This window comes from Gynurincola endophyticus (assembly GCF_003991195.1).
GTDB classification, from domain to species: Bacteria; Bacteroidota; Bacteroidia; order Chitinophagales; family Chitinophagaceae; genus Gynurincola; species Gynurincola endophyticus.
This window is the reverse complement of record NZ_RCWL01000001.1, coordinates 749,727-968,032: the sequence shown is the minus strand read 5'-3', so window position 1 is coordinate 968,032 and position 218,306 is coordinate 749,727. Positions and strand designations below refer to the sequence as shown.

General features: G+C 38.5%; 182 protein-coding genes, 3 tRNA genes and 1 riboswitch (1 of these 186 only partly in view). Of the genes, 77 read left to right on the top strand and 108 right to left on the bottom strand.

Annotation, left to right across the window (positions count from 1 at the left end):
• Window positions 1–497: 497 nt before the first annotated feature.
• Window positions 498–2,018 (bottom strand): RodZ family helix-turn-helix domain-containing protein, encoded by a 1,521-nt coding sequence (locus tag D9O48_RS03975; protein ID WP_126970789.1) that lies wholly within the window; start codon window positions 2,016–2,018, stop codon window positions 498–500.
• Window positions 2,005–2,562 (bottom strand): RNA polymerase sigma factor, encoded by a 558-nt coding sequence (locus D9O48_RS03970; protein ID WP_126970787.1) that lies wholly within the window; start codon window positions 2,560–2,562, stop codon window positions 2,005–2,007. Before D9O48_RS03970 ends, D9O48_RS03975 begins: the two co-directional genes overlap by 14 nt.
• A 298-nt stretch (window positions 2,563–2,860) precedes the next feature.
• Here D9O48_RS03970 and D9O48_RS03965 point away from each other — a divergent pair, with 298 nt between their 5' ends.
• Window positions 2,861–3,466 carry a hypothetical protein gene (locus tag D9O48_RS03965; RefSeq protein ID WP_126970785.1) on the top strand — a complete coding sequence of 202 codons (606 nt, stop codon included), beginning with the start codon at window positions 2,861–2,863 and terminating at the stop codon, window positions 3,464–3,466.
• Here the strand turns inward: D9O48_RS03965 and D9O48_RS03960 are convergent.
• The 3 genes from D9O48_RS03960 to sppA all read right to left on the bottom strand — a co-directional run bounded on the left by D9O48_RS03960 (window position 3,425) and on the right by sppA (window position 6,856).
• A complete protein-coding gene (locus tag D9O48_RS03960; RefSeq protein ID WP_126970783.1) occupies window positions 3,425–3,919 on the bottom strand; it encodes a hypothetical protein in 495 nt (164 codons plus the stop codon). The two genes, D9O48_RS03965 and D9O48_RS03960, sit on opposite strands and share 42 nt — an antisense overlap.
• A 2-nt stretch (window positions 3,920–3,921) precedes the next feature.
• Complete coding sequence (locus D9O48_RS03955) at window positions 3,922–5,022, bottom strand: ABC transporter permease (protein WP_126970781.1); 1,101 nt, start codon at window positions 5,020–5,022, stop codon at window positions 3,922–3,924.
• Between the two features lie 73 nt (window positions 5,023–5,095).
• Complete coding sequence (gene sppA, locus D9O48_RS03950; protein WP_126970779.1) at window positions 5,096–6,856, bottom strand: signal peptide peptidase SppA; 1,761 nt, start codon at window positions 6,854–6,856, stop codon at window positions 5,096–5,098.
• A gap of 57 nt (window positions 6,857–6,913) precedes the next feature.
• Between sppA and folK the strand changes: the two genes are divergently transcribed.
• On the top strand, window positions 6,914–7,399 hold the full coding sequence (gene folK, locus D9O48_RS03945; protein WP_126970777.1) for a 2-amino-4-hydroxy-6-hydroxymethyldihydropteridine diphosphokinase: 486 nt from the start codon (window positions 6,914–6,916) through the stop codon (window positions 7,397–7,399).
• A gap of 35 nt (window positions 7,400–7,434) precedes the next feature.
• The gene (locus tag D9O48_RS03940; protein ID WP_126970775.1) at window positions 7,435–8,067 is read left to right on the top strand and encodes a deoxynucleoside kinase; all 633 of its coding nucleotides are present in this window, start codon (window positions 7,435–7,437) and stop codon (window positions 8,065–8,067) included.
• On the opposite strand, the gene D9O48_RS03935 is transcribed toward D9O48_RS03940, so the two are convergent.
• Window positions 8,064–8,561 carry a YkgJ family cysteine cluster protein gene (locus tag D9O48_RS03935; RefSeq protein ID WP_126970773.1) on the bottom strand — a complete coding sequence of 166 codons (498 nt, stop codon included), beginning with the start codon at window positions 8,559–8,561 and terminating at the stop codon, window positions 8,064–8,066. The genes D9O48_RS03940 and D9O48_RS03935 overlap by 4 nt on opposite strands.
• Window positions 8,562–9,032: 471 nt before the next feature.
• On the opposite strand from D9O48_RS03935, the gene D9O48_RS03930 reads away from it, so the two are divergent.
• The 6 genes from D9O48_RS03930 to gcvP all read left to right on the top strand — a co-directional run bounded on the left by D9O48_RS03930 (window position 9,033) and on the right by gcvP (window position 17,549).
• The gene (locus D9O48_RS03930) at window positions 9,033–9,734 is read left to right on the top strand and encodes an ABC transporter ATP-binding protein (protein WP_126970771.1); all 702 of its coding nucleotides are present in this window, start codon (window positions 9,033–9,035) and stop codon (window positions 9,732–9,734) included.
• A gap of 13 nt (window positions 9,735–9,747) precedes the next feature.
• Complete coding sequence (locus D9O48_RS03925; protein ID WP_126970769.1) at window positions 9,748–11,157, top strand: ABC transporter permease; 1,410 nt, start codon at window positions 9,748–9,750, stop codon at window positions 11,155–11,157.
• Window positions 11,154–12,485, top strand: a complete 1,332-nt coding sequence (locus tag D9O48_RS03920; protein WP_126970767.1) for a DUF3526 domain-containing protein — start codon at window positions 11,154–11,156, stop codon at window positions 12,483–12,485. The genes D9O48_RS03925 and D9O48_RS03920 overlap by 4 nt, the downstream gene beginning before the upstream one ends.
• Window positions 12,486–12,561: 76 nt before the next feature.
• Window positions 12,562–13,770 carry a GTP-binding protein gene (locus D9O48_RS03915; protein ID WP_126970765.1) on the top strand — a complete coding sequence of 403 codons (1,209 nt, stop codon included), beginning with the start codon at window positions 12,562–12,564 and terminating at the stop codon, window positions 13,768–13,770.
• A gap of 143 nt (window positions 13,771–13,913) precedes the next feature.
• On the top strand, window positions 13,914–14,273 hold the full coding sequence (locus D9O48_RS03910) for a hypothetical protein (RefSeq protein ID WP_126970763.1): 360 nt from the start codon (window positions 13,914–13,916) through the stop codon (window positions 14,271–14,273).
• A gap of 393 nt (window positions 14,274–14,666) precedes the next feature.
• On the top strand, window positions 14,667–17,549 hold the full coding sequence (gene gcvP, locus D9O48_RS03905) for an aminomethyl-transferring glycine dehydrogenase (RefSeq protein ID WP_126970761.1): 2,883 nt from the start codon (window positions 14,667–14,669) through the stop codon (window positions 17,547–17,549).
• Window positions 17,550–17,603: 54 nt separating this feature from the next.
• Here the strand turns inward: gcvP and D9O48_RS03900 are convergent, their stop codons facing one another.
• The 3 genes from D9O48_RS03900 to D9O48_RS03890 form a co-directional block, all read right to left on the bottom strand.
• Window positions 17,604–18,332, bottom strand: a complete 729-nt coding sequence (locus D9O48_RS03900; protein ID WP_126970759.1) for a DUF481 domain-containing protein — start codon at window positions 18,330–18,332, stop codon at window positions 17,604–17,606.
• A 404-nt stretch (window positions 18,333–18,736) separates the two neighbouring features.
• Complete coding sequence (locus tag D9O48_RS03895; protein WP_126970757.1) at window positions 18,737–19,468, bottom strand: DUF4397 domain-containing protein; 732 nt, start codon at window positions 19,466–19,468, stop codon at window positions 18,737–18,739.
• A 58-nt stretch (window positions 19,469–19,526) separates the two neighbouring features.
• The gene (locus tag D9O48_RS03890) at window positions 19,527–20,393 is read right to left on the bottom strand and encodes a polysaccharide deacetylase family protein (protein WP_126970755.1); all 867 of its coding nucleotides are present in this window, start codon (window positions 20,391–20,393) and stop codon (window positions 19,527–19,529) included.
• Window positions 20,394–20,465: 72 nt separating this feature from the next.
• On the opposite strand from D9O48_RS03890, the gene D9O48_RS03885 reads away from it, so the two are divergent.
• The 3 genes from D9O48_RS03885 (at window position 20,466) to D9O48_RS03875 (ending at window position 24,588) form a co-directional block, all read left to right on the top strand.
• Window positions 20,466–21,113, top strand: coding sequence for a J domain-containing protein (locus D9O48_RS03885; protein WP_126970753.1), 648 nt, complete (start codon window positions 20,466–20,468; stop codon window positions 21,111–21,113).
• A 28-nt stretch (window positions 21,114–21,141) separates the two neighbouring features.
• Window positions 21,142–23,022 (top strand): ABC-F family ATP-binding cassette domain-containing protein, encoded by a 1,881-nt coding sequence (locus tag D9O48_RS03880; protein WP_126970751.1) that lies wholly within the window; start codon window positions 21,142–21,144, stop codon window positions 23,020–23,022.
• An 81-nt stretch (window positions 23,023–23,103) separates the two neighbouring features.
• Window positions 23,104–24,588 (top strand): M28 family peptidase, encoded by a 1,485-nt coding sequence (locus tag D9O48_RS03875; protein ID WP_126970749.1) that lies wholly within the window; start codon window positions 23,104–23,106, stop codon window positions 24,586–24,588.
• 94 nt (window positions 24,589–24,682) lie between these two features.
• On the opposite strand, the gene D9O48_RS03870 is transcribed toward D9O48_RS03875, so the two are convergent.
• Window positions 24,683–25,627 carry a class I SAM-dependent methyltransferase gene (locus D9O48_RS03870; RefSeq protein WP_126970747.1) on the bottom strand — a complete coding sequence of 315 codons (945 nt, stop codon included), beginning with the start codon at window positions 25,625–25,627 and terminating at the stop codon, window positions 24,683–24,685.
• A 113-nt stretch (window positions 25,628–25,740) separates the two neighbouring features.
• Here D9O48_RS03870 and D9O48_RS03865 point away from each other — a divergent pair, with 113 nt between their 5' ends.
• A complete protein-coding gene (locus D9O48_RS03865; RefSeq protein ID WP_126970745.1) occupies window positions 25,741–26,712 on the top strand; it encodes a hypothetical protein in 972 nt (323 codons plus the stop codon).
• A 45-nt stretch (window positions 26,713–26,757) separates the two neighbouring features.
• On the opposite strand, the gene D9O48_RS03860 is transcribed toward D9O48_RS03865, so the two are convergent.
• Together D9O48_RS03860 and D9O48_RS03855 are read right to left on the bottom strand one after the other, a co-directional pair.
• Window positions 26,758–27,480, bottom strand: coding sequence for a DUF4197 domain-containing protein (locus D9O48_RS03860; protein WP_126970743.1), 723 nt, complete (start codon window positions 27,478–27,480; stop codon window positions 26,758–26,760).
• 12 nt (window positions 27,481–27,492) lie between these two features.
• The gene (locus tag D9O48_RS03855; protein WP_126970741.1) at window positions 27,493–27,939 is read right to left on the bottom strand and encodes an acyl-CoA thioesterase; all 447 of its coding nucleotides are present in this window, start codon (window positions 27,937–27,939) and stop codon (window positions 27,493–27,495) included.
• A 114-nt stretch (window positions 27,940–28,053) separates the two neighbouring features.
• Between D9O48_RS03855 and D9O48_RS03850 the strand changes: the two genes are divergently transcribed.
• Both D9O48_RS03850 and D9O48_RS03845 read left to right on the top strand, forming a co-directional pair.
• Window positions 28,054–28,764 (top strand): FKBP-type peptidyl-prolyl cis-trans isomerase, encoded by a 711-nt coding sequence (locus tag D9O48_RS03850; protein WP_126970739.1) that lies wholly within the window; start codon window positions 28,054–28,056, stop codon window positions 28,762–28,764.
• Between the two features lie 11 nt (window positions 28,765–28,775).
• On the top strand, window positions 28,776–29,201 hold the full coding sequence (locus D9O48_RS03845; protein WP_233589171.1) for an FKBP-type peptidyl-prolyl cis-trans isomerase: 426 nt from the start codon (window positions 28,776–28,778) through the stop codon (window positions 29,199–29,201).
• A gap of 85 nt (window positions 29,202–29,286) precedes the next feature.
• Here the strand turns inward: D9O48_RS03845 and glgP are convergent, their stop codons facing one another.
• The 3 genes from glgP to D9O48_RS03830 all read right to left on the bottom strand — a co-directional run bounded on the left by glgP (window position 29,287) and on the right by D9O48_RS03830 (window position 32,502).
• The gene (glgP, locus tag D9O48_RS03840) at window positions 29,287–30,939 is read right to left on the bottom strand and encodes an alpha-glucan family phosphorylase (protein WP_126970735.1); all 1,653 of its coding nucleotides are present in this window, start codon (window positions 30,937–30,939) and stop codon (window positions 29,287–29,289) included.
• Between the two features lie 308 nt (window positions 30,940–31,247).
• The gene (locus D9O48_RS03835) at window positions 31,248–31,874 is read right to left on the bottom strand and encodes a Crp/Fnr family transcriptional regulator (RefSeq protein WP_126970733.1); all 627 of its coding nucleotides are present in this window, start codon (window positions 31,872–31,874) and stop codon (window positions 31,248–31,250) included.
• Window positions 31,875–31,887: 13 nt separating this feature from the next.
• Window positions 31,888–32,502 (bottom strand): Crp/Fnr family transcriptional regulator, encoded by a 615-nt coding sequence (locus D9O48_RS03830; RefSeq protein WP_126970731.1) that lies wholly within the window; start codon window positions 32,500–32,502, stop codon window positions 31,888–31,890.
• A 273-nt stretch (window positions 32,503–32,775) separates the two neighbouring features.
• Between D9O48_RS03830 and D9O48_RS03825 the strand changes: the two genes are divergently transcribed.
• The 3 genes from D9O48_RS03825 (at window position 32,776) to D9O48_RS03815 (ending at window position 35,265) form a co-directional block, all read left to right on the top strand.
• Window positions 32,776–34,011, top strand: a complete 1,236-nt coding sequence (locus D9O48_RS03825) for an isocitrate dehydrogenase (NADP(+)) (protein ID WP_126970729.1) — start codon at window positions 32,776–32,778, stop codon at window positions 34,009–34,011.
• Between the two features lie 246 nt (window positions 34,012–34,257).
• Window positions 34,258–34,530, top strand: coding sequence for an acylphosphatase (locus D9O48_RS03820; protein ID WP_126970867.1), 273 nt, complete (start codon window positions 34,258–34,260; stop codon window positions 34,528–34,530).
• Between the two features lie 6 nt (window positions 34,531–34,536).
• The gene (locus D9O48_RS03815; protein WP_126970727.1) at window positions 34,537–35,265 is read left to right on the top strand and encodes a 3-keto-disaccharide hydrolase; all 729 of its coding nucleotides are present in this window, start codon (window positions 34,537–34,539) and stop codon (window positions 35,263–35,265) included.
• 85 nt (window positions 35,266–35,350) lie between these two features.
• On the opposite strand, the gene D9O48_RS03810 is transcribed toward D9O48_RS03815, so the two are convergent.
• The 3 genes from D9O48_RS03810 to D9O48_RS03800 all read right to left on the bottom strand — a co-directional run bounded on the left by D9O48_RS03810 (window position 35,351) and on the right by D9O48_RS03800 (window position 40,179).
• On the bottom strand, window positions 35,351–36,580 hold the full coding sequence (locus D9O48_RS03810) for a peroxiredoxin family protein (RefSeq protein ID WP_126970725.1): 1,230 nt from the start codon (window positions 36,578–36,580) through the stop codon (window positions 35,351–35,353).
• A 94-nt stretch (window positions 36,581–36,674) separates the two neighbouring features.
• Entirely contained in the window at window positions 36,675–37,619 is a 945-nt protein-coding gene (locus D9O48_RS03805) for an L-threonine 3-dehydrogenase (protein ID WP_126970723.1), read from the bottom strand.
• 175 nt (window positions 37,620–37,794) lie between these two features.
• The gene (locus D9O48_RS03800; protein ID WP_158624807.1) at window positions 37,795–40,179 is read right to left on the bottom strand and encodes an alpha-amylase domain-containing protein; all 2,385 of its coding nucleotides are present in this window, start codon (window positions 40,177–40,179) and stop codon (window positions 37,795–37,797) included.
• Window positions 40,180–40,326: 147 nt separating this feature from the next.
• Between D9O48_RS03800 and kdsA the strand changes: the two genes are divergently transcribed.
• The gene (gene kdsA / locus D9O48_RS03795; RefSeq protein ID WP_126970719.1) at window positions 40,327–41,154 is read left to right on the top strand and encodes a 3-deoxy-8-phosphooctulonate synthase; all 828 of its coding nucleotides are present in this window, start codon (window positions 40,327–40,329) and stop codon (window positions 41,152–41,154) included.
• 275 nt (window positions 41,155–41,429) lie between these two features.
• On the opposite strand, the gene D9O48_RS03790 is transcribed toward kdsA, so the two are convergent.
• Together D9O48_RS03790 and D9O48_RS03785 are read right to left on the bottom strand one after the other, a co-directional pair.
• On the bottom strand, window positions 41,430–42,422 hold the full coding sequence (locus D9O48_RS03790) for a helix-turn-helix transcriptional regulator (protein ID WP_126970717.1): 993 nt from the start codon (window positions 42,420–42,422) through the stop codon (window positions 41,430–41,432).
• A gap of 95 nt (window positions 42,423–42,517) precedes the next feature.
• On the bottom strand, window positions 42,518–42,739 hold the full coding sequence (locus tag D9O48_RS03785) for a PspC domain-containing protein (RefSeq protein WP_126970715.1): 222 nt from the start codon (window positions 42,737–42,739) through the stop codon (window positions 42,518–42,520).
• 156 nt (window positions 42,740–42,895) lie between these two features.
• Here D9O48_RS03785 and D9O48_RS03780 point away from each other — a divergent pair, with 156 nt between their 5' ends.
• Complete coding sequence (locus tag D9O48_RS03780) at window positions 42,896–45,160, top strand: aconitate hydratase (RefSeq protein ID WP_126970713.1); 2,265 nt, start codon at window positions 42,896–42,898, stop codon at window positions 45,158–45,160.
• Between the two features lie 169 nt (window positions 45,161–45,329).
• On the top strand, window positions 45,330–46,211 hold the full coding sequence (locus D9O48_RS03775) for a bestrophin family protein (protein ID WP_126970711.1): 882 nt from the start codon (window positions 45,330–45,332) through the stop codon (window positions 46,209–46,211).
• A gap of 110 nt (window positions 46,212–46,321) precedes the next feature.
• Here the strand turns inward: D9O48_RS03775 and D9O48_RS03770 are convergent, their stop codons facing one another.
• The gene (locus D9O48_RS03770) at window positions 46,322–47,386 is read right to left on the bottom strand and encodes a M48 family metallopeptidase (RefSeq protein ID WP_126970709.1); all 1,065 of its coding nucleotides are present in this window, start codon (window positions 47,384–47,386) and stop codon (window positions 46,322–46,324) included.
• A gap of 44 nt (window positions 47,387–47,430) precedes the next feature.
• Here D9O48_RS03770 and D9O48_RS03765 point away from each other — a divergent pair, with 44 nt between their 5' ends.
• Window positions 47,431–48,852, top strand: a complete 1,422-nt coding sequence (locus tag D9O48_RS03765; protein WP_158624806.1) for a DUF4403 family protein — start codon at window positions 47,431–47,433, stop codon at window positions 48,850–48,852.
• On the opposite strand, the gene D9O48_RS03760 is transcribed toward D9O48_RS03765, so the two are convergent.
• Entirely contained in the window at window positions 48,832–49,215 is a 384-nt protein-coding gene (locus D9O48_RS03760; RefSeq protein ID WP_126970705.1) for an SET domain-containing protein, read from the bottom strand. The two genes, D9O48_RS03765 and D9O48_RS03760, sit on opposite strands and share 21 nt — an antisense overlap.
• Window positions 49,216–49,307: 92 nt before the next feature.
• Between D9O48_RS03760 and mgtE the strand changes: the two genes are divergently transcribed.
• The 5 genes from mgtE to D9O48_RS03735 all read left to right on the top strand — a co-directional run bounded on the left by mgtE (window position 49,308) and on the right by D9O48_RS03735 (window position 58,610).
• Window positions 49,308–50,690 (top strand): magnesium transporter, encoded by a 1,383-nt coding sequence (gene mgtE, locus D9O48_RS03755; RefSeq protein ID WP_233589170.1) that lies wholly within the window; start codon window positions 49,308–49,310, stop codon window positions 50,688–50,690.
• A gap of 45 nt (window positions 50,691–50,735) precedes the next feature.
• A complete protein-coding gene (locus D9O48_RS03750) occupies window positions 50,736–53,138 on the top strand; it encodes a S9 family peptidase (protein WP_126970701.1) in 2,403 nt (800 codons plus the stop codon).
• Window positions 53,139–53,385: 247 nt separating this feature from the next.
• Window positions 53,386–55,221 (top strand): glutamine--fructose-6-phosphate transaminase (isomerizing), encoded by a 1,836-nt coding sequence (gene glmS / locus D9O48_RS03745; protein WP_126970699.1) that lies wholly within the window; start codon window positions 53,386–53,388, stop codon window positions 55,219–55,221.
• A gap of 25 nt (window positions 55,222–55,246) precedes the next feature.
• Window positions 55,247–57,460 (top strand): DUF4954 family protein, encoded by a 2,214-nt coding sequence (locus tag D9O48_RS03740; protein WP_126970697.1) that lies wholly within the window; start codon window positions 55,247–55,249, stop codon window positions 57,458–57,460.
• Between the two features lie 85 nt (window positions 57,461–57,545).
• Complete coding sequence (locus D9O48_RS03735; protein ID WP_126970695.1) at window positions 57,546–58,610, top strand: serine hydrolase domain-containing protein; 1,065 nt, start codon at window positions 57,546–57,548, stop codon at window positions 58,608–58,610.
• 102 nt (window positions 58,611–58,712) lie between these two features.
• Here D9O48_RS03735 and D9O48_RS03730 read toward each other — a convergent pair whose 3' ends face one another.
• The 5 genes from D9O48_RS03730 to D9O48_RS03710 all read right to left on the bottom strand — a co-directional run bounded on the left by D9O48_RS03730 (window position 58,713) and on the right by D9O48_RS03710 (window position 64,780).
• The gene (locus tag D9O48_RS03730; protein WP_126970693.1) at window positions 58,713–61,130 is read right to left on the bottom strand and encodes a T9SS type A sorting domain-containing protein; all 2,418 of its coding nucleotides are present in this window, start codon (window positions 61,128–61,130) and stop codon (window positions 58,713–58,715) included.
• Window positions 61,131–61,445: 315 nt separating this feature from the next.
• Window positions 61,446–62,762 carry a ribosome biogenesis GTPase Der gene (der, locus tag D9O48_RS03725; protein ID WP_126970691.1) on the bottom strand — a complete coding sequence of 439 codons (1,317 nt, stop codon included), beginning with the start codon at window positions 62,760–62,762 and terminating at the stop codon, window positions 61,446–61,448.
• A gap of 14 nt (window positions 62,763–62,776) precedes the next feature.
• Window positions 62,777–63,670 (bottom strand): GTPase Era, encoded by an 894-nt coding sequence (gene era, locus D9O48_RS03720; RefSeq protein WP_233589169.1) that lies wholly within the window; start codon window positions 63,668–63,670, stop codon window positions 62,777–62,779.
• A gap of 52 nt (window positions 63,671–63,722) precedes the next feature.
• Window positions 63,723–63,794: transfer RNA gene (locus tag D9O48_RS03715), tRNA-Met, on the bottom strand.
• A 281-nt stretch (window positions 63,795–64,075) separates the two neighbouring features.
• Entirely contained in the window at window positions 64,076–64,780 is a 705-nt protein-coding gene (locus D9O48_RS03710; protein ID WP_158624805.1) for a head GIN domain-containing protein, read from the bottom strand.
• 294 nt (window positions 64,781–65,074) lie between these two features.
• Here D9O48_RS03710 and D9O48_RS03705 point away from each other — a divergent pair, with 294 nt between their 5' ends.
• Both D9O48_RS03705 and D9O48_RS03700 read left to right on the top strand, forming a co-directional pair.
• A complete protein-coding gene (locus tag D9O48_RS03705) occupies window positions 65,075–66,166 on the top strand; it encodes a S41 family peptidase (protein ID WP_126970687.1) in 1,092 nt (363 codons plus the stop codon).
• Between the two features lie 134 nt (window positions 66,167–66,300).
• Window positions 66,301–66,397, top strand: a riboswitch (TPP riboswitch).
• Between the two features lie 88 nt (window positions 66,398–66,485).
• On the top strand, window positions 66,486–68,840 hold the full coding sequence (locus D9O48_RS03700) for a TonB-dependent receptor (RefSeq protein ID WP_126970685.1): 2,355 nt from the start codon (window positions 66,486–66,488) through the stop codon (window positions 68,838–68,840).
• Window positions 68,841–68,883: 43 nt separating this feature from the next.
• Here the strand turns inward: D9O48_RS03700 and D9O48_RS03695 are convergent, their stop codons facing one another.
• The 4 genes from D9O48_RS03695 to D9O48_RS03680 all read right to left on the bottom strand — a co-directional run bounded on the left by D9O48_RS03695 (window position 68,884) and on the right by D9O48_RS03680 (window position 71,574).
• Entirely contained in the window at window positions 68,884–69,192 is a 309-nt protein-coding gene (locus tag D9O48_RS03695) for a rhodanese-like domain-containing protein (RefSeq protein WP_126970683.1), read from the bottom strand.
• Between the two features lie 9 nt (window positions 69,193–69,201).
• Complete coding sequence (locus tag D9O48_RS03690) at window positions 69,202–70,026, bottom strand: PASTA domain-containing protein (RefSeq protein WP_233589168.1); 825 nt, start codon at window positions 70,024–70,026, stop codon at window positions 69,202–69,204.
• A gap of 22 nt (window positions 70,027–70,048) precedes the next feature.
• Complete coding sequence (locus D9O48_RS03685; protein ID WP_126970681.1) at window positions 70,049–71,032, bottom strand: D-alanine--D-alanine ligase; 984 nt, start codon at window positions 71,030–71,032, stop codon at window positions 70,049–70,051.
• Window positions 71,033–71,226: 194 nt separating this feature from the next.
• Window positions 71,227–71,574: a 4Fe-4S dicluster domain-containing protein gene (locus D9O48_RS03680; protein ID WP_126970679.1), complete on the bottom strand. Its 348-nt coding sequence runs from the start codon at window positions 71,572–71,574 to the stop codon at window positions 71,227–71,229.
• Window positions 71,575–71,631: 57 nt separating this feature from the next.
• Between D9O48_RS03680 and D9O48_RS03675 the strand changes: the two genes are divergently transcribed.
• Both D9O48_RS03675 and D9O48_RS03670 read left to right on the top strand, forming a co-directional pair.
• Window positions 71,632–72,651: an acyl-CoA reductase gene (locus D9O48_RS03675; RefSeq protein ID WP_126970677.1), complete on the top strand. Its 1,020-nt coding sequence runs from the start codon at window positions 71,632–71,634 to the stop codon at window positions 72,649–72,651.
• Between the two features lie 137 nt (window positions 72,652–72,788).
• Window positions 72,789–74,285 carry a trypsin-like peptidase domain-containing protein gene (locus tag D9O48_RS03670; protein ID WP_126970675.1) on the top strand — a complete coding sequence of 499 codons (1,497 nt, stop codon included), beginning with the start codon at window positions 72,789–72,791 and terminating at the stop codon, window positions 74,283–74,285.
• Between the two features lie 79 nt (window positions 74,286–74,364).
• On the opposite strand, the gene D9O48_RS03665 is transcribed toward D9O48_RS03670, so the two are convergent.
• From D9O48_RS03665 to D9O48_RS03655, 3 genes are all read right to left on the bottom strand, one after another.
• Window positions 74,365–74,655 (bottom strand): hypothetical protein, encoded by a 291-nt coding sequence (locus tag D9O48_RS03665; RefSeq protein WP_126970673.1) that lies wholly within the window; start codon window positions 74,653–74,655, stop codon window positions 74,365–74,367.
• A gap of 425 nt (window positions 74,656–75,080) precedes the next feature.
• A complete protein-coding gene (locus tag D9O48_RS03660) occupies window positions 75,081–75,650 on the bottom strand; it encodes a hypothetical protein (RefSeq protein ID WP_126970671.1) in 570 nt (189 codons plus the stop codon).
• A gap of 116 nt (window positions 75,651–75,766) precedes the next feature.
• Window positions 75,767–76,780 (bottom strand): alpha-amylase family glycosyl hydrolase, encoded by a 1,014-nt coding sequence (locus D9O48_RS03655; protein WP_126970669.1) that lies wholly within the window; start codon window positions 76,778–76,780, stop codon window positions 75,767–75,769.
• 50 nt (window positions 76,781–76,830) lie between these two features.
• Between D9O48_RS03655 and D9O48_RS03650 the strand changes: the two genes are divergently transcribed.
• Both D9O48_RS03650 and D9O48_RS03645 read left to right on the top strand, forming a co-directional pair.
• A complete protein-coding gene (locus tag D9O48_RS03650) occupies window positions 76,831–77,367 on the top strand; it encodes a hypothetical protein (protein WP_126970667.1) in 537 nt (178 codons plus the stop codon).
• Between the two features lie 97 nt (window positions 77,368–77,464).
• A complete protein-coding gene (locus tag D9O48_RS03645; protein WP_126970665.1) occupies window positions 77,465–78,688 on the top strand; it encodes a 4-hydroxy-3-methylbut-2-enyl diphosphate reductase in 1,224 nt (407 codons plus the stop codon).
• A 173-nt stretch (window positions 78,689–78,861) separates the two neighbouring features.
• Here D9O48_RS03645 and accC read toward each other — a convergent pair whose 3' ends face one another.
• The 3 genes from accC to efp all read right to left on the bottom strand — a co-directional run bounded on the left by accC (window position 78,862) and on the right by efp (window position 81,524).
• Window positions 78,862–80,199, bottom strand: coding sequence for an acetyl-CoA carboxylase biotin carboxylase subunit (gene accC, locus D9O48_RS03640; protein ID WP_126970663.1), 1,338 nt, complete (start codon window positions 80,197–80,199; stop codon window positions 78,862–78,864).
• 52 nt (window positions 80,200–80,251) lie between these two features.
• Window positions 80,252–80,743, bottom strand: coding sequence for an acetyl-CoA carboxylase biotin carboxyl carrier protein (gene accB, locus D9O48_RS03635; protein ID WP_126970661.1), 492 nt, complete (start codon window positions 80,741–80,743; stop codon window positions 80,252–80,254).
• Between the two features lie 214 nt (window positions 80,744–80,957).
• Entirely contained in the window at window positions 80,958–81,524 is a 567-nt protein-coding gene (efp, locus tag D9O48_RS03630; protein ID WP_126970659.1) for an elongation factor P, read from the bottom strand.
• 245 nt (window positions 81,525–81,769) lie between these two features.
• Between efp and D9O48_RS03625 the strand changes: the two genes are divergently transcribed.
• A complete protein-coding gene (locus D9O48_RS03625; RefSeq protein ID WP_126970657.1) occupies window positions 81,770–82,651 on the top strand; it encodes a GLPGLI family protein in 882 nt (293 codons plus the stop codon).
• Window positions 82,651–85,305: a carboxypeptidase regulatory-like domain-containing protein gene (locus D9O48_RS03620; protein ID WP_126970655.1), complete on the top strand. Its 2,655-nt coding sequence runs from the start codon at window positions 82,651–82,653 to the stop codon at window positions 85,303–85,305. Before D9O48_RS03625 ends, D9O48_RS03620 begins: the two co-directional genes overlap by 1 nt.
• 137 nt (window positions 85,306–85,442) lie before the next feature.
• Here the strand turns inward: D9O48_RS03620 and D9O48_RS03615 are convergent, their stop codons facing one another.
• Together D9O48_RS03615 and D9O48_RS03610 are read right to left on the bottom strand one after the other, a co-directional pair.
• The gene (locus D9O48_RS03615; RefSeq protein ID WP_126970653.1) at window positions 85,443–86,849 is read right to left on the bottom strand and encodes a M56 family metallopeptidase; all 1,407 of its coding nucleotides are present in this window, start codon (window positions 86,847–86,849) and stop codon (window positions 85,443–85,445) included.
• A 1-nt stretch (window position 86,850) separates the two neighbouring features.
• Window positions 86,851–87,213 carry a BlaI/MecI/CopY family transcriptional regulator gene (locus tag D9O48_RS03610; RefSeq protein WP_126970651.1) on the bottom strand — a complete coding sequence of 121 codons (363 nt, stop codon included), beginning with the start codon at window positions 87,211–87,213 and terminating at the stop codon, window positions 86,851–86,853.
• A gap of 276 nt (window positions 87,214–87,489) precedes the next feature.
• Here D9O48_RS03610 and D9O48_RS03605 point away from each other — a divergent pair, with 276 nt between their 5' ends.
• Together D9O48_RS03605 and mdh are read left to right on the top strand one after the other, a co-directional pair.
• Window positions 87,490–87,978, top strand: coding sequence for a TlpA family protein disulfide reductase (locus tag D9O48_RS03605; RefSeq protein WP_126970649.1), 489 nt, complete (start codon window positions 87,490–87,492; stop codon window positions 87,976–87,978).
• Between the two features lie 30 nt (window positions 87,979–88,008).
• Window positions 88,009–88,932: a malate dehydrogenase gene (gene mdh / locus D9O48_RS03600; protein ID WP_126970647.1), complete on the top strand. Its 924-nt coding sequence runs from the start codon at window positions 88,009–88,011 to the stop codon at window positions 88,930–88,932.
• On the opposite strand, the gene D9O48_RS03595 is transcribed toward mdh, so the two are convergent.
• The 4 genes from D9O48_RS03595 to D9O48_RS03580 form a co-directional block, all read right to left on the bottom strand.
• Entirely contained in the window at window positions 88,924–89,922 is a 999-nt protein-coding gene (locus D9O48_RS03595; RefSeq protein WP_126970645.1) for a glycosyltransferase family 9 protein, read from the bottom strand. The two genes, mdh and D9O48_RS03595, sit on opposite strands and share 9 nt — an antisense overlap.
• Before the next feature lie 12 nt (window positions 89,923–89,934).
• On the bottom strand, window positions 89,935–91,164 hold the full coding sequence (locus D9O48_RS03590; RefSeq protein WP_126970643.1) for an MFS transporter: 1,230 nt from the start codon (window positions 91,162–91,164) through the stop codon (window positions 89,935–89,937).
• Between the two features lie 19 nt (window positions 91,165–91,183).
• Window positions 91,184–91,912, bottom strand: coding sequence for a DedA family protein (locus tag D9O48_RS03585; protein ID WP_126970641.1), 729 nt, complete (start codon window positions 91,910–91,912; stop codon window positions 91,184–91,186).
• Between the two features lie 96 nt (window positions 91,913–92,008).
• The gene (locus D9O48_RS03580) at window positions 92,009–93,271 is read right to left on the bottom strand and encodes a dicarboxylate/amino acid:cation symporter (protein ID WP_126970639.1); all 1,263 of its coding nucleotides are present in this window, start codon (window positions 93,269–93,271) and stop codon (window positions 92,009–92,011) included.
• Window positions 93,272–93,465: 194 nt separating this feature from the next.
• On the opposite strand from D9O48_RS03580, the gene D9O48_RS03575 reads away from it, so the two are divergent.
• Both D9O48_RS03575 and D9O48_RS03570 read left to right on the top strand, forming a co-directional pair.
• On the top strand, window positions 93,466–95,103 hold the full coding sequence (locus D9O48_RS03575) for an amino acid permease (RefSeq protein WP_126970637.1): 1,638 nt from the start codon (window positions 93,466–93,468) through the stop codon (window positions 95,101–95,103).
• A 188-nt stretch (window positions 95,104–95,291) separates the two neighbouring features.
• Window positions 95,292–96,014: a YebC/PmpR family DNA-binding transcriptional regulator gene (locus tag D9O48_RS03570; RefSeq protein ID WP_126970635.1), complete on the top strand. Its 723-nt coding sequence runs from the start codon at window positions 95,292–95,294 to the stop codon at window positions 96,012–96,014.
• Window positions 96,015–96,127: 113 nt separating this feature from the next.
• Here D9O48_RS03570 and D9O48_RS03565 read toward each other — a convergent pair whose 3' ends face one another.
• The 4 genes from D9O48_RS03565 to D9O48_RS03550 form a co-directional block, all read right to left on the bottom strand.
• Window positions 96,128–96,430, bottom strand: coding sequence for a hypothetical protein (locus D9O48_RS03565; protein ID WP_126970633.1), 303 nt, complete (start codon window positions 96,428–96,430; stop codon window positions 96,128–96,130).
• Between the two features lie 50 nt (window positions 96,431–96,480).
• A complete protein-coding gene (locus D9O48_RS03560) occupies window positions 96,481–97,092 on the bottom strand; it encodes a trimeric intracellular cation channel family protein (RefSeq protein WP_126970631.1) in 612 nt (203 codons plus the stop codon).
• Between the two features lie 228 nt (window positions 97,093–97,320).
• On the bottom strand, window positions 97,321–98,634 hold the full coding sequence (locus tag D9O48_RS03555; protein ID WP_126970629.1) for an ATP-binding protein: 1,314 nt from the start codon (window positions 98,632–98,634) through the stop codon (window positions 97,321–97,323).
• A gap of 84 nt (window positions 98,635–98,718) precedes the next feature.
• Window positions 98,719–101,112 carry an alpha-ketoacid dehydrogenase subunit alpha/beta gene (locus tag D9O48_RS03550; RefSeq protein WP_126970627.1) on the bottom strand — a complete coding sequence of 798 codons (2,394 nt, stop codon included), beginning with the start codon at window positions 101,110–101,112 and terminating at the stop codon, window positions 98,719–98,721.
• Window positions 101,113–101,254: 142 nt separating this feature from the next.
• Here D9O48_RS03550 and D9O48_RS03545 point away from each other — a divergent pair, with 142 nt between their 5' ends.
• The 6 genes from D9O48_RS03545 to D9O48_RS03520 all read left to right on the top strand — a co-directional run bounded on the left by D9O48_RS03545 (window position 101,255) and on the right by D9O48_RS03520 (window position 105,049).
• On the top strand, window positions 101,255–101,698 hold the full coding sequence (locus D9O48_RS03545) for a DUF1573 domain-containing protein (protein ID WP_126970625.1): 444 nt from the start codon (window positions 101,255–101,257) through the stop codon (window positions 101,696–101,698).
• Between the two features lie 6 nt (window positions 101,699–101,704).
• Complete coding sequence (locus D9O48_RS03540; RefSeq protein ID WP_126970623.1) at window positions 101,705–102,085, top strand: DUF1573 domain-containing protein; 381 nt, start codon at window positions 101,705–101,707, stop codon at window positions 102,083–102,085.
• Window positions 102,086–102,263: 178 nt separating this feature from the next.
• Window positions 102,264–102,683: an SET domain-containing protein gene (locus D9O48_RS03535; RefSeq protein ID WP_126970621.1), complete on the top strand. Its 420-nt coding sequence runs from the start codon at window positions 102,264–102,266 to the stop codon at window positions 102,681–102,683.
• A gap of 19 nt (window positions 102,684–102,702) precedes the next feature.
• The gene (locus tag D9O48_RS03530; protein WP_126970619.1) at window positions 102,703–103,899 is read left to right on the top strand and encodes a pyridoxal phosphate-dependent aminotransferase; all 1,197 of its coding nucleotides are present in this window, start codon (window positions 102,703–102,705) and stop codon (window positions 103,897–103,899) included.
• Between the two features lie 207 nt (window positions 103,900–104,106).
• Entirely contained in the window at window positions 104,107–104,868 is a 762-nt protein-coding gene (locus D9O48_RS03525; RefSeq protein ID WP_126970617.1) for a hypothetical protein, read from the top strand.
• 107 nt (window positions 104,869–104,975) lie between these two features.
• Window positions 104,976–105,049 (top strand) — tRNA-Met (locus tag D9O48_RS03520).
• 30 nt (window positions 105,050–105,079) lie between these two features.
• Here the strand turns inward: D9O48_RS03520 and D9O48_RS03515 are convergent.
• The 4 genes from D9O48_RS03515 to D9O48_RS03500 form a co-directional block, all read right to left on the bottom strand.
• On the bottom strand, window positions 105,080–105,352 hold the full coding sequence (locus tag D9O48_RS03515; RefSeq protein WP_126970615.1) for a hypothetical protein: 273 nt from the start codon (window positions 105,350–105,352) through the stop codon (window positions 105,080–105,082).
• 146 nt (window positions 105,353–105,498) lie between these two features.
• Window positions 105,499–105,909: a hypothetical protein gene (locus tag D9O48_RS03510; RefSeq protein WP_126970613.1), complete on the bottom strand. Its 411-nt coding sequence runs from the start codon at window positions 105,907–105,909 to the stop codon at window positions 105,499–105,501.
• A gap of 216 nt (window positions 105,910–106,125) precedes the next feature.
• Window positions 106,126–106,740, bottom strand: a complete 615-nt coding sequence (locus D9O48_RS03505; protein WP_126970611.1) for a hypothetical protein — start codon at window positions 106,738–106,740, stop codon at window positions 106,126–106,128.
• 196 nt (window positions 106,741–106,936) lie between these two features.
• Window positions 106,937–108,127 (bottom strand): ATP-binding protein, encoded by a 1,191-nt coding sequence (locus D9O48_RS03500; protein ID WP_126970609.1) that lies wholly within the window; start codon window positions 108,125–108,127, stop codon window positions 106,937–106,939.
• A gap of 411 nt (window positions 108,128–108,538) precedes the next feature.
• Here D9O48_RS03500 and D9O48_RS03495 point away from each other — a divergent pair, with 411 nt between their 5' ends.
• The 4 genes from D9O48_RS03495 (at window position 108,539) to D9O48_RS03480 (ending at window position 112,066) form a co-directional block, all read left to right on the top strand.
• Window positions 108,539–109,012, top strand: a complete 474-nt coding sequence (locus tag D9O48_RS03495) for a hypothetical protein (RefSeq protein WP_126970607.1) — start codon at window positions 108,539–108,541, stop codon at window positions 109,010–109,012.
• The gene (locus D9O48_RS03490; protein WP_126970606.1) at window positions 109,002–109,217 is read left to right on the top strand and encodes a helix-turn-helix transcriptional regulator; all 216 of its coding nucleotides are present in this window, start codon (window positions 109,002–109,004) and stop codon (window positions 109,215–109,217) included. The genes D9O48_RS03495 and D9O48_RS03490 overlap by 11 nt, the downstream gene beginning before the upstream one ends.
• A gap of 106 nt (window positions 109,218–109,323) precedes the next feature.
• Window positions 109,324–110,922: a M20/M25/M40 family metallo-hydrolase gene (locus D9O48_RS03485; protein ID WP_199750483.1), complete on the top strand. Its 1,599-nt coding sequence runs from the start codon at window positions 109,324–109,326 to the stop codon at window positions 110,920–110,922.
• Window positions 110,923–111,001: 79 nt separating this feature from the next.
• Window positions 111,002–112,066 carry a phosphotransferase enzyme family protein gene (locus tag D9O48_RS03480; RefSeq protein ID WP_126970605.1) on the top strand — a complete coding sequence of 355 codons (1,065 nt, stop codon included), beginning with the start codon at window positions 111,002–111,004 and terminating at the stop codon, window positions 112,064–112,066.
• A 127-nt stretch (window positions 112,067–112,193) separates the two neighbouring features.
• Here the strand turns inward: D9O48_RS03480 and D9O48_RS03475 are convergent, their stop codons facing one another.
• From D9O48_RS03475 to D9O48_RS03455, 5 genes are all read right to left on the bottom strand, one after another.
• Window positions 112,194–113,618 carry a Gfo/Idh/MocA family protein gene (locus D9O48_RS03475; RefSeq protein ID WP_126970604.1) on the bottom strand — a complete coding sequence of 475 codons (1,425 nt, stop codon included), beginning with the start codon at window positions 113,616–113,618 and terminating at the stop codon, window positions 112,194–112,196.
• A gap of 133 nt (window positions 113,619–113,751) precedes the next feature.
• Window positions 113,752–116,121, bottom strand: a complete 2,370-nt coding sequence (locus D9O48_RS03470) for a hypothetical protein (protein WP_126970603.1) — start codon at window positions 116,119–116,121, stop codon at window positions 113,752–113,754.
• Between the two features lie 18 nt (window positions 116,122–116,139).
• Window positions 116,140–117,252 carry a DUF4249 domain-containing protein gene (locus tag D9O48_RS03465; protein WP_126970602.1) on the bottom strand — a complete coding sequence of 371 codons (1,113 nt, stop codon included), beginning with the start codon at window positions 117,250–117,252 and terminating at the stop codon, window positions 116,140–116,142.
• A 2-nt stretch (window positions 117,253–117,254) separates the two neighbouring features.
• Window positions 117,255–120,005: a TonB-dependent receptor gene (locus tag D9O48_RS03460; protein ID WP_126970601.1), complete on the bottom strand. Its 2,751-nt coding sequence runs from the start codon at window positions 120,003–120,005 to the stop codon at window positions 117,255–117,257.
• A 16-nt stretch (window positions 120,006–120,021) separates the two neighbouring features.
• Entirely contained in the window at window positions 120,022–120,744 is a 723-nt protein-coding gene (locus D9O48_RS03455; RefSeq protein ID WP_126970599.1) for a hypothetical protein, read from the bottom strand.
• Between the two features lie 229 nt (window positions 120,745–120,973).
• Between D9O48_RS03455 and D9O48_RS18720 the strand changes: the two genes are divergently transcribed.
• Both D9O48_RS18720 and D9O48_RS03450 read left to right on the top strand, forming a co-directional pair.
• On the top strand, window positions 120,974–121,126 hold the full coding sequence (locus tag D9O48_RS18720; protein WP_158624804.1) for a hypothetical protein: 153 nt from the start codon (window positions 120,974–120,976) through the stop codon (window positions 121,124–121,126).
• Between the two features lie 911 nt (window positions 121,127–122,037).
• Window positions 122,038–125,526, top strand: a complete 3,489-nt coding sequence (locus D9O48_RS03450) for a S8 family serine peptidase (protein WP_126970597.1) — start codon at window positions 122,038–122,040, stop codon at window positions 125,524–125,526.
• Between the two features lie 55 nt (window positions 125,527–125,581).
• Here D9O48_RS03450 and D9O48_RS03445 read toward each other — a convergent pair whose 3' ends face one another.
• From D9O48_RS03445 to D9O48_RS03415, 7 genes are all read right to left on the bottom strand, one after another.
• Window positions 125,582–126,238, bottom strand: a complete 657-nt coding sequence (locus D9O48_RS03445) for a hypothetical protein (RefSeq protein WP_126970595.1) — start codon at window positions 126,236–126,238, stop codon at window positions 125,582–125,584.
• Between the two features lie 125 nt (window positions 126,239–126,363).
• Entirely contained in the window at window positions 126,364–128,421 is a 2,058-nt protein-coding gene (locus D9O48_RS03440; protein WP_126970593.1) for an alpha-ketoacid dehydrogenase subunit alpha/beta, read from the bottom strand.
• Window positions 128,422–128,602: 181 nt separating this feature from the next.
• Window positions 128,603–129,214: a fumarylacetoacetate hydrolase family protein gene (locus tag D9O48_RS03435; protein ID WP_126970591.1), complete on the bottom strand. Its 612-nt coding sequence runs from the start codon at window positions 129,212–129,214 to the stop codon at window positions 128,603–128,605.
• A 128-nt stretch (window positions 129,215–129,342) separates the two neighbouring features.
• Window positions 129,343–129,918, bottom strand: a complete 576-nt coding sequence (pth, locus tag D9O48_RS03430; protein ID WP_126970589.1) for an aminoacyl-tRNA hydrolase — start codon at window positions 129,916–129,918, stop codon at window positions 129,343–129,345.
• Window positions 129,919–130,049: 131 nt separating this feature from the next.
• Window positions 130,050–130,640 carry a 50S ribosomal protein L25 gene (locus tag D9O48_RS03425; protein ID WP_126970587.1) on the bottom strand — a complete coding sequence of 197 codons (591 nt, stop codon included), beginning with the start codon at window positions 130,638–130,640 and terminating at the stop codon, window positions 130,050–130,052.
• 24 nt (window positions 130,641–130,664) lie between these two features.
• Window positions 130,665–131,615 carry a ribose-phosphate pyrophosphokinase gene (locus tag D9O48_RS03420; protein ID WP_126970585.1) on the bottom strand — a complete coding sequence of 317 codons (951 nt, stop codon included), beginning with the start codon at window positions 131,613–131,615 and terminating at the stop codon, window positions 130,665–130,667.
• A 134-nt stretch (window positions 131,616–131,749) separates the two neighbouring features.
• Window positions 131,750–131,953, bottom strand: coding sequence for a hypothetical protein (locus D9O48_RS03415; protein WP_126970583.1), 204 nt, complete (start codon window positions 131,951–131,953; stop codon window positions 131,750–131,752).
• Between the two features lie 104 nt (window positions 131,954–132,057).
• Here D9O48_RS03415 and radC point away from each other — a divergent pair, with 104 nt between their 5' ends.
• Window positions 132,058–132,741: a RadC family protein gene (gene radC / locus D9O48_RS03410; protein WP_126970581.1), complete on the top strand. Its 684-nt coding sequence runs from the start codon at window positions 132,058–132,060 to the stop codon at window positions 132,739–132,741.
• A gap of 29 nt (window positions 132,742–132,770) precedes the next feature.
• On the opposite strand, the gene D9O48_RS03405 is transcribed toward radC, so the two are convergent.
• The 7 genes from D9O48_RS03405 to D9O48_RS03380 form a co-directional block, all read right to left on the bottom strand.
• Entirely contained in the window at window positions 132,771–133,076 is a 306-nt protein-coding gene (locus D9O48_RS03405; protein WP_126970579.1) for a DUF3467 domain-containing protein, read from the bottom strand.
• A gap of 164 nt (window positions 133,077–133,240) precedes the next feature.
• Window positions 133,241–133,387, bottom strand: a complete 147-nt coding sequence (locus D9O48_RS18715) for a hypothetical protein (RefSeq protein WP_158624803.1) — start codon at window positions 133,385–133,387, stop codon at window positions 133,241–133,243.
• Between the two features lie 498 nt (window positions 133,388–133,885).
• Window positions 133,886–134,068, bottom strand: coding sequence for a hypothetical protein (locus D9O48_RS03395; protein ID WP_126970575.1), 183 nt, complete (start codon window positions 134,066–134,068; stop codon window positions 133,886–133,888).
• A gap of 18 nt (window positions 134,069–134,086) precedes the next feature.
• Window positions 134,087–134,425: a hypothetical protein gene (locus tag D9O48_RS03390; RefSeq protein ID WP_158624802.1), complete on the bottom strand. Its 339-nt coding sequence runs from the start codon at window positions 134,423–134,425 to the stop codon at window positions 134,087–134,089.
• Between the two features lie 513 nt (window positions 134,426–134,938).
• Window positions 134,939–135,067, bottom strand: coding sequence for a hypothetical protein (locus tag D9O48_RS19065; RefSeq protein ID WP_262707368.1), 129 nt, complete (start codon window positions 135,065–135,067; stop codon window positions 134,939–134,941).
• 941 nt (window positions 135,068–136,008) lie between these two features.
• A complete protein-coding gene (locus D9O48_RS03385; protein WP_126970571.1) occupies window positions 136,009–137,466 on the bottom strand; it encodes a SusD/RagB family nutrient-binding outer membrane lipoprotein in 1,458 nt (485 codons plus the stop codon).
• 25 nt (window positions 137,467–137,491) lie between these two features.
• On the bottom strand, window positions 137,492–140,710 hold the full coding sequence (locus tag D9O48_RS03380) for a SusC/RagA family TonB-linked outer membrane protein (RefSeq protein WP_158624801.1): 3,219 nt from the start codon (window positions 140,708–140,710) through the stop codon (window positions 137,492–137,494).
• Between the two features lie 424 nt (window positions 140,711–141,134).
• On the opposite strand from D9O48_RS03380, the gene folD reads away from it, so the two are divergent.
• From folD to D9O48_RS03325, 11 genes are all read left to right on the top strand, one after another.
• Complete coding sequence (gene folD, locus D9O48_RS03375; protein WP_126970567.1) at window positions 141,135–142,013, top strand: bifunctional methylenetetrahydrofolate dehydrogenase/methenyltetrahydrofolate cyclohydrolase FolD; 879 nt, start codon at window positions 141,135–141,137, stop codon at window positions 142,011–142,013.
• Between the two features lie 87 nt (window positions 142,014–142,100).
• Window positions 142,101–142,724, top strand: a complete 624-nt coding sequence (locus D9O48_RS03370; protein ID WP_126970565.1) for a 7-carboxy-7-deazaguanine synthase QueE — start codon at window positions 142,101–142,103, stop codon at window positions 142,722–142,724.
• Between the two features lie 75 nt (window positions 142,725–142,799).
• Window positions 142,800–144,701, top strand: coding sequence for an OmpA family protein (locus D9O48_RS03365; protein WP_126970563.1), 1,902 nt, complete (start codon window positions 142,800–142,802; stop codon window positions 144,699–144,701).
• Between the two features lie 35 nt (window positions 144,702–144,736).
• On the top strand, window positions 144,737–144,922 hold the full coding sequence (locus tag D9O48_RS03360) for a hypothetical protein (protein WP_126970561.1): 186 nt from the start codon (window positions 144,737–144,739) through the stop codon (window positions 144,920–144,922).
• A gap of 6 nt (window positions 144,923–144,928) precedes the next feature.
• Entirely contained in the window at window positions 144,929–145,513 is a 585-nt protein-coding gene (gene dprA, locus D9O48_RS03355; RefSeq protein ID WP_126970559.1) for a DNA-processing protein DprA, read from the top strand.
• Window positions 145,514–145,651: 138 nt separating this feature from the next.
• Window positions 145,652–145,861, top strand: a complete 210-nt coding sequence (locus D9O48_RS03350; RefSeq protein ID WP_126970557.1) for a DprA-like winged helix domain-containing protein — start codon at window positions 145,652–145,654, stop codon at window positions 145,859–145,861.
• A gap of 61 nt (window positions 145,862–145,922) precedes the next feature.
• Window positions 145,923–147,419, top strand: a complete 1,497-nt coding sequence (guaB, locus tag D9O48_RS03345) for an IMP dehydrogenase (RefSeq protein ID WP_126970555.1) — start codon at window positions 145,923–145,925, stop codon at window positions 147,417–147,419.
• 84 nt (window positions 147,420–147,503) lie between these two features.
• The gene (locus tag D9O48_RS03340) at window positions 147,504–148,679 is read left to right on the top strand and encodes a lipoprotein N-acyltransferase Lnb domain-containing protein (RefSeq protein WP_126970553.1); all 1,176 of its coding nucleotides are present in this window, start codon (window positions 147,504–147,506) and stop codon (window positions 148,677–148,679) included.
• A gap of 6 nt (window positions 148,680–148,685) precedes the next feature.
• On the top strand, window positions 148,686–149,486 hold the full coding sequence (locus tag D9O48_RS03335; RefSeq protein WP_126970551.1) for an alpha/beta fold hydrolase: 801 nt from the start codon (window positions 148,686–148,688) through the stop codon (window positions 149,484–149,486).
• 3 nt (window positions 149,487–149,489) lie between these two features.
• Complete coding sequence (locus D9O48_RS03330; protein ID WP_126970549.1) at window positions 149,490–150,251, top strand: SDR family NAD(P)-dependent oxidoreductase; 762 nt, start codon at window positions 149,490–149,492, stop codon at window positions 150,249–150,251.
• 5 nt (window positions 150,252–150,256) lie between these two features.
• Window positions 150,257–150,715 carry a hypothetical protein gene (locus tag D9O48_RS03325; protein ID WP_126970547.1) on the top strand — a complete coding sequence of 153 codons (459 nt, stop codon included), beginning with the start codon at window positions 150,257–150,259 and terminating at the stop codon, window positions 150,713–150,715.
• Between the two features lie 129 nt (window positions 150,716–150,844).
• On the opposite strand, the gene D9O48_RS03320 is transcribed toward D9O48_RS03325, so the two are convergent.
• The 3 genes from D9O48_RS03320 to ruvA all read right to left on the bottom strand — a co-directional run bounded on the left by D9O48_RS03320 (window position 150,845) and on the right by ruvA (window position 159,327).
• The gene (locus tag D9O48_RS03320) at window positions 150,845–151,420 is read right to left on the bottom strand and encodes a porin family protein (RefSeq protein ID WP_126970545.1); all 576 of its coding nucleotides are present in this window, start codon (window positions 151,418–151,420) and stop codon (window positions 150,845–150,847) included.
• A gap of 100 nt (window positions 151,421–151,520) precedes the next feature.
• A complete protein-coding gene (gene sov, locus D9O48_RS03315; RefSeq protein ID WP_233589167.1) occupies window positions 151,521–158,699 on the bottom strand; it encodes a T9SS outer membrane translocon Sov/SprA in 7,179 nt (2,392 codons plus the stop codon).
• 43 nt (window positions 158,700–158,742) lie between these two features.
• A complete protein-coding gene (gene ruvA, locus D9O48_RS03310; protein ID WP_126970543.1) occupies window positions 158,743–159,327 on the bottom strand; it encodes a Holliday junction branch migration protein RuvA in 585 nt (194 codons plus the stop codon).
• Window positions 159,328–159,546: 219 nt separating this feature from the next.
• On the opposite strand from ruvA, the gene D9O48_RS03305 reads away from it, so the two are divergent.
• The 4 genes from D9O48_RS03305 (at window position 159,547) to D9O48_RS03290 (ending at window position 163,865) form a co-directional block, all read left to right on the top strand.
• Window positions 159,547–160,539: a beta-ketoacyl-ACP synthase III gene (locus tag D9O48_RS03305; RefSeq protein ID WP_126970541.1), complete on the top strand. Its 993-nt coding sequence runs from the start codon at window positions 159,547–159,549 to the stop codon at window positions 160,537–160,539.
• A 126-nt stretch (window positions 160,540–160,665) separates the two neighbouring features.
• Window positions 160,666–161,877: a trans-sulfuration enzyme family protein gene (locus D9O48_RS03300; protein WP_126970539.1), complete on the top strand. Its 1,212-nt coding sequence runs from the start codon at window positions 160,666–160,668 to the stop codon at window positions 161,875–161,877.
• 1 nt (window position 161,878) lies between these two features.
• Complete coding sequence (locus tag D9O48_RS03295; protein ID WP_126970537.1) at window positions 161,879–162,334, top strand: GNAT family N-acetyltransferase; 456 nt, start codon at window positions 161,879–161,881, stop codon at window positions 162,332–162,334.
• Between the two features lie 133 nt (window positions 162,335–162,467).
• A complete protein-coding gene (locus tag D9O48_RS03290; RefSeq protein WP_126970535.1) occupies window positions 162,468–163,865 on the top strand; it encodes a S41 family peptidase in 1,398 nt (465 codons plus the stop codon).
• Window positions 163,866–164,254: 389 nt separating this feature from the next.
• Here D9O48_RS03290 and fabD read toward each other — a convergent pair whose 3' ends face one another.
• The 4 genes from fabD to D9O48_RS03270 all read right to left on the bottom strand — a co-directional run bounded on the left by fabD (window position 164,255) and on the right by D9O48_RS03270 (window position 166,687).
• Complete coding sequence (gene fabD, locus D9O48_RS03285) at window positions 164,255–165,145, bottom strand: ACP S-malonyltransferase (RefSeq protein WP_126970533.1); 891 nt, start codon at window positions 165,143–165,145, stop codon at window positions 164,255–164,257.
• A gap of 84 nt (window positions 165,146–165,229) precedes the next feature.
• On the bottom strand, window positions 165,230–165,826 hold the full coding sequence (gene folE, locus D9O48_RS03280; RefSeq protein WP_126970531.1) for a GTP cyclohydrolase I FolE: 597 nt from the start codon (window positions 165,824–165,826) through the stop codon (window positions 165,230–165,232).
• A gap of 18 nt (window positions 165,827–165,844) precedes the next feature.
• Window positions 165,845–166,261 carry a 6-pyruvoyl trahydropterin synthase family protein gene (locus tag D9O48_RS03275; RefSeq protein ID WP_126970529.1) on the bottom strand — a complete coding sequence of 139 codons (417 nt, stop codon included), beginning with the start codon at window positions 166,259–166,261 and terminating at the stop codon, window positions 165,845–165,847.
• A gap of 9 nt (window positions 166,262–166,270) precedes the next feature.
• Window positions 166,271–166,687, bottom strand: coding sequence for a 6-pyruvoyl trahydropterin synthase family protein (locus tag D9O48_RS03270; protein WP_126970527.1), 417 nt, complete (start codon window positions 166,685–166,687; stop codon window positions 166,271–166,273).
• A 97-nt stretch (window positions 166,688–166,784) separates the two neighbouring features.
• On the opposite strand from D9O48_RS03270, the gene mqnB reads away from it, so the two are divergent.
• Together mqnB and D9O48_RS03260 are read left to right on the top strand one after the other, a co-directional pair.
• Window positions 166,785–167,438, top strand: coding sequence for a futalosine hydrolase (gene mqnB / locus D9O48_RS03265; RefSeq protein ID WP_126970525.1), 654 nt, complete (start codon window positions 166,785–166,787; stop codon window positions 167,436–167,438).
• A 6-nt stretch (window positions 167,439–167,444) separates the two neighbouring features.
• On the top strand, window positions 167,445–168,275 hold the full coding sequence (locus D9O48_RS03260; protein WP_126970523.1) for a 1,4-dihydroxy-6-naphthoate synthase: 831 nt from the start codon (window positions 167,445–167,447) through the stop codon (window positions 168,273–168,275).
• A 42-nt stretch (window positions 168,276–168,317) separates the two neighbouring features.
• Here the strand turns inward: D9O48_RS03260 and D9O48_RS03255 are convergent, their stop codons facing one another.
• The 12 genes from D9O48_RS03255 to D9O48_RS03200 form a co-directional block, all read right to left on the bottom strand.
• Window positions 168,318–169,097 (bottom strand): aminotransferase class IV, encoded by a 780-nt coding sequence (locus tag D9O48_RS03255; protein WP_126970521.1) that lies wholly within the window; start codon window positions 169,095–169,097, stop codon window positions 168,318–168,320.
• Window positions 169,098–169,143: 46 nt separating this feature from the next.
• On the bottom strand, window positions 169,144–169,803 hold the full coding sequence (locus D9O48_RS03250) for a response regulator transcription factor (protein WP_126970519.1): 660 nt from the start codon (window positions 169,801–169,803) through the stop codon (window positions 169,144–169,146).
• A 604-nt stretch (window positions 169,804–170,407) separates the two neighbouring features.
• Window positions 170,408–171,658 carry a threonine ammonia-lyase gene (gene ilvA / locus D9O48_RS03245; protein WP_233589166.1) on the bottom strand — a complete coding sequence of 417 codons (1,251 nt, stop codon included), beginning with the start codon at window positions 171,656–171,658 and terminating at the stop codon, window positions 170,408–170,410.
• 65 nt (window positions 171,659–171,723) lie between these two features.
• Window positions 171,724–172,779, bottom strand: coding sequence for a ketol-acid reductoisomerase (gene ilvC / locus D9O48_RS03240; protein WP_126970515.1), 1,056 nt, complete (start codon window positions 172,777–172,779; stop codon window positions 171,724–171,726).
• A gap of 62 nt (window positions 172,780–172,841) precedes the next feature.
• Entirely contained in the window at window positions 172,842–173,396 is a 555-nt protein-coding gene (ilvN, locus tag D9O48_RS03235; protein ID WP_126970513.1) for an acetolactate synthase small subunit, read from the bottom strand.
• Between the two features lie 26 nt (window positions 173,397–173,422).
• Complete coding sequence (ilvB, locus tag D9O48_RS03230) at window positions 173,423–175,165, bottom strand: biosynthetic-type acetolactate synthase large subunit (protein ID WP_126970511.1); 1,743 nt, start codon at window positions 175,163–175,165, stop codon at window positions 173,423–173,425.
• A 35-nt stretch (window positions 175,166–175,200) separates the two neighbouring features.
• Window positions 175,201–176,883 (bottom strand): dihydroxy-acid dehydratase, encoded by a 1,683-nt coding sequence (gene ilvD / locus D9O48_RS03225; RefSeq protein WP_126970509.1) that lies wholly within the window; start codon window positions 176,881–176,883, stop codon window positions 175,201–175,203.
• Window positions 176,884–176,902: 19 nt separating this feature from the next.
• Complete coding sequence (gene ilvE, locus D9O48_RS03220; protein WP_126970507.1) at window positions 176,903–177,775, bottom strand: branched-chain-amino-acid transaminase; 873 nt, start codon at window positions 177,773–177,775, stop codon at window positions 176,903–176,905.
• A gap of 296 nt (window positions 177,776–178,071) precedes the next feature.
• Window positions 178,072–179,190: a 3-isopropylmalate dehydrogenase gene (gene leuB / locus D9O48_RS03215; RefSeq protein WP_126970505.1), complete on the bottom strand. Its 1,119-nt coding sequence runs from the start codon at window positions 179,188–179,190 to the stop codon at window positions 178,072–178,074.
• 30 nt (window positions 179,191–179,220) lie between these two features.
• Window positions 179,221–179,814 carry a 3-isopropylmalate dehydratase small subunit gene (gene leuD, locus D9O48_RS03210; RefSeq protein WP_126970503.1) on the bottom strand — a complete coding sequence of 198 codons (594 nt, stop codon included), beginning with the start codon at window positions 179,812–179,814 and terminating at the stop codon, window positions 179,221–179,223.
• 26 nt (window positions 179,815–179,840) lie between these two features.
• Window positions 179,841–181,241: a 3-isopropylmalate dehydratase large subunit gene (gene leuC / locus D9O48_RS03205; RefSeq protein ID WP_126970502.1), complete on the bottom strand. Its 1,401-nt coding sequence runs from the start codon at window positions 181,239–181,241 to the stop codon at window positions 179,841–179,843.
• A 42-nt stretch (window positions 181,242–181,283) separates the two neighbouring features.
• On the bottom strand, window positions 181,284–182,453 hold the full coding sequence (locus D9O48_RS03200) for a 2-isopropylmalate synthase (RefSeq protein WP_126970500.1): 1,170 nt from the start codon (window positions 182,451–182,453) through the stop codon (window positions 181,284–181,286).
• Window positions 182,454–182,638: 185 nt separating this feature from the next.
• Between D9O48_RS03200 and D9O48_RS03195 the strand changes: the two genes are divergently transcribed.
• Complete coding sequence (locus D9O48_RS03195; RefSeq protein WP_126970498.1) at window positions 182,639–184,198, top strand: hypothetical protein; 1,560 nt, start codon at window positions 182,639–182,641, stop codon at window positions 184,196–184,198.
• A 254-nt stretch (window positions 184,199–184,452) separates the two neighbouring features.
• Here D9O48_RS03195 and moeB read toward each other — a convergent pair whose 3' ends face one another.
• The 7 genes from moeB to D9O48_RS03160 form a co-directional block, all read right to left on the bottom strand.
• A complete protein-coding gene (gene moeB / locus D9O48_RS03190) occupies window positions 184,453–185,613 on the bottom strand; it encodes a molybdopterin-synthase adenylyltransferase MoeB (RefSeq protein ID WP_199750482.1) in 1,161 nt (386 codons plus the stop codon).
• A 63-nt stretch (window positions 185,614–185,676) separates the two neighbouring features.
• A complete protein-coding gene (locus D9O48_RS03185; RefSeq protein WP_126970497.1) occupies window positions 185,677–185,955 on the bottom strand; it encodes a MoaD/ThiS family protein in 279 nt (92 codons plus the stop codon).
• Complete coding sequence (locus D9O48_RS03180; RefSeq protein ID WP_126970495.1) at window positions 185,943–186,383, bottom strand: Mov34/MPN/PAD-1 family protein; 441 nt, start codon at window positions 186,381–186,383, stop codon at window positions 185,943–185,945. Before D9O48_RS03180 ends, D9O48_RS03185 begins: the two co-directional genes overlap by 13 nt.
• On the bottom strand, window positions 186,377–187,303 hold the full coding sequence (locus D9O48_RS03175; protein ID WP_126970493.1) for a PLP-dependent cysteine synthase family protein: 927 nt from the start codon (window positions 187,301–187,303) through the stop codon (window positions 186,377–186,379). Before D9O48_RS03175 ends, D9O48_RS03180 begins: the two co-directional genes overlap by 7 nt.
• Before the next feature lie 393 nt (window positions 187,304–187,696).
• Window positions 187,697–188,914 carry an OmpA family protein gene (locus tag D9O48_RS03170; protein ID WP_126970491.1) on the bottom strand — a complete coding sequence of 406 codons (1,218 nt, stop codon included), beginning with the start codon at window positions 188,912–188,914 and terminating at the stop codon, window positions 187,697–187,699.
• A gap of 38 nt (window positions 188,915–188,952) precedes the next feature.
• Entirely contained in the window at window positions 188,953–189,912 is a 960-nt protein-coding gene (locus D9O48_RS03165; protein ID WP_126970489.1) for a PorP/SprF family type IX secretion system membrane protein, read from the bottom strand.
• Between the two features lie 38 nt (window positions 189,913–189,950).
• Entirely contained in the window at window positions 189,951–197,414 is a 7,464-nt protein-coding gene (locus D9O48_RS03160) for an Ig-like domain-containing protein (protein WP_158624799.1), read from the bottom strand.
• 610 nt (window positions 197,415–198,024) lie between these two features.
• Between D9O48_RS03160 and D9O48_RS03155 the strand changes: the two genes are divergently transcribed.
• Window positions 198,025–198,098, top strand: a tRNA-Pro gene (locus D9O48_RS03155).
• Window positions 198,099–198,182: 84 nt separating this feature from the next.
• Here the strand turns inward: D9O48_RS03155 and D9O48_RS03150 are convergent.
• The 4 genes from D9O48_RS03150 to D9O48_RS03135 all read right to left on the bottom strand — a co-directional run bounded on the left by D9O48_RS03150 (window position 198,183) and on the right by D9O48_RS03135 (window position 202,209).
• Window positions 198,183–199,136 carry an alpha/beta hydrolase family protein gene (locus D9O48_RS03150; protein WP_158624798.1) on the bottom strand — a complete coding sequence of 318 codons (954 nt, stop codon included), beginning with the start codon at window positions 199,134–199,136 and terminating at the stop codon, window positions 198,183–198,185.
• Between the two features lie 426 nt (window positions 199,137–199,562).
• Window positions 199,563–200,603 (bottom strand): hypothetical protein, encoded by a 1,041-nt coding sequence (locus D9O48_RS03145; protein WP_126970483.1) that lies wholly within the window; start codon window positions 200,601–200,603, stop codon window positions 199,563–199,565.
• A 72-nt stretch (window positions 200,604–200,675) separates the two neighbouring features.
• On the bottom strand, window positions 200,676–201,467 hold the full coding sequence (locus D9O48_RS03140; protein WP_126970481.1) for a helix-turn-helix transcriptional regulator: 792 nt from the start codon (window positions 201,465–201,467) through the stop codon (window positions 200,676–200,678).
• A gap of 286 nt (window positions 201,468–201,753) precedes the next feature.
• Window positions 201,754–202,209 (bottom strand): RidA family protein, encoded by a 456-nt coding sequence (locus D9O48_RS03135; protein WP_126970479.1) that lies wholly within the window; start codon window positions 202,207–202,209, stop codon window positions 201,754–201,756.
• A 623-nt stretch (window positions 202,210–202,832) separates the two neighbouring features.
• Here D9O48_RS03135 and D9O48_RS03130 point away from each other — a divergent pair.
• The 3 genes from D9O48_RS03130 (at window position 202,833) to D9O48_RS03120 (ending at window position 205,681) form a co-directional block, all read left to right on the top strand.
• Entirely contained in the window at window positions 202,833–204,233 is a 1,401-nt protein-coding gene (locus D9O48_RS03130; protein ID WP_126970477.1) for an RtcB family protein, read from the top strand.
• Window positions 204,234–204,235: 2 nt separating this feature from the next.
• Window positions 204,236–204,853, top strand: a complete 618-nt coding sequence (gene prfH / locus D9O48_RS03125) for a peptide chain release factor H (protein WP_126970475.1) — start codon at window positions 204,236–204,238, stop codon at window positions 204,851–204,853.
• Between the two features lie 450 nt (window positions 204,854–205,303).
• Entirely contained in the window at window positions 205,304–205,681 is a 378-nt protein-coding gene (locus D9O48_RS03120; protein WP_126970473.1) for a hypothetical protein, read from the top strand.
• A gap of 177 nt (window positions 205,682–205,858) precedes the next feature.
• Here the strand turns inward: D9O48_RS03120 and D9O48_RS03115 are convergent, their stop codons facing one another.
• The 6 genes from D9O48_RS03115 to D9O48_RS03090 all read right to left on the bottom strand — a co-directional run bounded on the left by D9O48_RS03115 (window position 205,859) and on the right by D9O48_RS03090 (window position 212,689).
• Window positions 205,859–207,064: a hypothetical protein gene (locus D9O48_RS03115; protein WP_126970471.1), complete on the bottom strand. Its 1,206-nt coding sequence runs from the start codon at window positions 207,062–207,064 to the stop codon at window positions 205,859–205,861.
• A gap of 161 nt (window positions 207,065–207,225) precedes the next feature.
• Complete coding sequence (locus D9O48_RS03110; RefSeq protein WP_126970469.1) at window positions 207,226–207,765, bottom strand: hypothetical protein; 540 nt, start codon at window positions 207,763–207,765, stop codon at window positions 207,226–207,228.
• Complete coding sequence (locus tag D9O48_RS03105) at window positions 207,765–208,238, bottom strand: RNA polymerase sigma factor (protein ID WP_126970467.1); 474 nt, start codon at window positions 208,236–208,238, stop codon at window positions 207,765–207,767. The genes D9O48_RS03110 and D9O48_RS03105 overlap by 1 nt, the downstream gene beginning before the upstream one ends.
• A 2-nt stretch (window positions 208,239–208,240) precedes the next feature.
• On the bottom strand, window positions 208,241–209,578 hold the full coding sequence (locus D9O48_RS03100) for a serine hydrolase (RefSeq protein WP_126970465.1): 1,338 nt from the start codon (window positions 209,576–209,578) through the stop codon (window positions 208,241–208,243).
• A gap of 511 nt (window positions 209,579–210,089) precedes the next feature.
• Window positions 210,090–211,124 (bottom strand): Fic family protein, encoded by a 1,035-nt coding sequence (locus D9O48_RS03095; protein ID WP_126970463.1) that lies wholly within the window; start codon window positions 211,122–211,124, stop codon window positions 210,090–210,092.
• 137 nt (window positions 211,125–211,261) lie between these two features.
• On the bottom strand, window positions 211,262–212,689 hold the full coding sequence (locus tag D9O48_RS03090) for a thioredoxin family protein (protein ID WP_158624797.1): 1,428 nt from the start codon (window positions 212,687–212,689) through the stop codon (window positions 211,262–211,264).
• A gap of 221 nt (window positions 212,690–212,910) precedes the next feature.
• On the opposite strand from D9O48_RS03090, the gene D9O48_RS03085 reads away from it, so the two are divergent.
• Window positions 212,911–213,357 carry a DUF2059 domain-containing protein gene (locus tag D9O48_RS03085; protein WP_126970459.1) on the top strand — a complete coding sequence of 149 codons (447 nt, stop codon included), beginning with the start codon at window positions 212,911–212,913 and terminating at the stop codon, window positions 213,355–213,357.
• An 83-nt stretch (window positions 213,358–213,440) separates the two neighbouring features.
• Here D9O48_RS03085 and D9O48_RS03080 read toward each other — a convergent pair whose 3' ends face one another.
• Entirely contained in the window at window positions 213,441–214,436 is a 996-nt protein-coding gene (locus tag D9O48_RS03080; RefSeq protein WP_126970457.1) for a glycoside hydrolase family 43 protein, read from the bottom strand.
• Window positions 214,437–214,591: 155 nt separating this feature from the next.
• Between D9O48_RS03080 and D9O48_RS03075 the strand changes: the two genes are divergently transcribed.
• Together D9O48_RS03075 and D9O48_RS03070 are read left to right on the top strand one after the other, a co-directional pair.
• Entirely contained in the window at window positions 214,592–214,846 is a 255-nt protein-coding gene (locus tag D9O48_RS03075; RefSeq protein WP_126970455.1) for a hypothetical protein, read from the top strand.
• Between the two features lie 436 nt (window positions 214,847–215,282).
• Entirely contained in the window at window positions 215,283–216,944 is a 1,662-nt protein-coding gene (locus tag D9O48_RS03070; RefSeq protein ID WP_126970453.1) for a hypothetical protein, read from the top strand.
• Window positions 216,945–217,018: 74 nt separating this feature from the next.
• Here the strand turns inward: D9O48_RS03070 and D9O48_RS03065 are convergent, their stop codons facing one another.
• Window positions 217,019–218,306, bottom strand: partial view of an outer membrane beta-barrel family protein gene (locus D9O48_RS03065; RefSeq protein WP_126970451.1) — the 3' portion only. Its footprint extends 1,103 nt past the window's final position; the window shows 1,288 of its 2,391 coding nt (coding positions 1,104–2,391); its start codon lies beyond the right edge, outside the window; its stop codon occupies window positions 217,019–217,021.

The following is a 218,306-nucleotide window of genomic DNA, read 5'->3' as shown; positions in this document are numbered from 1 at the left end:
GATGGATAATAGAAGTACCGATACTGCGGCTCAAGACCGTATCGGCCAGTACACGGTAACGGCGTTCACTACATGAAAAGGGCAACAGGTTATAATAATGTATCAGGTTACAGACTGTAAAATTTAAAACAAACCTACACATCACTGTTATAATAAAAGATCGCAGTATGAATAAAAATCAGGATGAATCACTAATAGAAAGGGGATAAAAAAAATATAGAAAAAACAACACTTTTATAAGGAATCATTTTCAACAAATATATCAGGTTCTTTTTAACCACCGTATTAATTAATGGGCAAAAAATGTTTTTCTTTTAAAATATTATTCTGAATGGCTAATAAAATAAAAACACTTACTCATTAAACAAGTTTGTTCATTTTTATATGACCCACAACTATATATTGAGAAGAAACATTGAAGCAGTAGTTTGTATAAAAACTGAAAAGGCCAACTAAGAATAGTCGACCCTTTTAAATAAAAAACACAGAGAGAGCGTTTAGAATAACTTCACACCAATGCTCAGCGCTCCCATCCAGGCGTGGTGTTTTGATTTTAGCTCAGGCTTATAAAAATCATTTAACTGATACCCCACATTAGGAGTAATTGTTACGGGGAATTTATTGTTACGGAAAAACTCAAAGTTTAATCCTGAGGTTAATGTAAACTGATTTTTGTTCATCAGGTCGTTTAATCTGAACATAACACCATTGGCTTCATCAAAGTGCAACATTTCTTCAGCAATCATCCGCTGGTATCTGATACCTGCGACAACAGAAATACCGTAGTTACCTTTAACGGGTGTCAGCAGGTAATTTACCTGTACCGGAACTGATAACATATGCCAGTAGTTATTAAACTCCTGTTTCTTAATGGGCATTGCCATCGCTAAAAATACCTGATCAACTTCATTCGTAAAGCGCATACCCGGTGCATAAAAATATTCAACAGGTGCAGCCTGGATAGCAGGATTACTCACAATGAAACGTTCTTCAATCACTCTCCAACCTACATTGGTTTTGGTAGATGAGTACTGATAATCGAAACCTGTCTGAATACTTAACCGGTCAGTAAGTGGTTTATTAGCCCATAACCCGGCATGGTAATATTTTTGAGACTGGTGTTTTAATTCATCTTTATCTACATAGTAATTGGCGTTTTGCAGTCCGGGAGAACTGTTATAAACCATCGATGATTTCAGGAAGCTTTCACCGAAACCACCTCTTCCGATACCCGATTCACCATAAGAACCGTGAATACCGAATTTCCATTTTCTTTTTGCTTTTTCTTTTTGTGGTAATACAACAGAGTCAGCCATTGCAACAAGGGTTTCCACCTCAACCGGCAATTGTTGAGCAGTGTCGATTGCCGGTTGGTCATTGGTTTTTACGATATGATCGTCCTCATTTGCATTTTTAGTTTCTTTCTTAGTTTTGGTTTCAAAAGATGTAACAACATGCGTGGGTGGTTCAACCGCTTTTTCCGCAACTTCTTTTACAGGATCTTCCTGTGTAACAGTTACTGGTGGTAAAGCGGCAGCAACCGGCGACTGACCTATATTATTAACTGTACTTTTATTATTTGTTATACGGGCTGACGACGCAGCTGGTTTCTTTTCAATAACAGGCTGAGTGAGCGGTTTGGCATCATTTACTGCAAGGTCTTTTTTACGACCTTCAGCAGTAGTTTCAGGATTAGCTGTTATGATACGATCATTTTTCTGATCGTTGATATCAATGGCAGGTTGATCTGCAAGTGGATTATTTAGCGTAGAGTTTTGATCATTCAGTAAAGTTTGATTAGACAATTCGTTTTGTAATACAGCCTCTTTGGGAGAATGCATCCACCAATAAGTGCCTAATAAGGCTAATACACAAACCGGGATGATGAAACCCGCCAGCCGGCGTCTCCTTTTACGGCGCAGCGTGGCCTGAACCTGGGCCCATACATGATTACCCGGTTTAATGCGCAACTGCGACATTTCATCATTAATATGTTTATCAAATCTATTCTCCGACATAATTGGATACTTTGAAAGATTGGGTTTGGTTATACCACTGGATTAATAAATTTCTGGCCCTGGCATACTGTGATCGTGAGGTTCCTTCGTTGATCTCCAGCATCTTTGCAATTTCAACGTGTGTAAAGCCTTCTACTGCGTGTAAGTTGAAAATTGTACGGTAACCTGTGGGCAATTTCCTGATTAACTGGGCTATTTCCTTGGCACTCAGGTGCAATTCAGGATTGTCTTTCGCAGCTATCTGATAGGAACTGTCTTCGCCGATTTCGTCGTGGTGATAGCGCGATTCTCTCTTGAGATAGTTCAGTGCCGTGTTTACCATAATCCGCCTGATCCATCCGCCCAATTCTCCTTCAAATTTGTACTGGTGTAAATTCTGAAAAACCTTAACAAAGCCATCCTGTAACACATCTTCTGCATCTGTTAATGACCGGGTATAGCGATAACAGACCCCCAGCATGTTCTCAGCGAACATGTCATAGAGTTGTTTCTGGGCCTTTGCCTTACCTCTAACACAGTCTTTAACCAATTCAGTATAATTCATCTCAAGTTAAATGTATGACAACTACAATACTTTAATCGTTGCACCTCTCAGTTTTAACGATTTAGTTATTTTTTAATTCTACCTAACTGTATCTTTTTCTGCACATTAAATATTATTTTTTATTAACGCTGCTCACTTTTTCGTGTCGTTTTACGTTGATTCTATTGTAATTTAGGCATCAAAATAGTGAGCATAACTCTTGAAATAGATCAACCGTCTGACCTTCACGAGACAAAACGCTGACTATCAACACATTTTGATTTTTGAATATTTTTTTGTAACTTATAAGACAGGACTTATGCGTTATTTTATTATCGGATTATTGCTTTTAACGGCAGCTTGTAAGCCAAAGCCGGCTACTCAATTTCCGGTATTGGAAGAAAAAAAGGTATCAGTGAGGTCGTCAGACTATACGGAGCGGAGTAATCTGATTGAGCAGATGTGGGTAGAAGTCAGGAAAAAAACCGATGCTGCGCGAGACATTGAGATAGAGTCGAAAGAATGGGAGAAATTACTACGTGATTCATTAGAGTCATGGAATCACTTCATTCAGAAAAATCAGGAATATTATACACTGGTGCCCGTTTATCTGGGTAAAATACACGACAGTACATTGAGAAGATACTGGACCCGGTACTTTGACAGTGCACAGGCCTCCTTTAAGAATTCTGTAGACAGTTTGCAATCGTTAGCCACCTTACTGACTCAACAGCAGGTAGGATTGAATGATGTAATTGTACAAATGAAATTAAAGTTTACGCACAATATGCTGCACGATTATCAGGAGCAGCAAATACCCAATAAAACACCGTTGGAAAGAATTGCTGTATTGCAGGATAGCATTTTAACTTATTACCGTGAATTATTGCGCGACACTCCGGTTACCGCTCAACCGATTCAGTGATTCTTCCATCATCGGCCCGATTTGTTTTTCATAAATAACGGAACTGAATTTTTCCCACGGATACCATTTTACCTGAATGGTAAAATACCATTGAACAATGGTTTCGCGTTCGTCACCGAAAAATACAAAGCCGCCATCGAAAGTTTTTTTGCTACCCTGGCTCCACAATGTAATGAGTGAATCGTTGCGGAAGTCTGTTTTCTGTACCGTCAATTCGTTAGAACGGATTTCATTTGCACTGGCAGTTAAATTTGTCAGCGCCGGGTTACTAATGTAGAGGTTCCAGTTTTTCCAGTCGTTCATATCGCTCAGGCGATGAATAACGCTATCTTTTGGCAGCGAAAGGTGAACAGACCGAATAATATTTACTTTAGAAGGAATCATTGCTGAAATAGCCGTGATAATTCCTGCAATAACTATAAAACTAATAATCGCCAGTTTAATAAAACGCATACTTATTCCCATTTAAATAATTTGGTAGCCAGCCAATATACCAATATTAACCAGGCTCCTAAAATCACCAGTTCTTTGGTACAACTCCACAAAGGAACACCGTCGTAAGCAATTTTCCTGAGGGCCGAATTCATTTGTGTTAACGGCAGAACCTCGCAAATTGTTTGGATCCACTGAGGAAATATTTCATTATTTACAAATGCGCCGCTAAAAATAAACTGCGGAAGCGCGATTACGTTAGCTAATGGCGGAATTACACTTTCGCTTTTAGCAATACCACTGATGATGAAGCCGAATCCCATAAATAAAATGACTCCTAAAAAACCAACTATCAGCATCTGCAATAATGAAGAAACGCCATTGGTGAGGGTATAGTTGAGAAAATAATAAGCTCCTGCAATCAAAATAAACATTACCCCCAGCTGCAACACTACCCTGCTCAATGCCTCGCCTAACAGTATATAAAGCCTTTTTACGGGTGTTGCAAAAAATCTTTTCAATACCAGTGTACTGCGCATATTGTAAAACAAAAATGCCACTCCGAATACACAGGATGCTAATAAAGTAACGCCTATTTGTCCGGGTAAAAGAAAATCTATCAAACGATAGGGTTTGCCTTGTATCAATTCAACCTGTGGCGATAAACTGGCGGTGGTAATCTGATCGGGATATACGGTTCTGTCGATCTGATGAATCGCTGTTTCGATCATCAATTGCAGTGTAGAAACTTCCTGATCAGAAATAATAGAAGAAGTCGTTAAATGAATTTCACTGGGAGCATTCGCAGGAGATTGTATGTCTACCAATGCTTTGATTTTGCCTCTTTTGAGGGATTCCTGTTGTTCGGTTGGAGTCAGTTGCTCCCACTCGAGAACAGAGAGATTTTTCAAAGCATGATAAATAACAGCTGTTGAATCACTATTTTCAGTAAAGGACACTTTCCACTTCATTGGTTGTTTATGTTCCAATACACTGAAAATGGCGATAAACACTACCGGAAACAGAAAATTGAAGACTAAAGTATTCGGACTTCTCACCAATCCTCTGAAACTAGCTTTAGTAATCGCTAGCATTGCCTTTAGCTGACTATATTGATTCGACATGAAATAATATCTACAATGAACCCGCAAAGCTATTGCAATTTGAGCAATTATCCTTGCGGGTCAGTAGAATAGGTTATCTGATAATAAATGTTTCGTAAGGTTTTAGCAGCGGAACTTTAAAGTTAGATTGCAGGCTTTTGAGCGATTCATACACCTGTAAGCCTTCCTGTCCCAGAGATTCTGCCAGTATATCCTGCTTTGATTTTGATGAAATTAACTCCATCGGGAAATTGGAGAACTCCAGTTTGCTTTTTTTGTCAGGATAATGAATAATACCGTAATCACGCAATTCTGCCTGTTGTGCGGCGATGGCGATAGCGGTATTTAACGATCCCAAAGTATCTACCAGTCCGATTTCTTTTGCTTTAATACCGCTCCATACACGTCCCTGGGCGATACTGTCTACATAATCAACCGAAAGGTTTCTTCCTTCAGCTACGCGTCGCTTGAAAACAGCATAAATGGTATCAATCTGAGTTTTCAGTAATTCAACCTGAAAAGGTTTCAGGTCTTCAAATACATTGATCGGTTGCGCTTTTTCACTGGTCTGTACGCCATCGGTGGTAATTCCGAGTTTATTATTCATTAACTTTTGTACGGATGGGATCATTGCAAAAACACCGATTGATCCGGTTAAAGTGGTAGGATCGGCCACAATGGTATTTCCATTCGCTGCAATATAATAACCGCCGGAAGCAGCATAGTTACCCATGCTTACAATCACCGGTTTAACTTGTCTGGTAAGCGTAATTTCACGCCAGATTTCTTCTGAAGCCAATGCAGATCCGCCCCCCGAATTTACTCTGAACACAACAGCTTTTACGGATGAATTTAAACGGGCTTTTTTAATCAGGGAGATATAATCTTCCGATGCAATCTGCTTGTATCCACCCTTACCGGTAATGATATCTCCTTCAGCGGCAATTAAAGCAATTTTATCAGCGCTGCTATTAATCAGGCTTAGCTTTTTAGCCTCTGCATACTTAGCGATAGATTCATATGCAATTTTGCGTGCAGGAGAAACTGACAATAACTCTCTGAAAATATTTTCTACTTCATCTTCATAACGGAGGCCGTCAATCAATTTAATATCCATTGCGTGTTGCGGAAATACGACCACTTGTTCATCAGCTTGTTTGCGTAACAAAACAGGATCAATGTTTCTTGATGCCGCCACTTCTGTTACCATATAGTTGAAAAGATCTTCCAGCAATTCGGTATACTGAATGCGGTTAGGATCTGACATTTTTTTCTCACGGAAAGGTTCGGTAGCACTTTTAAACTTTCCGGCATAAATAATCTGAGGGTTTATTTCAAGCTTATCGAGTGCTCCTTTAAAGAACAATAAGGTGGTAGATAACCCTGACCACTCGATAGCTCCCTGCGGATTTACAAAAACTGAGTCAGCCGCACTCATTACAAAATAAGACAACTGGCTCATTTCAGCAGCATAACCATATACCGGCTTGCCAGATTTTTCTCTAAACTTCATCAGTGCTTTTCTCAATTCATCGCTGTTAGCAAAACCATTATTGTTATTGCTGCCCTGTAGTAAAATAGCGTTTACAGAAGGGTCATTAGCTGCCATTTCAATCAATTGAATCACTTCATAAAAAGAAGGCAAATCGTATTCTTTATCAGATTGTAAAAACAGCAAAGGGTTTGTTTGCCCCACTTCGGGATAACTCTTTGACAAATCGATGGTTAACACCGATTTAGGTGAAATGGTAACAGCAGATGAACCCGCTGTACAAACACCTATTACAATAATAAAAAAGCAAAAAAATACCAATGCAGCAGTGGATGCAAAGAAAATTTTAAAAAAGCTCTTCATCTGTGTTTAGTTTTATCAAATTTCTATGAACTTTGCGTATTCAGCCTGTAATTAAGTATGAATACATGTTTTTTATTGATCGGCGGCAACCTGGGAGACAGATTAAACTATCTCACAAAAGCTGCGCAACTGATTGGGTTAAATATAGGACGAATCATTGATTTTTCCCCTATTTATGAAACTGAAGCCTGGGGAAATACCGAACAGGCTCCCTTTCTGAATCAGGTACTGAAAGTTCAAACTGCACTTTCTGCTGACAATGTACTACAAAAAGCATTAAGTATCGAGTTAGAACTAGGGCGGATAAGAAATGAAAAATATGGAGCCAGAACCATTGATATAGATATTTTGTTATATAACAACGATATTATCAATCAACCGCATTTAGCCATTCCGCATCCGAGAATAGCTGAAAGAAAATTCGTATTAACCCCTCTGAATATAATCGCTCCCACTTACCTGCACCCGGTGCACCTGAAAACAGTAGAGCAGCTTTACTACGAATGTATAGACTCGTTAGATGTGAAAAAATATATTCCTTAAAATTATCTGATTAGCATTTCTTTGCGGTAACCGACATGAGATACAGATTTATTACGATAGAAGGAAACATTGGGGCAGGCAAAACCACCTTAGCCAATATTCTGGCTAAAAAACTGAATGCGAGATTAATTCTGGAAGCATTTGCAGACAATCCTTTCCTCTCAAAATTTTATGAGAATCCGGCACAATATGCTTTTCCATTAGAACTCTTCTTTATGGCTGAGCGATATAAGCAATTGAAAGAATTACTACAAACCCAGGATATCTTTCAACAGGTAACAATCAGTGATTACTTATTTACAAAATGTTTGTTGTTTGCAAAAGTGAACCTGCCTGAAGAAGAATTTAAACTGTATCAGAAGCTATTCGATATTATCCATGCGCAATTACTTCAACCGGAGATATTGATTTATCTGCATGCGCCGGTTGATAAACTTCAGCAAAATATAAAAAAGAGAAACCGTTCTTATGAGCAAAGTATACCTGACGAATACCTTTCAAATATTCAGGATACTTATCTGCAATACATTAAGCAATATAATATCAAAACATTGATGGTAGATGCCAGCAATGCCGATTTTATAACGAATGATAAACATGTCAATATCATTCTGGATGCTTTGGAAAAAGAATATACAAACGGGCAACACCCAATCGTACTGGATTAAGGCGACAATTTTTCGAGCACATAGTAAACAGCCGGACAAAAAGTAACGTTTTTAAGTGTAATGTTTTTTCTTTTCAACAATACATCTTCATCTGTATAAGGAAATCTGGCACAATCTGAAGGACGCACTTCATAGATGCTGCAATAATTGTCAGCTCCCAGAAACGGACATGGAGTGTTTTTTACAACATAATCACCTTCGTTATCAAGATTCAGGTAAGTATCGATAAACGTACTTTCTCTCATCCGGAGGTGTTTACTGATACGTTTAATATCCGGTGTTTTAAACCGGGGTGAATAGTTTTTGCAGCAGGCTGCACAAGACAGGCAATCTACCTTTTCAAAGGCTTCTTCATGCAAGTCGGGCAAAGCTTTAATAGCAGCAGCCTGAGGAATAGTTTTCAAAAGCTGCTGATACTTTTTGGTATTGGCTTTTGATTTCATTTCCCAATTCTCGAGATCCACTTCTTTATATGTTTTTTTTGCCTTCGACATTGCGCTGCAAAGTTACCGCAATCATTGCTGGATAAGAAAAAAAACTCCACCTGAACCAAAATACAGGTTCTACAGGATTTTACCGTTCAATAATTGCAGGCATATTTAAAAGTCATTTATAAAGAACTGTTTATGACTGATATTTACAAAATGTTACAATATTGAAGAATTGTATACAGCCTTTCCGCAATTCAATTTTGCGCCATTTAAAACCGGTTTTGTTTCCATATCAACTTCTCAGAGCATGTTATTCATGCCCATATACCCACATACGCCCTTGAAAAAACCTTTCATCACTTATTTTACAGAAATTAATGCAACACTATTGCATTAAATAAAATAATTACTATTTTCGCAACACTGTTGCATTATTATCTTATAGCAACTGCTTGTACTCAAAGTGAATTGGTACTTCGTATCAATTCACTTTGAGTAAGTACGATTATAATTTTTCAAAGCTAAAAAAGTGTTATGATAGCGATCCAAAATGCGAGTTTATCATATAAAGGCAAACAGGCAGTAGATAGTTTGTCATTGACTGTAGCCGGTGGAGAAATTTATGGTTTACTCGGGCCGAACGGTGCCGGCAAATCAACCACCATGAATATGCTTCTGGGATTCTTAAAACCCGATAGTGGTAAAACCATAATTGCCGGTATCAATACCAGCGAGCAGGCCGGAACTTCACGAAAGCATATCGGCTATATTCCTGAAAATGTTAATCTCTACCCCTATCTATCTGGGATTGAAAACCTTGACTATTTCTGTAAAATAGCTAACCTGCATTATAGCAGACAGGAATTATCCGGTTTTCTGACGAAATGTGGTTTGCGGGAGGAAGCACTGAACAGAAGAACAGAAACTTATTCTAAAGGCATGCGGCAAAAAGTAGGTATTGCCATTGCATATGCGAAAAAAGCAAGTGCTTATCTGCTTGACGAACCTGCCAGTGGATTGGATCCACTGGCTAGCAATGAGCTATCATTATTACTCAAAAAACTTGCAGATGAAGGAGCGGCCATTTTGATGGCATCGCACGATATTTTCCGGGTGCGTGAAACCTGTCACCGGATTGGTATTCTCAAACACGGAGTTTTGGTAAATGAAATGCACACGTCCGCAGTAACCGCAAATGAACTGGAAAAAATCTATCTGAACTACATGCAGGATTAAAACAATTTATTTTATGAAGCAAATTATCATAAACGAGCTGAAAATGCTGTTCAGAGTCCGGGTATTAGTTTATCTAACGGCGTTGTTCATTATTACACTTATAATGGTAACCTGGTCAGGAAGTGCTCAAACCAGTCAGCAACAACAACAGCAGCAGGCAGCCGGCGAGCATGTACGTGAACAATGGGAAAGTATTGACAATATGAATCCGCACAGTGCTGCACACTACGGCTCTTACGTTTTTAAACCCGTTACATCCCTAAGCAGTATTGATGAGGGTATCAACAGTATTACCGGAAATGTTTTACGGCTGGAAGGTCATATGCAGAACGAAATAATATACTCGGAAGCATCACAAACCCTATCAGTGTCTAAGTTTGGAAAACTCAAACCTTCATTATTACTGCAATATATTATTCCGCTTTTACTCATTTTTCTTGCTTTTGCATCAGTAAGTAGTGAAAAAGAAACCGGAAGGCTTAAACTCCTTGTGCTTCAGGGAGCATCACTTCGCTCGGTTATCTTCTCTAAAGCTATTAGCGTATGGATGTATGGTTTACTACTTTTAGCCGTTACTGTAGCAGGTCAAATGATTATTAATTCACAGGGCATAGGCAAAGACAGCCTGATAAGAATAACTCTTTTGTCACTGGTATATTCGGCATACTATTACATCATTACACTTCTTTCAACCTGGTTTTCAGCACGCTTAAAAACCAATACGGCCTCCTTATCGTCTATGCTTGGATTATGGTTATTATGGACGATATTTCTACCCAGAATATGGGGAAATACCACAGATAAACTATATCCGCTGCCAAGCAGGCAGAACTTCACGGCGGCCATGCAGGAAGACCGGTCTCAGGGGCTCGACGGACATAATCCATCAGATAAGAGATCAGAAGAATTTAAGCAGCAAACACTAGCTAAATATAAAGTTACCAGTCTGCAGGATTTACCGGTAAATTTTGACGGACTTCGTATGCAGGCCGATGAAGAATACGGAAACGCTGTATGGGATAAACATTTCGGAAACAACTACGGATTACTTCAAAAACAGAAAAAATTTTATCAGCTGTCAGGCATCATTAACCCTTTCGCTTCTTTACAAAGCACCGGCATGGCACTCAGTGGAAGCGATATGCATCATCATCTGGATTTTCTTCAACAGGCAGAAAACTATCGCAGAACGCTCATTAAAACGCTAAACGATCAACATGCGTTCGGAGGGTCAAAAACAGGAGAAAGAGCACAAAAAGAAAACAATCAGTTTTACAGATCAATCAGTCAATTTGAATACAAAATGCCCTCCTGGAAACTAATAAGTATACACTATGTAACAGACTTTTTATTGCTTGCAATCTGGGTATTGGCAATCACCATTATTGTATTTACAACTTCAAAAAAAATAAAACTGGCATGAAGCATCTGATTACAATTATGCAAAATGAATTCAGGCATTTTGCCAGAAGTACTTTTAAAATAATTTCCCTGTTTCTTTTTATCGTGGCTGCTATCTATGGCCTTCAGAATGGTTATACGCTTTTAAAAAAACAAAAGGAAGAAATTGAAAGTATAAAAAATAAAAACAAACTTACCATAAACGAAGTTACTGTCTGGTATGATGCAGGAAAAAAAGGTCCTGATGATAAACCCTGGATAGATGTAACTACACCCGTTCGTGCAATATGGTATGCTCCTGCTGTTGCCTTCAAAGAACCTTCTGAATTGATTCCTTTTTCTATAGGGCAGGCTGAACAATATGGTTACTATAAACAGGTCACTAACAGAAGCAGCACTATGGATGCTGATCTTGCAGAAGAAATCGCTAACCCTGAAAGACTGATGACAGGTACGCTCGACTTCAGTTTTGCTATTCTTTATCTTTTACCGGTTTTATCTATTATTCTGCTATTTAATATTGGTGGGCTTGAAAAAGATCTCTCTTTTAATAAACTGATTGAAATTAATAACATCAATAACAAAAAATGGTTATTAGCTCGGTTTGGATTCTATTTCTTCTTACTTATTAGCCTGATCATACTATTGATGTTTACTTATGCCTTACTCACCGGAGCATTGACAGAACTAGCCGGAAATTTTATACGCTTTTGCATGCTTATCGTATTCTATACAGCATTATGGTTTGGAGCTTTCTATTTTATCAATCTGAAAGGAAAAGGAAGTGCAGGTCAGGCAATAAAGATGGTTTCACTCTGGATTATTCTATGCATAGTCATTCCTGGCACTGTACATCAGCTGGTAACATTAAAATATCCTGCCAGTTACATGACTGATTTTCTGGATGCCAGCCGGGAAGAAACCTATAAAATATACGATCTGCCTTCAGATAACATCGCACAGCAATTATTAACAATATACCCGCAACTTGCACACACCCAGCATGGAAAAGACACACTCAAAAATGAACTTATCATTGGTAATTCAACCAGCGGCATAACCAATCAATTAATGAAAAATGCTGTTAAGAAAATTGAAAACATCAACGAAAACAAAAACAATTTTATCCGCAACAGTTATTTCTTCAATCCGGTAAGCTGGTTTCAAAATAAAATGAATTCACTTTCAGAAACAGATTATGATGCATATTATCGATACAGGCAAACCATTCAACAAATGATTGATCAGAAAGTAGAGATTCAACTGATGGACAGCTGGAATAAAGTTAAAGTAGACAAAGAAAGATTTCTCCGTTATGTAGATACTTTTTCCAATATCAATAAAAAATAATATCAAAAACTTTTAACCGATGAAAAATATTTTATACAACTCATCTGAAAAAATATTTTCACCGGACTAAACAGATATGAAAACAGAAAAAAAGTTGCCGGTAACAGTTTTAAGTGGATTTCTAGGAGCAGGAAAAACAACATTACTGAACAATATCCTGCATAATAAAGCCGGACTGAAAGTAGCCGTAATCGTTAATGATATGAGCGAAATAAACATTGATGCGAGATTAGTAGAAAATACAAATACCTTATCCAGAACGGAAGAGAAGTTAGTAGAAATGAGCAATGGTTGTATTTGCTGTACGCTTCGTGAAGACCTGATGGCAGAAGTTGAAAAACTAGCAAAAGAAAACAGGTATGATTATCTATTAATTGAAAGTACCGGTATCAGCGAACCTGTTCCGGTGGCTCAGACTTTTTCTTTTACAGACGAAAAAAATCACATCGATCTATCGCGCTTCAGCTATATTGATACAATGGTAACGGTGGTAGATTGTTTTAATTTTTTCAAAGACTTTGGTACCAATCAACGATTGCTTGACCGAAATCTAACTGATACAGAGGGAGACGACCGCACCATTGTAAACCTGCTGACTGACCAGATAGAATTTGCCAATGTGATTATACTCAATAAAACAGATCTTGTAGATGACTATACAACAGGCCTGTTAACAGCCGCTGTTAAAAAATTAAATCCTGATGCAAAAATTATCAGATCCGAATTTGGAAGAATAGATGCTTCACAAATTATAAATACCGGTCTGTTTGATTTTGAAACAGCACAACATTCTGCAGGCTGGCAAAAAGAGTTAGAAGCATCGCTTCATATACCTGAAACAGAAGAATATGGTATAAGTTCTTTTGTTTTTCGTAACTCCAGCCCTTTTCATCCTGAAAGATTATGGCAATACCTGAATGAAGAATATCCCTCGGGTATTATAAGAGCAAAAGGTTTGTTTTGGTTAGCCTCCCGCCCAAATGATGCACTTAACTTTTCTCAGGCCGGAGGCTCTTCCCGACTTGAAAGTGCAGGCGTCTGGTGGTGTACTATGCCCCTCAGTGAAAGAACAAAATATGCCTCTTTTATCAATCATCAGCAATTTATTGAAGCAAGATGGAGCAAACAATGGGGTGATCGTATGAATGAGCTGGTTTTTATTGGTCAGAATATCAATAAAGAAAAAATAATAATGGACCTTGAAAAATGTCTGCTGCAGGATGAAGAAAAATATCTCTTCGACAATAAAATAAGATTCATTGACCCTTTCCCGAAAAACATATAACAAATCAGTTTAATAGAATAATCAAAATAAAAAAATGAAATCAACTCTTTCCCTTAAGAAATATTTATGATAACGAGTCTTATCAGGCAGATGAATCAATCAATAAAAATGAATATTTATCCCCTATTGTAAACATTGCCGCTGTGAAAGGAGATGGAAAAATGTATTGTTTAATTATAAATAAAAAACATAATTACCGGCCGGAAACAATTGCAACCATAGATTTTTCTAAAGTAATTGTTACTGATATCTGGGAACACCGCAACATCACCCAATCTCAATTCGTATCAAATATGTATGATTTTTCAACAACTCCTTTATCATTTTTTTTCCCTTCCCTTGAAATCGGAGCTTTAAATGACAGGAATTCACCCGTCGCAAATCCTATAAACGAACTGAAGGCCTGGGAAACCGGAAATTATTACGTTGGCTTTATCTCCCACAACATTACCCATAATATGACAGTATTTCATTATGGAGAAATTTCAATTAATATGAATTAACCGATCGGTCCGTAGTATATCTGAAGCAATTGAATAAACCTATCCTGTATAGGGTCAGTATTATTCAATTCCACACTATGGACCGGTTATACTATCAGCGATAAAAAACGTATGCAGATCCGGCATATACGCGACTCTAAATTGTATTTAGCGCACCTCAAAAAACACCGCCCACCTTTCGTATTGACGCACCTCCTGTTTCACTCACCTATTTAAATATTTAGATCATTTTTTAACTTTTATTAGTATTTCGTTAAAAAAAACTACTTTTTTTTGTGTTTTGACCATTCAATCACAACTTATGCACCGTTAAAACTAAAACGATTTAGAATGAAAGATTAACTATAACTTTGCGGCAATTTTATATCCTGTTTTAGTAATACTTTATATATTATGAGTCTTTTTGAACAGCAAAATGCAGAATTTCAAGGCCGCCATATTGGCCCTACTGCCGATGAAGTACAGCAGATGTTGTCTACCATCGGAGTAGACAGTTTAGAGTCTTTAATCGGTAAAACCATTCCTCAAAGTATCCGTATGCAAGACTCGTTAGATTTACCGGGTCCGGTGAGCGAATACGATTATCTGAAAAGAATCAAGGAAGTCTCATTAGATAACAAAGTTTTTAAAACCTATATCGGGCAGGGATATTACAATACGATCGTTCCTTCAGTGATCTTACGTAATGTATTTGAAAATCCGGGTTGGTATACTCAATACACACCTTACCAGGCGGAGATTTCGCAAGGTAGACTGGAGAGCTTGCTGAATTACCAGACAATGATCAGTGATTTAACAGGTTTGCCGATTGCAAATGCGTCATTGCTCGACGAAGCTACTGCAGCGGCGGAGGCAATGGCTATGTTCTTTAGCACACTCAACAAAAATGCATCTAACATTACCAGACCGAAATTTTTTGTTGACAATTATATTTTCCCTCAAACAAAAGATGTACTGGTTACGCGTGCTTTACCCATAGGCATTGAACTGGTATTCGGCGATTATCAATCTGCCGAGATCGACCAGACTTATTTCGGTGCTATTGTTCAGTACCCGAACAGTCAGGGTTCTGTAGAAGATTATGCAGCTTTTATTCATAAAGTACATGATGCCGGTGCATACGTAGTAATGGCAACAGACCTGTTGGCATTAACATTATTAAAATCTCCCGGCGAATTAGGTGCGGATGCAGCCTGCGGAAGTGCACAAAGATTCGGCGTACCTTTAGGTTTCGGTGGTCCTCACGCGGCATTCTTTACAGTAAAAGATGAATTCAAAAGAACAATTCCCGGTAGAATTATCGGTATCAGTGTAGACTCACAAGGTAATAAAGCATTACGCATGGCTTTACAAACCCGTGAACAACACATCAAACGCGAAAAAGCAACTTCCAATATTTGTACGGCACAGGCATTATTAGCAAATATGGCAGCGATGTATGCTGTTTTTCATGGCCCGAAAGGACTGAAAGCAATTGCAGACAGAGTAAACGTATTAGCAGATTCATTGGCAGACGCCTTACAAACCTTAGGAGCAGAACTGATTAATAAATCATTCTTTGATACGCTCACTGTAAAAGTAAATAATAAAGAGGCGGTACTGGCTGCTGCAGGTGCAGCTGGAATCAACTTCAGAATTACAAAAGAAGGATATATTGGTATATCATTAGACGAAACTACTTCTCCTAAAGACATACTGGATATCGTTGCCGTATTCAATACGACGGATAATACAGCTGCAGGTATCACGGTAGCGAACGAAGCCACTTATGAAAATATTCCGGTTTCGTTACATAGAAATTCTCCTTACCTGACACACCCGGTTTTCAATACCCATCATAGCGAAACGCAAATGATGCGTTACATGAAAAAATTAGAGAACAAAGATTTATCGTTGAATACATCAATGATCTCTTTAGGTTCATGTACTATGAAATTAAATGCGGCAACTGAAATGATGCCGTTAAGCTGGAGCCACTGGAGTTCTATTCACCCATTTGCACCTAAAACGCAGGTAGCAGGATATCATCAGATGATTGATGAGTTAAGCCGTTACTTATGCGCTATCACAGCATTCGATGCCTGTAGTTTACAACCGAACAGTGGTGCACAGGGAGAATATGCCGGTTTATTAACAATCCGTAACTATTTCAATGCAAGAGGTGAATCACACCGTACTGTAATGCTGATTCCTATTTCGGCACACGGTACTAACCCGGCCAGTGCTGTGATGGCAGGAATGAAAGTAGTGGTAGTAAAAGCATTGGAAAACGGTTATATCGACGTAGACGATTTAAAAGCTAAAGCTGAACAATACAAAGACAATCTTGCTGGTATCATGATTACTTATCCGAGTACTTATGGTATTTTCGAAGAAAGTGTAAAAGACATTACTCAAATTATTCACCAATATGGTGGACAGGTTTATATGGATGGTGCGAACATGAATGCACAGGTAGGTTTAACAGCTCCGGGTTTAATCGGTGCGGATGTTTGTCACCTGAACCTGCACAAAACCTTTGCAATTCCGCATGGTGGTGGCGGCCCTGGTATGGGACCCATCTGTGTAAAAGCTCACCTCGCTCCTTACCTTCCTTCTCACATTGAAGAAGATAATTCATCAAAAGAAGCTTACGATGCAGTAAGCGCCGCTCCGTTCGGCTCAGCATCTATTTTGTTGATCTCTCATGCTTATATCAGCATGTTAGGTGGAGAAGGCGTTAAAAATGCTACTCAATACGCTATTCTGAATGCGAACTATATGCGCGCTCGACTTGAAAAAGAATTCGATATTCTTTATTTAGGTAACAACGGTACCTGTGCGCACGAGTTTATTGTAGACTTACGTCCTTTCAAAAAAACAGCCGAAATAGAAGCAGAAGATGTAGCAAAACGTTTGATGGACTATGGCTTCCACGCTCCTACTATGAGTTTCCCGGTTCCAGGAACAATTATGATTGAACCAACAGAAAGTGAAAACAAAGCAGAGCTGGATCGTTTCTGTGACGCTTTATTAAGTATCAGAGAGGAAATCAGAGCTATTGAAAACAATCAGATGGACAAAGCGGACAATCCGTTAAAAAATGCACCGCATACACAATTCATGATTACTGCTACCGACTGGGCGCATGCTTACACACGTGAGCAAGCTGCTTATCCGTTAGAGTTTATCAAAGAAAATAAATTCTGGCCTTCCGTAGGCAGAGTTAACAACACAGTAGGCGACAGAAACCTTATCTGTACCTGCGAACCTGTTGAAGCTTACATGGAAAGCTAATCATAAAGGAGGGTGTAAACACCCTCCTTTATTTTTTATATCCCAATCTCTTTGTTAAAAATATCCCGCAGCAGTTAAGCCTATGTTGAGAATAAGATTTTCTCTATCCGTTCTTGATATTTTATTGTAAGTTAATCCTGCTGTAAATCGCAGCCATCTTTTCAACTGAAAGTTAAGTGCCGCTGATGAACGTATAATATAATCATGGCCGTCTTCTAAAGAAGGTTGCCAGAAGTGAGAACCTTCCAAACTAAGGTCTTGAGTAATATTCCACGCATGTTTGATACGCAATGAATTTCTCCAGGTATTATAATGCTCCCTCATTTTATCGGTATTTAATATCTGGCTGGTTTCGTACATGATTCCATCAGTGATCACGATGTTGATCCGATCATTATTAACCACATTCCAACCTAAACCAGCACCTCCCTGAAACTGGTTAAAAATGTTTAATGATTTAGAAGTGGTATAATTCATCAACCCCCAATAATAGATCTTATGTGTATTTTTAAGTATATCCATATTTAGCGATGTGGTATAATCATTGTTTATTACTTCACCGCCCTGTTTGCCGTAAACGTAGTTATGACTGCTAGAGAGTGAAATTTTATTTTTCTCCAGCGTATATGCCAAAGCATTGGTCAATACGAATGATTTTTTATCATTCGTATTATTCAGAATACCCGTAGTACTGAACCTCACATAATTAAAAACAGAATCATTAAACTGTGCATTTCCGGTTAAGGAAAGAAATATTAAAAACAAAAAAACACTTCCTCTCATCACAATATTTTTTTCAAAAATAAAGATTAAAAAAAGAATGCTTTACTATTCGTACGAAACAAATGATCGTTGTAAGGAGAATAGAAAACAAAAAAGCTGTCTGGTAGTCCAGACAGCTTTGGCAGTTGGTTTTGGTTACTATAGAAATTTATATGATCTATTAGTAGAGCATATAAGAAATTAAGCAATTAGTTGGCAATGGAAATAAGCAGTTCGTTGAAGTTTAAGTAGGATTGCATTGCAATCGAGCTATCAAATATAGGCTTTTTTAATATTTTGCCAAAAAAATCAGAAAAATATCTTAAAATTTTGGAGACGAAAAGTTAAAGCAGATTTTTTGTTAAGCGCATTAAAAAAGGTTGGAATAAAATCCAACCTTTTTAATAATTATTTGTATAAAACTACTAATAGAAAATAGCTCTTTGTAAAAAGACATTATATTCTTTGTTACCCACACCATCTTTCACGCCGGTAAACCAGATTGTGTAAGCATTACCGGGAAGAAGTGTTTGTGTATTTCTGCGTGCTAAAACTTCTTCAGGTTGACCGGCTTTTGTAATTTTAATATCGTACGTGTTTGGATTTTTTTCATCAAACAAACGATACAAAGGCATTTCAACGTGATCAGCCAGGTATCGGCCAGACCAGGTCAGAATATCACCTACATAAACGTCTACCACAGCATTTTCATCAGGGCTCAGATTAAAGAAGCGGATAACACAATTATTATTGGTTACTTCTGAAAAATCGTCGCTGATGACTGATAACTTAGTAGTAGAATCGTAGTCTGAATAAGTGAATAATGTATATGCTTTTGCGCTATCAAAACGGAAGTTTGATGTTGTCGCCGCCAATAAGCTATCTGAATTTTCTTTCTTAAAGCTTACTTTATAAGAATTTGACCATACTGTACTGTATGAGCTCAATAATGCATTGACATTTAATGGATTAGTTGCTTTTGCATCATTTAGATACAACTCAGCTCTTGGAGCAAATAATGCCATATGACCTAACATTACAAAAGATTGTGGGTCACGTGCTCCATCACCAATATCATTTTTCAAGCAACCGGTAGCTAATACCACAAAGCTAACCAAGGCTAATAGGTTACATCTCAAGTTTGAAAAAAACTTCATAATTACAGTTTTATAAATTGGATGACATTACATTGATTCATTCCGTTGCACCTGGTGGTTAAAAACTTTTTTTCATTTGCCCCACCAATGTTTTTCCGCTTAATGTACCGGGAACAATGATTCTCCGGATACTGTACAAAGGATACTGAGAATCACGTTTATCCGCTAATTGGTATGCAGATTTCATACCTAATTTCTCTAATTTAGGTAAAACATCCGGACTCCACAAACCAAATGGAAACGCAAAATGCACAACGGGTTTTCCTGTGATGTTTTCCAGTGTTTTAGCAGCCCGGGTAATTTGAATATCCCAGTCTTTTTCTTCAAATTTTTTAACATTTTTATGATCCCAGGTATGCAGTTGCACATCATGGCCGGCATCTGCTAATGCTTTAATCTGAGCTTTTGACATAAACCGTTCTTTTCCGATCGGCACTGTCATCATAAAAAACACCCCTTTAAATCCATATTTATCCAACAAGGGTAATCCGTTAGTGTATTGGTTTAAATTCGTATCATCAAAGGTAATCATTACAGCTTTTTCAGGCAGCGGCTGATTAAACTCGAGATAATTCATTAAATCTTCAATCACGATACTTTGATATCCGCTATCTTTTAGCGCCTTCATTTGTTGTTCGAAAACATTTACCGGAACAATATATGGTTTAGCACTAGCCTGATCACTAGGCAAATAATCGCGAATATGATGATAACACAAGATCGGAATTTCTTTTTTTGCCAGTATTTCCTGCACATTGTTACGCACCGTTTTTTTCACGGTATCTGTCAATTTCTCTATGATTTCCATACGCTCCGCTGCTACTACGTTTTCAGGGGTATTGGCATTGGAATACTGGCAGCTAAAAAAACTGCAACTAACTGCTACTAAAATTAATTTGAAAGGATTAGCGCGTACCATGAACATGTCTGAATATTTATTGTCAAAATTGTATGTATTTTTTCAAACGAAAAAAAGATTCCTTGTAAATTCGTAAGAATGGAAGTGAAAGATTACTATAGTATTCTGGGTATCCCTTCAAATGCATCGGCCACGATGATTAAGAAAGCTTACCACAAAATGGCGCTGGCTACACATCCGGATAAACACCCCGACAATCCGAATGCCATTGCTGACTTTCAACTGATCCATGAAGCGTATACCGTTTTATCTACTCCTTCATTAAAACAAGCTTATTTGTCGCAAAGATGGTTTTTTAAAAGCCAGCATTACGCGTTTCATGAACCTCAACACACTCCGGATGCGATTTTATCCCATCTGATTAAATTATCGGAAGAATACCGCTATAAAAACATTTATCAGATCGATTACGACCGTCTTTCCGAACACCTGCAGACGGCTCTTTCCAACACAATGTTTCCCAATCTCAAAGCGCCTGCATACGAAAAGTTCCAGGATGCTTTCTCTAAAACGTTTTTTACCCTGGCAGAATTGCTTCCTTATAAAAATTCTGCTCCTCTCATTACAAAAGTCATTGACCTTTTACCGGAAGAAGCTGCCTCCCGGGCTACATTGAAACATCTTCTGAACGAAAAAAGAAAAGAAGCGTTGTGGAGCAGGTATAAATACCTCTTTGTTTTCGTGATGGTAGTTTTTTTCCTTCTTTGGATGTTGTTTTCTAGATAGCATCCCTCCCGTCGTGTATATTTGCAGTATGCATTATTTATCTGTTGAAGCACTGTCTAAATCTTATGGCGTAAAACCTTTATTTGAAAACCTGAGTTTTCATATTAATGAAGGTGATAAAATTGCGCTGATTGCCCGTAACGGAAGCGGTAAATCGACCCTGCTGAAAATTTTAGCCCGGCAGGAAACGGCCGATAATGGTAAAGTGTGGGTACATAAAGACGTAACGGTTGCACTGTTTGAACAAGAACCTCAATTTATTGAACATCGCTCTATTTTAGATAATATCTTCTTTCACGATCATCCGGTTATTAAAGCTATCAAACAATACGAAAGTATCAGCGAGTCGGGGGATGCAGAAAAAATATCCGAGGCAATTGCATTCATGGATGAAATGAACGCCTGGGACTTTGACGCAAAAGTAAAGCAGATACTAGGAAAACTAAATATCAGTCACCTCGACCAGCCGGTAGGCAGTTTATCGGGTGGACAAAGAAAAAGAGTGGCGCTGGCAAAAACACTGATCGATATCGGATTTGAACATAAACATGTACTACTGATCATGGACGAGCCAACCAACCACCTGGACGTGGAAATGGTAGAATGGCTGGAACATTATCTCAATCAGGAACATGTTACGCTCTTACTCGTTACACACGACCGTTATTTTCTCGACAATGTTTGTGAGGAAATATGGGAAATTGACAATAGTCAACTTTATATCTACAAAGGAGATTACGAAAATTATTTAGAAAAGAAAGCGGCGAGAGTAGAAAGCGAAATGGCCTCGATTGATAAAGCACGCAATACCTATCGCAAAGAGCTGGAATGGATGCGGAAACAACCGAAAGCCCGTACTACCAAATCAAAAAGCAGACAGGATGCCTTTTACACCATAGAAGCCAAAGCCAAACAAAAAATTGAAGACCAGCAGTTACAACTGCAAATGAAAATGAACCGGTTGGGTGGAAAAATTGCCGAGCTGAAGAAAGTGTATAAAAGTTATGGTGAAAAAGCCATTTTGAAAGGATTTGATTATACTTTCAAAAAAGGTGAACGCGTAGGTGTTGTAGGAAAAAATGGTGCCGGCAAATCAACCTTTATTAATATACTGCAAGGGATGGAGCCGGCTGATTCGGGAAAAATCAATATTGGTGAAACCGTCATTTTTGGTAATTTTTCACAATCCGGCCTCCATATCAAAGAAGATATGCGCGTGATTGAGTTTGTAAAGGATATCGCAGAAAGCTTTCCGCTGGCCAGTGGCGGTTCGCTGAGCGCTTCCCAGTTTCTGACCTTATTTTTGTTTCCTCCCGAAGCACAATACACTTATATCAGTAAACTGAGCGGTGGCGAAAAAAGAAGATTACACCTGCTCTCCATACTCTTCAGAAATCCTAACTTTTTGATTCTTGATGAGCCTACCAACGATTTAGACCTTCCTACTTTGTCAGTATTGGAAAACTTTCTTTTCGACTTTCAGGGCTGTTTGATTGTAATCAGCCATGATAGATATTTTATGGACAGACTGGTAGATCACCTTTTTGTATTTGAAGGGGACGGTGAAATCATTGACTATCCGGGTAACTATACGCAGTACAGAATCTGGAAAAAAGAAAAAGAAGAGAAAGTTGTTGAACAACAAAAAGAGGTAATCGTGAAAGAAGCTGTGAAAACAGCTCCGGTAGAGAAAAAAAGAATGGGTTTTAAGGAAAAAAGAGAATTTGAACTCTTGGGTAAGGAAATAGAAGCATTAACCACTGAAAAGTCTACAATAGAACAAGACTTAGGAAACGGGAGTCTCCCATTCGATAAACTACAGGAATTATCACTCAGAATTCAAACAATAAATGAGCTTTTAGATGATAAAGAACTGAGATGGTTAGAATTAAGCGAATTGGGAGAATAATGCCTCCTGCATAAAAAATATGATAAGCGGAGATTAAATCTAAAAATTAGCTTGTAAATTAGAGCAGAAAATTTGTTTAGAATGAAGAAATCTACATTATTACTTGCGCTTTCCCTGGCAGCATTTCAAGCTACGGAAGCACAGAAAAAAATTCCTAATCCCACGAAGTATGGTAAAACCATTACTGCGGAGGAGTTAAAAACACACTTATATATTGTTGCCGGTGCTGAAATGGAAGGTCGTATGACCGGTTCTGATGGCGAAAAAAAGGCAGCAGCTTATTTAGTTTCCCAATTTAAATCTTACGGTTTACAACCAGGTAACAACGGTTCTTATTTCCAACCCTACCACGTTTATAGCGATTCAGTAGCAAAAGTTGGATTAAGTGTAAACGGCGTAAACTTAGACAATGAAATCAATGGTAACTTAACCGGTTACACAGTTGCTTTCAAATCAGCTGATTTAATTTACTTAGGTGAAGGCGATGCTGAAAAAGTAAAAGACATTAACGTAAGAGGAAGAATCGTTTTAATTACTCCTAAAGCAGAAGCTCCGGCTGCAAACGGTCAACGCCGTATGCCTGCTTATTTAAGAGTAGCAGAAGATGCTAAAGCAAAAGGTGCAATTGCAGTTTTAGTAGCAACTGAAGAATTCAAGAAAGAAAACGTACAGGTTTCAAGAGTTTCCGGAAATGCTTACAAACGCATGTACACCGCTAACTCATTCCAGATTTCTAACAAAGCTGCTGCTGCTATCTTAGGCACCAGTGACTTTGCAAGTGCAAAACTTGGAGTTGTTGCTGCAAGAACCGATTTAAACCAGACGATCGAAAACAAAGCCGTTGTAACTAATAACGTATTAGCTATTTTAGAAGGCTCTGATAAAAAAGATGAATACGTTTTCGTTACTGCTCACTACGATCATGATGGTAAAGTAGGTGATGTTATCTGGTATGGCGCTGATGACGATGGTTCAGGTACCGTTACTTTGTTAGAATTAGCGCAGGCTTTTGCGCAGGCTAAAGCTGAAGGTAAAGGACCTCGCCGCTCTATCGTATTTATGGCAGTTTCTGGTGAAGAAAGAGGTTTGTTAGGTTCTGCTTATTACGGAGCTAACCCTGTTTATCCATTGGAAAAAACAACAATCGACTTAAACATCGATATGATCGGTAGAAGAGACCCTGATTACAAAGGAGATTCAACTAACTATATCTATGTAGTAGGTGATGATAAAATCTCTTCTGAATCAAGAGGAATCAGCGAAGCAAACAATAAAAAATATACAAAATTAGAGTTAGACTATAAATTCAACGATCCAAAAGATCCAATGCAAATTTATTATCGTTCTGACCACTATAACTTTGCTAAATACGGTGTACCTATCATTTTCTATTTTAGTGGTTTACACCCTGATTACCACCGTCCTACTGATACTCCTGATAAAATTGATTATGTACAAATGGCTAAGCGTGCACAATTAATTTTCTACACTGCATGGGAAGTGGCTAACAGAAATGAAATGCTTAAACGCGACACTCCTTTAGATCCTTCTACAAACAGAAGATAATCTGATCGAAATATTTTTACATAAAAAAGGTTCTATCATATGATAGAACCTTTTTTAATTTCGTACTCTTCCACTCTTCCTTCTTAATTACTATTTATTTAATTATTCTATAGCACCATCTGAATAACTTACCCTGAAAATCAAAAGGTGTGGTAGCACCTGTAATATTTTTGATTTGTTTAGCTTCAATGGCGGCTTCGTTTAATACAAACTGCCGGAAGTTGTTACTGAAATATAACACTCCATCGGGTTTCATACTCCTTAATACCTTATTGATTAACTCTACGTGGTCACGTTGAATATCGAGAAAATCTTTCATTCTTTTACTGTTACTAAAGGTAGGAGGATCCATCACTACCAGATCAAAATGATTTGACGGTAATGTATCCAGGTATTGTTTTACATCAGCATGAATAAAAAAATGTTTTTTATCATCATACAACTCATTGATCTGAAAATTAATTTCACTCCAGTTCAAATAGGTTTTAGACAAATCAACTGAAGTTACCGTACGTGCATTTCCATCAGCAGCATACACTGAAAAAGATGATGTATAACTAAACAGATTGAGTACATGTTTATCAGCCGCTTCCTTCCTTACCATATCCCGCGTAATACGATGGTCAAGAAACAAACCAGTGTCTAAATAATCAGTCAGATTTACCCTGAAACGCAGTTCGCCCTCTTTCACCTGAAAAAACTCCTCTTCATGCCCTACACGCTGATATTGCCCTAAACGGCCGGCTTTTCTCTGACGTTGTTTAATATAAATTTTGTCTTGCGGAATACCAATAATTTCTTCCATCACCAACAAACATTCATCCAGCCAGTCTTCGTGCTCTTCTTCTGTTAAAAGATGACGGCGCTTATATTCGGCCAGATAAATTTTATCCTCATAAATTTCAATGCAAAAAGGAAATTCGGGTAAATCATGATCATATACCCGGTAACAGGTAACACCTTGTTTACGGGCAATTTTGTTAACATGCTTGAAGACCTTTGTCAACCGGTTTTTAAACATTAATAACTTATCGCTCATAATGCGAAGATACAGTTATACAGGTAAATTTATACATCGAGAATTTGCTATGGCAATGAAGTTATTTTTCTTTTTTATATCTTCATTTTCTTTTTTTAACACATACTTCTGAAATGTTCAAAGTTTTTATTGCTTCGGTTTTGTTACTGGGTTTTACCCAGGCTGTGTCTGGTCAGGAATCTATCCCATTTTATGCTAACTGGAAAAAAGGAGATTCGTTTGAATATGAAATTTCCAAAGTGAATCAATCGGTATGGAAAACCGCCTCTACCTCAAGCCATGACTCAATCAGTTATAAGGCAAAACTTACAGTAATCGAATCAACTCCATTGAATTATAAATTATGCTGGATAGTACCCGCCAACCTGAGCACCTTACCACTCATAGAATCCACTCTGCCTGCTGCTGCTTTGAAAAATATCCGTACGGCTGATTTAGCAGACTCTATTCAAATTATTTATACGACCGACAAACACGGTGCTATTGCAGAAATTGTAAACTGGCAGGAAATAATAAAGAAAACGCCGGTACTTTATCAAAAAGCTTTAGCACTGCTAAAAAATACCCACGGTTCTGCTTTTGAAATTGAAAGGGAAAATTTAAAGGATTTTTCGAACATGATTGTATCCGAATCGGATGTATATGAATTATTCAATGATCAAATCAGTATGGTGCACATGTTTTATGGCTCAGCCTTAAAGCCTGATGAAACGGTAGATCTCAATGAAGCTGAACTTTATCATTTGCTCAACGACGAACCAGTTAAAGGACATGGTGCATTCTATATCGACAGTTTAAATAAACAAACCGGCTTTGCAAGATTAAACTACCATTTAAGAGCAGATGAAGAAGAATTGATGTTGTTCTTCGAAGAGCATATCGATCAACAAATAACGGATCCTGATAATTTACTGAAGGGAAAGTATGACCCGGCAAAAGCTACTCTATCAAACGATATAGTAACTGAAATAAATACCCGGGCAGGTATTGTTATCAATCTGACATTCACCAGAAGTATGTTTCTCATTTATAAAAATGATTCATTTAAAGCTGAAAAAAAAATATCCTTTAAACTTCTCCAATAAAAAACGCCCTCCGATTGAGTCGGAGGGCGTTTAAATTCATTTGTTTTATTTGCCAAAAACAGATTTCAATAAATCGGTGACTCTTGCCGCCGGATTCTTTCTGATTTCTTTCTCTTCCTGTGCTACCTGGTAAAATACCCCATCCAATGCTTTTTCGGTTACATATCCGGATAAATCCGTATTTAACTTATTAAAACTGGTAGGCAACTTATTATAGGCAGTGGTTAAACTCGTCCAATGTTTGGTTGCTCCGGTATTTTCCAGTGCTTTATCGATAATAGGCTTAAATGCTTTGGTCAATTCAGCTGTTGTTGCTCCTTTCAGGTAGGCGGTTGCAGCGGTATCTCCACCATTCAGAATTTGTACACCATCTTTTACGCTCATGCCTTTAATAGCATTTACGAAAATCGGCGCAGCACTTTTTGCTGCATCTTCTGCAGCTCTGTTCATCGAAAGAATGGCATCATCCACCAGATGTCCCATTCCTATTTTTTGCAAAGCCGCTTCTACTTTCTGTGCCTCAGGTGGTAAAAGTATTTTAACTGCTGCATTTTTGAAAAACCCGTCAGCTACCGAAAGTTTTTGAGTACCTTTTTCAGCACCGATCGTTAAAGCTTCCTTTAACGCAGCAACAATGTTGTTTTGCTGGCCTTTATCGCCGTCTTTCGAAGCAACGGCTTCCTGTGCTTTTTTCAATAATCCGGATTGGGCCTGTGTACCTGTAGCTACCAGTAAACTGGCAGAAATAAATAAGTAATGTAGTTTCATTGGATATAATTATTATTTTTCGTTCCACTCAAAAGCTTCATTTTTAGGCATCTTATCGAATACCGCAATGGCTTCTGCCGGTGGAATGGCTAATTTTCTCTGGCGAACATCCATCCATGCACCATCTAACGTAATAATCGCCGCCAGCGTATCTCCGTTTTTATAAATTTCGTGCTGAAGTGTCCATCTGGAATGATCTCGTCTTGATTTCAGGATTTTTACATTGATTTCCACCTGGTCGTCCATTCTGATTTCACGTCTGAAAACACATTCTTCTCTGAAAATAATAGGGCCAATTCCCAGTTTCATCATAGAACCCGTCGTTAATCCGTTTTCGCTCAGATACTGCATTCTCAAAGCTGCCCCCCAATCATAATAAACCGAATGCCTCACATGAAAATTGGGGTCTAAATCTGCCCATCTAACATTTACCAATTGCTTGTAAATACTTGATTCCATACATGAAAAATAATCATTTATTAGCAAGAAACTGATAAAGGGACGTTAAATTGCAGCCGTAAACTGATACAATTTCATACCGAACCAATTATATTTACAAATAAAATCTCTTGCATGAAAAATTTCGTATTACTGATAGTGGGGCTATGTATGTTTACCGTTAGTCAGGCTCAAAAGAAGTCAGGTTCAAAAAAGAATAAAAAAACACAAACCGTTGAAATACCACAACTTAAAAACCGGGTGGATTCTTTCAGTTATGCCGTAGGTATCAGCATTGCAGGATTCTATAAAGCACAAGGAGTAGATTCTATTGATATTAATTCAGTAGTAATGGCTTTGAATGATACAAAAGCAACTGCCACTAAATTAACTGAAGAAGAAGCTAATGCCGCATTGATGGGATATATCAATGATATGAAGGCTGAAAAGTCTAAGGCAAATAAACAAAAAGGAACAGATTTCTTAGAAAAGAATAAAGCTAATCCGAATGTAAAAGTGACTGAGTCTGGTTTACAATATGAAGTAATTGTAGCCGGTACCGGAGAAAAACCAACCATCAGTGATAAAGTAAAAGTACACTATATCGGAACACTGGTAGATGGTAAAGAATTTGATAACTCACATAAAAGAGGGCAACCTTTGGATTTACGGGTAAACGGTGTAATTAAAGGTTGGACTGAAGCTTTGCTGATGATGCCTAAAGGTTCGAAATGGAAAATTTACATTCCAAGTGAATTGGGTTATGGCGACCAACAGGCCGGTCAGGATATATTGCCCGGATCAGCGCTGGTATTTGAAATTGAATTAATAGATATCGTACGTTAAAAATAAAAATGATGAGTTTATTCCAACAAAAAAAACTGGAACGCCTGCAGGCAAACAAAGAGCAGGGGCAACAGTTCTTATCTGAAAATGCAAAACGTGAAGGTGTTATCACTTTACCGAGTGGTTTGCAATATGAAGTAGTGAAGATGGGTGAAGGCAGCAAGCCGGTTATTACCGACAAAGTAAAAGTACATTATAAAGGTACTTTGATTGACGGAAAGGAGTTTGATTCATCATATAAAAGAGGTACTCCGCTTGAATTCAGAGTAAATGGCGTTATTAAAGGCTGGGTGGAAGCATTGCTGTTAATGCCGGCAGGAAGTATCTGGAAACTATATATGCCCAGTGAATTAGCCTATGGCGATCAGCAGGCCGGGCCGTTGATTACGCCGGGTTCAACACTGGTATTTGATGTAGAGTTGTTAGAGGTAAAATAATTTAAGAATGGAGAATTAAAAATGGGCAGGGATGTTGTTTATAATAACCTTCCACTCTTCATTTTTAATTCTCCATTTTTCATTTCTATACGTACATCAATTTATAATATTGATCAGCCATTCTTCCTGCATCAAAAGAGAAACGCACATCTCTCATACCATTGTAAACAATATTTCTCCAGGTATCATAATCATTGTAATACATTGGTAAAATCTCTTCATTCAGGATCTTGTACATATTGTCTAAATCAAACTGATCCTGTTCTTCTACGCTCATGTGTTCATAAGCTGCCATCGGTGCAACGAAACCGTTATTACCATGGTTAACGAATTCCGGGATCCAACCATCATTGGTAGAAAAGTTAACAGCTCCGTTCATTGAGGCAGTCATACCACTGGTACCGGATGCTTCGCGTGGTACACGTGGGTTATTCAACCAGATATCTGCAGCTTGTTTCAAACGTTTTGAAAGCGTGAGCTCATATCCGATCAGCACTGCAACATTTTTATATTGTTTACTAAGGTGTACCAGACTGTTGAATTCGTCTATAGCCGGATAATCCATTGGGTAAGGTTTACCAGCCCAGATAATTTGTACAGGGTATTTAGTATTAGTAATTAATTCTTCAAATCGCTGACGGTCTCTTGTAATTAAATTGGCGCGTTTATAGCCTGCAAAACGTCTTGCCCAAACGATTGTCAGTACCTGCGGGTCAAATTGTTTACCGGTTTGATCGGCTACAATTTCGAATGCCCTTTTTTTCAGGAAATTTTTTCTGTCATCGTAGGCTACATCATTATTATCATCTAATGCACGATAAATCTGCTTATCACTCCAATACGACCAGTTTTGCGCATTGGTAATGGAAATAATTTCGCAGATATCACTGTATTTATTCCACATTTTTCTTGACACTTCACCGTGCAGGCGCGATACACCATTAGCGCGTTTAGCTAAACGGAGTGCTGCTAAAGAGTGATTAAACTGGTCATCAGGCATACCCGTTAGCTGACGAACTTCATCAATACTTAAACCACAGAAATAACTCATTTTGTGACATAAAGCTATATCGTGTTTTTCGTTACCTGCTTCTTCGGGTGTATGAGTAGTAAATACCAAACGTTTTTTAACATCTGCAACATTACCATATTTTTTAAAGAGGTAAAAAGCAGAAGAAATACCATGAGCTTCATTCAAATGGTAAAAGTCCGGATTAAAATTCAACTCATCAATCAACTTAGCTCCTCCCACACCTAATAAAATGAACTGCGCTACTTTGGTAGCAACATTTGCATCATATAAGCGATGGGTAATTGTTTGAGATACATAATCGTTTTCAGGAAGATCAGTACTCAACAAAAACAATGGAGCTGTATTGTAAGTAGTAGGCGGCAGATAAAGTGCCTTTACCCAAACGGGATGATCGTGAATTAAGATTTGAAACTTAATACCGGTATCTTCCAGAAAACTATAATTTTTTTCCATCCAGGTAACCTGCAGCGTCTGATCCTGGTTACGGGCCTGGTCATAATAACCATACTTCCATAAAATACCAACACCAATTAAATTCTGGCGCAACTCATAAGCACTTCTTAAATGAGAGCCGGCTAAAAAACCGAGTCCGCCACTATAAATTTTTAACGGTTGATGCACAGCAAACTCCATAGAGAAGTAAGCAACTTTCTTAGTATACTGTTCATTCACTGCAAAAGGCACACTATAATTTCTAAAACTCATAGGTTCGCAATAATTTTTATAAAATACAAATGTGTATTTAGTACACATTAATGTACAATATTAAAGGATTTATTTCAAATAATCTAACATCTGCCCTATCAAAATAGCAAAAAACACAAATTAAGGTAACGTCAGATCATCCGAACAAGTTACATCATTGAAGAAGTTTCACCAACAAAAAATCGTTAACAACGATAATCTTGTTTTCAGCTAACACCTGATTCTGCAGAAGTTTTATCATTAATTGAACTAAAAAAGGCTGCACTTTATTGTAAAGGCAGCCTTTGTTTTTAGATTCCCCATTTAAATCAGCTAATATTATTTTTATATAACCTCTTTCCTTTCAGTAAATGTTTGAGTCTGCTGAAAGTTTCGGGTTTTACGCCGAGGTAAGAAGCTATATATTTTTGTGGTACCCGTTGAATGATATCCGGATGGTGTTTTAGAAAGTGCATAAAATACTCTCTGGAGCTCAGTGCTCTTTTTTTATAGATGCGGCTTTCTCTGTGTTTTAATAGTAGCATCAGGATATTTGTTCCCAATCGTTCCCACCGGTCTGAGCTGGCCAGCAGACGTTGTAATTGTTGATGAGAGATTGAAATAATGGTGGTTTTCTCAACAGCTTCTATTACTATTTCTGAAGCACTTTGCTCATGAAAAGAACGATCACTTTGAATAAAATGCCCTTCCTGTGCAATTTGTAGTGTACAATCCAATCCATCCACTTCAATATACTTTCTGACAATTCCCTGGATCACCATATTGAGGTGTTGGTCAACTTCACCGACATTCAATATTTTTTCTTTTCTGTTAAAGCTGCGCAGTTCAAGAAAACCGATTAAGAACTGTACTTCTTCTCTGGTAACATCCATATAACGTTGCAGGTAATTATAGATGTAGTCACCGATTTCATGAAGTGATTTTCTGATTGGCATGGCACAAGGTTGATTAGATTACAGGGTGATTGTTATTAACTTCAAAGTTTTGTTTATGAGCAGACAGGGAGGTCTTGAGCCTGCTGAATGTTTCGGGTTGAATATTCAGATAAGAAGCCAGGATTTTTTGAGGTACCCGGTTAATCAATTGAGGTTGTGATTCAAGAAACCTGGCCATCCTGTCGCGTAATGCATACTTCACCTGTTCCAACTCGTACTCTTCACTTTTTAGTAACATGAGTGTTAATAATTTACGCGACAAACGTTGTATTCCGGGATGCTTGTCATATAATTCTAAAAATCTTTTTTTGGAAATAGATAAGGTAGTTGTTGGTTCCAGCGTTTCTAATTGATAACGAGTTGGTTGATCGCTAAACACTGTTACATCAGCACAAATAATTTCACCTTCCTGCGCCAGTTGAATAGTTATATCTTCTTCATCTTTTTTACAGAACTTCCTGATAACTCCTTTAGTAATAAAATGCAGGTACTCTTCATACTGGTCTTCTATGTTCAACTTCTCATACCGGCCATATGAACGCACTTCACAAATCTTATGCAGATGATAATGTTCCTCTTCACTAATACTAGAAATTTTATCGATGAACGTTTCGAGTAGTATATACATGATATTAGTTTTGGTCTTTATTCTTAAACATCCCTTTCCACTCTTCGTACTATCTTTTTTGTAGATTTTTTTATTGGTGATAATAATTTTTAGTACTATCTTTCTAACTTGTTCTGCCTCAGAACAATTACTTTAAGACCTTATTATGCACATTTTTATGAGGGTGATAACCGAAAGCTGTCAAACCGAACCAATCGGCTCAAAATAGTAACGTTGTTCTTTTTAATGATTTAACGTAGGTTTGCACTCTTCATAGTTAAACATTTACTGTACATGGCAAAAAAAATCAAAGTAGCCAATCCCGTAGTAGAGTTGGATGGCGATGAAATGACCAGGATTATCTGGAAGTTTATTAAAGACAAATTAATTCTTCCTTACTTAGAATTGGACATTAAGTACTATGACTTAGGAATGGAGCACAGAGATGCTACTAATGACCAGGTAACGATCGACGCTGCTAATGCAATCAAACAATATGGTGTAGGTATCAAATGTGCTACAATTACACCTGATGAAGCCAGAGTAAAAGAGTTCAGCCTTAAACAAATGTGGAAATCGCCTAACGGAACCATCCGCAACATTCTTGATGGTACTGTATTCCGTGAGCCGATTGTTATCAAAAATATTCCACGTCTTGTCACCAACTGGACTGCCCCTATTATTGTTGGCAGACACGCATTCGGTGACCAATACCGTGCAACAGATACTATCATAAAAGGTAAAGGTAAATTAACCATGACCTTTACTCCTGAAGATGGCGGAGAAGCTCAAACTTTTGAAGTATACAACTTCAACGGTGACGGTGTTGCATTAACAATGTATAATACAGACGAGAGTATCAAGGGTTTTGCCAGAAGCTGTTTTAATATGGCTTTAAGCAAAAAATGGCCTTTATACCTGTCTACCAAAAATACTATCTTAAAGAAGTATGACGGCCGCTTTAAAGATATCTTCCAGGACATCTTTGAAAACGAATTCAAAACTCAATTCGAAACTGCCGGTATTACTTATGAGCACCGTTTAATCGATGACATGGTAGCTTCTGCTTTAAAATGGAATGGCAATTTCGTTTGGGCTTGTAAAAACTATGACGGAGACGTGCAATCGGATACTGTAGCACAAGGCTTCGGTTCTTTAGGTTTAATGACATCTGTATTAATTACTCCTGATGGAAAAACTTTAGAAGCTGAAGCTGCTCACGGAACTGTAACACGTCACTACCGCGAACATCAGAAGGGTAATCCTACTTCTACTAACCCTATAGCCTCTATTTTCGCCTGGACGCGCGGCTTAGCCTTCCGAGGTAAGTTAGACGGTAACGATGAGTTAATCAAGTTTGCAAATGCTTTGGAAGAAGTTTGTATCGAAACCGTTGAAAGCGGTAAAATGACAAAAGACCTGGCTGTTTGCGTTCATGGTAATAAAGTGAAACATGGCGACCATTTCCTTTATACCGAAGAATTCTTGGAAGCTATTGATTCGAACTTAAAAGCTAAATTAGGCTTATAGTTCTTTATCATATTTTTTTAAAACAGGCTGCGTTTCGTAGCCTGTTTTTTTTAGCAGGTTATCAACGTTAAAGTACTATACTTGAAAATTGAAAGAGCAACTAATCCTTTCATTACTAATAAAGTTACCAAAGGCAATTACACAGACCTGATTAGCTACGTTTTCAATTTTCAACTTTCAATTTTACATCCGCTTAATTCATTCATCCTATATAGAAAACTCATTCTTTTTTATTATCTTCAACTCATGCAGAAAACTATCGAGATTATAGTGAGCGGGCTCGTTCAGGGGGTGATGTACAGAAAGCACACCACTGAAAAAGCACTATCCCTTGATTTAAAAGGCTGGGTTAAAAATCTATCTGACGGCACGGTAATTTTACATGCCACCGGAACAGAAGATCAATTAAATTTGTTGATAGAATGGTGTAAAGAAGGATCTCCAAAAGCAGTTGTAGATAATCTTGTAGTAAAAGAGATTCCGTTGGAAACATTCTCAACTTTTCAAACTATTAAATAAGCACTGATGAAATATGTATTTCTGGCTGTTTGCACATTAACAGCGTCTTCTTTATTCGCTCAGGAAAGAAATGGCGATCCTAAATTAACCGAATCATGGAAACCCGTTCCTCCGGTGGTAAACACACAAGCAGCCGTTCCCGGAGATGCCATCATTTTATTCGACGGAAAAAATATGAACGGCTGGAAACACAAAGACGGTTCCGCTGTTAAATGGGATGTGAAAGACGGTATATTAACTGTTAAAGGTGGTACCGGTGAAATTATCAGTCAGCAATCATTCGGCGATTGCCAGTTACATATTGAATGGAGAACGCCTGCTACCGTAAAAGGCGAAGGCCAGGGCAGAGGTAACAGTGGCATTTTTTTAATGAGTACGTACGAGTTACAGGTACTGGACTCCTATAATAATACTACTTACAGTAACGGCCAGGCCGGTAGTATTTATAAACAAACGCCTCCGTTGGTAAATGCTTCAAAAGGACCCGGTGAATGGCAAACTTATGATATCATTTTTACCGCTCCACGCTTTAACGATCAGGGTATGTTAAAATCTCCTGCTACTATTACCGTATTGCACAACGGCGTGCTGGTTCAAAACAATACCACCATCTGGGGTAGTACACAATATATCGGATTGCCCGACAATATTAAACATGCTGATAAATTACCATTGATTTTACAAGATCATGGAGATCCGGTAAGTTTTAGAAATATCTGGATAAGAAACTTATAAAAATGGAGAATTGAAAATTGAAAATGGAAAGTGTAATAAGTCATCTTTCATTATTTTAAAGAAACCTAACTACGCAGACACGTTTTCAATTTTCAACCACATTTAACAATTTCTCCAAAGTAGTTTTAAATTGCTTTACATACTGATCATAGAAGCCTTCAGTTCCGGGGCCTGAAAAACCGGTATGTATTTCTACTATCTGTTTGTTTTTATTCAGAAAAAGAGTGGTCGGAAAAGTTTGGATATCCGACATCTGCGGTAATGTTTTTTTCGTTCTTTCTTCATCAGCAATACCCACTCCTGTAATCAATACCGGATACTTTACATCAAACCGTTCTATTACCCTCTTTAAAGATCGTTGAGACCGTTCAAAATCGGTAGATAATTCATATGCCAATCCAATAATTTCTACTCCTTTTGATGCATACTTCCCATAGATCTCACTTAAAAACTTCGTTTCATCCATACAGTTCGGGCACCATGAACCCATTATCTGAAGTACAATCAGCTTATCTGCAAACCTCCGATCTGATAAACTTACCAGTTCTCCATTTACATCCCTGAATGAAAATTGAACAGGTGCATCTGATAAAATAACAGGTGTTACTTCCGTCACATCAATAGTAGCTGCAGGATTCTTTTTTGCCACCCACGAATCAACTCTTGTACTTCCAATATAAAACCTGCCGTCTACAATAGAATCCGCATCAATAGTAGCTTCAAAAAAATAAAGCAACCCACCGTCAAATGTTGAAAGCAATAATCGATTTCCGGTAACAATACCCTCTAAAAACCTAAAATCACCGGTAGCAGTAACAAAAGAACCTGTCAGCTCGTTTCCTTTTTGTTTGAATGTAGCCACTGCGGGTCGGCTTACTCCGGCTGCTGTACTGATCGACGCTTGCCATAAGCCTGTTATATTCACCGTAGCTTTACCATCTACCGCCGAAAAACGTTTTTTGATAGCAGGAATCGCCTCGAACTTTAGTGTATTCACAGAGTCATAAGTCCACTTCTCCCATACGCCCTGCATCACTCCTTCCGATGTAATACTAGCCTTAAAAGACGATTCGTAAAAAGGCATTTGAAAATATACCGAGTCTGCTTTTACCATTACTTCATCAATGACTATCTTTTCGTCACCATTTTTTATCGCTATTACAGGCTTTCCGTTCTTTTTAGAGATATCAAAATTAAAATAAACAGGTACCGCATCATTTCTAATAACAGCTCCCCGCCACGGTCCCGTACACAACTGTGCAGAAACACTTCCTACCCATACGATCAATACTAATGCTGAAATGATTTGTTTCATATAAAAAATAGGAATTAATTGTACAATTAATTCCTACAAATTTAGTAGACTTTTATTCTTAAAACTCCGTTCCCGGTAATTTTATGTTTTTCTTTTACTTTTTAAGATTTGTCAGCATATCTGCCGTCATTCTCTGCAGGTCAAATTCATGTTTCCAGCCCCAGTCATTTCTGGCAACGGTATCATCAATGCTGGCAGGCCATGAATTGGCAATTTGCTGACGGTAGTCAGGTGCATAATCCATTGTAAAGTCAGGAATATGTTTTTTGATTTCCGCACCGATTTCTTTCGGCGAAAAACTCATCGAAGATAAGTTGTAAGAAGTTCTGATCGATATTTTATCGGCAGGCGCTTCCATTAACTCAATAGTACCTCTGATGGCATCGGGCATATACATCATCGGCAGATAAGTGTTTTCTTCAAGGAAACAGGTATATTTTTTATTTTCAATAGCTTCATTATAAATTTCCACTGCGTAGTCGGTGGTTCCTCCGCCCGGAGCTGATTTATAAGAAATCAATCCGGGATAACGGATGCTTCTGACATCTACCCCAAAGCGCTGATGATAATAATTACACCAGAACTCGCCGGCATATTTTGAAATACCATATACGGTAGTTGGTTCGATAATAGTTTGTTGAGGACAGTTATTTTTAGGGGAAGTAGGCCCAAAAACGGCAATACTTGAAGGCCAGTATACTTTATGCAGGTTTTCTTCGCGGGCAATATCCAATACATTTAACAATCCCTGCATATTCAGATTCCATGCAAGATTCGGATTTTTTTCGCCGGTAGCCGATAACATTGCTGCCAATAAATAAATCTGGGTTACATTCTGACGGATCACCTGTACGTGCAGCATTTCCTTGTTCATTACATCCATGCTTACGTAAGGACCGCTATCTTTTAATAATTGATTGGGCTCGCGTAAATCTGAAGCAATCACATTTTCTTCGCCATAAAGGTTTCTTAATGCCAGTGTTAATTCAACACCAATTTGACCGGAAGCTCCAATTACAAGAATTTTTTCTTTAGCCATAGCAACAGTTGATTAATATGCTGCAAAGGAAAGAAAAAAGCAGATTCAAAGAACAGCTTCCCCAAAAATGCAGAGAATCCTGCTACTGCTATCATAGCGGTTTACTGATAATCTCTTATTTAATTCTGCTGCTGTTCGCGATTTTAATCACGAACAGCAGCAGAAGATCGTAACGCTATAACGTTTTTACTATTTTGTAAATTTGTTGTCCTTGTTCAGATTTTAACTGTATGTAATAAGTTCCGGCCGGAATATCCTGGGCATTCCACACTATTTTATGCAAGCCCGCATCAAAGCGCTGATCTGCAATCTGAGCCACTGTTTGCCCCGATGCATTGATCACCACTAATTGAATACGTATTGATTCGCTGAGGCCGAATTGTACAGTAGTTTGCTGCACCACCGGTGATGGAAATACTACCAGGTCACTTACAATGGCGGATTCTTTTGTTTCCGTCTCAGTAGAAGTAACCATTCTTGCAGGATAGCTGGCGGTACTGATCACGCGCGGTGCTGTATAGGTAGCTTTCACCCAAACGTTCTGAGCCGGGTTAGCGGTACTGTTATTTCTCACCCTTATCTGGTAAAAACCGGTTACCGCAGGAGTATAAGTCAGTGTAAGCGTTCCTGTTCCGGTTTGTGTTGCAACGCTGCTACCGCCATTATTGTAAAGCTGAACATTCAATGAATGGGCAGGGGCGGCCGGATACAAGTTTACCACGATTGATTTGCCGGCTTCTGCAAAAACTTTTCCTACATATCGTTGCGTGGTAGATGCAGCCGGAAGTGCTCCCCCCTGTTGCAATGAACTGGCATGATTATCACCAAGGTCATTCGCCATCTCCCACTCCTGTGTAGTACTTCTTTGTACAGGAGAAAAACCTCCCGAAATACCTGCAGGCCCCCAGATCGAATAACCTCTTCTGATATTGGTACCATCCACAGGAGGAACCCAGATAGTAGCCTTACCAGTCGCATCCGTCCATATATCACTGGCATTTGCACCGGAATAATCATGCAATCTTACATTCGCACCAAAGTCAGTTTGAATGGTGGCAGACTGCCAGGTATTCCAGTTGTCATTAATACCGATGATGGCATAAGAGTTTTCAGGACCGGCATTGTATCCTCTTTCAATAATCAACAGGTCATTTGCCTGATGGCGTACTTTGTAAGAACCTTTTTTAAAATTCAATTTCTGATGACACCATATGATATTAGCAACTCCGTCTCTGACCGGTAAGTTCGCCAGCGAAGTAGGGCTATGCGAATATCTTTTTCCGGTTCCACCGATATCAAAAAGATCTTCAAAAAACACTTGGGGAGATCCGTCCACTGCAAAAGCGATAGCGTAGGCAGCTTCCAGGCGAATATCAAACGGGTCGATATGGCCTCCTCCTAATTCATTACCGGTATCCCAGCCGGTATAATTACCGTTGGCATCTTTTAAGGGGCGAAAGGTATCATGATTATTCACAAAAGGCATCGTGCGGTAGCGATTCGATTGCTGGCTGCCGGGAATATTAGAAAGATTATAAGCACCGCCACCACTAACCATATTTTTAATTTCCTGACGTAAACTAAAATCAAAAGTTCCTACCAGATCATCAGAACTTCCATTACTGTAACGTACGTCATTAATCCAGCCGTCGAGTTGTGTTTTACTACCAACATATTCTCCGATCGCCATCATCTGAGCACCGCCGTTTGCCCAACCTGCATTATATTTCAGATTCCAGATAAAATCCTGCAGTGCCCAATGAGGAAAATGTTTTACGGCATCAAACCTGAATCCGTCCATACCGGTTTGTTTCTTAAACCAGATCATCCAGTCGCGTGCCTGATTACGCATATAGTTAGACGTTTGAGAAGGATTAAAAGTAGCATTGGATGAAGAGCCGAAAGCGCCTTCATAATAACAGATATCCGGTCCGAAAAACGCCTGACACCAGTCACCGCTGGTACAATTATGTGCTGAATTTCCATGGAAATTCGGCCAGTTTTTAGGCCAACGTCCGCTACGCGCCAGGTAATTGCTGCTGCTTTCACTACTGGCCGGCGTTAAAAAGGAAACATACCTGAAATTCTTATAAGAGTTACCGTCGCCGTTACTGGCACCCGGATCACTTCCACCATCGCCGGTATTGGAACCTGCATTATCAATATGATTTAAAACAATATCCTGAATCACATCAATTCCATTGGCATGCATTACAGCTACCAGACGCAACAATTCATCTTTTGTACCCACCCGGGTTCTGAGCGAACCTTTCTGGTACTTATCGCCGAGATCATAATGATCGAAAGGAGAATAGCCATTACTATTGGTAGAACCATTTTTAACAGTGGGCGGAATCCAGACCCCATCAATTCCCAGATCTCTTAACCGGGGAGCCAGGTCGGTCAGATAATTAGCCCAGGCATTAGGATAATTACTGTTCCAGTAATCCCACCAGAAACCTTGTAAAACAACTTTACCATTCCAGGGATTTTGCGCCTGGAGGTTAAACGCAAAGAAAAGCAGGAACAAGCTTTTCCATAGGAGAATCAGCTTTTTCATATAGCAAGTTTTAGTTAATGTGTATTTTTCACACATTATAAATATATCGAAAATTTTTCGTATCTTCTAAGGATAGGGTGTACTAAAAAGTACAGGATTATCATTTTCTACACTTTTAATGCTCAGAAATCGCTGTATCTTTGAGTTATGAACAAGACATTACAATCCTTATTTTCGAATCAATCATACGATCCCGACAATTTTTTTTTAATAGCTGGCCCCTGTGTAGTAGAAAGTGAAGCGCTTTTACTGGAAGTGGCGGAGAAGGTATCCGGCATTTGCAGGCGTCTGGAAATTCCTTATGTTTTTAAGGCATCTTATCGCAAAGCCAACCGTACGAGTTTAAGTTCATTTACCGGTATTGGTGATGAAAAAGCTTTACAATTGTTAAGAGCTACCGGGGATAAATTTAATTTACCCGTTACATCCGATGTACATGCGCACGATGAATGTGCATTAGCGGCAAAATATATTGATATCCTTCAGATACCGGCTTTTTTATGCCGTCAGACGGATTTATTGATTGCAGCTGCTGAAACCGGCAAAATTGTGAATGTTAAGAAAGGACAGTTTTTAAGCGGCCCTTCTATGAAATTTGCCGTAGAAAAAATACAAAATGCGGGTAATGAAAATATTATTCTGACTGAGCGTGGAACTACTTTCGGTTATCAGGATCTGGTAGTTGACTATCGCAATATTCCATGGATGCAGGCACATGGTGTGCCTGTGGTAATGGACTGTACACACAGTTTGCAGCAACCAAATCAGACTTCAGGTATAACCGGCGGAAATCCTGAACTTATCGGAACTATTGCAAAAGCAGCAATTGCTGCTGGTGCAAATGGTTTATTCATAGAAACACACCCTGATCCTGCCCGTGCGTTGAGTGATGGTGCGAATATGTTACGCCTTGATTTACTGGAAGGGTTATTAGAACAATTGGTGAAACTCAGAAAAGCAGTAGTTAGTTTATAGCATAGTGGTCGGTGTGGCACCATTTAATATAAAAATACCCCTCCATCCCTAATGGGAAGGAGGGGTAAGTTGTTTTCAAGGAATGCTACATAAGTACTTTTTTAAACCCTCATGTGTGCATCATGTAGCTGTTGGATTAAAAACGGGACTATAAAGGTTATCGTAGTGCCCTTAAAGTAAAAGTAGTCTAATACGGAAATATAATGCAACCGTTTGCGCTCAAAATTTATCCATATACGGTAAATCTTATACGAAATGATTTCGTATAAAATTGATTATAAGGTAGCTAAAAGCTGGCTGGGCAGGATACCAAACTCTTTTTTAAACGCTATGGTAAAGTTACTTAAGTTAGAATAGCCCAGTTCCATGGCAACTTCTTTTACAGAAAATCGTCCTGTTAACAATTTATCCTGAGCGGCCTGCATTCTGGTGCGTTGATAATACTCGTAGATGGGTGCACCATACATCACTTTAAAATCTTTCTTCAATTTTGATTCGCTGATAGCCACCATTTTAGCCAGTTGCTGAATGGAAGGGGCAGGTTGAAAGATATCTTTCGTAAGAATATGTTCTACACGCATTACACGGTCAATATCTTCCTGCGAAAGCGGTACTCTGAAAGCAGGATTTTTCATCTTTTCGTAGATCAAAGTAAAGAACCGTTCTCCCAGCAGCATAATTCGGTTAGTGATGATAGTCATATACATATGATTAGACGGTTCAGTTTCATAGATTGAATCCATCCATCTCTTAAACTTCGAGTCTAATGGCATAATCGTAAAGTTCTCTACTCTGAGTGAAATATATGTAGTGAGTACATCCTCCACCTTACTCAGATCAAGATATTTTCGTAAAAATTCTTTATCAAATAAGATGTGAACACCTTTGCAATGGCTGCCTTTCGTACCCATGTATGACCAATCGAACAAAGAAGAAGTGAGATAGGCTATATTTCGGCTTGTATTGGTTTCTCTGATTTTTTCGTCATCGATGGTGATGATCATAGAATCGGGAATAACCAATTCATCAAAACGCAATGTATAAAACTCTGTTTCATTTTTATGCCGGGCATACCTCCAGTCTTGATTAAACTTAATATCAAAGATATGCACCTGCAACCCGTTGGGGAGATTCAGATACATGCTGTATCCGTCTGCTACCTCCTCAGGGAAGGTAAACCGGTTGTCAACGATCGGAACATTCAATTGGCTGGCCATATCTTTGACCATCTGTTCGTATCGTGTGTGGCTAATATCAAACTGGAACACTATGTTAAATGTTTTTTGTAGTGCCTGAAAAAATTGTACCAGTAAGAATGGTTAAAAGACCGTTAACGGGTCAGAACTAAATTTTAGCAAAAATTTCACTCGTAGTAGATGGGATTGCGCCTTTTAGACTGGATAGATCGTTTCATATCCAACCAAAATGCCAGAATAAAATAAATAATCAAAGGTGAACCCATAGTCAGGAGTGATATGTAAACAAACCAGGTTCTGATACGCGATGTAGCAATACCCAGTTTATCACCAATTTTGGTGCAAACACCAAAAACTTGCCATTCAATAAAGTTACGAAATCGGTTCATACTACTAATTTAAAAAAAATTAAAACAAAATCAAGTAGTGTTTGGTTATATCTGTAAGCAGTTTTTTAGGTAAATTTACACTACTCTGAAAAAGTCACTCCACAATGCCCACAGGGTGTTGGTAATCATATAGAAAAAAAATCTAAAATTATTATCATGGTTTTTGATCTGGAATTAATTAAGAAAGTGTATGCGGAAATGCCGGGAAAAGTGGATGCTGCCCGAAAATTAACTGGTAAACCGCTGACGCTGGCAGAAAAGATTTTGTACTCCCACCTTTTTAATCCGCCGGCACAGGCATATGTTCGTGGTAAAGATTATGTAGATTTTGCACCTGACCGTGTAGCGATGCAAGACGCTACCGCACAGATGGCATTATTACAGTTTATGACCTGTGGAAGAGCAAAAGTGGCCGTACCTTCAACAGTACACTGCGACCACTTAATTCAAGCAAAAACAGGTGCAGTTACAGACTTACAAAATGCGTTAGATACAAACAAAGAGGTATATGACTTCCTGGCGTCTATCTCTAACAAATATGGTATTGGCTTCTGGAAGCCTGGTGCAGGTATCATTCACCAGGTGGTGTTGGAAAATTATGCCTTTCCCGGCGGTATGATGATTGGTACCGACTCTCACACGCCCAATGCCGGCGGTTTGGGAATGGTAGCAATCGGTGTGGGTGGTGCTGATGCCGTTGACGTAATGGCCGGCCTTCCATGGGAATTGAAAATGCCTAAATTAATCGGCGTGAAGTTAACTGGTAGAATGAATGGTTGGACTTCAGCTAAAGACGTTATCTTAAAAGTGGCTGGTATTTTAACCGTAAAAGGTGGTACTGGTGCAATCGTAGAATATTTTGGTGAAGGTGCAGATACTTTAAGTGCAACCGGTAAGGGTACCATTTGTAATATGGGAGCTGAAATCGGTGCAACCTGCTCACTTTTCGCCTATGACGAAAGAATGGCAGCTTACCTGAAAGCTACCGAAAGAACTGAGGTAGCAGCATTGGCAGATGGCGTAAAAGACTACTTACGTCCTGATGCTGAAGTATATGCAAACCCTGAATTATATTACGATCAGTTAATTGAGATCGATTTAAGTCAATTAGAACCGCACGTTAACGGACCATTCACTCCGGACCTTGCATGGCCTATTTCTAAATTCGCACAAGCTGTTAAAGAAAATAACTGGCCTGAACGTCTGGAAGTTGCTTTAATCGGATCTTGTACCAACTCTTCTTACGAAGATATCAGCCGTTCCGCTTCCTTAGCGCAACAGGCAGTAGACAAGAACTTAAAAGCGAAAGCAGAGTTCACAATTACTCCGGGTTCAGAATTAGTAAGATATACAATTGAAAAAGACGGTTTCTTAAATACTTTCGATAAAATAGGTGGCATTGTTTTAGCCAATGCCTGCGGACCCTGCATCGGCCAATGGGCGCGTCACATTGATGACCCTAATCGTAAGAACTCTATCATCACTTCGTTCAACCGTAACTTCGCAAAACGGAATGATGGTTTGGCTTCTACACACGCATTTGTTGCTTCTCCTGAAATCGTTACGGCTTTTGCGATCGCCGGTGACTTAACATTCAACCCGTTAACCGACAAGTTGATCAATGAAGACGGTAAAGAAGTAATGTTAGATGAACCTACAGGTGTTGAATTACCACCAACAGGTTTCGCAGTAGAAGATGCCGGTTACCAGGCTCCCGCAGCTGACGGTAGCAACGTTCAGGTACAAGTGAGTCCTGATTCTCAACGTCTTCAACTATTAGAACCATTTACTGCATGGGAAGGTACCGACCTGAAAGGCTTGAAATTATTAATCAAAGCCAAAGGGAAATGTACGACCGACCATATTTCAATGGCCGGCCCCTGGTTAAAGTTCCGCGGCCACCTCGATAATATATCCAACAACATGCTGATCGGCGCAGTAAACTACTTCAATGATAAAACAGATACGGTGAAAAACCAGTTAACCGGTGATTATGGAGCAGTACCTGCCACACAGCGTTCTTATAAAGCTGCCGGTATCGGTTCTGTGGTAGTAGGAGACGAAAACTATGGTGAAGGTTCAAGCCGCGAACACGCTGCAATGGAGCCTCGACATTTAGGAGTCAGAGCAATCATTGTACGTAGTTTCGCCCGTATCCACGAAACCAACCTTAAAAAACAAGGTATGTTAGCATTAACTTTTGCTAACAAAGAAGATTATGATAAAATTCAGGAAAATGACCGCATTGACATCAATGGCTTAAATCAATTTGCTCCCGGAAGTACAATCACCATGGTTCTGAATCATGAAGACGGTACCAAAGACGAAGTGATTTTAAACCACACTTACAATGAACAACAAATCGAGTGGTTCAAAGCAGGTGGTGCGTTGAATGTTATTCGTGCTTCTTTTGCAAAATAGTTTATAGGCAGGATTGACACCCACCTGCATTAAAATTTTAAAATACCCCGCCCCCGGAGATTAAACATCTGGGGGCTTTTTTATCTTTGTCCGGTTAAGCTACTCCGCCTTTCGGGATGACTCGTTTTACCATACCTGCGGAATAGCTAATTCATTTTAACACATTTATATGTTAGCGTATAATACGAAAGATTGGTTAGGTACAATTTTCAGATTTGACAGAAATGATACTTTACAGAAGCTCTGGCCACTGATATTATTAATCTGTTTTCTAACCTGGGGTATTGCCTATCTTGAGTTTCATTATATCAGAGCATCTGAGTCGCAATATCTCAAGAATCTGAATCAGATGCATACGCTATTGAGCTTTGCTATTTCCATGTTACTGGTATTTCGTACCAATACTGCTTACGACAGATGGTGGGAAGGCCGTAAACATTGGGGAACACTTGTAAATGTAAGCCGTAATCTGGCAATAAAACTGAATGCTTTTTTAGTACCTGATGATCAGGTTAACCGCAAGTACTTTGCGAAACTGATTCCGATGTATTCGGCTATACTCGCCCGTCACCTGCATGCAGAATCAACCCGTCTGGCTCTGGATGAGAAAGAACATCCTGAATTAGCAGGTATTTCTGATGCACACCACCAGCCTAATATGATTGCCGGGTTAATTACCCAAAGAGTTAATAAATTATATATTGATAAATTAATCACCGGCGACCAGCTGATTTTGTTAAATAACGAAATCACTTCTTTCACTGATGTATGTGGTGCCTGTGAAAGGATAAAGAATACACCCATTCCCTATTCATATAGTTCTTTTCTGAAAAAATTCATTGTAATTTTTGTAGCCACGCTCCCGATAGCACTTGCATTCAGTCTGGGCTATTATGCCATTCCCGTAGTTGGCTTTATCTTTTATGTTTTAGCCAGCTTAGAGTTGATCGCAGAAGAAATTGAAGATCCGTTTGGTAAAGACCTGAACGATTTACCAATTCATAAAATGTCCGAAAATATTAAACAAAAGGTGGTGGAGATATTGGTTTAATTATGCGAAGATGTTTGACCTCTTCGAGGTCATTATACACGCTGACAAATAAATATACATTTATTCTATACTACACCAATCCCGAAGGGGTCGTATATCTCTGACACGGGTTACCAGGACTGTCGGAATGTTTTAAACAAACTGTCGAGTGTTTCTTTTTTAACGGTTACAGACCCAGGATATTCCTGCATCAATTTTTCTACCTGCTGAATACGAATTTCAGGTATGGGGTGGGTACTTAAAAAGTTCACAGCTTGTTTATCCCCCTCTTCTCTTTTCAGAATGTTTACCAAATCTAACATTCCCCGGGTATCAATACCTGAGCTGAACATCATAACAACACCGTTTTTATCAGCTTCCGATTCGAGTTCTCTGCCATACGACAATCCCTGCAACATATCAGCCTGATTAGCTAATGCCCCTACAATACCTGCATCACCTCCGGTAATAATCATCCACCATAAAGAATTTGAAGCTTTTCTGAAAATTCCTTTTAATGAATGCTTGAAAGCGATATGTGATACTTCATGTGCCAATAAAGCTGCCAACTCTTCGGCACGCTGCATTTTTTCAACAATGCCTCTGTACACTACCACATTTCCACCCGGAATGGCAAATGCATTCACCACGGGTTCATCCACCCAGTATAATTGAACGGGATAGTCAACCTTAAAACCCAGTTCATTATAAAAAGCCTGTAATTGAGCAGATTTAGCGGTATCAATTTTTAAAGAACTTTTCATTCCGGCAAACATTTCTTCTCCCAACTGTATTTCATATTCTTTCGGAAAACTTTCTGCCGCTTTTTCTCCCATCCAGGGTACCACACTTCGGAAAAACAGGTAAATAATTAATCCGATGATCGCAAAAAAGCCGATGATTCTGAGAGCAATACTCATATACACCACCGGGATACCCCAATTAGTTCTTTTATATAGTTGATACGATTTCTGTATTTGTTGAATAACTTTGTCGTCTGAAATAATTAAAATACCTTCTGCCGGATGCTGAACTTCTAAGCGCCCGTATTCAGGTTTTAATACAACATTTTCTAATAACCAATGCTTCTGCTGAGTTCCCTGAATAATGGTAATAGTAACTTTTGAAAGGATGACTTCTACCTGCTCTTGCGATTTACCGGGGTTTTCAGAATAAAGTGCAGTGATTTTTGACATCTTTATACTTTTGGCGTAATTTAAAAAAAATGTGTAGATATTTTATGAAATGGTTTAACATTTTTCTCGTTGGTTTATTAGCAATATCCTGCGGTAGTTCAAAGAAAACACAAAGCACGGTTTCAACTATTCCTGAGAAGCCGGAGCACTATGAAACAGTACCGATTTCAACATTTAGTGTACCCATTGCATTAAACATTAAACCATTGCTGGCAGTTGTTGAAAAAGAGAATGACCCGAACTTTACCAGCGATAAATGGCCGAACTTCGACGAAGATGATTGTTTCAGGTATAAATATCGTTTTACCAGATCGCCCTTTAAAGTTTCTGCTCAAAACAATCATATTAAGGTGGAGTTTCAAGGCAGGTATCAGATAGCTGGTAGTAAAGCACTCTGTGTATTAGGCAAAAAGGTTGGCCCCTGGGTAACCGGCAGCTGTGGTTTTGATGGAGAAGCGCTGCGGAGAGTAAACCTTGAAATAGCCTCAGATATCAGAATACTGCCTTCTCACCACGTTTATTCAAAAACTTATTTATCCAAAATAAATCCGATTGACAAGTGTGAGATCACCGTCATGCAAACAGATATTACTTCAGTAATAATGGATAGCATTAAAAGCAGTATCAACGGATATGCACAAACGATAGACCAACTGGTTTCCGACATTAACCAATCTCCTTATTTCGAAAAATGGAGAAAGAAGAAAATACATGCTTTGGGTATCGATAATTACGGTTTTCTGGTAATTCAACCACAGCATTACAACTTATCACCTTTTCAGATCAGAAATGATTCTTTACTGCTGAGCGTGGGTTTTACAGGTCGTAATTACTTTTTTTCTGATACGCTTCATTACCCGTCTTCTTATCAGTTACCGATGCTGACAAATTATGATGAACCCGCAGGCATCGATGCATATCTTGATATTCAGTATGCTTATGATTCATTGGTAAAGATATTAAAAGACAGTATCGGAAATAAACCTTATACTTTAGATGGAAAAACCTTTGTTGTAAATGATATTCAGTTAAAATCGAATAATAACAATATTGATATCCGGATTGATTTTAGCGGATACAAAAACGGATCTATTCAAATTACCGGAAAACCGGAACTCGATACGGCCCAACAGGTTTTAAAACTTTCTAAAATGAAAGCGAATTTATCTTCGAAGGATATCCTGTTGAAGATAGCCGGCCGATGGATTGAAAAAACAATTGTTAAAGAAGTGAGCGGAATGGCAATGATCGATATAAAAAAGCTGATGGCTGAAGAAAAAGAGTCTATAGAGAAAACAATGTATCAGGAACTGATGCCCGGTATTTTCTCTACCGGGTCTATCGAAAGTATCAAAGTGGTAGGTTTGATCTGCCGTGAAAAGGATCTCCGCCTGCAGGTAAAATTAAAAGGAGATATAAAAATCAAAGGTACGCTGACTCCTGCTTTACTGAGCTGGAAACCATAACGGTGTGGTATCATTCCAATTTCCATTATAATTTACATACAACTGTTCGCCTTCTTCGATCAGGCGAACAGTTTTTATAGTCATGGTGGATGTTTCAAAATCCATTTCGTATTCACAGTTTGATTGATAAGAATGATTATAAACAGCACAATATCCCAGTGCTAAACAACATTGATCCAACTTATATCCCCATTCGTGTATGTAATCGTGTAAAGTAGTTTGATCTAATAACTTTCTTTCTTCCTGGCTCATTACAATAACCGGTGATACTTCTACGATGGTATTGGCAGCAATAGTCTCTCTGGTGTAGACTCCTCTACCCATATTGGGGGTATTTTCGATATATAAACTATAATAAATCATTGGTCTGATATTCTCAAACAAAGTAACATTAAATTTTATGATTGCAAGCGTTTGAATTTTCTCAAAGAAACCGGTATTTTTGAAACATGGCAATGGACCAACATATTGATCAATTATTGGAGCAATTCGAAGTTTTAGTGCAGCAGGAAGATGTGCTGGCTATTCGTGAGTTTTTAAACGACCAGAACATCAGTGATGTAGCCGAACTGATTCATGAAATGCCTGACTATGAAAGTCAGATCATTAGCCATATGAGCGTACACCGCGCATCGAGTGTATTTAAAATTCTGGATCTGACTGAGCAAAAAAGCATTATTCAGGCACTACCGCCTTTTAAAACCGCTGAACTACTCAATGAACTGCCTGCCGATGACCGTACTTCATTTCTGGAAGAACTACCCTCAGAAGTAGTAAAGGAGCTCATTAAATTACTAGACCCCGAAGAAAGAAAGATCACGCTTTCCCTGCTTGGCTATCCGGAAGGCTCGGTAGGACGTTTGATGACGCCCGATTATATTGCCGTACAGGTAGACTGGACCATGGATGAGGTACTGGCCTATATCCGCGAAGAAGGTAAAAACTCCGAAACCATCGACGTAATTTATATCGTTAATGAAAAAGGTGAATTTGTTGATGATATCCGGATCAGAGAAGTTATTCTCACCTCACCCACCAAAAAAGTTGGTGAAATTATCGATCACCGCTATATCACCTTAAATGCAAACGACGACCAGGAGGTAGCCAACGAAATATTCAAAATGAATAACAGAGTGGCATTACCCGTGGTTGATGATAAAGGATTATTACTGGGTATCGTTACCATTGATGACGTTTTATGGGTAGCCAGTGAAGAGTTTTCTGAAGACATGCAGAAAATCGGTGGTACCGAAGCATTGAACGAACCCTATCTGGAAATGCCACTTTTGAAACTCTTTAAAAAGAGAGTGGTATGGCTGGTGGTATTATTTCTGGGTGAAATGCTGACCGCTACTGCCATGGGTTATTTTGAAGATGAAATAGCGAAAGCTGTTGTACTGGCATTATTTGTTCCGCTCATTATTTCGAGCGGTGGTAATAGCGGATCACAGGCATCTACGCTGATTATCCAGGCAATGGCTGTAGGTGAAATCACTTTACATGACTGGTGGCGAATCCTCAAAAGAGAATTGGCATCGGGCTTATTACTGGGTGGTGTATTGGGATTAATCGGTTTTCTTAGAGTAATCGGCTGGAATATGGTGTTTCATACCTATGGAGACCACACTTTGCCGATTGCATTTACTATAGGATTCTCATTGCTGGGAGTTGTGCTCTGGGGTACACTTTCCGGATCGATGTTACCGATTGTTTTAAAAAGACTGGGAGCTGACCCTGCCACTTCTTCAGCCCCATTTGTAGCAACGCTGGTAGATGTTACCGGTTTGATCATCTATTTTTCAACCGCCTATATATTTTTAAGAGGTATCTTATTGTAATGTCCCTTTTTTTCATGAATTTCACTATAGCAAAACAACGGCTTCATGAAAAAATTACTTTTTGTAAGCGCATTAACTTTGTCTGCACAGTTAATATTCGCTCAAACCTCAACTTTATCTGTGGAGAAAATCATGAAAGATCCTAAGTGGATCGGTTATTCTCCTTCCGGTTTAAGCTGGACTAATAATGGACTTTTAACTTTTTCCTGGAATGCAGAAAATTTTCCCGGTGATTCTACTTATTATGTAGATACTAAAAGTTTTCAACCCCAAAAAGCAAACGTATATCAACGTCAGGATTTTCTGAATGCTCAACAGGTTCAATACAATCAGGCCGGCACTCAGTTCATCTATCTGAAAAACGGAAATATTGTTTTAGGCGAAAAAAAGAGCGGTAAAACAACCTTTGTTACACAAATTGTAGATCAGGTATCTAATATCCGCTTTACCCATAACGATACAAAAATCACTTATCAATATGGCCAGAATCTGTATAGCTGGGAAATAGCCACCGGCATTACTACCCAACTTACTAACTTCAGTTCAGGTGGGAATGTAGAAGTACCCGGAAGAGGGGGTATGCCCGCACGTCAGAATACCGGTAATGCAGCAAAAGCAAACGAACAGGAAGAGTGGGTGAGCAAAGATGCACTTAGATTATCAGAAGTGTTACAAGAAAGAAAAGCAAACAAAGAAGCTACAGCTGAGGCACGTAAATCATACCCCAAAGCAGAAACGCTGAGAAATATTTCAACTCAGGGAAAAATGTTGAGTGCCGTATCTGTTAGCAATACCGGTAAATATGTAAGCTACCGCCTTACACAATCGGCTACTAACAAAAACACACTGGTTCCTGATTATGTAACCGAGTCAGGTTATGTTTCAAACCTGAATGGCCGCCCTAAAGTTGGTACGATTCCTTCTACCAGTGAATTTTATATCTGGAATACCGAACTGGATTCTATCATCGTTTTTCCGGTGAAAGACCTTCCCGGTATTACAGAGCTGCCCGATTACGTAAAAGATTATCCTGAAAAATATGCTAAAGACCTAAAAACGCCTCCTACCAGATTGGTAAATGTTCAATCAATTGTTTGGAGTACACAGGGTAACAAAGCAATTATTGAAATCAGATCGGTTGATAATAAAGATCGTTGGTTAGTCTTATTTGAAGACGGCATTTTCAAAAATATAGACCGTCAACGTGATGAGGCATGGATTGCAGGCCCTGGCATCAGTGGCTTTGGAGGCAGGCATATCGGATTTCTGGATGACAACACCATCTACTTCCAGTCTGAGACAACCGGATACTCACACCTGTACACTTATGATATAGCCGGTAACCGAAAAAAACCTTTAACACAAGGAAAGTATGAAGTATTGAATGCTCAGCTATCAAAAGATAAAAAACATTTTTACATTACGACTAATGAGATACATCCGGGAGAACAACACCTGTATAAACTAGAGATCAGTTCCGGAAAACAAACTAAACTGACTTCTATGACCGGTGCACATCAGGCGAGTATTTCTCCTGATGAAAAATGGATAGCTTATACTTATTCTTACAGTACCAAACCATGGGAACTGTATATTCAGGAAAACAAACCGGGCGCAGTTCCAAAACAGATCACCCACCTTGCGCAAACGGCAGACTTCAAATCATACCAATGGAGAGATCCGGAAGTAGTGACTATTAAAGCGAATGACGGAGAGATGATCTACGGTAGATTATATACTCCGAAAAATGCTCATTCGTCTAAACCGGCTGTTATTTTTGTACACGGAGCAGGTTATTTACAGAATGCGCATAAATGGTGGAGCTCATACTTCAGAGAGTATATGTTTCATAACTTATTGGCAGATTTAGGTTATACCGTGTTAGACATTGATTACAGAGGAAGTGCAGGTTATGGCAGAAACTGGAGAACCGGAATTTACCGTCATATGGGAGGGAAAGACCTGTCAGACCATGTGGACGCAGCCAACTGGTTAGTAAAAGAAAAAGGCGTTAATGCAAAAAACATAGGTATCTACGGTGGTTCATACGGTGGATTTATTACTCTGATGGCATTGTTTAACGAACCGGAAACCTTTAAATCAGGGGCGGCGTTACGCTCAGTAACCGATTGGGCGCATTACAATCATGGCTATACTGCCAATATATTAAACGAACCTCATAAAGACAGCCTTAGTTATGCTAAGTCATCACCCATTAACTTTGCTGAAGGTTTAAAAGGTTATTTACTGATGTGTCATGGTATGGTAGATGTGAACGTTCAGTTTCAAGATATCGTCAGACTCAGTCAGAGACTGATTGAATTAGGAAAAGATAATTGGGAATTAGCGGTTTATCCGATGGAAGACCACGGCTTTGTTGAACCGAGCAGCTGGACGGACGAGTATAAGCGTATACTGAAGTTATTTGAAACAACGCTCAAACAATAAAAGCTCAAAAAAGTTTAAAATAAAACAACACTAAAAAACCTTGATTATTAGTAATAATCAAGGTTTTTTTATGCATTAATTGCATGCTTTTTGTACAACAAAATGCATCTTTTTAATTAAAATAAAGAGCCCCGCTCTTCGTTTATCATTATCTCTGCGTTTTTTTGCAACCGCAGAGGATTATAACACCATTTTTTAGATATTCAAGCCAAAAAATCGTAAAATTGCGCCAACTTAATTAATAACTATGTGTGGAATAGTAGCTTACATCGGAAAACGCTCTGCTTATCCCGTAATCGTTAAAGGTTTAAAGAGATTAGAATACAGAGGTTATGACAGTGCGGGTATTGCACTGCTCAACGAAGACTTAAACATATATAAAAAACAAGGGAAGGTAGCTCAGCTGGAAGAGTTTACAATAGGTAAGGATTTAAGCGGTTCTATCGGAATTGGTCACACCAGATGGGCCACACACGGTGAACCTTGTGATAAGAATGCCCACCCCCATCGCTCCTCAAACGGTAAATTAGCAATGATTCATAATGGAATCATTGAGAACTACACTCAGTTAAAAGGAGAGTTACTTAAAAAAGGTTATGAATTTGAGAGTGACACAGATACAGAAGTATTATTGAAATTTATAGAAGATATTCAGAAAAATAACCAATGTCCTTTAGAAGAAGCAGTACGCATCGCACTAAAAAGAGTGGTAGGTGCTTATGTAATTATTTTATTAGACAAAGACAATCCCGATACTTTAATTGCTGCCAGAAAAGGTAGCCCTTTAGTAATCGGAATCGGAAAAGGTGAACATTTTCTGGCAAGTGATGCCTCTCCTATCATTGAATACACTAAAGAAGTAGTATATGTGAATGATTATGAGCTGGCCATCGTAAAGGCCGATGAATTGATTCTTAAAAATCTGGGAAATGAAAAAGTAACACCATTCATTCAGAAGCTCGACATGGAACTGGCTGCAATTGAAAAAGGAGGCTATGATCATTTCATGCTGAAAGAAATTAATGAACAACCTGATACTATTCATGATTGTTTAAGAGGCCGCCTGGATGCCCAGCATTTCAATATCAGAATGGCTGGCATCGACAAAAACATTGATAAACTGATCAATGCCCAAAGAATTATGATTGTGGCCTGCGGAACCAGCTGGCACGCAGGTTTGGTTGCTGAATATATTATAGAAGACCTATGCCGCATTCCTGTTGAAGTTGAATATGCTTCTGAATTCAGATACAGAAACCCGGTCATTCACCCGGGTGATGTGATCATTGCTATTTCTCAATCAGGAGAAACAGCTGATACAATGGTAGCGATTGAAAAGGCAAAAGAACAGGGAGCCGTTATTCTGGGTATCGTGAATCAGGTAGGTTCATCAATTGCCAGAATTTCCGATGCCGGCGCCTATACCCATGCCGGACCAGAAATCGGCGTTGCTTCAACCAAAGCATTTACCGCACAATTAGCAGTACTAACAATGGTAGCAATGAAAATTGCCGAATCAAAAGGCACTCTCAACAGCGACAAATTTAAACATCTTGTGCAGGAGCTAAATGCAATTCCTGAAAAAGTACCAGCCATCTTAGCAAAATCAAACGAATTGAAAGCACTGGCTGAAAAATATAAAGATGCCCGTGACTTCTTATTCCTGGGAAGAGGATTAAACTTTCCGGTAGCACTGGAAGGAGCACTGAAACTGAAAGAAATTTCTTACATACATGCTGAAGGTTATCCGGCGGCAGAAATGAAACACGGACCAATTGCATTAGTAGATGAAAACCTGCCGGTAGTATTCGTTGCTACCAAAGACGCTTACTATGAAAAAATCGTGAGCAATATCCAGGAAATTAAAGCAAGAAAAGGTAAGGTTATTGCGATCGTTTCAGAAGGAGACGATGTAATTACTAAAATGGTAGATGATTACTTCGAAGTACCGGAAGCCGATGAAACAGTAGCTCCTATGCTTTCTGTAATTCCACTTCAACTGTTAGCCTATTATGTAGGTGTAGCTAAAGGCCTCGACGTAGACAAACCACGTAACCTGGCAAAAAGCGTTACCGTTGAGTAATCATTTTACTGAATAAATATCACGAATGAATATTATTCAAAAACAGCCCATCCATCATTTAGGATACAACTTTATAGAACATCCTTACCTTCCCGAAGGTAAGGATGAATACTACATCCGGTATGAGCAGAATAACAATGGTATAAAATACCGTCAACTGACTGCCTTTGAAATTGAAATACTCGTTCGTAACCGAAATACAACCGACAACTGGAATAACATTTTCGTATCAGATGCATTTAACCCTGAACTGGTACAGAACTGTAAATTTTACGGTTTAGTAAGAATCGGTAAACTCGAATCCTTTTACCTTGAGTTTCATAACCTGAAACGCCCGGTAGGACTTTACAACAGCACTATTATCAGCTGTGATTTTGGCGACAATGTTGTAGTTGATAATGTCAATTTCTTATCTCACGTTATCGTTGGCAGTGAAGTGATCTTAATTAATACCAACGAAATTGCTACTACCAATAAGTCTAAATTCGGAAACGGCATTATTAAAGAAGGAGAAAAAGAAGACATCAGAATCTGGTTAGAAGTGTGTAATGAGAATGGCGGAAGAAAAATTCTTCCGTTTATTGGTATGCTACCCGGTGATGCATTTTTGTGGAGCCGTTACAGAGGTAATACCACTCTGATGGAACAGTTCAAAAACTTTACTCAACAAAAGTTTGATAACAAACGAGGCTACTACGGTACAATCGGAGACAGAACAGTCATCAAAAACTGTAAGATCATCAAAGATACCAATATTGGCACCGATGCATATATCAAAGGAGCCAATAAAATCAAGAATGTTACCATTCATTCAAACGCTACTTCACAAACCCAGGTTGGTGAAGGTTGTGAACTGGTAAACGGTATTGTTGATTATGGATGCAGAGTCTTTTATGGTGTAAAGGCAGTAAGGTTTTTTATGGCCTCTCACTCACAATTAAAATACGGAGCACGCCTGATTAACTCATACCTTGGAGATAATTCTACCATCTCGTGTTGCGAAGTATTAAACTCTTTAATATTCCCTTCACACGAACAACACCATAACAACTCTTTTCTCTGTGCCTCTTTAATACAAGGACAAAGTAATATAGCAGCCGGAGCTACCTTAGGATCTAACCACAATTCAAGAAGTGCTGACGGTGAATTAATCGCCGGAAGAGGATTCTGGCCTGCACTCTGCGTAAGCATAAAACACAATTCCGTTTTTGCTTCTTATACTATTCTGGCAAAAGGAGATTACTCTTCTGAACTAAACATACCGCTACCTTTCAGTTTAGTATCGAATGATGCTAAAAACAACGAATTAACGGTTATGCCTGGATATTGGTTCCAGTATAACATGTATGCATTAGCCAGAAACTCCTGGAAATATATCGACAGAGATAAACGTGTGAATAAACAGCAATTGCTTGAGTTCAACTATCTGGCTCCCGACACCGTCAACGAAATGCTGAATGCCATTGAGATGATTGAACACTGGGTGGGAGATGCTTATTTTCAGTCTAAAAACAACTTTAAAGAACATACTGATAAAGCGATTCGCAAACAAGGAAAGGAATTATTATTAAACGACGACCCGATCATTGATACTCTGGATATCAAAGTAACCGGATTTGAGAATACAAAACGGAAAACAAGAATTGTAAAACTGGCAAAAGGATACCAGCTTTACAGGAAGATGGTTGAGTTTTATACAGCAAAAGAAATAATTTCTTTTATTGAGCAATACGGTTACAAACAATTTGCAACACTGGTAAAACACCTTCCTGCCTCTGCTCCATTGAGCGAATGGGTGAATGTGGGCGGACAACTAATACCTGGTAAACACCTCGACACTTTACTTCATTCTATTGAAACAGGAAAAGTAAACAGCTGGAACCAGGTACATGCCTTCTACGAAGCAGAAGCACGTGACTATAGCACATTAAAACTTCAACAGGCTCTGCATGTTTATAAACTGATCTCAGGTATTTCATTATCGGAAGGTAAAAAAGAAGACTGGAAGAACCTTTTACAAAATGCTATTCTTACTAAAGAATGGATCTATCAAATGATCTATCAGTCAAGAGAAAAAGACTATACCAGCCCATTCCGCCAAATGGTTTATACAGACCCGGCTACTATGGATGCTGTTATCGGAAAGTTTGAAGAAAATACTTTCATTCTGCAGGAAGAAGTTGAATTTAAAAAGTTCAAAAAAGAGGTACAACAGATTCTGAAAAAATTCAATCTGTAATATTTTACCTCAGGATGTTCTACGATATAAAAAGCGGTAACACTTATGTAACCGCTTTTTTGTTTATCACTACTTATTCAGATACATGAAAAAATTATCAGCTCTGTTCGTATTTGTTATTGCAACTAACTTATTGTACGGTCAACTCCGCAAAGTTGAAAAAGTAGTTGACTCAATTATTCTTAAAGCAAACTTCAACGGCACTATCTTAATCGCTAAAAATGGAAAAAAAGAATATCTCAGATATACCGGCTTAGCAGACCGTACCAACTCTATAAACTTTTCGGCAAAATCAAGGTTCAAAATATTCTCTATTACCAAAACCTTTACAGCTGTACTGATTATGCAGCTGTATGAAAACGGTAAACTTCATCTCGATTCAACTATAGCAAAGTATTACCCTGAATACCAGGGTGAAGGTGCCGATAAAATAACAATCAGAAATCTTCTGACATATAGTGGTGGGCGAGAACAAAAAGATATCAGTTTTCTGGCGGAGGCTTATAACACTACTATCTGGCCTGTTGATACATTTATTCAACGATATTGCTCCGGAGCACTGCTCGAAACTCCGGGAACAAAATTTAATTACAACAATGGAGATTACATTATACTGGGTAGAATCATAGAGAAAATTTATGGCAAGTCTTATCAGGCAGTCTTACAACAGCAGATCATTGATCCGCTGAAAATGGATAACACGAACTACTTACATCATGAAGATATAGTGACCGGCATGAGTAATGCCTATTTTAATAAAGAAGCAAGCATTACCGATTTTTATACCCCAACAAATTATTACATAGATAATTATTTTTCTTCCGGTGCCATGTACTCTACGGCTGAAGACTTATTGATCTTTGACCAGGCATTGTTTAATCACCGCCTCTTAAAGAAAGAAACCGTTCATCTGATGTTGACTGCGTATCCTCACCTGGGAGAGGTTGCCTTTGGATTCTGGGTTTATGAAAAGAAATTCGGAAACGTCAATACTCTTTTTGCAGAGAGACAAGGCTATGGATACGGATTTAACTCGAACTGGGTTCACCTGATCGATAAAGGAGTTACCCTGATTATCTTATCTAATACCAATACGGTTGATCTTAACAAGATGCGCGAAAAAATAATAACTGCTTACCTGGGGCAATAAAAATTACTTCATTGATTAGTATTTTCATCTTTAATGAGGAGTATTCATTAAAGAAGAAGCCCCTCAACGTTGTTGAGGGGCTTCTTCTTTGCAGTATGTATATTATTGTTTAATAAATCGCTGCGGAGCTGAGCTAGTGCCATCTTCATACAACACTACTACATAATAAACTCCATTAGCCCAGGTTGACACATTTAACGGAATCATTTGTGTTCCTGCATTTACCGAATAAGCATTGCGTTGAACAATTCTTCCGCTGTTATCAGAAACAACAAGGGTGATTTTAGCAGATCTTGAAATATTCAGTTTGATCTGTGTTTGTGTATTGGATATTGTCGGATACAGCTGTACTTTATCACCACTGTTACTGATCTGAACAGACTGAATATCTGAGTAAGTAGCAGAACCATCCTGATCAATCATTCTCAAACGGTAGTATACACGACCTGAAGGTAATTCAGTATCGATGTATTGATATTGAGTAGCGCTGGTAACATTTACAGTAGCAATAGCTGTAAACTGAACACCGTTTAATGAACGCTCAACAACAAATGATACCGGTGTACTTTCAGTAGTGATTTCCCACTCCACTGAAGCCTGATTATTATTTATTTTACTTACATTGAATTTTTTCAACTCAATCGGTAAAGTTGCTGCAGTTCCGAATCCGAATGTATAATAACGGTTTAAAGCTGAGTATTCAGATTGAACCTGACCTTCGTCTACATTACCCGGCACCAGCATATTCGAAACGGTTCCTGCATATTCAGATACCCATTGACTTCCATTGTAACTGGCTACTACTAAACCGTCGGTAGGATTTGTTCCCGGTACAATATTGTTTAATGTTAATTGAACACTTGCATTGGTCGTTCCTGAAGTTGTTCTGGCTCTCCAGTATTCCTGATTAGAAATACCATGCATAATCGGTGAAGTATTCAGATTAGCAAAAGCTTCATTCCAGTATTGAGCTTCGAAAACTGTCGGGTTGGTATCTTCCGGTAATATTATTAATGGTCTGTAAACGCCATTATCTCCGGTTGGAAACACATATGCCGCAACAGTATTCGTTACACGGCGTACCGGTCCGTCAACATAGCCGGTGCTGCCGGCATTGTTCATTACGGTAGCATCGGTAGTACTTGGATTCAAAATCGTTAAAGGAGCAGCTGTACTGGTATTAATAATTCCAGCATTAGCACTATTCCAGCTCACTTTAGATACACGTACGTTGGTTGTAGTGGTAACACCGAGGCTATTATTGATACGAAGAACTATATTTTTAAGTGTATTATCCCAATCGCCACCGGTAGCACTGATCGTTTGTGCGGTAGTACCGGCCATCTCCACCACAAATAATTCATCGGTTGGTGAAGAAACGTTCACTGTTCCGGTTGTAATTGAACCGTCGGTCTGTTGAATATTACCGAATACTTTTAGTACGGTTGGAGTAGTATAGGTAGTGGCAGTGGTAGGCGTTTTTCTAAAGTACAAAGTACCGCCCGACATTACTACATTTCCTGCCACTTCCAACGTAGCAGCATGGTCATTATACGAACCGATGGCTACCTGCGCCGGTGATTCTATCACTAAATTACCGTTTACTCTTAAAAGCGAATTAGAAACCGTAGGACCCGCAATCAGCAGCGGAGCATTCGCGGTTCTGCGGAAAGTAAGATTACCGTTAATAGGTAAGTTATTCGGAAATACTAAACCCAGGTTATTAACGGATGGCCCCCCAAAGCTTACAATGTCTACTACTACATTTCCTACGCTGGCAAGATTAGTAGAGAATACCGGCATCGTATTAATATCGCCACCGATATGAATAGTTGATGTATTATCATAAACGGCAGGGCCGATATTTCCACCGGTTAAGGAGTTTATCCAGTGTGTACTGCCCGCACTAAACACCCAGAAAGGTATCTGACTGGCAGTTAATCCGGTAGCACCTGCGCTGTTCATTTGTTTGTAAGTACCGTTGATAGTCAGTAAAGCATTGTTATTACTGCCACCATAAGCATTGAATGCGATACGGCTTTTACCGACATTCGGTAAAAGGCCTGTACCCGGGTCGCCTGTGGTTACCAGCATACCATCTACGGTTCCTTTGGCATTATTCCCAAACTGAAGGGTAAATACACCTGAAGGATATGCCGTCATTGAATCGGTTAATACTGCATTGGCTGCAACATACAAGCCGGTAGCAGCTGCTGAAGTATTGGTACTGGTTACGGTGAGTGTTGCGTTGTCATTGGCAACCAATTTCACATTACTGGCATTTAATATATGTAAGCCGGTAATAGTAGTACTGGTTACATCAAAAGTTACTGTTGCATTCGTATTGAATACAGCGTAGTTCGATGTACCCGGAACAGTACTTGCCGAAGGGCCGCCTGAAACAGCACTCCAGTTAGCGGGATTATTCCAGTTACCTGAAGGCCCACCTATCCAATAAAGGTTTTGTGAGGAGGCTGCAAAGCACACCAATAGAAGTAAGGTCGTGTAGAAATATTTCATACAAGTAGTTGAATGTTTTGTGGTTTCTATTCGAAGAGGATATGTGGAAGTGGTTTCTCTGGAAGATTGAGGTTTTTCAGTAAGCGCTGATCAGACCTTCAATTGAATAATTATGTAAAAATAAGAATCCTTTAGAATCTTGCAAGTATAAAAAAACTCCCTTAACGGGAGTTTTTCATAAAGATTTATATGCCTATCGGATTATTATCGAAGTCAAATAAAGAATGTATTGAATATGAGCCATTAAAGTAATAAATCTTTTAACAATACACGTTTATACTTAAAAGATACTAAATATTTATTGTATCTGAAAATTTATTTTTTTCTGAAGAACAGCCTTACCGGAATGCCTGAAAAATCAAAATTCTTTCTTAATTGATTTTCAAGATAGTTCTTATACGGCTGCTTAATATCATCGGGGAAGTTACAGAAAAAGGCAAAAGACGGTACATGGGTAGGCAGTTGGGTAATATATTTTACCTTAACCGCGTGCCCCCTTACCACCGGTGGGTGATAAGTTTCTATGGCCTTCAGAATTACATCATTTAACTTTGAAGTAGGTATTTTTTTAGATTTATTTTCATAAACCTGTAATGCAGACTCAATAGCTTTATGAATTCTCACCTTTTCAGTAGCCGAGATAAAAATAATCGGCACGTCGTTAAAAGGAGCCAGGCGGTTTTTCAGTTCTTTTTCATAATCTCTGGCGGTATTGGTTTCTTTTTCAACAGTATCCCACTTATTTACTAAGATTACAATTCCCTTTCCTTTTCTGGCGGCGAGCGAGTAAATACTTAAATCCTGAGCGGTAATACCTTTTTGGGCATCCAATACCAGTAAACAAATATCCGCTTCATCCATTGCTTTAATAGCCCGGATAACAGAATAGAACTCAAGATCTTCGTGCACTTTAGTTTTCCGGCGGATACCCGCTGTATCGATCAGAATAAATTCCTTTCCGAAAAGGTTATAGTGTGTATGGATAGTATCTCTGGTAGTTCCTGCGATATCACTTACAATCGTTCTTTCCTGCCCTACCAATGAGTTCAGTAAAGATGATTTTCCAACATTGGGCTGACCGATAATTGCAAACTTCGGCAACGCATCTTTTTCTTCAGTTTGCTGGCTCAGTTCGTCGGTGATATTTTCCGTAATAGCGTCGAGCAAATCACCACTTCCGCTACCCGACATTGCCGAAACAAAGAATATATTATCGAAACCGAGTCCGTAAAACTCAGTTGCTTCGAGCAGGCGTTCGTTGTTGTCAACTTTATTTATAACGAGGAATACAGGTTTTGAAGTACGGCGAAGCAGGTCTGCCATTGCTTCATCCAGATCAGTGATTCCGGTAGCGGCATCGCACATAAAAATAACCGCATTGGTTTCTTCCAAAGCGATATTTACCTGTTTGCGGATTTCCATTTCGAAAACATCTTCACTTTGAGGAACAAACCCACCCGTATCAATTACGTTAAAAGATTTACCGTTCCAATCGGCAATTCCGTATTGACGGTCGCGGGTAACTCCGCTAACATCATCTACAATCGCTTTACGAGATTCGAGCAAACGATTGAAGAAGGTACTTTTTCCCACATTAGGTCTTCCTACTATTGCAACTGTATAACCAGCCATTTCGATACTATATTTTAGTGATATCCGTATTCTTTCAAAAACAAATCATTGTCACGCCATTTCGGACGAACTTTTACAAAAAGTTCCAGAAATACTTTTCTATCCAGAAACTGTTCGATCGAAATGCGCGATTCGGTGCCTAGTTTTTTTATCATCGATCCCTTTTCTCCCAGTAAAATCATTTTTTGCGTTTCGCGCTGAACAATGATATCTGCAGAAATTTTAGTCAGGGTTGATTTTTCTTTAAATTCTCTTATCTGCACTGTTGTATGATAAGGAATTTCCTCCTGATACAATTCAAATATCTTTTCTCTCACCATTTCAGCTACAAAAAAGCGGGTAGGCAGGTCTGTTAATTCGTCTTCACCGAAGAAAGGTTCACTTTCAGGTAAATAATTTAACACTTCAGGAATTACCTGTTCCACACCAATATTCTGCAATGCAGAGATTGAGATAACTTTTTTACAATATCCCTTCTCACTGAAAAATTGCTGAACGGTATCAATTTTTGATTTTTTAGCCTTGTCGATTTTATTTAACAGCACCAGTGCCGGCACTCTTAACTTCAATGCATCAAACAATTCATGTGCCGCCTGGTAATCATCATTTATGTCTACCAGCAATATGGCTACATCCGCATCTTCCAGAGCGCTTTTTACGGCATCCATCATTTTTTCCTGCAACTTATATTTGGGTGAAATAATACCCGGTGTGTCTGAAAAAATGATCTGGTATTCGGATTCTGTAACAATTCCTTTAATACGATGGCGCGTTGTTTGAACTTTAGGTGAAACGATGGCCAGACGCTCTCCTAAGATGGCGTTTAACAAAGTGCTTTTGCCGGCATTCGGTTTACCAAAAATATTTACAAATCCTGCTTTCATCGTTTGCAAAGGTAAAATCAACATTCAGATTATACTAATAAAAAAAGGAGACTCTAAGCAGAATCTCCTTCCTGAGTTGCGAAGGGAGGGATCGAACCTCCGACCTTCGGGTTATGAGCCCGACGAGCTACCGCTGCTCTACTTCGCGATATAATTAGTTTCAATTTTTATCGCTATTGACCGCTCGTTTTACCGTAACGGGAGTGCAAAGATAACAATATTTCATTAACCACCAAATCTTTTTAAAAAAAGTTTCAAAATATTCTGATTTTCAATCTGAAAGGAGTTAAGAAATGGAAAATGGAGAATTGAAAATTGTGGATGAAGGGGAATAGCATAAGACCAATTCTTTATTGTAACAGCTGTTTTCCCGTTTTCAACTTTCAACTTTCAATTCTCCATTAATATCAGGGCTATACTTTCTATACTTTAGTTTACTTTCTTTACAGAACTGGCGCCACTGGTTCTGATTTCTTTATCGTTAGCGTCACCTTTCCATTTTACAGAACTGGCGCCGCTGGCAGCTACATAAATCGATTTGTTAACCTGAATACTTACATCCGAAGCACCGGTAGTACTGATCATGGCATCAGCTGTTTGCAGCCCCAACCCTTTGAAGTTACTGGCGCCGCTTACCGCTAGTTTTGCAGACTCTGCCTTACCAGTCACTTTCACATCACTGGCGCCGGCAATTTTAACCGTCAGCGTTTTTACTTTCAGATTGATAGTTACATCACTGGCGCCACTGGCAGATAATTCAAATTCTTCCTGCTCCAATGGCTCTATGAACTTTACATCCGTTGCGCCGGAAGCCTGGAGATAACGCAATGTCTCATAAGAAACATATGCATTCAGCTTCAATTTTCCGGTATTGATTTTATTTTTAAACCCTATATATAAAACGCCGTCATTGACGATGGTAGTCAGGTTATCAATTAAACTTTTGTCTGAGGTACTTACGGCTACTTTTGTTTCGTTGCCTTTTGATAAATACAGGTTAATGGCAGAATTTACTCTTACACTATGGAATTCGGGCACTACACGAACCACTACATTATCATCTTGCATTATTTTATCCTGAGCAACCGCCAGTAAAGGCAGCACAGCAAGTAATAACATATATAATTTCTTCATTTTCATTTTGTTTTAAATAGCTTGGGTGAGTTTATAATAGTTATACGTTACAAGGTTTCAAATGTTACAGCCGAAAAAAATATTTTTTTTATTTTTCTCAGCATATTTTCCAAACTTCAACGAATACTGATAATCAATAGAGTACATATTAATTTTCTTATCCTGAAACAATTAATTAGCTTCCCCCTTTTCATGAAAATTTCACTTTTCGTACCGACTGTGGAATATTTCTGACAATGCATCTTTATAGATAGACCCAAGTTTCACCCTATACAGATATTCAATTTTATTTATATGAAAAACATTTTGATAAATAGCCTGTCCAAACAACTTTCCTTTTTATTGATACTTACACTATATGTACAATTTTCCTACGCTCAAAAAAAAGTAGAGAAGGCCACTGCTGTTACTAGTAAACAATCGCATAATCAAGTATTGGATTCTCTGATAAAAAAGCTTCATGATTTTTATGTTTTTCCGGAAACAGCAATACAATTAGAAAAAACGTTACGCCTGTACCATCAACAAGGATACTATAACGGCATTGACAACCCGAAGTCTTTTGCTGATACTTTAACGCAGCAACTTCGAAGGTTTGCCAACGACAATCATCTGAATATTTATTTTCGTGGCGACAATAACCAGACGATCAGTATAATTAATCATGATGACAAAGAAGAAGTGCTAAAGCGACAACGGTTTAAAGTACAAAAGAATTTCGGTTTTGCTAAAGCGGATATTCTGGAAGGAAATATCGGCTATCTAAAAATAGAATCATTTTTTCCGGTGGCGGAGGCAGCACAAACCGCTGCTGCTGCTATGAACTTTTTGACCAATACCGATGCTCTTATTATTGACCTCCGACCTAATCATGGCGGTGACCCTGCCATGGTGCAATATTTAGCCAGTTACTTTTTTGACACTCCGGTCGTTCATCTCAACGATTTATACTGGCGTGAAGGAAATAAAACCGTTGAATTCTGGACATTACCCGATGTTGCAGGCAACCGCTATCTCCACAAGCCAGTATATTTACTGACCGATCAAAGCACATTTTCGGCTGGTGAGGAGTTCACTTACGATTTGCAATCACTGAAAAGAGCCATTACTGTCGGAACTGCTACCGGTGGTGGTGCTAACCCCGGAAGAGAAATTCAACTGACAGAGAAATTTTCCGCTTTTATTCCTACCGGAAAAGCCATTAACCCCATTACCAAAACTAATTGGGAGGGTGCGGGCGTTCAACCAGACTTTACTGCCACCAAAGAAGAAGCACTTCGCTTTACACATATCAAAGTATTACAACAATTAGCCGGTTCTGCTACTGATGAAAGAATAAAAGCTTTTTTTACAAAAGCACTGGAGAAAATACAATCAGAACAGTAAACACTCAATGAACAGGTTTAATATAAAGGCCCATCTTTCAACACATTAACATCGGTTGAAAGATGGGCTTTAATAATTAAATTTTTTTAAAATAAATTTCAGAGTAACTTTGCTTTTTACTTTGGCCAAAGTAGATTGGTTTACCGGGGTGCTTTTTATTAAAAGGCTGAGATAATACCCGTAGAACCTGAACAGGGTAATGCCTGCGCAGGGAGTTAGTTCTACACTATGCAATGCATAGTGCATCTCCTATTCGCAGCATTTCCTCCAAAACATATTTTTTTAATGAAAGAACTACGGTTCTTTAAAGTTTTAATGAATGAAAAAATTGATTTTGGGGATATGCTTACTATTTATTGCATTATTAAGCAATGCTCAATTTGTTGGTACTGTTACCAATCAAAACAATGAGCCTATCCCATTCGCCTCTATTCAATTACCGCAGAACATTTTCATTTCTGCAAATGCAAATGGTTATTTCAGATTTAGTTCAAACAGCGATTCTGTTCGCATTCACATTACTGCGGTGGGTTACAATCCGTATAGCACCACGTTGAAAAAACAAACTACGCCACATGTTATTCAACTTACAGAAAGGGCCGGTTATATGGAACCTATCGAAGTAAAAGCAATCCGTGCCGGTGAGAAAATGCCATTTACACAATCAAAACTCACTGCGAAAGATCTTGAAAAAAATCTTAACGGACAAGACCTTCCTTTCCTCTTACAAAACACTCCTTCACTGGTAGCAAACTCTGATGCAGGTAATGCAGTAGGTTATACAGGTATGCGTATCAGAGGTACAGACGGCACCAGAATAAACATTACATTAAATGGTATTCCTTACAATGACCAGGAATCTCAGGGCGCTTTTTTTGTAAACCTTCCTGACTTCGCTTCTTCTTTGGAAGATGTGCAAATTCAACGGGGAGTAGGCACTTCATCAAACGGTGCAGCTGCATTCGGAGCGTCTATCAACTTAAATACGAACGGTGTGAAAGATTCAGCCTATGCCCATATTAATAACAGCATCGGTTCTTTTAACACCAGAAAACATACAATCAAAGCCGGTTCCGGTTTAATTGATGATCACTTCACCGTAGATGTTCGCTTATCGAAAGTAAGCAGCGACGGTTATGTTGACAGAGCCAGTACCGATCTGAAATCATTCTATTTATCCGGTGCATGGATGAACGAAAAATCATCTGTACGCCTAAACGTTTTCTCCGGTAAAGAGAGAACCTATCTTGCCTGGAATGGTGTTGCAGAAGATAAATTAAAAACTGACAGAACTTATAACGTATCGGGCACAGAACGCCCGGGCAGTCCGTACCCTAATGAAACAGATAATTATCAACAAGACCATTTCCAGCTTTTCTTTAACCACGACCTCGGTAAACAATGGAAATTCAATACAGCGCTTTTCTGGACAATCGGAAAAGGTTATTATGAAGAGTACAGAGCCAGACAAAAATATGCTGAAGATTATGGTTTACCTGAACCGACTATTGGAGGTGTAACATTTGAGCGTGGAGATATGATCCGTCAGCTTTGGCTGGATAACGATTACTACGGTCAGGTATTTTCTATTCAGAAATCAAATCAACAAAACGAATTTACATTCGGTGGCGGGTGGAACCGTTATGAAGGCCATCACATCGGCAGAATCATCTGGTCTGAACATGGTATTCAGGACGGAACTGAATGGTACCGTTTACCTGCACATAAAAATGATGTCAACTTTTATGCAAAATACCTGAGAACAATTGATCGCTGGAATCTGTTTGCAGATGTACAATACAGAAATGTTCACTATGCAATTTACGGTTACAGAAAAGCGCCTTCCGTGAATCATCTCAATACCTGGAATTTTGTTAATCCGAAAATCGGGGTTTCTTATATAGTAAATGACCTCACCGCTTATGCATCTTTTGCTATTTCAAACAGAGAACCGAACCGTGATGATTTTGAAGTAAAGCCAAGTGAGAAACCCAAACATGAGCAACTGCAAAATATTGAATTAGGTGTTAAGAAAGGAAATGCACAGTTAGGAGGAGGTATTAACTTCTATTACATGAATTACAAAGACCAGCTGATCTTAACAGGTAAAGTGAATGATGTGGGCGCTTATGCCAGAACCAATGTAGATAAAAGCTATCGCATGGGTGTTGAACTGGAGGGAAATGTTCAGCTAAGTTCATGGGCGTATTTGTCTGCTAACCTGGCGTGGAGCAAAAACCGTATCAAAAGCTTCACTGCATTTTATGATAATTATGATAATGACGATCAGATTTCTGAAGATTTCTCCAATACACCGATTGCATTTGCACCTAAATGGGTGGGTGGTTATAATTTGAGAATAACACCATTTAACGCATTCAATATTCATTTACTGGGCAAATTTGTAGACCGTCAGTTTCTGGATAATACCGGTAACAAAAACAGAAGCATTAACGGGTTTTACAATCAGAATATACAGTTGAGTTACGATTTAAAGAAAGTAGTATTCAAAGAGTCGCAATTAGTTTTCCAGGTAAACAACGTATTCAATAAAATGTATGAATCAAACGGCTATACGTTTTCTTATTTAGCCGGCGGAGAATTCTATACTGAAAATTATTATTATCCTATGGCAGGAACCAACTGGATGTTGTCTTTGAACATCAAGTTATAAAAACAAAGGGCGGTGTTAACACCGCCCTTTGTTTTATTATCTTTTATCCGCCGAAAGTTTCTCTCCATTTGAGCATTCCGCCTACCAGGTTTTTGGTTTCGGAGAAGCCCATCGTTTCTAACATCATGGCAGCCTGTCCGCTTCTGTTACCACTTCTGCAATACAGTACCACTTCACCGTCTTTCAGGTTTTCAATGGCTTCTATATCCATCTGCATGATTTTTGGCAATGGATGTAAAACACCGCCGATATTAAATTCTTCGTGTTCACCAGCTTCTCTAACGTCTACCAGTACTACATTTTCACCGGCATCGAGGCGGGCTTTCAACTCTTCAACAGTAATGTTTTCCATAAAAAAAATTTAATAAGGTTGATCAATATTATTGCTCACTGAGGTATCTACTTTTCTAACCGGCAACGTCGTACTCATCCAAAGGTCGATCGTTTCACCGCGGCGGATTTTATTAATCCGTCTGTCTGCCGTAATACGCTCAGGAGTTTGTTTATAAATATAAGCACTATTTGTATCGGTTACGTCTCTGTCGAAGAAAACCAAACCGGTATAAAGGTTATTTGATTCAAGCAGAATTTTAGCATCGGCATAAGTCATTCCGAATAGATCCGGTACTGAAAAAGCGATATTACTTAATCCACTTCCGAGTACAAGGTCTATTTTACTTCCGAGCGGTACTTTCTTACCGGGTTCTATTCTTTTGCCCTGATAACGCTGTTCCAATACGGCATTTTTGGCGAAGTCCTGACGATAACTTGTATCCCCCAACAACAACCCCAGCTGTTTAATAGACACTTCTGCACTTCTGAAACTTAACCCTTCAAATTTCGGCATATCAATCAAAGGGGCCACCCAGCGATTAATAGTGATGTAAACGGTTCTGTTAATTTTTACGGTTTCATTCGCATCGGGAAACTGGCGTAATACCATACCGGCCGGCGCATCTTTCTGATAAATAGAATCCTGTAGTTCCACTTCAAAACCCTGGGCAGATAAAATACTTTCAGCTTCCTGCAATGATTTACCGATTACATTCGGGATATGTAAGGTATGTCCGTGTTTGGTAATCAGTTTCAATGACTGTAAGAATACAAACAGAACGATCAGCAATACGCCGAGGCCTGCCAATATATTTACCCACAGGGGTTTGGAAGTAATGAATTTAAACACCATCAAACTAAATTATATGAATCAATTATTTTCTGGCGAGTGCTTCCTGAATAATTTCTCCATAGAAATCTTTCAGGTTACCGCCTGATGCCCTCACCTGCTGAGGAATAACCGATGCGTCAGACTGGCCGGGCACGGTATTGATCTCTAACATGTAGGGAACATTTTTTTCTTCGTTAAAGATAATATCTACTCTTACAACTCCTCTGCAATTAAACACCTCGTAGATATTTTTAACGGTATTTTCTATTTTTTCCTTCATTTCAGGAACTATTTCGGCAGGGGTGGTTTCCACACTTTTGCCTTCATACTTCGCTTCGAAATCGAAGAAATGATTGAGTGCTTTGATTTCAGTAATCGGCAATACGGTTACTGTACCATTTTTACGATATACACCCACGGTGAACTCTCTGCCGGAAATAAATTCTTCTACCAATACCTGACTATCTTCTTTGAAAGCTTTTTCAAGTGCGGGAGCCAGCTCTTCTGCTTTATCCACCCGGCTCATTCCGATGCTGGAACCACCGCTGTTAGGTTTTACAAATAAAGGCAAACTCAGCTGAGCCAGAATTTCGGCAGCCGGAGTAGGGAAATCACGGAAGAGGTGTAATGATTTAGCAACGCTAATGCCTCCGAAAGCAGCAACTGCTACGGTGTAACGTTTATTCATGGTTAATGCGGAAGTAGCCGCATCACAGGAAGTATAAGGAATATTCAACAGGTCGAAATAACCCTGTAATTTACCATCCTCACCCGGAGTACCGTGTAATCCTACCAATACCGCATCAAATGTTATTTTATTGCCATTCAGGGTAATGGAGAAATCGTTTTTATCTACAGGTACTTTTTCTTCACCGTTCAGATAAAACCAGCCAGCGGGATGAATATCAATTTTATAGAGGTCGTATTTGTCTTTATCGACGTTATTTTCTATGGTCCGGGCACTTTTGTAAGATACGATCGCTTCGTTAGAGTACCCACCCGTGATGAGTGCTATTTTGGGTTTCATGATCTTTAACTGAATATTTTAAACAAATAAACGAAATCCGTATTGATTTTCAACATTTTTCTTATAACAAGAAAGGTGAAGAATGTTAACTCTTCACCTTTATCAGTGGGAAATATCACCCACTTTACGTATGTAATGACGGGCACTACATACTATTAAGATACGATTTTTTACACAAATGACCAAATTTGATTTTACAGGTGTAATTTTTCTTTTTTCTCCATGAGTTGCTCTACCGTTTCTTCATACATTTCATCCGGCACACAACAGTCAACCGGACAAACAGCCGCACACTGTGGTTCTTCGTGAAAACCCTGACACTCTGTACATTTATTAGGAACGATATAATATGTATCTACGCTGATAGGAGCAAAACGGTCATCTGAATTCACCACAGAGCCGTCCATTAATGTAAAAGCGCCTTTAAGGCTGGTTCCGTCTGCTAAAGCCCACTCTACCCCACCTTCATAAATGGCATTATTCGGGCATTCAGGTTCACATGCGCCACAGTTTATACACTCATCAGTTATTTTAATAGCCATAGCTGTCGATTTTATTGAGTTGAATACTATTACTTTTGCATACAAAGATAAGACGGAATGAGATTACAACAACGTATTGAGCTGCTGTTTCGTTTAAGAAACTATATTTCAGGGGGTGATGAGTCCTTACAAGTAGCTAAAAATCAGGCATATTTGAAAAACAACTGGTTTATTCCAGCGTTTATTGACATATCTGTTCAAAATATTGCAGACGGATATTTACAGGAGGAAGACTTACTGGCCTGGGTAAAAAAGTATGATATTCCCGCTGAAAACTATGCTCCAAAGCGGGTGGGCATCGTGATGGCCGGAAATATACCACTGGTTGGTTTTCATGACCTGTTATGTGTGTTTCTTACCGGAAATATTGCCGCTATAAAACTTTCGGGTAAAGACGAGGTATTAATCAGACATTTTATAGAAAAAATGATCGAATGGAACCCTGCGGCGGCACCTTATTTTGAATTTCATGAAATTCTTAAAAACTGCGATGCTTATATCGCCACCGGATCAAACAATTCGGCCCGCTATTTTGAACACTATTTTCAAAAATATCCCCATATCATCCGCAAAAACCGCACTTCGGTTGCTATATTAACCGGTGATGAGACGGCAGAAGAACTCGCCGCACTGGCAGACGATGTTTTTTTGTACTTCGGGATGGGATGCAGAAACGTTACCAAAATTTACGTTCCTAAAGGGTATGCGTTTGAACCATTGCTGGAGGTGTTTAAGAAGTATAACTGGATGGAAGAGCATCATAAATACAAAAACAATTACGATTATCAGTTAGCCGTACTCATATTGGGGAAACAGTACTACATGAGTACTCCCGCCCTTGTTTTGCATGAAAATCAGCAACTATTCTCTCCGGTGAGCCAGTTAAACTATGAATTTTACGAGAACGGAACTACAGAAATAGTTAATAGTCTGATAGAAAAAAAGGATGAATTACAGTGTATCGTGGGAAGAGAATATATTTCTTTCGGTACTGCGCAGCAACCGAAACCCGATCAGTATGCCGACGGAGTAGATACTTTAACATTTTTGTTAAAGCTAACTTCAACAGATAAATAAAAATTTTCATTTGAAAAACAGGCAGCAATACTAAGCGTAAAAGAGTGTTAAATATGCTTTAAAGTACTTTCAAAATATTGTTTTTCTTTTTAACTTGGTAGTTGAAAGGCAAGTCAAAAAACAAAAAGTGTAAGATTATGAAGTTTAAACAGATTGTAACAGTCGTTTTGATCAGTGCAGCGACAACTGTTGCTACTTTATGGGGATACCAACAATTGAGTAATCAAAAAATATACAAGTACAGTGTTGGTAATTCCGACTCGGTTCAAGCCATTCCCGCTAATTATGTAGGTATGGCAGGCGATGATAATTCGGTGAACTACCCAGATTTTTCTGCAGCATCCGCTTCAGTAATTCCGGCCACCGTGCACATTAAAACCGTAGTAAAAGCACAAACAAACAATTTACCAAGGCAGTCATCACCATTTGATGATTTCTTCGAAGATTTCTTTGGTCCTTCAATGCCACGTTCAATGCCGAGAACCGGTTCAGGTTCAGGTGCTATTATCAGCGATGACGGTTATATTGTTACCAATAACCACGTGATTGCCGGTGCTGAAGAAATTACAGTAACCCTTCACAACAAAAAATCATTTAAAGCAAAACTGATTGCATCCGATCCGAGTACGGATATCGCTGTGATCAGAATTGATGCAAAAGGATTACCATTTATTGTATATGGAAATTCAGACCTGGTGAAAGTCGGGCAGTGGGTACTGGCTGTAGGATATCCTTTAAGCTTACAAACAACCGTAACAGCGGGTATCGTAAGTGCTAAAGGCCGTACATTAGATATTAACAGCCGTCAGAGCAGTAGCCCGATTGAATCATTTATACAAACGGATGCAGCAGTAAACCCAGGTAACAGTGGTGGTCCGCTGGTAAACATTAAAGGTGAATTAGTTGGTATCAACTCTGCGATCGCATCCCCGACCGGTAGTTATGCAGGATATTCATTCACCATTCCTGTAAACATCGTAAAAAAGATTGTGAATGATTTAATTAAATACGGAACAGTTCAAAGAGCCTACTTAGGTATTAGTTATGCAAAAGAAAATTTACCGGAAGAAATTAAACTAAAAGAAGGCTTGAAAGATGGAGAGGGTGTACAGGTACAGGAAGTTCAGGAAAACAGTGCAGCCAAAGCAGCCGGTATCAAAAAAGGAGATATTATTACAAAAATAGATCAAACTCCTATTACCAGCAATGCTGATTTAGTGGGGGCACTGGCATCAAAAACTCCTGGTGATAAAATAGTGGTTTCTTATGCAAGAGAAGGCAAAGAATTAACCTCTACCGTTACTTTAAAGAACCTTACAGGAGGTACTGATATTGTAAAATTCTCTCCTGACAGAATCGGAGCTGAATTAATTACCATTCCTTCAGAAAATGCAAAAGAGTTAGGTATTAACGGAGGAGTTGAATTAAGAGCCATCAAACCAAACGGATTATTCAGCAAGGTAAGAGTACAGGAAGGCTATGTAATTGTTAAAGCGGATAATAAAGAAATCAAAACAAAAGAAGACTTTATTAAAGTGATAGAAAATGCGAAAGGCTCTATAAAAATCGAAGGAATTTATCCTGGGTATGCCGGTGTATATCCGATCGATGTGAATGTAGATGCAATCAAATAAGATACTGTAAGAAAAATAAAAACGGCCCCTTTAATAAGGGGCCGTTTTATTTTTAACATACAAAGTCAATTAGTTTTCACTAATCCCAACCACCACCCGGGCCGCCAACACTACCACATGGTTGAGAAGAGATGATCGTATAGTTGCTGATAATATTACCGGATCCGTCAACAATAATATAATAGTTTCTCCAGGTATGTGTTCCTACCGGTGTAGACTCTGCACAGATAACATAAAAACCTTCTCCCCCACCGTCACCGGGCAAACCTTTAGGAGATACCGGATCTTTTCCTTTAGAAAAAGCAGAAAGAGAAAAAACCATCATTGCTGCACATACAAAAAGAAAGAGCTTAGAAGAAATCTTTTCCATAATTGTGTTATTGAAGTTAAAGTGAACAATAGTCATTAAATACAAAGGAAAGAACCTTACAAATTAAGTATTAGCCCTAACCCTTAATAAATATAAGCAACAAAACAGATATTCGACTTTACTAACCAGTTATAACACACTATAATGTTAAAAAATACACTAAAGTAGTATATCTGCAAAAAACAGCAACCAATCATTCCCGTTCTGAAAAAATACAATCATTTAATCATCAAACAGAAGTGACGCAGCTAAACATATTTAATAAAACGCATCACACTTCATTCAGATACGAATAAATACTTAGAAAAAGATAAACAGGTGTACCAATAAGCTTAATAACAATTTTATGGTCAACATAAAAATTCATATTAATAAAAAAAGCCTCCTTTTCTGATAAAAGGAGGCTTTTAAGATAAACTAATATTTTATTGCGGACCTGATACTTTCAGGTAAAATTCGCCGTCGGTAATTGCAATAGTTTCTGTAAGTGAACCTGATTTTAAAGCGGTTGCGGTGAAAGTTCCTTTAGCATACGAGCCGTTTATTTCTGAAAATACCACCTGCGTTTCATTTAATATATTGATATTGGGATAACTACTGCGCAACATGCTGGCAGTATAGGTTGTACCTCCGTCATCAGTATAGGTCAATATAATTCGGGGATGATTGAATCCGTTATTGGTAACACCGTCCTGTAAATTATAAACAAAACCCTGACGAACGGCCACTGTATCTTTCACCGAAATCTGAATAAAATTATTCAGGAAAGAGGATACACCATCATGTGTATCGAGCATGCCGGTGATAGTTGCATAATAAAAACCATCCGCCCCTGCATTTATCAATAATACATTGTTATTCATAATTTGCTTACGGTATTCTACCTGCTGGCCATTGACTTTAAACTTTACGTAATATTCACCATCTTCTGAAGATGATTTCTTACAACCGGCAAAAGCCAGTACGATCAGAACAAGACCAATTATTTTTTTCATGCACAAAAATTAAGATGAGTAATAAATTATTCAGCAAACAAGAATTTATACAACCACCTATTTAATGATTCATACCATCCTCCTGTTCATCAGGGTATAGCAACCATAAAACAGCACTAACGGTTCTCTTTAAATTTCCGGATTAACTCTTTATAAAAACCATGCAATTGCATTCCTTCATGCCAGGGTATTTCGTCTTTATCAAAAAACGCTAATCTTTTCTTCAGGGGAAGTTCCTGACCTGAATAAATCAACGGCACTCCTCCCAATTGAAAAGTACGTTCAGCGAAAGGCAGGGCTTTATCTCCATAGCGTTCATATTCGGTACCATTCCAGGAGTTTTCATCGTGGTTACTGGTAAAAAACATAGGCAGGCACCCTTTTGTGAAATTATACTGATATTCTTTTTCCAGTAAATCAAATTCGGCGGCTGACATTTTTTCTTTCACTACACTTTCCGATGCATGTAACCATTTCCAGGCATAACAAACATCAAATACATCCAGATAAGCGGCGGTTTCTGTTTCACCTAACCATAATAGTTTTTTACGCTGATCAAGAAAGGTTCGGGCCTCGTACCAGAAGTCCAGCGGTACCAGATGAGCCATATCGCAACGAAATCCGTCAATACCACCTTCATTTACCCAATACAACATATCCTCTTTCATCATTGTCCTCATTTTTCCATCGTAATAGTTCAGGTCGATCACATCATCCCAGCCGTTACGCTCATAAAATTTACCTTTTTCATTCTTCATATAAGCGCCGGGATGCTGCACAGTCCAGACATGATCGAGGCCGGTATGATTGGCCACCCAGTCTAACACCACCTTTCCCCCCATTTGCTGAATCAGCTGCACGAGTTCTTTAAAATCATCCATAGAGCCGAACTCAGAATTTATCGCAGTATAATTTTGAATAGCATAATAGCTGCCTAAAGTTCCTTTACGGCCTTCTTTGCTGATGGCATAAACAGGCATGAGCCAGAATACATTTACCCCCATGTCAATCAAACGCGGTACATGATCGGCAAAGGCCTTAAAAGTGCCTTCCTGCGTATACTGGCGTATGTTTACTTCATAAATAACCGATTTACTCACCCAATCGAGCATCTTAAATTTTCTAGCCATACGCTAATTTAATAAATGCATCGTTATTAAATTTGTTATAACATTAAAGTATGAAAAAGTTAACCTCTTTACTACTGATCGGCAGCTTATTTTTCCAGACGGGCTCCCTGACAGCACAAAATGCTGAAACTGATAGTTTACTCAACCGTCACTTTACCATCTGGAAACAAAAACTGATGAACGGTGCTTATACCGAATATTATCAATTTCAGGCATATGAGTTTTTCATCAGAGCCAAACTAAAACTTCCAAACGCCACTGCCAGTGCAAGTGATATGGTGGAGACGCTCAATGATATGCGTATACAATCGGTTGACTTCAAAGTAATATCACGTTTGTATCAATCAGATAATGCTGAATATTACACAGGTTATGAGGTATTAAAGCTGGATGCAGGTATATTCGGCGCCGGCGAATTTGAAGCACCCATTATTTTTATCCGCTCTCCGAATGCACCGAGCTGGAAATTCTTTTACCTGAATGAAGCTACTTTACCCCATTTGAAGAAAGTTTTGCCGAATGCTCCGAAAGAAATGATCATTCCGGAAGAGAAGGGAACGGTAATGTCTGACCAATCATGGAAATAGCTCATTTTTAATACATTCTATTATTTTAAGCGCCTGTGGAACTCTAATCCCACAGGTGTTTTATTTTATGTAACTTTGTGGTTGATATTACTATAGAATGAAAACATTCAATGTACCAATAACATATCGGAGCCCTTTAATTACCGCTGTAAAGAACAAAAGAAAAGCTGCTGATAAAATGAAGAAAGACTTTACTCCAACTTTATTGGAGATTGGTCCTTTGGAAATTTATCTGGCCCGGCATTTCGGGTTTTGTTATGGTGTGGAAAATGCTATTGAAATTGCCTTCAGAACAATTGACGAGCATCCTGATAAAAAGATTTACCTGTTGAGTGAAATGATTCACAATCCTCAGGTGAATGCTGACCTGAAATCGAAAGGAGTAGAGTTTTTACAGGATACAAAGGGAAATCAGTTAATTCCTTTTGATTCATTGTCTGCAGAAGATATTGCTATCATTCCGGCATTTGGTACTACAACTACTATAGAATCTCAATTAAAATCATTGGGCATCCCGATTGAAAAATACAATACTACCTGCCCTTTTGTAGAAAAAGTATGGAACAGAAGCGAGCAAATTGCTACGAAAGGATATAGTATTATTATTCATGGTAAACCCCAGCATGAAGAAACCAGAGCTACTTTTTCACATGCGGGCCAGAATGCTCCGGCAGTAGTGGTAAATGATATGCATGAAACCGAACTGCTGGCAAAATACATTCGCAAAGAATTATCTAAAGAGCAGTTTTATAAGGATTTTGCAGGTCGCTACACAGAAGGCTTTGACCCGGAAACTGATCTGACCAAGATCGGAGTAGTAAACCAAACCACCCAACTGGCAACCGATACACAGGCCATTGCAGAATATTTAAAAAACGTTATCAGGGAGTATTATCAACTGGAAGACGGCAAAGTACAGGATCATTTTGCCGACACCAGGGATACATTGTGTTATGCAACCAATGATAATCAGACTGCAATGAAAGCTTTGCTTGAAACCCCGGCAGACCTTGCAATTGTAGTAGGAGGTTATAACTCTTCTAATACTACACATCTGGTAGAACTGTGTGAAGAAGTGCTACCGGTCTACTTTATCAATTCGGCAGATAAATTAGTAAATCAAAACACCGTATTACATTATAATTATCATACGAAGCACGAGCAGACGATTGAACAATATTTACCGGTTCAGGAGAAAGTAAGAATATTAATGTCGAGCGGCGCTTCTTGCCCGGATGCCATTGTTGAAGGAGTGATCAGAAAGCTGGCTGGTTTTTACGGTGTGGAGCATCTGGTAGATGAGTTAATCGAGACTATCTAAAAAATAGATTCATCCATTTAGCAGTATAGAAAAGCTGCTGTGAAAATCAGCATCCACCCATTTCAGGAAGAATACGATGAATTTTCTGACATTTCAATTTACTTATACAAAAAAATAGCTGACTATGTATAGTCAGCTATTTTTTTAAAACAGATATAACAAAAGAGACTTTACTATTTCATCTCGAAAGATTCAAGGAATTTAGTGTTGAAATTACCTTTGATAAAGTCTTCGTTTTTCATTAATTGCTGATGGAAAGGAATAGTAGTTTTGACTCCTTCGATTACATACTCACTTAATGCGCGGCTCATGGTATTGATCGCTTCTTCGCGGGTACGTGCGATTGCAATAATTTTTGCAATCATTGAATCGTAGTAAGGAGGAATTACATATCCTGCATAAACGTGAGAGTCAACACGAATTCCATGCCCCCCCGGCTGGTGCAAAACAGTGATTTTACCAGGAGAAGGTCTGAAATCGTTATACGGATCTTCGGCGTTGATACGGCACTCAATGGCGTGCATTTGAGGTTCGTAATTTAAACCGGAGATCGCTTCACCCGCAGCGATTTTAATTTGTTCTTTGATCAGGTCGAAGTAAGTAACTTCTTCCGTAACACAATGTTCTACCTGGATACGGGTATTCATTTCCATGAAGTAGAAGTTGCGGTGTTTATCAACCAGGAACTCGATAGTACCTACACTTTCATAATTGATAGCAGAAGCTGCTTTAATAGCTGCTTCACCCATTTTCTGACGTAATTCAGGTGTCATAAACGGAGAAGGAGATTCTTCTACTAACTTCTGGTGACGGCGTTGAATAGAGCAATCTCTTTCAGAAAGGTGACAAACTTTACCGTAACGATCGCCGGCGATCTGAATTTCAATGTGACGAGGTTCTTCAACGAATTTCTCCATGTAAATACCATCGTTTTTGAAAGCTGCGCCTGCTTCTGTTTTTGCGGTATTGTAAGCTCTTTCCAACTCATCTTCTTTCCATACCACTCTCATACCTTTACCACCACCACCTGCAGTAGCTTTCAGAATTACCGGGAAGCCCATTGCAACAGACAATTCTCTTGCCTGTTCCAGACTATCCAATAATCCATCGCTACCAGGAATAACCGGTACCCCGGCTTTGATCATCGTATCTTTCGCGGTGATTTTATCACCCATTAAACGAATTTGTTCCGGAGTAGGACCGATAAATTTAATACCGTGTTCTCCGCAGATTTCAGCAAAACGTGCATTTTCTGCTAAGAATCCATAACCCGGGTGAATAGCATCTGCATTGGTAATTTCAGCAGCTGCCATGATATGGGGGATGTTTAAGTATGATTCAGCACTGGCAGGACGACCGATACATACCGCCTCATCAGCGAAGCGAACATGTAACGAATCTTTATCAGCGGTAGAATATACTGCTACGGTTTTGATACCCATTTCGCGACATGTACGAATAATGCGAAGGGCTATCTCTCCCCTATTAGCAATCAATATTTTTTTAAACATTCTTTTTAATTAAGTATTCAACAATGGCGTCTGTAACCTATTCAATAAAAGATTACATAGGTTCCACTAAGAATAAAGGTTGGTCGTATTCAACTGGAGAAGCATCGTCCACTAATATTTTTACGATTTTACCTTTTACTTCCGCTTCGATTTCGTTGAATAATTTCATTGCTTCGATGATACAAACTACTTTACCCGGAGCGATTTCCGTACCTACTTCAACAAATGTAGGTTTACCCGGAGAAGCGCTGCGATAGAAAGTACCAATCATTGGAGATTTGATAGTAATGTAGTTGCTTGATTCAACATCAGCAGCTTTAGGTTTTTCTGCAGCAGAAGTTGGGGTTGCGGCAGTAACTGACGCCGGAGCAGCAGAAGGCTGAGCATATGCCTGAATAGCTGCAGGCGCAGTAGCAATCACTTGTTGAACAGGGTCTTCTTTTTGTTTGATCGTTACTTTAAATCCCTTTTCCTCAATGCTTACTTCACCGATGTTGGATTTATTGATCATTTTGATCAACTCCTGTATTTGTTTAAAATCCATTTTTTAAGCTTTTATTTCTAATTATACGGGCTAAACAGTCGGCTAAGTTAATGATTCATCATTAAATGTCACCAAAAAATTACCTTTTCGTTGAAAAAATGCTCAACCTCAAGGTGTTTCACCCGATTTTCATTATATAAAAAAGGACAATAACGTATGCTATTATCCAAATATTGCAAAGCAAAAAGGCTGCTTTTACAGCAGCCAATTACAATTATTCTTTTACACGCTCAACGTACTCGTTCGTTTTCGTATTGATACGAATTAACTCGCCCTCATTCACAAATAAAGGCACGTTAATCGAAGCACCTGTTTCAAGCGTTGCAGGTTTTAAAGTTCTGGTAGCTGTATCACCTTTGATACCAGGCTCAGAATAAGTTACTCTCAACACAATTTTGTCAGGTAACTCAACACCAATCGGTGTTTCTGATTCTGTATTCACCATGATACTTACTTCTGAACCGTCTTTCAGGTATTGAGGAGCATCGATCAGATCTTCTCCTAATGCAATTTGTTCAAAAGTTTCATTATCCATGAAGTTATACCCTGAATCATCCTTATACAAAAACTGGAAAGGTTTACGCTCTACACGAACAGGGTAGATAGTATCGCCAGAGTTCCATGTTTTCTCAATGCTGCGTTTGTTGTCAACACCTTTTAGTTTTGCCCAAACTTTTGCGGCAGCACGTGCAGTTTTGTTTTCTCCAAACTCCACTACAGAGTAAAGGTTGCCATCTAGCTTAAGAATCATGCCACGGCTGATATCTGATGTATTTGCCATATAAAAATGTACAATGTTTTCACTCAACTGCCTACATGGCCTGAGCTGGTTTACAATTTTAGGTACGCAAAATTATAGCAAAAATGTCTGCTTACAAAGTCTGATTTTTCAACCTCTCAGACCGACTACAAACAACTAAATATCAATCAATTAATACCCATGATAAAAAAATACTACGAAACATTCGTAATAAATACAATATTTACGTACATTTACGAAACATTCGTAGATTTAAAATATATTATATGCTAAAATCATTACTACTGGCAGCTTCAGCATTCATTACAGTTTCTGCCCGGGCGCAACAACCCGAACCAATGCTCTTTAAAGTAGAGTATCAATTTATTCATCTCCTGAACAAGGCCAAAAACGATACTTTACATAATGAGAAACTCGTGCTGCGCGTATCTCCTGAAGGTAGTGCTTATGGAAGATTAGATTTTGAAGCGGTTATACAAAAAAAAGAGTTACTGCCTCCACCCCCACCCGGTTCTGTTACCATAACAGCTGTAGGACGCCCGATGGCCATCGTAAACGACTGGGGAATTACAGACGATGCTTTATTCTTTAACCATTCAAAAAAAGAAATTCAAAAAACGGCATCAGTAGGTGTAATGCTATATTCTATTAAAGAATCATATCCTACTATCAACTGGCAGATAACGTCTAATACCAAACAAGTAGGCGAATATACCTGTCAGGAAGCCACCGGCACTTTTGCAGGAAGAAAATACACCGCATGGTTTACCACCGAACTTCCCTCCCAGGCAGGTCCCTGGAAACTCAATGGCTTACCGGGAACTATTCTGGAAGCCACCGATGACAAAGGTGAAGTCTTTTTTATATTCAACAGAATAGCACAGGCCAGGGAAGGAGAAATGACTCAAAATGAATTGTACAAAGAACCTGTGAGTGTTACGCAATCAGCTTTCAACAAAGCAAAAGATGGTTTTGACCAAAACCCTTCCGGTGTTGTTCAGGCACAAACAGGTGTAACCGGCAACATCCTGTTCCGTTTCAGAGACCGTAATGATAAGTTTCATTCAGATGAAGCGGCACACCGCTTATTGGAAGAAAAAAGAAAAAAGACGAAAGCTGTATTAAGTAATCCCCTAGAACTGAAATAATGAATTCATTATTGCTGACAACCCTTTTCACCTTATGCTGTTTGCTCAGCCAGGCGCAGCAATCTATTAAAGGTACCGTGAAAGACAAATCGGGTAGCCCTCTCGCGGGGGTTACCATTTTAATTAAAAACGAAAAAAACCTAGTACTAAAGTATGCCGTTACCAATACAAAAGGAGAATTTTCACTGGTGGTTGCAGACACTGTATTCGTCAAAAAAACAAACCTTGAAGTTAAACATATCAGCTACCAATCTTTACAGCAATTGATTGAAAAGGGTAAGTTCATTTATAATTTTACAATGGACGAATCAGCTGAAATACTTAGTCAGGTAGTAGTTAAACAACCACCCATCATTACCCGTGGCGACACTACAAGATATAAAGTATCTTCTTTCGCTAAAGATGAAGACCGCAGTATTGCCGATGTAATAAAAAGAATGCCGGGCCTTGACATAGATGAAAGCGGAAAGATCTATTATAACGGAAAAGAAATTTCGAATCTCTATATGCACGACGATGACTTGATGGATGGCCGCTACGGAGGTGCTACAAAAGTTATCAAAAAAGAAATGATCGAAAGTGTAGATGTTATTCAGAATCATCAACCCGTTAAAGTATTAAGAAATAAAAAACCTACTGATAATATAGGTCTTAATCTTGTTTTAAAAGATGAAAATAGCTGGGCACTATCCGGTCAGGCAATGATTGGCATAGGTGCCCCCAAACTGCTAACATCTAATCTGAATACTGTATTATTAAACAAAAAAGTAAAAACACTCAACACTTTAAAAATCAATAATACAGGTGAGGATTACCGTAATGAAATAACACGTATGGGTGGTTTTACAGAAAATCAATTATCCGCTTCTTCCTCACAGCTATTGTCATCAGGAACAGCCGGTAACCCCGATCTTCCACGACGCAATTATTATTTCAACCGTTCCGGACTTGCCAATATCAATTTTCTTGTGAACACTAAAAATCAGTTTCAATTCAGAACCAATATTCAGGCTTTTACCGACCGGCAAACACAGGAATACAATAGCTTTACCGAATTGTATACAGCCACTGATACCATTCGTTATTTTGAACAACAAAACATTCAAAAAAAGCCGTGGATATTGAATGGTGCATTTACCATAATGGCCAATAAAGAAAGATACTATTTAAGTAACCGCCTGACAGTGGAAGCGGAAGGCATTCACGATCCTAACCAGCTTACAACACACCAGAATTCATTCTCCCAAAACCTCCGTCAAAAACCTTTTACTATTGCAAATGCATTCAATTTCACCCCTTCAATAAAACAAAGAGGGATACTTGATTTTGCGTGGAGTTTTAATTACAGCAAACGTCCGCAGCAATTATATGTTGATGACGGTTTACATGCTGATATTCTTAACAATGGTATTCCCTATACAGCCATGCGGCAAACTGCCGATATGCCGGCTTTTAAAAACCGGATAGCCACTAATTACTTAATATCAAAAGGTATATTCAGACAACAGTATAGTGCTGTTCTGTTACAGGAGAATAAAGAATTGAATTCAGACCTGTTGTTGCAGCAGAATAATCATAACTGGACTTTAGTTGACAGCACTACCAATCGCCTGAAATGGAATAATACTTCAGCTACTTTTACAGCACTTTACGGATGGTCGAAAAAAGGTAAATATGAAACCAGTATTTCGCTGCCACTGATACTGCAATCAATCCGCTATCAGCAAGAAGAGTTTTCGATGAAAGAGCAACAAAAAAGAGTTTGGTTTACGCCTTCGCTCAGTGCAAGATGGTATACGAGCACAGAAGATTTTTTACAATTATCTTATAGTTTCAATAACTCTATTTCAGATATTAACAGCATATATCGGGCAGTTATTTTAACCAATTATCGTTCGCTACAAGCAAATAATGCCATTTTACAGGAAGCCCAATCGCACCAGGCAGGCATCCGCTACAACCTGCAGCGAACGATTCAAATGTTTTTCCTGAATGCTGGCATTACTTACTCACGCGAAAAAGTAAACTCAATTCTTGCATATTCTTTAACCGACGATGTACAGGAATCAGTATTGTTACCTGTTCCTAATATTATGGAAAGTATTCAGGGTACATTGGGCGGTAGTAAATATTCTTATTTTCTGAAAAGTACTATTTCCGTTAAAACAGCTTACGGAGAAACCAACTCACGACAGTTAATTAACGATGAACTCATTCCTACAAAGTTTAACACACTCAGTGGTTCATTAGGGTTGGATACACGTTTGTTTAAACGCATTAACTTTAATTATAACGGCAGTCTCAGTTATCAAACCATGAAACAGCAAATCAAAAACAGTACCTCCTCCGAAATGTACAGAATTGATCAGCAGTTTACTGCCACCTTTAATTTATTTAAGGATTTTCTTTTTCAGGTTCAGGCGAGAAATATCAGTAGCTGGAATAATAGCGGAAGCGATGTACAGTATTGGTTCGCAGATGCAAAAGTGCGCTACAACTTAAAGAAATGGAAAACAGATATTGAGCTGGACTGTACCAACCTTGCAAATGTAAATGAGTATGAATTATTGAGAGTTACAGCAGGTATGTCATCGATGAGCAGGTATTTAATCAGAGGAAGAATGGCATTAATAAAATTCACTTTTCAACTGTAGCATTCAAATAAACGCAGGAAAGGAAATAAAGCATCATCAGAAAGAAACTGTTCTACATCCGTTTTCATTATCAGTAGGTTTCTTCATTCAGGTTACGATGTCTTTATTTTCTTCCTGTATTTGTAATAAAAGAGAATTTATTGTTGAGTTTTACGTCCGATAACAATTACTTCTGTATCATCACCGGTTGTATTTTTTTCAGAAAGAGGAACCCCCTTCACTCTTTTAACTCCCTGAACAATTACCTCTTCTAATTTTGTGGAATTGTTCGCAGGTAAATTTTCATTATCAGACTTCTTTACAGCATAAGGATATCCTTGCAAAATAATTGCGTTTTCTTCTTTATTAGTCATTGCTGATTCTAATTTTAACTGGAGCTGTTTGCTTTCTTCAGTAGCAACCGGAACACCCCTGTAAACGCGATTGGTTCTTGCTTCTTGCGGTGGAGGTGGTGGCGGTGTTTCAGCAAGGTCTTCGAGCTGAATTTTTATAGTGTTATTTGCCGGTGTGGAAGTGGATGCCGGTGTAGAATTACCGGGAGCATTGATACCGGCCGAAGACTGTTGTTTTTCAGCAGTATTCAAGGGCGTAATGATAACGCTTTCCAACGGAACGCCTTCAGCAATCTTTACTGATTCTTTCGCTTCATTTTCATTAGACAACCCCTGTTGTTGCGGTGACAATAAATTCAGGGTTAACTTTTTTACAGGTTGATTGAATAACAACAAAAAAACTGCCAGCAATGGAATCATTGAATAAAAAATCAACTTCCCTGCTGCAGATCTTTTCATATTCATCTGGCTGATTCTTTTTCTAAGATCAGAAATACTAAAATTATTCTGTACTCTGAAATCTGGTGATAAACAAGTAGTATTCAGTAAATGATATTGATATTCCTTTTTATTAACACCATTTTTCAAAACCTGATCATCAGTTATATATTCAATATTATCTTTTACGGCTTTTCGTAATATCCATGAAAAAGGATTAAACCAATTAAACAACATTAAAAACTCTGTTACCAGAATGTCTACTGAATGTTTTTGACGTACATGAATGTGTTCATGCAATAAAATAGCATTCAGTTCTTCTTCCGAATGCATTTTCGGATTGATGTAGATGTAAGAGCCGAAAGAAAACGGACTTACTTCATTATGAACAATCCGGATATTTTCTGATGTTTCACTGGGAGCCGAAAGCCGGTGTAACCGGTGTAAAGAATAAAACTGTATGCTTAGTCTAATTAAAAAATATAAAAACCCGACAATCCAGATACTACAGGCCAGATAAAACCAGGCACCAGAAAGTAAACTTTCGGTACGCGATACAAACCGGGGTACCATTGCAGGAATTGAAGGAAGTTGCTTAGAGAAAAGGTTACTAATCTCTATGAAAGGGTATAAAAGCGAAAACAGAACTGCAAACAGCAGGTATAATCTGTTGATATTATAAAAAGTAAGTTTTCTCAGTAACAGCCAATAGAAAGCTGTAAAAATGATGATCGCTACGTTGGTTTTTAATAATATAAGCCCTGCTTGTTCCATATTATTTGTCTCCCTTTTCTATTTGCTGAATAATTTCTTTCAGTTCGTCGGCACTGATTTTTTTGTCTTTAGCAAAAAAAGTCACCAACTCTTTGTAAGAGCTCTGGAAGAAGTTACTAACGACCCCCTGCATATACTTTTTCTTGTAATCGGCTTCCTTTACTTTTGCACTGTAACGGTAGGCATTGGCGAATTTTTCACTTTTTACAAAACCTTTTTTTTCTAAATTCTTTACAATAGAAGCCAGGGTAGTATAAGGCATCTGTTCGGGTAACATGGCTTCCATAAACTCTTTGATAAAGCCCGGTCCGACCTTCCAGATGGCCAGCATTGCCGATTCTTCCTGTGGTGTTAGCTTCTCCATTACACTTTCTTGTTTTCGTAAATATACGAAACTTTCGGAACAAAACGAAGAATATATTGAGGAGATAAAACAGGTTATACGGGGCCTCTGTATTGATTTGAAACAGGTATTTTCTACAGAAAGCAGAAGTGTTTTTTCATTCAAAAATATGATTAAGAGGCTGGTATAACCATGAATTTGCTAACTTTTAATGAAATCTTACCTTTTTTAATGATTTTTTTCTCCATTCGTTGATTACTTTTAGGTGAGTTATTTTTTCACTTAAACGGATTTACTTTGAAACAGATATTTTTCTTACTGACTCTTTTAAGTTTTAGCTGGGTATCACAGGCACAAGAAGCCAATCTGCCTCCCTACAAAAGATTCCCTACGCTCCCGCCTTTTGAAATTACCACCATCGATCGTCAGGTTTATACTAAAAGCAATTTAGAAGCAAAGCCTACGGTGATCATGTTTTTTAGTCCAACCTGCGACCATTGTCAACATCAGGTAGAAGACTTTCAAAAGAATTACGATAAAATAAAACAATTTCAATTTGTGCTGGCATGTTATACAAAACCGGAAGAATTAAGTAAATTCATCAATGATTATAACATGCATAAGTATCCTGCTTTCAAATTAGGAATCGATACTAAATATGTATTACCGCCGTTTTATGATATCAAAAGTTTGCCATTTATCGCGTTGTATGACAAGAAAGGTAAACTGATAAAAGCACAACAAGGTAATATGAAAGTTGACGATATGATAAAGGCATTACAATAACCATTGTTCTGATTATTAAATTTATCTTTTATGAAAATCACTGTAGTGGGTGCAGGTGCAGTAGGTGCTACCTGTGCTGACAATATTGCCAGAAAAGAACTGGCAACGGAATTAGTATTACTGGATATTAAAGAAGGTTTTGCAGAAGGAAAAGCTCAGGACATCATGCAAACGGCTGCATTGCTTAATTTTGATACAAGAGTAACCGGTTCTACGAACGATTATTCAAAAACTGCCAATAGCGATGTAGTGGTAGTAACTTCCGGTATTCCACGTAAACCGGGAATGACCCGTGAAGAATTAATCGGTACAAATGCGAACATTGTAAAAACAGTTTGCGAAAATATTCTCCAGTACTCTCCCAATGCGATCTTCGTTATCATCTCTAATCCGATGGATACGATGACCTATCTGGCACTTAAATCAACCGGCATACCTAAGAACAGAATTATTGGTATGGGAGGTATATTAGATAGTGCCAGATTCAAATATCAGCTCACTCAACACCTGAATTGCAGTGCTGCCGACCTGAATGCCGTTGTAATCGGTGGTCATGGCGATACGACTATGATTCCTTTGATTGATAAAGCGACCTGGAATAGTGTTCCGGTTAAAAACTTTTTAACGGATGCACAGAAAGAGCAGATCGTAAAAGACACCATGGTTGGGGGAGCTACTCTTACCAAATTATTAGGTACAAGTGCCTGGTATGCTCCCGGTGCTGCCGGTGCTGCATTGGTAGAAGCCATTGTAAGAGACGAGAAGAAATTATTTACCTGCTGTGTAGCTTTAGACGGCGAATACGGACAGAAAGATATTTGCTTAGGCGTACCTGTTATCATCGGAAAAAACGGTTGGGAAAAAATCATAGATTTCCAACTTACAGCCGACGAACAAAAATTATTTGACGAAAGCGCTACTGCAGTTCGCAGTATGAATGCTGTTTTACAATAATCTGGAGATAGCACTGATCACTGAATCAGGAGTTATTTCAACCATACACTTAAAATGCCCTTTGGGGCATTTTTTGTATCCGATCTTTGAGCAGGGTCTGCAGCCCAGTCCTTTTACCTCCAGTATATTCGACTTTGCATAAGAGTCGCTCCGTTTTTCACCGTAATAAGGATACATGCCTAATTCAGGAACCGTATTTCCCCATAAAGACACAATAGGTTTATTAAATGCCGCAGCAATATGCATTAAACCTGTATCATTTGAAACCACCACTTTTGCATTTCTTACGAGATCGGCAGATTCATGCAGAGAGAACTTTCCGCAGGCATTGTAAATTTTATACTGGTCCGTTGCTGCAATTTCAGCCCCTATTGCCGCATCTTCTTTACCGCCCAATAATACAACGGGATGATTGATTTTTTTACAAAGAGATTTCAAATTATCCAGGGGATACCTTTTTGTAAAGTAGGTAGCGCCGATTACTATACCGATATAACCAGCCTGATGTGACAACGGCAAATCTTTACCTACGTCTACACCTTTACCTTCCGGTATAAAATAATCAAGCCCTTTACCATCGTTGGTAACACCAAAGTTACTGGCAGTTGCCAGATAGCGGTCAACGATATGTATATCCGGCATTTTATTAATTTTAAAAGCCGTCAGTAACCATTTTTTAAAATTGAGTTTATCAAAAGCGAAGGTTTGCTTTTTCAGTGATCTTTTAATGCGTAATGTTCTGAGATTATGATGCAGGTCAATTACATAATCATAATCTTCCTCAATTAATGCCTGAACTGTATTATTAAAATCATCCTGAAGGGTAATGATTTTATCAATATAGGGATTCGCTTCCATCAACCCCACAAAGGATTTTTTGGTAAGAAAATGTACTTCCGCTGTGCTGATCTGAGTTTTCAGGCAACGCATTACGGGTGTAGTCAGTACAATATCTCCGATAGATGAAAAACGAATCACTAAAAACTTCATGCTGCAAATGTATTACTCCTCTTCAATATAGTTCAAATCTTTATGGAATGTTTCTTCGGAAAGCGCTACAGAAACGATGCCGATTAGCATTACAACGGCGCCGGTAATCATACCGCTTTTTACATATCCCATAGACACCTGCAGTGACACAAATAAAAGCGACACCAGGTTGAGTGCTCCTCTTACGAAATTAGGTACAGTGGTAGTAACGGTAGCCCGGATATTTGTTCCGAACTGTTCAGCTGCCATGGTTACAAAGATGGCCCAGAATCCGGTACCAAAACCTAATAATAAACAACAGGCGTATAACTCAGAGGCCTGTGCATTTTCTAAAGTGAAAAACCAGATAATTGCAATCGCGGTCAATGAATAAAAAACATACAATGCCCGTTTCCGGCTTTTCAGCCATTGGCTCACCAATCCGCTCATCAGATCTCCTACAGAAATACCTACATAAGCAAACATGATGGCTTTTCCGGGATCAATTTCACCAATGATATTCATGTTTTTTCCGAACTCCTTCGAAAACGAAACCAGAATACCGATTACATACCAGGTAGGTAAACCAATCAGGATACTGAGTAAATACTTTTTTAGTCGTTTACCGCTTCTGAAGAGCATAAAAAAGTCACCTTTTTTAACGGCTTTATGCTGAATTTTTTCGAACATGGAAGATTCTAAAACACCGGCTCTTAAAAAGAGTAGTGCGAAACCTAATCCACCGCCGATAAAATAACAGGTTCTCCACGGAAATGATTCTTTAATAAAGTAGGCGAACACAGCTCCTGTAAGTCCGATACCGGCTACCAATGAAGTTCCTATACCTCTTTTTTCTTTAGGTAGTAACTCGCTCACCAGTGTGATACCTGCTCCTAACTCACCTGCCAGTCCTAATCCTGTTACAAAACGGATGAAAGCATATTGTTCTACGGTTTGTACAAATCCATTGGCAATATTACCGAGTGAATAGAGAATGATAGAAGCATACATAATTTTCAGGCGTCCTTTTTTATCGCCCAGTATACCCCATAAAATACCGCCGATCATCAGCCCGAGCATCTGGGTATTAATGATAAACAAACCGTCTGTTGCAATTTGTTCTTCACTTAAACCAAGGTCGCGCAATGAAGGAACCCGGATAATAGAGAATAGCAATAAATCGTAGATATCAACAAAATAACCTAGCGCGGCAACGAGCACGGCTAGGTTAAATACTGAGGTTTTATTCAAATTAGATTGCATATAATATTACAAATGCTAATTATGGTTGAGTAGGTGGATTCTGTTTTTTTCCGCTAAGCAGTTTCAGAATTACCGGCAAAGTAGTTACAAAGACGATTCCTAAAACGATTACTTCCAAATGGTCTTTTAAATTATATCCCCATGCTTCATAGATCCATTTTTGCAGGAAGTGCCCCGCGAATAACATTGAAAATACCCAAGCCAGACAACCAACGATGTTATAGAACATGAATTTTTTTCTGTCCATGCGTACAATACCTGCAACGATAGGCGCAAAAGTTCTGATAATCGGTAAAAAACGGGCAATAACAATTGCACCGCCACCGTGTTTCTGATAGAATTCATCAGCCTGTACCAGATACTTTCTTTTATACAAGAAATTTTCTTTCCAGTTGTACATTGCCGGACCCACTTTCCGGCCCGTCCAATACCCCACCATATTACCCAGGATACCGCATATTGAAATGAGCAGCCATAAGACGGTTAGGTCTACTAATTCATTTCTGATGTGCCCTAATCCGAATAATTTTAAAAACTGGTAAGTAATACCGGGTTGGTTGTTTTCCATTTCGTGTGCATAGATGCCGGCAACGAATAATAATGAGTCACCCGGTAAAAAGAAACCTGCAAACAAGCCTGTTTCGGCGAAAACAACAAAAAGCAATAACCAAAGTCCACCATTTTGAATATAAAATTGAGGCTGAAGTAACTGACCCCAATGAAAATCTAGCAAAATCAAGCTGAGCATATATTGTTCAATTTATGATAGATAAAGTTATGTTTCTGAAAAGGTAAATGCACGACGTGCGTGCATTTTTAACGAAATTTAATTATTTTAAGTATGTTAAGCTTCTGTATCCAGTATTTCGGTTTCCGGTCCTAATTCTCCTTCCCACTTGGATACTACGGAAGTAGCTAAGCCATTACCTACAGCATTGGTAGCAGATCTGAACATATCACAGAAGTGGTCAATCGGTAAAATCAATGCGACTCCTTCGGGCGGAATGTTGAACATCGCACAAGTTGCCAGAACGATTACCAGTGATGCACGCGGAACACCTGCAATACCTTTTGAAGTAATCATCAATACCAGTAACATTGTTAGCTGGGTGGCCAGATCTAATTGAATACCATATGCCTGTGCAATTGCCATCGAGGCAAAAGTCATATACATCATTGACCCGTCGAGATTAAAAGAATATCCCAAAGGTAAAATGAAGGATACGATACTTTTCTTACAACCGAATTTCTGTAATTCTTCTGTTAATTTAGGGAAAACCGCTTCTGAACTGGTGGTAGAGAAGGCGATTAACAAAGGGTTACCCAATCTTTTCAAGAGGTCAAACACTCTTTTTCCAAGAATCATGTATCCAACTCCGATTAACAATAACCAAAGTACAAATATTCCTATTAAGAAATAAAGAAAATAAACGAGGTAAAATTTAAAAATACCTAAACCGTTGATAGCGATTACGGCAGCCAGTGCACCGAAAACGCCTAAAGGAGCAAAGTTCATCACATAGTTCACCATTTTTAAGGTAATATGTGCTAAAACATCCAACGCTTTCAAAATCGGTTTGGTATAATCACCTAAAGCCGTCATTGCCACACCGAAGAAAATAGAGAATACCACAATCTGTAAAATTTCGTTGTGCGACATAGCTTCTACAATCGATTGCGGTACGATGTGTTCAATAAACTTTTTGAGGGTAAAACCTTCCTGAGAATTTTTTACGAGGTCGTCAATTGAACTTCCCTGTGCGTAAGATAAATCGATAGATGCACCCGGTTTGAATATATTAACGAGCACCAATCCTAATAATAAGGAAACCAATGAGGCGGAAACAAACCAAAGCATTGCTTTTCCTCCCACACGTCCTACAGCTTTTAAGTCGCCCATTTTCGCAATTCCTACCACTAAAGTAGAGAATACTAAAGGTGCAATTATCATTTTAACCAATCTGATAAAGATGGTACCTAAAAGTTTGATTTTATCTGAAAAGCCTGTTATAAATTCAGGGGACGCAGAGACGTTTACAATGTACCCGACGATACCGCCAAGTAGCATTGCCAGTAAAATCATAATCGTGAGCCTATTCTTTTTCATTGCTAGCAATAACTTATGGAGTTTGTAATGGGATGCAATATAACACTTTATAAAGAAAGATTTAACGATTAATTTGTGCGGTTATGTTCAAAAAATGTTATAAAAATCGTATCACTTACTTCAATTTATCTGTATCTTTCCACCTTCGAAAAATTTTCGTTCTTAATTTTTTCATGAAAACATACTAAACTGTTATGAGTTTGTTTACAAAAAAGCCAATGGATTTGCTACTGAAAGAAGCAAATGCTACAGGTGAAAACACACTGAAAAGAACCTTGGGTGGATGGGGACTGGTAGCATTGGGAATCGGAGCAATCATTGGTGCAGGGCTATTCGTTCGAACTGCCGCTGCCGCCGCACAAAATGCTGGTCCTTCAGTAACGATTGGTTTCCTTTTAGCCGGAATTGGTTGCGCTTTAGCCGGCTTATGCTATGCAGAATTATCTTCCTCTATTCCTATTTCCGGTTCAGCTTATACTTACACCTATGCCACCATGGGTGAATTATTGGCTTGGATAATCGGTTGGGATCTGGTACTGGAATATGCTGTAGGTGCTGCCACCGTAGGTATTGCCTGGAGCGAGTATCTGAATAACCTGCTGGTAGAAGTACTTCGAATGAAACCCGTAGCTTACGAATGGTGTCACTCACCCTTCCAGCAATTAAATACTTTAATGGTAAGTGGTGCTGAACAGGCACAGGCTTACGCCAACTATTTATCTGCAGAAAAATTCAACGACCTGCTGACTTCGGGTAAAGCTAACATCGACAAAGAAACTGTTGCTGCTTTCCCAGAAGCTTTAAAAGTTGCTGTAGAAACCAAAAAAGGTATTATCAACCTTCCAGCCTTAGGGATCGTAACAGCCATCAGCTTCTTATTAATGAGAGGTACGCAGGAATCAGCCTTTGTAAACAATATCATTGTAATTCTGAAAGTTGCAATTGTAGTGTTAATTATCGCATTAGGGTGGGGTTATATCAATCCGGAATTCCATGCGAATTACATTCCGGAAGCAACTAAGTACATAGACCATCAGGGTATTACACACAACTTCGGTGGTTTCATGGGTATCATCGGTGCTGCCGGAACGGTATTCTTCGCATTTATCGGATTTGATGCCGTAAGTACTGCCGCTCAGGAAACAAAGAATCCTAAGAAAGATATGCCTTTCGGTATTTTAGGTTCTTTACTGATCTGTACTGTATTATATGTATTATTCGGACACGTATTAACCGGATTAGTGCCATTAGAGTTCTTCAGAGATCCAACTAAAGGTGGTGAAGCATCTGTAGTAGCCGCTATCCAGGAAGCAATGCCTGCTTATGGCTGGTTGAGTAAATCTATCACTGTGGCGATTTTAGCCGGTTTCTCTTCTGTAATCTTAGTAATGTTATTAGGTCAGAGCCGTGTATTCTACTCAATGAGTAAAGACGGTTTATTACCGAAAGTATTCTCAGAAGTACACCCTAAATTCAAAACTCCTTATAAAGGAAATATGGTAATTCTGGTATTAGTAGCATTATTTGCTGCATTTGTACCGGGCGACGTAGTAGGTCACATGACTTCTATCGGAACTTTATTTGCCTTCATGCTGGTATGTGCTGCTGTAATCATCCTGAGAAAGAGCAATCCTGAGTTGCCTCGTCAGTTCAAAGTACCTTTGGTTCCGTTCTTACCTATTTTAGGTATCGTAGCCTGTGGTGTAATGATCTTTGGCTTAGGATGGGAAAACTGGGTGCGTTTAGCCGTTTGGTTAGCACTGGGTTTCCTCATTTACTTTGGCTATAGCAAAAAACATAGCAAACTCAATAATCCGAACAAGCCTGAATAAGGCCGGTTCACCCAATAAATTAAAAACCTCCCCGGTAATACCGGGGAGGTTTTTTGCTATCAGGGGCGTTGTACCATACAATAAGAGCAAAAATGCCTTAAACAGAATTGGCTACTTGCAGCCGAATTTTTATTTTTGCAGAACTTTAGAAAGACATTCATTGATTTACAATAAAATATTCCGATAAAATGGGTCGTATATTTGAAGTAAGAAAAGCCACGATGTTCGCACGTTGGGACCGTATGGCAAAACAATTCACTCGTATTGGTAAAGAGATTGTAATTGCTGTTAAAGCAGGCGGACCTGACCCAAATACCAACCCTGCATTACGCCGTTGTATGCAGAACGCGAAAAGCGTTAACATGCCTAAAGACCGTGTAGAAGCGGCTATCAAACGTGCTCAGGGTAAAGACATTGAAAACTACGACGAGATCCTTTATGAAGGTTATGCGCCTCACGGAGTAGCGGTTTTAGTGGAAACAGCCACCGATAACCACGTTCGTACGGTTGCAAACGTAAAAGCCATCTTTAATAAAGCAAGCGGTTCACTGGGAAATAGCGGTTCGGTAAGCTTCCAGTTTAAAAAAATGGGCGTATTTAAATTAAATCCGGAAGGTTTAAGCCAGGATGACCTGGAGCTTGAGCTCATTGACTTTGGTTTAGAAGAACTGGGTGAAGGTACTGGTGAAAATGATGAAACCGTTCTGGTAATACGCTGTGGATTTACAGATTTCGGTAATATGCAGAAAGCGCTCGAAGAAAAAGGGTTAACTCCTATCAGCGCTGAGGTAGAGTGGATTCCGGCCACCACTGTAGCTGTTAGTGAAGAACAGGCACAAGACGTTCTTAAACTCGTAGATAAGTTAGAGCAGGATGATGACGTGCAGAAAGTATTTCACAACTTAGCTTAATCTGTTTTATGTCACCAGACGAGAGTCTGGCGTCAGCAATAAAGAAAAGCCTCTTTACAAAAGTATTGTAAGGAGGCTTTTTTTATGACTAATTCTTTTAATAAGCAGATTCTTTATACAGCGGCTTCGGAAGAGTCTTTTTCTTTGCCCTCATTAATCACTCTTTTAATAATGCGTCTGAATTGCTTTTCATTCGTATTCCATGTAAGCATAGTGATAATTACCATCAACACCAATCCGATAATCGGTACGGGCCAGTAAGCGTATTTTAATCCTAAGACACTCATCAGAAAAGCTACTGCAATAGTTGTTACGATGGTACCCATTGAAATATACAATGCAAAGAAGCTGAATTTGCCACCTTTTCGCTGCTCTTCCCAATACTTTAAAAACCTGCGTTCTTTTTGTGTAATCACGTTTCCTGATTTTAAAAAACAAAGTTAGTATAAAAGTAAAGATCGCGGAATTAATAAAAATTTGGTAATCTTAATTTAAACCGTACTGCCACTACCCTGATAAATACAATAATGCCAATTACAATAGTGGTATTAATCAAATCATTCACCCCCAGTAACATCATGAGGTAATAGGCTACCCCACCGATAATACAGGCCGAGGCATAAATTTCTTTATGAAAAATTAACGGCACATTGTTTAATAATACATCGCGGGTAACACCTCCGAAACAGCCGGTAATAGTACCAAGGGCGATACAAATACCCGGACTCAGATTTAATTGCATTCCTTTTTCAAAACCGATTACGGTAAACAGCCCCAGTCCGAGTGAATCAAATAAAAAGAGTGTTTTTGAAAGCATGCGAAGATACTTTCTAAGGAAAAATGCGCCAATAGCAGCACATAAAATGGTAATACTCATTGTTCCGTTCTGCAACCAGGTAACAGGTGTGTTGCCGATCAACATATCGCGCAACGTACCACCTCCAATAGAAGTTACAAAAGCGATAATGATAACTCCAAAAGGGTCTAACTTTTTTTCCATGGCATGTAAAGCACCGGAAAGTGCAAATGCGATGGTTCCGAAAAACTCGATGAGAAAAAAGAAAGTATTATAATCCATAGAAAAAGGCCTTGTCTGTTAAGAAAAACTTCTCAGATTCTACCTGTATGTAAGGTATAGCTGTTACAGCACCGGAATTAGGCTGTTTGTAAGAAAAATGTTTGCTGCTTTACTTCCCAAATTACAAAAAATGTACACTTCATATTATACGAATCATAAAGTTATTACCTGTTTACCCGAAAGTTTATCGGACATTTATCGGACATTTATCGGACATTTATCGGACATTTATCGGACATAATATTTAGTAGACTTTTTTACTCCAGTTTTCAGCAGCAATTGTTTTTCTACCAGTTCAGTCAGATCTCTTCGTGCAGTTCTATCGGTAATACCATATCTAACAGAATACTCAACTGAAGTGATACCCTGATTTTCGCTTAGGTTTGATAGAATATCTACTTGTCTTTCATTCAAGCCTGATTCAGGCTCCTGATTGAGTACATGATAGGTGCTAAATAAAGTAACCATAAAGCCTCCATCTATTTCTATTAACTCTGGTTCTGGCAATTGAGCTTGTTTACAAGTTTCCAAAATTCTGATAGTACCACGCCCCCAAGAGTCAATGAGTCCTCCTTTAAAACAAACGTCAGCAACAATTGGATTTCGAGGCTTCGAAGAATGAGGTCTTTTTAAAGCTTCCAGGCTCAACCCTTCCGGCAAAGCACCTTCATTCCAAATACTTATCTTATTATCAGATATGCGCATTTGTATCGGTGCTCCCATATAATTACGATGAACCAAAGCATTTAACAGCATTTCTCTAATAGCAGCAACAGGATACTCTCCTCTTTCTATACGATGCATTCCTTCGAAATCTATCTGACGTATAAGAAATTTATGATTGAGCTGATCGAGTACTGAACGTAATAATAAAATGAGATTACCTTCTTCAACTTCCTGAAATCGAAGATTTGTGTCATCATTCTCGAACCGTCCGATTTTGACAAACATATTAGGGTAAAACTTTCCCGGGTCTTTACCAAAAAGTACTATGGCAGCCCGTTTAGGTTGCCCATTCTCTACAAGACGTAGTTTTTCCATAATTTCAGGTATGGTTAATCCAACTGTTTCCGGTAGTCGACCATACTCTCTGGATATAGCAATGAAAGAATTAAATACGTTCTCATCAATATCTGTAAAATCTGCACGTGACTCTATAACATCATCCCAGGTTTTACCCGATTTCTTCAATAAGAATTCGTTAAGAGCAGCTCCAGTTAATTCCTGTTTTGTACTTCCACTTCGGTAATAATATCTACCTCTTAGTGATATGGGAACAGAGTAAGGATATATAATTATTTCTATGAAAAACTTCCCATTTTCTTCATGTAAATTAACTTCGACAGTAATGCCCATTGAGTTTCGGATCTTGTTAGGAATATCATCCATCAATCGTTTAAATTCGAGGATACCTAAACTTCTTCCATTATCATCTTTACCTATAAAGATTATGCCTCCCTGAGCATTTGCAAAACCACATACCCATTTAAGATAATCATCGTGCCAAGCACTTTTGTACTCTATGTTTTGTTGTTCTGGCATTTACTATAAATATTTCTAGTAATTTTTTAGATTAAAGCTAGTCATGTGAAGTTAACTAATAGTGTACTCAAAAAAAATGATGGCTTATTCAGCCATCATTTCTCTTACAACGTTGATAATATCTTCCCGATTGGGCTTACTAAAGTAATCACCATCACTACCGTAAGAAGGCCTGTGTGCCTTACCGGTAATTGTTCGTGGTGCTACATCCAGTAATTCATATCCTTTTTGTTTTTCGATAACATGATTGTACATGTAAGCGGCAGCGCCACCCGGTACATCTTCATCTACAAACAAAATTTTATTCGTTTTTTCAAGTGACTTTCTGATCAGATGGAACCGGTCAAACGGCAGTAAGGTTTGTACGTCTACAATTTCACAACTCACACCTTCCTGCGCAAGGAGGTCGGCAGCTTCTGCTATGATTCTTAAAACAGAACCGTATGACACAATTGTAATATCTTCTCCTTCGCGAACCACTTCCGGAACACCTAAAGCCACCTGATAATCGTTCAGGTTATTGGGCATTTTTTCTTTAAGGCGATAGCCGTTCAGGCACTCTACTACAATTGCCGGATCATTCCCCTGCAATAAAGTATTGTACATACCGGCTGCCTGCACCATGTTGCGCGGAACACATAAATGCATTCCTCTCAAAGCATTCAACATCATTGCCATTGGTGAACCACTGTGCCAGATACCTTCTAAACGGTGCCCGCGGGTGCGAACAATGATCGGAGCACTCTGCCGGCCGTGTGTTCTCCAATGAAGCGTTGCGGCATCGTCGCTTAAAGGCTGCAAACCGTATAACATATAATCGAGGTATTGGATTTCTGCAATCGGGCGTAACCCACGCATTGCCAATCCGATACCCTGCCCCATAATAGTCACTTCTCTGATGGCAGTATCAAAAATTCTCCAGTCACCATGTTTTGCCTGTAATCCGGAGAAGCCCTGATTCACGTCGCCGATATGGCCAACATCTTCACCGAATGCCACCACTTTAGGATTATCAGCAAAAAGCTGATCGAAATACTTATTTAAAACTTCGTAACCATTAATAACCGGTGCATCAGCATCAAACTGAAGTTCATTACCGTCTATATATTCAATTGCTTTCGGCGATTCATCATACAGGAATCTTCCGTAAGTATTTTCTCCTTCCTGTACAAACTGGCGGTAACGTTCTTTCAGGGTTGCTACCTGAGGAGAGTTTTTAAGCAAGGTAATTACCTTGTGTAAAGATTGAATAATTTCTTTGTAATGGGGTTCACGATTCGAAGCTAATTCGTTACGGATGGCCGTTAGCTTACCTCCGTTGTCAAGTCCTTGCTGAACGAGCGCATCAAAATCCGCTACCACTTCAGTAACTACTTGTTTCAGAGGTTGAATATAAAGATCCCAGGCTTTTTGTTTAGCTTCTTTTACAGCTTTTTTTGCCTCGGCTTCAATGTGATTGAGTTCATCTTCACTCGCGAGTAGATTTTCAATAATCCATTCTTTCATTTTACGGATACAATCCCATTCACGCTCCCATTCCAAACGATCTGACGACTTATAACGTTCATGACTACCCGACGTGGAGTGTCCTTGAGGCTGAGTTACTTCTTCTACGTGGAATAAAGCAGGTACATGATCTTTACGCATTTTCTTAATACCCGCTTCGAAGACTTCACACATACCTGCATAGTCCCAGGCTTTTACCTTATAGATTTCGATACCGTTGGTACCGTCTTCTTTTTGCATTCCCATCAAAGCTTCAGAAATAGATCCTTTAGTAGTTTGATATTGTTTAGGTACGGAGATTCCATATCCGTCATCCCAAACAAAAACAGCTAAAGGAATTTGTAATACGCCGGCGGCATTTACTGTTTCCCAGAAATGTCCTTCAGAAGTAGAAGCATCGCCGATGGTACAGAAGCAAACTTCATTACCGTTGTGGCTTAACTCTTCAAAATCTTGTAAAACCGGTGAGTTTCTGAATAGCTTTGACGCTAGTGCCATTCCTAAAGCACGGGGCATCTGACCGGCAGTTGGAGCCAGGCCGGCGGCAATATTTTTACGGTTAGCAATATCTAACCAATTACCTTCAGCATCTCTGATAGGAGTGGCAAAGTGAGAATTCATCTGACGACCACCGCTATGGGGGTCATTCGCCGGGTTAGCATCGGCATATAACTGGGAGAAAAATTCTACCAATGATGCCTGCCCGGTGGCAAAAGCAAAAGTTTGATCTCTGTAATAGCCCGAAAGAAAATCTCCCGGAGCAAAAAACTTTGACGCAGCAATCTGTGCTAATTCTTTTCCATCGCCGAAGATGCCAAATTTAGCTTTCCCTGTTAAAACCTCTTTTCTTCCTAATAAACTTGCTTCCCGACTTTCACAGGCAACCTGAAAATCTCTTAGTACTTCCTGGCGGAAGTGATCGAAAGATAACTTTTCTTCGGCCTGTGCTGGTTGTTGAATAGTACTTTCCATGGCCCAAAAATATCAATAATCTACCCAAAAATGATCATTTTTTCAGGATGTGAAAAAAATGTGTCGAATTGGCAATAATTTTGAAAGTAATTCAACGTTAGTAAAAAAATGCTTAATTTTATTTACCGAATAAAGCATACTTATGCGTAGTATAGTTTTCATTTTTTTAACATGTTTTTTTTGCCAGGCTGCCTGGGCTCAGTTAAGCGACAAAAAGTCATCAAAAGCCCTTGTTTTTTTCCGTAATTCGGAAGTGGATTTTGGCAAAATCCCTCAACATAAGCCGGTTACTCATGACTTCTGGTTGGTAAATCATTCAAAACAACCTATCTTAATAGAGAATGTCATGGCCAGTTGCGGCTGCACCACTCCGGAATACAGTAAAGCGCCGGTGCAGGCCGGTGATTCAACTTTAGTTCGGGTAGGGTTTAATGCAGCGGCGGCCGGAGAGTTCAACAGAGGTATTAATATACAATTAAATAACAGTCAGGTTGAACAAATTACTGTTTCAGGTGTAGTATATGGGTTACCTTCGACTCCTGCACCCAAAAACAAAATAATCGATCAGATAAAATCACAAAATTAATTTGTCATGAAGAAGATGTTAATGTTGGTATTCGCTGTAGCTTTTTCTACTATTGCAATGGCACAGGATATCAAGTTTGAAACCTTAGAGTACGATTTCGGTAAAATCAAGTATGGTGTACCGGTAACCTATGATTTTTCATTTAAAAACGTAGGTTCAAAACCGATTGTTATTGAATCGGCCTCTGCAGCTTGCGGATGTACCACTCCGGTAAAGCCACAGGCCCCTACCGCTGCGGGTAAAAGCAATGTGATCAAAACAGGTTTTAATGCAATGACAGTGGGTACGTTCGACAAAAGCATCTTAGTGAAAGTTGCAGGTATCAATCAACCTATTGAGTTGAAAATTAAAGGAGAAGTTCTCCCTCCGGACGCGAAACAGAAATAAGTAATATATCACACAAGGAAAAAGATGCGCCCCCAACTTTGTTGGGGGCTGTCTTTTTATAGATACCCCTGTTTTAACTTTCAGCCGTCTTTATATATCGCCGGTATGACTTTATATGATCGGTGCGACACCGACCATATAAAGATGTACATTTGCATCCACAAAGAACAGGTATTGCATGGAAATGATCGTTCCAAAACTGGTTTACAAGGTAGAGATCGCCAGGAGTAAAATTGCCGGCGACGGGCTGTATGCCGCAGTGCCTATTCCCGCTAAAAGAAAACTGGGGGATATGGGTGGAAAAATCGTTTCTATCAGAACCGCCAGAAAAATAGCCAAGCAGCAAAAAAGTATTTCGATTGTTGAGTTTGAAGATGATAAAGCCCTGTTAGCCGATATACCCGGCAATGATTTAAGATTTATCAATCATTCATGTGCTCCGAATACTTATATGCGGCTGTTTCGTCATCGTGTAGAATTTTACACGCTGCGGGCTATTAAAAAAGGAGAAGAACTTACTTGTAATTACGGAGAAACACATCATGAAGGAAAACTGAAATGTAACTGTGGCGCTTCGCAATGCAAAGGTTATTTATAAAAGCATTTAATACTAAAATATGTTAACGATCAGTTCGCGCGGGCAGGAGATGCCACCCTCACCTATTCGTAAGCTTGTTCCATATGCAGAAGCTGCAAAGAAAAAAGGAACAAAAGTTTATCATCTTAATATCGGTCAACCGGATATTGAAACACCTGAGTCGATATTAAATGCTGTTCGTACAGCCGATTTTAAAGTTTTAGAATATAGCCATAGTGCCGGTAACGAAAGCTACCGCAAAAAATTAGTTGGCTATTACGCTAAAAACGACGTGAACGTTACTGCCGATCAGATCATCATTACCACCGGTGGTTCTGAAGCTATTTTATTCGGCTTTATGGCCTGCCTTAACCCTGGCGACGAAGTAATTATTCCTGAACCGTTTTACGCTAACTATAACGGGTTTGCAGTAGCAGCAGGTGTTAAAGTAGTACCGATTACTTCGAGCATCGAAACAGGTTTCGCACTACCTCCGATCAGTGAATTTGAGAAAAAAATTACTGAAAAAACCAAAGCGATTGTTATATGTAATCCAAACAACCCGACCGGTTATTTATATAGTCAGGATGAAATGAACACATTGAGAGATATCATCAAAAAACATAACCTCTATTTGTTTTCTGATGAAGCTTACAGAGAGTTTTGTTACGACGGACAAGCAAAAAGTGCTTTAACGCTGGAAGGTGTAGACGATCATATTCTGATGATGGATACGATTTCTAAAAGATACAGTGCCTGTGGTGGTAGAATCGGTGCATTAGTAACCAAAAATAAAGAGGTTTATAATGCAGTGATGAAGTTTGCACAAGCACGTTTATCTCCCCCGTCTTTTGCGCAGATTCTGGGTGAAGCAGCCATCGATTTACCGGATAATTATTTCGACGCCACAAAAGCAGAATACCAGAAAAGAAGAGACGTATTGGTAAAGAGACTGAATGCCATGGAGGGTGTTTATTGCCCTAACCCCGGCGGTGCTTTTTATGCAATTGCAAAATTACCGATTGACGATGCAGATAAATTCTGTCAATGGTTGCTGGAATCGTTCGAACATAATCAACAAACAGTAATGCTGGCTCCCGCCACCGGATTTTACGGAACTCAGGGATTAGGCAAAAACGAAGTACGTTTGGCTTATGTGCTGGCAGTAGAAGCACTGGAAAGTGCAATGGATTGTTTAGAAGCAGCTTTAAAGGTTTATCCCGGAAAAACAAACTAAACAACGATAATACATATTTAATCCCCAACGTTGTTGGGGATTTTTTTTGCCTTTTTCCCTCTAAACTGCTTTAAAATCTAACTCATTGAAAATTAGCTATTGATATAAACACCCGTATTCTCCCGGAAATATCGTATTCTAATGACTTTTTACTTTTCAGGCTCCTGCCGTTTTTGTAATTTTAAGCTATACCAACAACCCTGTTTTATGATAAAGTATCTTTCGTTATTCGTATTGGCCGGCTGTTTATCATTACCGGTCACCGCTCAAACGTCGCGCACAGAGGAAGTGCTGGTGGGCAAAACACTGGTACGGATCGAAACCAAAAAATTCGGCAATAATCCGGTGTATGCAGTGAATTTACACGGAAACGAAAGCACCAGCGTAGAAGCGGCTGAAAAAGTATTTGCAGAAACAGGAGGTACTATTATTAAAATTGTAAATCCCGAAAAAAGAAATCTTGGTTTCTTATTCAAAGGCGACAGCATTTTTGTAGATCCCAACCGCATTTATACCAGAAAAGGAATACGTGCAACGCTACAGAGCCTGAATACAAAGTTTAAGGCCGGTACAGTCAGAGAAGTAAAGGATCTGGGCAAATACATCATTTCTAAAATTCCTGTTACCGGAGCCGCTGTAATTGCCTTACACAATAATACGGACGGTAACCTCTCCATTCTGAGTTATATGGAAGGTGGTACCTATGCCAGAGATGCTGCCGAAAACTATCAGGGAACAAATGACCCCGACGACTTTTTTGTAACCACCAGCAAGGCTATTTTCGACCAGCTCAAGGCTTTAGAACATAATGTGACACTGCAGGATAATAAAAAAGTGAAGAATGACGGATCAATGAGTGTGTATTACGGTAAAAAAGGAATTGCTTATGTGAATGTAGAAGCTGAACACGGTCATCTGAACGAACAGGTAAAAATGATCCGTGATTTACTTCAAATACTGTCCAGATAAAGGTTTCAACATATTTATCTTATTCGGTGACAACCAATTTTTTATAAAAAAGCAAAAAAAGTTTTGTGGGGTCTTTTTTTTTTCTATTTTTGCAACCCCAATCATTTGGCGAGGTAGCTCAGCTGGTTAGAGCATCGGATTCATAACCCGAAGGTCGGCAGTTCAAGTCTGCTCCTCGCTACAAAAATCCCTCAACAGTGTTGAGGGATTTTTATTTTCCTATTTCCCGTTTTTTTAAGAATAGCTCTAAAGTACCTGAAGCAAACTCTTCACGAAAAGATTTTACAATTAACTTTTCCTGCATTTTCGTAAGATCAGGTTTCCCATATTTTCCTGTTTTAGGATAAAAATCCAGTAAATAAATACATGAATTATTTTTATTAACGAAAAAATATATTCTATAACCAGCACTTTTTCCTTTACCAGATTTTGAATTTACAATTCTTGATTTAATAAAGAAGAACTGCCCTTTGATGGAAAGCAATACAGGTCAGCTGATGATTTCTTCAATTGTTTTATCCAAAAAGAGGTTTCAGACATCAATTATAACTGTTAGAGTAGGCATCTTGCTTTTCACACTTACGTATACTTTTCCTGAATAAATCGGTAGTGAATATTTTTACGGTTACTTTACTCATAAAGTTGATTGATGAGGTCTGAACAATCACTCACTTTGTATCGTTCCAAATCGCTCATCAGAGCTTTTAATTCTCCGGTAACCAGTTGCAGTTCATTTAATAAAAACCGAATTTTGATTTTTATAACTGGATGAACCTTCAATCTATCTCTTAGATGTTCATAACTGATAACCAGCGGAAATAAACCAACAATGGTATCTTTTGCCGACTGGATATCAAACAAACTGAAGTCCTTCTCTATTTCTTCTATCAACACCCATTTAGTATCAATAATTTGTTTTACCAGTTCCTTAATATCTTTGGTAACGACCGAGCGACTATATTCTTTTTCATGCAGCAGATTTTCAGCTTTTTCGTAAGCCTGTTCAATTTCTTTTAAAGAAGACGAGTTTATTAAAATCATTATCATTCTTTTATGAGGTTGCAGAAATATTACCCTGTTATACTATTTATACGAAGTGGGTGGACAGAAAGTTTATATTATAACCAGAAATTTTGATAAGTCAACTATTCATTAAGATATTAAAACTTCAGCACCTCATATTTCAGAAATAAGAATTCCATGGCTATCTATTATCTAATAAAAATGAAAATAGGTAGAGACAATAGATTTTATGACTCATTTATTATCATCCATTTCCAAAAAAGATTTAACAAAAGGCCGCCAGTTCCGATAAGTATCTCCAAACATCCAAGAAGGATGCGCAATACCTGTAGCAATACATTCTCCACCTTCATACTTATATTTCCAAGTAGTACTTACTTTTCCCTCTACTTTATTATTTGATAGATAATATCCGTTTTCTTCAGGAATCCAGTTATTCCACATTCTCTTAGATAACACAATTACTTTGTTAGGTTTAAGGTTGTTCAGGAGCAATTGATAAGCTGATGGTATACTTTCTATATGTCTCCTTTGCGGTTGACTTTTCGCTTTAGAAAGACCAATTTGCATTGCATTTGCAAAAGCAATCTTTGGCCATATATCTTTCTCATTTTCGCCAAATAGCAAACCAATGTTTCTAAAGAATTTTATTTTTTGAGGTAAAGTGCCTTCCATGAAATCACCAATAGTCGTTCGGGTAAAATTATCATATCCAGAACTGCAATCATCATTATCATCTAGGTCTTCATCAAGATAATGTGATTCTCCTATTAACAAAATTTTACCTGATATTTCATATTCCTTACCCACATAAGGTTGAAAATGCAGACCTGTTATATTACTAATCATATACATATATTTTTCAATATCACTTCTTGTAATTAAGATATAATACTTAAACACTCGAATACATAAATAGTCCTATCAATTCTAAAAAAATTTCAGAGGCTAACATTTTACTTCAAGTTAATCAATCAGGTGATGCAAGCTGTATTATCTCTTAATATATAATCTATTTTTCCCCCACAACGTTCCCTTTATCATACTAATTGAAAGATTTGATATAGTTAATCATCCCCACCACCCCAATTGCTTCCACCCCATCAGACATTGGAAATTGTTCAGAACCGGCATAAACAACAAACTTATGCGTGGCTTTAATATCTTCGCAGGCGGAGAAAAAACCTTTGGTGAGTGTTGGAGCAGAAGAACGTTTTACTTCTATTGCCCAGATCTGTTTGTCAGGACCTTCCAATACCAGATCTATTTCTGCCTGAGATGAATTTCGATAATAACTATACTGCCATTTATTAGACAGATGACGAATAATATTTTCCACTACAAATCCTTCCCAGCTGGCGCCTACTATCGGATTACCTAGCAGGCTATCATAGTCTGAAATATTCAGTAGTTTGTGTAATAATCCGGTATCACGAATGTATATTTTTGGGGACTTTACCAATCGCTTTTTGGTGTTTCCTGCCCAGGGTTGAATTTGTCTGACCATGTAAAAATCAGTCAGGGTATCGAGGTAAGATTTCACTGTAGTATGACTTATATCAAGCCCCTTTCCTATTTCAGATAAGTTTACTTGCTGTCCATGATAATGTGCCAGCATCGTCCAGAAACGCTTCATTCTTGTGGCTGGTATCTGCGGCCCCATCAAAGGAATATCCCTTTCTACATAGGTGGAAATAAAATCGTTTCTCCATTCCCAACTTTCGTTTTCGTTTACAGCCAGAAAACTATCGGGAAAACCTCCTCTGAACCAAAGCTTTTCAGCGGAAAAGTTTAAAGGATTCATATCATGTATTTCTAATGCAGAGAACGGGCTTAACTCCAGATACCGGATTCTACCCGCCAGCGTTTCAGAGGACTGCTGCAATAAATCACGCGAAGCAGATCCCAGTAACAAAAACTGAGCAGATTTCTCCCCCGCCCGTTTTCTGATATCAACTAATCCTCTCAGAATACGAAACAAATCAGGTTTACGCTGCACTTCATCAATAATCAATAATTTATTCTCAAACCTGCGTAAATAAGACTCAGCATCACTTAATTTATTCAGATCCGTATCCAGTTCCAGGTCGAGATAAATGACTTCCTTTTCTATATGTTGTTGTGTCATTTGCAAGGCCAGCGTTGTTTTTCCTACCTGCCGGGGACCAAGCAATGCCACTACAGGCATATTCTCTAATGCATTCAATAAGTTGGCTTCCAGCTCCCGAGTAATCATTTTATGTAATTTGCAAGTTAAACTTTCAATTTACACAAATTTAAGCCATTTTTTATGCAATTTGCAAGCTAAACTTTCAATCTGCATAAAATAATTGAGAGAGGAGAAGGGGGAGAGGAAAATGAAATTAAGAATTATAGTTCAGAATTCAGAGGGAGACTATTAACAGCTTAAACTCATAATCCTCTCTGCGTTCATAATGCTACATTCTAAATTCTTAATTCCTTTAATTTCTTAATGGTAAAAGTAAAAACAGCATAGCCCGTTTGCAATTTCAGCTTTCAATACACAACAGCTCCTTCTAATAATATACGAAAAAAATACGACAGCTCCAATTAACATATTTTTAACATCAAAAAGTAAAGCTAACTTTACATTAACCCATACCTTAGATGTAAAGAATACTTTACAATGAAACAATTCAACATCCCACACCGCTACAAACCTTTAGGCTGGTTTATTTTTGGAGTGTCAACTGTTCTGGGCATCCTTTATCTGATTAACACAGACCTGTTACCCCGTTGGGAAGTGAACTTTCCGGCAGTACTGTCCAATGAGCTTTTCGGAGAAACCACCTTTTTTACACTTGCAGTAACAGACCTGACCACATTACTTACCGCCATCGGCATCATCATCGGTGGTATTATGGTAGGCTTTTCGCAGGAAAAAGTAGACGATGAATACCTGAATCAGATTCGGTTAAAAGGACTTCAGTATGCTTTTCTCACTCATTGCATCCTGCTCATTTTCTCTCTGCTGTTCGTACGTGAAATGGCTTTATTAATGGTGCTGATGCTGAACATTTTTGTAATGGTCATTCTGTTTGTAATCATTACGCAGGTTTTACTATACAGAATTCAAAAATCGATGGGGCATGTTGAATAAAGTAAAAGAAAAACGAACGGCTGCCGCATTTACACAAGAAGAAATGGCGCAGAAAATCGGTGTAAGCCGCCAAACCATTCACGCCATCGAATCGGGTAAATATGTACCTTCTACAATTCTGGCCCTCAAACTGGCTTTATTTCTGAAATGCAATGTGGAAGATCTGTTCAGTTTAACCCAGGAAGATTTATTACCACTTATATAATTTGTATTTGCAGGTACAATTTTTTTTAATAATTTCAGAGCTGGTTTATGATATGCAACTAAATATCAATTTATTGCGTCCTTAGTTTAACACAAAATCAGTTATAATGAAACAACCTGCTTTACTGAATGCCGTGAGAAAATCGATTGTTCTCCCGTTATTATTCACCGGTGCAGCCGCTATTGCACAACCTACCATGATGGGTAGAGGTCAACAACAACAACTTGACCCGATCATTGAGAAAATGACTAAAGAAGCTAAAGAAAGTTCTCAATTAAAATCTTTAGCACATCACTTGTTAGACAAAATCGGACCTCGTTTAACAGGTACTCCACAAATGAAAATGGCTAACGACTGGGTAGCTGAAAAATATAAAGAGTGGGGAATCAAAGCTGAGTTACAAAAAACCGGTGAGTGGACCGGTTGGGAAAGAGGTATTACTCACATTGACCTGATCACTCCAAGAAGTAATTCATTACATGGCCGTCAATTGGCTTACTCTCCAACAACCAACGGTAAAACCGTTAATGGTGAAGTAGTAGTAATTCCTGAAGTAGCAGATAAAGCTGCATTCGACAAATGGTTAGGAACTGTAAAAGGAAAATTCGTTTTAATTTCACAGGTTCCTGTATCAGGCAGATCTGATGTTAACTGGAAAGAATTCGGTACACAGGAGTCTATCGACAACAACAGAAAAGAACAACTGGAAAGCACTCAGGCATGGATGAAAAGAATCACTAACTCAGGTTATACAAACGCTACATTAGTAGGTGCATTGGAAAATGCAGGTGCTGCCGGTGTAATCATTTGTAACTGGTCTAGAGAATTCGGTGCAAACAAAGTATTTTCTGCTACTACTAAAAAAGTTCCTCATTTAGATTTATCAGTAGAAGATTATGGTATGTTATTCCGTTTAGCTGAAAGTGGTTCTAAACCAACAATCGCTGTTCGTGCTGAATCTAAGCATACTGCCAACGTGCCGATGTTCAATACCATCGCAACGATTCCTGGTACTGAAAAACCTAATGAGTATGTAATCTTATCTGCACACTTAGATTCATGGGATGGTGCTACCGGTGCTACTGACAACGGTACAGGCACTATCACTATGATGGAAGCTGCCCGTATTTTGAAAAAATACTACCCTAATCCAAAAAGAACCATCATCATTGGTCACTGGGCTTTTGAAGAAGGTGGATTAAACGGTTCAAGAGCATTCGTTGAAGATCATCCTCAAATCGTTAAGAACGTACAGGCTGTATTCAATCAGGATAACGGAACCGGTCGCGTTGTAGATGTAAGCGGTTCAGGTTTCTTACATTCTTACAGCTATATCACCAGATGGTTAAATCAGGTTCCTAACGAAGTACGTCAACATATTAAATCTACCTTCCCGGGTTCTCCTGCAGGCGGTGGTTCTGACCACAGCTCATTCATCGCAGCTGGTGCTCCGGCATTCTCATTAAGCTCTTTAAGCTGGGGATATGGTACGATTACATGGCATACTAACCTGGATACTTATGATAAAATCGTTTGGGATGATGTTACCAATAACGTAATCTTAACTGCCGCTTTAGCTTATCTGGCTAGTGAAGATCCTGAAAAAACATCTAATGAAAAAGCGATTTTACCAAGCAATCCAAGAACCGGTCAACCTGGTCAATGGCCTGCACAGGCATCGCCTAAACGTTCTCCGAATCAATAATAAAAAGAGAAAGTTAATATCATAAAAAAGCTTCCTATATGGAAGCTTTTTTTTATTTTCATTACTGAATGTTTCTGAAATGAAAATTAGTGATCCCAACATCAGCTCGACAGACCAACTGATTATCGCCGTACTGCGAGCTTATGACATACCCGCAGACCAGTATAAACTCCATTCCATCGATGTAGGTTTAATCAATCAAACCTATTTATTGCAGGATCAATCCGGCAAGGAACAACATTATATTCTGCAGAATATTAATGCCAATGTATTTGAGCATCCTGAAGACATTGATCATAATATCCGGTTGATTTCTGAATATTTGCAACAGCACTACCCTCAAGACAAAAATCTGTTACTGAAGTTTACGATTGAAAAAAGTACGCTGTTACAGATAAACGATCGCTTTATCCGTGTTTTTGATTATATCAGTAATACTGTTACGCATAATACGGTAGCAAGCGCCTCACTGGCGTTCGAAGCGGCCGGAGCCTTTGCCAGATTTTCACATCACTTAAAAGACTTCGATGTAAATGCTTTACGAATTACCATTCCTGACTTTCATTCGTTGCACTACCGCTCACAACAACTGGAGAAAGCCTATGGAGAAGCGAATGAAGAAAGAAAAAAAGCGGCACACTCCACTTTACAGAAAATAGCACAACAAAAACGTGTAATTGAGTTTTCAATCAATATTCCATTTGAAGAAGGTTTTATCAGACGGGTAATGCACCACGATACAAAGATCAGTAATGTATTATTCGACAGAGAAGATAAAAGTGTTTGTGTAATTGACCTTGATACGGTAATGCCAGGCTATTTATTCAGTGACTGGGGGGATATGATTCGTACTTATGTTTGTCCTGTACATGAGTCATCGCAGGAGTTTGATGCCATACACGTTAGAAAAGATTTTCTGGAAGCAATTTTCGAAGGTTACATACAAGGAATGCCTTCTGTAACCGCATTAGAAAAAGAACATTTTATCACTTTCGGTGAAATCATGATTTTAATGCAGTCTATCCGATTCATGACAGACTATCTCAACAATGATCAATATTATCCGACTGAATATGCCGAACAAAATCTGCACCGGGCAATTAATCAGATAACGTTACTGAAAGCTTTACAAGAAAAGAATTGAAAATGGAGAATTAAAAATTGAAAGTGTAAAAAGCTATTTATAATGAACACAGCAAATTATAGTCAGTTCAAAAACAGCTCTTAATTCTTAACTCTTAATTCTCAATTCTTCTCAAAGGTAATTAGTTTTACAAACTGATCTGGCCTTCGGGCTTCGGAGCTTTTGAACGCACAGAGGTATTGCCTCCTCCTCTTAATCCAAGATCTACCGGTTTATTGATCTTCCAGTTACCTCTGGTAAAATCAGGAACATCTACCGGTCTTGAACGTTTACTTACCGACTGATTTGATAAATGTACAACAGCACTCCAGCTGGCGGCATCATATACATCCTGATCTAAAGCCAATCCGTTTCTTAAACAGTCAATTAAACGCCAATCCATAATAAAGTCCATACCACCATGACCACCGATTTGTTTAGCAATATCACCTACGTGTTTAATCAGTTCAGGCGTATGTTCTTTATATAAATCCTGTAATTGTTCGCTCTTTAACCACGAGTGTCCGAAAGCAATTCGTTCAGGTGACGGCCATTTACTGGCAACGCCTTTTGTGCCTGACAACAGATGTATTCTTGAATAAGGCCGGGGAGAAGTAACATCATGCTGTACCATCAACGTTTTACCGAAATGCGTTCTTAACAGAGTGGTATTCATATTACCCCGATAAGTATGGTTTTCAAATTCTTTAAAAAACTCATCCTGGGCAGCCAGTTCTTTTGCTTTTGCCTGCATCATAAAATCGTTCGTTGACATGGAAACCATGTAATCGAAATTATCACCACGGTTAATATTCAAACATTGCGCTATAGGCCCCAGACCATGAGTAGGATAAGGGTTACCATTGCGTTTGGCATTTTCTCTTAAACGCCACATATTTTCGTATCCGTTTTTACTAAAATTCAAAGAAACGAGATCATGTATGTATGCACCTTCCGCATGAATCAACTCACCGAATAATCCTTTCTGAGCCATTGCAAAAGTGAGTGCTTCAAAGAAATCGTAGCAACAGTTTTCAAGCATCATACAATGCTTTTTTGTTTTCTCTGAAGTTTCTACCAGCTCCCAACACTCATCAAGCGTTAAAGCTGCAGGCACTTCTACCGCAGCATGTTTTCCGTTCTTCATTGCATAAACAGCCATTGGTGTATGCAAGTGCCATGGTGTGCAGATATATACCAGATCGATATCATTTCGTTCACACAATGCTTTCCATCCGTCTTCACCGCTATATTCTACTGCTTTGGATAATCCTTTATCGGTTAAATACTTTTGTGCGGCGGCAGCTCTTTCAGGCAGCTTATCACAAAGCGCAACAATACTCGCGCCTTCAATAAATGAAATTCGCTCAACGGCTCCGGGACCTCTCATTCCTAAACCTATAATACCAACTCTAACCGTTTCCAGTTTAGGAGCCTGATAACCACACATATTGAATTTAGGTTTCTTACCGGCTAACGGATGCGGGGTCTCTTCACTCATAAATGCCGGTAATCCGGCTAAGGCACCCGTTGAAAATGAAACGTTCTTTAAAAAGCTTCTTCTTGAGCTCATAAGTGCAAGTTAGTTGAAGAATGAAAATAAGTACTTTTCCCGATATGAAAAATATGCAAACGTTTGCAATTTATAAATAAAAAAGCCCCCGTATCAACATTGTGTTGATACGGGGGCTTTTATTGATTTCTTATTATTTTACTTCAAAATAGAATTTGTATGAACCGGCTTTTCCTTCTTTATCCAAACCCTGAATAATACCTACATATTTACCTTTTAAATCCGACGTGTAAATGTCTATGCTTTTGGAAGTACCTGCGTTGATTTCTACACTTGGATTCCAGTACATTGTATGTCTGTAATCCGGTAATCTCGATTCTTTCGCTTCTTTGCTCTGATAAACAGGATGATAAAAGGTGCGATATTTCTGTAATCCTTCATAGTTTACTACTTTAACGATTTCTGGTAAAACATATCCACCCAGGTCACCATTATAAGATTTGAAATTCACAATTCCATTGTAGTATCCCATACCGTGAACATAAGCACGTGAGAGCACTTCAACTTTTTCAAACAACAGCGGATCTAAAGCAAAAACTTCGGTATCGTTCTGAATGACTAAACCATCAATCATTGTCAATACATTTTCTCTGTGAGGTTCTTTATAAATCGTATTAATAATACCGATACGCAATTCTTTGTTCTTGGTATATACATTTACCGGCAGTACAAATTCGCGTAAAACCTCTTCCATTGTATTAAACCTGGTGTAGTTATCCAATATATAAGAATACATCGGTTTCTGGAAGAAAGGAATGGTATCTAATGCTTTTACCACATTATATTCTCTGATTTTATCAGCATAATAGATATTGTAGGTCTGGTTACCAACATGGTATTCTTCCAACATATCTAAATTGCCGGCAGTACTGTAAGAAAACTTACGGGAGAATGGTGATTCGTGTTCATTAATAAAATTCTCCGAAACAATAAACTCATAATTTTTATCTGTCATATCCAGCACCTGTAAGTAGATATCATTGACGCCATATACATCCTTCAGAATAAAACTGAAATCGCCAAGGCTATCGGTCATGGCAGTACCAATTTTATAATATTTACCCGGTAATGAATAAGAAATGGTTTTATTGGCAATCGGTTGTTTTGAAACACTATTGATCAATTTCCCATAAACGATCTGCCCTACTACTTCCGGTACATATTTAAAATCGCTGATCGCCAGATCACTCCAGTTAAAACGTCTCCAGCCATTTACCAGCATCAATAGGTCTATTTGCTGATGGATATCTTTTGACGAAGTATTAAAGTAATGACCAGGATTTTCCACTACTCCCTTCAATTCTCCACTCAACCATAAATACTGAAAAATATCCGACTCATCCACCTGAAACAGCGAGTCGATACGATAGATTGACAATGAACTATTGACATCTTTTCCGTTTGCAGTATTGATATCTAATTTCAATAAACTTCTTGTATCTAAAACAGTCTGATTAGTAGTCACTTCCAATTCAAGTTTAGAAGCAGGCACTTTAAAGAACAAACGTTCGCTCAAAGGTTGTCCGAAATCATTGATTGCACTAATAACATTAATACCATCTTTCAGATCATTTTTACTAACAACAAATACGGCTTCGCCATTCTGGAAGTTACCTTTCAGTTCTTTCACAGGAAGCCTGTTTGACGTAATTAAAAGATTCACCAATCTGGCTCTGAAATTATTAGCAGCTCCGATATTCTGAACTTTTATTTCAAGGTCATTTCCTTTATCAGTCAGACGCAGATTTGATCCGGTAGCTTCTATACCTCTTACTGCTTGTAAAATCTGTTCTCCACTTTCCAATTTCACGATAAGGTGATATTGCTGATCTTTTTCAGGAGTAAAAACCAGTTTTTGCATCCCAAGTGCATTACTTTTTACATGTGCGATCGTATCTTTTGCATTCCTGGTTAACCACACTTCATTAGCAACACCTTTACCTATTTCATTAACAACCTGATAGGCCAGATTATTTTCAATACCTGCCAATAATACGCCACCTTCCGGATACAGATTTACAGCGTAACCGGCCTGAATATCTGCCACAACAGCAGTATCACTGGAGAAAGTATTGTAAATAGCAATTTGTTTTTCAAAGAACAGGTCTTCACCAAAGTTCTTCATGTAGTTCGTGTACACTTTCAATTGGTAGATGCCGGATCCAAGATGTAAAGGAAGGTGAATGCTACCATTTGATTCTTTAGGATCAAGTGAAACCTTAGCGCGGAATACCGGCTCAAGCGCCTGATCCAATAATTCTACATAAGCTACATTACTAACATTCAGCGGCTTGTTAAAGTAACCATCTATGTAGTACAATTTATACCACATAATTTCACCTGCGAGATAAGCATCTTTGTCTGTATGAACAAAGATTTTCTCATTGAGGCTTTTATTATTAAATTTTTCCAGTGACAACTTCAACTGCTCGTAATTATTTACCTGAGCCGACAGTGAAGTAACACTAAAAAAGAGAACGATATATAAAAAAATATTTTTCATTGTTGATTTGATATTCGTTTACCAGAATGCAGGTTTATTGTTATTACCACCTCTTAGTCTACAGTCTACACAAAAGTTAGACGCCGAAGGAATGGTACGGCCTCCTCTGTCATAAGGCAGATAAATGGCAGGGAAATAAAATTCTGTAGAATCTACCGTTACATCATAAGGAACACAACTTAATCTGAAATTCCAGTTTTCAACCTGAGCATTATCAATAAAAATTCTTTTATTCTTTTCGATAGAAGCGTCAACAAATCCTAATACTCTTTCATCAGGATCATTCAGACAAACAATATTTCCAACCAGTTCTGAAGGTTGAGGATCAAAGATAGAACCGATGGATTCTGTATTTTTCCGCATCAGATCTAAAAATTTGTATCCTTCGAGAGAAGAAGCATATTGCCGTACTAAAATTGAATACCTTACAGACAATCTATCATCTGCATTGGCTATCAGGTGAAATCTATGATCTACCAGCTTAGAAGAATTTAGATTATCTGTGGTACCTAAAATGATACTGGTAGAACGACTGTTTTTATAACAAAAAAACTGTGTACTCATAGAAGAGTCTACTAACATATCATTTGCCTGGTCATACCAAACTGTACTGTAATATGCAGATCTGATCTCCCAGTCTTCCTCAAACGTCCAGTGAAAATATTTTGCTTTGTTGGACGGATCTTCAGTATTTAACTTCAAAGCGAGCCCGTCATAAATTCTTTCAAAATTAATATCTCCGATATCCGGTGTATTTAACAATTCAGTATACGCAGAAGCATATTCTTTACCATCACCGGTGCGTATGAATATTCTGTAATTTTTACCGATTTCGGTATTTGCAAAACCTTCATATCTTTTATTCTCGTTGGAATATACCAACTCAAAAGTCAAACCGTTTTCATCCTGTACATAAACGCTGGCACCAAATTCAATCACCAGTTCAGAGCGGTCGTTTACGTTCACCGATCTGGTCAGGTAAGCATAACTGATCGTATTGCTACCGGTGATCTGGCCTTCTACCACCAGTACATTTAAATCATTCGCGTCCACATTAATATAGTAAGGGTCTTTACAACCAACATTGACCAATACGATATATAGAGCCAATATATATTTTATAAATTTCATGACTAGAATTTAATATTATAGTTCACAAATGGTATCATAGATCCAAAGATGGACATTCTGTAACCGTTAATAGAGCCATTTTCAGTAACAAAGAATACAGAGTAAGCATTTCTTCTGCCTGTTAAGTTGTATACACCAATCGACCATGAGTTATGGGTTCTTTGGTATATCTTATGGTTACCATATATATTCAATGATAAATCGGCTCTGAAATAATCAGGAATTCTGTGAGCGTTACGATCAGAGTACATTACTCTATAAGCACCATTATAATAATATTTACCTACAGGTAAAGTAATGGGTCGCCCTGTTGAGTAGTTCACATTCGCAGAAATACTGAACCTGTGTGAAACTTTATAGTTACCTACGAAAATAAAGTCATGCGGTTTGTCAAAGTTTGCCGGATAGTAACTACCGTTATTAATCAATGTTCCTTTTGTAGGATCATCCATTTTCAACAAAGTTCTTGAGTAAGTATATCCGATCCAACCATTCAGTTTACCTACCGGTTTTTTCACTAAAAGTTCAACACCATAAGCTTTACCTTCGGTAGGCATTACATCCTGTTCAATTACTTCGTTCAGAATCAGCTTAGCACCTGGTTTATAATCGAGATAATCGTACATCTTTTTATAATAAAATTCAACTGATGTTTCGATGGTATTATTTCTCAGATTCTTAAAGAAACCTAAACTTGCCTGTCCGCCTCTTTGAGGAGCAATATTCATATCACTCAACTTCCATACATCGGTTGGAGCAATAGTAGTAGTATTTGACAACATATGAATATATTGTCTGCTGGTATTCAGTCCTGCTTTTACAGAGAATGAGTTTGTGAAAGCATAACGTCCGGAAACTCTGAATTCTGGTCCGCCATAAGTTTTCAGAATACCTGACTTATCGTAACTATCTGTAATTGTTGTTTCCGATTTAGGAATTCCGTCTAAATATTCGTTCCATTTTCTGGGTCCTAATACATTAAACATAGACAACCGTACACCGGCTGTTACAGAGAACTGTGGTGAAAATGTAATTTTATCAGAAACGTAGATAGCACTTTCAAGCGCTTTTTCAGTTTGCAGATTGATTGGCATTAATGAACTTTCAGCAGATCTTGCTTTAAAATTACCAGGATCCAGATTGTAATGAATAGCATTTAATCCGAATTCAAAAGTATGCTTACTGTTTCTGTAGTAAGTAAAGTCAGCTTTTGCATATTTTTGTAAAATCTGATAATTATAATCGAAGTTATTAAGTGCTCCATAATCGGTATACAAACCAAATACATAATTATCAACACCTGCAGTGAAAACACCGGTAAGGTTTTTATTAATCAGCTTTTTCCATTTCAGATTGGCGTTTCTGTTAGTATAATGATAAGTAGAATCGCTTCTTAATCTGAAATTATCTTTAGAATAATAACCGGTAAAGTACAGCGAGCTGTTTTCATTAAACTCATGGTGTATGTTTATGTTGAAATCAGTGAATCCTGCGTCGCCGTCTTCATATTCTTTCGGCAATAAACTTACCAGCCATTTAGCATAAGTAGTTCTTGCACCGAGCGTAAAGGAAGTTTTTTCTGATTCGCCTATCGGGCCTTCTAAATGCAGGCGCGAAGTAATCAAACCGATACCTGCAGAACCGGTCAGTTCTTTTTTATTTCCTTCCCGGCTCGAAATATCTAATACAGAAGATAATCTTCCGCCGTATTTAGCATCAACACTTGATTTATACAGTTGAATATCTTTAATCACATCCGGGTTAAAAGAAGAGAACATGCCAAAGAAGTGAGATGGATTATAGATAGTAGCATCGTTATACAAAATAAGGTTCTGATCTGCAGCTCCTCCTCTTACGTTAAAACCAGTACTGGCCTCCCCTACGGTTTTAACACCCGGTAAGGTGGTTAATACCCGAATTACATCCGCTTCACCAAATACTGCCGGCATCTGTTTAATCTCTGCAATCGTCAGTCTTTCTACGCCCATTTGCACGCGGTTAATGTTAGCAGATTTTTTAGCAGATACGGTTACTGCTTTTAAAGTTTCTACTCTTTCGGCTACAATGATATCTAACCTTCCGTTATCGTACATTCCCACATTGTAGTGAGCATCTCTGATACCGGCTCCCTGCACTTCTAATGAGTGTGCACCACCTTTAAGATTGAGTGTATAATATCCATATACATCGGTGGTAGCAGTGATAGAAGAGTCTTTAGAACTATAGATCGTAGCATTAATAACCGGTTCACCGGTTTTACTATTACGAACAAAACCCGTCAAAATAAAAGTACTGTTCGGTGTTAAAGTACTTCTCGAACCAAACTCATGTACTTTACTATTAGAAGCCACTTTCACATCTAATAAAGTCTGGGTACTGAACAACCCTTTATTATCTTCATAATTATTTTCCTTTCCGGTATATAATGAAGATAATTCAGGTCTGATCGTATAATCGGTGGTGATGAATACCTTATTATCTTTTGTAATAGCGAATTTAATGGGAGAACCTTCAAATAATTTGGTAAGTACCAAACTCAGGGGAGTTTTGTTCAATTCCAGATTTACACCAATGGTATCGATCGTTTTAGAATCATAGTAGAAAAAGAGGTTAGTTGATTTTTCTACTTCAGCAATAAACGCTTTGAACGTAATATTCTTAAAAGATCCGGTAATCGGAGGATCATTGCTTTGCTGAGCATAAATAAACTCAACAGAGCATAAGAATAAAATTAAAAATGCAAAGTATCTCATAAACAAGTTTGGCTAATTATTTATTTTTTATTTCTGTGGTTATCTGTATCAGTTTTTCCTTATTTCGTTTCCATTTATAATCATTCTCTTTTCCGATTTGTCTTAGCTCTTTAGAATTTATATTCAAAGTTCTTAACAAATCTTTTTTTCTTTCTATCATATAAGCTTTTCCACCCTCTATAATGTAGTATTCATTTTTAGGGAGGAATTCTTTTTCTACAGTCATTGCAACTTTTTCATTTAATTCCACCGCATCTAATGTCAAAGCAGTAAACTGTCCTTTTGCAAGATATCTGTAAATTCCCTGATCCAGGTTTTCTATTTCACCGCTACGGAAATGGCGAAACTCATGACCGTTTATCTCAAAACTTTCGATGCCTTCATTTTCGAGTTGTAAAGAGGTAAAACCATTGTAATGCTTAATGATAAGTGTTTTAATATACTTATCATACAAAGCAGGAATATCAAAGTAAGGAACGCCTCTGAATTTTAAATTGATAGGAGCAAAATCGCCACTAAAAAAATAAGGACTTCCCTTGATGGAACGTAAGTATCCATCATACACTGCTCCGGTGAAGAGTTCTAATTGCTGATACTCTTTCTCCTGATGCAAAACTCTGGCATGATAGCTGGCTGAATCTAAAATGGAAGCAGTTGGTGAAACGGCTTGTGCAAATGATTTGACATTCATTACACATAAGCATACAAGTGTTGTTAACAGAAACGGGGTGATACGCATACTTGAATATCTACTTTATAAAAAATAAGAAAAAATATAAACTATTCAATAGTGATTATTGGCTGTGTGCTATTGATTTTGGTTTTAATCGGATGGGTTCTAAAGCTGAAATATACTTTGCAAAATAGGTTAATTTCGGCGAAAGAATCTGAATTCGAATTTAAAATTATACTATTCAAAATGCACAACTAATCGACGAAAGGAATCAATTAATCGAAAAAACAGCATCATGAATAGTTCACTGATGACATTGTCATCAGAGTTACAATACCTAAAAGGTTCGTACGAAAAAGTAATGCATCGGCTTGATGAAATCAGTTTGAAGAATCAACGTCAAAAAGCAGAGATACAGCACCCTAACCAGTTTCAATTTCAAACATAAAACCTTAATAATCAATCAGAAACCATTAATCAGGAATTAACTGAAGTGATGGTAGAAATTGAACAATTACGTTATGAAAATACTAAATTTAATACAGAAAATAGAATTTTAGAATATCGGCATTTACAGTTAGCAGCAACTTACAATCTCAAAAAGAACGATTCGAAGCAGTCTACTCAAAAGTGCAGAATGAAATCAAATAATTGTCGCAACAAATTCTCTGTGAAAACACACGAAAATTTTCACTTCATCATCAGCAAGCTTTAGAAAAAGTTCTTTTTCCGTTAAGACAACAGATTTACTTTTTGAATGAAAAACTACCCTCCTGATATTATCGTTGAACATCTCCGCAACAGAAAAATGATGATCTGTTCAATGGTTTCTTTAACCGCTTATGAAAAATTCAGTTCCTCTGAAATACCCAACAGAAAGCGCAATTTTCAGATGATCACCCGAAGTTTATCAAAACTCCTGTTCACCTGCTTTCCCCAAAAGAATACAATCAGATTGCCGGTTCACTGGAAAAATTGCTGATTTGACCGAAAAAATGCATCAAAAAATCACCAGTTTTATCAAACACTTCGATGAAACCGGCGCCCGGATTCAGAAAGGCCAAATCTGATACCCTGACTGCTCAGAAAATATTATTAAGAGATAAAGACAAACATTTCAATCAGTTACAGCAGCTGAAGAGCATGCGAGTGTAGTCAAAACAACCAATTAAAACCACCCGTATCTTGCCGGAACCGGAAATACAAGAGCCCGGGCAGGAACAAAATTTATAATAATTTCTGATAGCAATAATTTTATATTGAAAGGAGAACATAAATTCCCTCACGGTGCGTTATAAGAGAGAGGAACTATGATACAACCGAGCGACCACTTTTAAAGTCCAATAACTAACCTAAATTATGAAAACATCATTTCTACTTGCAATACTTATCATAATATCCGGTATTCTTCACGCTCAGCAATTCGACCCGAAATATACTGACGGACGTATTTGGTTCAAAGTAAAAACGACTACCACCACTTCGAACCAAAAAAAGGGGAACGACCCAAAAGCCATCATTACTACGCGTGAAGTGGGCGCTGTTCCGTTAGAAATAAGACAACTTCCTGTTTTCTCGGGCAGCCGCTCCACCCAACAACAATTCAAATTTTACAGTCCGGTGAAAACAAAGCCCGAATTGTTTCCCGATCTTTTTTACGTTGAATACAAACAATTGTCGGTAGAAGATCCGCAAACCATCATTAACAGTCTGGTTAAATCGGGTTTGGTAGAATATGCTGAACGCGAACCAAGATTTGAAACATTTCATGACCCCAATGACCCGCTCAAAACAAATCAATGGTCACTGGAGAAAGTAAAAGCATTTGAAGCCTGGGAGTTATTACTGGATAAACCGTTTATGACCAATGGCAGCCCCATTATCATTGCGGTAGTAGATGATGCTATCAACATAGAACACGAAGACCTGGTAGATGTTCTCTGGATAAATACCGGTGAAATTCCGGGTAATGGAATTGATGACGACAATAATGGATATATCGATGATTACTATGGAGTGGATGTAACCGACTCTACTTTTTCTCCGATGCCTCCGGCAAACACTTTTAATCACGGTACACATGTGGCCGGTATTGCTGCTGCAAAAACAAACAATGGGAAAGGCGTTTCTTCGTTGGGATACAATCTTAAATTAATGGCCATCAAAGCCACCACTCAGGCGGGATATGTAAATGCCGGCTATAGCGGTATCATTTATGCCATCGAAAACGGCGCACATATTATTAACTGTTCGTGGGGAGGTTATCCTTCGTCACAGGTATTGCAGGATATTATTGATATGGCCACTCAAAATAATATTATGGTAGTGGGCGCAGCCGGTAACTTTGGTAACGACAACCTGGTTTACCCGGCCTCTTATAATGGAGTCATTTCTGTTGCCAATACCAACCAGTCTGATATCAGACATACCACCTCCAATTATGGACCCCGGATCGACATCAGCGCACCCGGATTCAACATATATAGTACCCGGGCATCTTCAGCCACAGGATACGAATATAAAACGGGCACCTCTATGGCTGCACCTATGGTGTCTAGTTTATTAGGACTCATGAAATCTATCGACCCAACTATTCCTAATGTTGACATCAAAGGTTGTTTATTATCAACCGCTGTGAATATTGATGACCTGAATCCTGCCTACGCCGGCCAGCTTGGGGCGGGCAGAATAAATGCCGAAGAAGCGATAAAATGTGTTCTTGCGTTAACAGAATCGCCACCAGGAGCCGATTTCAGATCAAATATTCAACAAATTTCAGCTGGAGCCAGTATTAACTTTATTAACCAGTCGAGTTATTCGCCTACTACTTTTCAATGGTTTTTTGAAGGCGGCACACCTGCCACTTATGTAGGAGAAACGCCACCTCCTATCGTATATGAAAACGAAGGCAGCTTCGATGTAACACTCATCGTATCGAATGCTTATGGTTCAGACACTGTTACCAAACCTAACTATATTATAGCAACAGAAGGTATTCCCTGTGAAGCAAAAAACAGAGATAATAACTGGACATGGGGATTGTACGTAACTTCCAATAACCCTAATTCATGGTTAGCCGGAACCAACACTACGCGGATGATTGAAGAAAAAGCGATGTTCTTCGATTTTACATATTCAACAGCCACGCATGTGACCCGTACGTATCTTGAATTTTTCTCTAATACACGTAATTTAAACAATCACCAGGTGGTTCCGTTAAAAATTTATGACGGTACGAACGGTACTCCCGGTGCATTGCTCTATATTGACTCTTCCATTACTTATGCTCAGATAGTGAATGATATTATATTCGGCAGAGGAACTTATTATTACCATGAGAAAGCAGTAGAGTTACCTGCTTCTAAAAAAATATTTATCGCAGTTGACTTTACCAGTCTCTGCAGCACCGGAAATTGTAATGATGACCTTACATTAATCACTACTACCAACGGAGCCGTACCAAACAGTGTTTGGGAAAAACTCAATAACAGCTGGGTACAATACGGTTTTGCCGGCAGCTTTTCGTATGCAGGTAATTTTTCTATTTATCCTTATATCACCGGCATACCTTTTCAGTTCAACTTTAAACTGCCTCCGGCTATCTGCTTAAATCAACCTGCAGATTTTGACGGCAGTGAGATTACTACCAACGGAAACTGGTCGGTATGGTACGATGGTGATTCATCAGCAAGAGTTTTTAATACACTCAATTTAAGTCAGGCGTTTTCGACTCCTGGTATACATAGTATTTCGATTAATGCAACGGGAGGCGCTTGTTTAGACCACCGTGTTAACACTCAGACTTTTATTGTAAAAGATACACCGACCATTCAGCACAACATCCTTTCAAGCCAGGTTTGTTCAGGCAGTGTAGCTGAAATTAATGTTACCGGTGCTGAAAATTATTACTGGGTAAATCCTGGTTTTATAAATGGTTATGATAAAGACACTATATCGGTGGTACTGAATGAAAGCACCAATATTTCTTTAATCGGTACAACAGAAGGATGTAGTTCATATTACGACTTTTTCTTACCGGTAGAAGAAGCGCAACCATCAACAGTATCTCTTACATCCAACAATACGTTGACCGAGCCGGATATAACCATCACATTTACTGCCAGTGGTACTAATCTGGGAAATAATCCGGTTTATCATTTTTATGTAAACAATATCGTTCGTCAATCTGGCGCTGCGAATACATACGATCATTCGAATCCTCAATTAGGTGACCGTATAAATGTAGTCGTAACGAATATATCCGGATGTACTTTAAACACTCAACCTGCTTCTAATGCAATTATATTATCGTTGGTAACACTCCCTATTCATTTTGATTATTTTGATGCAAAGGCAAATACCGGTTACAACGAAATAAAATGGAAATTATCGAATATACAGACAGGTAAAAAAGTAACGCTGGAGAAAAGTACAGATGGTATAAACTTCCAGGCAATTGCAGAATTTGATTTTGTTGCGAATGCACCAATGTTGGTAAAAGATGCCGACCTGGCAACCTTACAGTTTTACCGCATCAAACTATTAAATATAAATGGCGAAACGGAATATTCAAATGTCTTAAAAATACAACGTGAAATCAGCCAACAGGTTAAAGTTTATCCGAGTATTATTCAGGGAAACCAACCGGTCAATATTTCAATGACCGATAAAAGTAGTCATAATTATACAGTAGAGGTATTAAACAGCTCAGGGCAAATTGTAAATGTTCATTTAATCAATGGAAGCCGGGCAATAACGTTAAATACCCCTTCAAAAGGAATGTATTATATCAGAATAAGAAATGAATTCAATAAAATAATAAAACTGGAGAAGGTAATCGTACAATAAAAAAAGGGGCGTGAAAACGCTCCTTTTTATTTTATCATTTAAAAATCCAATTAAACTAAATCGCAAGTTCCTGTAATGCCGGAACAGCGTAAGCTGTTTTAACATTTGTACCTAAAGGTGCCTGTAATAACAACTGATTCAGCAACCAATAGATATCTTTATTTTTATAGCGTTCTCTGAATTCAATTTCTTTAACATGCAGCAGTAATGTTTTTCGGTTAATGCCTCTCGATTTAACCAATCGTTCTTTCATCAGATTCCAGAAACTTTCCAGAACTTCCATGTCGTGAATGTTATTTTGAACTTTAAACATTCTAACACTTTTGAAATCAACAATGGCGTTGTAATGCGAAAGATCCTGATCTCTCAGAAAGTTATAAACATCAATTTTACGCAGTTTTTTCATAGCACTTACCAGATCTTCAGAAAGTAAAATCGGTTCGGCTATCAGCGTATTGTCTTTAATAACAATTCCGTAAGTGTTCGTAACTACCACTTGTTCATCGTAATAAGTATCACTTTGTTGACATTCATCGAGCAGATGAGTTAAGATTCGGTTACGAATGAGTTTAAAATAGGCGTTTACTGTAATTCGGCTAACTTTCGTGATAGTAGCAATTTCACTTGCTGAAACATCTTCACAGAAATAGCGTATCAGATCACGCACTTCTTTTTCGGAGAGGTGTGCTCCTTTTAAAAATTTATTTTTCATGACTAGGCTTTTACAATAAAAATGTTATCGTAAAGTCTAGAAATATTTTAAAACAAAACAGTTAAAATATTATCAACGGTCAATGTTTAGGATAAATAGCAGCAATTCTTAAAGCTGTTAACACTTTAGTAATTTAGCAAAAAGGCTATTTTATTCTGAATTTCCATTATTGAAGGCAACATAAAGCGCTCCAGGTGCTGATTCAAGGGAACAGCAGGTATATTTTTAGCCCCGATAATCTGAACGGGAGCATCAAAACTGGTAAAGCATTTCGTAGCGACCTTACCCGCAAGGGTTTCCATGTAGGAATGATGTAGTTGTTCTTCTGTAAGGAAAATTACCTTTCCATGTTTTTCTATAGCAGCTTCTATACACGCTTCATCCAGCGGATACAAACTTCTGAGGTCGATTATTTCAACTTGTCCGGGGAAAGATTTTGCAGCATCCTGAGCCCAGTAAACACCCATTCCGTAAGTAACGATTACTACTGAATTATATTTATCAGTAGCAGCCAATACAGTGTCAGCTTTTCCGATAGGAACTACATAATCTTTTGCAGGTTCTCTTCTTTTAGCGTTTTCGGTACCGGGTACTTTACTCCAATACAAGCCTTTATGCTCCAGTACCACTACAGGATTCGGGTCATAAAAGGCAGCTTTCATTAAGCCTTTCATATCTGCCGCATTAGAAGGATAAACTACTTTGATTCCTTTTACTCCCATCAGAATAGACTCAATACTGCTACTATGGTAAGGTCCGCCGCCGCCGTAAGCACCTACAGGAATGCGGTATACTGCCTGTATGGGGAACTTTCCGTTCGTGAGGTAGTTAGATTTTGCCACTTCAGTGACGAGTTGATTAAATCCCGGATAGATGTAATCACCGAACTGTACTTCCACGATTGGTTTTACTCCTACAGCAGATAAGCCAACGGTTGAGCCGATGATATATGCTTCCTGAATAGCCGTGTTAAAAACCCGGTGATCGCCGAATTTCTCAGCGAGGGTAGCCGCTTCACGAAATACACCTCCCATCCGACGACCTACGTCTTGTCCGTACAAAATTGCCGTTGGATGATCTGTGAGAATTTCCTGAATAGCAAAAAGAGCAGCATCTACCATCGGTATTTTTTCGGGTCTGTATCCCGAACGATTTCCCTGCTCTTCAGTTATTTCAGTTGGTGCAAATATATTGTCGTATAGCGATTCCAGCGGTGGCTCTGCAGCTTGTTTGGCTCTTTCGAAGTCATCATAAGCTTTTTGTTTAGCATCTGACTCAATCGAAACAAGCTGATCTTCCAAAATACCTTTCTCTACCAATTCTGCTCTCAATAGAAGAATCGGGTCTTTTTTTGAATGTAGCAGCCAATCTTCGGCATCTCTGTAAAATTCCTTTCTCACACCGGAAGTATGGTGTCCGAGTAACGGTACGTTTGCCTGTACTATATAGGGCGTTTGATGCTTTCGTACAAAGCTGATAACATCATGCATTTGCTGATAAGCTGTTGAAAAATCCGCCCCATCGAACTTAATCCGGCTGATACCCGGAAAACCTGCAGCGTATTCGTACACATCCATTGCCCTGGCCTCTTTAGCGGTTACACTAATGCCCCACTGGTTATCTTGTACGAGAAAAATAATAGGTAATTGTTTAAGTGTAGCCACCTGAAAAGCTTCACTGATTTCTCCTTCCGTTACGCTGGCATCACCCAGCGAACACACCACTACAGGGTTTTCTCCATTGGGTCCTTTTTTGTAGAGATCAGATTCGATATTCTGAAGATATTGTAATCCCTGAGCAATACCTGTAGTAGGAATTGCCTGCATACCGGTAGCGCTGGATTGATGTATAATTACCGGTTTATCGCTTGCATTAGAGCTTGGGTGCGAATAATAAGTTCGCCCGGCAGAAAACGGATCATCATATTTGGCCAGCAGTTGCAGCATGAGTTCATACGGCGAAAATCCTAAACCGATGAGCATACTTTCGTCGCGGTAATATGGACTTACAAAATCACAAGGCAATAATTGAAAGGCGGTAGCGAGTTGTATAGCCTCATGTCCTCTGGAGGTCGAATGTACGTAATGGCAAATATTTCTGTTTTCATCATAAAGCAATGCCATTTCTTTGGTAGTACACATGAGCTGATAAGCTCTCAGCAAAATATCTGTCGAAATTAACATAACAAGCGAATTGTAACAAATATAAGGCTAACGTACGTTAGTTTCAAGAAAGTAATGAATATTAATCTAAAAGAATTGTTCTGAAACAAGAAGGAGGAGGAGCAGGCTGGGTATTGAATCAAAAAGCCCCTCAACGGTGTTGAGGGGACTTTCTGATTTTCCTTGTAGTGATCTATATCTGTTATTTGATCTCTATTGAGAATAATTTTTCCTTTTCTAAAAACCCATCTAAAACATCTCCTACTACACACTCACCAACACCAGCCGGAGTACCTGTATAAATCAGGTCACCGATATTTACGGAGAAATAGTTTGAGATATAAGAAACGATTTGATCAAACTGATGTACCATTTGTGATGAGTTACCTGTTTGAACGGTTTCTTCGTTTTTATTGAGTGAAAAATTGATATTCTTTTTGTCTTTGATTTCAGCGAATGGGATCCACTTACCGATTGCCGCTGAGTTATCCCATGCCTTTGCTTTTTCCCAAGGCAAGCCTTTTTGTTTTAATTCATCCTGCACATCGCGTGCCGTAAAATCTATCCCTACAGTTACTGCATCGTAATAACGGCTGGCCGTTTTTTCCTGGATATATTTTCCATTTTTTGATATTCTCAACACTAATTCGCATTCATAATGAAGTTCATTCGTAAACTCCGGGTAATAGAATGGCGTGTGAGCTTGGAGAAGTGCACTTTTAGGTTTCATGAAGATGACAGGTTCAGTCGGTACTTCATTACCTAACTCTTTTGCGTGTGCCACGTAGTTTCGGCCAACACAGAAAATTTTCATACTCAACTAAGGGTTTAACTGAAATAAATTATTTTCATTTTAAAGCCAGATAAGGCGTGAGTAGTTATACATAGGACTATTGAACCGAAAACGAGAGCGAATATAAGTATAGAATTTTAAAAAAACGATCAATTGAACTCTAATTTATTTACGTCATTCATCGTTCTTTCAATTCCCTGGGTAATAAAACTTTCTATCACTTCAACACATTTATTGATCTTTTGATCAACTATTGGTTTTTCCTGCATATTCCACTTACCTAAAACGAAGTCCACCTGATGTCCTTTCGGATAATTGTTTCCAATCCCAAACCTGAGTTTAGGGTATTGTTGGGTGGACAAAGATTCCTGAATACTTTTTAACCCATTATGGCCGGCATCGCTTCCGGAAGCTCTTAATCTTACTTTACTTAGAGGAAGAGCCAGATCGTCTAGTATTACCAATATATTCTCAATAGCCACTTTTTCTTTATCCATCCAGTACTTCACAGCTCGCCCACTTAAATTCATATAAGTGGTTGGTTTTATGAGTATAACTTGTTTTCCTCGGAATTTATGGAAAGCTACTGCTGCTAAACGCTCTACTTCAAAACTTTGATTCCAATGTTTTGCGAGGGCGTCTACTACATCAAAGCCAATATTGTGTCGGGTACCATCGTATTCAAAACCTATATTTCCTAAACCAACAATAAGGTATTTCGACATGTGGTAATTTTATTTAAATCGATAAAATGCAAATTTATCTGATTCAAAAGGGAAAATAAAGGAATACGATTAAAAAGGGGAGAAATAAAGAGAAAAAGAGTATCCCTGATAAATCAGGGATACTCAAAAGCTTATTTTTTGCCTTTAGCAGGAGTTGCTGCGGCTTCTTCTTGTCTTAATTGACGAGTCATTACGATAGAAGCGATAGGAATACGTGGAGAGTTTAAGATCTCGTAGTTTTCTGCTTTAACGTCTTCTACGCGAATGTTTTCGTTTAGTTGTAAGTCGGTCAGATCAACCTCAATACTTTCCTGTAAGAATTCAGGTAAAGTTTTGATTTTCAAAGACTTGATCTTAATCACTAAACGACCACCTGCTTTAACACCAGCTGAATTTCCAGTATATCTCAACGGAATAGTAGCGATTACCGGTTTTCCAGCAACCAATTCTAAGAAATCAAGGTGAATTAAACTATCAGTTACTTTATCGAACTGAAGGTCTTTTAAGATTGCTTTGTAAGTTTTTCCATCTACAGTAATTTCTGCAACTTGGAAATCAGGAGTGTAAACTAAGGGTTTGAAAGCTGATGCCGGAGCCACAAAGTTAATTTCTCCTTGGCCGCCATAAATTACACCAGGCACAAGATCCTGAGAGCGAAGTTGGCGGGCGGCTTTTTTCCCGGTTTCGGTCCTCAGCTGACCTTCGATTGTAATTGTTCTCATTGTATGTGAAATTTAAAATTAAACTTATTTGTTTCTCAACTGGCTGTGAATGAACAGCCCGGTGATACTTCTGTTTTCATAAGCATTACGAATCGCTACTGCAAATAGTTCAGCTACACTTAACACTTTAATTTTTGAAATCTTTTGTTTTAGAGGAATGGTATCACAAACAACCAATTCTTCTAAAACACTGTTTTCAATATTTGCATAGGCATTTCCGCTTAAAACAGGATGCGTACACAATGCTCTTACACTTCTCGCTCCTTTTTCTTTCAACAAGCCGGCTGACTTGGTCAGGGTTCCTGCTGTATCGCAAATATCGTCAATCAACACTACATCTCTATCTTGTACATCACCGATTACCACCATGCTGGCGATCTCATTTGCACGTTTACGATGTTTATCACAAATCACCATTTCGGCATTGAAATAGGTAGCGATTTCCCTGATTCTGTTAGCAGAACCAACGTCAGGGGCCGCAAAGGTAAGATTTTCCAGCTGAAGTTGTTCAATATAAGGGATAAAAATTGCAGAGCTGTCCAAATGGTCAACAGGAATGTCAAAATACCCTTGAATTTGCGGAGCATGCAGGTCCATAGTAATTACACGATCTGCTCCTGCTGCTACTAACATATTGGCAATCAGTTTAGAGCCGATTGCTACACGTGGTTTATCCTTTCTATCCTGACGCGCATAACCGTAATACGGTACAACGGCAACTACTTTATAGGCAGAAGCTCTTTTAGCTGCGTCAATCATTAAAAGTAATTCCAGAATATTTTCAGCAGGCGCAAATGTTCCTTGCACTAAAAAAACCATATCCCCTCTTATACTCTCTTGAAACACAGGCTGTATTTCGCCATCACTGAACCTTGAAATCGTAACTTTTCCTAATGTTGCCCCATATTTTTGGGCAATCTTCTCGGCCAGGTATTGTGACCCGGTACCTGAAAATATCTTAACAGAAGTTTGCATACACCTTTGAAATGTGTGGCGAAGATATAACGATTCGACTGAATGAAAAGTATTTTTTTGAAAAAAGCCTTTACTTATACCTTAGAAAAATATAAGTAAAGGCTTGGCTTTTAGTATTTTTTCAAACTTTCCTGCTACTTAGCTGCTGTTACAACTACATTTGAAGCAATGTTTGAAGAATTTTCAATTACACTGGTTGCTACTGAAGGAGCTGTGAATGCATTGAATAGGGCTGAACAAATAAATACCGCAAAAATTAATGCAATTAAATAGATTCCAACAAAGAAAAACAATGGTTGTAAACCGCCAATTGCTGATAGGGTAAATTTTTGTTTCATGGGATATTGATTTGGATGATAAAATAGGATATGATTGTAACGCGGATGATCCTGTGGATAGTATACTACGTATATATATATTATCCACTTTTTTACAGCCATAAATGAAAACATCTATAAAGAACTGGAGTAAGTTTGATCAACCTCGAGAAAAACTCTTATCCACCCGTCCTCACCTTATCAGTAACGCGGAGTTATTGGCAGTTATTATTAATCAGGGTTCTAAACAAAAAAGTGCACTGGGGTTAGCTTATGATCTGCTGGGTAAATCGCAAAACAATCTGATCAGGTTATCACAACTAACCATTCAGGAGTTAATGCAGCTGAATGGAATCGGGGTTACCAAAGCTGCAAAAATCATTGCCTGCATTGAGCTGGCGAAACGTTTTATGATCACAGAGAAAATTCCTTCCTCAAAAATTTCAGATCCAAAGTCTGCTATTGAATTTGCAAAAGCGAGTATTCAGTTTTTTCCTTATGAGGTATTTCATGTTATTTTTCTTAACAATGCTAACAAGGTGATTAGCTTTGAGAATTTATCAGAAGGGAGTATTACTGCTACTATTGCCGATCCCAGAATTATTTTTAAAAGGGCATTAGAGCTGGGAGCTATTAAATTAATATTATGTCACAATCATCCTTCGGGAAATGCAGCACCGAGTGATGCAGATATACGATTAACCCGAAAACTTTCTCAGGCAGCTCAACTACTCGATTTATCAGTAATTGATCATCTGATTATTACTACCGAACAATATTATTCTTTTGCAGAAAACGGATATGTTTAACCAGGTCAAACATATCCGTTCATTTATTTTTAAGCTTCGGCAGTTGGAAGCCCTAAATTAAAGGGAAGATGATTCTCATCCTGTTCACTTATTTTGCCGTTTGCTGCTTCAAATCTTGCTAAGTTTTCCGCCAGTGCACGCATCATTTTCTTTGCATTTATCGGCGTTAAGATCACTCTTGCCTTCACTTTACTTTTAGGAGTACCGGGCATAATATTGATAAAATCAACTACAAACTCAGCATTTGAGTGTGTAATAATGGCTAAATTAGAATATACACCTTCGGCTACTTCTTCTGATATCTCGATATTTAATTGTGGTTGCTGTTCACTCATAACTATTTGTTTTACACATCTGCAAGATAACTGTTTAATTTAACTTTTGCCTATTCTAAAACCCATTGCACTGTTAATAAACGCTCACTTGTTTTATTATCATTCGTTTGTCTTTCTAATTTAGCACGACAATACATTTGCAATGACCGATTCTGCCCCACCTTTCACTTTTTATTTATTAATAAAGAGGCTGCATATCCTCTGCCATAATAAAAATAAAACCTGTTTAACCATAAACCTTCACGTTCCAGCGCATATATGCGGTCATGATAAGCAGGAACGTCAAAATAGGTAACCCTGACTTCTAACATCCACGAACGTTTCAATTTTGTTTTCAGTTGCGCAAACTGGAGCACTCCACCTTCTGTCAATCCGGTTGTCGTTACCCACTCGCTACGGAACTGAGCTTGTCAATTCTCCCAAAAATCATATTTCAGATGCAGTCTGTATTTAAACATTACCTCTCTTTGATGTTTGCCGGCAGTATCAAACAAGTGATCATTTTTTTCATTGACCTGTAACCTGAATGCTGCTAAAAATTTTTTATTTATTTGACGTTCAACATTCGTCTGCTGTTTTCATACCACCGAACTACTGCTTATCTGATATTTTCACCAGGGCTGAAACATTACAGAAGATTGATAAAAAAAACTACTGTATTTGTTTTTTCAGTGAATATTGATCATTCATCCGGTTTTATTATAAACCTCACTACCAGCATAAATCATATTAGCATTAAAACTCTTAAAATCTATAGGTAAATGAAAGTATAAATTTTGTACAGACAAGTTTAAACCTATTGCACTGGTTCAACCTGCCAGATAAGCAACACTCTTATTTCCGGCTACTGCTACCTCAGTATATAAATGATGATTTTTAATAGATAAAGACGTAAAGATACTTCCATTAAAAAAGTTTGAAGTAATCTGATTTTGAGGTAGTACATCGATACGGCTATCATTTCTGAACGGTTTGGAAAAACTATGGTTCACCTGATTAAGTTGTAAAGTTCAATGCTGTTTTGTGTACTTCAGACTCACTCCATTTGATTGATAAGTAATATTTTGCCTGTTCTGCAAATCATTGGTCGTTTGATGCAGTCCTGAAATACGCATCGACCGAACAAATACCTGTTCCTCAAATTCATCCAGATTAGCATCCAATTTCTGACGATTATAGAAAGCAGTTAATTCTATGTTACCCATTGCCTTATTAATAGCAATGCCTTTCATAAAATTAGTTTCACTACTTGATGCATAAGCAGTTATTGGAGAGGATTGTTTTTCTAAGCTTAAAGCCAAATCACCATACACGCCGTATCCTTGCCATAAAATAAGCCCCTGCGCCATTCTTACCTGATAATTACCAACAAATATATTAGCATTATTATTGGGATTGTAATAGTGTAAAAAGCCGGCAACATGATCAAATTTTAACGGCAGCGACTGATCGCATCATTTTTCACCCCTGTCTTTTTCAATTGCAATGCCCATATTAATATTCTTATACAATGGTGTTTTCACCTTCATATAAGATCTGATATCATCTCCTACCCAATTATTATTAAGCATTCTTCCCTGATTATTATAATTACGCTGTACAACATTTACTCACATTCAGTACCCTTTACTTTCCTGTTTAAACTCATTTACATCTTCTTCTATTTTACAAACAAGCTTCAGGTATTGTATTTGCCGAATAGTTCATTTTTCTAAATGAACCAGTTGCTGTCAGTCAGAAATTTTTCTCAACTGTTTTCTTAAATTTATTAATTCCGTTATTTGTTCGGTAGTAAATAATTTAAACTGCTTCAGCTCATTTTCCGTTATCCGGTTAATTGATTTTCGGAAAGATAGTTTTCTTCATTCCTCCTCATCTAATTCCAGATCATACAATAACTCTTCATATACGATATCATTCGAAGAATTCTGTTCCTGTGCATAAGAAAGTTTACTGATAATAATCATCAAAAGCAATACAATTCTCTTCATTACATTTTTTTTAAAGTTAAGCCTGCAGATAAACTCCAACCTAAAGACGGATGTCATACAATATTAACCAGTGTTTTAGCACGATTGATTTCAATCATAAATGAATTTGATATTTGGAAATTAAACAACGGTACTTCAATAATTCATTGAAGATGATCATTCAGTTGCCAACCAGTCAGTAAATGAACCAGTATTCGCTCGTTACTGAACCAGTTGAGTTGTACACCTAACTTTCAAATTGAATCCAGTTGCATTGTCTGATAAGCCATTATACCATATCCTTTTCCGGACAGTTGCTGTTGAAACAGGTTTTCGATATTCATTCAATGAATTCCCATTTCGCTGTTTTCATTTATTTTAAAAGCTGTCATTATACCAGTATTGATTTTGTATTTAGAAACATTATTTTCCATTCAGTTTTGTTGCAGGGAAGCATAAGTTTTCAAATGAAACCGGTTAAAATTTCGCCCGGTCAACCAATAATATTTTTGAGAGAGCAGGTTCTGGGTTAGGGGTCATTCGGCCATGAACGTCATATTATAGCTTTGCTGCTGTAGTTGTATAACCGCACATACAGTATTCAGTTCTTTTATTCCAAAACGACTATTCATTCATAAAACAGTTTTTATTTTTTCATTTATGGGATAAAGTGTAGCATGATAACGTGATGTATACAATGCAAAGGGTGCACTCAGTAAAGCAGCTCTTTCACCGGCATAAAAATATGGCTGAGAAAACACATTCAGGCTTACTAGCAGTCAAAACAAAAGAAGAATAATCATAAGTAGGTTTTATAATACTTACGTAAAAGGAGGCCTGTCAGATGATTTGACAGATTTTATCAGGGGGATCAAGAGAAAGGTGATTTCTCACAAAAAACGAATAAAAAAAGGAAGCTCAAAAGAGCTTCCTTTTATATATAAATAAGTCTATAATTAGTCTTATTTAGCCCACCATAATTTAACATCAGGGCTATTGTCGTTATATTTTGCAAAAGCAAGTCTGGCGTTTTCTTCGTTGAAGTTCAACTCCGTAGTAGGATATTGATATCTTTCTGGAATTTGACCGCTAGCGCTTAATGCGTTTGGCGAAGGAATTAAGTTTGGAACTCTAGTTCTTCTCCAGTTGCTCCATGCTTGTAATCCGTTACCATACCAGGAGAACCATTGTTGGTATTGAATTAAAGCAGCACCGGTATAACCAGTTTCTGCAGTAACATCAGCCAGATAATCATCAACATCTAAGCTTCCACCAACACTATATTGTGACCAGCCTAAAGTAACACCATTTTTCAACCAGGTAGTAGCATCAGCAGAAACCCATCCTAAGCTGGCCGCTTCAGCAATAGTTAAAGCAACCTGAGAAGCGGTTAAAATAGGAACAGTAGAAGATTGTTGTCTGTAAGCAGGTGCCCAAATTACAGAGTACACACCACCAACAGTGCTGGTAAAGGTAACTGCATCATTTCTGGTTAAACCATAAGGGAAGAAAGTTGTATTACTACCCACAACGCTTACGCGTGGATCGCCAACATCAACTAAAGCTTCACCAAAAACATCTGAAACAGCATAGTCAGAACGAGTTCTGAATAAGCTCCACCAAGGATTACCATAAGCAACTACATCACCGTCATACTTTTGGTTAAAGTTCTGAGCGTTTGTAGCGATATAACCTCTTGAATGTTCGAATGCTTTTTTGAATTCTACAGCCCCCCATTCAGAAGCACCAGGATAAACATTAGAAGTTCTTAATGCAATCACCATACGCAGTGAGTTTGCGAATCTTGCCCAAGACGCAGCCTGAGAAGAACCTTCAGCAATAACATCACCGGTTACATTGTTTGCAGATAAATCTAATTGATCTACAGCTTCTGTTAATTCCTGCATTACCCCTTTATAAATTGCTTCAGGAGTATCATATTTAGGGTACATAATAGAAGGAGCTTTCAAAGCCTCAGTGTAAGGTAAATCACCCCATTTGTCAGTTGCAGCCCAGTAATAAAAGGCCTTTACGATACGAGAAATTGCAATTTGATTCTGAGGTAATCCGTATGCAGCTGTTCTTGGAGCTGTTACCGGATCGCTACAGAAAGCAATGATTTTTTCCAAATCAGCAATTGGTCCGTAGTACAATGCTGTAAAGTCTAATACCGGAGCCTGATAAAGAGAGGTTTCAGTATACTGAGTTTCAGAAAAATGCTGAGCATACAATCCACCTCTTGTTTCTGAAGAATACGAGCCCACGCTCAACAAAGCATTGGTTAATAATGCCTGAGTTGAAGCTAATTCAGTAGCATTCGGACTTATATTCGTATCCCCAAAGTCTTCAAATTTAGCACAGCCTACAACTGATAGAGCTAATGCGCAGGGTATAACAATATATTTAGTTAATGACTTCATATCTTTTTTATTAAGATTCAAAAAATTATAATCCAAACTTCAAGTTAACACCAAATGATCTTACAGATGGCATCTGTCCATTCTCACCATACTGTCCTGAAATTTCAGATGGATCGAAATCTTTTTTATTTGCATTGATCAACCATGGATTGATAGCTACAGCAGAAACTGTTAAGTTAGAGAAATGTTTTCCCCAAGTAAACTTGTTTAAAGGAATTCTATAACCGATGCTTAATTCGCGAATTTTGAAATAGCTCAAATCGCCCACCATGTCATCAAAAATATTTCTAGAATACAAAGTTTGGAAATAAGTTTTCGCATCAACATAAGTATCTACTCTGTCGCCAGTTTCAGTAACACCTACTACGTGTATACCACCACCATTGGCAACGCTTTCGCGGATATCTACGCCTTTGTCATTTTGACCGGCAGTACGAGCCGCTAAACCAGAGAAAGACATCCATTGTTGAGTTAAAGAGAAATATTTACCACCTTTCTGGAAGTCCATAGAAATGTTTGCTACGAAGTTTTTGTAAGCAAGCATGTTTTGGATACCACCTGTATAATCAGGTAAAATAGAACCGAAACGGTGATCAGACTCAGATACATACCAACCTGCAGAAGTAACAACAGGTAAACCGGTAGCTGCATCGATTTTCTTAGTACCACCTACTAACATACCCCACTCTTCACCTTCAAAGTGTACAACCAATGGAGTCTGAGCAGTCCAACGAGAACCAGAAGAATAACTTAATCTTGTTAAGCCCGGAGCTAATTCAACCACTCGGTTACGTAAGTTTCTAGAAACGTTTACATTAATTTCCCAAGTGAAGTCTTTAGTAGAGATCGGGTTTAAGAATAAATTAAGTTCTAAACCTTTTCTTTCGATTTTACCAGCGTTTGTTCTAACTGAAGAATAACCTGTAGCACCAGAAACTGAAATGCTTACCGGAGAATTTAAAGTAACTGCTTCATAATAGGTAGCACTGATACCAAATCTGTTTTTCAGGAATTTCAAGTCGATACCGATTTCTTTTTGGATATTTTTAGCACCAAGAAGATTTGGATCGATCAATGAGTTAGGCTCAGTCATTAAGATCTTTCCTAAATAACGGGTAGTTCCGATAGAATAGGTTGGGAATAATGAATATGCTCCCAATGCCTCAGGAGTTTCACCCCAAGAAGCTCTTAATTTACCTAATGATAACCAAGGCATTTGATCTTTCAGGAATTCACTGAAGATAAATGTTGCACCAAATGAAGTAGTAAAGATGTTATTATCAGCCGGGTTCAATGAAGAGAACCAGTCGTTTCTGATAGTCGCATCTACATATAAGTAGTCTTTATATCCAAAGCTACCTCTTGCAAAAGCACCTCTGGTAGAATAAAAGGTTCTGCTGTTACTATATGTAGGAAGTGCATTAGAGTTAGAAATAGCGAAGAAATCAGGAATTAATAATCCGTTTACGCTATTACCGCTCCAGCTTCTTTGCGCATTCTTTCTGATTTCAGCACCTGCAGTAGCATTGATAGAGAAATCAGAGATTTTCTTAGCATAGTTAGCAACTAATTCATAACGATCATCTAAGCTCCAAGAGCTGCTAGCAGCATATCTGTTGAAGTATCCGGTCTGAGTACCTGAACGTTGTAAGATATCATTAGTTTTGCTCTCATTATTATTATTGATCAGGTTCTTACGAATTGCTAGTCTGATAGATAAATCCTTAATTGGTCTTAAAGTAAGGTTCATATCCCCGAATAAACGGTCTCTTCTTGCATCGTTAATGTCATTCTCAAGGAATGAATAAGGATTCATGAAGTAGTTAGCTCCGTATCTTGTAGCTAAATTACCAGACAAATAAGAAGTCGGGTTATGTTTATTCCAAGAACCAAGTACCGGTTGAGCACCACCTTCAGCAGGAGAATATAAATCTTTGTGCTGTCTCATTTTGTCCATATTGATATCTCTATGGAACCATTGGTTGAACATACCTGTTGTTTCGTTAGAATAAGCATCACTTGGGTTGTTCCTCAGGTCTTGTAATACATAAGTAATGTTAGCACCTGCAGAAATCCATTTTGCTAAATTCAGATTACCAGTAACGTTTAAGGTATGTTTTTTCAGATATGAGGTAGGGATGATACCTTCCTGATACTGATTAGTATAAGACATTCTATAGTTGCCTTTTTCATTTGAGTTACCAAACGCAAGGTTAGCTGTAGTTAATTTACCTACATTAAAGAAGTCTTTAATATTATTTGGCTGAGCTGTTAAAGAAGTTGTTTTGTAAGAATCTTCAGTTCCAGGATACCATGCATACCAGGGAATATATTCCTGACCTTGAATTTTAGGACCCCAGCTACCATCATCGGTATAGTCGTGGTAATATTTACCATCTAATGCCTGCCACTCAGAAGGCATACCTGTTTGCCAATTAAATTGAATCAGGTTAGGGTTAGCACCACCTGCATAATCATTCTGATAAGCAGGTAATACATATACTTTACTCCATTGAGTACCGATATTACCATCTAAACCAATTCCTCTTGATTTTTTACCTTTTTTCAAAGTTACAATGATGGCACCACTTGCAGCCTGAGGACCGTAAATAGCAGCACCTGTAGGACCGTTTAATACTGTAACGTCTTCAACATCATCAATGTTGATGTCACCTTGTCCTACAATTGTACCTTCAACGATATAAACCGGAGAGCTACCACTTAAACTACCATCACCTCTTAAACGAACAGCGTTATCAGAACCTAATTTAGCTCCTGATTGCTCCCTCAGCTGAATACCAGCTACTTTACCGGCAATTGCAGAGTTTAAACTTGGTTGTCTAACAATATTCAGTTTGTCAGAAGTTACTACCTGTGCATTTGAAGTAGTAGAACGTTGAGTTTGACGAATACCGTAACCTGCAGAAACAATTACTTCCTGCATTTCTTTAGTTTGAAGCGCTAAAACAACGTTTAACACTTTCACCTGCCCTAACGTTACCTGAGTAGATGCATAACCTAAAGCAGTAATCTCAACTACTTGTCTTTCGGCTGCTGTAAAACTAAAATTCCCCTCCTGGTTAGTAGAGGTTGCTTTTGAAGTTCCCTTGATCGTAATTGTCGCAAAAGGAACACCTTGTCCTGTTTCATCGGTCACTCTACCAGAATAGGTAGAAGTGGTTTGAGCAAATGCACCGCCCATGAGTCCGCTGAAAAGGATTAAACAAACTAAAATCTTTTTCATTATCAGTAGTTTTGGTTTACGAGTACCTAACAAATTCATTAACATGAAGCTGCTAATCGACCCAGTATATTTCCAGCAAGTTAAAAAACAGTTAAATTCATTTAACATTTTGATAAACATTTTTTAAAATTTTGTTAATATTAATATGTTTTAAATTGAAATTCAATAAGTTATCATGATAAATATAAATTCGCCATATATGTCTGAAATTCAATACCATATCCGCTAATCAGGTTATTTTTGTGTTATTTATGGCTGTTTTTATTAAACAAATTGACTCCAATCATAGAACCAGCGCGGGTTACAGCATTTTCAACCAATTGATTAATGTCATTTTGTTAAAAAGAAAGGTTTTAGCACTTAAAAGCTGAAGATTTTTGCGCCACTCAAACATAACTTGAAGGAAGTCTTGTATTTTTGCGCCATGCAATTACTTGACGGAAAGGTAGTATCTCAAGCTACTAAAGACGAATTACGATTAAACGTAAGCCAATTAAGATCTGCCGGAAAAAAGATTCCCCACCTGGCAGCTGTTCTCGTAGGAAATAACGGAGCCTCAGAAACTTATGTAGGATCTAAGGTAAAAACCTGTGAAGAAATCGGATTTAAATCTACCCTTATTCGCTTACCGGAAGATATTTCTGAAAATAAACTGCTTCAGGTAATTGAAGAGCTGAATCTTGATCAGGACGTAGACGGTATTTTAGTACAATTACCTTTACCGAAACATATTTCTGATGAAAAAGTAATTGAAGCCATTGATGCATCAAAAGATGTAGACGGCTTCCACCCTATTTCCATCGGGAAACTGGTACAAGGAATTCCTTCTTTTATTCCGGCTACACCCTATGGCATCATGCTGATGTTAGAACATTATAAGATTGATACCAAAGGAAAACATGCAGTAGTAGTGGGAAGAAGCAATATTGTGGGTCGCCCGATGAGTATTCTTTTAAGCGCGAATACAAATCCCGGTAATTGTACCGTCACACTCACTCACTCGCATACGCATAACCTGAAAGAAATCTGCTTATCTGCTGATATTATCGTTGCTGCTATCGGTAAACCCAACTTCATCACCGCAGATATGGTAAAAGATGGTGCTGTTGTTATTGACGTTGGTATTACCAGAGTTGAAGATACAACGAAAACAAGGGGTTATTCCATTAAAGGAGACGTCGACTTTGAACAGGTAGCGCCCAAGTGTTCTTTTATCACACCGGTACCCGGAGGTGTTGGCCCTATGACCATTGCCGCATTGATGAAGAATACTTACAACGCCTGCACTTTAAAACACGATTAATTCGATTATATCCAACAGATTGCAAAAGACCTCTTCACACAGTGGGGGTCTTTTCATTTTTTCATCCCGATTTACGACCTTTGCATCATGAGTCAAAGCAATACACTTACAGCACTTACCTATCCCGTTATGGAAGCTTTTTATACGATCCAGGGCGAAGGCTATTATGAAGGGCAGGCTGCCTATTTTATCAGACTGGGGGGCTGTGACGTGGGTTGTGTATGGTGCGATGTTAAAGACTCATGGGATGCCTCTAAACACCCACAGTATACTGTAGAACAAATCGTTGAAACAGCCAGTAGTTTTCCCGGCAGACTAGCAGTAATCACCGGGGGCGAACCCTGTATGCACAATCTTCAGGCCCTTACCTACGCACTTAAAGCTGCAGGATTTAATATCAATATTGAAACGTCCGGCGCACACCCTGTTTCCGGACATCTTGACTGGATCTGCCTTTCGCCCAAAAAATTCAAGTTCCCATTGGAGGAAAACCTCCCGCTCGCCAATGAACTCAAAGTGGTTATTTTCAATAAATCAGATTTTGCCTGGGCTGAACAACACGCTGAAAAGGTGGGCAGTCACTGCAAATTATACCTTCAACCGGAATGGGATAAAAGAACTACTGTTCTTCCGCTGATTATTGATTACATAAAAGAAAACCCTAAGTGGACGCTATCAGTTCAGACACATAAATATATTAACGTTCCTTAAAGTTTTTTTACACTTACAAATACCTTTTCGCCAGGTATTTACGTTATTTTAGTATATAGAAATAACATAGATATTATGCGATTTTTCAGCCTTTTTCTTAGTTTGTTGTTAACGTGTACAGCCGTTTTCTCCCAATACGATCCTTCAAAAATCAGTAAAAAGGGGGCTAACTTCTATGAACAGGCGATGACGAAAGCGCAAAGCGAAAACTTCAAAGAAGCTATAAATCTGCTGATGCAGGCACTTAAAACCGATCCGGGTTTTATGGATGCTTATCTTTCGTTAGGCGGACTTCACCTTGAGCTAAAAAACTACACAGAGGCAATCAGGTTTTATGAAATCGCCCGTCCGATCGACGCTAACTACTTTCATGAATATCGTGTACCCTACTCTATTGCACTGGCCGGTTTAGGACGTTTTAAGGAAGCGCTGAGCTGTATCGATACAATTCAACAGTTCGGGCCTAAAAATGCACAACTGCAAAAACAGGCTCAGCAACGAAAAAAAAATTATGCATTTGCAGTTGAGTTTGAAGAACAAAATCCACCTCATTCAGCTTTTCAACTCTCTCCGATGAGTACTGCTATCAATTCACCTTATCCCGAATACTTTCCCTCACTCACCATCGATAGAAAAGAGTTGGTATTTACCAGACTCGTAAATCATTACCAGGAAGATTTTTTTGTATCGAAATTAGAAGGAAATGAATGGACGAAAGCCGAACCTTTACCCGGTAAAATTAACTCAGGCAATAATGAGGGGGCATCAAATATCTCGCAAGACGGAGAATGGCTGATATTTACAGGTTGTAATTTCAGAAACGGATATGGTTCCTGTGATCTGTATATTTCTTTCAGAGAAAACGATGAATGGACCATTCCCTATAACCTCGGCCCCGAGATCAATACCGAGCATTGGGAATCTGCCCCATCCCTCTCGCCCGATAAAAAACACCTTTACTTTTCCAGTAACCGACCCGGAGGATTCGGCGGTTCGGATATATATGTGTCTGTGTTTGACGGGAAAAAATTCGGTAAACCACAGAACCTCGGACCAATCGTAAACACAGCCGGTGATGAAAGCTGTCCTTTCATTCACGCAGATAACATGACATTGTACTTCACCTCTAATGGACATGCCGGATATGGAGGAGATGATATATTCTATACAAGGAAAGAAGTTAACAAATGGAGTACTCCTAAAAACCTGGGCTACCCGATCAATACTATCGAAAATGAAGGTAGTCTCTTTATTGAGGCCGATGGAAAAACAGCCTATTATGCCAGTAGCCGTGCGGAAGGGCAAGGTTCGCTTGACATTTATACCTTACAACTTCCATCTTACGCACAACCTATTACCACTGATTGGGTAAAAGGGAAAGTATATGATTCACTTACCAAAAAAGGAATAGCTGCTAATGTTCAGCTATATGATTTAAGTACCAATCAACTTTTGAATGAATATCAGACAGATGCCAGCGGTTTATACCTGATGACCATTCCTAAAGGGCGCGAATATGCTTTTTCCGTACAACAAAAAGGATATTTGTTCTATTCAGATAACTACAGTTTAAAAGAAGAAATTTCTTCGGTTGAGCATATTAAAAATATTCCATTACAACCTTTACGGGTAAATGCGACTATCCATTTAAAGAATATCTTCTTCGCTTCTAATGAGTATGAATTATTACCGGCGTCAACTGTTGAACTTGAAACATTGTATGCACTACTTAAAGACAACAATACACTCAGAGTGGAAATCAGTGGTCATACAGATAACGTTGGTAGCGAAAATGCCAACAAGATTTTATCTGAAAAAAGAGCAGCTTCGGTAGTCAATTTCTTACTGTCAAAAGGTATCTCCAAAGACAGGCTTATTTATAAAGGTTATGGAGAATCTGCTCCGATTGCACCAAATGATACGGAGGAAAACAGAGCGCTCAACCGCAGAACCAGTGTAAAAATTATTCAGCTTTAATCCGAACACGTACTGCATACGTATAATTAGATATGATGCAGAACGAGTTAAAACATTTACTGGCATTACAACGTGTAAAAGGGATCGGCAATATTACTAAAAGAATATTGCTGGAAGAGTATGGATCCGCACAAGCGGTCTTTGAGGAGATCAAATCATTAAAACAATCTCCTTTTGCTAAAAGACGGTTACTCGTTGATCTGATCAATTTCAACAATTGAAAAGAAATTGACGATGAATTAAAAACATTAGAAAGCCTGCACGCAGAAATATTGTCTTTTCATTCAACCGCATATCCGGTTTTGCTAAAAGAATGTCCTGATGCTCCAATTGTATTATTTGTAAGAGGTTGTTTACCGGCTTCTGAATCGATGGGAATCGGTATTGTCGGTACACGCACTCCCAGCGATTATGGTACTATTTCAACTCAACAATTACTGAATTATTCGAAAGGTTACCCGATATATATCATTTCAGGATTAGCGATCGGTATCGATGCCACAGCCCATCAGCATGCAATAAACCTGAAAATACCGACTATTGCGATCCTGGCGCACGGTTTCAAATACATGTACCCTGCCGTTCATCGTGGATTAGCCGACAAGATTATAGCAGAAGGTGGTGCTATTGTTTCAGAATATACCCCCTCTGTAAAAATTGAAAAGCATCATTTTTCAGCGCGCAATCGCATTATTGCCGGCTGGTGCAAGTTATTGGTTGTTATTGAAAGTGGAGAAAAAGGAGGTAGCCTCCGTACCGCCGCTTTTGCAGCACAATATAACAGAGATGTACTGGCCGTGCCGGGTAGATGAATTGATGTCAAAAGTAGTGGCTCCAATCAACTGATAGTCAATCATCAGGCAGATATACTTTCTCATCCGAAACAAATTCAGCATTATCTGCCCGCTGCAGGAAGTATTCCTGTTATTCCTCTTATTTCACTATCACACTTGTCAAAAGAAGAACAGGAAATTGTACATTTTTTGACTGTTCAACGTTTTTTACATTTCGATGACCTGCTACAGAGAGTACCGGTTTCAATGGCTGATTTAACGCATAGGCTGTTATTACTCGAGATGAACAACTATATCCAGTGTTTACCAGGCAGATATTATTGCCTGAACAAGAGTTTGGTAAGCGATATCAGCAGTGAACGTTAAGAAAATAAGAAATTTGAAAATTAATTTTGGAAGGTATTTAATTGCATGCCTATCTTTGCACATGGCAACTAGAATTAAAACTTCGCAATCTACTCTTCCCGGTAAAGACAAGTTTTTTGGAGAAGGCTTAACATTCGATGATGTATTGTTAGTTCCTGCCTACTCTCAAGTTTTACCCCGTGATACTGACATTCGCAGTAAATTAACCAAGAGTATTACATTGAATACTCCATTGTTATCTTCGGCAATGGATACTGTTACTGAAGCAAACCTTGCTATCGCATTGGCACGCCAGGGCGGTATAGGTATACTTCATAAAAACATGAGTATTGAACAGCAAGCAAACCAGGTAAGAAAGGTAAAAAGAAGCGAGGCGGGTTTGATTATAGATCCCATCACTCTTACACAAGACGCTACCATTGGTGATGCGCTGGCAGTAATGAAAACCAATAGAATCGGCGGTATTCCAATCGTAGATACTAATAATAAATTAGTAGGAATTCTTACAAACAGAGATTTAAGGTTTGAAAACAGTCCTAAAAGAAAAGTAAGTGAAATTATGTCGCACAACCTGATTGTAGCAGCAGAAGGCACTGACTTAAAAAAGGCTGAAAAAATTCTACAAAAACACAAAATCGAGAAACTGCCCGTTGTTTCAAAAGATGGTATCTTAAAAGGATTAATTACCTATAGAGATATTCTTCAACTGGAAAGTTTCCCGAATGCTGTAAAAGATAATTATGGCCGTTTATTGGTAGGTGCAGCTTTAGGCATCACTTCTGACTTAATGGATCGTGCTGCTGCATTACAGGAATTTGGTGTAGACGTTGTTTGTCTGGATTCCGCACACGGACATAGCAAGGGTGTACTCGATGCACTGAAGAGCGTGAAGAAAAATTTCAAAAAATTACAAGTAATAGCTGGTAATGTAGGTACTGCCGCAGGTGCCTTAGCCTTAGCAGAAGCCGGGGCAGATGCAGTGAAAGTAGGAATCGGACCCGGTTCTATCTGTACTACACGTATTGTTGCCGGAGCTGGTATGCCGCAAATAACAGCAATCATGGAGGCTTCCGGAGTATTGTCTAAAAAAGGGATTCCTGTTATCGCAGATGGAGGTATCCGTTATACAGGCGATATGGTAAAAGCATTAGCAGCCGGTGCCAATGTTGTTATGATGGGTAGTGTTTTCGCAGGAACAGAAGAATCTCCCGGCGAAACCATTATTTACGAAGGCAGAAAATTCAAACAATACCGGGGAATGGGTTCTATCGGCGCAATGAGTAAAGGTAGTGGCGATAGATATTTCCAGGATGTAGAAGATGATGTGAAGAAATTCGTACCGGAAGGAATCGAAGGTAGAATCGCTTACAAAGGAAGCGTGAGTGAAGTAATTTATCAGTATGTTGGCGGACTAAGGGCAGGTATGGGTTATGTAGGTGCTAAAGATATTAAAGCACTGCAAAATGCTCAATTTGTTAAAATTACCAACGCTGGAATGAAAGAGTCTCATGCACACGATGTTGAGATTACCAAAGAAGCTCCTAACTATTCGAGATAACAAACAATTCAGATAATTATAAAGCGTATCTTCTCTGATAGATACGCTTTTTTTTGTAGTTTAGCTTTTACCAGTACTCAAAGAATGAAAAAATTAACTTTACTCATATCTTTATTCACTTGTTTTTTCTTTTTTCCTGTAAGCGCACAGATCGACTCTTGCCGTTTACAGATTAGCTTATTGACCTGCACACAAGGTACTGATGCTTATTCGGCATTCGGGCATACTGCTATCCGTGTAAAAGACCCTGCTATCAACTTAGACAGAGTTTTCAATTACGGTACATTCGATGACTCTGACCCTTTATTCTACTGGAAGTTTGTTCAGGGAATCATGAACTATGAGCTTAGTTCTTACGACATGGTATACTTTCTAAGAGAATACCAATATTTTAGCAGAGGAGTAACCGAACAGGTGCTCAATCTGAGTTGTGAACAATCACACACTATTTTAGATGCATTAACGCGAAATGACCTTCCCGAAAACCGCGTTTACCAATATCATTTTACAAAGAACAACTGTACTACCAAATCTGATGATGCTATTTTCAACATCATCGGTAAGAATGTATCTATTTCCAACGCATTACCGGAAAAAATACCTACCTACAGACAATTACTGCATGAATATCTCGATGAAGGCTACCAGGATTGGATGAAGTTTGGAATAGACCTGATTCTTTCCAGTAAAATTGATACGAAAGTAGATAGTATTGGCTTTCGCTTTTTACCTAAAAATCTGATGAACAGTTTTGCAAAAGCCAAAATCGGTAATCAGCCGCTGGTAAAAGAAACCAATCAGTTACTGCCCGCAGATACTACTCTTTTTGAAGAAACCTCACTGACTCCTTCTATTGTTTTCAGTGTTTTACTGATGTTGTATGTATGCCTGAGTTTCGTACAACTGAGATGGGTTTCCTTATTACTCAAACTGATCAATTTTGTATTGTACTTTGTGTTAGGTGCTTTGGGCGTTGTTCTCAGCATTTTGTGGATTATCCGTGTAGATGAAGTTTGTGAGAATAATTATAATTTACTGTGGGCTATACCTACTCACCTCATTATCAGCTTCTTCATATTCAGCTCAAAGAAATGGGTAGCAACTTATTTCCGAATTACGATGATTATTGCCATCTTCACCGGCATTTTTTGGTGGTTTATTCCACAAAACTTTAATACCGCAGTTATTCCTATTTTAGGTCTCATTGTTGCAAGTAGTTACTATATCAGCCGCACTATTCATCATCGACAACTGAAATAAATTGTTATGGAATATATACACCCACAAGTAAACTTGCAATACACCGTAGAAGGTAAAGGACATCCCGTACTCTTTATACATGGGTTCGGAGAAAATGGTAATGTTTTTAATGATTTACAACATTTACTGAAAAGTCATTATAAAGTTTATATCATTCAGCTACCCGGTATTAATGGTTCTGGTTTTAATGAAAAAACAGCCCTCTGGAACTTAACCGATTATGCCAGCCTCATCAATGATTTTATTGAAGAAATTATTCAGCAACCGGTTACTGTTTTAGGTCATAGCATGGGCGGATACATTACCCTCTCATTGGTAGCACAACATCCTGATAATATTTTAGCATTCGGATTGATACACTCAACAGCATTTGCTGATAGTGAAGAAAAAATCGAAGCACGCGAAAAAAATATTGAGTTTATAGAGAAATATGGAAACGAACTGTTCATCAAAACAACGACTCCAAATTTGTTTTCTACTCAGTCTCAGGAAAATTTATCAACGGCTATTCAGGAGCATATAGAAGCAAATCAGTATACCGCACCAGAAGTATTAATAGCTTATACCAGAGCTATGATTCGGCGCGAAGACCATACGGCTTTACTTAAATCAACCGCTCTCCCTGTTCTTTGGATTATTGGCAAACACGACCAGGCTGTAAAATACGACGACACTCTTCAACAGGTATATTTACCTAATATCAGCTTTGTAAATATACTCAACAATTCAGGCCATATGGGCATGATTGAAGAACCGGAAAGAGTATTGAATGCCGTAAAAGAATTTTTATTTTACATATATAGATAGAAAATGACCTCTAAAACCATATTGATCACCGGTGCTACTGCCGGATTTGGCAAAGCAATCTCACTTCTTTTTGCGAAGGAAAAGTATAAGTTAATTCTTACCGGAAGAAGAGCCGACAGGTTAAAAGAAATCAGTGAACAAATTACCGGAGAGTTCAATGTTGAAGTACACACTTTAACGTTTGATGTTAGAAATAAAGACGCCTGTTTTAATGCTATAGCCGGTTTGCCGGATACATTCAAACACATAGATATTTTAGTTAACAATGCCGGACTCGCTCTGGGCAGAGACCCTTTTGATACTGCCGACATGGATGACTGGGACACCATGATTGATACGAACCTGAAAGGTTTGTTATACATGACCAGAGCCTGCTTACCCCTTTTAAAAGAAAGTACGGCCCCGCATATATTCAATCTGGGCTCCATCGCAGCAAAAGAAGTGTATGAAAACGGTAACGTATATAATGCCACTAAATTCGCGGTAGATGCCATCTCTAAAGCAATGCGGATTGACCTTTTACCACACCGGATAAAAGTAACAGCTATACACCCAGGTGCAGCCAACACAGAGTTTTCTACCGTAAGATTTAAGGGCGACCAGCAAAAAGCAGAAGCAGTATACAAAGGTTTTGAACCGCTGATTGCTGATGACATTGCCAATACTGTTTTGTTTGTAGCCAGCCAGCCGTTACATGTATGTATTAATGATCTGGTAATTATGCCAACAGCTCAGGCAACTGCCGTTTCTTTTATAAAAAGCTAATCCCTATGAAATATATTTTCTGTTTTATAACGCTCTTTACCCTGCTGGATGCATCCGCACAACAAATACCTTGTGATTCCCGTCTTATTCAACATCAAATTGATAGTGTAAAAGACAATGCAAAAGAACAAGGTTATACCATTTACAGAGAAGCATTGGTTCCGATGGAAAGTGAATATGAAATACCGGTTATTGCAGAGTTAAGTAACCAGAAAATTTATAAATACATCTTCATCGCACAACCTGATAGCAGATTATTAGAAACAAGAATTTTCGATTTTGATGAAAAGCAAGTCGCCTATACCAAAAAGCAACCTTTGCTATCTGATCCGAATATTATTGAAATAGAGTTTATTCCTAAATTCACAGAAAAACACATGCTTAGAGCAGTACAGGTACATAAGAAAAAGAAACAGCTCTGCGGTTACATTGTACTCTTTGAAATAGCTAATAAAGAATTATAATAGAATTTTATTAAAAACATTGTACCGGATAATACTTACAAAACGAAGAGGCGATTTACATTCAGTAAATCGCCTCTTCGTTTAAAACTGTTTACAATATAAGTTGAAAACAATTTCAGTTGTTATGCACTAGTTGTTCAAGAAATTATACGTTAAACTCAGCTGAAAAACACTGTTTTTGTAATCAGGTTTTGTATTACCAAATTCATAATCACTTACTTTAGATAATCCTGCAAAATATCTGGCCGCAATACCAAACCCTCTTCCTGAATTAAATCCAAGACCAACTGCTCCGGATAAATCGAGTCCTTTTGCAAAATCATTAATAGTAGAATTTCCGATATTTTCGCTGGCTTTAAATCCAAATTGAGGACCAAATTCAACATAAGCACCTCCTAAGTCAAATTTAGCTAACACAGGAACGTTTACGTAGTTCAATTTATAATCTGTTTTACCGCCTGTAGCATCTTCTAATTTTGCACCTTGCGTTGACCATAAAACCTCTGGTTTCACAGAAAATATTCCCGCTACAGGTATATCTAAATATCCACCAACGTGGAACCCTACAAGACCTTCTTTTTTATATCCTTCAAGGTTTTTCCCTGAAAAGTTACTGGCGTTTACACCGCCTTTAATACCGATTTGAAGTTGGGCAAAGGTTGAGGTGCTGATAAGTAGTGCGATCGCGAACAATAATTTCTTCATATTGAATAGTTTTATATAACTATCTATACAAATCGCATACTAGGCTTATCCGATACAGCTATTTTTAAAAACTGTTACAGTTTTTTTAACATAATGAACTCTATTGTGCTAAAGAAACCCTAATCTGTACCCCACCTCTGGTAGTAGTCATTGGGGGACTTGTTGATATTTTTGGAATTGTTCTTCTTTGCTCAAAGTATAACTTCAGGTTTACTCTCTTACTAACCACATAATCAATACTTGGATTAATGAAAATTACTTTCTGTCCGTTGGTGGGCAGCACCTGTTCCTGATCTAAGCGGCTATTGGTGGTAACATCATCTCTGAAACTTAGATCCAAACGGAAGTTTCCATCATTCTCAAGGCTTTTTCCCTTCCATTTTAAGAAGGAAAGTGCACCTTTCTTCCTGAATCCCGCACCAATGGTAAACTCCTGCGAATAAGCTTCGCTCAACTGATAATCGATCAGGCTTAAGCTCAATTGCCTTGATTTTCTATATTCAAAGCGGCTTTGTAACTGGTTGGTAAACTGTACATCGATGTTGATCAATGGTTCAAATGCTTCACTGATCGAAATATTCGGCACCAGAAAATATGGCATAAAGTTTCCGGTTAAGGTATCAATAAATCCAGGATAGTTAAATCTGAACGGATCATCAAACAATAAATTCGAATTAAAACTATTCATGCTTAAAGTGCTTCTGTAACCATGCGAAATAGTAAAGTTGGTAAACACTTTAGCAATTGCAGGAATAGTCGTTAATCCTGTATAAGTAATATTCCAGTTAGGTTTAGGTAACAATCCTTTAAACGGATTGGAACGGATATTCGGATTTCGTTGCTCGATCAACTCTATACTATTCGGATCTTTGTTGGTATACGCAGCCAGAAAAGCAGGAATCAATACGTCCTGTGCATAGCGTGAATAACCATTGTAAAAACCGTCACTCAGAAATTTTTCATTATCAGGTAATGCCTGCCAGTAAGGATTCTGTTCTGCCAGTCTTCTTGATAATAAAATTCTGTTTTCCTGAAAACGTCTGAATGCATTAGAAACTTCATTCGGATTTACTTTCTCAAATAAAGTCTGATAAGAAATATAGCTGATGCTGAAACTACCTGCACTGTACGGACTTAATTTCGCAAAATGCAATCCGGTACCGGTAGTATCTTTATAGAGTTCCGTATAATTTTTACCGAAAGCTTTGTCAAGATTCAGATCAATGATCAGATCTCTGAACGGAGATAATTGCGCCGTTACATTCAGACGCTGAGAATAATCCTGCCGGTTCTGATAGTTAAAGTCAGGATCACTCGACAACCATCCCTTATTCGCCATGGTAGTTACAAAAGAAGTATCCGGTTGTTTTCCAAATATGAATCCTAATCCTGGCCCCATCGATCTGAAGTTCATACCTAATATCTTTGTACTATCCGTATAGCCATAAATAGTAGCAGAAGCACTTTCTGAATACTGAATCGTTGTTCGTTTTAATGAAGTAATGACTCTTCCTAAAAACCGTTTTCCGGCAGTCATATCCGGCACAGTCTTTTCAGGTTCAGGTTCGGCGTTTGGTCTTGAAATTAAACCAGATGGTGGCTGAATAGCCGGCGCATCTGCTTTATCCAGATTACCCAACCATTTCGATTTCGCATAAAGTTTGGTAAAATCTAATTCGGCATTCAGGTTTTTCTGTTGGCCGTTCGATAAAGTATTTCCCAGATTTCTCGCAATTAATGACGCTCCTAACCAGCTGAAGCTGGCCGTATAACTGGCGCGTACTGTCATCCAGTCAAAGGCCGGAATTTTATTGATCGGCACTACATAAGTGATGTTAAAGTCATGGTCGTATGCAATGGTTCTGCCTCCGTCCCAAAACTTATCCCACATTCTTTTACGTTCTATATGATCGAGCCTTCCGGTATCTTCATCTATCCAGGCTTTATTAATGGCTTTAAAGTCAATATTCAAAGAACGGGTTAAATCCCATCTTAAATTATAATAACGGTCGAAGGTAAAGAACTTGTCATAGGTTTCGGGAATCATTCCTTTCGGCGTACCAACACTTCTTGGCCTGAACGCTCCGAACTGACGATTCACATCCGCTCTGAAACCTATCAGCGCCGGTTTGGGATTTATGTTAAATTCCCGGAAGAAAGCCAACCATGGATTATTACTTCGTACAACTCCTTTTACCGGCTCCCAATATCTGGGGGTGGAAGTATAGTTGTATCCTAGTCCTGCCCGGTGCCGCACCATGTTATTGCTTTCAATTAAAGGACTGGTATGCTGTTCGCGATAATAAGAATAACTGACATCAATATTTTCAATACTCCACAATTGTATTTTTTTACCGGTAGTATTTACTTTTTTGACGTTGGTAAAGTTGACGGTTTGAATTGTTTTTATCTCAATAGCATCACGTTTGATTGAATCTCTGAAAGCAGGGTTTGAAGCATTCAGCTTGTCTTTATATTTAATATCAAGGTCATATGGGTCATATTCGGGAGTAATCACCTGTTGAGAAACACTGGCATATACAGGAATAGACATGCTTGCATTGGCTGGTAACAGCTTACCCAGCTCCAGGTTAGCGGCTGCATCAAACTGACGCATATTTTCACGTGAACGTTCATTCACCCGCTGTTCTAAAGTACCAAATCCGCTGGAGCGTGCACTACCTGCAATATACAATGTACCAAGGTCTGCAAGTTTAAAGTCTACCCTGGCTAAAGCAGCCCATCCACCTTTTTCATTCAGTTCACTCAATCGTAATTCGTTGAACCAGATTTCCGCACAAGCCGGAGCATTTCTTTTGTTCTCAACCCCTATAAAGAATGAACGTACTTCACCCAGATTCGGATTACCGATGATAGCATACTCTTTACCATCGTCGGTAACTCTTTTATAATAAGCATTTACGTTCCCAAGATTATTCCGCTCCATTTTTAAATCGGTCAGTAATGACAAATTTAAATCAAGTTCATTCGCTGCGGGCCATATAAGAGCCGCATCCAGGCTTCCCCATGAAGTTACTTTGAGCGGAATTTTTATTTCATAAAAGTTATTGATCAGATCATTTCCCAATCGTATGACTGCGTATAGTTCATCATTTTTCACATCACCGCTGAACCTGGTACTTTCTGCGTGTATATACATCTGTAACTTCCCGTACATCCGCAAATCCAGATTCATATTCTTGAATACGCCACGCGATTGATTTTGGGGTAAATCACAAATCTGCATACTCAATGACTGTTCATTCAACAACATGTTTACGTTGTTATTACTCAACTGTTGCTGACGGATTACACCCGGAGGCGTTTTATAAGGAATTGGTGAACGGGCACTATTTTCTTCAATATTTACAGCCAGCTGATTAAAAGTTACCGTACTGTTTGCCGGTAATGGTAAGTACTGACCCGTTGTATCTAATTCATAATTAAATTTTCTCCACTGGCTTCTTACCAATTCTAATTTTGCAAAACGTAATACCACAGAATCTTCAAACCCGGTTAAATACATTCTGATGAAACGGATCGATTTAAAATCTGGAATATTTCCGATTTTGGCTTCATATTCAGCAATTGGAATTCTGAATAAATACCAGGTTTCTGCAATACCTGAGTTAGGAGTAATATTCACACTATCCGTGATGAAATTATTTCCCACCTGAAACTGACTTCTGTTTAATCGAACACGGTATTGGAAATATTCTTCCAGCTCATTTAATGTATTGTCGTTATTGAACTCTTCCTGATCAGGATACATGGTAAAGGCACTCACATAGTTTTCATTTGTTGAAACCGGAGAGTTACCCTGAGGAGAGTTGATACTTTTATAGCGTTCAAGAATACCTGCTTTGTTATTATTATAATCCTGGTCTCTGTAGTTTTTAAAGTTATCACTGGCCGGGTCATTCAGTGCGGCCTGATATACCGGCGAGTTAACACCGAACTTAGCTGCTAATGAAGCCAGGTAAGACTGAAAACGTCTTCTTTCGGCATCATCATCCAATCCATCCAGACCGGCATCCTGCAACGGTCTGTCAGCCGGGTCATTACTAAAGGCTTTTGTTACCTGTATCGGGTTTCCGGGAACTTTACCCCATACTGTAGCTGAATCTTCCAATGCTTTTGTGGTAGCACCGCTGATACCGTTTTCAAAGAAACGTTTACCATCTTTTAAAACATCTTCCGATACGTTTCCTAAGTTGAAGTAAAGATCACCACCGGTACTGCCCGGATTCATGATATATGGATCCTGCATCCAGAACTCAATAAATTCCACGTTTCCGGTTTCAAAATCCACCTGATCAAGCCCACGCATAATACCACCCCACCGATCTTTAGGATTTAATAATTTTCCGTTCGCATCTATATTGTCTGTATCAAAGTTATAAGGACCTCTATCCTGCGGATAATAAGCAATATCAAAAGTAACTAGCTGTGCCTGTCCGAAATCAGGTGTTCTGTTTGGATATAACTGCGTTACGGAAATAGATCTTGTTCTCGGGTCGTTTAACTCCTGTTCTAAACCGATCGTTGGCGGATTGTCGCGTAATGGATTATTAGTGCTTCTTCTGTCTTGTAAAATCGGTTCGATATTATACCAGGCAATTTTTGCACGATTCTTACCATAGTTCAGATCGTTCATGAGATTTGCTTCAGGAAATAATCCGTTGTTCGCAGGCGTAGAAGATAAACCCCAGCTTACTAAAGGAAAACGAAGGTCAATCGTATTTCTGGATCCTTCAAAATCATCGATAAAAATCATCCCCTGACTTCCTTCACCGATTTGTTTCGGGTGGCCGGGTTGTAAATAAGCAGCCTCACCATAAGCCTGAATCGTACTCATCTCTTCCGTTGAATAAAAAGGCAGTTTATTTAACCAACGGGTTAATCTCGGCACTTCAGACTGATAACTGAAATCCAATCCATACATGGTATTATTAATCGGATCGTTATCATATAGCATCTTTGTAAAATACGGGCGTTCTCTCAGCTTTACCATTGAAGCTCCGATCGAAAAGTTTTCACGCGCCGACTGTATAGCCATATAATCGAGACGTAATCCCATAAAGCTGCGCTGCTGTATACCGAAGCCCGCATTATTCTCAAACTGAACACTTACCGGAACACCACTATTCAGAATAGCCTGGTTCAATATTTTAACAGAACCCAAACTGTAATCAATTGTATAGTCTACATTCTCAATCAGCGTCTGTCCTCCGGCAGTAACACTTACCGACCCCTGAGGTATATTGAATGCTCCGAGATAAATATCAGAATTTGAATTTCCCTTTCCATAACCACTGATAATATAGCGGTCAAGATTAGCGTAAGTTTTTGCAATTTCTTTAATCGTATCGTAAAGCGGATAATAAATGTATTTATTTTTGGTAGCCTGGTCACTATTGGCAAATGCAAGCGAATCAAGGTCTCGGCCAAAAGGTTCCAATAACGGGAAGATCACTCTTCCCTGATTCGAGATCACTGTAAATCCTTCTATATAATCGAATACCCCATCGGGTGAGGGGTCGTTACGGGCATTTAAACGATCTAAATTTAAGATGCTGATAATAGGCTGTCCGACTTTATCACCTTCCGGTAAAAATCTTTTCTGTCCCTGACTGGGTTCTTCATACAATACGTTCAACTTAAAGTCGTTCGGTTGCATGTTTGACAAATAGCTACCATCTTTAGACTTCAATGAATAAACGTTTTTCATCATCAGTTTCCAGATGGGCAACTGAGTTCGCTGAGAAGTTGCTTTTAATAGTTTTAAGAACAGCATCTTTTGAGTACCTGCAGTTGAAGCAGTGGTATCGGGTGTTACATCCTGCGAAAACTCACCTACCTGATAAACACGGCCATTGTAGCTATACTGAAATGCCACACCCAGTACTTCATCCGGCTGCAGCGCCTGCATCAACGACAAAAACCCTACCTGAGGGTTATAATAATATTCGTTCGTATTTAACTTTCTGGCAAAGGTTTTTTCAAAATCCTGAATAGGAGTCAGACCTAAACTTCCCAACCTGCTGGTCACCATCGAGCTGTTTCTCATCGAAGGATCGTTTACCAGATTGCGGTAAAGCTGGTTGACATTATTATCAGGTAACCCGTTCGCTAACGGGGTACCGGGAGCAAGATTAGGGTTTGAACTGAGGTAAGGATTTTGTTCTCCTAAATCCATCAACGCTACCACATCCCTGGTTTCCGTAGTGGCATTATTGCGGTTGGTTACCCAAACTTCAAGACGTAATATCTGCACCTGCGAGTTTACTACCGGCAGGTTTGACATGGCATGGTTAAAGTTATTCTTAAAATATTGTGATAAAAGGAAGTGTCTGTTTTCTTCGTAATCGTGTGCTTTGAAGTCAAAATACATACTGGCTGAGCCACCTTGTAAGTTGAGCGACTGGCGCTGTGAGCGTTGGTTAGCCAATACGCCGGTTACCCAAAGTTTACCAAACTGAAGCTGTGTTTTAATACCGAATAGTTGCTGCGCACCGGGAATGAGAGATCCTTTCGAAGAAAACGAAACGTTACCGGCTTCAATTTTTTTGATAATCTGATCATCATCACCGGTATATTCCAGCCGAAGCTGGTTTTCAAAATCAAAATTCGATTGTGTGTTATAGCTGATGGGTAGTTTCAGCTTATCTCCCACACTTCCTACTACACTGATGGCAGCATTCATATCAAAATCAAAGCCTCCGTTTCTCCTTGCCCGTTCAGGTAAAGCAGGGTTATTTACTTTCTGGCCCTGATAACCCGCAATCAGGTTAATGTCGCCCTGTGGTTTCAGGTCTACTTTTCCATTACCGAAAATCCGGTTAAACAGATTATCCGTCACCTTCATTTCAGGTTTCAACAGTTTTCTGTTGAGTTCACTCAATGCATTGCTTCTTTTCTGAAAATAATTTTTATCTGCCTGAGCTCCGTAAAGTCTTAGAAATTCATCGAATGTAAAGTAGGTCGGTGTACGATAATACTTATTGCCTATTTTTTCATAAACGTGGTATAATTTGGTTTCCGGATCGTAAGCAATAGAGTCGGTAATATTAATGGGGTTAGGTAAACTGTAAGGATTATTGATAGGATAGTTAAAGCGATCTCCGATCCTATCGCGAATAGGAAACCTGAGCGTGTCAACACCCTTCACTTGCGCTGTATCATTTTGAGCGTAAATATCCGATACAGGCAATAAAAAAGTGAAAACCACACATAGGATGGTTACATACCAAAATTGTTGGTGTTGTAGTCGAGCCAAGCTTTTTCTCTAGAATTGGTTAAGTAGAATTTTGTGGATAGGCTTACAGAGATTTTAGTGCTAGTTTAATAATTTCTTCTACAATATTAAGGTTTGGTTGGGTTTTCATCACTTTTTTAACGGCATTTTCTGCATTTGTTTTTGGAATGCCCAGCGCTACCAATGCATTCAGCGCATCCATTTCAAGCGGATCAGCCTTTACCACACTGTGTTGGGTATCCCATTGATACTTCTGCATCTTGTCTTTCAACTCTAACACCACCCTTTCAGCCGACTTTTTACCAATCCCCTTGATACCTTCTAACACTTTCGTGTTACTTTGAGCAATCGCCTGTGCGATTTCCTCCGGTTTCAGCGAACTCATCATCATCCTTGCGGTTGAGGCACCAATTCCCGAAACGCTGATCAGCTGTAAAAAAAGTTCTTTTTCTACTAAATCGAAAAAACCATATAAAACATGTGCATCTTCACGGATATGTAACCATGTATACAGAAGCCCCTGGTTCATTGTCTGGATATTAGTATAAGTATTTAAACTTATTTGCAACTCATACCCAACGCCATTAGCTTCTACATGCACCACTGCGGGTGACTTATACACAAAATTACCTCGTATAAATGCAATCATGGCTGCGAATTTAGTAAATAGTTTCTGATTACATCCATCTATTTAAACGTAAAAATCGTTAGACTTGTTGTTCTGCCTGCGGAGGGGAGGTTGTTTTTTAAAATAATTTCAAATATTATAGTTGCTTTATCTTTAAAATACAATAATTCACTAAATTTGACGCCTACTTTTGCATGTAGAACATTAATACACTGCAATTTATTTATTTAAGCTTAAAGCATGACCCAGAAAATATCCGCTGCCATCACTGCTGTTGGTGGTTTTGTTCCAGAAGATAAGCTGACGAACTTTGATTTAGAAAAGATGGTTGATACCAACGATGAATGGATTAGAACCAGAACCGGTATCACGGAAAGAAGAATTCTAAAGGGAGAAGGCCTGGCAACTTCAGACATGGTAGTACCCGCGGTTCAGGAATTGTGTAAAAAAAGAGGCATTGACCCGAGCGAAATCGACGCATTAATTGTAGGAACTGTTACTCCTGATATGATGTTCCCTTCAACAGCCAACCTGGCCTGTCATAAACTGGGCGCTGTAAATGCCTGGGGGTTTGACCTGCTGGCAGCCTGCTCAGGTTTTTTATATTCACTCACTACCGGCGCGTCATTGATTGAAAGTGGCAGATATAAAAAAGTAGTGGTGGTAGGAGCCGATAAAATGAGCTCTATTATCAACTACGAAGACAGGGCTACCTGTATAATCTTTGGAGATGGTGCCGGAGCCGTGTTGTTAGAGCCAAACTACGAAGGATTCGGGGTGCAGGATTCTATCTTAAAATCTGACGGTTCAGGAGGAAATTACCTGAATATGCGTGCCGGCGGATCTTTTCGCCCTGCAAGCATTGAAACCGTTACCAATAAAGAACACTACGCTTTCCAGGAAGGTCAGGCCGTTTTCAAACACGCCGTAAAAGGTATGGCTGATGTAAGTGCCGAACTATTAGAAAGAAATCAGTTAACCGGTAACGATATTGCCTGGTTAGTTCCGCACCAGGCCAACAAACGTATTATTGATGCAACTGCCGACAGAATCGGTTTAGATGCCTCTAAAGTAATGGTAAACATTGAACGTTACGGGAATACTACCGCCGCTACCATTCCTTTATGCTTATGGGAATGGGAAAAACAAATGCAAAAAGGCGACAAAATTGTTTTAGCCGCTTTCGGAGGTGGTTTTACCTGGGGCGCTACCCTTATCAATTGGGCTTACTAAACTGGTTAAATATTAAAATTATTTTACGTTATACTAACGAAAAATGTCTGCTTATAGCAGACATTTTTTGTATATTTAATAAGTAGTTCAACCACTACTTTTTTATACACTTTTCTCTTTCATTTTATGAATCATAAGAAGTTTCCCTACGCCGGCTTTAATTCAGCGGCCATCCACGCCGGTCATGAAAAAGATCCAAAATACAGCCATTTAACCCCCGTTTATGCTGCCTCTACATTTGTATTTGATACAGCCGAACAGGGAATGAAAAGGTTTAGCGGGCAAGAAGAAGGTTTTATCTACTCACGCTGGGGAAACCCGACTTTCGCAGAAGTAGAACAAAAAATTGCAGCTCTGGAAACATGGGGACATGCCGGCCTCACAGCCAAAGCTTTTCTTTGTGCTTCAGGTATGGGAGCCATCAGTGCTTTATTGTTGAGTACACTAAAAAAAGGTGATAAAGTACTTACGCACTACTCATTATATGGAGGCACACAAGACATGATCGAATCTGTTTTACCCGATCTCGGCATTGAAGCTATTATCGTTGACTTAAAAGATCTTCAGAAAGCAGAAGACGCTTTCAAAAATAATAAAGATATCGCTTTACTATATCTGGAAACACCGGCTAACCCTACCCTTCAATGTGTGGATCTTGCCGCACTCACAGCACTCGCACATCAATATGGCGTTAGAGTAGCCTGTGATAATACTTTTGCCACTCCTTACTTACAACAGCCGTTTAGTTTTGGGGTAGATTTTATCGTTCACTCCACAACAAAGTTTTTAAACGGACACGGTACCGCTATCGGTGGTGCTTTTTTAGGGCGGGATACAGAATTTATGCAAAGCAAAGCTTATCGCATCTATAAAAACCTTGGCGCAAATGGTAACCCGTTTGACGCATTCTTACTCAATAACGGTATGAAAACCTTACCGCTGAGAATGGATAAACACTGCTCCAATGCCGCTACCATTGCTGAATACCTGAATAAACATCCGAAAATCGGAAAAGTAAATTATTGCGGATTACCCGGCCATCCTGACTTTTCTCTTGCCCAAAAGCAAATGAAACACGCCGGTGCCGTACTCAGCTTTGAACTAAAAGCTGGCTTTGAAGGTGGAAAAAAAATGATGGATCAGCTGAAAATGTGTACCCGTGCCGTTTCTCTGGGCACCTGCGATACGCTGTTATGTCACCCGGCCTCTATGACACATTTTAGTGTACCTAAAGAGAAAAAAGAAGCATACGGTATTACCGACGGTTTAATCAGAATGAGTGTAGGTATTGAAGACGTAAATGATATCCTCAACGATTTAGAACAAGCAATTAACTAAAATGAATATTACGATAAGAAGAGCTGAGAAAAAAGACTGTAAAAGAATTCTTGAACTGGTACAGGAACTGGCCGTTTACGAAAAAGCTCCTGAAGCAGTAACGGTTACTTTAGAACATTTTGAAAAAAGCGGCTTCGGAGAAGCACCTGTATGGTGGGCATTCGTTGCAGAAGACCTTCAGACCAACACCATTCATGCGTTTGCACTATATTATATCCGTTTCAGTACCTGGAAAGGACAAAGAATGTACCTTGAAGATATTCTGGTAACAGAAGCGCTGAGAGGAAAAGGTATCGGCCAACAACTATTTGACCGCCTGGTGGAAGAAGCAAAAGAAAAAAACCTTCATGGTATCACATGGCAGGTATTGGAATGGAACGAACCGGCTATTAAATTCTATAAAAAGAATGCTGCAGGCTTTGATCCGGAGTGGGTTAATTGTGCCATTGATTTATAAATGATTCACACCGGCTAAGTTTTTTTGGCTGAATTTGTGCATGGTGATCAGGTAAACTATCATTAACTTAAATATCGTCTGGGATGCTAAACCAAGTAATAACAGACTCAAAAACCGACATAAACCAAATTGTATGAGAAAACTAATATTATTGGCGTTTCTATACCTGGCAGTAACAGCTTGCTCGAAAAAAAGCAATCCTGACCCTGACGATGATAATAATAATGGAAACCTCACAGCAGAACAAATCAGATTCCGGAAAATCATTGATACTTCTGCGGCCTATTCGCACCAGTTATATCTATGGACCAGCAAACTTCCCGAAAATTACAGCTACAGTCATAACGACCTGAACAGCTTTATGAGATGGATCAGAAACTATAGTATCGAACCCGGCTTTAGCGGCCCCGTTGACAGATGGAGTTTTGCCGTAGTAAAATCAGAATGGGACAATGTTTCAGGCGGTATCGCCGGTGACTTCGGTTTAGACATCTTTTATCTGTCTAATAATGATCTGAGAATACGTAACATAGATAGAAACGGTCCGGCTGCAACAAAGGGGTTGAAACGCGGTTACCGCATCACTGAAATCAACGGTAGTACAAACGTTGCTTATTCAAACGTTAATGCAGTGGTGAATGCAATTTATAATTCATCTTCAGTAAACCTGAAAGTAGTAGATGAGTTGAGCAATACAACAACTGTAAGTATCTCTGCCGCTACTTACACACAAAATCCGTTTGCACTCGACAGTGTTTATTCTATCAATGGTAAAAAAATAGGCTATTTAGTATATAATAGTTTCCTTGGTGATACCACACAGGCAATGAACAAATTTGCAACTGTGTTTAATAAATTTGCTAATGAAAATATAGACAATTTAGTAATCGACTTCCGGTACAATGGAGGCGGATATACGAAGTTATCAAACGACTTATTACAATACCTGGTGCCGTCGGGCCATAACGGTGAAGTATTAACCAAAGATATTTTCAGCGAATACTTCAGAGATTGGGATACTACTGTAGCTGTTAAAAAGAAAGGAAGCTTAAATCTCACAGATCTTTATGTTATTACCGGTGCAAATACAGCCAGTGCCAGTGAAGCGGTGATTAACTCAATCAAACCATACCTGAATGTAAAACTGATCGGAGATACCACGCACGGAAAACCTGTAGGTTATTTTGCTGTTTCCGTAGCTGATTATTACATATTCCCTGTATCTATCAGAACAATCAACAAAGCAGGCAGCGGTAATTACTTCGACGGCTTTGCACCTAATTACCTCGCTTACGATGGCGTTGACTATAACTGGGGGAATGTGAACGAAAACTGTTTTAAAAAAGCAATTGAACTGATTACAGGATCGGGCAGCGGCACAAGAGTAAATAATGCTGACCAGGCACGTATTGCGGCAAATATGAATCTGTTCAATCAAAAACTGAGTAAAGAAAATCCATACGGAAATGTACGGGAGCTAGACAACAACAAACTGCAGCAGTTAAGATCTGCAATTGAAATAAAACAATAAAGAAAAAGGATGTATCAATTGATACATCCTTTTTTAATTACCTTCTATTTTCCATCAGAATAATTACAATAAAAAAACCGCCCCAGTACGAAGGCGGTTTCTTATTTTCTAACCTTTTAAATAAGGCTCAGATATCCAAATAATAAGTGGCTGATACTTTATAAGACAAATGATGTTTCTCAAAAGCTGCAATAAGCTAAAATATTTCAAAATAAATTCACAATCATCTATAAAACAATATTATACATATAAAATAATTCACCCATTTGCTAATTTCTGCATTTTTTTGTATCTTAATAAGATAAGCTATTACTAAAGTTATTTGAAATAAAAAGCCTTCCCGGCATTAACGGGAAGGCTTTTTAATATACTTTATTATTCTGAAAAGATTAATTCACACCTTCTACAGTAACAGTTTTGTCAATTTTTAAAATCAGGCCTTGTAAAACTTTACCAGGCCCCACTTCTACAAACTTAGAACCACCATCAGCAATCATGGCCTGAACAGATTGTGTCCATTTTACGGCACCCGTTAGCTGATCTATTAAGTTCTTTTTGATCTCTTCTTTATCCATCACTGCACGGGCTACAACGTTTTGGTAAACCGGGCAAACAGGGTTGTAAAAAGTGGTGTTTTCAATAGCCGCTGCCAGTTCTTCTTTTGCCGGCTCCATCAGTGGAGAGTGGAAAGCTCCTCCTACCGGTAAAACCAATGCTCTTTTGGCACCAGCTGCTTTCATTCTTTCACAAGCTACTTCAATTCCTTTTACTGTTCCTGAAATAACCAGTTGTCCGGGACAGTTATAGTTCGCCGGCACAACAATTTCGCCTGTTTCAGCTTGTACAGCAGCACAAACTTCTTCTACTTTTTCGTCAGAAAGGTTTAATACTGCTGCCATAGTAGAAGGTGTAATTTCACATGCCTTCTGCATAGCTTGTGCACGGATACTTACCAGGTTTAAAGCATCTTCAAAACTCAATACGCCATTGGCTACTAATGCAGAAAACTCTCCTAATGAATGTCCTGCCACCATTTCAGGGCGGTTAGCTTCGATTTGTTTAAAAGAGATCACAGAGTGTAAAAACACTGCCGGCTGCGTTACTTTTGTTTGTTTAAGTTCTTCTTCTGTACCATTGAACATGATATCAGAAATTCTGAAACCTAAAATTTCGTTCGCCTGTTCAAACAACTTCTTTGCAAATGCATTCTGCTCGTACTGCTCTTTTCCCATGCCAGGAAATTGGGACCCTTGCCCTGGAAATACAAACGCTTGTTTCATATTAACTATGATGTTTTTTTCTTTTTTGTTGACCTTATCTTACATCGACGTAAAAACGAAACCTGATCAATAATATTTTATTGATTAGTGTAATGATGAAGATATTAATTTTAAGAACTCACTTCTGGTTTCATTTCTTTCAAACTCTCCCCAAAAAGCAGAAGTGGTGGTTACAGAATTTTGTTTTTGCACACCACGCATCATCATGCAAAGATGCGAAGCTTCTACTACCACTGCAACTCCCAGAGGATTTAAAGTTTCTTTAATAGCCTGTAAAATCTGCGTAGTTAAGCGTTCCTGCACCTGTAATCTTTTTGCATATACATCTACAACCCTGGCTATTTTACTCAATCCTGTAATATAACCATTAGGAATATACGCTACATGCGCTTTACCGAAAAAAGGTAATAAATGATGCTCACACATGCTATACAGCTCAATATCCTTTACAACGATCATCTCACTAACATCTTCATGAAACTTAGCAGACTCCAGTATGGCTTTGGCATCTAACTGATATCCCTGTGTAATGTACTGCATTGCCTTTGCCATACGTTCAGGAGTTTTTATTAATCCTTCACGCTCTGGATCTTCTCCTAACAAAGACAAGGTTTGCTGGTAATGTTCTACCAACTGTCTGGTTACATCAGGATCATAACTTTCCTTTTTTTCGTATGCCATTTTCTTGTATTTATATTATTATAACACCGGGTACTCTACAAAGTTCCTCGGCGTTTCATATAATCGTACCTGAATATCTAAATCAGCGTCTATCCTACCTCTTAACAATTCATAAATGACGATACAGATATTTTCAGCAGTAGGATTTACTTCTTTAAAATAAGGCGTGTCTAAATTCAGATTCCGGTGATCGAATCTTTCAATCACTTCTTCCTGAATAATATCACTCAACACTTTTAAATCAATCACAAAACCGGTTGTACTATCCGGTACACCCACTACTTTTACTTCCAATTCATAATTATGGCCATGAAAACTCGGATTAGCACATTTACCAAATACCGAGAAGTTCTGCTCATCATTCCAGTCGGCTCTGAAAAGCCGATGCGCTGCGTTAAAATGTTCTCGTCTATAAACGGCTACTTTGTTTGGCATAAAATTGTTTTAGCGGGTAACACCAAAATACTCTACATATATTCTCGGTGTTTCGTATAACTTAATACAATGTAACTGTACTTCTTCGGGTAAATGTGGTGCCAACTGGTCCCAAATGGCAATTGCCAATACTTCGGTTGAACACATTTTTCCCTGCATGAAAGGTACATCGAGATTTAGATTTTTATGATCTAAATGTTCCAGTACTTCCCGTTGAATGATGCTACTTAATTTTTTCACATCAAACAAAAAACCCGTGTCCGGATTCGGCATTCCTTTGATTGTCACATACAATTCGTAATTATGACCATGCCAGTTTTCATTTGCACATTTTCCAAAGACCTGCTCATTCTGCTCTGGCGTCCAGCTCGGATTATAGAGTTTGTGTGCAGCGTTAAAATGCTCAATCCTTGTGAGATAAACCATTGGTTGCGAATTCAAATTTGCGCAAAGGTAACGTTTTACCAAAAATCAACCACCACTGTTCTCTGCTGCCTGCTTCAAATTACGTAATTTAGCACCCATGACAAGTCGAAAAATTGCTTTAATTACCGCTACTCCTTTTGAATTATCCCCGGCTCTGAAAGACTTCCAACGAGCTAATGATCAATTCATTACACTACATACAGGGGTAGGATTGGTAAACATGGCCATACAATGTCAAAAATTAATTTTTCAACATCAGCCCGATGCCTGTATTCTGATCGGAATTGCCGGCAGTTTTAACACAAATCTACCGCTCAATGCTGTTGTAGCCGTACAACACGAAATTACAGGCGACCTGGGCGTGTGGGAAGATCATCAATGGAAAGACCTGTTTGATCTTCGCCTCGCGGATCCCGATCAATTTCCTTTCAACGATAAAAAATTAACCAATCCGCATCTCGATAATTTGTATTTGAGAATGCCCGCAGTTACTGCTGTTTCGGTAAACGAAATTTCAACCGACGCCAACACCATCGACCGTTATAAAAACACCTGTCAGGCTGCTATTGAATCGATGGAAGGCGCCGCCTTTCATCAGGTAATGCTCGAAAATAATATTCCTTTTCTACAACTCCGGGCTATTTCTAATCTGGTGGGAGTGCGTGATAAAAAACAATGGAGTATCCCGCCCGCCATTCATGCGGTGAACCAAACCTGTATAGACTTGTTAAATAACGGACTCTTTAATTAATTGCTGATGAAACTAAGTTTAGGCTTCTCTCCTTGTCCCAACGACACTTATATATTCGACGCGCTTGTTAATCATAAAATTGACACGGAAGGATTATCCTTCGACGTGCACCTTGAAGATGTACAAACCCTGAATGAATGGGCATTGGAAGGAAAATTACAATGTTCTAAGGTCAGCTACGGCGTATTACCGCTATTGCTCGATCAATATAAACTGTTGAACGCTGGCGGAGCACTCGGCGTGGGTGTAGGACCTTTGTTAATTGCCCGCACGCCCGAAAAAAATATGGCAGATAGCAGTAACTGGACGGTTGCTATTCCCGGTCGTCATACCACCGCACATGTTCTTTTCTCAAAAGCCTTTCCGGAGGTTACCCAAAAACGCTTTATGCTGTTTCATGAAATTGAATCGGCAGTTTTAAACGGTGAGGTGGATGCAGGTGTTATTATACACGAAAACAGGTTTACTTATCAGCAGAAAGGCCTGCACAAAATAATTGACCTCGGCGCTTATTGGGAAGAAACTACCCGCAGCGCTATTCCATTAGGAGGAATTGTTGTACACCAGTCTGTTGATAAAAAGATAGCGCAACAGTTAAATCAACTGATTGTGCAAAGTATTTTATACAGCGATCACCAATACCCGCTACTCAGTGATTTTATTCAGGAGCATGCACAGGCTATGTCTGATGAAGTAATGCGGCAGCATATCGGATTATATGTGAATGAATATTCTAAAGACTTAGGTGAAACAGGAAAAAAGGCTATTCACTCATTTATAGAAGAATACGAAAGAATGAATCAGCTATCGATCAAAGCCGACGATATATATTGGTAAAACTCAATAAAAAAACCTGAAGAAAATGCTTCAGGTTTTTGCTTATAAACTATTTCTGATCTCATCAGCTTTTGTTTGTGCGAGTTTTTTACCATTCCATTCCTTTACCGACCTGATTCCTAAGGCGTTGCTCAAAAAAATCTCTTCGCACTCATCCAACCCGCTAATTGTAATCATCTGTTCGTCCGCACCAAAGTTCATGATAATATTTTCTCTCATAACGCCAGCAATACAGCCGGTTATTAATGGAGGAGTGAGTAATTCTCCTTTTTTTACCACAAATACATTTGCTATAGACGATTCAATGATTTGTTGTTGATGATTTACCAATAATACATCATCCACTTCTTTTCTGGCTGCATATTGTATTGCATAAGTATACAACTGATAATTCAGCGACTTATGTGCCCCGTATGCATATAAAGCCGGTTGTACAGGATACAGTGCTGAAACGATGATTTCTTTTTTAGGCGGGTGATAAGGTTGTATTTCTATAGACAGGTATGCAGGAGAAGGGTTGATATTAAAATCAATTCCCCCATGATAAATCGTAACTCTTATCCTCCAGTTTTGGTATAGGTCAACAGACTGCGTTAAGAGCTGTTGCAACCATTGTATAGTAAAAAGTACTGGTAATTGAATTTCCAGTTCCGATACTGAATGTTGTAACCGCTTTAAATGGAGTGCACCCAACCGTATTTTGCCGTTCACAAAACACATTGTTTCAAAACAGCCTTCGCCGAAACGGACTCCTCTTATATTTAACGGCAACATGGCCTCCGGCATTCTTTCTAAATGCTGGTCAAACAAATAATATTGCATGAAATAAAAAAGCGACTTAACGTCGCCTGATGATAAAATTACAATATTATTGTTCGATTATTCCATTTTTAACCGCATACATTACCAAACCGGCCATACTCCGGGCTCCGATTTTTGATTTGAGCTTATCCCTGATCGCCTCTACTGTTCTGGGACTAATATCTACAATATCTGCGATTTCTTTCGTGGTTTTCTCTTCACACATCAACTTTAATACTCTTAACTCTTTGTCTGTTAATGCAACATCCTGTTGAGTAGAAACATCATTACGTTTTGTACGAAGGCCGGTCAACAAGGCTTTATTGGTTAACTCGTTGAAGAAGAACTCTTGTTCATAACAGGTTTTGATTGCCTGGTAAATGGTTTCAGAGTCTGAGTTTTTAGTCAGATAAGAATTTGCGCCGATTTCCATCAGCTTAGAAATCATTGAGTGATCATTGTGCATCGACAAAATAATCACTTTCGTATTTGGTCTGATTTTTCTGATTTCCGGAAGTGTCTGGATGCCATCCATGATGGGCATCTGAATATCTAACAAGATTACATCCGGCTCTATATGTTTCAGTAAATTAATAAGTTGCATTCCATTATCCGCTTCAGCAATCAACTCCACATCTTTTTTTACAGACAATGCAGTTTTCACTCCAGATCTGAATAAAGCATGATCATCAGCAATGGCAACTTTAATGGTGTCTAATTGGCTCATCTGAGGACTGGGGTTAAATTTTTCAATAGCGAACGTAAAAAGTACATACCTTATTATGTTATAAATACGATATTTTGAGGCACAAATTTAAAACTTTTAATATATACAGGGCTATTTTGTTGTCCCCCGTAGATTTACTATACCACTTTTCGGGTATTTACATATTTCCGCTCGTACGATCACCAATATACACGTAAATTCTGAAAGTATAAAATTGGTCAATTCTGCTCTTGTCTAATTTTTTATCCACACCTATCTTTGTATTGTAAGTTGATTGATCAGTTAGCAACTAACCATCCAAAGTCCTGACTAAACCGTCCAAAAATTTTTAATATTCTATGAACCGCTAAAATCCAGTATCAATCAACTTTCACTAAAGAGAATAGTAGTTCATTATAAATCCAATTTTCGAAAAAACCAGCCAAACTTCCTATGAAAAGCTGGAAAACCATTTAAAAAGTCCAATCTGATGAATGCCGATTAAGTTATAGGCTTCAAAAAAATTTAAGGCAGATCCTGAAAAGAGATCTGCCTTTTTATTTTTAATTGAATATTGAAAGATAAGCTGCACTCTCATATTTTTCAATTTTTAATTCTCAATTGATTAAACGAGATAACTAAACAAATCATCATCTTCATTCAATGCAGTATAGTTGATCTGATAAGTTATTAAATTTTCTACAAGTGCCTGATAATCATTCCTGTCTTTTAATTCAATACCAACCAGTGCCGGTCCTGTTTCTTTATTATGCTTTTGCATATATTCAAAACGGGTGATATCATCGTTGGGTCCGAGTACTTTATTCAAAAAATCTTTCAATGCACCCGGGCGTTGGGCGAAACGTATGAGAAAATAGTGTTTCAGTCCCTCATAACGAAGGCTTCTTTCTTTAATTTCCTGTAAACGGTCAATATCGTTGTTTGAACCGCTGATGATACACACTACATTTTTGCCTTTAATTTCATCAGCAAAATCTTCTAACACAGCAACTGAAAGAGCGCCGGCCGGTTCTACTACCAGCGCATCTTCATTATATAATTTCAAGATAGTAGAACAAACGCGTCCTTCAGGAACCGTTTGCACTTTATCTATAACATCTTTACAAATTTGATAAGTAAGTTCCCCTACTCTTTTTACGGCGGCACCATCCACAAAACGTTCAATTCTGTCGAGCGTAACCGGTCCATTGTTAGCCAATGCAGCAGTCATAGAAGCTGCTCCCAGTGGTTCAACGGCAATAATCTGTGTTTGCGGTGAATATTGTTTATAAAACATTCCTGCACCGGCACTTAAACCTCCTCCACCATGAGGCACGAAGAGAAAATCAGTTTGAGGTAGTTCCTCAAAAATTTCAAGGGCAACAGTTCCTTGTCCTTCAATAATTTTATGATGATCAAACGGTGGAATAAACGTCATTCCGTTTGCTTCGGTAAACTCTTTTGCAGCAACAGCACAATCATCAAAGGTATCGCCGATCAGGCGCACTTCAATATTATCTTCTCCGAACATTTTCGTTTGTGTAACTTTTTGGTTCGGGGTAATGATGGGCATAAATACAACACCTTTTATATTCATCATTCTACAGGAGAACGCAAATCCTTGTGCATGGTTTCCTGCACTGGCGCATACAACTCCTTTTTCCAGTTGTTCTTTTGGCAGTGAGCTCAACATATTAAAAGCGCCGCGTAATTTATACGATCTTACTACCTGCAGGTCTTCTCTTTTCAGATAAACGTTTGCCTGATATTTTTTAGATAGGGAACGGTTCAGACTCAACGGGGTTTTTGTTACTACGTTTTTAATACGTAAGGCAGCCTGATGAAATTCAAATGCCGTTTGAGTGGTTGGATTCATGAGTGATAGCTGTATTTGAAAAAGGGATGCGGCAAAGCCAGACATCCCTTATTATGATAATTCGATTATTTGCCGGCTTGGTTTTCAGGGCGCAGACTTCTTACAGTTCTACCCGCCTGCCACATTTCGCTTTCACGTAATTCTTTCAGTTCAGCTTCTAACTTCTCGCGATAATCAGGTTGGCTGTTTGAATCGATAGAACGTTGGCTTTCTTTACCTGTAGCAACACTTTGATACAACTCATTAAATACGGGGAAGGTAGCGTCACGGAATTTTTTCCACCAGTCTAAAGCACCTCTTTGTGCAGTAGTTGAACAGTTGGCATACATCCAGTCCATACCATTCTCAGCTACTAAAGGCATTAATGATTGTGTTAGTTCTTCAACAGTTTCGTTAAACGCTTCTGAAGGAGTGTGTCCGTTTTCACGTAACACCTGGTATTGTGCTGCGAAGATACCTTGAATAGCTCCCATTAAAGTTCCTCTTTCACCGGTTAAGTCTGAATAAACTTCTTTTTTGAAATCAGTTTCAAATAAATAACCAGAACCAACAGCGATACCTAATGCAACAACTCTTTCTTTTGCTTTACCGGTTGCATCCTGGTAAATAGCATAGCTTGAGTTTAAACCGCGTCCTTGTAAGAACATTCTTCTTAAAGAAGTACCGGAACCTTTTGGTGCCACTAAAAATACATCTACATCAGCAGGAGGAGTAATACCTGTTTGCTCATTGAAAGTAATACCAAAACCATGAGAAAAATATAAAGCTTTACCCGGTGTTAAGTGTTTTTGAACAGTAGGCCATAACTGGATCTGTGCAGCATCACTTAATAAATAACAAATTATAGTTCCGCGTTGTAACGCCTCTTCAATTTCAAATAAAGTTTCTCCCGGTACAAAACCGTCAGCAACAGCTTTATCCCATGTTTTAGAATTTTTTCTCTGACCCACAATTACATTAATACCATTATCTTTTTGGTTTAATGCCTGACCAGGACCTTGTACACCGTAGCCGATAACAGCAACAGTTTCATTTTTTAAAACTTCTTGCGCTTTTGAAAGAGGGAATTCATCACGAGTTACCACATTTTCTTCCACTCCGCCGAAATTTAATTTTGCCATTTTTTTTAGATTTATTTTTTGAGAGTAAAGCCAAGATATCTTAGCACTTTATGGTTTTTGAATTAAATACTATCTACGGTATATTCACCGGGTTGTAAGCTTTCAAACTCTTTTAGTTTTTCGTGAAAGCCTTTACTGTTTTTGATAATTGCAACACGGGCGCTTCTTACAAATTCAATTAATCCGTATTCGCCTAATACTTCTATCAAACGATCTGTTTCTTCACGCTGGCCTGTAGCTTCGAACACTGTATAATCTTTTCTGATCACTACAGCTCTTGCACCGTATTGTCTTAATAATCTTTCCACTACTACTTTTTCTGCAATTACATCCGTTGCTACTTTATACAAAGCAAGTTCCTGCCAAACAATTTCATCCGGCTTATTAAAGTATGCCTTTATAACACCTACCTGCTTTTCTATTTGTTTTACGATTTTACGAACAGCATCTTCATCTTCATTGATGACGATGGTAAACCTGTGAATACCCTCTACTTCAGAAGGAGAAGTATTTAAGCTTTCGATGTTAATCTTTCTTCTTGAAAACATAATGGCTATTCTGTTCAATAAGCCGATTTGATTTTCAGTATATATTGTTATAGTGAATTCTTGTTTCATGATCAATGCTACTAGCGGTTTTATTTTTATTTCAAACGGATTTCGGCTACACTGCAACCTTGCGGAACCATCGGGAATACATTATTTTCTTTACCAACGAATACTTCGAGTAAATAAGCCCCATCATGGTCTATCATTTCTTTTAATGCAGTTTGCAGATCAGTTCTTTGTTTTATACTTCTTCCCGCAATTCCATAGCCTTTTGCTACCTGAACAAAATCCGGACTTTCAATATTCACAAATGAGTATCTGTGATCGTGAAACAATTCCTGCCATTGACGAACCATTCCTAAGAACTGGTTATTCAGAATTAATATTTTCACATTTACTTTCGATTGCATGATTGTTCCCAACTCCTGCAAAGTCATTTGAAAACCACCATCACCGATAATCGTTACTACTGTTCTTTCAGGAGCACCGAATTTAGCGCCGATTGCTGCCGGTAATCCGAATCCCATAGTACCGAGGCCACCGGAGGTAATATTAGATTTTGATTGTTTAAACCTTGCATAACGGCAGGCCACCATCTGGTGCTGGCCAACATCCGTTACAATAATTGCATCATTGCCGGTTAATTCATTCAGTGTTTTAATCACCTCGCCCATCGTCATTTCTTCGCAGGTAGGATTCAATTCATTATACACACACTGATCAATTTCATCCTGTTCAAACTGACGGAACTTCTGCAACCACTCCTTATGTTCTTTTTTCTCAATTAAAGCAGTTAGTAATGGCAGTGAATCTTTACAGTCGCCCCAAACAGGAATAGTGGTCTGTACATTTTTATCAATCTCGGCAGGATCAATATCCAGGTGAATGACTTTTGCCTGTTTTGCATATTTATCTAATCGCCCTGTTACACGGTCATCGAAACGCATGCCAATAGCAATCAATACATCACATTCATTCGTTAATACATTCGGACCATAATTACCGTGCATTCCCAACATACCTACATTCAGGTAATGATCAGAAGGAAGTGCACTCAATCCCATAATTGTCCATGCGGCAGGTAAACCGCCTTTTTCGATAAAAGCTTTAAATTCAGCTTCAGCTCTGCCAAGAATCACTCCCTGTCCAAAAATCACAAACGGCTTTTTAGCCTGATTAATCAATGCAGCAGCTTCAGCAATGAATTCTTTACGAATAACCGGTTTAGGACGGTAACTGCGTATATTATCACATTTCTGATAGCCTTTATATTCGATTTTTTGAAGTTGCGCACTTTTGGCAATATCAATTAATACCGGGCCCGGACGACCACTGCCGGCGATATAAAATGCTTTAGCCAATACTGCCGGAATTTCATTGGCATCAGTGATCTGGTAATTCCATTTTGTAATAGGAGTTGTTATATTAATAACATCCGTTTCCTGAAACGCATCAGTACCTAAGAGATGTGCAAATACTTGTCCGGTGATACAAACCAACGGAGTACTATCAATCATTGCATCTGCTAATCCTGTTACGAGATTAGTAGCACCGGGGCCACTGGTAGCAAACACTACTCCTGTTTTACCAGAGGTACGTGCATATCCCTGTGCAGCGTGAATACCACCTTGTTCATGACGGACCAGTATATGGTTCAAACGATCGTTATAATCATATAAAGCATCATAAATAGGCATGATAGCACCGCCTGGATATCCGAAGATGGTATCTACACCTTCAGCAAGGAAGGCTTCCAATACTGCTTGCGAACCTGAAAGCGTATGTATTTCGGTTGCGGTTGCTGTAGCAGCGGCAGTGGTAGAAGAAATAGTACTCATTGTTATATATTTAAAGTCTCAATGTTATTGGTTAATTAGTTTTCATCGGTTACGCAACCTTCAGCTGCATTTTTAACCGATTTGGCATATTTAAATAATACGCCGTTTTTAGCTTTTAATGCCGGTTGTTTCCAGGCAGCTTTACGTACTTTGATTTCAGCATCGTCTACCTTTAAAACAATTTTGTTATTCACCGCATCAATCAAAATAGGGTCATTGTCTTTTACGAGTGCAATTACTCCACCGTCAAATGCTTCCGGTGTAATATGCCCCACTACAAATCCGTGGGTTCCTCCGCTGAATCTTCCATCGGTAATTAAAGCCACTGATTTACCTAATCCTGCTCCGATAATTGCCGAGGTCGGTTTCAACATTTCAGGCATACCCGGTCCGCCTTTTGGCCCTACGTAACGAATCACCACAACATCACCCGGCTGAATTTTTCCACTGTTTATACCTTCAATCAATTCAAACTCACCATCAAAAACTCTTGCCGGACCTTCAAAAGTTTCGCCTTCTTTACCGGAGATTTTTGCAACACTTCCGCCTTCGGCAAGATTGCCGTACAAAATTTGTAAATGGCCGGTAGGTTTAATCGGTTGCTCTAACGGAACTATGATTTTTTGTGTTTCGAAATTGACAGGTTCTATATTTGCCAGGTTCTCTGCTACCGTTTTACCGGTTACTGTTAAGCAGTTACCGTGTATCAAACCATTGTCTAACAAATATCTCATCACAGCCGGTGTACCACCATGATTGTGTAAGTCCTGCATCAGGTATTTACCACTTGGCTTAAAGTCTGCCAATACAGGAATTCTGTCACTGTTAGCCTGAAAATCATCCTGGCTCAGTTCCACTCCAACACTTTTAGCCATTGCAATCATGTGCAACACAGCGTTAGTAGAACCACCCAATACCATAATAACCGTAATTGCATTTTCAAATGCTTCACGTGTCATGATATCAGAAGGTTTGATATCCTTCTCTAATAAAATGCGGATCGCTTTACCTGCCTCTGTACACTCTTGTTTTTTCTCTTCACTTAGTGCAGGATTAGAAGATGAATAAGGTAAGCTCATGCCCAATGCCTCAATAGCAGAAGCCATTGTATTAGCTGTATACATTCCACCGCAAGCTCCGGCGCCGGGGCAAGCATGACGAACGATATTTTTAAAATCGTTCTCATCCAGATTACCGGCTATTTTTTGTCCGAGTGCTTCAAATGCGGAAACAATATTTAAATCCTGGCCTTTATAATGCCCCGGTGCAATAGTACCGCCGTAAACCATGATAGAAGGTCTGTTTAATCGTCCCATTGCTATTAAGGAGCCGGGCATATTTTTATCACATCCGGGAATTGCGATAACACCGTCATAATATTGAGCGCCACAAACGGCTTCGATAGAATCTGCAATAATATCTCTGCTCACTAATGAATAACGCATACCATCCGTACCGTTACTCATACCGTCGCTTACACCAATTGTGTTGAATATTAATCCTACCAGATCATTTTCCCATACACCCTGCTTAACGATTTTTGCCAGATCGTTCAAATGCATATTACAGGTATTACCATCATACCCCATACTGACCACACCAACCTGTGCTTTTGCCAGATCTTCATCTGTTAATCCGATACCATAGTACATTGCCTGTGCGGCTGGTTGTGTAACATCCTGTGTTAGTGTGCTGGAATATTTGTTCAAAGGAGTCATTTTAATATTCTTTATTTGTTTAATCTGCTATCACCAGTTTATTAAATGCGTTTTGAAGTTTGGCTGAAACCGAATCACTCCATTTCAATGGAAATTTATATTCATCGATACTTTCAAACCCTACGACCTCAGCTGCAGTACCACAATAAAATGCTGCATCTGCCTGTTTCAACTCTGAAACGTTAATTTCTTTTTCAAATACAGGAATTTCTAATTCCTCACATAGTTCTATCACCAGCTGGCGGGTTATTCCCGGCAAAATATAACCAAGTGAAGGAGTAAATAATTTACCGTCTTTCTCTATAAAAATATTTGCGCCCGGGCCTTCTGCTACATATCCGTGCTGGTCTAACAACAATGCTTCATCAAACCCTTTCGACTTCACTTCCTGTGAAGCCATGATTGAATTCACATAATGACCTGCTGCTTTTGCATAAATCTTAAATGCTTGTGGGTTTGGACGCTGAAAACCTGAAATACCCACCCTTAATAATTTTTCTCCTAAAAACTTAGGTTGTTCCCAACATTGAATCACCAGATGAGAAACATTATTTGCATTAAAGCTCATATTATCAGGAGCAAAAACCAACGGTCTTATATATGCGTTTTGTATATTATTCTTTTCAAGCAAATCATAAGTATGCCGGATCAACGTTTCGGTTTCGTAGGTATAAGGAAGATTCAACGCTTCAGCAGATCTTTTCAAGCGATCATAATGAGCTTTAGCTTCTAAGATTTTTGTTTTTCCGGATACGGTTTTATAAGATCTTATTCCTTCAAACACTGCATAACCATAATGCAATGATTGACTATATAAATCAATTTTTGTTTCGCTTGCTTTTGAAAACTGACCATCGAAATAAAGTACAGTTTCATTGTTAAAATATGCCATAGTGTGAAGTTTGGGTCAAAAAAAAGCGACCCGCCTTTTGGAGGCGGGTCGCTGTATATTCATTTAATATAATCAACTATAAACCACCTCCGTGCAGAGCAGGAATTACCACGACAATAATAATAATTACTGCCACGAACAAATTGGTAATATGTATAGTACTGCTCAACATGATTTGAGGTTATAATGCGAATATACGCCCGCCAATTGATAAAAAGAACTATAGCAAACAACTTTTTTTTCTCCAAATTGTGTACGAAAGCATTTCGTTTCGTTTATTTAAGCCGAAGAAAATCTTAAATAATTGTTGAACGACTAACTTCGATATTTCCTTTATTAATCGCTTCAGACGGATTTCTATTTGCAACAAAATCACAAATCAATTCTCCGATTGTTGATGTTGCATAATAGTTAATCGGATCAATATCTTTTGTTACAAAACCATTCACCAATGTCCACTCAACGCCATCTCTCACCGCCTTTGCTTCAACACTTAATCCTAAATGATCTAACAACATTGCAGCAGACAAAATAGATCCCAACGGATTAGCGATATCTTTACCTGCAGCCTGCGGATAAGAACCGTGAATCGGCTCAAACAATGCAGCGCCGGTACCGATAGAAGCAGATGGTAACAAACCTAATGAACCTGAAATAACAGATGCTTCATCACTAATGATATCACCGAACATATTCTCTGTTAATACAACATCAAACTGTTTAGGGTTCAGGATGATTTGCATGGCAGCATTATCAACAAATAAAAAGTCTACTGCAACATCATCATATTGTTTTGATATATCCTGAATAACTTTTCTCCACAATCTTGAAGTTTCCAACACGTTTGCTTTATCAACAAGTGTTAGTTTCTTTCTTCTTTGTTGTGCATATTGAAATGCCAGATGTGATACTCTTTCAATTTCATCACGGCTGTAGGTACAATCATCAGAAGCGATTGTTTTCTCTTCGTTGATTTCCTTTTTACCGAAATAAATACCACCCGTCAACTCTCTGAAAATAACAAAATCAACACCTTCTATATTTTTAGTTTTCAAAGGTGATAAATGATGCAATGATTTATAAGTAGTAACAGGGCGGATATTTGCGTATAGTTGCAATGATTTTCTCAGTTTCAATAACCCTTGTTCCGGGCGAACTTTTGCAGTAGGATCATTATCATATTTCGGGTGGCCGATAGCTCCGAATAAGATAGCATCACTCTGTAAACACGCTTCAATTGTTTCATCAGGCAATGGATTTCCTGTTTTATCAATGGCATCAGCTCCCATCAGGCTATAAGTATAATGGAACTTATGTCCGTACTGCTCAGCAATGGCGTCTAACACCTTCACTGATTGCCTGGTCACTTCAGGACCAATTCCATCACCTTCAATTACAACTATATTTTTTTCCATAAAATGGGTATATGAATAATACTTTATTTTTTATCTACTTTGTTCGAATGCTTCTATTTCAGGCTTGATGCTTAACAGGTAATCGATGTCATCATAGCCGTTTAAAAAACAGGTCTTTTTGTATGCATTAATATCAAACTGTTCTTTCAAACCTAACGCAGGAACTTCTATTACCTGATCCTGTACCGACACCTGAACTTCTATTGCAGGATTTTCTTTTACTGCAGCAAACAATTTTGATAAGAACTCCTCACTTACTGTCACCGGCAGTAAAAAATTATTCAATGAGTTATTTTTGAAAATATCAGCAAAAAAAGAACTCACTACCACATCAAAACCTGCATCTTTAATAGCCCATGCCGCGTGTTCTCTCGAAGATCCACAACCGAAATTTTTTCCGGCAACCAGAAATTTACCTGAAAACTTCGGATCATTCATCACAAAGTCAGCTTTAGGTTGTGATTCGTCATCATTATGATATCTCCAGTCACGAAAAAGATTTTTACCAAACCCGTCTCTGCTCGTTGCTTTTAAAAAACGTGCAGGTATAATCTGATCTGTGTCTACATTTTCTATATCAACAGGAACTACTGTACTTTTTACTTCATTAATAGCTTTACTCATACCAGAAACTTTTCTGTATTCAACAATTAATTCAAATATTCACGAACATCTACCACTTTACCGGTAATTGCAGCTGCTGCTGCAGTTAAAGGACTGGCCAGGAATGTTCTGGCATTAGGCCCTTGTCTACCTTCAAAGTTTCTATTAGAAGTAGAAATACAATATTTTCCGGCAGGTATTTTATCTTCATTCATACCTAAACAAGCTGAACAGCCAGGTTGACGAAGCATAAATCCGGCTTCTTCAAAAATTTTGTCGATGCCTTCATTTTTTGCTTGTAATTCTACTTGTTTTGAACCGGGTACTATCCAAACTTCCACCCCATCAGCTTTCTTTTTACCCTTTACAAAATCAGCCACCATGCGCAGGTCTTCAATTCTGCTATTGGTACAGCTTCCGATGAAAACATAATCGATATTTCTGTCTTTAATAGGAGTGTCTGGTTGTAAACCCATATAATTTAAAGACTTCAGGAAGTTTCTCTTTTCATTATCATCCAGCGTTGCGTCTGAAGGAATATTTTTAGTGATGCCGATGCCCATACCCGGATTTGTTCCATAGGTAATCATCGGTTCAATATCAGCAGCATCTATGTTAATTTCCTTATCGAATACAGCATCAGAATCGCTGTATAATTGTTTCCATTCAGCTAACCTGGCAGTCCATTCAGCACCTTTAGGTGCAAATAAACGTCCTTCCATATAGTCAAACGTAATCTGGTCAGGAGCAATCATTCCGCCACGAGCACCCATTTCGATACTCATATTACAGATAGTCATTCTGGCTTCCATGCTTAAACTGCGGATAGCAGAACCGGCATATTCAACAAAATAACCGGTAGCGCCGGAGGCGGAGATCAAAGCAATGATATAAAGAATAATGTCTTTAGATACTACTCCGTTTTTCAACTCACCGTCTACATTGATACGCATTAATTTCGGTTTGCTTTGCATTAAGCACTGCGTAGCCATTACCATTTCCACTTCACTGGTTCCGATACCGAAAGCAATTGCTCCGAACGCACCGTGCGTAGAAGTGTGGCTGTCGCCGCAAACAATGGTCATGCCCGGTTGGGTAACGCCCAGCTCAGGCCCGATTACGTGTACAATTCCCTGAAAAGGGTGGCCTAAGCCATATAATTCAACCCCATGTTTGGCGCAGTTTTCAATTAACTGCTGTACCTGGTTTCTTGACAATTCATCACCAATCGGAAGGTGTTGATTTAATGTCGGTACATTATGATCGGCAGTAGCAACGATTTGCTGAGGACGGAATACTTTCATTCCTCTTTTTTCGATGCCTTTGAACGCTTGTGGTGATGTCACCTCATGAATGAAGTGCTTATCGATATATAATACGGAAGGGCCACCGTCGATTTCTTTAACGACGTGTTTATCCCAGATCTTTTCAAATAATGTTTTACCCATAGTGATTCTTTTCCTTTAAACGCTACAAATGATGCTGAATGATTAAACTACAACAGATTTTTGATAAGCAGTTGCTAACGCATCTAAATCTTCATTATGCACTTCTTTCTTCGTATCGGCAACCTGTAAAAACTGTTGGTACAATACATCAATGTCGTTACGGTTAAATTCAAAACCTATTTTCTGGAAACGGTGTGCCAAAGCACTTCTTCCGCTTCTTGCAGTTAATACAATTCTTGAACCTTCCGCACCTACCTCATCAGGATTGATGATTTCATAGGTTTGTGCATCTTTCAGGAAACCATCCTGGTGAATACCTGAAGAGTGGGCAAATGCATTTGCTCCTACAATCGCTTTGTTTGGCTGAACCGGCATACGCATCGTATCAGAAACCAATCTGCTCAACGGATTCAACATTTTTGCGTTTACGTCAGTGTAGAAACCAAGGCTGGCCTGATGTTGTTTAATCACCATTACCACTTCTTCCAAAGCAGTATTTCCGGCTCTTTCACCTAAACCGTTAATGGTACATTCAATCTGACGCGCGCCTGCTGCCACCCCTGCAATAGAGTTTGCCGTTGCCAGGCCAAGATCATTGTGACAATGGCACGAAAGAATTGCCTTATCTATATTATTTACATTGTTTCTTAAAAAAGCAATCTTTTCACCGTATTGATGCGGTAAACAATAACCGGTGGTATCCGGAATATTAACGGTAGTAGCTCCGGCTGCAATAACTGCTTCCACTACTCTCGCCAGATATTCATTGTCTGTACGGCCGGCATCTTCAGCATAAAATTCTACATCATCTGTAAAATTACGTGCCCATTTTACTGCCTGTACCGCTCTTTCTAAAATTTCGTCTCTGTTTGAATTGAACTTAGATTTGATGTGAAAATCTGAAGTACCGATTCCGGTATGAATTCTTCTTCTCGCAGCAGTACGTAATGCTTCTGCCGCTACTTCTATATCTTTTTGTACAGCTCTGCTCAATCCGCATACTACCGCATTTTTAACCACTTTTCCGATTTCTGCCACGCTCTGAAAATCTCCGGGCGATGAGATCGGAAAACCAGCTTCAATAATGTCTACACCTAACTCTTCCAGAGCAATTGCGATTTCAATTTTCTCTTTCGTGTTTAACTTACAACCTGGTACTTGTTCACCATCTCTTAAAGTAGTATCGAATATGTAAATCTTATTCTCTGGCATAACTGCATCAATAATTTTCTGAAAAAAGCTTTAAAAAAGCGGCTCAGCCACTTTTCTCTATTTCGAAATTATTCCTTCATATCCGCCAAAGAAAATCAAAATTCTATGTAATTTACACTTCTTAAAGCTGTAACCAGCATATATAAAGTATTGTATTTCAATTGTTTTAACAGGATTTATATACGATGCCCAATCGATCAACAGACGCTTTGTTTCAATTAGTACATTCGCTTGAAAAGTCAGAAAAAAGGAATTTTAAGCTATATGTACAACGTAATTCATCCTCAGAAGAGCTTAAAGTCGTACAATTATTCGACGCTCTCGACAAAATGGATGATTATGATGAGAATGCTTTGCTCAAAAAGAACCCTTCCATCAAAAAACAGCAGTTATCTAATATTAAGGCTCATCTTTATAAACAAATCCTTGCCAGCCTGCGGGTACTGAACAAGGAAAATTATATTGATATTGAGTTGCACGAGCAGATGGACCACGCCAGGATTCTTTACAACAAAGGCCTCTATCATCAGAGCCTGAAAGTACTTGACAAGTTAAAAGAAACGGCCGGTCAATACCATCAATACAGTTTTGTACTACAGGCACTTTTTTTCGAAAAACAGATCGAAAGCCTGCATATTACCAGAAGTATGCAAGACCGTGCGCAACAACTGGCGATAGATACAGAAATGATCAATTCGAAACTGACCTTAACGGCAAGGTTATCAAATCTGTCGCTTCTGTTGTATAGCTGGTACATTAACAACGGCCATGCACGCAATGAAAAAGATGAAAAAAATCTGCGTGACTTTTTCGCCTTAAATTATCCTAAAGAAGCCGATAACGCTACCGGCTTTTATGATAAATTATATAAGTACCAATGTTATTGCTGGTTTGGATTTATCAGACACGACCTGCTATTGTATTATAAGAGTTGTCAGAAGTGGGTGAATCTTTTTGAAGCTAATCCTGAAATGCTGCAATTGGAAACGATGCACTTTGTAAAAGGTGTCCATAACCTTTTAACGGCGCACGTTGATCTGAAAAACTATCAGAAGTTCACGAGCGATTTAAAAATGTTTGAAGAGTTTAGCGAGTCTCCACTCGTTAAACGTAACATCAACACCACTATACAGGTATTCGTATACCTGCATATTGCAAAAATTAATCAATATTTTCTGGAAGGTACTTTTACAGAAGGTTTAGCGATCGTACCTACCATAGAAGAAAAACTGGAAGAATACAGATTGTACCTCGACAGACACAGAGTACTGGTTTTTTATTATAAAATAGCATCGCTCTATTTCGGTAGCGGTGATTACAATACCTCTATTGATTATCTTAATAAAATTATTAACTGGAAGGTCGATTTAAGAACGGATCTGCAATGTTATTCAAGATTATTACATTTGATTGCACACTATGAATTAAAAAACTACGATTTACTGGAATACCTGTTTAAATCTGTGTATCGTTTCATGGCGAAAATGGAAAATCTTTCCGTTACTGAAGAAGAAATTTTCAAATTCTTACGAAAGTCTTTTAAGCTATCACCTTCACAGCTAAAACCTGCATTCATTCAATTGTTAGATAAGTTAAAAAAACATCAGCATAATCCATATGAAACACGTGCGTTTATGTACCTGGACGTTATTTCATGGTTAGAAAGTAAAATAGATAATGTTCCCGTTCAAACCATTATCAGAAACAAATACCTGAATGATTCGAGAAATAAATTAAAAAAATAAACGTCACATAAAACCGGTTCTTCCAACCGGTTTCTATTTTAGAGTAAAATATTTATAGTTTTTCAAATCCCGCATACTACCATGCCCGGGTGATTTTGGAGGAGGCATGGCAGTAACTTCGGGATAAGACAACAAGAAAACTAACCAAATGAACAAGATATCATGACGCTTACTTTATATTATACGTAGTACTTATCTTATTAGATGATTTCCTTTAAAAAAAATTTAAAAATTTCGAAAAATGAGCTGCGTACTTAATATCGCACTAACTCCTGATCCACGTCATCTATATACGATAAAATACCCCCTTTCAGATTATACAAATTATCAAATCCATATTTTTCTTCCAGTTCACGAATCGCTTTAGCACTCCGCCCGCCCATTTTACAATGAACAATCACTTTGCCATCTCTTCTGATTTGTTCATGCGCAGCACTGACGCCCCCCAGCGGAATCAGATCTCCACCTATATTTGCTATTTCATACTCATGCGGTTCTCTCACATCAATCACCTGAACCACTTCTCCCCGTTCTTTCCATTCAACAAACTCACTTATTGAAACTTCTTTGATACTTTTCACCGGTGCCTTCAATCCGCAAAATGCTTCATAATCGACCAATTGCTGAATAGAAGGATTTTCACCGTTTAATGGATTATCTTTCCGTGCAGCTATTCTAAATGTTCTATTGGTAAACGTTAGTGCATCAAAAGTATAAAACCGGCCAGACAGGGTTTCACCGACCCCTGTAATTACTTTAATAACTTCCAGGGCCTGCAAACTTCCGATAATACCGGGTAATACGCCCAATACACCGCCTTCGGCACAACTGGGTACTAAACCCGGTGGTGGCGGGGTTGGATACAAGTCTCTGTAATTAGGGCCTCTCTCTCCTTTTTCATTTACATAATTAAATACAGAAACCTGCCCTTCAAATTGAAAAATAGAAGCGTATACATTTGGTTTATCCAGTAACACAGTAGCATCATTCACCAGGTATCGGGTGGGAAAATTATCCGTTCCATCTGCTACCACATCATATTCTTTTATGATACCCAAGGCATTCTGAGCCGTTAGCCTGGTGTTATATACTTCAAATCTGATATGCGGATTCAAACCCTTCAACCGGTTCACCGCCGCTTCTACTTTTGGTTTTCCTACATTCTCCACACCAAATAATACCTGTCGCTGAAGATTACTATCATCTACCACATCAAAATCTATAATACCAATTGTACCAACTCCTGCAGCAGTCAGATAAAGTAATAGCGGACTTCCCAATCCACCCGAACCTACCACCAACACTTTTGCAGCCTTCAATTTTTGCTGAGCTGCCAGTCCGAAATCCGGTATTATGATATGCCGGTCATACCGGGCCAGTTCTTCTGTTGAAAATTTAATTTCGCTGATAGACATAAACTATTTTTTATTGATTAATCAAACAACACACTCAATTCTTAACTCTTAATTATTAATTGCCTACATCCTCCCTCCTGCTATTGCCGGAATAATACTGATCACAGACTTTTCATTTACGCCGGTTGCAGTGTTATCCAGGTCTCTGATATCATCTTCACCCAAAAAGACATTTACAAAACTTCTGATTGCTTCCTGTTCATCTAATAAATGTTTTTTCAGATCCGGAAATTCGGTTACCAGTTGCTTTATCACCGCCGCTACCGTTTCTCCTTTTAACTGTACAGTGGATTGCGCATTGGTAAACTTTCTCAACGGTGTTGGAATAATTACGGTTGCCATATTTCTATTTTATTTAATTGAATAATTTCTTCTTCAAATTGTGAGTCATTATTTAACTGCCATGATTTAATGTCTGCATATTGTTGATTCACTATCGATAAGATCACATAACTGAAAAAGGGTTGTGCAGCCACACGGTCGTGTTCACTGGGTATTGCCGGATGATCCGGATGACTATGATACACTCCTAACAACAAACATCCTTTTTCTACTGCATATAATTCAGCTTTCACATAATCTTTCGGTGCGATATAAAAACGCCTGCGTTTATCTCCTTCCTTTGAGTTAATTACCGGTAATACGCTTTCGATTATCCGGTTACCAGCTGCATCTTCTTTTCCGAATAAAAACCCGCAACATTCATCAGGAAATGCTTTGATAGCATCTGCTATCATTACCTGTAAAGGATTTTCGTTTATTATTACCATGGTTTTATTTTTTGTATTACTTCACTATACTTATCCGCATTGTCCGGAAACACTGTTACAACCACTCCTTCTTTTAACGATGTTGCCAACTCTAATGCACCGGCAAGGTTGGCTGCCGATGAAGGACTTAATTGCAATCGCTCCGTTCTGTAAGCTTCTCTGATGAGTGCATATGATTTTTCCGTATCGACACTCCGGTGTTCGGTAGCCAGATCTGCGCGATATATGGGAGGAACAATAGCGGTCTCAAGATGTTTCCAACCTTCCAGTCCGTGTAAAGGATTGTTGGGGTGTAATGCAATCCTTTCTATAAAAACCGGTTGATCTAAAAAGCGTAAGCTGTTTCCAATAAATGTTCCGGAAGTACCAACACCCGCGATAAAATGGGTAATGCCCGGAACTTCGTTTAATATTTCCAGTGAGGTACCATAATAGTGGGCGAGATAATTATTTTTATTGGAATACTGATCGGCATAAAAATACCTGTCGGGATATTGCGCATACAAATCTTTTGCTTTTAGCTGTGCTCCATCAGTTCCTTCATATTTTGAAGTGTAAATAATCGTAGCTCCAGAGGCTGTTAAAATCTCTTTTCTTTCTTTCGAAGCGTTTTCAGGAATGCACAAAACCACTTCTATTCCCAATTTCTTACCGATAGCTGCATAAGCAATTCCTGTATTTCCGCTGGAAGCGTCTAACAGGGCCATGCCGGGTTTCAGGTGTCCGTTTAAAATGGCTTTTTCAAAGATTCTGAAAGCGGCGCGGGCTTTTACGCTGCCCGACAATTGTTTCCACTCCAGTTTTGCATAAATTTTTACCCGTTCGTTTTTCCATAAATTCCGAATAGGCATTAAAGGCGTATGGCCGATTTGTTTTTTAACAATCTGCAGCAGCTCAATATGATCCTGTACCTGTATCATATGTTTAGTTATGTATATGTAAAAAAAAGCCCCCAACGACGTTGGGGGCTCACCAAATTAATATATGTATATATACTATATAGTCATAATCATTCATTCGAATGTCCACCCAATAAATATCCCTTTGCTGTACAACAACAGCAACAACAAGTGATAATATGGTTGACATTTAATAACATAAAAATATACTCTACCACAAAGATAGACTATTTTTTAAATCAGCGCATTTTATTTGAGGCCTAAAATCCGGTTATGCAGGAAACCGACTCCTATTTCCTGATTATCATTCATTTTTTTTAGAAAGACGGCCAATACTTAACAAGATATTATGAAAACCGAACGGCATCATTCATGAACACATAAAAAAATCCCCAACCATGTTGGGGACTATCTTTAATCTTTAGTTTTTAAAATAATTTCAGCGCGTCTGTTCAGCCATACTTTATTCATATCTGCATTATCAGCCACGGGTTCTTCTTTACCGTAGTAGAGCATTAGCAGACGGTCAGATCCGATTCCTCTACTGTTCATATAATCGTATACCATTTGTGCTCTTTTCTTTGAAAGGTTCAGGTTAAATTCCTGGGAACCTACATTATCTGTATGTCCCTTTACTTCTGCAAAGTATTTAGGATCACTTTTCATAATGGCCACAATCTTATCAATTGTCTGGAAGGCTTTTGAAGTGATTGAATAATCATCATAATAGAAGTAAACGACAAATCTTGTTTGAGTTTTTCCGTCAACGGTTTCTACTCTATAATCCTGATTATCGAACATTTCCAGAATATTACCGTGCACATCATATTCGTCGCGGTAACCATTTCTTTTAGTTCCATTACCGGCACCTTGTTCGAGACCTTTTACGCGTTCATTCACGATTGAATCGAGGTTCAGGTTAATGTAAAAGTTATTGGTGATGTTCTGGATAGTGGTGTCTTTCTTTGAAGACTTCTCATTATCCTCATCTTTATCTTTTTTCTTATCTTTTTTAGACGTTGAAGCATCTTTGTCTTTATCAGACTTCTTGCTTTTCTTGTTATTAATAGCAATGTGTAATCCGGCGGTATAAAACATTGTTTTATTTGCATTGGCACTAATTGCGTGGCCATAAGCGCCCTGTGCCAGAAACATCATTTTTCTTCCTGTATATTTCACACCCACTCCTGCTGGTACAGAAGTAAAGGATTCATCATTGATCATATTGTTCACTCCAACGGTTACATAGGGTTGTACTTTATTTCTTGCGGGTAGCAGGTGGAAATAAAGATTGGCACCGATCATGTTCAGTGTTTTATTATCACTGGTACCGATCATGTGTCCGTTACGGGCGAATCGTCCTTTGGAAATTCCCGCTTCAAAGCTGGCGCTTATAAATCCGGAGAAGTTTTTATAAGCAGACGCCATGATGGAAAAATTACCTCGTTCAGACAATTTAAGGTCAGTTGCGTTGGAAGCATTTCCGTATTGTTTTTTCTCTAACATTCCGAATTCCTGGAATTGGAATTTGGTACCGGGCGCCACAAACCAACGGGTATCCCAGCTTTTCTCCTGACTAAAAGCGTTAGAAGTTACCAGAATGGCGATTAATAAGTAATACCATTTTTTCATTGGAATAAATTTTCAGGATTTTAAAAAATTTATCATCATTAAAAGTTCAGTTTCAGCATCAGTTCCAGACCATTTCTTTTAACACCTGCTGAATTTAACGATGATATATTCACGTCATATGATAAATTGAACAACATTTTCTGATAATGTACTTCGATGGCCGGAACAACTGCATCTTCAAAACGATAACCGATTCCTGCCCCTACTTTTATTTCTTGTTTATCGTCTACTTCTTTCACAAATGATCCGTAAAAAAAGTGTTTATAAGCACCGCCCTGCCAGTTCAGCGAAAGGTGTCCTCCGATTTCATCTTTTGATTCGGTAAAGTAAGTATAACCACCCTGCAGTGAAAAACCGGTCGGTAGTTTATACTCATCCAGTTTCAGGATATCGGTGTAAGGCTGATTCAATTGCAGTGCACTTAACCCGAAATACCATTTCGACATTTCATCTTTTCCGAAAATAGACACGCCGGCGTTCAGTCTGAAGTGATCATATTTCCAACCGGCTGCGAACCGGTCGCTTGAAATGGCTCCGCTGATCGGCCCATATTTACTCAGCTGATCGCCAAACACTCCGTCTCCGCTGGTATTCAGGCGGCTTTGGTAGAAGCTTCCCTGAAAACCGGCTGCAACGTATACGCCTTCCGCAATCGGTACTGCATATGAAACGCCTAAAAGGCCACTTGTATTATTCATAATACCCTGATTGCTTTTATCCGAAGCTGCTCCGAGGCTGATATTAAAGTAACCTTTCTCTTCCACTTTCTTTTCACGCTTCACCAAAGGGATATCCACCATTGCGCTAATGCTATTGTAGGCAATCATTCCGGCCACCTGAACATTCCGGTAATTCAGGCGCAGGGTATTGTCTTTATCAGTCTTCAATGATTGGTTGTACCATATAGCCATATCCTGTACACGTGCGTAGTTGATCTCCTGCGCATAAGTACTGAGTGATGTGATGGCGATGATCACCAGAAGAATGAGTTTTTTCATTTGATATTGTTTTAAAAGCACTGCTTGAAAATGTCTGTTTATCTTACTAATGTTACGGTTCCTTTCTTCACTACCTTTTCTCCTTTTTTATTAATACCCTCAATGATCCATACATAGGTTTCATTGGGTTGAGGCTGACCTCTGTAGGTACCGTCCCAGCCTTCATTGGCATTTTTAGAAGAGAAAATCAGGTTACCCCATCTGTTGTAAACATTGAACAAATTCATTTGATCTAATCCTGCCAGGTAAGGTTTTAATACATCATTATGACCATCGCCGTTCGGTGTAAATACTTTAGGCATGTAAACTTCCGGCTCGGTAAATTGTACTCTTGCAGGAGAACCGTTAATGATGGCTGTACCTTCTACAGTTGCCGTAAGCGTTACCATTCCGATTTTGTTCGACACCAGGTAAACTACTGCTTCACCATTCGCATTGGTTACCACCGATCCGCTGTTGACGAAGTTGGCCACTCCACTGGCAATCAGGAATTGTACGTTGGCATCAGCCACAGCATTTCCGTGAGAATCATAGATCACTGCTTTCACAGCAACTCTGTCTTCTCCGTCGGCTAACGCATCTTCCACCACCACTACTAAACGGGTATTGTTGTGTGTAACATCCGGCATTGGCAAGAAGGTTATTGTAGCAGGGCTGCCATTGGTAATAGTTGTACCGTTAACAGTTGCTGTTACTTCCACTTCATTGTCGGTAGTACTATTGAAAGAAATTGTGGTAATACCATTTTCATCGGAGGTTCTTGTTAAAGCACCCACCGGTTGAGCCACACCTGATTCAATTGCAAATACTGCATCCTCGCCTTCGATAACGTTTCCGAATGCATCTGCCAGTTTTACCTGAATAATATTTGTTGCTGTACCATTGGCACGTGCAGAGTCTTTCACCACTCTGATGTAAGTTGAGTCGTGTGAGAAATCAATAGCACCGGCAACGAATGTCACCACCGCCTCGCTGCCATTGATAATATATACACCATTGACAGCCGCTCTGATGCTTACTTCATTGGCTACTGTTGATATAAGATGTAAAGTAACTTCACCATTAGCATCTGTAGTACCTGTTGCATTCTGCGACATGGTAGCCGTACCGTTCGTAATTTCAAAAACAACGGTTTGGTTGGATACAGGTGCACCTAATAAGTTGGTGATGGTTGCTTTTACCAGATTTTCAGCCACCCCATTGGCGATAGCATCGTCTTGTGTAACTTCCAGTTTTGTTTGAGACGATTCTACTGAAGGCTCAGCTGCAATAAAGGTTACCGTTACAGGATTGTTGTTTACAAAACTGATTCCGTGAATACTTGCACTTACCTGTACAGCACCTACCACATCACTGATCAATCTCCATTCTGCGATACCATTTGCATCAGTGGTTACCGGACTGGTATTAACCGGTGCAGCTACACCTGCATCAATACTGAACAATACAGGATATCCGGCCAGCGGATTACCATTATCATCTACCACAGTAGCTCTGATAATATTTTGTTGTTGTAAATCAGCCTGTGCATTATCCTGAATTACTGATAATGCTGTATTCGGGTGATTCATCTGAGGAGTTTCCTCGGTAAAGTATACAGTTGCCGGTGAACCATTCACGATCGGCTGACCATTATAAGAAGCAGTAATATTTACTGCACCTACAGTTCCACTGATCAGGTAAATGACTGCTTTACCGTTTCCATTAGTTACTACAGAAGCAGAACCGATCAACTGAGCTGTTCCGTTGGCAATAGAGAAAACAATTGTTTCTCCCGCTACCGGGTCACCATGTGTGGTGGTCAGGGTTACTTCAACTGCATTTTTATCATTTAAATCGGCAATAGCACCGCTGTGTACTACATCAATTCTGGACGTTGGTGCATCTACATCCGCATCCGGAATAATAAAGTTCACTATAGCCGGGCTACCGATAGTAATATTTGTTCCGTTATAAGTTGCTGTGATCTGTACTACGCCTACCGTTGTACTGGTTAAAGCAATTACAGCTTCACCATTTACATCCGTCGTTACGGTATTTCCATTTGTCCACTGAGCTGTTCCGCCGGCAATGGTAAACTCAACCGTTGCACCTGTTATGGCATTACCGGTTGCATCTTTCAATGATACGCGTACACGGTTTTCAGCAACACCGTCTGCTTTCGCATTATTCTGTACTACAGATAACTGATATACAGGGTTACCGGGATTACCAGGATCTACCACTGTGAAAGTAACGGTAGCAGGTGAGCCGTTGGTGATTGCTACCCCTTCTACAGTTGCGGTTATATCTACAGTTCCGTCAACCATACTGGTTAAATAAATCCACGCTTCACCTAAAGCATTGGTGGTAACAGTGGTTCCTGATGTTGTAGCAGCTACACCGGTTAAAGAGAATACCACTGTTGCATTGTTAACAGGGTCACCATTTGCATCTGCTACATGTGCTTTTACTGAAGCAGGAGTAAATCCGTCTGCCGGTGCAGTAGCTGTGACTACCACCAATTCCGTAGCAGAATTACCCGGGTTAGGAGTTTGCGGATTGGTAAAGGTTACCTGTGCAGGTTTACCATTTACGATATCTACTGTGTTCACAATAGCACCTACCGAAACATTACCCACTGTATTGGATACTAATTGAACAAATGCTCTTCCATTGGCATCAGTTACTGCATAACTCACCGTATGGAAGTTAGCCACCCCACTGATGATGTAAAAACCTACCGTTTGTCCGGCTAAAGGAGTACCGGATACGTTGGTTACATATGCTTCAACTTCAGTAACAGCTGTTCCGTTCGCCAGAGCAGAAGGAATGGTTACTTCCAGTCTTGTATCCGGCTGTGTAGGATTTACCGTTGGTGTTATAAAGTGTACTGTTACCGGATTATTCTGAATGGTAGTGTTACCTCCAACCGACGCTGTAATATTTCCTTGTCCGGCCACCGTTGAAGTCAACCAAACTTCCGCTTCACCGTTTGCATCAGTTGTAACTACCGGGCCGTTACCGGTTACAAAATGGAAGTTACTGTTTGCAGAACTGAAGTTAACAGAAGTACCGGCAACAGGGTTACCATCTTTATTGACGATTTTTATTTTTACTTTAACCACATCGGTTCCGTCTGCTTCGGCATTATCTTTTTCAACCGTTACAATAGTAGAACCGTGCGTAAGGTCAGGAGTATGTGTTACAAAGTTGACGGTAGCAGGATTACCATTTACGATATCCACGCCGCCGATGCTGGCACCGATCTGTACATTGCCTGCTACATTACTGGTGATATTAATAACAGCTTCACCCTGCGCATTGGTGTGTACGATATTACTTCCAACCAAAGCACCGGCACCATTCACAATATAAAATTCAACAGCAGTATTAACTGCAATGTTTCCATTGGCATCGGTTACCACTGCTTTCACCTGGTTTGCTGCAATTCCATCGGCAGAAGCACCTGTAGAAACCACTTCCAGTCTGGTGGTATTTGCAGTAGGATCAGGTTGATCTACCACGAACAACACCTGAGCGGGAGAACCGTTTACAATTGGCTGGCCGTTATAAGTAGCAGTTATATTTACCGCACCTACTACGTTACTGATTAAATCAGCAACAGCAGAACCGTGCGCATCGGTAATAATTGTACCTGATCCTACAAACTGAGCGGTTCCGCTGGCAATCGTGAATTGTATAGCAGCACCGGCAATAGGGTTTCCGGAAGCATCCGTTAATACCACACGTACTCTGTTTCTGTCAAACAGGTCAGCTTTCGCTTCTGTTCTCAATACTTCAATCAAAGTAGTTGGAGCAGTAACACTCGGATCGTCTAAAACGAATTCCACCACAGCAGGACTACCTACTGTAATATTATTTCCATTGTAAGTAGCAGTAATTCTTACATTACCTACAACAGTACTGGTTAAATGAATGATGGCTTCACCGTTTGCATTGGTAGTTACGGTGTTAGCACCGGTAAAACTTGCATTACCGAAAGCAATCGCAAATTCTACATTAGCACCGGCAATAGGACTTCCGTTACCGTCCAGCAATCTCGCACGAACTGAGTTTTGTTCGGTTCCGTCAGCTTTTGCACCGGTTTGTACCACAATCAGTTCATAGAAAGGTGTTGGAGTGGTCGGATTATTCGGATCGATAAATTCAACGATCGCCGGAGAACCGTTTACAATTGGTTGTCCGTTTACAGTAGCTTCAATTGAAACCTGTCCGATAGTAGTGCTGGTTAAGTATAACCACGCTTCGCCGTTTGCATTGGTACTGGCATTCGCGCCATTGGTCATGGTAGCAGTACCGCTGGCAATAGAGAACAATACATTCGTATTAGTTACCGGTTGCCCGATACCATCTACCAATACCGCTTTTAGAACAGTCATAGCAGTTCCATTGGCTAATGCCTGTGGAATAGTGACTACTAATTGTGTAGAAGGGTGTGAAGGATTCACTGTTGGTGTAACAAATGTTACCTGTGCGGGTTTACCGTTCACAATATCTACTCCGTTTACCATTGCTCCGATATTTACTATACCGGCAACAGTTGAATTTAAACGAAGTACTGCCCGACCCATGATATCTGTGGTAACAACTGCGTTGGCCGGAAAGTTAGCCACACCGTCAATAATATAAAAACCTACGTTTTGATTAATAATAGGATTACCTGCCGCATTGGTTACATAAGCAAATACTTCCACTTCTTCCAATCCATCAGCCAGAGCAGCCGGAATATTCACTTCCAGTCTGGTAGTTGGCTGGGTAGGTACCACTACCGGTAATGTGAACTCTGCCAATACCGGATTATTCTGGATAGCAGTGCTTCCGTTTACCGTAGCGGTAATATTTCCTTGTCCCGGAATATTCGACACCAGTATAACCTGTGCCTGTCCGTTCGCATCGGTAACTACGGTAGGGCCTGTGATCCATTGGAAATTGGTATTTCCTTTTGTGAAATCAACCTGTTGGCCGGTGATAGGATTTCCATCTTTATTAATTAAAGTAATTTGAACGATTACCTGGTCAACGCCATCGGCTTCGGCAGGGTTCTTAATCAGTTCAACTCTTGTTTGAGGATTGTTAACATCAGGATTATTTACAACGAAAGTAACTACGGCAGGATTTCCGTTTACAATCGTTACACCGTTGATCGATGCACTGATAGAAACATTTCCGGCAACAGGGCTGGTTAATGTAATCAGCGCTTCACCATTCTGATTGGTCTGAACGGTTGTATTACCGATAAAAGTACCTGTACCGTTTACAATAGAAAATACAACAGGTGTATTCACTGCAAGGTTACCTGCAGGATCTGTTACAACAGCTTTTACACTATTCGTAGCCACGCCATCAGCAGAAGCATTATTGGTAACCACTACTAATTGAGTAGTGGGGGCAGTAGGATCAGGATTAGCTACAACGAATTGTACGGTAGCAGGGCTACCATTGGTGATAGCCGAACCGTTTACCGTTGCAGTGATGCTCACATTACCCACCACATTACTGGTTAAATAAATGATTGCTTCGCCGGAAGCATTGGTCACTACATTATTAGAGCCTGCGAATGTAGCAGCTCCGGAAGCAATGGTAAAACTTACTGTTGCGTTCGGAACGAGGTTTCCGTTGGCATCATATATAGTTGCTTTAACAGCATTTTGCTCAGTATTATCAGCCTTAACACCGGTAATTTCAACCGACAGGCTGGTTTGCGGATGTGAAACAGCAGGTTGATCGGGCACGAAAGTAACAACGGCAGGGCTACCTGCAACGATGTTAATTCCACCGATAGAAGCGGTAATACCTACCTGGCCTGCTACGGTACTGGTAATATAAACAATTGCTTCACCGGCAGCATTGGTAGTAGCAGTCGTATTCACTAAAGTTCCGTTACCGGAAGCGATTGCAAAAGTAATAGTCTGATTAGCGATCAGGTTGCCATTGGCGTCGGTAACCACGGCCTTCACTGCATTTTGAGCGGTTCCGTTGGCAATGGCATTATCTGCCTCTACCGTTAAATAGGTAGTTGGAGCGGTAGGATCTGCAATATCCGCCACAAACTCAACCTTAGCCGGACTACCGAAAGTGATTGGTGTTCCATAGATATTGGCGATCAGTTCAACTTCGCCTGCGGTAGTACTAACAACATACACATAGGCCACTCCGTTTTCATCGGTCATTACGTGTTCACCACCGTCGAAAGTGGCATTACCGCTTAGAATGCTGAAGCTTACAATAGCATTTTCAACTTTATTATTATTAGCGTCTACCACTTCTACCCGAACAATATTTCTATCCACCCCATTGGCAATAGCCCCGGTATGGTGTACGATTAAACGGGTTAAAGGATTATCAACATCAGGATCTGATGCGGAGAAAATTACTTCGGCAGGAGAACCGGCAACAATCGGCTGACCGTTAATAGTTGCAGTTACATATACTTTACCTGCTACCGTGCTCACCATCGGAATAAATGCTTCGCCCCATTCATCGGTTAAAACGGTATTAGAACCGACAAAAGAGCCTGTTCCAGAATATATGGAGAAGGTGACAGGAGTATTTTCAACAGGGTTGCCATTGATGTCTCCAACCACGGCAAACACCATGTTTTGTGTAACGCCATCTGCAGGCTCATAATTCACAGCAACATCGATATAGGTATTTGCCCCTGCAGGATCAGGAGAACCGGCAGAGAACTTCACTACAGCAGGGCTACCATTGATAATCTGGGTAGAGCCTACGTAGGCCATGATTTCCACTTCACCGGATACCAGGCTGGAAAGTTCCACTTCAGCCCAACCGGCAGCGTTTGTAAACACATAATCAGGAGATACAATATTTGCATATCCTGAAGCTATAAAGAAGTAAACCGGTTGATCTTTCACTGCATTCCCGAACTGATCTTTTAGAATTGCCCGAACCACATTCTTTTCAACATCATTTGCCTCGGCATTATTCGCAGTAACGGTGAGTTGGGTGCCGCTGTTGTTTTCGTCAACTTGTCCGGCTACAAACCGAACAATGGCCGGGGCTCCGTTGAGGATCCACTGGCCATTTACACGTGCGGTAACAGAAACGTCACCAATATTATAGGAACTGAGATGCAGGATAGCATCTCCATTCGAGTTGGTAAAAATTACGGGAGCTACTCCCATTCCGCCATCGGCAATCGTAAAGTTAACTTCTTTATTGGCGACCGGATTTCCGTTTGCATCTACCAGATGTACCGTAACGATATTTTTTTCGAGACCGTCGGCGGTTGCATCATTCTGCGTAATAATTAATCTGGTGCTTGGATGCGTAAGATCAGGCACACCGTTTACATATATCCAAACTTTCTTAGCTGTAAAAACAGAAAGATCAGTAAAGTCTACATGGTTAGAAAAAGAAAAACTGGATTGACTATATCGAATTGGTGAAATATTATTTCCCCATACTTGTACAGCAGCCAGTAAGAAAACTAGCAGCGTCCAGATACGACAATTCGATAATATGCTTTTTTTTGGCATAATCATATGATTACTGGATTAAGACTTGGTTTCAGACCTATCTTTCAATAGATGATTGATTAATGGATATACCGGAAGTGTATATAGTAATTACGTGCGGGTAGTGATTGATAATATCAACTGGTTCATGAATTTCGAGGTTTAGGTTATTGGAATAGGAATGATTCGTGCTAAGCTAGTAAGTATCTCATTTTCAACTCGTAGATTTACGATTATCCATCACACAGGGATGCTCAGACAGGAATTTTCCGTATCTATATTAACTGGTTTATTAACAAAAAATTGTGTTGGGCTAAAAAAAATTATCGTGGAGGGGTATCAGTGATACAATTATTCACATTATTCTAAAAAATGGAGAGGTAGAAAATGGAGCGTGGAAAATGGAGATTTTTTACCGGTACTGTTTCTACATTATTAATGGTTCTGTACAGTAGGTTAAAAATCATCGAAACGCAGTACAGAACTGACTTTAAGGCTCATAAACCACTGATTAAGAGCTTATTTTTCAAAAAAAAATGAAAAAATATTTAAAAAAATATTTGTAATTCAAAAATGTGTTGTAATATTGCACCCCGATTCGCAGTGAACGAACAGCGAATCAAACCGGGATCGGGAAGTAGCGCAGGCCGGTAGCGCATCTGGTTTGGGACCAGGGGGTCGCAGGTTCGAATCCTGTCTTCCCGACAAAAAGGCACCATTTTAAATGGTGCCTTTTTTATTAAAATCATCTTCTCAAATATTTGTCAATAACGCATTGACGTCAAAATGTTAGTGAAAATTCTTTATCCACTCAACACTGCTTTCTGACATTTTTCTGTAATCGTGTCCTACATTTTGTACTGTATCTATCTTCCAGTTAAAAGGAAACTTATTTCTTGTTGCATATTCTTTTGAATATTCAAAAAAATAGGCTCCTCTCTCTAATCTGTTACTTCCCTGTTTCATTGCTAAAGCTGTTGCAGTAAAGGTGCCTAATTTTGAACTATTGTCCAATTCACCTGTCAATAAAACTAATTGTTTTTCAAAAGCGTTCCTGACTTTATCGTTTTGCAGTTCAACATTTTTAACTCCATAAGGGTATTTTATTGATTCGTCAATAAATGTATAAAGTCCTGCATTAGCTGCAATGGCGGTTTCAATTCTTGATTCGGGGTAAAATAGTATCATTCTATGAACAAACTGCCCACCAGCTGAATGTCCAAAAATATTGTAGTTCAAATTGGTAATATTATTAGTATTCCTGATGTGATCAAATATATTTTCTATAACCTGAAAAGCCCACTTCTCATGAGAGTTTTTAGTACCAAAAAATGTAAAAAGATTGCCTTCCTGATAGTCATTGGTAGTGTACCGGGATAAGGAGTTTTCAAATTCAGGTGCGACGATTAGTAAATTATGTTCTTTTCCGATTTCCTGCCACGCATTTAAATAGTCTTCAGCATTTCTGCCGCCACCGTGCATTACAAAAACGATTTTGTCATTATCACCCCACTGCTCTGGCTTGAACGTCCAAACTCTGATTGATTTTTTCTTGCTGTCTGTATAGGCATACATAACGAACACATCTTTACCATTCTTTAAAGGCCTTGCTTCTGTTACGTCCGGACCTTTGGGCAATACATATAAATATACATATCCACTAATTACTAAGATCAAAATGGTTGCTAAACTGTAGATTATAATTCTTTTCAATACGCTTAAAATTTTGCCTGTCTTTGTCATTATACTTTTATTATGATCTGTGTAAAATTGCTGCTATCAGATCGCGGCTTTGCGAAGTGTTAAGAAAACGAAGCGGAAAGTTTCGAGTTAGACGCCCCGCAGCAGAAACCAACTTCTGTTAGCTAAAATACAAAAAAAGCCAATAAGATTGGCTTTGCGGATAATGAATACACTGCTTTCAACCTAGCAGCTGCTTAGTCATTATATAAAAACACTTATAACCTAAAAAAATATGCGTATTTTTATATTCTTAAAAGCTCTAATATTTTTTGTTCTGTAAAATTGTTTTCTCAACATCGCACTCTTGTAAACAATAGTGCGCCTTTTTTCTGTCGAATTCTGTCGATAGAAAACCAGTACTTATAGCAAAAAAGAATGATATACCTGTTGGTTTCATTCTTCTTCTTTAGAATTATTTAAATGTGACTATTTCTCCGACTGCACCACGTACATAGCTGTCACAAACATTTGAGAGGTACCGTCACTCAAACTGGTGGCTACACCGTTTTTCCAGATCTTAGCAACCTCGTACCTGCCGTTGCTTTCATAGCCTGCCGCATACACATCATCTCCCAATACAAAGATGGCATGTACCTGTGCGTTATTCGTACCATCGGTCAGACTGGTAGCTATACCGTTTTTCCAGATCTTCGCCACATCTTTTGTACCATTACTTTCGAACCCTGCCGCATAAAAATCATTTCCTGAAATATAAGCAGCACGTGCTTCAGCATTCTTAGATCCGTCAGTCAATGTAATCTCTCCCCCATTCTTCCATGCTTTTGCGATATTAATCGCCCCATTTCTCTCTGCTCCTACAACATATCTATCACTGCCTGAAATAAATACGGAATAAGCATAGGTAGGTCGCGTAGAGGTAGACAAAATTGTGGCAATATGGTTTTTCCAGAGTTTGGCAACAAACCGGGTACCATTATATTCATATCCCGCAGCATATTCATCTCTTTCTGTTACAAACATAGACATCAGATAAGCATCTTCCCTGCCGGTGGTAAGACTTGATGCTACGCCGTTTTTCCAGACTTTAGCAACATGCCTGGTCATGTAAAGATCATATTCATGCCCTGCAACATATACATCATTGCCATATACAAATACGGAATAAGCGTTGGATAATTTGTCTGAAAGCGCGATTGGAGCGCCGTTTTTCCAAACCTTGGCCAGAGTACGGCCAGAAGGAATATCCCAACCCGCTACATACACATCATCACCTTTTACAAAAATTGACTGAGCATTTACTAAGCTGATATTCTCCGTAATTCTGGAAGGCACACCGTTTTTCCATACAATAGCTGTACTTGCACCGACCTTCTGCTCATATCCCGCAACATATACGTCGGTTTGTACCTTTTCAGAAGGGTCCTCTTTACTGCCTTTTGAGCATGCTGCCGTGAACAAAGTAATGCCCGCCAGCACTGCCACATATAAATGGTTATTCAGTTTCATATAGATAGAATATTTTCTATAGCAAAAATAACCGGACAGTTACTGAGAAAATTGTAAAAAACAACCGCGGATTTATTTTTTAAGGAATTCGCCAGGAGTACAACCAAAATAGGCTTTGAACCCCTTGATAAAGTGGGACTGATCAAAAAAATTATAAGTATGGCAAAGTTCCATCCAGTCAACCTCCTGATCGTTTACCAGTATCTCATTGATCTGTTTTAGTTTTTCACTGCGGCAAAACGTTTTGGGGGAGATGCCGATCATCTCATTAAAATGAACACGCAAACGGTTCTCAGACATATTAATCTTACTGCAAAGTTCTTTAATGCGAATATTACCCGCCTGTTTAATCATCTCATTACAAGCGAAATGAATTTTTCCGGCAGAAACCGAAACAGTTTCGCTTCTCTGTAAAATTTGTAAGAAATACACTTCCAGTAACCGGATACAAGCAACTTTATCACCGTGTACATCTTCCATTCTTGCGATCGTATCTTTTATACCGGAATGAATGAATTCAGCATTGAGACCAGTGTTAGTAAACGAAGACATTTTTGTTTTAAAAAAATGATACGCTCCGAACGGACTAAAAATTACCTGCAATATTGTACGGGGAACCCGTTCAACAGGGAAATAGCGGTCGAGAACACCTACAAAACAAAATGAAACAGTATCTGAAGCATCCGAAAAATTAAATGTCGCATCACCAAAACGATAGTGTTGCTGTGTAATATCAAAACACATCAATGCAGCATTGGTAGGATAGAAATCTTTAACGATCTCATTCTCTTCCACATCCACTACAACAAATGCTTCGATAAAATGCCGCAATGCGGGATGCGGAATATGTCTGACTATTTTCAAAGGATGTTTTTAACTGAATAGTATATGTTAAGATAAAAAAAATCCGGTAAAAAACAATGAGTACTCAAGGCTTAACCGAAAGTGTAAATTATCTCCTACACTATTTAACACTGTTTAAAAATAATTTTACAAACTATTGATTACAAAAACTTAAAGTATATTCACCAATAAAAACGGAATGACTTTTCATGTCAAAAACAGCTAATATTTGATATAAAACTATTTAAATTTTACCCACATACCACATAAGCAGATGATAAACTCTCTTCGGGAAATTTATATTCGCTTAGTTTTTCGGTAGATGTGCTATTAATTCTACCTCCAACTTAGCATCCGGCATATACAGTCTTTCTACCTGAACCCAGGTGGCAGCCGGAAAGTCCTTTTTATAAAATGCTTTTCTCGCATTATTATATTTCTTCATGGCTTCTATATCAGTTGTATACAGATTTTCTTTCACCACATTTTGAAAGTCTGCTCCAAAACTTTTTAACGACCGCTCCAATGCACGATAGACCTGCGCTATTCCTTCCGGAGTAATTTCAGTACTTACAGCGCCGGAAATATAAAGCATATTATCCACCTTTATCACCTGAACATATCCTGCAGTAGTATCCTGTTTTAAAGGATTATCCCAATGCCATTTTTCTTTAGTAATTCCCTGCTGCTGTGCCACCAAAGTATTAGCAGTGAAGAGGAATAATGCTAAGGCAGTATATTTTACAAGTATTCTATTTTTCATTTTAGAGGAGGTTTTCGAGTAGATGAATTACTGATTTTTTATTCAGCTGTTGTTTAAAGTTAAAGAGAATTATAGAATCAGATTATGTAAAGTATTCTTTTCCGCAAAATATTTCTTTCTTTTTTTACAATTATAAATTATGATACGATTTACAAATGTTCTGTTATATATTCAGATTTATTTTTTTTATTTTTCGTGGATTAAAATAATTTTCTATTTTTGCATCCGGTTCCTGATTTATTCATTTTAAAACATACAGGAATTATGACAAATCACATCTACATATCGCCCCTTTAGTTCATTGCCATACCTGGCAATAAAATCACTATTTTATTATTAGCAGTTAACAGAAATTCGCTGTAGTATTTTGCACACTTCTTTGAAGCACTTTCATTAGATTGCTGAAATCAAGTGTCATCATACCACTCAATACCTGCTATAATTAAAGTAAATAATACGCATATCCATTTACGTATTACATAGCAACAGTATGCCCTCAATCGACACCTGAATCTATTTTTCTTCAGGTGCCGGGCACACCGTATCGTATATAATAACATCATTCAGAAACTACCGGGGAACAGCCTCACAAAAGCACACCCGAAATAATAAAATTAACCCATATGGGAAATTTAAGAACAAAAGATTTAAGTAAAATAGGTTATCACAACGATCAGCTGAGAAGTCTGGTTATTGGTATAATCTCAAAAAAATTTAAACACTACAGTAAACAAGCAATACTTGACCTGTTAGTAAACATTAAAAATAATCCGGAAGATTTTTTAGATAACGAACTTACAGAAAAAATTGCCGAGAAAATTATCGGTAAAGCAGAAACGACGATGTTTAAAACTTACCAGTTACGCGATGAAGCAGTTTTCTTCAAAACCTATGGAGGTAAAATCATTGAACAATCGGCTAAAAACCAAATGGAAATTGCCAGTCGATTACCAGTAAGTGTACAAGGAGCGCTAATGCCGGATGCACACATGGGATTCGGTTTACCTATCGGTGGTGTATTGGCCACGAACAACGCTGTGATTCCGTACGCTGTAGGGATGGATATCGGTTGCCGGATGGCACTCTCCATCATTGACGAAAGCGATCATTTTATCAAAAGACACGAATATCAGATAAAACAAGCTTTAAAAAATCATACTCATTTTGGAATGGAAGGTGGTTTGGATACAAGACAAGAGCATGAAGTTTTAGATAGCTCTTTGTTTAATGAAATAGCTTTTTTAAAAACACTGAGAGGTAAAGCCATCAGGCAATTAGGTACTTCCGGTAACGGCAATCACTTTGTAGAGTTTGGCGAAATAGAGCTGATGCCCAGGAATACCTTAAAACTGCCTGCCAGGAAGTATATGGCTTTATTATCGCATTCAGGAAGCCGTGGTTTAGGTGCTGCTATAGCCAACCATTACACGAAAATTGCAATGAACACCTGTAAGTTGCCTCGTCATGCCCAACAACTCGCGTGGCTGGATATGAACAGCGAAGACGGACAAGAATACTGGATTACGATGACATTAGCCGGTGATTACGCAAAAGCCTGCCACGACCGTATTCACGCGAACCTGCTAAAAGCACTGGGTTTGAAAACGCTATATACAGTGGAGAATCATCACAATTTTGCATGGAAAGATCAATTGACGGATGGTAAAGAAGTCATTATACACCGTAAAGGAGCAACGCCGGCACATAAAGGAGAACTGGGTATTATTCCCGGAAGTATGACCACTCCTGCTTACCTGGTATCAGGCAAAGGCAACAACGAAGGGTTATATTCAGCCTCACATGGTGCAGGCCGCGCCATGAGCAGACAAAGAGCCAAAGATAGTATGACTGTATCAACGATGAAGAAGATGCTAACAAATGCCGGCGTCACTTTAATCGGAGGAACAGTTGAAGAAAATCCTTTGGCTTATAAGGACATTGAAAATGTTATAAATGAACAGGATGAATTGGTGGATATTCAAGGTAAGTTTTATCCGCGTATCGTCAGAATGAATAAAGATTAGTTATGAAAAAAATTATGATACAACTTACAGCTGGTAAAGGTCCGGCAGAATGTTGCCGGGTCGTAGTCTGTGTACAAAGCTTGATAATGAAACAAGCCAGACAGATAGGCTTTCAAATAGAAGTACTCGAGAATAAAGCCGGCGAACTAAATGGAACATTACAATCATCTATAATGGTAATGACCGGTAATAATCCGGACAAATTTTTAAACGAATGGATAGGAACTGTACAATGGATCGCGCAAAGTCCATATCGCAAATATTACAAACGCAAAAACTGGTTTATAGGTATTCACGCATTTGACGAAAAAAAAATTCTACAATGGAACCTCAAAGATGTAAAACTGGAGACCTGCCGCGCGTCAGGCCCGGGAGGACAAAAAGTAAACAAAGTTGAAACGGCAGTTCGTGGTACGCATTTACCATCAGGGATACAAGTCTTAGCTATGGATATGCGCTCACAACTTGAAAACAAAAAACTTTGTTTAGAAAGATTAGAAGCTAAAGTAATGATTTGGCAAACTGAACAATTGCTAGAACAACAGCAAACCCAATGGCAAAACCATAGTGATTTGGAACGTGGCAATCCTGTGAAAACAATTACGGGAGATTTAAATTAACCACTACTTACTCACAAAGTTGGTATGCATACTGAAAATAAAAAGACATCATTGAAATACCAATGATGTCTTTTGTCATGTTGTTAATTTAAAATAAACAACTAAAAGTTTAATTATTTTTTTCATCATAGTACTAAAGCTTAATAATAGCAGGCAATAACAATCAGCTGTAATAAGTTTTAAAATCCAACTATTTCTACGATACATCCTCCTCATTATCATCGACAACAACTCTTTAACAATTCAAAAAATAATTATGGCATGGTTTTTTCAAAATTCAGGTATATCTGATCGTTAAATTGAACCAGATACAAAATTATAATTTAAGGCAAGCTTGATTCAATATCGCATTGAATTGATCAATAAGATACTATAACTATGATACTATCTGAAATTCAATATCCTAATGAAAACCTTTTTTAATACTATTCAACCATTAAAAATTTCAACATGAAAAAGTACCTCAGTGGAATCATGCTCGTATTGTTAACTAGTGTGTTATCTGTAGCTTGTAGTAAAGATGATGATCCTGCCGATAACGACTTATTTGTAGGTACATACAAAGGTAGAATCACCTATAACACTAACGATGAAACAAAAACGAACGACAACGGTAGCGTTACAGTAGTAAAAACAGGGAATGATTATAACTTTGTTTTTTCAGATGGAATTCCTGACTTAACCGGTGTTCGTTTTAAGAAAGACGGAGACAATACTGTAATTTCTGTCGATGAAGATGAAGCCAAAGCAATTCGTATAACAGCTAACAGATTAAACATTGCATACGCAAAAGACGGTGCAATCTGGACAGCTGATTGTACCAGATAATATTGATACCTGCATACTAAGCGAAACAAATGTTACAGCTCTGTATGCAGGTATTTTTTATTTTACTGTTGTAAGAATATTATAGTACTATTGAGCTGCATCTATCCTATATAATCCACTATACTAAGTGAACGCTCAGTGATACATATAAAATCACACTCCTCATATCTTGTTCACTTATCTTACCAGTATTTGTTTGCTAAGTAAAAAATCCTGTCCAATCACTTGCACGATGACCACTTGTGCCGTAGTATTCTTCCAGCCAAGTGTAAAATTATTCAACCCTTTTTCTACCTGTTGTTGTTTTGTCCATAAAACATTTCCACTGGTATTGACAGCTCTGACTGTAACCATTTGCCGTTGTTCTGTATAAAAACCGGCAACAATATTACCACCGTTTGAATATAATGTAAGTTCGTTTTTCTGCTTTTCCGGCTGAAGTATCAGTATAGTAGAATAAATAGTTTTGTTATCATCCTGTAATTTTATCCGGTACATCCTTCTGGTATCCACTTTTTCCGGATCAGTAAATTGAAGTTTGGTAACATTTTGAGACGGTTGTACTTCTATTAATTGTGCCTGATAAAAATCTATTCCATTATCACTTTTCTCCAACACCGTCTGATAGTGAGTTTCATTTTCTGCCAGCATAGCATCAAACGTTGCATAACCATCCAATAATCGTCCGGAGAAAGAAAGCACCTGTAGTGGTAATACAGCATTCGTGCAGCCGGTATTCAGGTATCGTACAGGACCAGCAGCCGGCCATCTTACGCCAGCACCATCACCGGATCCCAGGTACGATGATAGACTGTTAGGAGCATATTGTCTTTCCTGTACCGATATAGCCGTATTGGTAGCATCATAGTAAGTCACGCGCATGAAGCGGTTTGCACTACCTCCCCCCGCTATACTATTGGCAAAATTACCGGCTACTGCTATCGTCCAGCTAAAAGCAAGAGATGTATTAAAGTACAGTACGTACAGGTTACCACCCGAGCATAAACTACTTATATTATAAGATGAAGTAAATTGCGATGGTATAATCAATATCCGGCTATTGGCAGGTACCGTACCTGATGTAACAGGAATTAACGTGCAACCACCGGTTAGCACTCCTGCACCAGTAGGTGCAGGAACCCATATATTTGAGGTTCGGCCATCAACGATAGGGTCACCGGTACCCATTGAAGTTTGTGAATAGGCAAAGCTCAAGCGTTGAACATTGATAGCCGTTGAACCAGTATTGATTACTACAAATTCGTTAGCCCCTTCTGTACCACAACTATTGATCATGGCATATTCGAGAAAAGGGTTTTGTGCGGAGACTTGAAAATGAAAAAGTAAAGCCGTTAAAAAAGAGAAAGGTAAAAGTCGTGTCATATGGTGGATGTTTTAGATAAAGCAACATGGCTTTCTCTACGGACTTTTCAGGCAGTGGCATTGCCATTTTTGTACAAAACGGATGCCATCTGCGTTACCAATAATAAACGGACTCCTTTTCATGAATCATGATCAATCGAACCCTAAAAAATTATTAATATTCAAAACTGTTCTATCGTATTTTTCAGTTGTCCGATACGTTTCATCCATATTCTGTATAAGAGAAATAATTGTACGATGAAGAAAAAGGCTAACAAAACCAATATCCATCCCTTTATTGTAGTCATCACAATAACAGATGTAAAGAAGAGTAACAAAGAACTATTCACCAATATCCTATTTACAACAGATACTTTCGCATGAAATTTTATTTTCTGCAGACGATTGTTTAATGATTGTTTGACATCTCCTCCTTTAAAAGGATTTCTGACGATAAAGTAAACCACGATATTATGAACTATGAGTAAGATCAATGCTATTACTAAAAAAGCATTTACATAAAAGGGTTTTTGATCTCCGTCGAAGATGTCATAATAAACAAAAAGCAACAAAGCAAAAGCAATTGTTTCTATTATCAATTGCTTGCGGATGCGTTTTAACACAGGGTGTTTTCTTTCCTGTAACATACTTCTTATTTCATTCTCCGGCTTAGCCACGGCATCGGCCCCTTGCCATATTGATTTTAAGATATCTTGTTCCATTACTTTATATTTAGCAGTTGCTGGATTTTACTTTTTATTCTGTTTAACCTTACGCCTACATTATTTTCGGTAATGCCGGTAATATGGGCAATCTCCTGATAACTCAGATTTTCCAGATATAGCAGCATGATCGCTTTATCCGCATCATTTAACCTGCCCACAGCATCGAACAATTGTTCCGATCTCCCCCCGGGTTCCTGCTGAGCATCACTGATATCTGGTAACGAAGAGGTATAAGTAATATCAGGTTTCTTTTTGCGAAAACCGGCGATCGCTGTACTAAGTGCTATCCGGTACATCCAGGTACTGAATCTTGCCCGGTATTCAAAGTCAGGAACAGATTTCCATAATTGAAATACAATTTCCTGAAACAGGTCTTCCCTGTCTTCTTTCGAATCACGGTAGATTCTGCATACTTTATGAATGATCCCCTGGTGTTGATCAATCAATGCTAAAAATTGAGTTTCCTCCATGATTATTGCTTCTTAAAATGATATACCTCCCCTCTTCCGCTCGCTTCAACCGCTACCACATTGCCCTCCCCGTCTGTTATAAAAGTAAACACAACATTGACCTTTTTACCAAAAAACTTCACCGAACTTTCAGGATAAAGTTCAAACGGAGGATGAGCGCCTTGTCGCGCATACAATTGATCATTCACTAATAAAATGTTTAATTCCTGCTGGCCTTGAACATAGCTTCCGGTCACCTTTTTTAATGCTTCCTTATTGATGGAAACCGCCTTGGTTAGTACGGGTAGTCCGATAGGTTCATTAAAAATGATTTTTTCTATATCATTCCATAATTCATTGACCGGTAATACTGAAACATTGCTCAAAATAGTGATAGAAATTTTCTCTTCAGGATACCAGGCCGACAAAGCCGAACAACCGAAAGAACCGCCACCATGATACCACGCAGACCGTTTACCGGGTCTGTAAAACCAACCATATCCATAGGCTGAAGATTCTTGCGTATAAACCGTGAAAAGCATTTTTCGGAGCCCTTCACTCCATATGTTATTATCAGAAAAACTATTATTCCATTTTGCCAGGTCATCTGCGTTTGAATACAAATCACCACTACCTTTCATGAATGAATAATCACGATAAGGCGCAGCAATCAAACTATCGCTGAGTAAATGATAACCGGCAACCATCCCCTGAATGATCTCACCCGAATGATAAATGCCCGTACGGTTCATCTGCAGCGGTTGTAATATTTTTTCAGACAGTAATTTTTCGTAAGAACATTTATAAACGCTTTCTAAAATGCTGGCTAATAAAAAATAGCCGGGACTCGAATAACTCATACCGGCACCGGCAGTAAATAATAGTTTCGTGTTAAAAATTTCAGCTAATGCCTGTTCTTTTGTGAGGGGTAACCTCGACTTGATCGTCCAGTAATCACTGATTCCTTCGTTATGCGGAATACCGGAAGTATGTGATAATAATTGGTGTATAGTAATGTGCCGCCATGCCGTGTCTTTTAATGACGGAAAGAACATTGCCAGAGAATCTTCCGGGTGCAGTCTTTTTTCCTGCATCGCAAGCGCCACCAACATAGCGGTGAACTGTTTGCTGACAGACGCCACTCTAAATACCGCTGAAGATATCATTGGTACATTTAACTCTTGTGAAGCTTTTCCGACAGCGATGCTGTATAATGGCCGGTTATTTTTGGTAACCAGTACCACACCATTAAAATGGAGCCTTTGCTGTTGAATTTCAATATATTCTCGTAACAAATCAGACTGACTGATACCTTTTACGGCAACAATAACTAAGAAAAAAACGATTATTATCCAATGCATCTTCACCACTTTTCAGTGTTAGTTGCACAAGTGGTGGTAAAACTTACAAAATAGAAAAAAACTTGCAACTATTTAATCTACCTGTATGACCAAAGAAGAATATTATATGCACTGTGACAAAAACAGGCAATACCAACATTTCTCAAAAAAGGTAATATCCTTTCTGTTATATATCTCTCAATTAATGGTAATATATTTGGTGGATCAAGCGCACCTCTCAGATTTAGATCTATAATTTTATCTAATATTTCTTCATCACTCTGACGAGAGTTTGTCCTAACTTCTGCTGACATTATCTTTCTTACTATTGCTTCAGTAGATAAATTACTATACTTAAAAGGTAAAGTACCATCAAACGGATCATTAAAATTTAAGTATGAACTAAAAAAAGTTCCTGCTCGAACAGTAACCTTTTATGATTTTCATTGTTCCAATCGCGATATTTAAAAACTAAAGTGGAAGAGTCCTGCATATGATTCATGTGAAGTATATTAATCAGCTGTACTTAATTTCAGAAATATGTATTTATCGCAAATTCGTATTGCTGAATAAATATCTTCTTAAAAGCACTGATATTATTTTGCTCATAAAATATAAGCATAGCCTTTTTATAATCAATCGAATCGACTGTTCTAAAAGATAATGGGCAATATCCGCTAGCTATCAATATTGCGTTACTAACAATCCGTGCAGTTCTTTTATTTCCGTCAACAAAAGCCTGAATGTAGGAAAGCAGTACTATCGCAAGCAAAGATTTCTCAAACACATTATCTTTCTTATTAATTAACTCACACATTTGAAACAGAGAATCTCTTATCTGGTATTCATTATCTAACGGCTTATAGTTAGTTCCTGAAATACCGACTCTTCCTTTACGAATATTACGATCTACCCCTAAGTCTTTAATCAAAAGGCTATGAATATCTTCAATACCTCTAATCGTTAGAGGAACAATATAATCAGGATGCGTAATAATAAAATTCAATGCTTCTTTATGGTTTAAAAGCATAATAGCATCATCCTTTGGCTTACCCGCTGCAGTTTCTTTATCTCTTAATAACCTTTCGGTTTCTAAAAGCGTATAAGTATTTCCTTCAATTTGTGAAGATTTCCAGCTTAAATCTATAGCTAATCGCTCCATTTCTTTATTATATTCGCTTTGAGAAAGTGCGGCTATATTCTTTTTAAACTGCTCATGTAATTGATTTAGATAAAGAATTTCTACGTCTGTGAAAACATTTGTTTTAAGTAAAATCTCTGGAATAAGTTTAAGATCAAAATTTTCAATAATATCCCTCTCATCCTGCTCTTTCGCAAAATATTCATCTGCATCAATGTTGAATAAAATTTTGTAAGATTCACTTATGGAATATCTTGTAGCTTTTCCCTTTCCTGTCGCATTCAGTAGCCCCTCAGCAATCAATTGATTAATAGCTCGTTTTACAGTTGCATAACCTATTTTAAGATTTATTCCTTCATAAATCTCCTTTGAGGATACAATCTGATGCTCCTCTACAACTTTCAATATACTATCTTTAACACTCATAATTCAAGCTCAAATTTAATATAAATGTAGCTCAAATTTATTAAATATTGAGCTACAAAAGCATCAAAAGTGAGCTAAATACCTATTTAAGCATACATAACCAATAAATATGGCTCAAAATCAGCACTTTCTGAGCCTCATTTGATCAACTGATGAGCCTGATTAGTAAAATCCGCTTTCCTTTTTTGTAGTTCTTTGAATAAACTTTCATCATCACTCACCGACTGAATCAAATCATTTATCTGCCTGATTGATTGCTTTCTCCTCCCCTTTAAATAACTTATCTCATACGAAAGCATTTTATAATACGGTAAAACCTTATGATAGTATATAGCATCTTTTTCTGCTTCTTTCACAATAAAACCGGCCCAGCGTTTTGCCTTCTTTAATACAATCGGTTCAGAATTTATCTTTATTAATTGACGGGTATGCAAATAAATAGCATTTAACAACTGTATCGTTTGCGTTCGTTTGTACATCGTTAAATATTTTTCACTTACATAATGCTCGCCCGAACGTTGAATGATTGCTTCGCGGTTGTCTGCTACATATTTCAACTGTTCGTCATATACTCTTTTATCATTGATGGCCAATGTATCCAGTGATATTTTCAGTAAATGGTTTTCAATATAATTGATCGCTGCCTGCCGGTAAGCAGCATACTGTTTGGTTTGATAATAATAATCGAGGAGATACGAATTTCTATTGTCAAAATATTCTTCATCTGGTGCAGGCGCCTTATCCCATACCATTTTCATTAATTGCGTGTCTTTATGATGGATGGCAAACTCCAGTGAAGTTTCCAATGCACTTTCGCTGATCATTTCAAGCGTTGGGTTATAAGCAGGTTTTTTCAGCAATGCGAACACCTCTTCATTTGCCGTTAAAGCATCCAACGCAGCACCCAAAATAATCTGCCGGTTAGAAAATACCCCATTGTCTAAAACCAACTGCAAATTCTCCGGAAAGGATTTCTCCTCTTCATTTAATAATTCAAAATAATCATTCAATAATACAGCTACCGGAAGCTGGCGTTTAGTCAGCATTTTCAGATACCTGAACATAAAAACCTTATCATTTTTCCGGGTGGGATATAATATCTCCATTTCTTCTATTGTTTCAGCCGGATTATACTCAGACAACACCGTGTTTCCCAATTCCAGAAAATAACCGGCAGGCATAGAACCGTTTTTACGGTGCACCAGCTCGCCTGCTGCATCTATAAACAGATAAGTAGGATAAGCTGTAACGGCATACCTTTTAGCCAGCTCAATCCCTTCCCCCTTTTCCGCATTGATTTTAATATTGATAAAATTGCTGTTAAAGAAAGTACCTACTTCTGGCAGCACAAATACATGGGCATCCATTTCACGGCAAGGACCGCACCAGTCAGTATACACATCCACAAAAATTAACCGTTGCTGCTCCTCTGACAAACGAAGAATGCTATCCCATTTTACAGACTCTCTGAAATCAATTCCCTGCTGTGCAAAAACAGGAAAAACACTCCCCATCCAAAAAAATAAGTTGACCAGGCAGACAAATGTATTTCTCGTAAAGTGCATAATTACCATTTAAACACAAAACTACTAATCAATTAGTATTATTCCTAACAAATTAGTATTTATATAAAAAATCCGTCTTCTCCAACAGATATTTCACCTTACTTTGATTACATCCAAGGTATCCGTACTGCAATATAGCAAGCATCCAGGCGTTATTAATAGATAAAGCTTATCCAATTGTGGCAGCGCCATTCACTGCCTGATTCATCTAAACTTTAAAAATGAAAAATGTAATCTTGTTCTTATGTTGCCTGTTCTTCATTTCATCAGGCTTTGCACAGAATGATGAATTAAAAAGTCAGAAAATAAAAAATTTAATGGTGTTGACAGGTGCCGGTGATATAGGAGTTCAGTTTGTAACGAACATGGTTACAAATTTCAAAAAAACCTTTCCTGATGTGCCTGTTGAGTTCTGGGATGAGCTTTTAAAGGAAATGAACTCTAATGAAATTATTGACCAGGTGGTACCGATTTATGCCAAATACTTTTCATTGAAAGAAATAGAAGCGTTAATCAGTTTCTACGAAACAGACCTTGGAAAAAAACTGATCAGAACAATGCCTTTAATAATACAGGATTCTTATAAAGTTGGAGAAGAATGGGGAGAAAAAATTGCAGAGAGAGTTGTTAACAGGCTTATAGAAAAAGGCTATCTCGAAAAAAATTAATATCAGTATTCTTTTATAGAAATTACATTATCAAGAAGGGAGCTACTCTTATAAGAGTAACTCCCTTCTTGATTGATTAACCTCTATTTTTCAATTTTGTTCTGCTCCACTCCCTCAAACGTAATCTTCACCGGTTTAATCAGTCCTTGTTCATCAAAACGCATTTCTTCGATACAAGTTACCCGGTGATTACCGTTTGTTTCTCCTAAAGGCCGGCGATGATATACAATGTAATATTTATCACTTTTGGGCTCGTGTATTACTGAATGGTGGCCTGCTCCCGTCGCTACTTCAGGATCCTGCTGAAGGATCTTATCAATACGCTTGAATGGCCCGAACGGACTATCAGCTATCGCATAAGCTACTGAATAATCAGGACCTGTCCAACCACCTTCTGACCACATGAAATAATATTTACCGTTTCGCATAAACATAAACGGACCTTCCACATAATTTTCAGGAGTTACTTCTTTATAAAAACTGCCGTCATCAAAAGGAACGATACCGGTAAAATCATGATTAAGTTTTACGATATTACAATGTTTCCAACCACCATAATACATGTAATAAGTTCCGTCTGCGTCTTTAAACACAAACTGATCAATGGGTTGTGCACCGTTTACTATTTTATCAATCAAAGGTTTTCCGATATGGTCTTTATACGGACCTTCGGGACGATCAGCCACTGCTACTCCGATTCCGCCGGGTTCATTGTTGTTTTGAATATCGTTACCCCCGAAAAAAAGAAAATAACGGTTGTCTTTCTTTACAATAGCCGGTGCCCACATAGCCCGCCAGATCCATTTAACAGCAGAGGTATCAACGATCCTTTCATGTTTCGTCCAGTTAATTAAATCGGGGGATGAAAAAGCATCCATAAATACCTGCTCGGTATATTTAGCAGAGTAAGTAGGAAATATCCAATATTTATTATCGAAAATAATGCCTTCCGGGTCTGCATACCATCCTTCAAAAACCGGATTTCCTGCCTTTTCAACAGCCCCGGCTGTTTTCTTATTTATTTTACAAGCAGTAAAAACAATTCCTGTCACTAGAACGCAGAACAGTAATTTCTTCATGAGTGCCTTGGTTTTAAATGTATAATACCCTTCTGAACCGTTTATAAAAGCAAAAGTTAAGATTTTTTAGCCAGCTTTAGATAAATCTCAACTCAAATTTGTGTTGCTCAGCCATTCGGGGAGCCATCAAAACTTAACATTGGAAATATCGCCATATGATTAAATTCACAGCTCCAAAACCAAGTATTAATATGGAAAAAGCAAAAAAACCTAATCTGAAAGAAAAAAATCAAATCCTTCGCAAAGAAACAGAAGAAATATTAACTGCTACCTTCTCACATCTTAAAGAAGTAATAGGTGAAAAAAAGTTCAATGAAAAAGTAAGAAAAGCCGGTAAAATTCTGGCAGCCGGCGTTGAAAAAAGAAAGGCGAAACTGGAAGCAATCAAAGAAAAAAGTGCATCATCATAAACTTTGCCGGAACGAATAGAAAAACCTCCTCTCCAACTCTTTAACAAAAAAGCAGCTTCCGGAAGCTGCTTTTTTGAATAGTTTTTTCAGTAGAACATATTGGACTCTTATTATCAGAACATGAGATACATAAACTAAACGCTATATTTAAAAATCGTCAGACTTATTCTTGTGCCAGCCGGGAACGGATCGTAGATGATCCGTTGCCACTGGGCTTATTTAAATTTGTGATGCAAAAGTAATAGCCCAATATGAACTCATTAAGAACTGATTGAAAAGAAATTATTAATTAAATATATTTATTATGCTTAATTAATTTGCTACTTACTTTCCTTACAACAAATCTTAATCTCCAATTTATACGATATTCTATTTGCTTAACTAATACAATTCTACCCTATTTTTAACGTTAAGCTATTTCACTAAAGAAATTTACATGCGTTTTTCCTTGCCGTTGATTCTCTGTTTATTTTTTACTATCAATGTAGTAGCACAATCTTCAATAGCAAAACCACCTGAATTTGGAAAATCTTTCGTCATTAATAAAAAAAGTACAGACTTTAAAATGTTAGGACATGACGAATCAGGAATGTACTTTCAGGTAGAGCATAATGCCCTTAAAAACTTTTTTTTAATAGGATATAACGATCGTTCCTCAGGAAAACTTATCAAAGTAGACAATCAGCTCAACAAAGTTTTCAATAAAGATTATAGCAGTGCTTTAAAAGGTAAAGGATTGATTCAACTGGTTACACTAAATAAAAAATTTTATTTACTCGCTGCAGAAGTAAAAAATAAGAATACTGAAGTAATCATACAGGCTGCACCCATCAATAAATCTACAGGTGAATTGGATGGAGCATGGGTTTCATTAGAAACACTGACAAAAGCCAATAAAAAAGACGAGGTTAATTTTAACATCTTTTATAATCCTGACAGTACCAGCCTGATTATAACCAGCAGAATTGAAGGAAAATCAAAAAGCTCTTATCACGTTACGAAATTTGACCAGAACTTCCATTCAACTCCGAAAAAAGTAGTTTTATCGAACAATTTTGCTCCGGAAAATTATGATGTGGAAGATTTAATTTATACTGACCACAATAGAATTATTCTCGTTGGAAAAGTTTATGAAAATATAGATAATGTTAAAAAGAAACAAAGACCGCTAACATTTTCTCATTTAAATACCATCATTTATGATGAAAACGGAACCCAGCTAAAAGTAATCGATACTAAAATTCCGGGAATCAATTTGAATACTACAAGAGTTTTCTTAAAAGATAAAAAAGTTATTCTCACTTCGTTTTACAGTAATAAACTGACCGGAAACGTTACTGACGGTTTATTAGTAAAAGAAATCGATATTCTATCTGGAGATATTATTAGTAATGTTGAAACAAACATCAATCCCTCTATGCTGGTATCAGCAGTAACTAACGGTACAGCAAAGCCAGGCTTTTCAGCCTATCTGAAATTCATTAGTCTTCATTTTTCTCCTGACGGAAATATCATTATTGTTTCTGAAGCCTATAATCAGGTGAAGGTAGTAAGAAGAACTTACGGTAACCGCCCTGACGGTGCATTTTTACCTACTTCAACAAACTATCAGACCATTTGTGATTCCGGCGAAATTCTTATATGCAATATCAAACCGGATAAAGGAATTGAATGGCTTAAAATAATTCCTAAAAAACAGAGCGAGACACACAATGAAGGAGAAACAAGACGAACAAAGACAACCGCCGTTGGCAAAACCATAGAAACCACTAGTAAACCATATTATTCAGGAATTTTATCATTCAGTCAGGATAAATATCTCCAGATTATTTTTAACGATTATGAGGTCAACGGAGCAATCACGTCTGTAGAACAAAAGCCAAAGCTGATTAAAAAATTTAAAAAATCTGCGGCTTATATGGTATCCATCGATATGAACAACGGTAATACTTCGAGAAAACTATTATTCTCTAATTCGAAAAAGCCTATCCTGATGCCGCGGCACAGCATTTATACTGATAACACACTCTATATGGTAGGATTAAAAGTGATCAATCTTAATAAAACTAAAGGAACATTGGGAAAATTCTATTTCTAAAGTGAAAGATGAATACATTATACTAAAGAGAATCCTTATGGATTCCCTTTAGTATAATTATATTTTAGAACAGATCAAAATCTAACTCTCCTTTCTTCTTCAACCGGCCTCTTTACCGGCTCTTTATGTTTTGATTTTCCGAACTGATACGCCAGCGTCAGCACCACTCTTCGAACAGCAACATTGTGCGTAAAACGATTATTAATAATCTGCGATTCTCTGAACTCATTAGTAACCATATACGTTCCGAACATATCAAATATGTTTATGCGGGTATTTAACTTGCCGTTGAGCCATGTTTTATGAATACCGGCATCTATTGCCCCATAATCGTCCTGCACGTATAACGAGTTTCCCCCTTTAGAAAAATAACGATAACTAAGATCTGCCGTATATCCTTTAGGCAGTGTAAATACCTGACTACCATTTAGCGTGTAATGCAATACACCGATTTCATACATATTACCCAAATAAGGCATACGCTCTTTATTGTAATATAACCCTGCATTCTGAATCACTTTCCACCACGATCGAAAGGAATAACTGTACGACAATTGAAGGTTACCAAAATCATTGTAAGGAATATTCATTCCGAGGTATAACAACTCATTACTGGTGCGGTTATACTCCGGATAGCGGATCATTTTATCTTTTTCACGACCAACAGCCATTGTTACATGTAGATCACCTATATCCCAGATAACATTGAACGCTGTAGTTACTGAGGGTTTTAATTCCGGATTGCCAACGCGATAATTTAACGGGCTAAAATAAAAGCGAAATGGATTTAACTGAGCAAAATCAGGTCTGGTTAATCGCCGGTTAAATGCCACATACAATCTATTTCTATCCGAGAACCGGTAACTAACACTGACACCTGGTAACCAGTTGAGATAATTCCTTTTTCTGATGGTATTTTCAGTTTCACTATTGGCTATTGTGCGGGTATTTTCTAAGCGTAAATCTGTTTTTACTATAAAGTCATTTTTCCTGTATTCATACGACAAATAGCCTGCAGTTATATACTCGTTGTATAAAAACCTGTCGGTACGGCGCGGGTCTTTTTCAAAGACACCGTTCAGTGCCAGTGTATCATATCGAAGATCATTATCAGTTGTTACCTGCGCCAGTTTCATACCTGCTTCCCAGGTACTGTTTTCACTCGTGCGGTGATAATCCAGTTGAATGTTTCTGATACGAATCACGTTACGCAATTTTGTTTTCCAATAACTTTCAGGGAGTTGTTTCAGGTAATCATCAATCTGAATATCTTCATTCTGTTGATTATTTACATCGTTTGTTGCTGCAAATAATACCAGATTACTTTTGGGAGAAAACTGATAGGTATAAGCAGCATTCAAT

Bases quoted from the DNA above. Each gene is read 5' to 3' on its own strand.
- D9O48_RS03975 (WP_126970789.1), bottom strand. From the start codon at position 2,018: ATGTCGGAGAATAGATTTGATAAACATATTAATGATGAAATGTCGCAG.
- D9O48_RS03970 (WP_126970787.1), bottom strand. From the start codon at position 2,562: ATGAATTATACTGAATTGGTTAAAGACTGTGTTAGAGGTAAGGCAAAG.
- D9O48_RS03965 (WP_126970785.1), top strand. From the start codon at position 2,861: ATGCGTTATTTTATTATCGGATTATTGCTTTTAACGGCAGCTTGTAAG.
- D9O48_RS03960 (WP_126970783.1), bottom strand. From the start codon at position 3,919: ATGCGTTTTATTAAACTGGCGATTATTAGTTTTATAGTTATTGCAGGA.
- D9O48_RS03955 (WP_126970781.1), bottom strand. From the start codon at position 5,022: ATGTCGAATCAATATAGTCAGCTAAAGGCAATGCTAGCGATTACTAAA.
- sppA (WP_126970779.1), bottom strand. From the start codon at position 6,856: ATGAAGAGCTTTTTTAAAATTTTCTTTGCATCCACTGCTGCATTGGTA.
- folK (WP_126970777.1), top strand. From the start codon at position 6,914: ATGAATACATGTTTTTTATTGATCGGCGGCAACCTGGGAGACAGATTA.
- D9O48_RS03940 (WP_126970775.1), top strand. From the start codon at position 7,435: ATGAGATACAGATTTATTACGATAGAAGGAAACATTGGGGCAGGCAAA.
- D9O48_RS03935 (WP_126970773.1), bottom strand. From the start codon at position 8,561: ATGTCGAAGGCAAAAAAAACATATAAAGAAGTGGATCTCGAGAATTGG.
- D9O48_RS03930 (WP_126970771.1), top strand. From the start codon at position 9,033: ATGATAGCGATCCAAAATGCGAGTTTATCATATAAAGGCAAACAGGCA.
- D9O48_RS03925 (WP_126970769.1), top strand. From the start codon at position 9,748: ATGAAGCAAATTATCATAAACGAGCTGAAAATGCTGTTCAGAGTCCGG.
- D9O48_RS03920 (WP_126970767.1), top strand. From the start codon at position 11,154: ATGAAGCATCTGATTACAATTATGCAAAATGAATTCAGGCATTTTGCC.
- D9O48_RS03915 (WP_126970765.1), top strand. From the start codon at position 12,562: ATGAAAACAGAAAAAAAGTTGCCGGTAACAGTTTTAAGTGGATTTCTA.
- gcvP (WP_126970761.1), top strand. From the start codon at position 14,667: ATGAGTCTTTTTGAACAGCAAAATGCAGAATTTCAAGGCCGCCATATT.
- D9O48_RS03900 (WP_126970759.1), bottom strand. From the start codon at position 18,332: ATGAGAGGAAGTGTTTTTTTGTTTTTAATATTTCTTTCCTTAACCGGA.
- D9O48_RS03895 (WP_126970757.1), bottom strand. From the start codon at position 19,468: ATGAAGTTTTTTTCAAACTTGAGATGTAACCTATTAGCCTTGGTTAGC.
- D9O48_RS03890 (WP_126970755.1), bottom strand. From the start codon at position 20,393: ATGTTCATGGTACGCGCTAATCCTTTCAAATTAATTTTAGTAGCAGTT.
- D9O48_RS03885 (WP_126970753.1), top strand. From the start codon at position 20,466: ATGGAAGTGAAAGATTACTATAGTATTCTGGGTATCCCTTCAAATGCA.
- D9O48_RS03880 (WP_126970751.1), top strand. From the start codon at position 21,142: ATGCATTATTTATCTGTTGAAGCACTGTCTAAATCTTATGGCGTAAAA.
- D9O48_RS03875 (WP_126970749.1), top strand. From the start codon at position 23,104: ATGAAGAAATCTACATTATTACTTGCGCTTTCCCTGGCAGCATTTCAA.
- D9O48_RS03870 (WP_126970747.1), bottom strand. From the start codon at position 25,627: ATGAGCGATAAGTTATTAATGTTTAAAAACCGGTTGACAAAGGTCTTC.
- D9O48_RS03865 (WP_126970745.1), top strand. From the start codon at position 25,741: ATGTTCAAAGTTTTTATTGCTTCGGTTTTGTTACTGGGTTTTACCCAG.
- D9O48_RS03860 (WP_126970743.1), bottom strand. From the start codon at position 27,480: ATGAAACTACATTACTTATTTATTTCTGCCAGTTTACTGGTAGCTACA.
- D9O48_RS03855 (WP_126970741.1), bottom strand. From the start codon at position 27,939: ATGGAATCAAGTATTTACAAGCAATTGGTAAATGTTAGATGGGCAGAT.
- D9O48_RS03850 (WP_126970739.1), top strand. From the start codon at position 28,054: ATGAAAAATTTCGTATTACTGATAGTGGGGCTATGTATGTTTACCGTT.
- D9O48_RS03845 (WP_233589171.1), top strand. From the start codon at position 28,776: ATGAGTTTATTCCAACAAAAAAAACTGGAACGCCTGCAGGCAAACAAA.
- glgP (WP_126970735.1), bottom strand. From the start codon at position 30,939: ATGAGTTTTAGAAATTATAGTGTGCCTTTTGCAGTGAATGAACAGTAT.
- D9O48_RS03835 (WP_126970733.1), bottom strand. From the start codon at position 31,874: ATGCCAATCAGAAAATCACTTCATGAAATCGGTGACTACATCTATAAT.
- D9O48_RS03830 (WP_126970731.1), bottom strand. From the start codon at position 32,502: ATGTATATACTACTCGAAACGTTCATCGATAAAATTTCTAGTATTAGT.
- D9O48_RS03825 (WP_126970729.1), top strand. From the start codon at position 32,776: ATGGCAAAAAAAATCAAAGTAGCCAATCCCGTAGTAGAGTTGGATGGC.
- D9O48_RS03820 (WP_126970867.1), top strand. From the start codon at position 34,258: ATGCAGAAAACTATCGAGATTATAGTGAGCGGGCTCGTTCAGGGGGTG.
- D9O48_RS03815 (WP_126970727.1), top strand. From the start codon at position 34,537: ATGAAATATGTATTTCTGGCTGTTTGCACATTAACAGCGTCTTCTTTA.
- D9O48_RS03810 (WP_126970725.1), bottom strand. From the start codon at position 36,580: ATGAAACAAATCATTTCAGCATTAGTATTGATCGTATGGGTAGGAAGT.
- D9O48_RS03805 (WP_126970723.1), bottom strand. From the start codon at position 37,619: ATGGCTAAAGAAAAAATTCTTGTAATTGGAGCTTCCGGTCAAATTGGT.
- D9O48_RS03800 (WP_158624807.1), bottom strand. From the start codon at position 40,179: ATGAAAAAGCTGATTCTCCTATGGAAAAGCTTGTTCCTGCTTTTCTTT.
- kdsA (WP_126970719.1), top strand. From the start codon at position 40,327: ATGAACAAGACATTACAATCCTTATTTTCGAATCAATCATACGATCCC.
- D9O48_RS03785 (WP_126970715.1), bottom strand. From the start codon at position 42,739: ATGAACCGATTTCGTAACTTTATTGAATGGCAAGTTTTTGGTGTTTGC.
- D9O48_RS03780 (WP_126970713.1), top strand. From the start codon at position 42,896: ATGGTTTTTGATCTGGAATTAATTAAGAAAGTGTATGCGGAAATGCCG.
- D9O48_RS03775 (WP_126970711.1), top strand. From the start codon at position 45,330: ATGTTAGCGTATAATACGAAAGATTGGTTAGGTACAATTTTCAGATTT.
- D9O48_RS03770 (WP_126970709.1), bottom strand. From the start codon at position 47,386: ATGTCAAAAATCACTGCACTTTATTCTGAAAACCCCGGTAAATCGCAA.
- D9O48_RS03765 (WP_158624806.1), top strand. From the start codon at position 47,431: ATGAAATGGTTTAACATTTTTCTCGTTGGTTTATTAGCAATATCCTGC.
- D9O48_RS03760 (WP_126970705.1), bottom strand. From the start codon at position 49,215: ATGATTTATTATAGTTTATATATCGAAAATACCCCCAATATGGGTAGA.
- mgtE (WP_233589170.1), top strand. From the start codon at position 49,308: ATGGACCAACATATTGATCAATTATTGGAGCAATTCGAAGTTTTAGTG.
- D9O48_RS03750 (WP_126970701.1), top strand. From the start codon at position 50,736: ATGAAAAAATTACTTTTTGTAAGCGCATTAACTTTGTCTGCACAGTTA.
- glmS (WP_126970699.1), top strand. From the start codon at position 53,386: ATGTGTGGAATAGTAGCTTACATCGGAAAACGCTCTGCTTATCCCGTA.
- D9O48_RS03740 (WP_126970697.1), top strand. From the start codon at position 55,247: ATGAATATTATTCAAAAACAGCCCATCCATCATTTAGGATACAACTTT.
- D9O48_RS03735 (WP_126970695.1), top strand. From the start codon at position 57,546: ATGAAAAAATTATCAGCTCTGTTCGTATTTGTTATTGCAACTAACTTA.
- D9O48_RS03730 (WP_126970693.1), bottom strand. From the start codon at position 61,130: ATGAAATATTTCTACACGACCTTACTTCTATTGGTGTGCTTTGCAGCC.
- der (WP_126970691.1), bottom strand. From the start codon at position 62,762: ATGGCTGGTTATACAGTTGCAATAGTAGGAAGACCTAATGTGGGAAAA.
- era (WP_233589169.1), bottom strand. From the start codon at position 63,670: ATGTTGATTTTACCTTTGCAAACGATGAAAGCAGGATTTGTAAATATT.
- D9O48_RS03710 (WP_158624805.1), bottom strand. From the start codon at position 64,780: ATGAAGAAATTATATATGTTATTACTTGCTGTGCTGCCTTTACTGGCG.
- D9O48_RS03705 (WP_126970687.1), top strand. From the start codon at position 65,075: ATGAAAAACATTTTGATAAATAGCCTGTCCAAACAACTTTCCTTTTTA.
- D9O48_RS03700 (WP_126970685.1), top strand. From the start codon at position 66,486: ATGAAAAAATTGATTTTGGGGATATGCTTACTATTTATTGCATTATTA.
- D9O48_RS03695 (WP_126970683.1), bottom strand. From the start codon at position 69,192: ATGGAAAACATTACTGTTGAAGAGTTGAAAGCCCGCCTCGATGCCGGT.
- D9O48_RS03690 (WP_233589168.1), bottom strand. From the start codon at position 70,026: ATGGTGTTTAAATTCATTACTTCCAAACCCCTGTGGGTAAATATATTG.
- D9O48_RS03685 (WP_126970681.1), bottom strand. From the start codon at position 71,032: ATGAAACCCAAAATAGCACTCATCACGGGTGGGTACTCTAACGAAGCG.
- D9O48_RS03680 (WP_126970679.1), bottom strand. From the start codon at position 71,574: ATGGCTATTAAAATAACTGATGAGTGTATAAACTGTGGCGCATGTGAA.
- D9O48_RS03675 (WP_126970677.1), top strand. From the start codon at position 71,632: ATGAGATTACAACAACGTATTGAGCTGCTGTTTCGTTTAAGAAACTAT.
- D9O48_RS03670 (WP_126970675.1), top strand. From the start codon at position 72,789: ATGAAGTTTAAACAGATTGTAACAGTCGTTTTGATCAGTGCAGCGACA.
- D9O48_RS03665 (WP_126970673.1), bottom strand. From the start codon at position 74,655: ATGGAAAAGATTTCTTCTAAGCTCTTTCTTTTTGTATGTGCAGCAATG.
- D9O48_RS03660 (WP_126970671.1), bottom strand. From the start codon at position 75,650: ATGAAAAAAATAATTGGTCTTGTTCTGATCGTACTGGCTTTTGCCGGT.
- D9O48_RS03655 (WP_126970669.1), bottom strand. From the start codon at position 76,780: ATGGCTAGAAAATTTAAGATGCTCGATTGGGTGAGTAAATCGGTTATT.
- D9O48_RS03650 (WP_126970667.1), top strand. From the start codon at position 76,831: ATGAAAAAGTTAACCTCTTTACTACTGATCGGCAGCTTATTTTTCCAG.
- D9O48_RS03645 (WP_126970665.1), top strand. From the start codon at position 77,465: ATGAAAACATTCAATGTACCAATAACATATCGGAGCCCTTTAATTACC.
- accC (WP_126970663.1), bottom strand. From the start codon at position 80,199: ATGTTTAAAAAAATATTGATTGCTAATAGGGGAGAGATAGCCCTTCGC.
- accB (WP_126970661.1), bottom strand. From the start codon at position 80,743: ATGGATTTTAAACAAATACAGGAGTTGATCAAAATGATCAATAAATCC.
- efp (WP_126970659.1), bottom strand. From the start codon at position 81,524: ATGGCAAATACATCAGATATCAGCCGTGGCATGATTCTTAAGCTAGAT.
- D9O48_RS03625 (WP_126970657.1), top strand. From the start codon at position 81,770: ATGCTAAAATCATTACTACTGGCAGCTTCAGCATTCATTACAGTTTCT.
- D9O48_RS03620 (WP_126970655.1), top strand. From the start codon at position 82,651: ATGAATTCATTATTGCTGACAACCCTTTTCACCTTATGCTGTTTGCTC.
- D9O48_RS03615 (WP_126970653.1), bottom strand. From the start codon at position 86,849: ATGGAACAAGCAGGGCTTATATTATTAAAAACCAACGTAGCGATCATC.
- D9O48_RS03610 (WP_126970651.1), bottom strand. From the start codon at position 87,213: ATGGAGAAGCTAACACCACAGGAAGAATCGGCAATGCTGGCCATCTGG.
- mdh (WP_126970647.1), top strand. From the start codon at position 88,009: ATGAAAATCACTGTAGTGGGTGCAGGTGCAGTAGGTGCTACCTGTGCT.
- D9O48_RS03595 (WP_126970645.1), bottom strand. From the start codon at position 89,922: ATGAAGTTTTTAGTGATTCGTTTTTCATCTATCGGAGATATTGTACTG.
- D9O48_RS03590 (WP_126970643.1), bottom strand. From the start codon at position 91,164: ATGCAATCTAATTTGAATAAAACCTCAGTATTTAACCTAGCCGTGCTC.
- D9O48_RS03585 (WP_126970641.1), bottom strand. From the start codon at position 91,912: ATGCTCAGCTTGATTTTGCTAGATTTTCATTGGGGTCAGTTACTTCAG.
- D9O48_RS03580 (WP_126970639.1), bottom strand. From the start codon at position 93,271: ATGAAAAAGAATAGGCTCACGATTATGATTTTACTGGCAATGCTACTT.
- D9O48_RS03575 (WP_126970637.1), top strand. From the start codon at position 93,466: ATGAGTTTGTTTACAAAAAAGCCAATGGATTTGCTACTGAAAGAAGCA.
- D9O48_RS03570 (WP_126970635.1), top strand. From the start codon at position 95,292: ATGGGTCGTATATTTGAAGTAAGAAAAGCCACGATGTTCGCACGTTGG.
- D9O48_RS03560 (WP_126970631.1), bottom strand. From the start codon at position 97,092: ATGGATTATAATACTTTCTTTTTTCTCATCGAGTTTTTCGGAACCATC.
- D9O48_RS03555 (WP_126970629.1), bottom strand. From the start codon at position 98,634: ATGCCAGAACAACAAAACATAGAGTACAAAAGTGCTTGGCACGATGAT.
- D9O48_RS03550 (WP_126970627.1), bottom strand. From the start codon at position 101,112: ATGGAAAGTACTATTCAACAACCAGCACAGGCCGAAGAAAAGTTATCT.
- D9O48_RS03545 (WP_126970625.1), top strand. From the start codon at position 101,255: ATGCGTAGTATAGTTTTCATTTTTTTAACATGTTTTTTTTGCCAGGCT.
- D9O48_RS03540 (WP_126970623.1), top strand. From the start codon at position 101,705: ATGAAGAAGATGTTAATGTTGGTATTCGCTGTAGCTTTTTCTACTATT.
- D9O48_RS03535 (WP_126970621.1), top strand. From the start codon at position 102,264: ATGGAAATGATCGTTCCAAAACTGGTTTACAAGGTAGAGATCGCCAGG.
- D9O48_RS03530 (WP_126970619.1), top strand. From the start codon at position 102,703: ATGTTAACGATCAGTTCGCGCGGGCAGGAGATGCCACCCTCACCTATT.
- D9O48_RS03525 (WP_126970617.1), top strand. From the start codon at position 104,107: ATGATAAAGTATCTTTCGTTATTCGTATTGGCCGGCTGTTTATCATTA.
- D9O48_RS03510 (WP_126970613.1), bottom strand. From the start codon at position 105,909: ATGATTTTAATAAACTCGTCTTCTTTAAAAGAAATTGAACAGGCTTAC.
- D9O48_RS03505 (WP_126970611.1), bottom strand. From the start codon at position 106,740: ATGATTAGTAATATAACAGGTCTGCATTTTCAACCTTATGTGGGTAAG.
- D9O48_RS03500 (WP_126970609.1), bottom strand. From the start codon at position 108,127: ATGATTACTCGGGAGCTGGAAGCCAACTTATTGAATGCATTAGAGAAT.
- D9O48_RS03495 (WP_126970607.1), top strand. From the start codon at position 108,539: ATGAAACAATTCAACATCCCACACCGCTACAAACCTTTAGGCTGGTTT.
- D9O48_RS03490 (WP_126970606.1), top strand. From the start codon at position 109,002: ATGTTGAATAAAGTAAAAGAAAAACGAACGGCTGCCGCATTTACACAA.
- D9O48_RS03485 (WP_199750483.1), top strand. From the start codon at position 109,324: ATGAAACAACCTGCTTTACTGAATGCCGTGAGAAAATCGATTGTTCTC.
- D9O48_RS03480 (WP_126970605.1), top strand. From the start codon at position 111,002: ATGAAAATTAGTGATCCCAACATCAGCTCGACAGACCAACTGATTATC.
- D9O48_RS03475 (WP_126970604.1), bottom strand. From the start codon at position 113,618: ATGAGCTCAAGAAGAAGCTTTTTAAAGAACGTTTCATTTTCAACGGGT.
- D9O48_RS03470 (WP_126970603.1), bottom strand. From the start codon at position 116,121: ATGAAAAATATTTTTTTATATATCGTTCTCTTTTTTAGTGTTACTTCA.
- D9O48_RS03465 (WP_126970602.1), bottom strand. From the start codon at position 117,252: ATGAAATTTATAAAATATATATTGGCTCTATATATCGTATTGGTCAAT.
- D9O48_RS03460 (WP_126970601.1), bottom strand. From the start codon at position 120,005: ATGAGATACTTTGCATTTTTAATTTTATTCTTATGCTCTGTTGAGTTT.
- D9O48_RS03455 (WP_126970599.1), bottom strand. From the start codon at position 120,744: ATGCGTATCACCCCGTTTCTGTTAACAACACTTGTATGCTTATGTGTA.
- D9O48_RS18720 (WP_158624804.1), top strand. From the start codon at position 120,974: ATGAATAGTTCACTGATGACATTGTCATCAGAGTTACAATACCTAAAA.
- D9O48_RS03450 (WP_126970597.1), top strand. From the start codon at position 122,038: ATGAAAACATCATTTCTACTTGCAATACTTATCATAATATCCGGTATT.
- D9O48_RS03445 (WP_126970595.1), bottom strand. From the start codon at position 126,238: ATGAAAAATAAATTTTTAAAAGGAGCACACCTCTCCGAAAAAGAAGTG.
- D9O48_RS03440 (WP_126970593.1), bottom strand. From the start codon at position 128,421: ATGTTAATTTCGACAGATATTTTGCTGAGAGCTTATCAGCTCATGTGT.
- D9O48_RS03435 (WP_126970591.1), bottom strand. From the start codon at position 129,214: ATGAAAATTTTCTGTGTTGGCCGAAACTACGTGGCACACGCAAAAGAG.
- pth (WP_126970589.1), bottom strand. From the start codon at position 129,918: ATGTCGAAATACCTTATTGTTGGTTTAGGAAATATAGGTTTTGAATAC.
- D9O48_RS03425 (WP_126970587.1), bottom strand. From the start codon at position 130,640: ATGAGAACAATTACAATCGAAGGTCAGCTGAGGACCGAAACCGGGAAA.
- D9O48_RS03420 (WP_126970585.1), bottom strand. From the start codon at position 131,615: ATGCAAACTTCTGTTAAGATATTTTCAGGTACCGGGTCACAATACCTG.
- D9O48_RS03415 (WP_126970583.1), bottom strand. From the start codon at position 131,953: ATGAAACAAAAATTTACCCTATCAGCAATTGGCGGTTTACAACCATTG.
- radC (WP_126970581.1), top strand. From the start codon at position 132,058: ATGAAAACATCTATAAAGAACTGGAGTAAGTTTGATCAACCTCGAGAA.
- D9O48_RS03405 (WP_126970579.1), bottom strand. From the start codon at position 133,076: ATGAGTGAACAGCAACCACAATTAAATATCGAGATATCAGAAGAAGTA.
- D9O48_RS18715 (WP_158624803.1), bottom strand. From the start codon at position 133,387: ATGTTAGAAGTCAGGGTTACCTATTTTGACGTTCCTGCTTATCATGAC.
- D9O48_RS03390 (WP_158624802.1), bottom strand. From the start codon at position 134,425: ATGGCGCAGGGGCTTATTTTATGGCAAGGATACGGCGTGTATGGTGAT.
- D9O48_RS19065 (WP_262707368.1), bottom strand. From the start codon at position 135,067: ATGAAGAGAATTGTATTGCTTTTGATGATTATTATCAGTAAACTTTCT.
- D9O48_RS03385 (WP_126970571.1), bottom strand. From the start codon at position 137,466: ATGAAGTCATTAACTAAATATATTGTTATACCCTGCGCATTAGCTCTA.
- D9O48_RS03380 (WP_158624801.1), bottom strand. From the start codon at position 140,710: ATGAAAAAGATTTTAGTTTGTTTAATCCTTTTCAGCGGACTCATGGGC.
- folD (WP_126970567.1), top strand. From the start codon at position 141,135: ATGCAATTACTTGACGGAAAGGTAGTATCTCAAGCTACTAAAGACGAA.
- D9O48_RS03370 (WP_126970565.1), top strand. From the start codon at position 142,101: ATGAGTCAAAGCAATACACTTACAGCACTTACCTATCCCGTTATGGAA.
- D9O48_RS03365 (WP_126970563.1), top strand. From the start codon at position 142,800: ATGCGATTTTTCAGCCTTTTTCTTAGTTTGTTGTTAACGTGTACAGCC.
- D9O48_RS03360 (WP_126970561.1), top strand. From the start codon at position 144,737: ATGCAGAACGAGTTAAAACATTTACTGGCATTACAACGTGTAAAAGGG.
- guaB (WP_126970555.1), top strand. From the start codon at position 145,923: ATGGCAACTAGAATTAAAACTTCGCAATCTACTCTTCCCGGTAAAGAC.
- D9O48_RS03340 (WP_126970553.1), top strand. From the start codon at position 147,504: ATGAAAAAATTAACTTTACTCATATCTTTATTCACTTGTTTTTTCTTT.
- D9O48_RS03335 (WP_126970551.1), top strand. From the start codon at position 148,686: ATGGAATATATACACCCACAAGTAAACTTGCAATACACCGTAGAAGGT.
- D9O48_RS03330 (WP_126970549.1), top strand. From the start codon at position 149,490: ATGACCTCTAAAACCATATTGATCACCGGTGCTACTGCCGGATTTGGC.
- D9O48_RS03325 (WP_126970547.1), top strand. From the start codon at position 150,257: ATGAAATATATTTTCTGTTTTATAACGCTCTTTACCCTGCTGGATGCA.
- D9O48_RS03320 (WP_126970545.1), bottom strand. From the start codon at position 151,420: ATGAAGAAATTATTGTTCGCGATCGCACTACTTATCAGCACCTCAACC.
- ruvA (WP_126970543.1), bottom strand. From the start codon at position 159,327: ATGATTGCATTTATACGAGGTAATTTTGTGTATAAGTCACCCGCAGTG.
- D9O48_RS03305 (WP_126970541.1), top strand. From the start codon at position 159,547: ATGACCCAGAAAATATCCGCTGCCATCACTGCTGTTGGTGGTTTTGTT.
- D9O48_RS03300 (WP_126970539.1), top strand. From the start codon at position 160,666: ATGAATCATAAGAAGTTTCCCTACGCCGGCTTTAATTCAGCGGCCATC.
- D9O48_RS03295 (WP_126970537.1), top strand. From the start codon at position 161,879: ATGAATATTACGATAAGAAGAGCTGAGAAAAAAGACTGTAAAAGAATT.
- D9O48_RS03290 (WP_126970535.1), top strand. From the start codon at position 162,468: ATGAGAAAACTAATATTATTGGCGTTTCTATACCTGGCAGTAACAGCT.
- fabD (WP_126970533.1), bottom strand. From the start codon at position 165,145: ATGAAACAAGCGTTTGTATTTCCAGGGCAAGGGTCCCAATTTCCTGGC.
- folE (WP_126970531.1), bottom strand. From the start codon at position 165,826: ATGGCATACGAAAAAAAGGAAAGTTATGATCCTGATGTAACCAGACAG.
- D9O48_RS03275 (WP_126970529.1), bottom strand. From the start codon at position 166,261: ATGCCAAACAAAGTAGCCGTTTATAGACGAGAACATTTTAACGCAGCG.
- D9O48_RS03270 (WP_126970527.1), bottom strand. From the start codon at position 166,687: ATGGTTTATCTCACAAGGATTGAGCATTTTAACGCTGCACACAAACTC.
- mqnB (WP_126970525.1), top strand. From the start codon at position 166,785: ATGACAAGTCGAAAAATTGCTTTAATTACCGCTACTCCTTTTGAATTA.
- D9O48_RS03260 (WP_126970523.1), top strand. From the start codon at position 167,445: ATGAAACTAAGTTTAGGCTTCTCTCCTTGTCCCAACGACACTTATATA.
- D9O48_RS03255 (WP_126970521.1), bottom strand. From the start codon at position 169,097: ATGCAATATTATTTGTTTGACCAGCATTTAGAAAGAATGCCGGAGGCC.
- D9O48_RS03250 (WP_126970519.1), bottom strand. From the start codon at position 169,803: ATGAGCCAATTAGACACCATTAAAGTTGCCATTGCTGATGATCATGCT.
- ilvA (WP_233589166.1), bottom strand. From the start codon at position 171,658: ATGAATCCAACCACTCAAACGGCATTTGAATTTCATCAGGCTGCCTTA.
- ilvC (WP_126970515.1), bottom strand. From the start codon at position 172,779: ATGGCAAAATTAAATTTCGGCGGAGTGGAAGAAAATGTGGTAACTCGT.
- ilvN (WP_126970513.1), bottom strand. From the start codon at position 173,396: ATGAAACAAGAATTCACTATAACAATATATACTGAAAATCAAATCGGC.
- ilvB (WP_126970511.1), bottom strand. From the start codon at position 175,165: ATGAGTACTATTTCTTCTACCACTGCCGCTGCTACAGCAACCGCAACC.
- ilvD (WP_126970509.1), bottom strand. From the start codon at position 176,883: ATGACTCCTTTGAACAAATATTCCAGCACACTAACACAGGATGTTACA.
- ilvE (WP_126970507.1), bottom strand. From the start codon at position 177,775: ATGGCATATTTTAACAATGAAACTGTACTTTATTTCGATGGTCAGTTT.
- leuB (WP_126970505.1), bottom strand. From the start codon at position 179,190: ATGGAAAAAAATATAGTTGTAATTGAAGGTGATGGAATTGGTCCTGAA.
- leuD (WP_126970503.1), bottom strand. From the start codon at position 179,814: ATGAGTAAAGCTATTAATGAAGTAAAAAGTACAGTAGTTCCTGTTGAT.
- leuC (WP_126970502.1), bottom strand. From the start codon at position 181,241: ATGGGTAAAACATTATTTGAAAAGATCTGGGATAAACACGTCGTTAAA.
- D9O48_RS03200 (WP_126970500.1), bottom strand. From the start codon at position 182,453: ATGCCAGAGAATAAGATTTACATATTCGATACTACTTTAAGAGATGGT.
- D9O48_RS03195 (WP_126970498.1), top strand. From the start codon at position 182,639: ATGCCCAATCGATCAACAGACGCTTTGTTTCAATTAGTACATTCGCTT.
- moeB (WP_199750482.1), bottom strand. From the start codon at position 185,613: ATGTCTATCAGCGAAATTAAATTTTCAACAGAAGAACTGGCCCGGTAT.
- D9O48_RS03185 (WP_126970497.1), bottom strand. From the start codon at position 185,955: ATGGCAACCGTAATTATTCCAACACCGTTGAGAAAGTTTACCAATGCG.
- D9O48_RS03180 (WP_126970495.1), bottom strand. From the start codon at position 186,383: ATGGTAATAATAAACGAAAATCCTTTACAGGTAATGATAGCAGATGCT.
- D9O48_RS03175 (WP_126970493.1), bottom strand. From the start codon at position 187,303: ATGATACAGGTACAGGATCATATTGAGCTGCTGCAGATTGTTAAAAAA.
- D9O48_RS03170 (WP_126970491.1), bottom strand. From the start codon at position 188,914: ATGAAAAAATGGTATTACTTATTAATCGCCATTCTGGTAACTTCTAAC.
- D9O48_RS03165 (WP_126970489.1), bottom strand. From the start codon at position 189,912: ATGAAAAAACTCATTCTTCTGGTGATCATCGCCATCACATCACTCAGT.
- D9O48_RS03160 (WP_158624799.1), bottom strand. From the start codon at position 197,414: ATGCCAAAAAAAAGCATATTATCGAATTGTCGTATCTGGACGCTGCTA.
- D9O48_RS03150 (WP_158624798.1), bottom strand. From the start codon at position 199,136: ATGACAAAGACAGGCAAAATTTTAAGCGTATTGAAAAGAATTATAATC.
- D9O48_RS03145 (WP_126970483.1), bottom strand. From the start codon at position 200,603: ATGAAACTGAATAACCATTTATATGTGGCAGTGCTGGCGGGCATTACT.
- D9O48_RS03135 (WP_126970479.1), bottom strand. From the start codon at position 202,209: ATGAAAAATAGAATACTTGTAAAATATACTGCCTTAGCATTATTCCTC.
- D9O48_RS03130 (WP_126970477.1), top strand. From the start codon at position 202,833: ATGGGAAATTTAAGAACAAAAGATTTAAGTAAAATAGGTTATCACAAC.
- prfH (WP_126970475.1), top strand. From the start codon at position 204,236: ATGAAAAAAATTATGATACAACTTACAGCTGGTAAAGGTCCGGCAGAA.
- D9O48_RS03120 (WP_126970473.1), top strand. From the start codon at position 205,304: ATGAAAAAGTACCTCAGTGGAATCATGCTCGTATTGTTAACTAGTGTG.
- D9O48_RS03115 (WP_126970471.1), bottom strand. From the start codon at position 207,064: ATGACACGACTTTTACCTTTCTCTTTTTTAACGGCTTTACTTTTTCAT.
- D9O48_RS03110 (WP_126970469.1), bottom strand. From the start codon at position 207,765: ATGGAACAAGATATCTTAAAATCAATATGGCAAGGGGCCGATGCCGTG.
- D9O48_RS03105 (WP_126970467.1), bottom strand. From the start codon at position 208,238: ATGGAGGAAACTCAATTTTTAGCATTGATTGATCAACACCAGGGGATC.
- D9O48_RS03100 (WP_126970465.1), bottom strand. From the start codon at position 209,578: ATGCATTGGATAATAATCGTTTTTTTCTTAGTTATTGTTGCCGTAAAA.
- D9O48_RS03095 (WP_126970463.1), bottom strand. From the start codon at position 211,124: ATGAGTGTTAAAGATAGTATATTGAAAGTTGTAGAGGAGCATCAGATT.
- D9O48_RS03090 (WP_158624797.1), bottom strand. From the start codon at position 212,689: ATGCACTTTACGAGAAATACATTTGTCTGCCTGGTCAACTTATTTTTT.
- D9O48_RS03085 (WP_126970459.1), top strand. From the start codon at position 212,911: ATGAAAAATGTAATCTTGTTCTTATGTTGCCTGTTCTTCATTTCATCA.
- D9O48_RS03080 (WP_126970457.1), bottom strand. From the start codon at position 214,436: ATGAAGAAATTACTGTTCTGCGTTCTAGTGACAGGAATTGTTTTTACT.
- D9O48_RS03075 (WP_126970455.1), top strand. From the start codon at position 214,592: ATGATTAAATTCACAGCTCCAAAACCAAGTATTAATATGGAAAAAGCA.
- D9O48_RS03070 (WP_126970453.1), top strand. From the start codon at position 215,283: ATGCGTTTTTCCTTGCCGTTGATTCTCTGTTTATTTTTTACTATCAAT.